The following is a 184,921-nucleotide window of genomic DNA, read 5'->3' as shown; positions in this document are numbered from 1 at the left end:
CGCCAGGACGAGACCAACCGGACACCTCAGCCACCGGCCGGGACCGTCGGACCAGACCGAGCGGACGCGGGAACCGCCAAGGCGGACCGGCAGGCACCCGAAACGCCAGGACGAGACCAACCGGACACCTCAGCCACCGGCCGCGGCCGTCGGACCAGACCGGGCGGGCACGGGAACCGCCAAGGCGGACCGGCAGGCGCTCGAAACGTCGGGGCGAGGCCGGCTGGATGCTTCGGCCGTCGGGGGCGGGGGCGTCAGACGCGGTAGCGGCGGAGGGCCGGTACCGCGGTGGTCAGGGTCAGCATCAGGGCGACGACCAGGAGGCCGCCGCCCGCGACCGCCGTGCGGGGGCCGAAGGCGGCGCCCGCCGTGCCGTGCAGGACGTCGGCGAGCCGCGGTCCGCCGGCGACGACGACCGTGAAGACGCCCTGCATCCGGCCGCGCATCTCGTCGGTGGCGGCGGAGAGCAGGATCGCGCCGCGGAAGACCATGGAGACCATGTCGGCGACCCCGGCCGCGGCCAGGAACAGCACTGCGAGCCACAGACTGCTGCTCAGCCCGAACCCGGTGATCGCGGCGCCCCAGGCGACGACCGCGCCGATCACCATCCAGCCGTGCCGGCGGGCCCGCGAGAACGTCCCGGAGAACAGTCCGCCCAGCACCGCGCCGATGGGGATCGCCGCGAACAGCAGACCGAGGGCGAGCCCCTCGCCGTAGGAGGCGTACGTCCGGTCGGCGAGCTGCGGGAACAGGGCGCGGGGCATGCCGAAGACCATGGCGACGACATCGGCGAGGAAGGACAGCAGCAGGACCTTGTGCCGGGATATGTACCGGAAGCCCTCCGCGATCTCGCGCACCCCGGCCCGCTTGGCCGCGGTGGTCGCGAGCGGCGGCAGCGCGGGCAGCCGGACGACGGCCCACAGGGTGACGGTCAGGGCGAGGGCGTCGAGCAGATACAGCTCGGGCAGGCCGATCACCGGGATCAGGGCGCCTGCCAGGAGCGGGCCCGCGACCAGGCCGGTCTGCATGACCGTGGAGCCGAGGGCGTTGGCGGCGGCCAGTTCCCCGGCCGGGACCAGCCGGGCGATCGAGGCGTTGCGGGCGGGCGCGTTGAGGCCGAAGAACGCCTGCTGGGCGGCGAGCAGCACCATCAGGACGGCCACCGAGTCCAGACCCGAGACGGCCTGGAGCCAGAACAGCACCGAGGTGACGGCGATCCCGCTGTTGGTGATCAGCAGCAGTCTGCGCCGGTCCATGGTGTCGGCCACCGCGCCGCCCCACAGGGCGAACAGCACCATCGGCACCAGCCCGGCGAGGCTCGCGTAGCCGACCCAGGCGGAGGACCCGGTGATGTCGTAGATCTGCTTGGGCACGGCGACGGCCGTCAGCTGGCTGCCGACGGCCGTGACGATGGTCGAGGACCACAGTCTGCGGTAGGCGGGGCGGCGCAGCGGGCGGGTGTCCATCGCCCAGCGGCGCCAGCCGCGCCGGGGCGCCTCCTCGGTATCCGGCCCGTCGTCGGTACCGGCCCCGGGTACCGTGCCGCTGCTCTCGCTGGTGTCCACGCGCGTCCTGGTTGCTCGTTACATCTTTCAGGTCGGGGCCACTATTTCAGCAGCACCTGTGGTGACGCGGCCCTTTTGGACATGCAGTCTCAGAGTATGGGATGTGCAACCATGCGGAGTCAGGCGCCCGTGACGAGCAGCACGCCGAGGGTGATCATCGTGGCGGCGACCAGGCCGTCGAGCACCCGCCAGGCGGCGGGCCGGATCAGGAAGCGGCCGAGCAGCCGGGCGCCGAAGCCCAGGGCGGCGAACCAGCACAGGCTGGCGAAGGCTGCGCCCAGGCCGAAGGTCCAGCGCAGCGGGCCGCGGTCGGCGGCGATCGAGCCCAGCAGGAAGACCGTGTCGAGGTAGACGTGCGGGTTGAGCCAGGTCAGCGCCAGACAGGTGAGCACGGCCCGGCGGCGCGAGCCGGCCGTCTCGCCGTCGGTGCGCAGCGCGTCCGTGCCGGGCCGGACCACCCGGCGGGCCGCCAGCAGCCCGTATCCGAGCAGGAACGCCCCGCCGACCCAGCCGACCACGGTCAGGGCGTCCGGCCAGGCCACCACCAGGGCGCCCACCCCGCCCACCCCGAGGGCGATGAGGAGGGCGTCGGACAGGGCGCAGATCCCGACGACGGCCAGGACGGCGTCGCGGCGGATCCCCTGACGCAGGACGAAGGCGTTCTGGGCGCCGATCGCGACGATGAGCGAGAGACCGGTGCCGAAGCCTGCGGCCGCGGCGGCGAGTGCGGTGGACATGACCTCCACGCTAAGGAGACGATCACTGCACGTACAGCTAAAGATTTTTACGTACCATTAGCGCTCGTGATGACGCCATGATGACCGACCTCCCGCTGGAGCAGGTGCGCACGCTGCTCGCCGTGGTGGACGAGGGCACCTTCGACGCGGCGGCGGCCGTCCTGCATGTGACGCCCTCGGCGGTCAGTCAGCGGGTGAAGGCGCTGGAGCAGCGCACGGGCCGGGTCCTGCTGCTGCGCACCAAGCCGGTGCGGCCGACGGAGTCCGGTGAGATCGTCGTACGGTTCGCCCGGCAGCTGGCCCGGCTGGAACGCGACACGCGGTCCGAACTGGGCATGAGCGGGGCCGGGGAGCCGACCCGCGTGACGGTCGCGGTGAACGCGGACTCGCTGGCGACCTGGTTCCTGCCCGCCCTGACCCGGGTGCCGCGGGACCCGCCGCTCTGCTTCGAACTGCACCGCGAGGACCAGACCCGTACGGCGGAACTGCTGCGGGAAGGGCTCGTGATGGCCGCGGTCACCTCGTCGCCGGAGGCCGTGACCGGGTGTTCGGTGCGGGCGCTCGGCACGATGCGCTATCTCGCCGCCGCCAGCCCGGACTTCGTGGCCCGCCACCTCGAGGACGGCCCCCTCGGCGAGACCCTGACGCGGGCCCCCGTGATGGCCTTCGACCGCAGCGACGACCTCCAGGACACGTTCGTCCGCGGGCTGCGGCGCGGCGCCCCGGGTGCGGGCCCGGCACGACACGCCGTGCCGACCTCGGAGGGTTTCGTGGCCGCGGTGGCCGCGGGGTTCGGCTGGGGCATGGTCCCCGAGGCCCAGGCCGGCACCCTGTTGCGGACCGGCCGTCTGATCCCGCTGGCCCCCGACCGCCCGCTGGACGTCCCGCTGTACTGGCAGCAGTGGAAACTCGACTCACCGGCCCTGGCCACGGTCGCCGAGGCGGTGGCGGAGGAGGCGGCACGGACGCTCCGGCGGTGACCACGCTCTCAGGAGGTGAGTCCGGCCAGGGTGTTCGCCGCGCTGTCCAGGAGCATCGCGAGGGCCGTCGGGTAGGCGCTGGTGACCATGCGGGCGGAGAGCAGAGGGGCCGCTTCGGCGATGCGGGGATGGGTGGCGGCGGGGAGGCGGGCGTAGGTCGAGGCCCACTTGGCGTCGTCGGCGCGCTGTGAGGCGCGGGGCAGGGCGAGGGAGGCCGCGTCCAGGGCGGCGAAGGCCAGCGTCTGGTCGATGAAGGCGTGGTAGACGCGGACCGTCTCCGGGAGCGGGAAGCCAGCGGTGCGCAGGACGTCGAGGACGGCCTCGTCGGCGGCCAGTTCGTTGGCCCGGCCGGTGACCCGGCTCGCGGTGAGCTGGGCCGCCTGCGGATGGGCGACGTACGCGGCGTGGATGCGCAGCCCGATCGCGTGCAGGTCCGCCCGCCACTCCCCCGTCGGCTCCCAGCCGCGCAACGCCTCACCGATCAGCGCGTCACCGATGGCCAGGGTCAGCTCGTCCATGCCGCGGAAGTAGCGGTAGAGCGTGCTCGGGTCGCAGTCCAGGGCGAGGCCGAGGCGGCGCGCGGTCAGCCCGCTGCTGCCGTGCTCGCGCAACAGCCGCAGCGCGGCCTCGACGATCAGCCGCTCGGACAGCACGGTGCCGCTCCTGGTGGGCCGGCGCCGTCGGCGCCTCTCCTCCGGTACGACCGTCTTCGGCATCCTCGCCGCCCTCCTCGCCGCCTCCTTATGCCAACGCCATTGACCTTACGGCAGGGGAAGGCGTTGTATCGCGGACAGGGCCCCTTCTTTCGCACACCTTTCGCACACTTTGCGCCTCGTCCTTTGCACCTCATCCTTTGCGCCTCTTCGACCGAGGGAGTTCTCGTCATGCGTGTCCTGCTCGTGGGTGCCGGCGGCGTCGGCACCGCCATCACCCGGATCGCCGCCCGGCGCCCGTTCTTCGAGGCGATGGTGGTCGCCGACTACGACCCCGCCCGTGCCGAGGCAGCCGTCGCCGCGCTCGACGGCGACGACCGGTTCACCGCCGAGCGGGTCGACGCGGGCGACGAGGCGGCGGTCACGGAGCTGCTCGCCCGGCACCGCTGCGACGTGCTCCTCAACGCCACCGACCCGCGCTTCGTGATGCCCCTGTTCGGCGCGGCGCGCGCCGCCGGGGCCACCTATGTCGACATGGCGATGTCGCTGTCCCGCCCGCACCCGGAGCGGCCCTACGAGGAGTGCGGGGTCAAGCTCGGCGACGCGCAGTTCGCGCAGGCCGAGGAGTGGGCGGCGGCGGGCGGGCTCGCCCTGGTCGGCATGGGCGTGGAGCCGGGACTGTCGGACGTGTTCGCGCGGTACGCCGCCGACGAGCTCTTCGACGAGATCGAGGAGATCGGCATCCGGGACGGCGCGAACCTCACCGTCGACGGCGCCGACTTCGCGCCCTCCTTCAACATCTGGACCACCATCGAGGAGTGCCTCAACCCTCCGGTGGTCTACGAGGCCGGCCGCGGCTGGTTCACCACGGAACCCTTCAGCGAGCCCGAGGTGTTCGACTTCCCCGAGGGCATCGGCCCGGTGGAGTGCGTCAACGTGGAGCATGAGGAGGTGCTCCTGGTCCCGCGCTGGGTGGACGCCCGCCGGGTCACCTTCAAGTACGGTCTGGGCCGCGAGTTCGTCGACACCCTGAAGACGCTGCACAAGCTGGAGCTGGACCGCACCGCGCCGGTGACCGTGCCGAGCGCGGCGGGCCCGGTGCCGGTCTCGCCCCGGGACGTGGTCGCCGCCTGTCTGCCCGACCCGGCGACGCTGGGCGAGCGCATGCACGGCAAGACCTGCGCCGGCACCTGGGTACGGGGCGTGAAGGACGGCGCGCCGCGCGAGGTGTACCTGTACCACGTGGTCGACAACCAGTGGTCCATGGCCGAGTACGGCAGCCAGGCCGTGGTCTGGCAGACGGCCGTCAACCCCGTCGTCGCCCTGGAGCTGCTCGCCGGCGGCGCCTGGTCCGGCGCGGGTGTCCTCGGCCCCGAGGCGTTCCCCGCCCGCCCCTTCCTCGATCTGCTGACGGCGTACGGCTCCCCGTGGGGCATGCGGGAGCAGTGAGGATTTTCCCGGTCGCATTTCCCGGTCGCTTTTCCCGGTCGCTTTTCCCGGTCGCGTCCGTTTCACTTCCGCCCCGGCGGTGACCCGCTCCGGAACACCGACGACTGCGATCGGAGCGACTTCGATGGACGACTGGCGACAGCACGCGGCGTGCCGCCACGAGGACCCCGACCTCTTCTTCCCGATCGGCACGTCCGGTCCGGCCCTGCTCCAGACACAGCAGGCGAAGGCGGTCTGCCTCCGCTGCCCGGTGCGGGAGCAGTGCCTGGACCGGGCCCTGGACACGGACCAGGCCATGGGCGTGTGGGGCGGCACGACCGAGGCGGAGCGGCGCGCGCTCAGGCGGCGGACCGGCGCGCGCCGGGGTTCCTGACGCGCGCCGCCCCGGGCGTCACGGGGTGGCGGGCTTGCCCGCCCGGTACAGCCACTTCTGGAACAGGGGGCCGAGGTCCTGGCCGGACTCCCGCTCCGCGAGCCGCTCCAGCTGGGCGGTGGTGCCATGGCCGTAACGGTGCTGCTGCGCCCAGGCGCGCAGCACACGGAAGAAGGCCCGGTCGCCGATCGCGACCCGCAGGGCCTGGAGGGTCATGGCGCCGCGGGCGTAGACGGGGCTGCCGAAGATGTTGGCGGCGCTGCCGGGGTTGCCCGGCGGGTACGCCCAGAGGTTGTCGGTGGCGGGGGTGGCGTACAGGGCGTCGAAGTTCTTCTGGGCACTGTCGCCGCCGTGCTGCTCGGAGTACAGCCACTCGGCGTAGGTGGCGAAGCCCTCGTTGAGCCAGATGTCCTTCCAGGACGTCAGGGAGACCGAGTCGCCGAACCACTGGTGGGCGCTCTCATGAACGAGGGTCTCCAGGCTGGGCGCGCTGTCGTACACCGGCCGGGTCTGGGTCTCCAGGGCGTAGCCGACGTTGGGCGCGTGGTCGACGATGGAGCCCGCGGCGCGGTAGGGGTAGGGCCCGAAGAGCCCGCTCTCCCACTCCAGCACGGACGGCAGCTGCTTCAGCACGGGCGCGGCGGCGTTGGCCTCGCGTGGGTCGACGGCGTCGTACACCTTGATGCCGTTACGGGTCGTGTACTGCTTGACCTGGAACTTGCCCACGGTGGCGGTGGCGAGGTAGGCGGCCATGGGTTCCTTCTGGCGCCAGTGGAAGGTGGTCCTGCCGTTGCGTGTGCGCTGTCCGAGCAGGACGCCGTTGGCGACGGCGGTGCGGCCCTTCGGAACGGTGATCGTGATGTCGTACGCGGACTTGTCGAGAGGATGGTTGTTGGCGGGGAACCAGGTCATGGCGCCCTGCGGCTCCCCGGCGACGAACGCGCCGTCGTCGGTGGGGATCCAGCCGTCGAGGGAGCCGTCGGGGTCGGTGACCGGCGCGGGCTTGCCCTGGTAGGTGACGGTGACGCGGAAGGTCTGGCCCTTGCGGAGCGGGCGGGCCGGGGTGACGACGAGTTCCTGGCCGTCGCGCCGGTGGGCGGCCGTGCGGTGATCGACCGTCAGGCCGGTGATCCTCAGGCCCTTGAGGTCGAGGTCGAAGCGGCTGAGGCGCTGGGTGGCGCGGGCGGTCAGGACGGCCTTGCCGGTGAGGTGGCCGCTGCCCGGGTCGTAACCGAGCGTCAGACCGTAGTGGGAGACGTGGTATCCGCCGTTCCCGGCGAGCGGGAAGTACGGGTCGCCGACGCCGGGCGCGCCCGCCGAACCGGCCGCGGTGGCCGGTCCGGCCGCCGTCAGCAGGGCCGCCACGGCGAGGGGGACGGTGGCGACGACGGCTTCCCGCCGTAGCGGGGCGGGGCGTCTGCGGGAGAGGGTCACGTGCGCTCCTTGGGGGGTGGCGAGTGATCAAACGACCATCAGACTAGGCAACGCGCCGCCCGGAATCGCCCTCCTCCAGGTCAAGCCGCGCGGCGCCGGGGGACGGCCGCGGGCAGGCCCTACGCTCGGCGGCATGACTGTCCGAGTGCGCCGCGTGTACGAACCGCCCGAGCCCGAGGACGGCGTCCGTGTCCTCGTCGACCGGCTGTGGCCGCGTGGCCTGGCCAAGGAGGCGGCCAGGATCGACGAGTGGCCCAAGGCGATGACCCCCTCGACGGAGCTGCGCCGCTGGTACCACGCGGGCGAGGAGTCGTACGAGGAGTTCTCCCGCCGCTACGAGGCGGAGCTCGCCGCTCCCGAGGCGGCCGAACTCCTGGACCACGTACGTGCGTTGGTCCAGGAGGGGCCGGTGACCCTGCTGACGGCCGCGAAGTCCCCGGAGGGGAGTCACGCGGCCGTCCTGCTGAGGCTGCTGGGCTGACGGCGGCTCAACCGGTCTCTGCTGCTCAGCCGGTCTGCCGGGCCGCCGCCCGGCCCGCCGCGCGGCCCGAGAACAGGCAGCCGCCGAGGAAGGTGCCTTCCAGGGCGTTGTAGCCGTGGACCCCGCCGCCGCCGAAGCCGGCGACCTCGCCCGCCGCGTACAGGCCCTCGATCGGCTCGCCGTCGGTGCCGAGGGCGCGGGAGTCGAGGTCGGTCTGGATGCCGCCGAGCGTCTTGCGGGTGAGGACGTGCAGCTTGACGGCGATCAGCGGGCCGGCCTCGGGGTCGAGGAGGCGGTGCGGGGTCGCGACCCGGCCGAGGCGGTCGCCGATGTAGCGGCGGGCGTTGCGGATGCCCTGGACCTGGGCGTCCTTGCTGTACGGGTTGTCGATCTGCAGGTCGCGGGCGCGGATCTGGCGGCGCAGTCCGTCCGCGTCGAGCAGGGGCTTGTCGGTGAGCGCGTTCATCTTCTCGACGAGCCGGTCGAGGGTGTCGGCGACGACGAAGTCCGCGCCGTGGTCGAGGAACGCCTGCACGGGGGCCGGGGCGCCCTTGCCGAGCAGCCGGTCGCGCAGCACGGCCCGGCGGTCCTTGGCCGTGATGTCGGGGTTCTGCTCGGAGCCGGAGAGCGCGAACTCCTTCTCGACGATCTTCTGGCTGAGGACGAACCAGGAGTGGTCGTACCCGGCGATGTCCTCGGTGGTGCGCAGGTGCTTGAGGGTGTTGAGGGTGTCGTAGCCCGGCAGGCAGGGATCGGGCAGCCGGCGGCCGAGCGCGTCGAACCACAACGAGGACGGGCCGGGCAGGATGCGGATGCCGTGGCCGGGCCAGATGGGGTCCCAGTTCTGGATGCCCTCGGTGTAGTGCCACATGCGGTCGCGGTTGACCAGCCGGGCGCCGGCCTCGGCGCTGATGTCGAGCATGCGGCCGTCGACGTAGGCGGGCACGCCGGTGACCATCTCGGTGGGCGGGGTGCCCAGGCGCTCGGGCCAGTAGCGGCGCACGATCTCGTGGTTGGCGCCGATGCCGCCGCTGGTGACGACGACGGCCTGGGCGGTCAGCTCGAACTCGCCGATCTCCTCGCGGTTGGAGGCGACACCGCGGGCGGAGTCGTCGGGCGCCAGGACCGTGCCGCGTACACCGCGGGCGGCGCCGTCCGTCACGACCAGTTCGTCCACGCGGTGGCGGTGGTGGAAGGTCAGCAGCCCGTCCTTCGCGGCCTGCTTGGCGTAGCGGACGAACGGCTCGACGACACCGGTGCCGGTGCCCCAGGCGACATGGAAGCGGGGCACGGAGTTGCCGTGGCCGTCGGCGCGCAGATCGCCGCGCTCGGCCCAGCCGACGGTCGGCACGAACGAGATCCCGTGGCCGGTCAGCCAGGTCCGCTTCTCCCCCGCCGCCCACTCGACGTAGGCGCGGGCCCAGCGCACCGCCCAGGAGTCCTCGTCCTCGGTGCGGTCGAACTGCGCGCTGCCCTGCCAGTCGTTCCAGGCGAGGTCGAGGGAGTCCTTGATGCCGAGGCGGCGCTGCTCCGGGGAGTCGACGAGGAACAGCCCGCCGAAGGACCAGAACGCCTGGCCGCCGAGGTTGGCGGCGTTCTCCTGGTCGACCAGGGCGACCCGCCTGCCCCTGCTGGTGAGTTCGTGCGCCGCGACGAGGCCCGCGAGGCCCGCTCCGACGACGATGACGTCCGCGTCCATGGCGACCGTTGCCTTTCTCTGACTGGGGAGCTGCGATGGCGTGCTGTTCGGGGGTGCTATTCGAGGGTGCTGCCGTCGGTCAGCAGCGCGGTGAGCAGTTGCTTGAGCCAGGCGCGGGCGGCGTCCACGTCCTTGTCCAGCAGCAGTTGGGTGGTGACCCCGTCGTACGCGGCCACGACCGCGTGGGCGGCGGAGTCGGCGTCGCCGAGGACGGCGGGCAGCGGGAGGGGGCCGCGGGCCCGGGCCAGCCGGTCGGCGATCGCGCGGCGCAGCCTGGCCCGGTGTTCCAGGAGGGTCTGCGCGACGGCCGGATCCCGTGCCGCGTGCACCAGGAAGTCCGTCTTCACCAGCAGCCAGTCGAGGTCGAGCAGCAGCACCTCGGTGACCCGGTCCACGGAGGCCGGTACGTCGAGATCGGGGCCGTCGCCGGCGAGGGCGTCGGCGACCTGCTGGGCGATCAGGTCGGCGCGTTCCCGGTAGAGCGCGAAGAACAGCTCGTCCAGGGTGGCGAAGTTGGAGTAGAAGGCGCCCCGGCTGTAGCCGGCGGCCTCGCAGACCTCCTCGATGGAGACCCGGCCGAATCCCTTGGCGGCGAACACGGCGAAGGCGGCGTCGAGCAGATTGGCCCGGGTGCGCACCCGGCGCCGGGTGACCCGGCCGGTCGCCCGTTCGTTCTGCTCCGTCGCCACTGTCGGACCTCCGTTCGATACGTGAATGTATCGGATGCATGGATGTATCGAAAGCACCTGCGCCTGATCGAGTACGGCAACCTCTGGGGCCTCGGTGACCACTGCGCCATCACCAGCGGTGGACGGCGCCCGGCCTGCTGATCGGTGTGCCTGCCGTGCTGGGGCCGTATCCGCGGCCCCGGACTACCGCTCCGCCCTGTCCGGCGCCTCGCCGACGACCACGACCCTGTCGATCGCGTGCCTGGCACCGTGAGCGGGGCGATGCCCGGTACCCGCCGTGCGGGGGTACCGGGCATCTTGGGAGCGAGGGAGCGAGGGAGCGATCAGCCTGCGGCGGTGTGACCCGCCGGGGAGGGCACCGCGCTCTGGCCCGCGCCCTGGCCGCCCGTGTCCTGGCCGCCCGCGCCCTGGGGCGGTGCCGTGCGGTGCGGCTGACGCAGCAGGAGCACTCCCACGGCGGCGGCGAGCAGGGTCAGCACGGCGGAGACGATCAGACAGAGGTGCAGGCCGTCCAGGAAGGCCTCGGACAGCGCGCCGAGGACGCGGGGCGTGTCCGCGCCCAGGTCGAGCCCGGCCACGGCGCCGATGCCGCCCTGTTCGGCGACGCCCGTGACCTGCTGGACCGTCCGGTCGCCCAGGCCCGCCCCGGTGAGGTGACCGGGGAGGGCGTCCACCGCCTTGCCGGAGAGCAGGGCGCCGAGCACGGCGGGGCCGAGGGCGGCGCCGACCTGGCGGAAGGCGTTGTTGCCGGCGGCGGCCATACCGGCCTGCCGGAAGGGCACCGAACCGACGGCGGTGGCCGTCATCGGCGTGATGACGAAGGCCATGCCGAGGCCGAGCAGCGCCAGCCGCCAGGCCAGCGAGCCGAACGAGGTGTGCGCGTCGATGTCCGTCAGGGTCAGCAGGGCGGCCGTGGAGACCAGCAGCCCGCCGGGGATGAGCAGCCGCGCGGAGACCCGGTGGACGAGCCGGCCGACGGGGGCGCCGAGCACGAGCGGGACCGAGGACACCATCAGCAGGCGCCAGGCGGCGTCGAGCGTGGACAGCCGCTGGACCATGCCGAAGTAGAGGCTGAGCGCGAAGAAGAACCCGATCAGGCCCAGGAAGCTGATCATGGCGATCAGGGTGGTGGCGGTGAAGGCCGGGCTGCGGAACAGGGTGAGGTCCAGCATGGGGCTCTCGGCGGCGCGTTCCACCAGGACGAACGCGACGGCGGAGACCGCGGCGGTGGACAGGGCGACCATCACCGTGACGTCGCTGAAGGACCCGGCGCCGCCCTCGATGATGCCGTAGACCAGGGCGGTGATCGTCAGGGCGGCGGTGAGCTGGCCGGGCCAGTCCAGGCGCCGGGAGCCCGGGGCGCGGGAGTCGGTCAGCAGCCCGGCCGCGCAGGCCAGGGCGGCGAGGGAGACCGGGATCGGCAGGACGTAGATCCAGCGCCAGTCGACGTGGTCGAGGACGGTGCCTGCGATGACCGGGCCGAGGGCCAGCGCGGCCGTCAGGGAGGTGGCCCACAGGCCGATGAACCTGCCGCGCTCCCTCGGGTCGGGGACGGCGTGGCTGATCAGGGCCAGGGTGGTGGGCAGCAGGGCGGCGGAGCCCAGTCCGGCGAGTGCCTGGCCGGCCCAGAGCGTCTGGACGTTCTGCGCGCACAGGGCGACCAGGGCGCCGAGGGCGCTGAGGACGAGTCCCGCCTGGTAGACCTTCTTGCGGCCGTGGACATCGCCGAAGACGCCGGCGGTGAGGATGAGGGCCGCCATCGGCAGCACGAACGCGTCGGAGACCCAGGACAGTTGGGCGGTCGAGGCGTGCAACGCCCGCTGGATCGCGGGCAGGCTCGCCGAGACGGTGGTCACGGGCAGATAGGCGACGAACACACCGACGCAGGCCATGACGAGTGTGGCGGTCCGTCGTTCCCGCGGCGCGTGCGCCGTGGTCGTGGCATTCACGGAGGACTCTTCCTGACGGCGCCCGGACACCGGGCGCTGGAGTGGGGCTGACGGCCGCCACTGTCCGTGACACCCTCCCGGGAAGCGAGCCACGGGCCCCGGGACGCGGACAATCGACATCCGGGGGCCGTTTTCCCCGGATCCTCGACATCGCGGCCGTAGCCCGCCCCGCGCCGGGCTACGGCTGCGCGGGCACCTCCGGGGGCAGGTTGAACGGCGTCACCACCTGGATCGCCGAGGGCAGCGGGGGTCCGTCGTCGGGGAGTGCCCCGTGGGCCCGCATCACGGTCTGGCAGGCCCGTCGTACGTCCTGGCGCAGATCGTGGTGGAGGACCGCGGACAGCCGGCGCTCGCGCAGCAGCCGGGTGTTGTCGTGGTCGAGGTCGTGGGCGACGAACACCGCGCAGGTGCGGCCCAGTTCGTCGAAGGCGGCCAGCGTCGCGAGGTTGCCGCCGCCCATGGAGTACACGGCGACGATGTCCTCGTCCCGGCGCAGCGCCCGGAGGACCAGGTCGTGCTGGGTGGCGTCGAGGCCGTCGCTGTCGGTGACCTCCACGAGGGCGCGCCGGGGGTCGGCGAGGCGCATCGCGCTGCGGAAGCCCATCTCGCGCTCCTCCTCGCCCCGGAAGGAGCCCCGGCTGATGGTGGTCAGGACATGGCCCGGCCGGTCGCCGAGCCACTGGCCGAGGAGGTAGGCGGCGGTGCTCCCGGCGGCCCGGTTGTCGATCCCGACGTACGCCACCCGGGCGCTCGCCGGCAGGTCGGTGACCAGGGTGACGACGGGGATGCCGGCGGCGGCGAGCCGGCCGACGGCGGCGGCGGTCTCCGGCAGGTCCGGCGCCTTGAGGATCACCCCCTGCGAGCCCCGCCGGGCGATCCGGTCGAGGAGGGCGGTCAGTTCGCCGACGGGAGCGGTCTGCCGGAAATGGAAGCGTGAGCGCACCACGGCGGGGTGCAGCGAGGGCAGTTCGGCCTCCAGGGCCTCGCGTACGGCGGTGGAGAACCGCTCCGGCGCCTGCATCACGATGTCGATCATGAAGGTACGGCCGCCGATGCGGACCTGGGTCTGCTGGCGGTCGAGGTCCTCGACGGCCCGCCGGACCTCCCGGACGGTGCTCTCGCGGACACCGCCGCGGCGGTTGAGGACCCGGTCGACCGTGGCCGTGCTCAGGCCGGACTGCCGGGCGATCTCCTTGATCGTATAGGGGTGTCGCATGCCTGGTTTCCCACGATTGCCGATGTGTTTTTGATGGATTGCCGAGCCTTGAATGATGGCTTCGATCTCAGAAGACTGGCAGAAAAGCGAGGGCTGCGAAAGGACCCGCGATGATCCCCACCCCTGTGCGCTCCCGGACCTGGCTGACCGAGGAGGACTGCGATCTCGACGCGTTCCGCTCGCTGGTCGAACAGCGCACCGACCCCGCCGACCACCCCTCGGCCCTGCGGGTCGAGCACGGCGTCCCGCTGTACGACAGCGGCCGGCTGCGCGAGCTGGCGGCCACCGCCGAGGGGCGTCGCGCCGTACAGAGCGAGCTGGTGCGGACCCTGCTGGACGGCCCCGGTGTCGTGGTCCTCAAGGGCGCGTACACCGATCCGGCGGTGGTGGACCGGGCGTCGGAGGCGTTCCGGGCGCTGATCGAGGAGGAGCGGGCCTCGGGCACGGCCCGGGGTGACCACTTCGCCAAGCCGGGCGCGAACGACCGGGTGTGGAACGCGCTCGACAAGATGGCCGTGCGGGCGCCGGAGGTGTTCGCGGACTACTACGCCAACGACATGCTGGAGCTGATCGCCGAGGCCTGGCTCGGTCCCGCCTACCAGGTGACCTCGCAGGTGAACGTGGTCAACCCGGGCGGCGCCGCGCAGAGCCCGCACCGCGACTACCACCTCGGCTTCCTGTCTCAGGCGCAGGCGGCGGCGTACCCGGCGCATGTGCACCGGCTCTCGCCCGTGCTCACCCTCCAGGGCGCGGTCGCCCACTGCGACATGCCCGTGGAGTCCGGTCCGACCCTGTACCTGCCGCACTCGCAGAAGTTCGAGCCCGGTTATCTCGCCTGGCGGCGGCCCGAGTTCATCGCGTACTTCGACGCCCACCATGTCCAGCTCCCGCTGGAGAAGGGGGACGCGGCCTTCTTCAACCCGGCGCTGTTCCACGCGGCCGGGCACAACGTCTCCCCGGACATCCGGCGGATGGCCAATCTGCTCCAGATCTCCTCCGCGTTCGGCCGGGCGATGGAGACGGTCGACCGGGAGGCGATGGCGAACGCGCTGTTCCCGGTCCTGCGGGAGCGGAAGGCGGAGGGGGCAGGCGAGGACTGGCTGCGCCGCGTGGTCGCCGCCACCGCCGAGGGCTACCCCTTCCCCACCAACCTCGACCTCGACCCGCCGGTCGACGGTCTGGCCCCGCCCTCGCAGGCGGACACCCTCTGGCGGGCGGTCACCGAGGACTGGGAGCCGGAGCGGCTGCGGCGGGAACTGACGGCGGGCGCGGAGCGGCGCAGGAGCTGAACCGGCGTGCGCCGGGCCGTCCCACGAACGCCCCGGTGCACCGGGTCACGGTCCTCGACAAAGTAACGGGGCATTACTTTGTGACGCCCCTGCACGTTGGTGAGGGCGTGAAGAACGTCGACATGCTCCTCACCGGCGGCTTCGTCGCGGTCACCGCGGTGGCCGTCCTGACCGTCCACGGCCTTCAGCCGGACCCGTCCGAGGGCCTCTTGTGCGGAACCCGGCAGGTCACCGGTCCGGCCTCGGTACTGTCGCATCCCGCTCCCCACGCGACGGGCCGGCCGAAGGAGGACGACTGAACGAGGACGCGGACGACCACCGGCACTCCGCCCCCACGCGCCGCGAGCGGCTGCGCCGCCAGATGTCGCGGGAGGTCCGGGCCGCGGCGCGCGCGGTCATCACCGACCAGGGGGTGGAGGCGCTGACGCTCGCCGAGATCGCCCGCCGGGTCGGGGTGACCCCGGCGGCTCTCTACCGGCACTTCGACGACCTCGGCGACATCGTCCGGCACACCGCCCGGGACATCGTCGACGAGCTGACCGCGCTGCTGCGCGACTCCGTCGAGGCGGAGCCCGAAGCCGATCTCGCGGCCCGGCTGGTGGCCCCCTGCCGGGTGTTCCGGCGATGGGGGCTCGCGCACCGGCAGGAGTTCGGGCTGCTGTTCGGCACCCCCACGGTGGCCGCCGGTTCCGCCCAGGCCGATCTGACCGGCGACTGGATCCGGGAGCTGGCCGCGGTCTGGGGGCCCGAGCACATCCGGCTGTGGGCGACCCGGCCCTACCCGATCATCGCCGATGCCGACCTCGACCCGAGGCTGCGCCGGCAGATCGCCGCGTACCGCTCGGCCACCGGGGTGGAGATACCGCTCGGCGCGCTGGTGGTCATGCTGTCGTGCTGGCGCTCGCTCTACGGGCAGGTGGCCCTGGAGGTGTTCGCGCACTTCAACCCGTTGATCCTCGACCAGGAGCCGATGTTCGAACTGCTGATGCTCGACCTGGCGACGGGGCTGGGTCTGGGTGCGGACTACCGTCCTCCGCCGGGACTGCGGGTGACGGCGGCCCCGGGGCGCCTCACGGCGTCGGCAGCCCCGCCGGGCGGGAGGGGCGGCCCAGGCGTACCGGCACCCCCGGCGAGTACAGGACGCTGACCGGCTCCCCGTCCGGTGCGGGCAAGCCCGCCGCGGTGATCAGGTTCTCCTCGCAGGTGATCAGCTCGGCGCGGTGCAGCGGCCAGCGCGGATGGTGGTTCGGCAGATAGGCGGCCCCGCCGAAGAAGGCGTTGTGCATGCCCCAGCGGGCGGTGAGGAAGTGCTCAAGCCCGGTCGCTTCCCCGACGGGCACGCCGGGGCGCACCACGACACGGCTGTACGCGCCGCGCGGACCGGGCCAGCGGCGGCGGCTCGTGTACGTCACGACGCCGTCGGCCGCGCGCACCCGCATCCGGGACCAGAGATACGGCAGCCGGAAGCCCGCCCGCCCCATCGCCACCGGGATCAGCCGCGCCGCGTCCATCGACCGGAAGACCACCCCGCGCCGTCCGTGCGCGTCGACCGAGTAGAGCCGGACGTTGGTCTCCGGGAAGGACCCGAGGTAGGGCACCCCGGGCAGCCGGAACCAGCCGACCCGGTGCATCCGGAAGGCGACGAGTCCGACGTACGACATCCCGTCGTACGTGTCGGGCACGGTTCCCCTCGGCAGCAGTCCCGCCACCGTCCCCGGGGCGACCGCCCAGTGCAGGAAGCACAGGTCGAGCCACTGCTGGGTGAGGAGCGGGAAGGTTATGCGGCCGGGGGCGTCGGGCGTGACCGGGGCGGGCTTCTGCACGGCGCCAGCATGCCAGCTCACCCCTCGCGGTCGGGGTCCCTCGGCGGCCGGCCGGACGGGGCATCGCCCGCCGCGAGGTGTTCCAGGACCTCCACCAGCTCCTGGCAGGCGCGCTCCACGGAGCGCCGGGTGTTGCGCTGTTCCATGATCACGGCGGAGAGCAGCAGGGCGGTGAGGGCCATCGTGCCGTTGAAGGCCTGGAGTTTGATCATCACCTCGACCCGGCTGAGGCGGGCGAACGGCCCGGTCCGGTCCGTGGCGGCGATCGTCGCCATGACGGAGGTGAACAGCGCGCAGAGCATGCTGCCGGCCAGCAGGAAGCGCAGGGCCGCCCAGATCAGCAGCGGATAGACCAGGAAGAGCACGCTGACCGTGCTCCGGGTGGCCAGCGGGACGAGGGCGAGGCAGATCACCGCGAGGCCCGCGGCCTCCTTCCAGCGGGAGAGGAGCAGGGGGCCGCGCGCCGCCCGCAGGAGCAGCAGCACGGGTGTGACGATCAGGACTCCCATCGCGTCCCCCACCCACCAGCCCAGCCAGACCGGCCAGAAGGGCTCCGCGGCGAGTTCGCCGGTGAGGATCAGCAGGCCCACGCCGACGCTCGCGCTCAGCAGCATCGCCGTGAGCGCCGCCAGGAAGACCAGGGCGAGCCCGTCGCGTAATCGGGCGAGGTCGCTGCGGAAGCCGACCCTGCGCAGCAGGAGGTAGGCGCAGACGGGGGCGGCGGTGTTGCCCACGACGGTGACCAGGGCGACGGGACGCAGGGTGGTGATCGACAGGAGGACGAGGAGGACACCGAGCGCGATGCCCGGCCAGGCGCGCAGACCGAGGATCAGCAGGGAGGCGACGGCGACGCCGGTGGGCGGCCAGATGGGGGTGAACACGGCGCCCTCGACGACGAGCCGGCGGACGAGCCCCAGCCGTCCGGCCCCGTAGTAGCAGACGGCGACGGCGAGCGTCTGGACGGCGAAGACCGCCGTCCGGCGCAGCTCGAGGTCCCGGATACCCACCACAGCAGCCATCAGACACCGTCCCGCCACGGTCGGCGAGGCGAGAACCGCGCCGTCCGGGCCCCAGGGTCACCTCCGGGGCGTCCGGGGTGTCCCGGGTGTGTCGGTGAGCAGGCCGTCGTGGCCGACCACCAGGACCGCCGCGTCGTCCTCGTGCCCGGAGCGTTCGGCGCCCCGGAGCACGGCGGCGGCGAGCGAACCGGCCTCCATGCCGGCCACGGCGGCGATGCCGGCGAGCCGGACGACCTGGTCGAGGCCCTCGTCGACGCTGAGCCGGGGGCCCTCCACGACCCCGTCCGTGAGCAGGACGAACAGTCCGCCCTTGGTGAGGCGGTAGCGGGTGACCGGGTAGTCGACGCCGGCGACGACACCGAGGGGCGGGCCGCCCTCGTCCTGGGCTATGCCGGATTTGCCGTCGGCGGTGGCCCAGACGCAGGGTATGTGCCCGGCCCGGGCGCTCTCCAGGACCCCGCCGGCCGGATCGAGCCGCATGAAGGTGCAGGTGGCGAAGAGCTCACTGCCGAGGGAGAGCAGCAGGTCGTTGGTGCGGGCGAGGAGCTCGCCCGGCTCACCCGTGACGGAGGCGAGCGCGCGCAGGCCGACCCGGACCTGCCCCATGAACGCGGTCGCCTCGATGTTGTGCCCCTGGACGTCGCCGATGGACAGGCCGATCCGCCCGTCGGGCAGGGTGAAGGCGTCGTACCAGTCGCCGCCGACGTTGAGCCCCGAGCAGGCGGGCGCGTACTGGACCGCGAGCCGGTACCCGGGGGCCACGGGCAGGTCCCGGGGCAGCATGCCGCGCTGGAGGGCGAGCGCCAGTTCGACGCGGGAGCGCTGGAGCTCCGCACGCTCCCGCGCCTGGGCGGTCAGCGACCCGAGCCTGGCCAGCAGCTCGTCGCCTTCGTCCGGGGGGCGCTTGCGGGGCATGGATCACTCCGGGGTGAAATCTGACATTTCACGCCTACAGGATCATATCCGGCCGCAACCCGCCTCCCGCCACCCGAGGGCCGGCGGTGACGAGAGGTCAGATGCGCGCCGGCCCCCGTTCCGTCAGGGCTCCAGGGCCGCCGTCACCACCGCCCTGGCCTCCTCCTGGACGCGGGTGAGGTGCTCGGTGCCCAGGAAGGACTCGGCGTAGATCTTGTAGACGTCCTCGGTGCCGGACGGTCGGGCCGCGAACCAGGCGTTGGCCGTGGTCACCTTGATGCCGCCGAGGGCCGCGCCGTTGCCGGGGGCCTCGGTGAGGACGCCGGTGACGGCCTCACCGGCCAGCGTGTCGGCGGTGACCTGCGCGGGCGAGAGCTTCGCGAGCAGCGCCTTCTCCTCACGGGTGGCGGGCGCGTCGATCCGGGCGTAGGCCGGCTCGCCGAAGCGCTCCGTCATCCCGGTGTAGTGCTCCGAGGGCGTCTTCCCGGTGACCGCGGTGATCTCGGAGGCGAGCAGCGCCAGGATGATGCCGTCCTTGTCGGTGGTCCACACGGAGCCGTCGCGGCGCAGGAAGGACGCGCCCGCCGACTCCTCCCCGCCGAAGCCGAGCGAGCCGTCGACCAGCCCGTCCACGAACCACTTGAAGCCCACGGGCACCTCGACGAGCCGGCGCCCGAGGTCGGCGGCGACCCGGTCGATCATCGACGAGGACACCAGCGTCTTGCCCACCCCCGCGTCGGCGGGCCACTGCTCGCGGTGCGCGAAGAGGTAGGCGATGGCGGCGGCGAGATAGTGGTTGGGGTTCATCAGACCCGCGTCCGGGGTGACGATGCCGTGCCGGTCGGCGTCCGCGTCGTTGCCGGTCGCGATCCGGAACCGGTCCCGCTGTCCGATGAGCGAGGCCATCGCGTACGGCGAGGAGCAGTCCATGCGGATCTTGCCGTCCCAGTCCAGCGTCATGAACCGCCAGGTGGGGTCGGTGAGCGGATTGACCACGGTCAGGTCGAGCCGGTGCTGCTCGGCGATCCGGCCCCAGTAGGCGACCGAGGCCCCGCCGAGCGGGTCGGCGCCGATCCGGATCCCGGCCGCGCGGACCGCGTCCAGGTCCAGGACCGCCGGAAGGTCGGCGACGTACGTGCCGAGGAAGTCGTGGCGCCCGGTGGTGGGCGCGGCGAGCGCCCGCGTGTACGGGATGCGGCGGACGTCCTTCAGACCGGCGGCGATGATGTCGTTGGCCCGGTCCTGGATCCAGGAGGTGGCGTCGGAGCCCGCGGGGCCGCCGCTCGGCGGGTTGTACTTGAAGCCGCCGTCGGCGGGCGGGTTGTGCGAGGGGGTGACGACCACGCCGTCGGCGAGACCGGAGGCGCGGCCGCGGTTGTGGGCGAGGATGGCGTGCGAGACGGCCGGGGTGGGTGTGTAGCCGTCGGCGCTGTCGATGAGCACGGTGACGTCGTTGGCCGCGAACACCTCCAGGGCGGTGACGCGCGCGGGCTCGGACAGGGCGTGGGTGTCGGCGCCGAGGAAGAGCGGGCCGTCGGTGCCCCGGGCCGTGCGGTACTCGCAGATCGCCTGGCTGGTCGCGGCGATGTGGTCCTCGTTGAAGGCGGTGTTCAGGGACGAGCCGCGGTGGCCCGAAGTGCCGAACGCGACGCGCTGCGCGGGGTCGGCCGGGTCGGGGTGCAGCGCGTAGTACGCGGTGACCAGCCGGGCGACGTCGACGAGATCCTCGGGGCCGGCCGGCCGACCCGCTCGCTCGTGCTGCATGTGCCCGCTCCTCCATGTCGGTTGACCATTTGGCTTGCGGTTCCATCTTCCCCCGCCGCGGTGATCACCCGCGACGTCCGTCCACGGGGAGTCGCGGCGGCTCCGCCTTGACCTCGACCGGGCTTGAGGTTCTAGCGTCGGCCCCATGCCATCCACCCAGGCCTTCACCCCCGCCGAACGCGCCTACCTGGCCACCCAGCCCCTGGCCCGCCTCGCGACCACCGGACCGGACGGCGGCCCCCAGGTGCGCCCGGTCGGCTTCGTCGTGAACGAGGACGACACGATCGACATCGGCGGCCCCGCGCTCTCCCGCAGCCAGAAGTACCGCAACGCCCAGGCCCGTCCCGAGGTCTCCCTGGTGATCGACGACATGGCCCCGGCCGACGACCCGGTCGCGCCCGGCTGGGGCCGGGGCGTGGAGATCCGCGGGCGTGCCGAGGTGCTCACGCTGGACGCCCCGCCGATGGCTCCCGACTTCTTCAGCGCCGAGGTGATCCGGATCCACCCGCGCCGGGTCATCGGCTGGCACCTCGAACCGGACGACGGCCGTTCCCGCGCGCGGAACGTGGACCGCCCCTCGCGTTGAGTATCCGTACTCAGGCGCCCGGCCCCCGCCACCCGCGAGACTGTGAACGGATCATCACCCGTCGAGAGGCCGGCCCGTGTTCAGTCGCACCGTCATCGCCCTGACCCCGTTCTTCGGGCGGCTCACCGTCACGAGCGAGATCAAGATGCGGCTGCCCGAGGGGAGCATCTTCGTCGCCAACCACGACTCCCTGGCCGACCCGGCGGTCGTGATGGCCGCGCTGCGCAGCTTCGACCTGAAGCCGGTGGTGCTGGCGACGGCGGGCCTGTGGCGGATCCCGCTGCTCGGCAAGGCGCTCAGCCGTGAGGGGCACATCCCGGTCCACCGCGGGACGGCGCACGCCGCCCTCGCGCTCGACGCGGCCGCCGAGGCCCTGGCCGGCGGCCGTCATGTGCTCCTCTACGGCGAGGGCGGCCTGCCCCGCCGCAGGGACGCGGCCCCCACTCCCCCGGAGCCCTTCCGCACCGGCCTCGCCCGGCTGGCCCGTACGACCGGCGCGATGGTGGTCCCGATCGGCCACGCCGGAGCCCGCCGTATCGCCTCCGGCTCGCCCACGAAGCAGCTCGCCGGCACCCTGACGGCCCCGATCCGCCGCCCCCGCTGCCATGTGCACCTCGGTGCCCCGATCCGCCTCCCCTCCGAGACCGACCGGGGCACGCGAGCGGCCCACCAGGCGGTGACGGCGGCCTGGCGCACAGCGGTCAGAGCAGCGGGCGAGCCGGCTTTGACGACCACACACTGACGTCCGGCGGGTTCGGCGGGGCAACGCGCCGCCTTCCAGGGGCGCGGGGCTGTGTCGATCTGCGGCTCCGCCGCGCGGGCGCGACCAGCCCCCACACACCCGCACCCCGAAAACTACGCATCCCCGGACGGCGGAGCCGTACTCGCCCTCACCACCAACCGCGTCGGCACCAACGTCGTCCCCCGCGCCCCGTCATCCGCATCCCGCATCTTCCGCAGCACGGCCCGCACACACAACCGCCCCACCTCCGCGAAATCCTGGTGCACGGTGGTGAGCGGCGGCATGAAGGACCCCGCCTCGGGAATGTCGTCGAACCCGATGACACTCACATCCTCCGGCACCCGCCGCCCCCGCTCCTGGAGCGCCCGCAGCAGCCCCAGCGCCATCTGGTCGTTGGCGACGAACACCGCCGTGCAGTCCTCGCGCGCGGCCAGCTCGATCCCGGCCAGGTACCCCGACTCCGCCGACCAGTCCCCCCGGATCAGCGGCGGCGCCGTACACCCCGCCTCGGTCAGCGCGGCCCGCCACGCGTCGGTGCGCCGCTGCGCGGCGAAGGAGTCCTCGGGTCCGCCCAGGTGCCACACCGTCTCGTGGCCGAGGCCGAGCAGATGCTGGACGGCGGTCCGGCTGCCGCCCGCCTGGTCGGTGTCGACGACGGTGTAGTGCTCGCCCGCGTCGGAGTCGACGACCAGTACCTGGACGTACGGCGGCAGCATGATCGTCGCCGCGTCCAGCAGATGCACCTCCATGATGACGATCACCGCGTCCACGGCCAGCTCCTCGAGCCGGCTGAACGCGCCGCGCACCTCGTCCTGCGTGGGCAGCGCCACCGGCAGCAGCGTCACGGCGTACCCCTCGGCGGCGGCCGAGTTGGCGATCGCCTCCAGGGTGCGCACATTGCCCGTCGAGGACAGCGAGAAGGTGATCACGCCGATGGTGCGGAACTCCCCGCGCTTGAGCGCGCGGGCGGCGCTGTTGGGCCGGTAGCCCAGCTCCTTCATCGCGGCGAGCACCTGCCGCCGTGTCTCCTCGTTCACACCGGCGTAACCGTTGGAGACCCGGGAGACGGTCTGCGACGAGACGCCCGCCAGGCGCGCCACGTCGGCCATGGAGGCGGTGACCCGGCCCTGTCTCGGCGTTCTCGCCGGGGTTCTTTCAGCCATCTCCATGGCGTCCCCGCCTCTCTGTCTGCACAGGTGTCACGGTCTCCCCCAAAGGACCCTTGACCATCGTAATCAGGGCAGTGTAGACATGCCGCCATCCAATGTTTACGTAAACATAACAGTCCGCCAAGGCTCTTGCGTGGCCGATGTTTGCGTAAACATCATGGTTCCGGTGGGGCGGCCGGGAATCTCCGCACCACCACTGGTTCCACCACCGCACAAGCGAGGAACGACATGACGACGCTGCAACCGCCGGCGGCCGCCGAGCCACGGCAGGCACCGCCTCCGGCGAGACGGGACCGACGCTCCTGGGCGGGGTGGGGTTTCATAGGTCCCTTCGTGGCCGTGTTCGCCTTGGTCTTCCTGGCTCCGATCGGCTACTCGATCTACCTGAGCCTCTTCCGTGACCAGCTCATCGGCGGCAACCACTTCGTCGGCCTGGACAACTACACGCAGGCCCTCCAGGACGACGCCTTCTGGGCGGCGGTCGGCAGGGTGGCACTCTTCCTCGCGGTCCAGGTGCCGATCATGCTGGGCATCGCCCTGCTGGTGGCGCTGGCCCTGGACAGCGGCCGCCTCTACGGCAAGAGCTTCTTCCGGATCACGATCTTCCTGCCGTACGCCGTGCCCGCCGTGGTCGCCACCCTGATGTGGGGCTTCATGTACGGCACCAAGTACGGCCTGGTGGGCGACATCAACTCCGCCTTCGGCACCTCGCTGCCGGACCTGCTCTCCCCGGGCTGGGTGCTCGCCTCCATCGGCAACATCGTCACCTGGGAGTTCGTCGGGTACAACATGCTGATCTTCTACTCGGCGCTGCGGGTCATCCCGACCTCGCTGTACGAGGCCGCGGAGATCGACGGTGCCGGTCAGTGGCGGATCATCAGCTCGATCAAGCTGCCCGCGATCCGGGGCGCGATCGTCATCGCGACGATCTTCTCGATCATCGGCAGCTTCCAGCTCTTCAACGAGCCGAGCATCCTGCGCCCCCTGGCGCTGAACTCCATCACCACCGACTACACGCCGAACTTCTACACGTACTCGCTGTCCTTCAACGGCCAGCAGCACAACTACTCCGCGACGGTGGCCATCATCATGGGCGTCATCACGATGATCGTCGCCTACGCCGTCCAGCTGCGCGGCATGCGCAAGGGAGCGTGACCCGATGAGCACCTCTGTCACCGCCTCCCCCGCGAAGAACACCGCCCCCAGGCTGCGGACCCCCCGCAAGAAGCACACCCCGGGCAAGCCGAGGCGCAATGTGCTGCTGACGGTGCTGATGGGCCTGATGGTCCTCTACACCGTGGTGCCGCTGATCTGGCTGGTCATCAACTCCACGAAGACCCAGACGGGTCTGGCCGAGTCCAACGGGCTGTGGTTCGCCCACGACTTCGCCCTGTGGGACAACGTCCGGGACACCTTCACCTACCACGACGGCATCTTCGGCCGCTGGCTGCTCAACACCCTGCTGTACGTGGTGCTCGGCGCGGGCGGCGCGACGCTGCTGGCGGTGCTGGGCGGGTACGCGCTGGCGAAGTTCGACTTCATCGGCAAGCGCGCGGTCTTCGCCGTGGTCATCGGCGCGGTGGCCGTGCCGGGTACGGCGCTGGCGGTGCCGACCTTCCTGATGTTCAGCAAGATGGGGCTGACCGACACCCCCTGGGCCGTGATCATCCCGTCCCTGGTGTCGCCGTTCGGTCTCTATCTGATGTGGGTGTTCGCCGCCGAGGCGATCCCGACCGAGCTGCTGGAAGCGGCCCGGATGGACGGGGCGAGCGAGGTGCGGACCTTCTTCCAGGTCGCCCTGCCGCTGCTGGCCCCCGGGATCGTGACCGTGCTGCTGTTCACCACCGTCGCCACCTGGAACAACTACTTCCTCCCGCTGATCATGCTCAAGGACCCGAACTGGTACCCGCTGACGCTGGGTCTGAGCGCCTGGAGCTCCCAGGCGCAGACCATCGGCGGTGACGTGATCTTCAACCTGGTGATCACGGGGTCCCTGCTCACGATCCTCCCCCTGATCGGCGCCTTCCTCTTCCTCCAGAAGTACTGGCAGTCCGGCCTCGCCGCCGGAAGCGTCAAGGAGTGACGCGGGCCGCGCCCTCCCCCGAGCCCCACATGTGAGCACGACCGGCACCACCCCCACCCTCACCTGTCCCACCCACGAAGAAGTGGAAACACCCTCATGCGCAGATCAACGAGCCGCATCCTGCGCGGCCTCGCCCTCCTCTCCACCCTCGCCCTCGGCGCCACCGCCTGCGGCAGCTCGGACGACAGCTCCGACACCAAGGCCGTCTCCGCCGGTGACATCCAGTCGGCCCTGAAGAAGGGTGGCTCGATCACCGTCTGGGCCTGGGAGCCCACCCTGAAGTCGGTCGCCGCCGACTTCGAGAAGAAGTACCCCAAGGTCAAGATCAACCTGGTCAGCGAGCGGTCCGGCGACAAGCACTACACCGCGCTGTCGAACGCCATCTCCGCCGGCAAGGGCGTCCCGGACGTCGCGCAGGTCGAGTACTTCGCGCTCGGCCAGTACTCCCTCACCAAGGGCCTGAGCGACCTGGCCCCGTACGGCGCCGGCAAGCTCGCCGCCAAGTTCACGCCCGGCCCGTGGAACGCCGTCAGCGACGGCGACAAGGTCTACGGTCTGCCGATGGACTCCGGTCCGATGGCGCTGTTCTACAACAAGACGGTCTTCGACAAGTACAAGATCGCCGTCCCGACCACCTGGGACGAGTACCTGGACGCGGCCCGCAAGCTGCACAAGGCCGACCCGAAGGCGTACATCGCCAACGACCTCGGTGACGCGGGCTTCACCACCTCCATGCTGTGGCAGGCCGGTTCGCGCCCGTACAAGGTCGACGGCACCAAGGTCGCCATCAACTTCGACGACGCCGGCGCCAAGAAGTTCGAGACCGTCTGGCAGAAGCTGATCAGCGAGAAGCTGCTCGCCCCGATCTCCGGCTGGACCGACGACTGGTACAAGGGCCTCGGCGACGGCACCATCGCCACCCTGGCCACCGGTGCCTGGATGCCCGCCAACTTCGAGACCGGCGTCCCGAACGCCAAGGGCGACTGGCGCGCCGCCGCCATGCCGGCCTGGACCAAGGGCGACAAGGCGAGCGCCGAGAACGGCGGCTCCTCCCTCGCGCTGCCCGCGCTGGGCAAGAACAAGGAACTCGCCTACGCCTTCGTCGAGTACGCGAACGCCGGTGACGGTGTGACCACCCGGGTGAGCGAGGGCGCCTTCCCGGCGACCGTCGCCGAGCTGCAGTCCACCGAGTTCAAGAACAAGGAGTTCCCGTACTTCGGTGGCCAGAAGGCCAACGAGATCTTCGCCGAGTCCGCCGCGAACGTCGCCGACGACTGGTCGTACCTGCCCTTCCAGCCGTACGCCAACTCGATCTTCAACGACACGGTCGGCAAGGCCTACGTCTCCTCCACCACGCTGGCCGACGGCCTGAAGGCCTGGCAGGACGCCTCCGTCAAGTACGGCGAGGAGCAGGGCTTCACCATCGAGAAGTAGTTCTCGGGCAGCAGTACGTCAACGCCGGGCGGCGCGGCTCCCGGGCCGCGCCGCCCCCGTGCACCACCCTTCGGAAGGACCGCCATGATCTCCACCCTCCAGTCCCGCATGCTGCGCGGGGCGGACGGTGACCCCGCCCCGCGACTGGCCTACGGCGCCGACTACAACCCCGAGCAGTGGCCCCGGGACGTGTGGGAGGAGGACGTCCGGCTGATGCGGGAGGCCGGCGTGACCGTCGTCTCCGTGGGGATCTTCTCCTGGGCGAAGATCCAGCCGGGCCCGGACACCTGGGACTTCGGCTGGCTCGACGAGGTCATGGACCTGCTGCACGCGGGCGGCATCGGCGTCGACCTGGCGACCGCGACCGCCTCCCCTCCCCCGTGGCTGACCACCGCCCACCCGGAGATCCTCCCGGTGACCGCGAACGGTGAGACGCTGTGGCCGGGCGCCCGCCAGCACTGGCGGCCCACCTCGCCGGTCTTCCGCGAGCACGCCCTGCGCCTGGTCCGCACGATCGCCGACCGCTACCAGGACCACCCGGCGCTGGTCGCCTGGCACGTCTCCAACGAGCTGGGCTGCCACAACGTCTACGACCACTCCGACGACGCGGCCCGCGCCTTCCGCGTCTGGCTGCGCGCCCGCTACGGCACGCTCGACGCCCTCAACCACGCCTGGGGCACCGCGTTCTGGTCGCAGCGCTACACCGACTGGGAGCAGATCCTGCCGCCCCGGCTGGCCGCCTCGCACCCGAACCCGACCCAGCAGCTGGACTTCAAGCGGTTCTCCTCGGACGCCCTGAAGGACCACCTCGTCGCCGAGCGCGAGATCCTGAAGGAGATCACGCCTGACATCCCCGTCACCACCAACTTCATGGTGATGGGCAACACCAAGGGCATGAACTACCCGGACTGGGCCGACGAGATCGACTTCGTCTCCAACGACCACTACGTCCACCCCGGCCCGCAGGACCGCGACGAGCTGTCCTTCTCCGCCAACCTGACCAGCGGCATCGCCGCCGGGCGGCCCTGGTTCCTGATGGAGCACTCCACCAGCGCGGTCAACTGGCAGCCGGTGAACGTGGCGAAGCGGCCGGGCGAGCTGGCCCGTGACGCGCTGCTGCACGTGGCGCACGGCGCGGACGCGGTGTGCTACTTCCAGTGGCGGCAGTCCGCGGCCGGCGCCGAGAAGTACCACTCGGCGATGGTCCCGCACGCCGGCGCCGACAGCGATGTCTTCCGCGCGGTGGCCGGTCTCGGCGCCACGCTCGAGGCGCTGGCCCCCGTGGCCGGCGCGGAGCGGGAGACCGCGGCCGTCGGCATCCTCTACGACTGGGACTCGTGGTGGGCGAGCGAGCAGGACTCGCACCCCACCTCGCTGCTCGACTACCGGCAGGAGGCGCTCGACTGGTACTCGGCGCTCCTCGCCCTGGGTGTGCGCGCCGACCTGGTCACCACCCGCGCCGACCTCTCCCGCCACCAGGTGCTCATCGCGCCCGTGCTGCACGTCGTGCCCGCCGGACTCGCCAAGGAGCTGACGCGGTACGCCGAACAGGGCGGCCATCTGATCACCACCTACTTCTCCGGTGTCGTCGACGAGAACGACCACGTCTGGCTCGGCGGCTACCCGGGCGCCCTGCGCGAGCTGCTCGGCATCCGCATCGAGGAGTTCGGCCCGCTGCTCGCCGGGGAGGACGTCGAGCTGGACGGCGCCGGCCCGGGCACCCTGTGGACCGACCGGATCACGGTCACCGACGAGGCCGACACCGAGGTCCTCGCGAGCTACCGCACCGGTGTGCACGCCGGCCGGCCCGCGATCACCCGGCGCACCACGGGCACCGGTTCCGCCGCCTACGTCTCCACCCGGCTCGGCGTCGAGGGGCTGCGCTCGCTGCTGCCGCGGCTGCTGGAGCCGGCCGGGGTGAGCAGCGAACTCCCCGAGGAGGCACGGGGCCGGGTCGAGCTGACCGTCCGCCGCGGGGCGTCGGAACGCTTCCTCTTCCTGGTGAACCGCACCGACGAGACGGTGCCGGTGACCGGCCTCGCGGGCGACGTGCTGGTCGGCGACGACCGCACGGACGGCGCCCTGGTCCTCGGGCCGCGCGCGGTCGCCGTACTGCGCCAGGCCCTGTAGGTCCTCCAGCACAACAGGCAGCACCCCACGACTCCCCGGCACGGCCTGACCCGTGCCGGGGGCCATCCCCTCCTGCCCGCGCGGCGGGAGGGGCCCACCACAGCGACCGCACCGCAGTTGGGAGCATTGATGGCACGCCGTACCAGACGGTCCCTCGGGGCCGCCGCGCTGACCGCCCTGGCCACCGGGGCCGCCCTGCTGAGCGTCCCTGCTCAGGCACGGGCCGACGCCGCCGTCACCGTGACGCCGGATCCGTCGTACCAGCAGGACAAGTTCGAGGGCTGGGGCACCAGCCTGGTCTGGTTCGCCAACGCGACCGGCGACTACCCGCCCGCGGTCCGCGAGAAGCTCGCGAAGCTGCTCTTCGGCGACGACGGGCTCGCGCTGAACATCGCCCGCTACAACATCGGCGGCGGCAACGCGCCGGACGTCAAGGACTATCTGCGCGCGGGCGGCGCGGTCGAGGGCTGGTGGAAGGCGCCCGCCGGCACCACCCGGACCGACACCGACTGGTGGAGCGCGGACGACAAGGCGGACTGGAACAAGGACGCCGACGCCACCCAGCGCTGGTGGGTGAACCGCATCAAGAACGACATCGACCACTGGGAGACGTTCAGCAACTCCCCGCCGTGGTTCATGACCGTCAGCGGGTACGTCTCCGGCGGGTTCAACGCCAACACCGACCAGCTCAAGGCCGACTCGGTCGACGACTTCGCCGCGTATCTCGCCGGGGCGACCAAGCTCCTGGAGAAGTCCGAGGGCATCGAGGTCGACACGGTCGACCCGTTCAACGAGCCCAACACCGGCTACTGGAGCACCCGTCTGGGCTCGGACGGCGAGCCCGTCGGCGGCCGGCAGGAGGGCGCCCACATCGGGCCCGAGCTCCAGCAGAAGGTACTCGCCGCGCTCCCGGCCGCGCTGAAGAAGGCCAAGGTCAAGGCCGACATCTCGGCGATGGACGAGACCAACCCGAGCATCTTCGCGACGAACTGGAACTCCTACTCGCAGGCGTCCAAGGACGCCGTCGGGCAGATGAACGTCCACACCTACGGCACCGGGCAGCGCACCACCGTGCGCGATCTCGCCAAGGCCGCCGACAAGCCGCTGTGGATGAGCGAGGTCGAGGGCGACTGGGGCGACGGACAGAGCTTCACCGACATGCGGCCGGGCCTCGGTCTCGCCCAGCAGATCGTCAACGACCTGCGCGAACTGGAGCCCAAGGCCTGGGTGTTCTGGCAGCCGGTCGAGGACTACGACAACATGAAGCCGGGCGGCGAGTCCGCCAAGGGCGGCAACTGGGGTTCCATCCAGCTCCCGTTCAGCTGCACCAGCGCGGACACGCTCCAGTCGTGCCCGATCTACACGAACACCAAGTTCGACACGGCCCGTAACTTCACGCACTTCATCAAGCCCGGCGACAAGCTGATCAAGGTGGACGACACCTCCAGCGCCGCGGCCGTGACGAAGGACGGCAAGGGCGCCTCGCTGGTCCACGTCAACAGCACCGCCGCGGCCCGCACGGTCACCATCGACCTGTCCAAGTTCCGCACGATCAAGAGCAACGCGACCGTCACCCCGACCGTGACCAGCGCCGACGGCAAGCTCGTCCGGCAGGCCCCGGTGCAGGTCGTCGACGGCAAGGCCACCTACACCGTGCCCGCCCAGTCCGTGACCTCCTTCTCCGTCAAGGGTGTCTCGGGTGTCGCGAAGAACGCGGGGCTCTTCAGCAAGGGCCACTCCTACACGCTGACCGGTGTGCAGAGCGGCAAGGCCGTCACCGTCGGGGCCAACGGCACCAACCTGGTGATCGGTGCGGCCAACGGCACGGTCGCGCAGGAGTGGCAGCTCGACGCGCGCCACGGCAAGAAGGGCAACCGTCAGCGGTACGTGTTCGCCAACCCGGCGGAGGGCAAGCGGCTCGCTGTGCGCGACAATGTGCCGGTCGTCGAGCCCGACACGGGTGAGCGTGACCCGGCGACTGAGTGGATCCTGTCCACCACGGGTGACGGCACGTGGACGCTGGTCAATGTGGCCACCTCCCGTGTCCTCGAGGTCGGCGGCCAGGCCACCAACGAGGGTGCCGCCGTGACCACCTGGCAGCCCAACTCCGGGTCGAATCAGCGGTGGAGGATCACCGACGTGACGTCCTGATCTGCCGTCGTCCGTCTGCGGCCGTCGTCGTGGCCGTTCGCGCAGTTCCCCTCGCCCCTTCAGGGTGCCGCCCGTACCGCGAGTTTCGTGGTGCGGGCGGTCTGGGTTGTCGGTATGCGTTCCAGGACTCCGCCGGCGAAGACGTCGTACAGCGGCAGGGTCTCCAGGTGGACGTAGCCGATGTGGCAGTCGCAGACGGCGAGGGGGCAGGCGCGGGGGCGCAGGGCGGCGCGGTAGGTGCCGTCGTAGAGGTTGCCGAGTGCGGCGGGGACGAAGTGGCAGCGGCGGACCGTGCCCTCGCCGTCGACCGAGATCACCGACTCGCCGGTGCGGCAGGGCAGTCCGGCGCTGGTGTGCGGATGGCGGCTGTACGGGAAGAGCGGGTCGAGGGCGGTCCAGTCCCCGGCCTCGGGGTCGGTGTAGGTGTGGCCCTCGGCCGCGTTGATCCACAGGTAGACGTGCTCGGGCAGGTCGGCGCGCAGGCGGCGGGCCGCTTCGAGGTGGTCGGGCAGACCGACGACGCCGACGCTGAAGCGGATGCCCCGGTCGGCGAGGTCGCGGCACTTGGTGAGGAAGCGGTCGTACGGGGTCTGGCCGGGGTGGTACGTGCACCACAGGGCCAGCGTCTCCGGGTCGGCGTCGGCGAGCCAGTCGGTACGGCAGCTGAGGTTGGTCTGGATGGCGACGCGGCGGATGTGTGGGAGGTGGGACAGCTCGGTCAGGGTGCGCCGGTACCAGGAGCGGACCAGGCCCTCCCCCCAGGGTGTGAAGAGCAGGGAGAGCCGGTCGTCCTTCTGGTCCGTGGCCCAGGCCGCGAAGCGTTCCAGCGCGGCGCGGTCGGCGCGCAGTTGGGCGGTGGAGTCGCGGCGCTTGGCGAACGGGCAGTAGGGGCAGTCGTAGTCGCAGGAGGCGAGCGGGCCCCGGTAGAGGAGGGTCAGGTCCATGGCGGCCGGTCACTTCCTCTCGTAGGCGGCCATGGCGGCCCGCACCGCCGGGGAGAACAGCTCGGGGCCGATGGCGTCGGAGTGCGCGAGGCCCTCGGCGGTGAGCCGCACGGTCCGGGAGTCCTCCGTCAGCCAGCCCCGGTCGGCGAATCCGGCGAGCTGCGGGCCGAAGTCCTCGGTGGGGGTGCCGCCGAAGCGCGCGCGGTAGTCCGCGACCCCGAGTCCCTCGGCCTGGAGCAGGGACTGCAGCAGGTGCCGGCGGCGGGACTCGTCGGGCGTCATGGCGTGGCCGACCTCGGCGTGCGTGAAGTCGGTGGTGGTGACGTAGTCGTCGATGATGCCGCGGATCTCGTGCATGCCGACCGCGTAGTCGAAGGAGTAGTGCAGTCCGGCGGTGTAGGAGCGGGCTCCGCAGCCCAGGCCGATCATGCCGTCGGTCTGGCAGGCGTAGTCGTCGGCGCCCTGGGGCGGGGCGTCGGCGCGGCGGAACATCCGCATGGACTGCTGGGTGTAGCCGTGCGCGAGGAGGTGGTCGCGGCCCGCCCGGTACAGGCTCAGTCGCTGCTCGTCCCAGGCCGGGTCGGGGCCGGTCGCGGCGCGCCGGTCGAGGCCGGTGAGGGGGCGGACGTAGAGCGGGTAGAGGTAGAGCTCCTCGGGGCGCCAGGCGAGGGCGGCGTCCAGCGAGTGCCGCCAGCTCTGCTCGGTCTGGCCGTCGATGCCGTAGATGAGGTCGATGTTGAGGACCGGGATGCGCGCGTCGCGGATGCGGGCGAGGGCGCTCTCGACGTCGGTGCGGCGCTGCGGGCGTACGGCGGCCCGGGCCTCGGTCTCGACGAAGCTCTGGACGCCCAGGCTGAGCCGGGTGGCGCCGCGCTCGGCGAGGACGGCGAGCCGGTCGGCGGTGGCGGTGGCGGGCGAGGCCTCGACGGACAGCGGGACCGCGCGCAGGTCGGCGCCCATCCGGTGCTCGGCGATGTCGCAGAGCCGCTCCAGTTCGGCGGCGGTGAGGAAGGTGGGGGTGCCGCCGCCGAACGCGGCCGTGGCGAAGCGGACGGCGTCCGTGTCGCCGAGGGCCTCGCGCACGGCCGTGGCCTGGCGGTCCAGGGCGTCGAGATAGGCGCCGGTGAGGCCGTCGGGGGCGCCGATGCGGGTGAAGAGGTTGCAGAAGCCGCAGCGGACCTCGCAGAACGGTATGTGCAGGTAGAGCGAGAGGGCGTCCTTGGGCTCGGCCGCCCACAGGCTCCGCAGCGCCGGCCGGTCGGTGAGCTTCCGGTAGGCCGTCTTGTGGGGGTAGGCGTAGACGTAGTGCTGGTAGGGGGTTGCCGCGGTCGCGGTGGTCATCGGGCGGCCTCCGCCGGGTCCAGGAAGAAGTGGGCGTACGGCACGGTCCACACCGACGGGTGGCCGAGGCGGTGGCCGGTGTAGCCGTCGTCGCCGTAGGCGGTGCCGTGGTCGGAGCAGACGATCGCGAAGCAGGGGCGCCGGCTGCTGGCGGCGGTGAGGAGCCGGCCGATGTGGCGGTCGACGTACTCCAGGGCGGCGGCGTGGGTCTCCCGGGTGTCGCCGGCCTCGCGGGTGGCACCGGGCTGATGGAACCAGTTCGGCTGGTGCAGGGCGGAGACGTTGACGAAGAGGAACAGCCTCTGTTCGGGCGGGAGTTCAGCGATGACGCGTTCCGCGCAGGCGACCTGGTTCTCGAAGGAGTGCGGTGAGGTGACGCCGAACTCCGGTGCCCAGTGCGACTCGTGGAAGAGTCCGGGCAGCACCGAGCCGAGCGGCCCCTGCTTGTTGAAGAAGCCCACTCCCCCGACGCACACCGTGTGGTAGCCGGCCTGCGCCAGGCCGGAGACCAGGTCCGGGGTGTCGTACACGAAGGTGCCGTCGGCGGTGGTCTCGCTGCCCGCGAAGCTCGCCGCGAACAGCCGCGGGTGCGGGCCGGGCGCCGCCGGGGTCGGCAGGAAGCCCGCGAAGATCGCCTGGTGGGAGGCGTAGGTGAAGCTGCCCGGGGCGTGCCGCTCCTCCCAGCGTCCGCCGGGCAGATGCCGGGCGAGGTGGGGGATGCGGCCCGCCTCCGCCAGCTCCGCGGCCACGTCGTACCGCAGGGTGTCGAGGGTGACCAGGAGGATGTCGTGGCTGCCGACGACGTCCTTCATCGCGGGCGGGTGGGGTTCAGGCATGGGGTGTTCCTCTGTCGTGCCGGTCGTGCAGTACGGCGGCCACCTGGGCGCCGTAGGTGTCCAGTCCCTCGGCGCCGCTGCCGGGCAGGCCGGTCAGCCGGGGCAGCAGGTCGCCGAAGGCGTTGACCTCGCCGACGGCGGCCCTGTGCCAGCCGACGGCCGGGAGCAGGTCGACGCCGACGCAGAGGGTGCGCGGGAAGCAGGCGGCGGCCCGCTCGCACACCCCGAGGACGTCGGCCCAGCGGGTACCGGCCGCCTCGAAGGACCGGCGGACGGCGTCGAGGTCGCCCCGGCTGCCGCCGAGGTGGAGATTGGTCAGGGGTGAGCGGCTGGTGCGGACCACCGCGTGGGTGGCCCGGCCGGCCACGACGACGACCCGCAGATCGGCGGCGCGGCCCTCCTGGGAGGCCTTCGGCAGCCAGCGTTCGAGGTGCAGGCCGTCCGGGGCGAGGGCGTCGACGACGGCCGCGATGTCCCGCTCGCTCTCGTAGCGGCGCACCTTGAGGGAGTTGTGCAGCCGGCCGTCCTCGGCCAGCTCCACCGACGTGGTGGCCCTGATCCGGCCGCCGCCGCCCGCCTCCACCGCGAGGACGCCCGACGCGGACGATCCGTGCGCGGGTTTCACGAACAGCCGGTGCATCCGGTGCGCGCGCATCAGGGCCCGTACGTCGTCCCAGCCGCGCACCTCGGCCGCGTCCGGACCCGAGGTCGGCGAGGCGGGCACGGGGACCCCGGCGGCGTCGAGGACGGCGTGGCAGCGGCGTTTGTCGAACAGGACGGCGAGGTCGTCCGGGTCGTCGAGGCGGCGGCCGCCGCGCAGAGCGCGCACCGCGGCGGTGAGGCGGGCGTACCAGCGGGCCGATCCCTCGACCCGGGTGGGGTCGCCGGGGCCCCGGAGGATCCGGTCGACCTCGGTGTTCTCCCCGGGGGAGTCGACGCGGACGGTCTCGTCGGCGGCGAAGTCGGCTCCGCCGTCGCGCAGGACGTCCGTCCACGGGACGATCCGCGGGGCGGGCAGGCCGGCCGCGAGGACCGCGTCGCCGAAGAGGGCGACGCGGCGGTTCTCGGGGTTGCCGACCACCGCGAAACGCGGCGCCGGCGGGGCGGATGTGCTCACTCGGGGGTGCTCACTCGCCCACGGCGACATAGCGCCAGACCGTGCCGTCGTCCTCGGTGTCCTCGTCGGCGTCGTCGCGGTCGAGGTCCAGTTCGACGCCCGCGAGGGTCTGTCGCAGGCGGTCCTGGAGCGGCTCGGTGAGGTAGTGGTGGTGCAGGTCGAGCTTCTTGAGGTGGGTGAGCGGCTGGCCGCCGAGCAGCGCGGCGGCGCCCTCGTCGGTCAGGATGCCCATGGAGAGGTCCAGCACCTCCAGGCGGGCGACGACCGGCGCGGAGGCGACGGCCGCGGCGACGGCGTCCTGCATCTCGCTGTTGCGCAGGGCCAGATGACGCAGGTGCGGCAGCCGGGCGCCGGACAGGAGGGGCTCCAGGTCGGCGACCTCGCTGTCGCCGCCGTAGTCGGGGGTGCCGAGCCACAGGTCGAGGTGCTCCAGGGCGGGCAGGTCGCTGCCGCCGACCCCGCGCACCACCTCGGCGCCCAGGCCGCCCGCCTCGATGACGAGCCTGCGCAGCGCGCCGTGGCGCACCGCGGGGAACTTCAGCCCGGAGCCGCCGCGCACGCCCAGCTCCTCCAGCGCGGGGTAGGCCTCGAGCAGCGGGGTGACGTCGGTCTGGTTGATCCAGGAGATCTCGCACTCCTCGGACTCCATGTCGCCCACGAACAGGGCGCGCAGCGCGGGGAAGCGGTCGCGGGCGCCGACCAGGGCGTCGACGACGACGGTGGGCTCGGTGTCGTACGCCTCCTGCCAGGGGCCGACGATCAGGGCGCGTACACGGGTGGTGTCGACGGTGGCGCAGAAGCGGTCGAAGGCCGCCGTCCACGGCTCGTCGGAGTCGTAGACGTCGCTGGTGATCCGCCAGGCGAAGCCGTCGGCGTCGGGCAGGTCGCCGGTCGGGGCGTCGGGACCCGGGAAGGAGTAGGCGGGCAGCCCGTACAGCGAGACGAGATGGGTGGCGTAGGACATACGGCTGCTCCTGTGCGGAAAACGTGTGCGATCCCTGATGCCCGCAGTTGTACCAACAGGCACTGACAACGGCCGTCGGCGGGGGCGGGGTTGCGGGGCGGGTCCGGGGCGTTGTCAGTGGTGGCCCGTACGGTCGTTCTCATGAGGCCGGTGCGAGGGCACCCGGCGGTGAGGGGAGAGCCATGTACCGGCAGGGAGACGTGCTGATCGTGCCCGTGGACACGGCGGCGGTGCCGCCGCATGTCGCCCAGGCGCCGCGGGAGGCACGGGACGGGCGGGGGCGGCTGGTGCTGGCGCTGGGCGAGGTCACCGGGCACGCCCACGCCGTGGTGGGGCCGGGTGATCTGGTGCGCGAGCCGGGGCCGTTCGGGCCGCTGCTGCTGCATCTGCCGCAGGGCGGCCGGGTGGTGCACGAGGAGCACGCGGTGATCCCCCTGCCGAAGGGCTGGTACCGGGTGATCCGGCAGCGGGAGTACGTGCCGGGGTCCGTGCGGATCGTCGCGGACTGAACCCGGCCGGGGCGGGACGAGCAGGACGCAACAAGGGTGAACAGGGAGTGGGGGAAAGACCGATGACGACGACGGGTGTGCAGGTGGGGGCCGTGGCCTCGGACGAGAATCTCGCCGCGTGGCGGTCGTGCGCCACGGCGACCGGTCCCGCCGACCGGGCGGCGGCCGAGGCCGGTGTGCGCCGGGCCTACCGGCAGGCCGGGCTGGCCGAGCCGGAGCGGGTGGTGTGGGCGGGTTCGCCGCGCGAGGCGGTGACGCTGATCCGGGCGATGGCGGACACGGGGCCGAGCGTGCGTGAGACCGTGCGCAGCGCCCCCTGGGCGCAGGAGCGGCAGGTGCTGCACTCGGAGTTGGGCACGGCGGGCTGGCCGGCGCACTGGGCGGCCACGGGTGGCCGGCTGTGGGACTCCACCCAGGCGCTGGTGGAGCGGATCCGGACCGGGCTCCTGGAGGAACTGGCCGGCGGGGACACCGGCGAGGAGGCCGCGCGGATACGGCTGATCCTGCTGGACGCGGTGCTGGGGCAGCACGACGCGCCGTGGCTCGCCGCGTTCGCCACCGACGGCGGCCCGCTCGACGGGCTGGCCACGGTGTCCCGCACCGCGGGCTGGTGGTGGCCGTTCGCGAAGGTGGCGGTGGTGTCGGAGCGGCCGGTGGCGCTGCACCGCGACGAGGCGGGCCGGCTCGACCACGGCGACGGCCCGGCGCTCGCCTACCCCGACGGCTTCGCCCTGTACGCCTGGCGGGGCATGCCGGTGCCGGCCGCCTTCCTGGCGGAGCTGCCGTCGCTCACCCCGGAGCGGATCCGGGCCGAGGAGAACGCCGAACTGCGCCGGGTGATGCTGGAGTACTACGGCTACGACCGTTATCTGGCGGACTCCGGTGCCCGCCCCGTCCACCGGGACGGGACGGGCATCCTGTGGCGGATCGACCTCGCGGACGACGAGCCCGTGGTGATGGTGGAGGTCGTCAACTCCACGCCGGAGCCGGACGGCACCCGGCGCACGTACTGGCTGCGGGTACCGCCGTCGACGCGGACGGCGCGGGAGGGGGTCGCCTGGACGTTCGGGCTGGCGGCGGACGTGTACCGGCCGCTGGTGGAGACCTGAGGTCTCAGACCTCGCCAGTGCGGGCCAGCACGTCCGTGACCTGTTCGCGCAGCTGTGCCCGCGCCGGGGCGGGCAGGGCGGCGAGGTCGGTCCGCTCCAGGGCGTGCAGCACCTGGTCGGCGTCCGCGGTGAAGGGGGTGCTCTCGCTGAGCACCTCGTAGCCGTCGCGTACGGCCACCCGCAGCAGCGCGGGCGCCTCGGCGTCGCCGTCGGCGTGCACCGCGGCGGCCACGACGAGCGGGGGCGGGCCGCCCGCGTCGCCCTCCACCTTGCGGTAACCGCTGACCAGGGGGGTGCGCCAGCGCAGGCCGAGCAGCAGCGGACGCTTGGCCACCAGCTCGGTGAGATCGGTGTCGTACACGCTGTCGGGTTCCAGGACCGTGGCGCGGGCGTCCAGCACCAGGGCCGCGGGGAGCAGACAGCGCAGGGTGGAGCCGACGATGTTGCCGCCGACGGTGGCGGTCCGGCGCACCGCGCCGGTGCCGATGCCGGAGGCCGCCCGGTGCAGCACCTCGGGCACGGTGGCGTCGACGCGGTGCAGCAGGACGGCCCCGCCGAGTTCCTCGGCGCCGACGACGTTCGCCTCCGGTACGTGGCGCAGCGACACCGCCTGTTCCGGGAAGCCGTCCCGTTGCCAGGCGGCCCACACCAGTGTGGCCCCGCCGATCGGTACCGCCCCCTCGGCCAGACAGCGCTGGGCGTCGGATATGGAGGAGGGAAGACGCAACTGCACGACAACCGACCTGCCTTCCCGGGTAGTTCGAGGGGAGACACGTGTCACTCCCCCGTGTGATCAATGGCAGAACGGATTCTGCCCAGGCGCACGGGGGCGCATACAGGGCTCATGGCGGCACTCTGTGCCAGGACAAAATGCGTTGCGGCCGGTCCTCCCGCTGCCGACCCTTGCCCCATGTCCTCTGTCCTGCGTCCCGCCGCTCTCACCGACGCGCCCGCCGTGACCGAACTGCTCAACGCCGTCGACCTGATCGAGATCGGCCGGCCCGAGACGGATCTGCACACCGTCGAGGCCGATCTGAAGCATCCCGGGACCGATCTGGAGCGCGACTCCTGGCTCGCCTTCGCGGACGACCGGCTGGTGGCCTACGGGCTGCTGTGGGACGAGTCGGGGGGCGAGCGCGTCGACATCGACCACTACGTCCTGCCCGACCGCCAGGACGCCGGACGGCTCGTCCTGGAGGCGATGGAGGCGCGGGCGCTGGAGCGGGCCCGGGAGAACGGCGCCGGGCGCGCCGTGGTGCATCTGCACCTCAACGTCGCGCCCACGCTGGACACCTCGCTGCTGACGGAACGCGGCTGGTCCGTCGTACGCCGGTATCACGTGCTGCGCCGGGCGCTGGACCCGGACGGGGACCGGGCGCCCGCCCTGCCCTCCGGGGTGCGGCTGCGCCCGTGCGCCACCGAGGCGGACCGGCGGCGGGTGCACGAGCTGTACCAGGCCACGTTCGCCGAGCACTTCGACTTCCAGCCGCGCGGCTACGAACCGTGGCTGCACGACGTGGACGCCGAGGGGCTCGACTGGTCGCTGGTGTGGATCGTCGGCACGGAGGACCTCGGGGACACCGGGTTCCTGCTGGCCCGTGACGACCGTGAGGCGATGGGCTGGATCCGCAGCCTCGGGGTGCTGCGCGAGGCCCGGGGGCGCGGGCTGGCCGGGCTGCTGCTGCGGCACGCCTTCGCGGCCTTCGCCGCCCGGGGCCGGGAGACCGTGGGGCTCGGCGTGGACACCTCCAACGCCACGGGTGCCCCGCAGCTGTACGCCCGCAACGGGATGGGCGTGCACTACGCAGTGGACACCTGGGAGGCCGTACTGCGCTGAAGGGCCGGACCGGCCCTAGGGGGTCGCGGCGGGCAGTCGGGTGGGGACGGCGGGCAGCATCATGCCGTCGCCGATCGGCGCGGTGTGGGGTACGAGGGCGCCTTCCCGGGCGATCCTGAGCAGATCCGGGAGGCTGTAGGGCTCGGCGCCCTCGAGGTCGACCTTGTAGCCCAGGTCGCCGAGGCTCGCGGCGGTCATCCGGCTCAGCGGGTTGCCCGCGCCGGAGATGAACGGCGACATGAGTTCGTTGACGAAGACGGCCTCACGCCAGTGGCTGTCCTGGGTGCCGGGGCCGCCGAAATTCGCGACCGGTACCGGGACGGGTTCGATTTCGCCGAGGAGTGAGGCGAACTCGGACATGGCGCCCAGGCCCACAAAGGTGGGGTTCTCGGTGCCGGCGCCCTTGAGGAGACCGAAGTGCGTCCAGAGGACGCCGATGCCGAGGACGTGTCCCATTTCATGGGTGATCACGTCGACGAGTGTGCCCTCCGCTTCCATCTGGGCGAGATCGGCGGCGTCGAAGCGCATCACGCCCTTCGCCGGCAGATCCGCCCCGAACTGTGCCGAGCCGTCGCGGAAATCGGTGGGTCCGGCCATGCCCAGGATGCGGCCGGGGCCGTCGATGGTCACGCCTTCGGCCTCGATCAGCAGGTCGTCGATGATGTCCTCGCCCACGACAGCGGTGTCCAGGTCACCGACGATGACCCGGGCCCACCGGTCGGCCGCCGCCGCGAAGGCGTCCTGCTGATGGCTGGTCAGTCCGCCGAGGAAGCGGACCTCGATGGTGAACGGTGACGTCGTGGCGGCGACTTCCCTTGCCCTCTCGAAACTGGCGACCGCTCGATACGTCTGGAAATTGTTGGTGGCGACCTTGCCCATTTCGGTTCTCCCGTCCCTCGACCCCCACAAGAATCATCCCCCTCTCGCCACACTAGGCCGAAAGGGTGACCTGTGCCCGTTCGGGAGAATTCAATGGGCAGACAGAAGTGTCGAATTCAATTGAATGCGACCCTGCCCTGAGGTGCAGATGAGCGGCACATTTCCTAGACTGGTATGCGGGCTTTTCCAGGGGGGTTTTCACCGCAGCTTCAGGAGAGATCATGGCCGTGAAGCATGCCGTCCCCCGCGCCGCCCCGCTCTACGCGCTCGCGGCGATCCGCGTGTTCAACGGAGCCACCGGGCTGTTGGCGCCCGAGCTGCTCATCCGGCGTCTGGACCCCGGCCGCGCGCCGCAGAGCCCGGCGGCCGTCTACGCCTTCCGGCTCTTCGGCATCCGTACCGTCCTGCTCGGCCTGGATCTGCTGACCCATTACGGCGAGCGGCTCCGGGAAGACGTGCACGAGGGGATCCTGATCCACGCCAGCGACACCGCGACGGCGGCGATGCTCGGTCTCAGCGGCCGGCTCCCACCGCGCACCGCGATCCTGACCACGCTCATCTCGGCCACCAACACCGCCCTGGCCGTCACGGCCGGCCTCCCGCCGCGCGACTGCGCCAAGGGCAGGCGGACATGACCCCCGCACTGCCCGGGCCCGATGCGGCTCCCCCGGCCGAGACGGGTTTCGACTACGTCGTCGTCGGCGCCGGTGCCGGAGGCGGGCCGCTCGCGGCCAACCTCGCCGCGGCGGGCCGGCGCACCCTGCTGCTCGACGCGGGCGGCGCCACGGAGAACGACGCCTACCTGGTCCCCGCCTTCCACGCCGACGCCTCCGAGGACCCGGTCCAGTGCTGGAACTACTTCGTACGGCACTACGAGGACGAGCGGCAGCAGCGGCGCGACGGCAAGTTCGTCGCGGACCGGGACGGTGTCCTCTACCCGCGCGCGGGCACCGTCGGCGGCTGCACCGCGCACCACGCGCTGATCACGGTCTATCCGTACAACCGCGACTGGGACGCGATCGCCGAGGAGACCGGCGACCCGAGCTGGCACTCCACGGCCATGCGCGGGTACTTCGAGCGGCTGGAGCGCTGCGCGTACCGTCCCCGGCCCAAGGAACCGCCCGCGATCCCGCTGCTGGCGGCGCTGCTGAAGGCGCTGCCGTTCCTCGCGGGCCGGTACCGCAACAGCGCGCGGCACGGTTTCGACGGCTGGCTGCCGACCGCCCTGGCCGATCCCGGACTGATCGTCCAGGACAAGCAGTTGCTGAAGGTGATCCTCTCCGCCGCGGAGAGCGCGCTGGCCGACTTCCTCGACCGGCCGCTGTCCCCGCTGGAGGGGCTCGGCTCCTTCGTCGACCCCAACGACTGGCAGGCGCAGACGCGTGCGCTGCAAGGGCTGTGGCAGATCCCGCTCTCCACGGCGGACGGGCGGCGCAGCGCCGTACGGGAGCGGGTCCGGGCGGTGGAGCGCGAGCATCCGGGCCGTCTGGTGGTCCGTACCCACGCGCTGGCGGCCCGGGTGGTGCTGGACGGCGGCGGGGCGGCGACGGGGGTCGACTACCTGGACGGGGCGCACGTCTACCGGGCGGACCCGGCGAGCGGGCCGGCCGCCGGGCCGCCGGTCCTGCGCAGGGTCCTCGCCTCCCGCGAGGTGATCGTGGCGGCCGGGGCGTTCAACTCGCCGCAGCTGCTCATGCTGTCGGGCATCGGACCGCGTGAGGAACTGAGCCGGCACGGCATCCCGGTGCGGGTCGATCTGCAGGGGGTGGGCGCGCATCTGCAGGACCGGTACGAGGTGGGCGTGGTCAGCCGGATGGACCGGGAGTTCCCCGTCGTCGCGGACTGCGACTTCCACGCGCCGCGGCCCGGGACAACGCCGGACCGCTGTTACCGGGCCTGGCAACGGGGCGAGGGGCTGTACACGACCAATGGCGCCGTCGTCGGCATCACCCGCAAGTCCCTCCCGGAGCTGGACGCTCCCGATCTGTTCGTCTTCGGCGGGCCCTTCGACTTCCGTGGCTACCGGCCCGGCTACTCCCTCGACCTCACCCGCCACCGGGACCGTTTCACCTGGGCCGTCCTCAAGAGCCGTACCCACAACACCGGGGGCCGGGTGCGACTGCGCTCGGCCGATCCCCGGGACACCCCGCTGGTGAACTTCCACTACTTCGCCGAGGGCACCGACAAGGACGACCTGGATCTCGAGGCGATGGCCGACGCCATGGAGTTCGTGCGCGGCATGAACCGCAGGGCCGGTCCGGTGATCCGCGAGGAACTGTGGCCCGGCAAGGAGGTCCGCGGCCACGAGGACATACGCCGCTTTGTCCGGGACGAGGCGTGGGGCCACCACGCGTCCTGCACCTGCCGGATGGGGCGGGCGGACGATCCCTCGGCCGTCGTCGACAGCGACTTCCGGGTGCGCGGGGTGGACCGGCTGCGGGTGGTCGACGCCTCGGTGTTCCCCCGCATCCCCGGATTCTTCGTCGCCCTGCCCGTCTACATGATCAGCGAGAAGGCGAGCGATGTGATCCTCGCCGACCGGGGGACGGAGTGATCCTCCCCGCTTAAGGAGCACCGCGATGACCAAGCACCGACCCCCCGCACCACGGTCCACCACCGGATACCGCGCCTCGCTGCCCTGGCGGATCATCACCGCCGGCGCGGAGTACGTCGACCGGCGCATCGGCTGGGACAAACTGCCCGTGCCGGCCGGTCTGCTGACCCTCCTCGGACTGCGCGTCAGGCTCCGGCAGAAGAATCTCCACGACACCGGCGCGATCCCCTCCGTGAACCAGCCCGATCCCGCGCCCCCTTCCGAGCTGCACCGGGTGAACCGGACCGCGGACGGCAGCCACAACGACCTCGACGAGCCCACGATGGGCATGGCGGGCACCCGCTTCGGCCGGAACATCCCGCTGGACCGCATCGCCCCGGCCGCCCCCGAGGACGTCCTCGCCGAGCCGAGTCCGCGCGAGGTCAGCCGCGCCCTGCTCACCCGGGAGGCGCTGACGCCGGCCGAGTCGGTGAACTCGCTGGTCGCCGCCTGGCTGCAGTTCATGGTCCGCGACTGGTTCAGCCACGGGACGAGCCCCGAGGACCGGCCCTGGGAAGTGCCCCTCATGGACGACGACCCCTGGCCGGAACAGCCCATGCGGATCATGCGGACCCCCGACGACCCGACCCGTGACCCGTCGGCGCCCGCCGGGACGCCCGACACCCGGGTGAACGTCTCCTCGCACTGGTGGGACGCCTCGCAGATCTACGGCACGAACGAGGCGGAACAGCGGCTGATGCGCACCGGCGAGCTGGGCAGGCTGCACCTGTGGGACGACGAGCAGTCCCCGATCCCCTCGGACCCCTCCCGCGATCCGTCGCGCGTGCCCGGCTTCTGGCTGGGTCTGGCGATGATGCACGACCTGTTCACCCGGGAGCACAACGCGATCTGCGACCACCTCCACGGGGCGTACCCCTCGTGGGGCGACGAGGAGCTGTTCCAGCGGGCCAGGCTGGTCAACGCCGCGCTGCTGGCCAAGATCCACACCGTGGAGTGGACGCCGGCCGTGATCAGCCACCCCACGACCGTGACGGCCCTGCGGGCCAACTGGTGGGGCATCGCGGGCGAGCGCGTCCACCGGCTGTTCGGCCGGATCAGCGACAGCGAGGTGATCAGCGGCATCCCGGGCGGAGAGACGGACCACTACGGCGTCCCGTACTCCCTCACGGAGGAGTTCGTCGCGGTGTACCGCATGCATCCGCTGATCCGGGACGAGTGGCATCTGCGCTCCGCCGCCGACGACGGGTCGCTGCGCCACTGCACCCTGCGGGACATCTCGGGGCCCGGGGCCCTGAAGGTCCTGGAGACCACCGGGATGGCGGATCTGCTCTACAGCTTCGGCACCCTGCACCCCGGGCTGGTCACCCTGCACAACTTCCCCAGGTTCCTCCAGGAGTTCGAACGCCCGGACGGCCATCTCCAGGATCTCGCGGCCACCGACATCCTGCGCTCCCGCGAGCTGGGCGTCCCCCGCTACAACGCGTTCCGGCGGCTGCTGCGTCTGAAGCCGGCCGGCTCGTTCGCGGAGCTGACGCACGACGAGGAGTGGGCACGGCAGATCGAGCGGGTCTACGACGGCGACATCGAGAAGGTCGACCTCATGGTCGGGCTGTACGCGGAGAAGCTGCCGGCCGGTTTCGCCTTCAGCGACACGGCGTTCCGCATCTTCATCCTGATGGCCTCGCGCCGCCTGAACAGCGACCGCTTCTTCACCGAGTACTACACGCCCGAGGTGTACTCGCGGGCCGGCATGGCCTGGATCGACGACAACAGCATGGGCACGGTCCTGCTGCGCCACCACCCCGAGCTGCGCACGGCTCTGGCGGGGCTGAAGAACGCCTTCGAGCCGTGGCGAACCGCTGGAAGGACGGTGGACTGACATGGATACGGCGGACAGGACCCGCGAGGAGCGCCGGCGCCAGACCGAGGCGGCCGCCGCGCGGTACGACGAGACCACGCGGGAACGACGGGACGTCGAGCGGCAGCAGGACGCCGGTGTCACCTTCCCCGACTCCGAACAGGCGCTGGCGGCCCGCGCGGCCCGGCTGCTCGACCGGAACGCGGTGTCCCCCGCGCTGGCGGTGGAGGCCGTCCGCGCCGAACCGCTGGCCGCGGGCGCGGCGTACGAACGCATCCTCGGGGTCTCCACGGAGCTGCAGGCCTGGAGCTTCCTGCCGCGCGGCGCCCGGGCGGCGCGGACGGTGGCCCGGATCTCGGTGCGGGAGAACGGGCGCGAGCTTCCGCTCGGCACCGGCTTCCTGGTGTCGCCGCGGCTGCTGATGACCAACCATCACGTCCTGCCCGACGCGGACACCGCCCGGCAGTGCTTCGTGGAGTTCGACGCCCAGGTCAGCATCGAGAACGCACCGCAGGCACCGATCCGGCTGGCCCTCGACCCCGACGGGTTCTTCGCGGCGGACGAACGCCTCGACTACGCCCTGGTGCTGCTCGTCCCGGGCCCGGACGGACGGCCGCCCGGGGAGACGTTCGGCTGGAACCGGCTGAGCGCCCAGCCGGGAAAGCTGGTGATCGGCGAACCCGTCAATGTCGTGGGCCACCCGATGGGGCGGCTGAAGGAGATCGCCGTACGCGACAACACGCTCCAGGTGCGTCTGGACGACTTCCTCCACTACAAGACGGACACCGAGCCGGGAAACTCGGGTTCCCCGGTCTTCAACGACCAGTGGGAGGTCGTCGCGCTGCACCACAGCGGGGTGCCCCGAAAGGACGAGCAGGGCCGGGTGCTCCGCACGGACGGTCAGGTGTGGCGGCCGGGGGACGGCGACGACGCCATCGACTGGGTGGCCAACGAAGGCGTCCGCATCGGTTCCGTCCTGCGGCATCTCGCCGCGCTGCCGCGTACCGCGCGGCCGTCGCCGCTGGAGGAGATGGGCCCCGAGTCGGGTCTGGTCCAGGCGCAGGCCGCGGCCCCCGCCGCTCCCACGGTGACCCCCTCGGTCACGCCGCCGCCTCCCGTCGCCGAGCGGACTCCGGTGCTCACGGGCCTGCGCGCCCGGGCGGGGGCCTTCGGCGGCAACCGGCATCTGGTCTTCCTGCACGGCCGTTCCCAGGAGAAGAAGGACCCCGAAAAGGTCCGCCGGGAATGGGCGGCAGGTCTCAACCAGGGGCTTGTACGGGCCGGACTCTCGCCCGTCGACCCGGAGGACATCTGGTTCCCCTACTACGGCGACACCCTCGTACAGTCCCTCACCACGCACGAGGCGGTGCCCCACACCATCGAGGCGCCGAGCGCCACGGCGGCCGAGGTGGTCGCCCCCTCCTCGCCGTCCGCCCGCGCGGTGTACGAGGAGTTGCTCGGCGAGGCGGCCGCCAAGTGGGACATGCCGCAGGAGCACCAGCTGGCCACCGAGCGCATCGGCCTCGGGGACGTCGTCGGCGCCCTGCACCGGCGGCTGAGCTGGCTGGCCGCCAGGAGCGACCTCGACGCCTGGGCCATCGCCCTCGTCTTCCGTGACGTGGCCGCGTATCTCGACGCCGACCGGCCCGTCCGGGACGAGGTCCTGAACTGCGTGCTGCAGACGGTGCCGGACTCGGGAGACGTGGTCCTCGTCAGCCACAGCCTCGGCACGGTCGTGGCCCTCGATCTGATCACCCGGCTGTCCCCGGGCGTGAACGTCGTGCATCTGACCACCGCGGGCAGCCCCCTCGGGCTGGACAGCGTGTACAGCCGGCTGCTGGTCGGCGGGCCCAAGCGTCCGGACAAGGTGGCGGACTGGCTCAACGCCTGGTGTCCGACGGACGCGGTGGCCATCGGCTGCCCCCTGGGCGACGACTGGGCCGACGGCCTCGTCGACCTCGCCGTCCTCAACGCCCGCGACCGGGCCCACAGCATCGTGGAATACCTCTCCCACACCGAGGTGGCCCGGTCGATCGGCAGCCGTCTCACGGCCTGAACCGGCCGCCCTCCGCCCGCCCTCCGGCCGACGCCCCGTCAGCCGGAGGGCGCGAGCCAGGGCTGAGGGTCGGTGTAGTAGCCGTCGTAGATCACCTCGAAGTGCAGATGCGGGCCGGTGGACAGGCCGGTGGAGCCGACCCGTCCGACCGGGGTGCCGGTCTGCACGGCCTGGCCCGCGGTGACGTCGATCCGGGAGAGATGGCTGTACGTCGTCTGGAGCCGCTTGCCCTCGATGGTGCCGTGGTCGACGACGACCCGGTTGCCGTAGGCCTTGGTCATGGCCGCGAAGACGACCGTGCCCGCGCGGGCCGCGGAGACCTGGGCGCCCTGGGGTGCGCCGAAGTCCACGCCGGTGTGGAGCTTGGTGACACCGGTGAGGGGGTGTTTGCGGGAGCCGTAGGGGGAGGTGATGGTGAGGGTGGTGACGGGCGGGGCGAGGAGGGCGCCGGCCTGGGCGCCCGCCGCGCCGCCGCCGCTCGGGTCCTCGCGGTCGAACTCGGCGTACTTCGCGAACAGGGCCTTGACCTCGCCGAGGTAGGTCGTCGCGTCGGAGGGCACGCGTCCCGCCTTCTTCACGGCGTCCGTGCCGACGGCGTAGGCGGCGAGGGTGAGGTCTACCAGGTCCCCGTTGACGGTTCCGTCGGTTCTCAGGTCGGTGACCTTTCGGGCGAGGGAGCAGTCCTGGCGGCCGAGCGCCATGATCGCGTCGGCCGGATCGCCGGGCGAGGACGTGCCGTTGCCGTCGTCGTCCTTGCCCCAGGTGCGCCACTGGGCGTCGGTGAAGCCCGCGATGCCCTGCCCGGTGGAGGCACCGGCGGAGGCGCCGGCCGTGGCGTTGTCCCAGCCGGTGAGCTGGTCGATCTGGGCGGCGAGCACGGACGGCGTGACGACGGTGCAGGCCTCCGCGGCCTTGCGCAGCCAGGGGCCGTAGGTGTCGTTGACGCCGGCCACCGCGTCCTGCTGGGTACCGCCGCCCGGGGTCCAGTCGTCGGGGAGTCCGCCGGTCAGGGCCAGGACTCCGGCGACGGCGGAGAGGGTGAGCAGTCCGGGAAGGACCAGGAAGACGACGGGGCCGGGACCGCGTCGGCGGGGCTTGGGGGGCGGGACCTGCTCCGGGGTTGCGGGCTCGGTCTCCCGCACCGGGGTGTCGACGGCGTGCTCTTCGCTCACGCGGGGAGCTCCGCGGGGAGTGTGCAGTTGTTCACGGGCGGACGGTAGCCCGTGGCCGGTCCGGTGTCACCGGACGCGAGGGCAGAACCGCTGCCCGCGGGGGCAGCCCTGCCCGGCGGGGGGTGTCGGGGGGCACTGGTAGAAAGAGCGGCGCACTGGCCGGGGCCCCGGGGCCGGCCGTCGTCGCCGCTCGGAAGGAACCCGCGTTGTCCCTCCCCCACATCAAGGAACTGCACGGTCTGCCGGTCCAGCTGTTCCCGCAGCCCCAGGCCGCGGGAGCGCCCTTGCCGGCGGCCGGTTCGGTCGCCTGGAAGCTCTCCAGCGGGCTCAGCGTGGACGAGGAGGACTTCGACGAGCACCTGGAACGCTTCCTCGACACGGTGGACCCGGCCGAGGTACGCGCCCTGGTCCTCGGCGGAGGTGCCTTCGGCGGCGAGCCGGACGGCTGCGACCCGGCCGAGACGGCCGGGCTGCTGGCCGGGGCGGCCGACCGGCTGACCGGTCTCCAGGCCCTCTATCTCGCCGACCTGAACTTCGAGGAGTCGGAGCTGTCCTGGCTGGTCCAGGGTGACGTCAGCCCGTTCCTCGACGCCTACCCCCGGCTGCGGGAGCTGGCGGTGCGTGGCTCGAACGGAGGCTACGGGGACGAGCCGGGAGTGCGGTTCGGTCCGCTGCGCCATGAGCATCTGCGGGTCCTGCGGTTCGAGAACGGCGGGCTGCCCGCCGAGCTGCTGCACGGGCTCGCCGCCTCGGAGCTGCCCGCCCTGGAGCACCTGGACGTGTGGCTGGGCGAGGAGTGGTACGGCCGTTCCGCCACCGTGGCCGACCTGGCGCCGATCCTGGACGGCTCGGGGCTGCCCGCGCTGCGCCGGCTGGGCCTGCAGAACGCCGACATCCAGGACGAGGTGGCCGCCGCCGTCGCCTCGGCTCCGGTGGTGGCCCGGCTGACCGCCCTGCACCTGGGCCGCGGCACCCTCACGGACGCCGGGGCCGAGGCGCTGCTGACCGGTCAGCCGCTGACGCACCTGGAGGAACTGGACCTGCACCACCACTATCTGTCGGACGCGATGGCGGAGCGGGTGCGGCAGGCGCTCGAGCCGCACGGGGTGCGGGTCGACGTGTCCGGCAGGCCGGAGCTGGAGGAGGACGAGGACCGGTACGTGGCCGCCGGTGAGTGACCCCACCGGCGGCCGTCCGTTCAGTCGACGACGACCAGCAGGTCGCCGCCCTCCACCTGCTGGATCCGGTTGATGGCGAGCCGGGTGACCCGGCCGCCCTTGGACGCGGTGATCGTCGCCTCCATCTTCATCGCCTCGATGGTGGCCACCGTGGCACCGGGCGCGACCTCGTCGCCCTCGGCGACGGCGAGCGTCACCACGCCCGCGAACGGGGCGGCGACATGGCGGGGGTTGGCGCGGTCGGCCTTCTCGGTCACCGGGATGTCGGAGGCCGCGGCCCGGTCGCGGACCTGGATGGGCCGCAGCTGGCCGTTGAGGCTGGACATCACCGTGCGCAGTCCGCGCTCGTCGGCCTCGCCCACGGCCTGCAGCTCGATCAGCAGCCGTACGCCGGGCTCCAGGTCGACGGAGTACTCCTTGCCCGGGCGCAGCCCGTAGAAGAAGTCCTTGCTGTCCAGGACGCTGGTGTCGCCGAAGGTCTGGCGGTGCGCCTCGAACTCGCGGGTGGGGGCGGGGAACAGCAGCCGGTTGAGGGTGGCGCGGCGGGACTTCTCCAGGCCGTCGCGGTCCTCGGCGGTGAGGTCGTTGACCGGCTTGGCGTCGGCGCGGCCCTCCAGGGCCTTGCTGCGGAACGGCTCGGGCCAGCCGCCGGGCGGGGTGCCCAGCTCGCCGCGGAGGAAGCCGATGACGGAGTCGGGGATGTCGTAGCGGTTGGGGGCCGCCTCGAAGTCCTGCGGGGAGACCCCGGCGCCGACCAGGTGCAGGGCGAGGTCGCCGACCACCTTGGAGGAGGGGGTCACCTTGACCAGGTGGCCGAGGATGCGGTCGGCGGCGGCGTACATCGCCTCGATGTCCTCGAAGCGGTCGCCGAGGCCGAGCGCGACGGCCTGGGTGCGCAGGTTGGAGAGCTGGCCGCCGGGGATCTCGTGGTGGTAGACGCGCCCGGTCGGGGAGGCGAGGCCCGCCTCGAAGGGGGCGTAGATGCGGCGGACGCTCTCCCAGTACGGCTCCAGGTCGCCGACGGCCTGGAGGTCCAGGCCGGTGGGGCGCTCGGAGTGGTCGGTGGCGGCGACGAGCGCCGACAGCGAGGGCTGGGAGGTCGTCCCGGCCATCGAGGCCACCGCGCCGTCCACCGCGTCCGCGCCCGCCTGGATCGCGGCGAGGTAGGTGGCGAGCTGACCGCCGGCGGTGTCGTGGGTGTGCAGGTGGACCGGCAGGTCGAACTCGCGGCGCAGGGCGGAGACCAGCTTGGCCGCGGCGGGCGCGCGCAGCAGGCCCGCCATGTCCTTGACGGCCAGGACGTGGGCGCCGGCCTCGACGATCTGCTCGGCGAGCCGCAGGTAGTAGTCGAGGGTGTACAGGCGCTCGTTCGGGTCGGACAGGTCCGAGGTGTAGCAGAGGGCCACCTCGGCGATCGCCGTGCCCGTCTCGCGTACGGCGTCGATGGCGGGGCGCATCTGGCCGACGTCGTTGAGGGCGTCGAAGATGCGGAAGATGTCGATGCCGGTGGCGGCGGCCTCCTGCACGAAGGCGTCGGTCACCTCGGTCGGGTAGGGGGTGTAGCCGACGGTGTTGCGGCCGCGCAGCAGCATCTGGAGGCAGATGTTGGGGACGGCCTCGCGCAGGGCGGCCAGCCGCTCCCAGGGGTCCTCGGCGAGGAAGCGCAGGGCCACGTCGTAGGTGGCGCCGCCCCAGCACTCCAGGGAGAGCAGGTCGGGCAGGGTGCGGGCGACCAGCGGGGCGGAGGCGAGGAGGTCCTTGGTGCGGACCCGGGTGGCCAGCAGGGACTGGTGGGCGTCGCGGAAGGTGGTGTCGGTGACGCCGATGGTCGGGGACTCGCGCAGCCAGCGGGCGAAGCCCTCGGCGCCGAGGTGGACCAGCCGCTGCCGGGAACCGGCCGGCGGCTCGCCGGCGGGCAGCGGGGGCAGCTTGGTGGTGGGCTCGATCAGCTCGGGGCGCTCGCCGTGCGGCTTGTTGACGGTGACGTCGGCGAGGTAGGTGAGCAGCTTGGTGCCGCGGTCGGCGGAGGAGCGGGCGGTCAGCAGGTGCGGGCGCTGCTCGATGAACGAGGTGGTGACCCGCCCGGCCTGGAAGTCGGTGTCGTCCAGGACGGCTTGGAGGAACGGGATGTTGGTGGCCACGCCGCGGATGCGGAACTCGGCGACGGCACGCCGGGCGCGCCGGATGGCCGCCTCGAGGTCCCGGCCCCGGCAGGTGAGCTTGACCAGCATGGAGTCGAAGTGGGCGCTGATCTCCGTACCGGCGTGGGTGGTTCCGCCGTCGAGCCGGATGCCGGAGCCGCCCGGGGAGCGGTAGGCGCTGATCCGTCCGGTGTCGGGGCGGAAGCCGTTGGCGGGGTCCTCGGTGGTGATACGGCACTGCAGGGCCGCGCCGCGCAGGGTGACCGTCTCCTGGGAGAGGCCGAGGTCGGCGAGGGTCTCGCCGGAGGCGATGCGCAGCTGGGCCTGGACGAGGTCGACGTCGGTGACCTCCTCGGTGACCGTGTGCTCGACCTGGATGCGGGGGTTCATCTCGATGAAGACGTGGTTGCCGTCGCGGTCGAGGAGGAACTCGACGGTGCCCGCGTTGCGGTAGCCGATCCGGCGGGCGAAGCGGACGGCGTCGGCGCAGATGCGCTCGCGCAGCTCCGGGTCCAGGTTGGGCGCGGGAGCCAGCTCGATGACCTTCTGGTGCCGGCGCTGGACGGAGCAGTCGCGCTCGAAGAGGTGCATGACGTTGCCCTCGCCGTCGGCGAGGATCTGCACCTCGATGTGGCGGGGGTCGACGACGGCCTTCTCCAGGAAGACGGTCGGGTCGCCGAAGGCGGACGCGGCCTCGCGGGAGGCGGCCTCGATGGACTCGCGCAGCACGGCCGGGTCCTCGACGCGGCGCATACCGCGGCCGCCGCCGCCCGCGACGGCCTTCACGAACACGGGGAAGCCGATCTCCTCGGCGGCCCGGACGAGTTCGTCGACGTCGTTGGAGGGGGCGGAGGAGCCGAGGACGGGGACGCCCGCCTCCCGGGCCGCCGCGACGGCGCTCGCCTTGTTGCCGGTCAGTTCGAGCGTGCGGGCGTCCGGGCCCACGAACGTGATGCCGGCCTCCTCGCACGCACGCGCCAGCTCGGGGTTCTCGGAGAGGAACCCGTAGCCCGGGTAGACGGCGTCGGCGCCCGCCCGGCGGGCGGCGGCGACGATCTCCTCCACGGAGAGGTAGGCGCGCACCGGATGACCGGGTTCGCCGATCTCGTAGGCTTCGTCGGCCTTCAGCCGGTGCAGTGAGTTGCGGTCCTCGTGCGGGAAGACGGCGACCGTGCGCGCGCCCAGCTCATAGCCGGCGCGGAACGCACGGATCGCGATCTCACCACGGTTGGCGACCAGCACCTTGCGGAACATCCTGGACCCCTTCAGCCTGACGGTGACGGGACCCATGGTGGCGGTGAGTGACTTTTTTGACCATGTGAGCCGGGCCACTCACCGGCATGTCTCGCTCGATGAGACGTGTTCCGCAGGGCGGATCAGGTCGCGGTGGCGGCCGCCGCCGCCCGGCCCGCCTGGCGTCCGGAGAAGAGACAGCCGCCGAGGAAGGTGCCCTCCAGGGAGCGGTAGCCGTGCACCCCGCCGCCGCCGAAACCGGCGACCTCGCCGGCCGCGTAGAGACCGGGCACGGGGTTGCCGGAGGCGTCCAGGACCCGGCCGGAGAGGTCGGTCTGGAGACCGCCGAGGGTCTTGCGGGTCAGGACGTTGAGGCGGACGGCGATCAGCGGTCCGGCGCTGGAGTCGAGGATCCGGTGGATGGACGCCGTACGGCTGAGGCTGTCACCGGTGTAGTTCAGCGCGTTGCGGATGCCCATGACCTGGACGTCCTTGGTGTACGCGTTGTCGATCTCCCGGTCGCGGGCCTCGATCTGCCGCTTGAGGTCGGCGAGGTCGATCAGTGAGGTGCCGGTCAGCTTGTTCATGCCGGCGACGAGGTCGGTGAGGGTGGTGGCGACGACGAAGTCCTCGCCCTTGTTCTTGAACTTCTCGATCGGCTCCGGGGTCTGCCAGATGCGGGTGAGCAGCTGCCAGATGTTCTTGTTGGTGAGGTCGGGGTTCTGTTCGGAACCGGAGAGCGCGAACTCCTTGGCGATGATCTTCTGGGTGGTGACGAACCAGGAGTAGTCGTAGCCGGAGTCGGTGATGGTCTTGAGGGTGTGCAGGGTGTCGTAGCCGGGGATGTCGGGCGTGTTGAACCGCTTGCCCGTCGCGTCGAACCACATCGAGGAGGGGCCGGGGAGGATCCGGATGCCGTGGCCGGGCCAGATGGGTTCGTAGTTCCTGAGGCCCTCGGTGTAGTGCCACATGCGGTCCGGGTTGACGATCCGGCCGCCCGCCTTCTCGGTGATGGCGAGCATCCGGCCGTCGACGTGCGCGGGGACGCCGGTGACCATGTACTTCGGCGGGGTGCCCATCCGGGCGGGCCAGTTCTGGCGGACCAGGTCGTGGTTGGCGCCGATGCCGCCGGAGGTGACGACGACGACCGGGGCGCGCAGTTCGAAGGAGCCGACGACCGTGCGGGAGCTGGCCTTGCCCCGGGCCGCGCTGCTGGGCTCCAGGACCGCCCCGCGCACCCCGGTGACGACTCCGCCGGTGGTGACGATCTCGTCGACGCGGTGGCGGAACTTGAAGGTGACCTTGTTCGCGTCGACCGCGGCCCGCACCTTCTTCTCGAAGGGCTCGACCACGGCCGGGCCGGTGCCCCAGGTGACGTGGAAGCGGGGTACGGAGTTGCCGTGTCCGGTGGCGAGGCCGCCGCCGCGCTCGGCCCAGCCGACGATCGGGAACCACTGCACGCCGAGCCCGGACAGCCAGGACCGCTTCTCGCCGGAGGCGAACTCGACGTACGCCTTGGCCCAGCGGGAGGCCCAGTAGTCCTGGCCCTTGGGGTCGTCGACGCCCCGGTCGAAGCCGGCCGTGCCCTGCCAGTCCTGCCAGGCCAGGTCGTAGGTGTCCTTGACGCCCATCAGGCGCTGTTCGTCGGAGTTGACGAAGAACAGTCCGCCGAAGGACCAGAAGGCCTGGCCGCCGATGCTCGCCTCGGGTTCCTGGTCGAGCAGGAGCACCTTGCGTCCGGCGGCGGCGAGTTCGGCGGTGGCGACCAGTCCGGCGAGGCCGTGGCCCACGACGATGGCGTCCGCGTCCTGCGACTCGACGGCGAAGGCCGGGAAGGCCTGGGCGGCGAGGGTCGCGCCCGCGACGACCCCGCCGGCCACGGTGAGCGCGTGGCGGCGGGTGATTCCGGCGGCTTCGGGGGTGTCCATGAGCGGCCCTCCTGGTGGCGTCACTGGGGGTGGTGCTTGGGGGATGCTTGGGAAAGGCTTGGTCGGTACATGGGTGGCGTGCGAAAGGGTGCGCCGGGGGCGGCCGCACTGTTACCGTCGGTAGCCCAACAGGAAACCAGGTCGTCACAGCGGTGCGGTAGTGCGTGGGCGCCAACGCGACAACCGCTTGCTTGTGGCCCGGAGACAGCGGCCGGGCGGGGAGGGGACCATGGCGGTCGTGCGCGGATCGGAACCGGTCACGGCGGTGCTGCGGGGCATGGCCGACGATCCGGACGTGTACGGCGAACTGGCGCGCGCGGCCCGCAGCCGCTCCCCCGAGCTGTCCCGGCTCACGGAGGAGGCGACCCGGTCGCATGTGACGGCGGTACTGCGGGCGGCGGCCCCCTGGTTCACGGCACCCGAGCAGGCCGGGCCGGTCGACGAACAGGACTTCACCGCCGCCCTGTTGCTGGGTGCCGACCGGGCCGTGCAGGGCGTGCCGATGACGGTGGTGCTGCGGGGGGTGCAGGCGGCGCTCGCCCGGGTGGCCGAGATCGTCGTGGACCGCTGCCGTTCGGCCGGTGTGCCGGACCGGGTCCTGCTGTCCGTGGTGCTGCGGCTGCAGGAGTACGGCGCCGCGGTGGAACGTCAGGTGATCCACGGCTACCGGGCCGCCGAGCACGACGCGCCGCGCGCGCTGGGGGCCGTGCGCACCCGGCTGCTGCACCAGGCCCTGCTCGGTGAAGTCGCCCCGCGCGCGGAGGAGTTGGCGCGGGCCGGGATCCGGGCGGACGCCGAGGGCCGCTACCACTGCCTGGTCGCGGCGCCCGCGCGCGCCGACGCCGTGCGTTCGGCACAGGGGGCGACCGTGCCGCTCGACGGCCGCACGGTCGGTCTCGGACCCCGTCCGCCCGAGGCCGGGGAGCTCGCGCCGGAGGCGCTCGTGGTGGTCGCGCCCGCCGTCACCCTGCCCGAACTACCGGGCGTGTACCGGCTGTTGGTGCGCGCCGTGGACCTCGGCCGGCAGCAGTCGCTGCATGGCCTGTACGACGTCACGGACTTCGCCGGTCGGATCGCGCTGACCGAACAGCCCTATCTGGGGGCGCTGTTGAGCCGCAGGCTGCTCGGGGAGCTGGATCCGGCGGACGCCTTCCATCGTCAACTCGCGCTCACCGCACTGGCGTTCCTGGACAACGGACGCCGGCTCGACCAGACCGCGGCGGCCCTGTTCACCCATCCCAACACCGTCCGCTACCGCCTCGGCCGGTTGCGTCAGATCACCTCCGCCTCCCTCACCGACGGCGACGGCGGCCCGCTCGCCGCCCTGCACTGGTGGTGGGCGCTCACCGCGTGGCTGGAGACGCCAACACAGCACTGAGCAGGGGGGCTTGGGACCCATGACAGTTTGTTCGACCTGTCGGACATTGTTCGAGAAGTCTTGACGTGACCGTGTACACCGTTTGACACTCTCGCAACATCACGTCACACGGCTGAAACGGCGGTCTCCTATGACGCAGAGAAAACGCTTCCGCTTCCGTGCGAGACGCGGGGCGGGCCAACTGGCCGCCGTGACCGCCGTATCGCTCCTCATGGGTCTCACCGCGACAACCGCACCGGCTCAGGCCGCGGACGACCTCACCGACGGACTCGCCCTCTGGTACAAGCTCGACGGCGCCTCCGGCACGACCGTGCCCGACGCCTCCGGCCACGGCCTGGACGGCACCCTCAACGGCACCGCCGACTGGTCAGGGCAGGGGCTCGGCTTCAACGGCTCGGACACCTACGTCAAGGTGCCGAACGACGTGATGAAGGGCCTGACGTCGATCAGCGTCGCCTTCGACGTGAAGCTCGACGCCGCGCAGAGCACGCCGTACTTCCTCTACGGATTCGGCAACACCAGCGGCAGCAACGGCAACGGCTATCTCTTCGCCACCGGCAACTCGCTGCGCACCTCGATCGCCACCGGCAACTGGTCGACGGAACAGACCACCAAGCCCTCCGACTCCCGCAACCTCACCCGCTCGGTGTGGAAGAACGTCACCTACACCCAGACGGGCACCACGGGTGTCCTGTACGAGGACGGCGTCGAGGTCGCCCGCAACACCTCGGTGACCATCACCCCGGGCGCGATCGGCTCCGGCACGACCACCGCCAACTACGTCGGCAAGTCCGTCTACTCGGGCGACAAGCTGTTCAAGGGCAGCATGCGCGACTTCCGGGTGTACGACCGCGCCCTGGCCGCGTCCGAGGTCGAGCAGCTCGCGCTCCCCGTCGCCACCCAGGGCGTCGAGGACGACAAGGCGGCCCTCGACCTGGGCGACACCAGCGCGGTCACCGCCGACCTCACGCTGCCGAAGACCGGCACGGCCGGCGGCTCCACCATCACCTGGGCCAGCGACGACACCGACCTCGTCACGGACACCGGCAAGGTGACCCGTCCCGCCGCGGGCCGGCCCGACGGCCACGCCACGCTCACCGCGACCCTGAAGAAGGGCACGGTCACCGCCACCAGGACCTTCGACGTGACCGTGCTCTCGGCCTTCGACGACGGGACCGCGACCGAACAGGCCGCCGCGGCGCTGACCGTCCACAACCTCGACGACGTACGCGGCAACCTCACCCTGCCGGCCTCCGGCACCTACGGCACGGCCGTCACCTGGTCCTCCGCCGACCCGGACGTCGTCTCGGCCGACGGCACGGTCCACCGCCCCGCCCACGGCGCGGGCGCCACCACGGTCGAGCTCACCGCGACGGTCACCAAGGGCGACGCGAAGGCGACCCGGGTGTTCACCGCGAAGGTCCCCGAACTCCCCGCGAAGGAAGCCCTCAAGGGCTACATGTTCAGCTACTTCACGGGCGAGGGCACGGCCAACGGCGAGCAGCTCTACGCCGCGCTCAGCAAGGGGAACGACCCGCTGCACTGGCGTGAGCTGAACGACGGCGAGCCCGTGCTGACCTCGACGCTCGGCGAGCAGGGCCTGCGCGACCCGTTCATCATCCGCTCCCCCGAGGGCGACAAGTTCTACCAGATCGCCACCGACCTCAGGATCTACGGCAACGGCGACTGGGACGCCGCCCAGCGCACCGGCAGCAAGTCCATCATGGTCTGGGAGTCCACCGACCTGGTGCACTGGACGAACCAGCGCCTGGTGCAGGTCTCCCCCGACAGCGCCGGCAACACCTGGGCTCCCGAGGCGTACTACGACAGCGACCTCGGCGAGTACGTCGTCTTCTGGGCGTCGAAGCTGTACGACAACGAGGCGCACTCCGGCGACACCTACAACCGGATGATGTACGCCACCACCCGCGACTTCTACACCTTCAGCGAGCCCAAGGTCTGGATCGACCGCGGTTACTCCGTCATCGACTCCACGGTCATCCAGCACGACGGCACCTACTTCCGGCTGTCGAAGGACGAGCGCAACAACACCTCCTCCACGCCCAACAGCAAGTTCATCTTCGAGGAAAAGAGCGACTCGCTGCTGAACCTGTCCTGGGACGCGGTCGCCGAGGGCATCGGCAAGGGCGCGATGAACGCGGCCGAGGGCCCGCTGGTGTTCAAGTCGAACACCGAGGACAAGTGGTACGCCTTCCTCGACGAGTTCGGCGGGCGCGGCTACATCCCCTTCGAGACCACCGACCTCGCCTCCGGCAGCTGGACGCCGGTCGCCGACTACGACCTGCCCTCACGGCCCCGCCACGGCACGGTCCTGCCCGTCACCCAGGCCGAGTACGACCGGCTGCTCACCGCCTACCAGCCGGACCAGCTCGTCACCGGTGTCGAGGACGTCACGGTGAAGACGCGGACCGGCGAGGCGCCGGTGCTGCCCGCGACGGTGATCGCCACCTACTCCGACGGGGTCGAGCGGCCGGTGGCCGTGAGCTGGGACGACGTCCCGGCGTCGGCGTACGCGCAGCCCGGTGAGTTCACCGTGACGGGCAGCCTGCCCGACGGCGCCGCGCTCCCCGTACGGGCCGAGGTGACGGTCTCCGCGGAGGGCGCCGACGTGCCCGCCGACCTGCTGCTGCGCTACGGCTTCGACGAGACGTCCGGCAACATCGCCGTCGACTCCAGCGGCCACGGCTACCACGGCACCTACGTCCGCACGCCCGCCTTCGGCACCGGCGTGAGCGGCGGCTCGTTCAGCATGTCCGGCGCGAGCGACTCGCCGTATGTGAAGATCCCCAACGGTGTGCTGAAGAACGCCGACAGCGTGACCGTCTCGACGTACGCCAAGTGGAAGGGCGGCAGCAACTGGCAGTGGCTGTTCGGACTGGGCCCGGACAGCAACAAGTACCTCTTCGCGAGCCCCTCCAACGGCTCCTCGAAGCTGTACTCGGCCATCACCAAGGCCAGTTGGTCGGCGGAGTCGAAGCTGACGGCGGGCTCGCAGCTCACCGCCGGCGAGTGGCGGCACGTGACCGTCACCCTGGACGGCTCGACCGGCACGATGGTCCTCTACGTGGACGGCATCGAGGCGGCCCGGGCGACCGGCGTCGGCATCAAGCCCTCCGAGCTGTACGACGCCGACAAGGACTACAGCGGCTACATCGGACGCTCCCTGTACGCGGCCGACCCGTACTTCGGCGGTGAGGTCGACGACTTCCGGATCTACGACCGCGCCCTGTCGGCGGCCGAGGTGATGGAGCTCAGCGGCAACACCACGGGCATCGCGCGCGCCACCCACCCGGCGCTCAAGGTCGACGCGCTCATCGACAACGGCGACAGCCGCATCACCCTGCCCCTGAAGGAGGGCACCGACCTCACCGCGCTGGCACCGGAGTTCAGCCTCGCCCACGGCGCGGCGATCAGCCCCGCCTCGGGCAGCGTGCAGGACTTCACCAAGCCGGTGACGTACGAGGTGACGGGCTCCGACGGCAAGAAGCGCACCTGGACGGTCTCGGCGCTCGAGATGAAGAGCCCGGTGCTGCCGGGGCTCAACGCCGACCCGAACATCGTCCGCTTCGGCGACACCTTCTATCTGTACCCGACGACCGACGGCTTCGACGGCTGGAGCGGTACGCAGTTCAAGGCGTACTCCTCGACCGACCTGGTGCACTGGACGGACCACGGCGTCATCCTCGACCTGGGGCCGGACGTGAGCTGGGCGGACAGCAGGGCCTGGGCGCCGACGATCGCCGAGAAGAACGGGAAGTACTACTTCTACTTCTGCGCCGACGCGAACATCGGCGTGGCGGTCTCCGACTCGCCCACGGGTCCCTTCAAGGACGCGCTCGGCGCACCGCTGCTGAAGGCGGGCCAGCTGAGCGGCCAGATGATCGACCCGGCCGTGTTCACCGACGACGACGGTCAGTCGTACCTCTACTGGGGCAACGGCCACGCGTACGTGGCGCCGCTGAACGCCGACATGACCTCGATCGACACCGCGCAGATCAAGGACATCACCCCGAGCGGCTACAACGAGGGCTCGTTCGTGGTGAAGCGCAAGGGCACCTACTACTTCATGTGGTCGGAGAACGACACCCGCGACGAGAACTACCGCGTCGCCTACGCCACCGGCTCCTCCCCCACCGGCCCCTGGACCAAGCGGGGCGTGATCCTGGAGAAGGACGCCTCGCAGGGCATCCTGGGCACCGGCCACCACTCGGTCGTCCAGGTCCCGGGCACGGACGACTGGTACATCGCCTACCACCGCTTCGCGATCCCCGGCGGTGACGGCACCCACCGTGAGACCACCATCGACAGGATGGAGTTCGACGCGGACGGCCTCATCGAGAAGGTCGTGCCCACGCTCACGAGCATCGACCCGGTCGCCGTCGTGCACGCCGGCCCCGACACCACCGGCACGGAGGGCGACGCGATCGCCCTGAACGGCACGCACTCCGGCGCGGGCGGCCCGAAGTGGACGGTCGAACAGGGCGCGCCCTGCACGATCGCCGACGCGGGGGCGGCCCGGACCACGGTGACCTGCACCGACAACGGCACGTTCACCCTCACCCTGACCGGTGGGCGCAGCACCGACACGGCCGTGGTGACGGTCGGGAACGCGGCTCCGGTCCTCACCTCCGCCACCGGTCCGAGGGCTCCGGCCCCGGTCGGCCGCCGGACTTCCGTCGCGGTCTCCTTCACCGACGCGGGCACCGCCGACACCCACACCTGCACCGTCGACTGGAAGGACGGCACCAAGCCGGCGGCGGGCAAGATCATCTCGTCCGGCTGCATCGCGGAGCACACCTACACCTCGGCGGGCCTCCGCCGGCCGGTGATCACGGTCACCGACGACGACGGCGCGTCGGTCGGCCGTACGCTCCCCGAGATCGTCGTGTACGACCGCTCGGCCGGTCCGGTGGTGGGCGCGGGCGCCGTCGGCACCCGGGGCTTCTTCACCGTCGCCGCCCGCTACCTCCCGCAGGCCGCCACCCCGCTGGGTCAGGTCACCTACGTCTCCGGCCCGGCCCGGGTGAAGTTCCGCTCCACCGGCCTCGACTGGCTCGTCGTCACCGGCTCGAAGGCGGTCCTCGAGGGCTCCGGCACGGTGGCCGGCAAGAAGGGCTATGCCTTCCGGGTCACGGCCACGGACGGTCCCGACTCCTTCGCCATCAAGATCTGGAAGAAGTCCGACGGCACGGTGGTCGTCGACACGGGGGCGGGGGTGAAGCCCGGCTCCCTGACGATCGGAACGCACCGCCGCTAGCACCGGGTTAAGGTCATGGGCCCTCTGCGCACGCAGGGGGCCCATGCGCTGTATCCAGGGGGAGACGACAGCATGCCCACACCCGAGCAGATCTGGGACGAGGCCGATCTGCCCACCCGCCGCCTCGCAGGGCTGGCACTCAACCCGTCCACGCCGGAGGACGTCCTGCTCCGGCTGCTCGCGGACGCCCCGCTCGCGGCACGGATGGTGCTCTGCCGGGACCGGGACCTCCCCGAGGCGGTCGTGGACGCGGTCATCGGCCATCCGGACGCGTACACCCGTAGCTTCCTCGCCCGCAACCCCCACGTCGACCCCGCCCAGCGGGCCCGGCTGGTCGACGACAAGGACTGGTTCGTCCGGGCACACCTGTCCGGCGGGCCCCGGACGACCGGACTCATCCGGCCCAGGCCCTTGCCGGACGAAACGGTGGTCCGCATACTCACCACCTACAGCGACGAAGAGCTGGGCAACTCCGTCTACATGCAGTTCTCCGACGAGTTGCGGCGCGCCCTGCCCACCCACCCCGAGCCCAAGGTCCGTGCCTGGGGCGGCCCCCTGGACGAGAAGTACGAGGATCCGGTGTGGGTGGAGAACAACCTGCCGGACCACCCGTGCCATGCCCGGACCTTCACCCTGGTGAATCTGCCCCTCACCAGGACGGTGGTCGACGGTGTCCTCACTCCACCGGCGAGGCCGCAGGAGCGGCGGATGATCGCGGGCAACCCGTCCCTGCCCGCCGATGTCGTGGCCCTGCTGTCCGCCGATCCCGATCCCGAGGTGCGCGAGCGGATCGCCCACCGCGAGGACCTGGGCCCGGACGAGCGCCGGGCCCTCGCCGTGGACCCCGAGCCGAAGGTGCGGCTCGCCGTGTCCGTCCATCCGGCGTGGAGCGAGGAGGAGCGGGCCGGGATCGACTACGAGGTGCCCCTGGACCGCGATTTCGGGTTCTACCCCGAGGCCCTGTGGCCCCGCGATCCCGAGGCCGTACGGCAGGACGCGCTCTCCGGTCATCCGATGCTGCGCCGTAGGGCGGCGAAGGAACACGGTCTGCCGCCGGACCTCCTGGCCCGGCTGGCCGAGGACGACGACCTCGGCGTGCGCGTCCTGCTGGCCCAGAACCATCCCGACGCTCCGGCGGAGCTGTTGCTGCGCAGCTTCCTGGAGTACACGGGCCCGGAACGCGAGCACCTCCTCACCCGGCCGGCCTTTCCGACCGACGGGCTGGCCGGGTACGCCGACCACGCCGATCCGGCGGTCCGTGCCCTGGCCGCGCGGGATCCCGGGACGGCGCCGGAGGTCGTGGAGCGGCTGACCCGGGACCCGGATGCCGGGGTGCGGGCCGTGTTCGCCCGGCATCCTCGGCTTCCGGCGGCCCGGCTGGCCGAACTGCTCGACGACGAGGAGCTGGTGCAGCACGCCGCCGCCAACCCGGCGCTGGGCGTGGACGCCATCCGCGAGCTGGTGGCGGCGCTGCCGGTCAGGTGACGGCCAGCAGGGTCTCGAGGGCCAGAGCCGTCCCCGGATGCCGGGCCAGCAGCTCCGCCCCGGCCGGTTCCGCCGTCTCCCAGGTGCCCTCGCAGCCCAGCAGTGCGGCCAGCGCGTCGCAGGTCGCGGGGTGGGCGGCGAGGAGTGCCGCGCCGCCGCCGGTGGGCGCGGACGGCAGGGCGAGCGGCGGTGCCTCCGGGAGCCGCCACGGCGGGACCCAGCTGTCCAGTTCCGCGAGGCGCGCCGGGAACACGCGGCCCGCCTCGCGCACGATCAGCGGGGCCAGGTCGGTGCCGCCCGCGCGCAGGGTGGTGATGAGCGTCGGCAGCCAGGGCAGCAGGACCCGGTCGGGCAGGCGCGCGAAGGCGTTGGACACCGCCTCGACGACGAAGTCCGCCAGGGCCGGGACCGGTTCGAGGGCGTGCACGAACCCGCTGAGGTAGCGGGGGTAGGCCGGGACGATCAGCGGGTTGGCGAGCAGGTCGTCGCAGCGCTCCCGCAGGGCCGCCCGGGGCAGGGTGCCGAGGTGGGTCTGGGCCGCCCAGAGGAGGGCGGTCCGCGCGGGCTCGGCGGGGTGGGACTGGGCCAGGGCCAGTTCGAGCTGGGTGCGGTCGCAGCCCAGGGAGAGGGCGAGGTTCTCCATGCTGAACAGGAAGCCCAGCATCGCGGCGACCTGACGGACGGTCGCGTCCTCGTCGGCGAACGCGGTCGGCAGCAGCGTGCAGTAGTGCGCGTAGCCGGTCTTGACGAACGACTCGATCCAGGACGGCAGGACCGGTTCGGCGGTGCGGTAGTACGCCAGCAGCCGGCGGACGCGGCCGAGCACCTCCGGGGCGCCGTCGACGCTGCGCTCGGCCGCGAGGACCTCCAGCGCGCGCGTGCCCAGCTCGTCGGCGAGCCGTCGGCTGCGCAGGTACACGATCGCGTCCTCGACCGTCGCGAGGACGGTCGCCGCCGTGGCCTGCGGGGCGTACGCGGTGCGGCGCAGCCGCTGCTCCAGGACCTGCTCGATGCTGACGCCCTCGTAGCCGAGTTCGATGAGCGAGCGCTGATGGGTGCCGAGGGCGAGGTCCCAGGACTCCTGGATGGGGCGTTCGCCGAGGCTGCGGTCGCCCATGATGGGGCGGGCGGCGCCCTGCGGCAGCAGCCGGCGCAGCATCCACAGCACGTCGGAGCAGTGGGCGAGTTCGGGCTGGGCGGCGATGTCCAGCAGGGCCCGCTGGACTCCGCGCTGCTGGAGCCTCAGGTTCAGCGGGGCGAGCCGGTCGTGGACGTCCCGGGCCAGTGGCGGCAGCGCGTCGTAGCCGACCTGGCCGACGCGGTCGCCGCCCATCATGATCTCGACGAGCCGGCCCACGTCCCGCCGGCCCGGCACCCGGTCCTTCTCGATGCACGTGACGGCCGCGTCCTGGAAGTCGTACGGCGTCGGCTTGGCGCGGTCGCGCATGCCGGCCAGGAGGATCGACGTCTCGAAGACAGCGATGGCGTCGGCGGTGGAGGCGAGGTAGCCGTTGCGGCGGGCGGCGCGCACGATCTCCACCGACCAGCCGAGCAGTTCGGCCTCGTCGAGGGCGTCGAGGACGGGCGGCCTCCGCAGGAACCCGGTGAGCCGGTCGGCGGGCACGGGCGGGGCGGCGGCCGGTGGGGCGGCGGGCGCGGGGAGGCTCTTCTTCGGCTTGGTGCCCGCCTGGCCCGCCAGCCGGTAGGGCTTCACCCGGGTGCGCTTGACGTTCTTGGCCCATTCCGTGGCGGCGATGGACACCGAGCCGGCGGCCAGCCCGAACTGGGCCTCGATCGCGGCGTGGCTGGACGGGATCAGCCCGTGCCGCCAGGTGGTGCCGCTGGGCGGACCGATGGTGAAGGCGTCGCTGCCGTGCACGCCGAACTCCTCGACGCGGCTCGCGGCGTGGAAGGCCCCGCAGACGTAGAGGCAGTCGGCGGGGTCGGTGCCGGTGGCGGCGAGGTGTTCCCGCATCCGCGTCCACATGTACCGCTCGCGGTCCTCGTCGACGCGGGCCTTGTGCGCCTCCCCCGGGGCGAGACGGCGGAAGAGGCTGCCGATGAGCAGCATCACCTGGCGGTAGGTGTCGTGGTCGCTGTCGCCGAGGGGCAGTTCGACGTACTGGTGCCACCACTCGGACCAGTGGCGGACCCGGCCGTGACGCAGGAGGTGTTCCTCCAGTTCGGCGAAGCGCGGGCGCAGATCGCCGATCTCCACGCCGACGGCGTCACCGTGCAGGGCGCTCTCCTCGCCGGCCGCCGGCTCTCCCGGGGTCGCTTCCGGGGCTGCTTCCGGTGACTCCGTCTCCTGCTCCCACTGGAACACATGGTCCGAGGACCGGTCGACCAGGACCAGTTCGACGCCGGGGGTGTCCAGGGCGTAGGCGATGGCCTGGTACTCGGCGGAGGCCTCGGTGATCGGGGCGACGACCGACAGCGGGGACCAGTCGGCGGGGAAGCCCTCGACCTCGGACGCGAACGCCTGGACGGCCACCGGGAGGCGGCAGTTGCGCAGCTCGGTGAGGAGGGGGGCCATGTCCTCGCACAGCTCCAGGTAGACCACCTTCGGCTGTTTCTCGCGCAGCCGGCGGGCCATGGCGATCGCCGAGGCCGGTGAGTGGTGGCAGACCGGGAAGATCTCCAGCGGTTCGCGCACCGCGCGCTCGACGTCGTCCACGATGCCCCGCAGGATGCCCTCCAGGGCGCCGGGGCCGTCGGCGAAGGCGGTGGCGGCTTCGTGGAGTTGGCCGCGCAGGCCCTCGAAGGTGCTGCCGGTGGCCGTCTCCGCGCCGCTCATGACAGGGTCGCGATCGCGTCGCGGCCGCCTTCGAGGAACTCCGGCCAGGAGCCGCCCTCTTCCTTGCTGCGCGGCTCGACGACACCGTGCAGGTACTTGTTGAGGATGGCGAGGTCCTCCGGCTCGCGCCGGGCGAGGGAGCCGACGAGCGAGGAGGCGAGGGTACGGGCGGTCAGGGCGCGGTCGCCGAAGAAGTTGCTGTGCAGGATGGCGTCCTCCAGGACGCCGATCTGCTCGGCGGTGGAGAGCGCGGACTCCAGCTTCTCGTCGTCGCTGCCGGCGGCGGCCGCGGAGGCGCGCAGATCGGCGAAGCTCTGGAGGAGCACGTCCAGCAGGGTGGGCGGGACGTCGAGTTCGATCCGGTGGCGGCGCAGCAGTTCCTCGGTGCGGAAGCGGACGATCTCCGCCTCGCTCTTCTTGTTCGTCACGACCGGGATGCGGACGAAGTTGAAGCGGCGCTTGAGCGCGGAGGACAGGTCGTTCACCCCCCGGTCGCGGCTGTTGGCGGTGGCGATGATCGAGAAGCCGGGCTTGGCGAAGACGATGTTCTCCCCGCCGGCGCCGTCCAGTTCGGGGACGGAGATGTACTTCTCGGAGAGGATCGAGATCAGCGCGTCCTGGACGTCGCTGGTGGAACGGGTGAGTTCCTCGAAACGGCCGATGGTGCCGGTCTCCATCGCGGTCATGATCGGCGAGGGGATCATCGACTCGCGCGACTGGCCCTTGGCGATCACCATGGACACGTTCCACGAGTACTTGATGTGATCCTCGGTGGTACCCGCCGTGCCCTGCACGACCTGGGTGGAGTTGCGGCAGATGGCCGCCGACAGCAGTTCGGCGAGCCAGCTCTTTCCGGTGCCGGGGTCGCCGATGAGCAGCAGCCCGCGGTCGGAGGCGAGGGTCACGATGGAACGCTCGACGAAGCTGCGGTCGCCGAACCACTTCTGGTCGATCTCCCGGTCGAGGCCGTCGGCGCGCTCGGAGCCCAGGACGAACACCCGGATCATCTTCGGCGACAGCCGCCAGGAGAACGGCTTGGGGTTGTCGTCGATCGACTCCAGCCAGTCCAGTTCCTCGGCGAACTTGATCTCGGCGGGGGCGCGCAACAGGTCGGTCATCACGGTGCCTTTCAAAAAGAGTGAGGGGTTCTAGGCGAGGAACGTCTTGAGTTCGTCGACGAGCTTGCGGATGTGGCCGGAGATCACCGGTGTGCCCTGGTCCTTGAAGCGCTCCCGGAACCAGGGGTTGACGCTGCCGCGCCCTGAGCTGGTCACCGAGCCGACGGGGATGAACCTGACCCCGGAGCGGTGCAGGGCGGCCATGCTGTCGAACAGCGGCTGGTGGTGCCATTCGTAGAAGTCGGAGATCCACACCACGACGGTGTTGCGCGGCTCGGCGATCTTCGGCTGGGCCAGCGCCATCGCGACCGTGCCGTCGGTGCCGCCGCCGAGCTGGGTGCGCAGCAGGGTCTCGAAGGGGTCGTGCACCCAGGGGGTGAGGTCGACGGCGCGGGTGTCGTACGCGACGAGGTGGACGTCCACCCTCGGCAGTCCGGCGAAGATCGACGCCAGGATGGTGCAGTTGACCATCGAGTCGACCATCGAGCCCGACTGGTCGACGACCACGATGAGCCGCTGGGGTGTCGTCTTGCGGGCGGTGTGCCGGTAGTAGAGGCGGTCGACGTAGAGCCGCTCCTCCTCGGGGCTGTAGTTGGTGAGGTTCTTCCAGATGGTCCGGTCGAGGTCGAGGTTACGGAAGACGCGCTTCGGCGGGATCGAGCGGTCGATCGCGCCGACGGTGGCCTTCTCGACCTGGGTGCGCAGGACCTCCGCGACCTCGTCGACGAAGCGGCGGATCAGCGACTTGGCGTTGGCGAGGGCCACGCCCGAGAGGTTGTCCTTGTCGCGCAGCAACTGCTCGATGAGGGACATGCTCGGGGTGAGACGGGCGGCGAGCGCGGGGTCGGCGAGCACCTCGCGCAGCTTCATACGGCGGACGAGGTCGCCCTCCAGGGCGCCCAGTTCGGGTCCGATCGCCGGGATGAGGTTGCCGAGGTCGGGGGCGGCGCGGTGGCCGCCGGTCCCGGTGGGGCTCACACCCCGGCCCGCGCCTCCGCCCGCGCCCCGTCCGCCGCGCAGGTCGCCGGGTGAGCAGCCCAGGGCACGCTCCAGCCAGCCGGCGTCGGACTGCCACCGGGCGAGCTGCCCGGCGCTGACGGCTCCGCTGCCGGTGGCGAACACGTTGAGCAGCACCTTGGACACGAGGGCCGCGCGGCGCACCTCCGCGGCGCCGTCCCGCGGGTCGTCGCCGTCGGTGTCGGTGTCGGTGTCGTCGGCCACCATCAGCCCGTCGAACGCGTCCGCCAGATGGGGATGGCGCTGCACGATCGAGTCGACGGAGGCATGCGGGTCCAGCAGGGCGGGCGGGAGGCCGATGTCCTCGACGACGGCGAGGCTCGCCGACTCCAGGGCGGCCTGCTCCTCGGGATCGAAGAGACGGGCGAGGAGCCGCCAGTACAGCACCTGCCGACGGTTGTCGTGGGGGTCGGGCTCGGGCACCGCGGCGGCCGTCGTCCCGTTGGCCGGCGTCTCGGTGGTCGGGTCGGTGGTCGGCTCGGTGGTCGGCTCGGTCATTTGCGCAGCAGCCTTCCCGCTCGCTCCCGCAGGACGGTCACGGCGTCGGTGGCGGCCTTCTCCGCCTTGACGCCCGTCCTGTCGGTGGTGCCGCCGGCCCAGGCGCCCGCCTGGAGGGCGACGGTCTTGCGGCGCACGGTGGTCTCGACGGCCAGCGGTTGGAGCCGGAAGACGCCGCCGTCCCAGCGGAGCAGACCGATGCAGGCGCCGGAGGCGGCGACGGCCTCGGGGGTCAGCGGGCCCGCGACCGGGATGCGGTCGGTGTCGACGACGAGGTCGTCGCCCGCGTGGGTGAGGACGAGGGTGTCGCCGTCCCACCGGGTGGCGTAGCCCTCCAGGAACACCGGTTCGGCGAGGCGCGCGGGGTGCCGGTCGAGCGGCGCGGTGGCCGCCGCGGTGGCCGTGGGCAGGGCGACGCGGGCGGTGGCGAAGGGGTCCGCCGGTTCGCCCGCGCGGACCCGGGTGCCGTCCCAGAGGAGGTCGCCCTCCTCGGTGAGGGGCATGGCGTCCAGGTGCACGGCCCGGCCTTCGCCGAGGGCCGCGAGCAGCGAGAGATGCGGGCGCAGCAGCTGCCAGACGCCGGCCGCGACCACGCTGTCCGGCTTGGGCACCGAGACGCTCGCGCGGACCAGCCGGGACGGGGTGCCGTCCTCGGGTTCGAACACGGCGTGGACCTGGGCCTGCGCGGCGGTCGCGTGTTCGTGCAGGTCGGTGCCGAGCGGCAGCAGCCGGCCGGTGGCGGTGCCGGCGGCGGGCCGGTCGACGGCGCCGGGCCGGGTGAGCAGCAGGGCGCGCGCCCAGAGGTCGCCCCAGCGGCGCGCGGGGATCCGCTCCAGGGTGGATCCCGGGCAGGAGGCGGCGAGTTCGGCGGCGAACCCGTCGAGCAGGGCGGCGAGCCGGCGCAGTTCGGGCCGGGGCAGCATCGCCGAGACGATCGGGGCGGCGCCGCCGACGAGTTCGTGGTCGATGCCCTGCCAGCCGGCGCGGGCGAGGTCCGCGAGCCAGGTCCGGGCGGCGGCGAGCAGGTTGGCCTGCTGCGGGTCGCCGGCCGCGGCGGGGGTGTCGTCGGCGCGGGTGCGGCCGGTGGAGGTGTCGGCGCGGGCGGTGAGCGCGTCGTGGGCGGCGCCGAGGAGGGCCGAGCGGGCGGCGGCCAGGGCGAGGAGGTGGTCCTCGTCCGCGGTTCCCGCGGCGGCCTTCTCGACGGCCTCGGCGACCCGGGCGGCCAGCGGGCTGCCGGCGACGGCACGGGCGAGTTCCGCCAGTCCGGCGGCCTGGTCGGACCGGGGCCGCAGCAGCCCGGCGACGAGGCACCGGTCGAGGGCGTCGGCCGCGGCCAGAGCCTCCTCCAGTCCGTCCACCGGGGCACCGAGCACACCGGTGGACTCCACCGCGCCCGGGCGCTCCCCCGCGCCGCCCGGATCCGCGGTCCCCTCGGAGACGGACGCCCCCGTGCTCTCCGCCCGCGTGGGGGCGAACCAGTGCATCTCCGGCAACGGGTCCGTGACCGGCGTCTGTTCGAGATACGCGAGGTGGCGCAGGAACCGGCTGAAGACGGGGGCGGCGGCCGCCTTGCCGTCCGCCTGCGGCGGGTGGGTGCCGGTCATCGCGGTGGTGAGGGCGGCCGCGTCGGGCTCGCCGCCCGTCGGCTCGACGCGCAGATAGCGGGCCACGCGCGGGCCGCCGTACTGGAGGACCGCCTCGGTGACCAGGGCGCGGATGTGGTTGCAGAACGAGCCGCGCGCGCCGCCGCAGGGCCGGTTGTTGTTGGTGCTGCACGCGAAGGCGTAGGTCCCGGCCGCGATCGACGAGACGTAGACGCGCTCGATGTCCGAGCCGCTGGAGACGACCCCTTGCAGGCGTCCCTCGGCCAGTTCGACGAAGGGGACCTTGGCGAGCTTGCGCGGACGGGCGGGCGGCACCACCCGGGCCGTGCTCGCCCTTTCCCAGTTCTCCCGGTCCGACAACTCATCATCTCCTTTGCGGCACACGGCTGCACACGCCGGGGCGGCGCAGCACAGGGGATTCGCCGCACCCGAGCGGCGCGACACCAATCAACTTATCGGCGACCACTGACAACACGTCCGACCTGCGGAAACAGAGCCGGGTGAGGTCTGGGGGCGGCCTCGCCGCGAGGGCGTGGCCGACGGTGTCCGGATCCCGGTCGGGATCGCACCGCAAACGCCCCGCTCTCCTAGAATCCGATCGATCACGGTCGGTGGTGCGGGCAGCCCGGCAGGGGCGGGAGGGACGGGATTGAGCGGGGAGGGAGCGGTGTTCGGGCCGCTGCTGCGGGAGTTGAGGCTGGCCGCGTCGCAGACCATCGAGGGGCTGGCGGAGGCGTCGGGGGTCAGTGTGCGGGGCATCGGCGACCTGGAGCGGGGGCGGCGGGCGGCCCCGCAGCGGCGTACGGTCGCGGCGCTCGCGGACGGTCTGGGGCTGGACGAGGCGCTGCGCGAGCGGCTGCTCGCGGCCGCCCGGACGGGACGCGCGCCGGGATACAGCCCGGTGGGCGTCCAGGCGTTCCCCCGCGGGGTCGACGACTTCGTGGGCCGCGAGGCGCAGTTGGCGCGGCTCGCGGAGCTGGCCGGGCGGCAGGACGAGGCGCAGCCCGTGGTGGTGGCGGTGTCCGGGCCGCCGGGCGCGGGCAAGACGACGCTCGCGCTGTACGCCGCCCGGGCGCTCGCCGACCGGTTCCCCGACGGGCAGTTGGTGGTCGACCTGTGCGGCACCGACGACGAGCCGCCCGGCCCCGCGGAACTGGTGCTGCGCGTGCTCAAGGCGCTCCGGGTGGCCGACCGGGAGCTCGCCCGGGCCGGTCCGCAGGGCCATCCGGCGCTGTACCGGCGGGTGCTGGCGGAGCGGCGCTGTCTGCTGGTGCTGGACGACGCGCGCGACGAGGCCCAGGTACGGCCGCTGCTGCCGGCCTCGGGCGCGGCCATGGTGGTCGTGACCAGCCGGCGCATGCTGACCGGGCTGGACAGTGTGCACCGGCTGCCGCTCGGGGAGCTGAGCCCGGCGGAGGCCGCCGCGTTCCTCACCGCCCTGGTCGGCGCCGAGCGGGCGGCGGCCGATCCGGACGCCGTCGCCGATGTGGCCGGCCGCTGCGGGCATCTGCCGCTGGCGCTGCGGGTGGCGGGCAACTGGCTGGCCACCCGCACCGGCTGGACCGTGCGTCGGCTCGCCGACCGGCTGGCCGCCGAGGACCGGCGTCTGGACGCGCTGTCCGCCGGGGACGTGCGCGTCGCCGCCGCCTTCGACCTGTCGTACCGTCAGCTCACGCCCGCGGCGGCCCGGTTGTTCCGGCGGCTCGCGCTGCTTCCGGGCCCGGACACCGGGGCCGCGGGGGCCGCCCGGCTGACGGGGCAGGCCCTGTTCGACGCCGAGGACACCCTGGAGGAACTGGTCGAGACCGGGCTGCTCGGGGCGTACGGCGAGCGGTACCGGCTGCACGACCTGCTGCGGCTGTACGCGCGTACCCGGCTGGCGGCCGAGGAGGGCGCCGCGGACGCCGCACGCGCGCGTGCGGCACTCGACGACTGGCTGCTGGGGACCACGGTCGTGGCCGGGCGCTGGTTCGAGCCGGACCACGGTGCGCCGCCCGCCGACTTCGACGGGACGGTCGACCTGTCGAGCGCGGCACGGGCCCGCGCCTGGTTGCAGGCCGAGGGCGCGAACTGGCTGGCGGCCCTGCGCGCGGCGGCGGCCGGCGGGGCGCACCGGACCGTGGTGGAGGTGGCGGAGGCGCTGCACTGGTTCTCCGACCAGTGGATCTTCTGGGGGCACTGGCCCGAGGTCTTCGGCGCGGCCGCCCGCAGCGCGCGCGAGCTGGGCGATCCGGTGCTGGAGGCGACGCATCTCAACTACCACGCGTGGGCGCTGCTCACCTGCGAGGGGCTCCCGCACGACAGCCTGGAGCGCTCCGCGGAGGCGCTGGAGGCGGCGCGGCGAGCCGGTGACGTACGGCAGGAGGCGTGGGCGCACATCTATCAGGGGCTGGCGTTCCGCCGGCTGGAGGACCATGTCCCGGCCGCCGGGCACATGCACCGCGCGGTCGCCCTGTTCGAGTCCGCGGGCGATCTGCACGGCAGCCTCCAGGCCCGGCACGGACGCGCGCTCGTCCTGATGGACTCGGGGCGGCCCGAGGAGGCCCTGGTGGTGTACGAGGAGACGCTGGCGTTCCTGGAGCGGGTCCAGGACCGGCTGGCGCCGCACATCGCCGAGTTCGGCCGGGGCGGCATGCACTCGGGCGTGGGGTCCAGTCTCGCCCTGCTGGAGCGCTGGACGGAGGCGGTCGAGCATCACCGTGCCGCCATGGCGATCTGGCGGAGCAGCGGCAACACGGCCATGGAGAGCCGTCAGCTCGTCCACCTGGGCCATGCGCTGGCGTCCGCGGGGCGGTGGGACGAGGCCCGGGAGGCCTTCGCCCGCTGTGTCTCCCTCGGCCCGGACGCCGACCCGCAGCGGGTGACGGCGGCCCGCGACGCACTCGCCCGCCTCGACACGCCCTAGGGCGGCACCGGCGGGCGAGCTCCCCGCGCCGTGGCTCCATCCTCGCCGCCGCCGCTCCCCCGCGTCTTGTCCCGCAGCGCACCGGACTGTTCCGTGCGCGCACAGCCGCGACGGGACGTTTCTGCCTGCTTCCTGCCTGGAGGCGGTCCCGGCCGGCTGCTTGGCTGGAGGCGGCGGGAGAGCGGGCCGCCGCCGGTGCGCGCTCTCCTGTGCCCCGTACGGCAGAGAGGGAGAACCGGGTGAGCCTGGTGTGGACGACGGACGCGGTTCCCGAGGGGGAACGGCTGACGTACTGGCGCGACGCGCTGGGCAGGGCGCTGGTGCCGATGACCGTCACCCCCCGGGGCGACGGGCCGTTCTCGGGCCGGATCTCCAGCGGTCGCCTCGGCTGTCTGTGGATCTCCACCGTGGAGGCGGACGCCCAGCGCGCCAGCCGTACGCCCGCGCAGATCGCCCGTGCCGACGCGGACTGCGTGGCCGTCGGGGTGCAGACGGCGGGCACGGCCACGCTCCTCCAGGACGGCCGGCACGCGCGCGTGGGCGAGGGCGACCTCGTCGTGTACGACACGTCACGCCCGTACGCCCTGGACTATCCGGGGCGGTTCTCGACGCGGGTGCTGCACATGCCCCGGCGCGCGCTCGGTCTGCCGGAGGAGGATCTGCGGCAGGTCACCGGCACCGCGCTCGCGGGCACGGAAGGGGCCGGTGCGCTGCTGGTGTCCTTCCTGACCGGGCTCGCGGCGTCCCTTCCGACCTGTTCCCCGGCGGTCGCGACCCGGCTGGCGGCCAGTGTGGTGGACCTGTTCGGCACGCTGGTGGACGAGCGGACGGCCACCGACGCGCCCGCCCCCGCCGACCCGCACCACCCGCTGGTCGCCCGGGTCCGGGACCACATCGACCGGCATCTCGCGGATCCCGGGCTGTCCCCGGCGGGCATCGCGGCGGCGCACCACATCTCCGTGCGCTATCTGCACCGGCTGTTCGAGGAGGAGGGCGTCACCGTGGCCCGGCTGATCCGGCGGCTGCGGCTGGAGCGGTGCGCCCGCGATCTGACGCGGCGGGACGCGGGGGCGCCCACGGTGTCTGCGGTGGCCCAGCGCTGGGGCTTCGCCAACCCGGCGCATTTCAGCCGGGTGTTCCGGGAGGCCTACGGACGGTCCCCGCGCGACTGGGTGCGCCACGGCGCGGCCGGCTGAGGCCGCGGGGCCGGGGCCCCGGGCGGGCCGCCCGGGGCGGGGTGCCGGGCGGTCACTTCGCCGGACGGCCCGCCCGCCAGGCGCAGAGCACCGCCACTCCGGCGAGGGTGACCGCGGCGGCGCCGATCGCGCGGCCGCCGCCCGCCCGGGTGCGCCAGGCGAGCACGGCGCCGGTCGACTGCGCGGACAGCACCGAGCCGGCGCTGAGCCAGGAGCCCACGGAGGCGACGGACACGGCGGAGCCTACGGAACCCACGGACAGGAATCCGCCGACGGAGCCGACGGACAGCGAGCTGCCCACGGAGCCGATGGAGAGGAACGAGTCGACCGAGCCGATCGACAGCGCCGAGTTCCTCGACCAGAGCGAACGCCAGGAGCCGTCCGCGCCCGCCCGCTCCGCCACCGCTCTCGTCGCTGCCGTCACCGCTCGCGTCATGATCCGATCATAGGGCGGGGGACGTCAGGAGGGCGGCCAGTCGCGGTAGGCGATGCGGGCGCGGTCGTGGATCTCGCCGAGGGTGCCCCATTCGTCGCGGCCCAGCCGGGACAGGGGCCGCAGCCGCCGGATGTCGGGGTGGCCGTCCACGACGACGTCCTCGCGTACGGCGGCGTGCACGACCCGGCCGAGGACCAGGGTGGAGTTGCCGATGCCGAGGGTGGAGTGCAGCCGGCACTCCAGCGCCACGGGAGAGGCGGCGACGCGGGGCGGCTTCACCCGCAGCGAGGGCTCCCGTTCGATGCCCACGGCGTCGAACTCGTCCTCGTCGGCGGGGAAGTCGGTGCCGGTGGCGTTGATCTGCTCGAAGAGCGGCTCGGGCGCGAAGTTGACGACGAACTCGCCGGTGGCCTCGACGTTGCGCAGGGAGTCCTTGCGGCCGACGGAGGTGAACTGGACGATCGGCGGGTCGGTGCAGGCGACGGTGAAGAAGGAGTGCGGGGCGAGGTTGGCGGTCGTGCCGTCGGCGGCGAGGGTGGACACCCAGGCGATCGGACGGGGGACGACGACGGCCGTGAGCAGCCGGTAGAAGGCTCCCGCGCCCACGGACTCGGGATCGAAGTCAACGCGCATACCGGCCACCCTACGGCGCCGCCGTCGCCCCGGCTCGTCCCCAGGTCGCCCCGTTCTTCCGAGGTCATCCCACGTCCCACAGGAACCGGTGGGTGTGGATGGCGAAGTAGGGGAAGGACTGGACCCCGCTCACGCCCTCGGTGGGCCGCACGGTGTCGTTGACGAAGTCGAGCAGGTCCTTCGCGGTGGGGCTGACCACCTCGGCGAACAGGTCGAAGCCGCCCGAGGTGAGCACCGAGTACACCACCTCGGGGTGGGCGGCCAGCGCGTCGGCGACCGGGCGCGGATCGCCGTCGACGGTGATGCCGAGGAGCGCCATGGCCTGGCCGCCCATGGCCATCGGGTCGGTGACGCCGACGACCTGCACGGCACGGGAGTCCAGCAGGCGTTGCAGCCGCTGGCGGGCGGCGGAGGCGGACAGGCCGACCCGGGGGCCGAGGTCGGCGTAGGCGATGCGTCCGTCGGTCTGGAGTTCGCGCAGGATGGCCCGGTCGATGTCGTCCATGTCCCCGGGCCTAGACGGCCGACTCGGCCAGCTCGGCCAGCGCCGCGGCGAACAGGTCGGTGTGGGTGTCGACGTCCTGCTCGGTGGTGTCGGGGCACATCAGGGCCATGCTGTGGAACGGGGTGAGCAGGATGCCCCGGTTGGCGAGGTACAGGTGGAGGAAGTCCTCCAGCTCGGTGTCGCCGGCCGCCGCGGCCTCGGTGCCGGTGCGGGGCGCGGGGTCGGTGAAGCGGTATTCGGTCCGGGCGCCGAGGCGGCTGACCGACCAGGGCAGTCCATGCGCCTCGATGCCCGCGCGGACGCCCGCCTCGAAGCGTTCGGACAGCTTGTGCATCCGGGCGAACGCGTCGTCGGTCAGGACGTGTTCGAGGGTGGCCCGGGTCGCGGCGACGGAGAGCGCGTTGCCCGCGAGGGTGCCGCCGACCCCGCCCATGTCGACGAGGTCCAGGTCGGCGCGGCCCAGCAGCCGGTCGGCGAGGTCGGCGGAGAGGCCGTAGGCGCCCGCCGGGATGCCGCCCGCGATGGCCTTGCCGATGGTCAGCACATCGGGCTCCAGGCCCCAGGCGGCGGTGCAGCCGCCCGGTCCGGCGGAGAAGGTGTGCGTCTCGTCGTTGATCAGCAGCGTGCCGTGCCGGCGCGTCAGTTCGCGCACGCCCTCCAGGTAGCCGGGCTCGGGCAGGACGATGCCGATGTTGGTGAGCGCGGGTTCCATCAGTACGGCGGCCACGTCGCCGTGGGCGAGTTCGCGCTCCAGGTGGTCCAGGTCGTTGAACTCGGCGGCCCGGCTGGTGCGGGTGACGTCGCAGGGGGCGCCGACGTTGCCGGGTCGGGGCGCGCCGTGGCCGTCGGGGCCGGTCACGATCAGGGACTCGTCGACGCTGCCGTGGTAGCAGTAGCTGTTGAACAGGATCTTCGGCCGGCCGGTGACGGCCCGGGCGAGGCGGATCGCCCAGCGGTTGGCGTCGGTGGCGGTGAGCGCGAAGCTCCAGCGGGTCGGACCGAAGCGGCGGGTCAGCTCGGCGCCGACCCATTCGGCGTCCTCGGTGGGCAGCATCGCGGTCGCCCCGCCGAGGGTGGCGAAGCGGTGCTGCACGGCGTCGGCGACGGCGGCCGGGGAGTGGCCCGCCATCGCGCCGGTGTCGCCGAGACAGAAGTCGATGTACTCGTGCCCGTCGATGTCCCGGACCCGGGCTCCCCGCGCGGACTCCAGATACCGGGGGAAGGCGCCGGCCGTCTTGTTCATCCAGGTCATCGGCACCCGGCCGAAGAGATGGTCGGCCCGGGCGTAGGCGTCCCGGGAACGGGGGTTGCGCCGCTCGGCGTCCGCGCTCTCGCGCGCCAGGAGATGACGGATTCGGGCACGGTCCATGGCACATCCCTGGTCGAATCGGGCGACTGGATGTGATGAATCTACGGTCGTCGGCGCGGCGACGGCAAGCGGTGACGCTCGATTCGATCGTGGCGACGCTCGAATCGAGCGTCGGTCGCCGGATTCCGGGGCTGGTCTTCGCGGCGATCGTGAGCGATCATGAACGGTGGTGAACCGGTCATTGCGGATCGGCGTGAAGAGGCGAGAGACGAAGGTCACGAATACGTATCGGACATTTAACACTTCAATCTTCACACCAGTCACACATGTTGGTTAGGTTTGCGCCCAGACCGCACGATCGACTCCGGCGAACGAACGCCGGGTCAGGCGGCCCAACAGCCCGGCAGGGCATTGAGCTTGGGGCACCCCCTCCGTGGGGTCGCCCGGATCCGCGGGCCGGTACGGCCCGGCGGAGCACGGAAGGAGTACGTCTTCCATGGCGACGGACGTCGGCGAGCCGAGCCGGGCGGAGATCCAGCAGGCGGTCAACGCGCTGTACGACCGGGCCGAGAGCGACACCGGGAAGTACAACGTGACGCGTGCCCAGGCCGGCGGCCGGTCAGGGGTCTCCCTCGCGCGCGGCGGACGCGGATCCGACCCGTCGACCGACGCCATGACCCGGAAGTGGTTCGACGGGGCGCGCAACAGCATCGGTCCCACCGTGGCCGCCGCGCTCCCGGCCGACCGGATGCCGGCCCGCCCCATCGGGGGCCCCTCCGGTCCCCGGGTGCCGAAGGAGCTGGAGGAGGCGTTCGAGAAGCGGGCGCCGCTTGCCCTGGAGCCGGGCCGACGGCTCGAACTGGAGGCACCCGCGCGCCAGACGCCGGAACTCCCGGCACGCGGCGTCGCCGCGCTGCCGCCCGCGCCCCAGCCGATGCCCGCGGCGCCCGCGCCGATGGCCCCCGCCGCCCTGGAGCCCGCACCGCCGCAGCCGTCCCAGCCGTCGCCCGCCGAGACGATGGCGATGCCGATGGTGCAGCAGCAGATGGCCCCTCAGGCCGTGGCTCCCCAGGCGATGGCGCCGCAGCAGATGGCCGGGCAGCAGCCGATGGCGCCTCAGTCGGGCATGGCGGGCCCGGGCATGGCGGGCCCAGGCATGGCGGGCCCAGGCATGTCGGGCCCAGGCATGTCGGGCCCGGCGATGACCGCCCAGACGATGGCGGCACCCGTCATGGCGCCGGAGCCCATGGCTCAGCAGCCCATGGCTCAGCAGCCGATGACCGCGCAGGCCATGACCCCGCAGCCGATGGCTCAGCAGTCCATGGCACCCCAGGCCGCGCCTCCCGAGGCCATGGCCGCCCAGCCCATGGCGACCCAGCAGATGAGACCCCCGGCCACCCCCGTGGCGCGGCCCGGGGACACCGCGGCGCAACAGGCGTACCGCGCCGAGGCCACGGCCGCCTGGGCGGGCCAGAACACGTCCTCGCAGGCCGTCCTGAGCTCCGACACGGGCCCGCAGCCGGTGGTGGGCGGCACGGACCAGATGCCCGAGGCGAAGATCATGACTCCGGGCGCCGCGAAGGCGGCGGCCCGGGGCTCCCGGCCCGCACCCGCCTTCCAGCAGTCCGGATACGGCGCGTCGAAGCCCGCGTTCAGCTTCCCGATGCCCGAGGTCGACCCCACGACCGGCACGTTCATCCTCCCGGACTTCGACGCTCCCGCCCCTGCCGCCGCACCGGCACCGGCACCCACTGTTCCCGCGCCGCAGGCAGGCCCGGGCACCGGTTCGTTCGCCTTCCCGATGCCCGACGCGGGCAACGCCACTCCGGCCCCGGGCACCCCGATGCCCCAACAGGGCCCCGGAACCGGCTCGTTCGCCTTCCCCATGCCGGACGCCGCCCCGACGCCCGCCCCGGCGCAGAACGGCCCCGCGAGCGGTTCCTTCAGCTTCCCCATGCCCGGCGCCGACATGGGCACACCCGCCCCGGGCACCCCGGTCTTCCCGCCCTCCGAATTCGGTGTCGCGCAGGCGCCGTTCAGCTTCCCGTACCCCGAGGCGGTGCCCTCGGCCGGTGCGCCGGCGGCCCCGGCCGGCCCCATGACCGGCTCGTTCGCCTTCCCCATGCCCGACGCGGGCATGGGCACGCCCCCGGGCGGCACCCCGATGCCGCAAGCCGGTCTCGGGACCCCGCCGAACGGCACATTCATGCCCGAGGCGGCCCCGGCCGCCCCCGCGCCGGCCTTCGGCTTCCCCGCTCCCGAACTCGTGGGTGCCACGGCCATGACCGGTTTCCCGGCTCCCGCAGCCACCATGGCGGGACCGATGCCGGGAATGACCGGAGCCATGCCGGGGATGACCGGAGCCATGCCGGGGATGACCGGAGCCATGCCGGGGATGCCGGGCATGGCCGACCCCGCGTCCGGCATGGCCGCCGCGATGCCCGGCATGGCGGCCCCGGCCCCGGCCATGGCAGCCGCGCCCATGGCCCCTCCGATGCCCACTCCCGCGCCCGCTCCCATGGCACCGCCGATGGGCCCGCCCGCCGCCCCCGCCCAGGCCGCGGCCCCCATGCCGCAAGCCGCCCCCATGCCCGCGCCGGCGCCCGTGCCCGCCCCCGCCGGCCCCACCTTCGCCGGCACCGGCACGGCCTACCTCGGGAAGGCCGACAAGGCGCTCGCCTTCGCGCGGGCGCAGGTCGGGCGGCCCTGTCTGCCCGGCGCGACGGGGCCGGAGTCGTACGACTGCTCCAGCCTCACCCAGGCCGCCTGGCGGGCCGCCGGAGTGACGCTGCCGCGGGCCGCGATCGACCAGGCGAAGGCCTTCACCCGGGTCGGTCTCGACGAACTCCGCTCCGGTGACCTCGTGTTCTTCCACGACGATCTCAGCCATGTCGGTCTGTGCACGGACGGCGGCATGATGATCCACGCCCCGGGCCCCGGCGCGACCATCCGCGAGGAGCCCGTCATGGCCGTCGGCGAGGGCACGGTCCGGGGCGCCGTACGGCCCGCATGACGTGACGTAACGCTCCCCCGACGCCCCCGAGTCCCCCGACTCCCTCGGCTTCCCCGCGACTCCCCACCGGCCGGGCACGCTTGGCCGGAAGAAGGCCCTCGCCCGGCCGGTCGCCGCCGTCACACTGGCAGGGCCGTGTGAGGGGAGGGGGTCCGGTGGGGGACGTACCGGAGAGCGTGCGGAAGGTGGACCGGGGGCCCGGTCCGCCCGGTTGTCCGGTGAGCCGTGCGGCCGACGGGAGCTGGGTCGTGCACGGGTATCCGGCCGCCCGTGAGCTGCTGCGCAGCGCGGACACCGTCCAGGCGGGGCTCGGGATCGAGACGGTGGAGAAGCTGCCCCGTCGCATCCGCCGGCCCGTGCTGTATCAGGACGGGCCGGAGCACCGGGAGCAGCGGCTGCGGACCGCGCGGTTCTTCAGGCCCCGGCGGGTGGACGAGCACTACCGCGCGCTCATGATCCGGGTCGCCGAGGAACAGGTGGCGGCGCTGCGGGCAGCCGGTACCGCGCAGGTGTCCGACCTGAGCTTCACCATGGCGATCGAGGTGGTGCGGGAGATCATCGGGCTCACGCACAGCCGCCCGGGGCTGAAGCGGCGGCTGGAGCGGTTCTTCCCGGAGGAGTTCGGGCGGCCGGGGCTGACCAGTGTGCGCGGCCTGTACTGGACCGTGCGCGGGAACGCGAACTGGCTGGCGATCCATCTCGCCGACGTCCGCCCCGCGATCCGCGCGCACCGGCGCCGGGAACGGGACGACCTGATCTCTCATCTGCTGGCCGAGGGCTGCTCGCAGGCCGAGATCCTCGGGGAGTGTCTGACGTACGCGGCGGCCGGCATGGTCACCACCCGGGAGTTCATCTCCGTGGCCGCCTGGCATCTGTTCGGCGACCCCGGGCTGCTGGAGCGCTACCGGGCGGCGGCCGAGGCGGAGCGGCTGGCGCTGTTGCAGGAGATCCTGCGGCTGGAGCCCGTCGTCGGGCGGCTGGCCCGCCGGACCACCGCGCCCCTGGCGGTCGGCGGGACGCGGGTGGCGGCCGGTGAGCTGATCACGGTGTACGTGGACGAGGCCAACGCCGATCCGGCGGTGGCGGGCGGCGGCCCGGGGCTGCTGCGCCCCGGGCGGGCGATGGCGCTGGGCGCGGGCGCGGCCGGGCTCGCCTTCGGGGACGGGGCCCACCGGTGTCCGGGCGCCTCCGTCGCCGTACTGGAGGCGGACGTCCTGCTCAGTCGGCTGTTCGCGCTGGACGGGCTGCGGATGACCGGCGTACCGCGGGTGTCGTTCAAGGACGAGATCGGCGGCTACGAGATCAGGGACCTGGTGGTGACCGTCCCGGCGTGACCTGCGGTCGGCCGCGTCAGCGCAGCGCGGAGCCGGTGCGGGCCTGTGCCCTGCGGGCGTTGTTGTAGGCGCGCAGGAGGAGCTTGGAGACCGCGCAGGGCGACCTGTCGACATGGCACTGGCGGCAGGTGCGGGTGTGCTCCTCGTAGGCGGCTCGGGCCTGGTGCAGGGCGTCCTCAGGAGAGGGCATGGGGGGGTCCTCCGAACGGGATGACGAGTGGTCGGGGGCGGACCTACTGACGAGTAGGTCCTACGTCGAAGGAAAGTGGACCATGTTACTGACGGTAGCGGAAAATGGGATTCCGGCCGTTTCGGTAAGGGCCCGTTCCCGGCCCCGTACGAAGTGCGAAAATGCCCGGGATCCGCTCACCACGAGGCGAAGGGGCCGACTTGGCAGGCGAGGACGACGGGCGGCGCGCGGCGGCGGTGTTCGACACGCTGGGGTCCGGATACGAGAAGGCGTTCGCACGCTCGGAGGCGCACCGCAGATCCCTGGAGTGGCTGCTCGGGCGGCTCGCGCCGGGCAGCACGGTCCTGGACGTCGGCAGCGGCACGGGCCGGCCGACCGCCGCGACCCTCGTGGCGGCGGGCCACGAGGTCCTGGGCGTCGACGTCTCCCCGGTCATGGTCGCGCTCGCCGGGCAGCAGGTGCCCGGAGCGGACTTCCGGTGCGCCGACGTACGGGACCTCCCGCTGGAGGAGGGCTCGTTCCACGCGGTCTGCGTCTACTTCTCGCTGCTCCAGATGGACCGCGCGGAACAGTCCGGCCTGATCGGGCGTCTGGCGCGGGCGCTGCGGCCGGGCGGCAGTCTGGTGCTGGCCACCGTGCCGCTGGACGTGGAGGGCGTGGACGCGGTGTTCATGGGCCGGCCGGTCCGGGTCACCAGCTTCGCCGGGGAGGATCTCGTCGAGGCGGTCCGGGCGGCGGGACTGACCGTGCTGGCCGAGGAGGACACGCTGTTCACCCCCGACCATCCGGACGCCGTGCCCGAACCCCACCTCTTCCTGTACTGCGGCAGGGACTGATCAGCGTTCCGCGCGGGCCGCGAGGGAGAGCACCAGGGCCGCCGAGCCCGTGCCGAGGAGCGCGCCCGCGATGACGTCCCCCGGGTAGTGCACGCCGGTGTGGACCCGGGAGTAGCCGACCGCGCAGGCGAGCACGCCCAGCGGGACGGCGGCGGCCGGGAGCGCCGGGCCGACGGCGGCGGCGAACGCGACGGCCGAGGCGGTGTGCCCGGACGGAAAGGACGCCGACGCCGGCATGGGCACATGGCGGCCCGGGAACGGCGAGTCCTCGGCCCGGTGCGGCCGCCGGCGCCGCACCAGCCGCTTGCCGACCAGGTTCGCGGTCGCGGAGGCCACCCCGATGGCGGCGACGCCGAGGACGGCGGCGCGGCGCGAGCGGCCGCCGCACAGCGCCAGTCCGGCGGCGACGGCGAAGGACAGCTTGGAGTGGTCGGCGGCCGCGGACAGCCGGCGCAGCGCGGTGTCCAGGGTGGGGGTCCGGGTGATGGTGACCGTCTCGTAGAGCGCCTGGTCGAGGGTGGCGAGGTCATGGACCAGGTCCGGGGTGGTGAGCTTCGGCAGGCGGTCAGACATCGTAGGCATCCTTGATCGTCTTGGGGTCGTGATGGCCGAGGGCGAGACGCACGATGCGCCGCCAGTCGACCGTCGGCGGCGCGTAGGCGGCGCCGGGGCGGTGCCGGGGCACCCGCACCCGGAGCGCGCTGGGCCGTACGGTGCACACCACCGGGGTGGGCAGTTCGAGCGCCTCACCGTCGACGGCCACCGAGATACGGTCCCGGTCGGCCTCGACGACCACGCGGTGGGGGGTGAGCGTGGTGATGCCGCTGGCCCGTTCGCCGAGCAGGGCGAGTTCGGCGGCCTGCGCGGCGCCCTCCACCCGTACGCCGATCACGCCGAGCAGGCCGGCGTCCAGCCGGGGGCGGCGGCCGCCGCCGAACGGATCGGCGCGGTTGTAGGCGTTGTTGCTGACCAGGAGGGCCTGCGGGGCGTGCAGCAGGGTGTCGTCGGCGTGGACGTCGAGGGTCGGTCCGGCGCCGCCCTGGAGCAGGTCGGGCAGGTACTCCAGGGCGGTGGCGGCCTTGGCGTCGCGGTACTCGGGGTTCTGCACGATCTCGGCGTACGCCCCGAAGGAGACGGTGTTGACGAAGGCCCGCCCGTCGACGTCCCCGAGGTCCACGCGGAGTTCGACACCGTGGGTGAGCGCGTCGAGGCTCAGCGCGGGGTCGGTGCGGTCCAGGCCGAGGTCCATCGCGAAGTGGTTGCGGGTGCCGGCCGCGATGACCATGAAGGGCACGTCGTGCTCGGCGGCGACGGCCGCGACGAGCGCCTGGGTGCCGTCGCCGCCCGCGACGCCGAGCAGGTCCGCGCCCTCGGCGACGGCCTTGCGGGCCTCCGCGACCGGGTCGGTCCAGCCCTCTCCGGTGCCGAGCAGCACCACCTTGGCGCCCAGCGCCTCGGCGCGCGCCACGAGGCCGAACTTCTCGACCTTCCCGCCGCCCGACCGCACGTTCATGATCAGGACGGGCCTGCGGGGCGGCGGGACACGGCGGCCGTGGGTGCCCTTCGGGCGGCGCAGACTGCGCAGCGACTGACGGGCCGAGGCCAGGGCGGCACCCCACAGGGCGACGGCGCCGACCGCGACCACCCACAGCCCCGACGTGGCGTACAGGACCAGCACGCCCACGGGCGCGAGGACGGCGAGCACCCCGCCCAGGAACCGGGCGCCGCCCCGGCGGGCGAGCATCCACCACACGCCGGCCCCGGCCAGGGCGAGTCCGGCGAGGCCGGTGAGCAGGACGACCCAGCCCCCGGACCCGGCGCCGCCCGCCACGACCGCCGCGCAGCCGAGGACGAGGACCAGGGCGAGCCGGGCCCATCTGCGTGCGCGGGCGACGGCGTCCTTGGCCGTGATCCCCGCGGTCCACTTCGAAAGCGTCTCGTTCACCGTGCGCCCGCCATGCTCCGGGGTCCCCTCGAGGTATCTGGACAGCAGTCGGTCAATTGTCCATGGCACAGCAACCCGGAGTGACCGCCGGGTCGTTGGAAGGCTCCATACGGCAGAAGCAGGACGCCCGGACGGGTACGTCGGCCAGCGCGGCCGCGAGCTTCAGCTGCTGGGCGACGATCCGGGCCTCGGCGTCCTTGCCCCGGCGGACCAGGCACTCGTGGAAGCCGTGCAGGGACCAGACGTTGCCCGGGTGCTGGGAGGGCCGCGGCAGGGTGTCGTCGAGCCCGAGGTCGGCGCGGTAGACGGCCTCCGCCTCCGCGACCCGGCCCTGTTCCAGGAGCAGGGCGCCGTAGGCGTGCCGGGTCGGCTGCATCCAGCCCCACGGCTCGTCGTACGGCAGCCCGTCGTCGAGGGCGATCGACCGTTCGAGGGCGGCGAAGGCGAGGTCGTGACGGCCCTTGCGGTACTCCAGCTCTCCGTCGAGCATCGCGTCGGCGATCGCGAGGATGTCCGCGCAGGTGTTGTTGAACAGCATGCGGGTCTCCTGGACCCGCCCGGCGGCCGCCCGGAACAGCGCGCGTTCCGTCTCGGCCTCCGCCACCCGTCCGGTGGCGGAGAGGGCGACCCCGCGGGCGTAGTGCAGCAGCGCCGTGGTGAAGCTGTACAGCTCGGCGTCGGCGGGCAGCGGCAGGGCGAGGATGTCGTCCCAGCGGCCGAAGCGGATCAGGACGTGGAACCGCATGCCGAGGAAGGCCTCCAGCCAGTCGGCCATGGGCGGGCTCTCCACCCGCAGCAGGTCCTCCGGGATGGTGGCCTCCAGCCGGTCCACGGTCTCCAGGGCCGTCCCGCACTGGCCGAGGAACATCGCTCCGTAGATCTTGAAGTGGAGGTTGTGGCACCGGTACAGCGTGTAGAAGTTCATCGGGCCGGACCGGGCCAGGGTTTTCGCGTCGGCGGCGATCGCGGCGGTGTTGTCGGTGACGACGCGCCGGTAGTCGCCGCAGAGCACGTCGAGGTGCGAGGGCATGTGCTGGAGGTGTCCGGCGTCGGGCACCAGCCCGCGCAGCCGGTCGGCGACCCGGAGAGCGGCCTCGGGGGTGGGCGACATCTCCATGAGGTGGGTGTAGAAGTGCAGCACGCCGGGGTGCGCGGCCGCCGCCGGATCGGCGAGCGCCCGGTCGAGCACCTCCTGGGCCTGCCGGGTGCGGGCGCCCTCGGCGGGGCGGCCGGTGCGCACGTCCCACAGCTGCCAGGGGGTCAGGTTCATCAGGGCGTCGGCGTAGAGGGCGGCGACGTCGAGATCTCCGGGGGCCAGTTCGTGGACGGCGCGCATGGCGTCGGCGTACGGCTCGTTCCACACCGTGCAGTCCGGGGCGGGCCGGGTCTGCGGATAGCGGGCGCGCAGGGCTCCGATCAGCGCCCGCTCCACGGGGGTCGCCCCGGCGGCCTTCTCGTGGGCCGTTTCCACGGCGGCGTGGGTGCGGGCCACGGTCCGTTCCAGATCCCGGTCGTCGAAGAACTCCCAGGGCTTGTTGTAGTTGGGGCCGAGGGCGTAGGCGATGCCCCAGTACGCCATCGCGCAGTCGGGGTCGGCCCGGGTCGCCGCCTCGAAGCAGTCCACGGCCTCCTCGTGGTGGAAGCCGTACGACCACACCAGTCCGCGGTCGAACCACAGCTGGGCCTCCGGCGAGGAGGTCGTCACGGGCCGGCCGTGGCTGCCGAGGTCGTAGTAGTACTCCACGGATTCCATGGTGCTCCCATCGTCGCGCGGCGGCTCGAGCGACGTATACCGCGCGGACCGGGGCCGGGGTGGTCGGTCGGGGGCGGGAGCACCCGTACGGGAGAGGGGCCCGTCGGCGCTGCGACGGGCCCCTCTGCCGTGATCCGGTGTCTCGGGCGTGTTCCGGTGTCTCAGGCGGTGCGGCGGACGTTCCGGTAGAGCACCACGAACCCGGCGATCACCAGGAGGCCGCCGGCGGCCGCGGGCCACAGGCTGCCGCCGGTCTCGGCGAGGCTGCCCGAGACGGCCTGGGGCTCGGTGACGTTGCCGGCCGGGGGCTGGGCGCCGCTGTCGACGGGCGCCTCGGTGGCGCTGTCGGCCGGGGCCGGCGTACCGGTGTCGTCGGCGCCCGTGTCCGCCGGAGGCTGGGCCTGGGCCGGGGCGGTCGCGGCGGTGCCGACCTCGCCGACAGGCTTGCCGGCGGGGGCGGAGGTGGCCGCCTTGGGCGCGTCGACGTCGGGCTTGGTGTCGTCACGGGTGTCCGTGCCGCCCACGGCGCCGCCGTTGCCGGTGTTCCCCTTCTGGGGCTCCGTGCCGGCGGGCTCGGTCGCCGGGGACTCGGGGGCCTGGGAGGCGGGGGCCTGGGACTGGGCAGGGGGCTGCTGCCCGGCGTCGCCCGAGGAGCCGTCCGAGCCGCCGTCGGAGCCGCCGTTCGCCCCGCCGTCGGAACCATTGCCGGAACCGCCGTCGGAACCGTTGTCCCCGCCGTCGCCGGAACCGCCGCCCGAGCCGTTGCCCGCTCCGCCGTCCGAGCCGTTGTCGCCGGAACCGTTGCCGCCCGACCCGTCGTCGCCGGTCCCGACGCCGCAGTTCCGGCTCTCGTTGATGCAGTCGACCATCTGCTTCATCAGGCCCTCGTCGAAGACGTTGATGAAGTCGCCGTGGTCCGTCACCGGCTTGTGGAGCTGCTCGGGGAAGGAGTCCACGGCGAACAGCGGCACCGTACGGCCGCCGTCGGCGAGGCTCGGCGCGTCCACGTCGTACACGATGCGCTGCACCAGCTGCGGGATGGCCTCGAAACCGGTCGGGCAGGTGCCGTTCGGAGCCGCGAAGGCCACGTGGGTGCGGTGGTTGGCGCTGTCGATGTTGCTGCCGTCCCAGCAGCTCTGGAAGCGGAAGGTGCGCACCACGTCGCTGCCGGACGGGCACAGCGGGTACTTGTCCTTCAGCTGGCGCTCCTCGAAGCCGGTGCAGCTCCAGGAGGCGTTGGCGTTGCCCGGGCCGTTGACGAAGGCCTTGGCGTCGCCGGTGATGATGCGCAGCAGCCGGGGCATCTCGGTGACCTTGGAGACCGGGTTGCCGACGAAGGTCAGCGTCACGTCCTTCGGGGTGACGATCTCGCCCGCGTTGCCCTCGATACCGCCGCCGGGGCTCTTGGCGTCCTGCTCCTCGGTGCCGTTCTGGAGCCGCAGGACCGGCCAGTAGTACGTGGACTTGTCGCCCTGGTCCACACAGCTCGTCTCGGCGTTCGCCAGGTCGTCGTCGGAGGCGAAGGCGGTGTTGGACTGGTTGCCGATGTAGTCGTGGAAGTGGTGGGCGCCGTTGCTGACGCCGGGGGCGACGATGACGTTGTCCGAGTTGAACAGGCCGTTCTCGTTCACTCCGCAGCTGGTGACGAAGGTGCCGCGGGAGGGGCCGGAGCGGGGGTCGAGGTGGAGGGAGGCCGGGACGGTCCTGATGTCGACGTAGTCCCCGGCGACGGGACCGTTGCCCGCCTGGCCGCCGTTGCCCTGCTGGCCGTTCTGACCGGACTCCTGAGCCGAGCCCTGTCCCTGGCCTGCGTTCTGCCCCTGCCCCTGCCCCTGCTGCTGTCCCTGCTGCTTCTGCTCCTCGGTGATACGCAGGGAGCAGGCGGCGAGCGCGTCCAGGCCGTCCGGGCGGTCGCCGTCGCGGTCGATGGCCTCCGCGATCCGGCCGATCGTCGCGCCGCGCTTCTCCTTCAGCGGGTTCATCACCGCGTTGTCGGCGAAGCCCTGGTCCTGCCGTACCGCCTGTGCCTGGTCCTGGAGTTGCTGGTAGGCGGCGGCTATCTGCTGGTCCAGGGCGGCGAGTTCGCGGTCGACCTCGGACCGGGCGCCGTCGGGGACGGAGGTGAGGCTGTTGCCGACGTCGGGACAGTCGATGGTGACCGAGCCCCCGCCGGTGAGTTCCACCGTGTCGCCGTTGGAGGTGGCCGAGGCGTAGACGTTCACCGCCATCAGCCCGCCGCCGCCGAGGATCAGGGCGACGGCGGCGAGGGTCGCCCGCCGCCCGCCCGTCGGGCGTCTGCGTCTGTTCTGTACCAAGGAGTGCTCCTACGGGAATTCGTCGTCGGCGGCCTGGGCATGGAAATCCCCCGCCCCATACGCAGCCGGACGCACCAGTGTTCAACCGACGCACGAATTCATAGCAAGATCTCAGGCGGAGCGACTCGGCGGGCCCTCCGGAACGGGCGCCGACAGCAGCGCCGGCGCCTTGAACAACCGCCTGAGGTGGGCGCGTTCGTGGTACAGACCGAGCACGACGGCGGCGGCGACGGCTATCAGGTGCTCGCGGCCGGCCAGGTTGGGCTTGGCGATCGACTCGACGACCATCGAGCCGCCGGTGAGGAAGAACACCACGGGGGCGCGGCGCACCACCGAGAGATAGGTGAACAGGCCGACTACGGCGGCGGAGGGGCCGGTGTCGAGCACCTGGCCCGCCTCGGGCGGCAGTCCGATGCCCCACCATCCGGGCCCCAGCGCGATCATCACCCGCACGGTGAGGGTGCCGGCCAGGGTGGCCGCGTAGGCGACGGCGAGGGTCCTGAGCCGGCCGAGGGCGAGTTCGGCCAGGGCGAAGGCGAGGAAGAGCTGGGTGATGCCGGCCCACACCGGCAGGTCGAGGGCGGGGACGTAGAGGGAGATGGGGGTGCGCAGCAGGGCCAGCCAGAGCGGGAGGTCGCCCTGGACGCCGCCGAGGATCCGCACGGCGGTGGCACCGGTCGGGTTCTGGGCGATGGCATGGAAGAAGATCACTCCGCCGCAGGCCACGAACGCGAGCAGCAGGGCTCCGGGGCCGCGCCGGCGGAGCTGCCGGAGGGGGTCGACGACGATGCCGTACAACTCGTCGCGCAGCGTGCGGGCGACGAACACGGCCGCGCGCAGCGGGAGGCTGCGGCGCGGTTTCCGCTCGCCGCCCCCGGCACGGCCGGTGCGGCGTCCGTCCACCTCTGGACGCAGGATCACCAAGGGGTCCCCCAAGAAACTCGTCGCACGGACGTCCGTGTCCGGGCCGGTCGGAACAGCTCCCCCGGCGGCGCGCGGCAGGATCGGCGCACGTCACCGACGGGGGACGCCACCGGCGGGTCGGCCGGTGTCGCCCCTGTGAAGACGCAATGAGGGCCTGCCAGGATTACTCGCCCGCGGGTCGCGACTGTGCGCACGCGAACCATGACGGAACGTCACCCGTCGCCTCCCGAAGGCCAGGCGCATGAAGGCCACGCGTATGTCGGTACGGGACCGCCGACCTCGCGCGTTACAGTGCACCGCCGACATCGAGAGGGGACCGGGACGTGCGTCACGGGGTGGGGGACGGACGGCGGGGGCTGACCCTGGCGGTCCTGCTGACGGCGCTGGTCGGCGGCTGTTCGACGGGGGACGGGGAATCCGATCCGGCCGAGGTCGAGGTCGCGCGGCGCGGGGCGCGTGTGGGTCCGGCGGGGTCGGCCTGCGAGCTGCCGGTCACCTTCGACGTCGCCGAGTCCTGGAAGCCGAAGGCGGTCGACGCCGAGGCGGGGCTGGCGGGCGTGAGCGAGGACCTGGCGGATCTGGCCGAGGCGTTCCTGCGCCAGGGGCCGGTCACCATGGCCTGCGAGATAGACGCCAAGCCCGCCGGGAACATCGGCTTCCTCCGGGTGTGGACCGGCGAGCCGGGGAACGCCGGCGCCCGGGCCGTGCTGGAGGACTTCGTCGCCGCCGAGCAGGGGGCGGCGCGGGAGAAGTACCGCACCTTCGAGACGGGCGGCCTCACCGCCACCGAGGTGGAGTACACCGTGCCCGGCAGCGGCGCACTCCGGACGTCCCACGCCTTCGCCGTCGTCACCCCCGACGGCCCGGTCGTCCTGCACCTCGGCGGCCTGGACGAGGAGGAACACCAGGAGATGCTCCCGGCGTACGAACTGGCGAAGACGACCCTGCGCAGCACGGCCTGACCGGCCCGCGCGGGCCCGCCTCGCCCGTCACCGCAGGGCCCGACCCCGCTCACCCCGCACGACCCCGCTCACCCCGCACGGCCCGGCGCCACCCGCCCGGTCGGCGAGGGCACCCGCGCCCGGATGCACGGCACCGCAGGTGTGGCGCATTCTTGCTGTGTCGCCCACGCGGCGGCGCACGGACGAGGTAGGGCCGATGACTGGGAGCGCCGGGGACGAGCGGAGGCCGTCCGGGCCGCCGCCCGCGCTGCTGACCGCGGCCGCGGTCGACGCGCTGCGGGCGGCGGACGGGCGTGCCGCCGGCGTGTACCTGCGCTCTCGCGCCCCCGGCATGATGCGGCTCGGGGTGATCGCGGGGCTGCCCGGCCGCCTGTTCCGGCCCTGGTGGCGGGTGCATGTGGACCGGCCGTTCCCGGTGGTGGACGTGCAGCGGACGGGCGTACCCGTGGTGCTGGCGAACGCCACGGAGGCGATGCGGCGCTATCCGCAGCTCGCGGCGGGGCTGCCGTTCCCCTTCGGCTCGCTGTATCTGCCGGTCGCGGCGCAGGGCCGGTCCTTCGGGGTGCTGATCGTGCTGCGGGCGGCGGCCGCCGACGCGGCGGAGGTGCTGGCCGAGCAGGAGCGGCTGGCGGGCGTGGCGGACGGGCTCGCGGCGGAACTCGCGCGGCTGGAGGCCGGGGGCGCGCCGGTCACCTGGGACGAGCCACCGGTGTGCGTACGGCCGCCGGCCGTGGGACCGGCGCCGGGGCGGGTCGGCCGGTTCTCGTGGGACCCGGCGTCCGACACCGTCCACGCCGACGACCGGGCGCGGGCGCTGTTCGGGCTGCCGCCTGGGGACGTCCCCGGCACGCTGGAGGAACTGGCCCGGGCCGTCGACCCGGGCGACGCCCACCGCCTTCCCGACCTGCTGAGGGAGACGGCGCGGGGCAGCCCGCCGCCGTTGCCGCTGCAGGTGCGCACCACGGAGGGCGGACTGCGGCTGCTGGAGCTGTGGGCGGCGGCCGAGGGGCCGTCCGGGTCCGTCACGGGCGTCCTGCTCGACCCGGGTGCCGGTGCCCTCGCCGACGGCGCGGCGGATCTGCTGCCCGAGGGCGTGTTCTGCGTCGACCGGCTGGGGCTGGTCGTGTACGCCAACGCGCGGGCCGGGCACTTCCTGGGCGTGGGCCGGGAGGAGCTGGTCGGCCGGCCGCTGTGGGAGGCCGTGCCCTGGCTGAACCAGCCGGCCGGCGAGGAGCATCTGCGGGGCGCCCTGCTGTCGCCGGAGCCGGTGCACTTCCATGTGCAGCGGCCCGCCGACGGCCCGCGGGTGTTCGAGGGCGACTGGCTCAGCATGTCCGTCTACCCCGGCCCCGACCTGCTGACCTGCACCGCCGTCCCCGCGAACCGTGTCCCGCCCGAAGCGGACCCCGAACCGGTGCGGACCGAGACCCCGGCGCCGGACCCGGCCGCGCAGACCGCTCCGCTGTACCGGCCGATCGTGCTGGCGATCGCGCTCACCGAGGCGGTGACCGCCCGCCAGGTGTCCGAGGTGGTCATGCAGGAGCTGCTCCCGGCGTTCGGCGGCCGCCGGCTCGCGATCTACCTGCTCCAGGAGCGGCATCTGTACCTGGCGTGGGAGAGCGGCTTCCCCGACGGGTTCCTCTCGGCGTTCGAGGGGGTGGGGCTGGACGCCCGGCTGCCGGGCGTGGAGACGCTGACCACGGGCCGTCCGCTGTTCTTCGACTCGATGCCGCAGCTGGCGGCCGCCTACCCGGGCATCGACCTGGACGCGCGGGAGGGCGCCCGCGCCTTCCTCCCGCTGATCGCCTCGGGCCGCCCGGTCGGCTCCTGCATCCTCGGTTTCGACGGCCCGCGCAGCTTCAGCCAGGAGGAGCGCACCGTGCTGACCGCGCTCGCCGGGCTGATCGCCCACGCGATGGAGAAGGCCCAGCGCTACGACACGGAGGCCGCCCTCGCGCGCGGGCTCCAGCAGGCCCTGCTCCCCCGGCGGCTGTCGCAGCACGCGCGCGTGGAGACCGCGGGGCGCTATCTGCCGGGCACCGAGGGCATGGACGTGGGCGGTGACTGGTACGACGTGGTGGAGGCGGGCGACGGGCTCGCGCTGGTCATCGGGGACGTCCAGGGGCACGGGGTGCAGGCCGCGGCCACCATGGGGCAGCTGCGCAGCGCGGTACGGGCGTTCGCGCTCAGCGACCATCCGCCGCAGGAGGTCATGTCCGGCACGAACCATCTCCTCATCGACCTCGATCCCGGGCAGTTCGCCAGTTGCTGCTATGTCCGGCTCGATCCGGCGACCGGCCGGGCGCGGGCGGCACGGGCCGGCCATCTGCCGCCGCTGCTGCGCGGGCCGGACGGCCGGACGACGGCGGTGGACCTGCCGGGCGGGGTGGTGCTGGGGGTCGACCCGCGCGCCCGGTACCCGGTGACGGAGCTGAGGCTGGAGCCGGGCGCGATCCTGGCGCTGTACACGGACGGGCTGGTGGAGCGCCCCGGGCACGACATCGACGAGGGCATCGCGGCCCTGCGCGCGGCGCTCGCCGGGGCGGGCGACGGGGCCGGGGGTTCCCTCGGGGAGGTCGCCGACCGGCTGACCGCCTCGGCCCGGCAGGCGGCGGACCGGGCGGACGACATCGCACTCCTGCTCGCGACCCTCCCGCCCCACCCGACTTCCGACCACCCGCCCCGGCCCACCCGTGACCGAAGCGCCGGCCCCGGGAACACCCGTCACCGAACCACCCGCCCCCGAACCACCCGTCGCCAAACGACCGCCCCCGAACCACCCGTCACCGAAGCACCGGCCCCCGGAGCACCCGTCTCCAAACCACCCGCCCCGGAACCACCCGTCGCCAAACGACCCGCCCCCGAACCACCCGTCACCGAAGCACCCAACTCCGGAACACCCCCCGCCGAACCACCCGCGCCGGAGCCACCCGTCACCGAACCACCCGCCCCCGGCCCACCCACCTCCGAACCCGCCGGAAGATCACGCAGGGGGAGCGTGAGCGACCCGTCTCGTGACCCTGTGTGACGCCTCTCGCCTCATGGGGCCGGGCAGTGTAGGAATGGCACATGGCACGTGTCCTGGGGCGCCCGAGTGCCCGGCCGGCCCGCCGTCCCCGGGGCCCGGGAGTTCGGCGTGCGCCGGAGTCCGCGATGGGCGGGCGCAGTCTCGCGGCGCAGGTGTTCGTCCTGCAGGTGGCGATCGTGCTGCTGCTGGTCGTGGCGGCCGTCGTCGCGCTGCTGCTCCAGGTGCGCCACGACACCACCCAGGAGGCCCGCAACCGCTCCCTCGCCGTCGCGCAGACCTTCGCCAACTCCCCGGGCATCGTCGAGGCGTTGCGCAGCCCGGACCCGACGGCGGTGCTCCAGCCGTCGGCCGAGGCCGCCCGCAAGGCCGCCGACATGGACTTCGTCGTCGTGATGAACACCGACGGCATCCGCTACACCCATCCCAAACCGGACCGCATCGGCAAGAAGTTCGTGGGGAACATCCAGCCCGCGCTGGAGGGCGGCACCATCGTCGAGGAGGTCAACGGCACCATCGGCCGGCTGGTGCAGGCCGTCGTCCCGGTGAAGGCTCCCGACGGGACGGTCGTGGGTCTGGTGTCGTCGGGCATCACCACCCAGCACGTCGGCGGCAACGCCGACCGTCAGCTGCCGCTCGTCCTCGGCAGCGCCGCCGTCGCGCTCGCCCTGGCGACCGCGAGCACCGCGCTGGTCAGCCGCCGGCTGCTGCGGCAGACCCATGGGCTCGGACCGCGCGAGATGACCCGGATGTACGAGCACCACGACGCGGTGCTGCACGCCGTGCGCGAAGGGGTGATCATCGTCGGCGGGGACGGCGAGCTGCTGCTCGCCAACGACGAGGCGCACCGGCTGCTCGACCTGCCGCCGGACGCCGAGCGCCGTCAGGTCCTGGACCTGGGCCTGGACCCCGGTACCGCCGAGCTGCTGGCGTCGGGGCGGATGGTCACGGACGAGGTGCATCTGGTCGGCGACCGGCTGCTGGCGATCAACCAGCGGCCCACCGATCTGGCGGGCGGCCCGGAGGGCAGCGTGGCCACGCTGCGTGACTCCACGGAGCTGCGGGCCCTGTCCGGGCGGGCGGAGGCGGCCCGGGAGCGCCTGGACCTGCTGTACGCGGCCGGGGTGGGCATCGGCACGAGCCTGGACGTCACCAGGACGGCGGAGGAGCTGACCGAGCTGGCGGTGCCCCGGTTCGCGGACTTCGTCACCGTCGACCTGTTCGACGCGGTGCTGGCCGGTGAGGAGCCGGAGGCGCGGGGCGCGCTGCGGCGCACGGCGATGAGCGGGGTCCGCAAGGGCTCGCCGCTGTACGCGGTGGGCGAGCGGATCCGGTTCGTCGACTCGGCGCCGCAGGCCCGCGCGCTGGAGACGGAACGGGCCGTGCTGGAGGCGCGTCTCGCGGAGTCGCCGGGCTGGCGGGCGCAGGACCTGGAACGGACCGGGCAGATCGTGGAGTTCGGCATCCACTCGCTGATCACCGTGCCGGTGCGGGCGGGCGCGCTGGTGCTGGGCGTGGTGAGCTTCCTGCGGTCGGAGCGGCCCGAGCCGTTCGACCCGGAGGAGGTGGCGCTGGCGGAGGAGCTGGTGGCGCGGGCGGCGGTCTCCATCGACAACGCGCGCCGCTTCACCCGTGAGCACGGCATGGCGGTCACCCTCCAGCGCAGTCTGCTGCCCCGCACCCTGCCCGAGCAGAACGCGCTGGACATCGCCTACCGCTATCTGCCGGCGCAGGCCGGGGTGGGCGGCGACTGGTTCGACGTCCTGCCGCTGTCCGGGGCGCGGGTGGCGCTGGTGGTCGGTGACGTGGTGGGGCACGGGCTGCACGCGGCGGCCACGATGGGGCGGCTGCGTACGGCCGTGCACAACTTCTCCGCGCTGGACCTGCCGCCGGAGGAGCTGCTCGGGCTGCTGGACGAACTGGTGACCCGGATCGACCAGGACGAGGCGTCGGACGGCCCCCATGGCCCGGTGTCCGGGGCGACCTGTCTGTACGCGATCTACGACCCGGTGTCCCGGCGGTGCATCGTGGCGCGGGCCGGGCATCCGCCGCCGGCGCTGGTCCACCCCGACGGCCGGGTGGAGTACCCCGAGGTGCCGGCCGGGCTGCCGCTGGGCCTGGGCGGGCTGCCGTTCGAGACGGCCGAGCTGGAGCTGGCCGAGGGCAGCCGGCTGGTGCTGTACACGGACGGGCTGGTGGAGGACCGGCAGCGGGACATCGACACCGGTCTGGAGCTGCTGCGCACGGCGCTGGAGCGCACCGCCGACGGTACGCCGGAGGAGGCCTGCCGCGGTGTCCTGGACGCGCTGCTCCCGGCCCGTCCGAACGACGACATCGCGCTGATCGTGGCGCGCACCCGGGCGCTCGGCGCCGACCGGGTCGCCGAGTGGGACGTACGGGTGGATCCGGCGGCGGTGGGCGAGGTGCGGTCGGCGGTCGTGCGGCAGCTGGCCCGGTGGGACCTGGAGGAGCTGTCGTTCACGACGGAGCTGATCCTGAGCGAGCTGGTCACCAACGCGATCCGCTACGGCATCGCGCCGGTACGGGTCCGGCTGATGCGCGACCGCACGCTGATCTGCGAGGTGTCCGACGCCAGCAGCACCTCGCCGCATCTGCGGTACGCGGCGATGACGGACGAGGGCGGCCGCGGACTGTTCCTGGTGGCGCAGCTCACCGACCGCTGGGGCACCCGGTACACCCCCACGGGCAAGGTCATCTGGGCGGAACAGCCGCTGCCGTGAACGGGGTTGCGCGTGCGCGACGCCCCGCCCCTGGCTCATAAATGACGTTTATGAGTCCATAGACCGGACCCGCGTACCGACTTAGGTATGCCTCAGTTTAGGCTTCCTCCGAGTTGATCTGTCGCCGCTCGAAGGGAACCTGATCATGCCCCGCCCCCTGCGGGTAGCCATCGTCGGAGCCGGCCCCGCCGGGATCTACGCCGCCGACGCGCTGCTCAAGTCCGATGTGGCCGCCGACCCCGGTGTCTCCATCGACCTCTTCGAGCGGATGCCGGCCCCGTTCGGACTGATCCGTTACGGCGTGGCCCCGGACCACCCCCGGATCAAGGGCATCATCACCGCCCTGCACCAGGTCCTCGACAAGCCGCAGATCCGTCTGTTCGGCAACGTCGACTACCCGACCGACATCTCCCTCGACGACCTGCGCGCCTTCTACGACGCGGTGATCTTCTCGACCGGCGCGACGGCCGACCGCGAGATGTCCATACCGGGCATCGAGCTCGACGGGTCCTACGGCGCCGCCGACTTCGTCTCCTGGTACGACGGCCACCCCGACGTGCCGCGCACCTGGCCGCTGGAGGCGGAGAAGGTCGCCGTGCTGGGCGTCGGCAACGTCGCCCTCGACGTCGCCCGCGTCCTCGCGAAGACGGCCGAGGAGCTGCTGCCGACCGAGATCCCGCCGAACGTCCACGACGGCCTGAAGGCCAACAAGGCGCTGGAGATCCACGTCTTCGGCCGCCGCGGCCCGGCGCAGGCGAAGTTCTCCCCGATGGAGCTGCGGGAGCTGGACCACTCCCCGAACATCGAGGTCATCGTCGACCCCGAGGACATCGACTACGACGAGGGCTCGATCGCCACCCGGCGCGGCAACAAGCAGGCCGACATGGTCGCCAAGACGCTGGAGAACTGGGCGATCCGCGACACCGGCGACCGCCCGCACAAGCTGTTCCTGCACTTCTTCGAGTCGCCCTCGGAGATCCTCGGCGAGGACGGCAAGGTCGTCGGCCTGCGCACCGAGCGCACCGCTCTCGACGGCACCGGGAACGTCAAGGGCACCGGCGAGTTCAAGGAGTGGGACGTCACCGCGGTCTACCGCGCGGTCGGCTACCTCTCCGAGAAGCTGCCCAAGCTGCCCTGGGACATCGACTCGGGCACGGTCCCGGACGAGGGCGGCCGGGTCATCGAGGAGAGCGGCGCGCACCTTCGGTCGGTGTACGTCACCGGCTGGATCCGGCGCGGCCCGGTCGGCCTGATCGGCCACACCAAGGGCGACGCCAACGAGACGGTGTCGAACCTGCTGGCCGACCACGCGGGCGGCCGGCTGCACGCGCCGTCCGCGCCGGAGCCGGAGGCGGTGGACGCGTTCCTCGCCGAGCGCGAGATCCGCTTCACCACCTGGGAGGGCTGGTACAAGCTGGACGCCGCCGAGAAGGCGCTGGGCGAGCCGCAGGGACGTGAGCGCGTGAAGCTCGTCGAGCGCGAGGACATGCTGCGGGAGAGCGGCGCGTAGGCACGGCCGCAACGGGAACCCCGGGATTCCGGTGGGCCGCATGATCGCCGCCTGCTAACTTCCCGGGGTGTTCTCCCTCCACGAGCCTCCCCTGTTCACCCGTCTGCGTGATGCGCGGCGGGTGCTCGTCGCCGGTGCGGGCGGCGGTTTCGACGTGTACGCGGGCCTTCCGCTGGCGCTCGCGCTGCGGTCGGCCGGCAAGGACGTCCATCTGGCCAATCTGTCCTTCACCGAGCTGTACGGCCTGCCCGACGAGGTCTGGCTGGAGCCGGACGTGGCGGCGGTGCGCCCGGACACCACGGCCCGCGGCGACTACTTCCCCGAACACGCCCTGGCCCGCTGGCTCGAAGGACAGGGGCTGCCGTCCACCGTGTACGCCTTCCCCCGCACCGGCGTCGCCCCGCTGCGGGACGCGTACCGGACGCTCGTGGACCACCTGGGCGGGGTCGACGCGGTCGTCCTCGTGGACGGCGGCACGGACATCCTGATGCGCGGCGACGAGCACGGACTGGGCACGCCCGAGGAGGACATGGCCAGCCTGGCCGCCGTGCACGCCCTGGACGGGGTCGAGCACCGGCTGGTGGCCTGTCTGGGCTTCGGCGTGGACGCCTATCACGGCGTCAACCACGCGCTCGTCCTGGAGAACCTGGCCGCGCTCGACCGCGACGGCGCCTACCTCGGCGCGTTCTCGCTGCCCCGGGACAGCCGTGAGGGGGCCTTGTACCTGGACGCGGTGGCGCACGCCCAGGCGTCGACGCCGGGGCATCCGAGCATCGTCAACGGCTCCGTCGCCGCCGCCGTACGCGGCGAGTTCGGCGATGTGCGCTTCACCGAGCGCACCCGGGGCAGCGAACTCTTCGTCAATCCGCTGATGTCCGTGTACTTCTGCGTGGACGCCGTCGGCCTCGCCCGCCGCAACCTGTACCTCGACCGCCTCGCGGACACGGTCCTGATGCGGCAGATCAGCACCCGCATAGAGGAGTTCCGCGAGGAACTCCCCGTCCTGCGGCAGCCCCGGGCCTTCCCGCACTGAGGCGGCGGCCCGCGCGCCCGGGTCAGCCGTCGTCGCGCGGGTGGGCCTCGATCACATTGCCCTTCTGGTCGGCCTCCAGATAGGCGCCGCCGTAGTCGTCCACGAGGTAGACGTTCATCGTCGCCGGGTCGTTGAAGATCGTGGACGCCGGGTTGATCACCAGGTAGCGCATGGTGGGGTTGTCGATGTTGAGGCTCTTCCCGGCCTTCTTGAGCAGCCCCGGCACCGCGTCCCAGTTGAAGCTGTCCAGGTCGACCGGGGTCTCGCCGCTGATCACGGTGCCGCCGGGACCGTTCTTGACGGCCACGTCGCCGCCCCGGTACTCGTAGCGGTCGTAGAGCTTGGCGTTGCCGGCGACCGGGGCCTCGGCGATGGCGTACTCCGGGTAGATCGTCAGGTCGGTGACCTTCGAGCCGCCCATGGCGGCCTTCAGCTTCTTCACGACGGTGCGGACCCCGTCCGCCGTGAGCAGGTCGAGCTTCTCCCCGGACTGGCCGCCGGACGAGGAACCGGACGAGGAACCCGTGGTCGAGGAGCCCGAGCGGGCGCTCGCCGACGCACCGGCGGAGGCGGACGACCCGGAGGACCCGGAGGACCCGGACCCGGAGGACCCGTCGTCGCCGTCCAGCAGCAACGGGCCGACGTTCCACACCAGGACACCGGCGATGACGGTGCCGGTGACGGCGGAGGCGACGGCGTTCGCACGGCTGCGGCGCGGTCGGCGGGGAACGCCGGAGGCCGGGACCGTCGCCGCACCGGGCGCGGGCGCCGGGGCGGGGAAGGGGGCAGGGGTGGGGGCTCCGCCGGGCGGGGCGATCGGGTAGGAGGTCGGCGCGCCGGTGTACGCGGGGGCCTGGCCGCCGTAGGGCGAGGGCCCGTAACCGGTGGGCGCCGGGCCGAACCCGGCGGGCGGCGCCTGGGCGGGAGCGCCGAAGGCACCGGGTGCGGCGTCCGCCGGGCTCTCCCCCGTCACCGCGGCGAGCAGCCGGTCGACCTCCTCGGCCTCCGGGCGGGCCTGCGGGTCGCGCACGAGGAGCGCGGTGAGGAGACCGGTGAGCGGGCCCGCCTGCCGGGGTGGCGGCACGTCCTCGGCGAGTACGGCGGCCAGGGTGGCGAGGGTGCTGGCGCGGCGCAGCGGGTGATGCCCCTCCACGGCGACGTAGAGCAGCATGCCCAGCGACCAGAGGTCGGCGGACGGGCCGCCGTCCTTGCCGCTGACGCGCTCCGGCGCCATGAAGTCGGGCGAGCCTATGACGGAGCCGGTCGCGGTGAGGCTGGTGGCCTCGCGCAGGGCGGCGATGCCGAAGTCGGTGAGGACGGGCCGTCCGTCGGGGCGCAGCAGTACGTTGGCCGGTTTCACATCGCGGTGCTCGATGCCGACGGCGTGCGCGGCGCGCAGCGCGGACAGCACCTCGCGCCCCAGACGCGCGGCCTCCACCGGGGTCAACGCGCCCTGCTGGAGCCGGTCCTGGAGCGAGCCGCCCGTGACCAGCTCCATCACGATCCAGGGATACGTGTTCTCGCCGCCGTCGACGATGTGGTGGATGGTGACGACATTGGGGTGGTGGACGCGGGCCAGGGCGCGGGCTTCGCGCAGGACGCGCTCGCGCAGGGTGCGGGCGCCTTCGGGGTCGTATTCGGCCAGCGCCGGATCCGGCGGCCGTACCTCTTTCACGGCCACGTCGCGGTGCAGTGCCAGGTCGCGGGCGCGCCACACCCACCCCATGCCTCCGCCTCCGAGCCGGTGCAGCAGCTCGAATCGGCCATCGATGACGCGTCTGTCGGGTTCCCCGGTGTTCATGAGGGGAGCTTAGGGGTAGACGCGGACAGTGGTGTGTCCGCCAAGGGGGGCACAGCGCGAATGGTCCGCCGCGGCACGGGCATGCTGTGAACGAGGTCACTTCTTCCGGCGGGCCGCCGTGCCGGAACCACTCCGGACTCGTCGCCCTCCCCCCACGATCGCCACGAAGGACATGTGCTTTGGCTCTTACGTACCCTGACGCCCCCTCGGCCCGCCGTCCCGGCCGCTGCTGGACGATCCGCGTGGTCGGGCACCGGGACCGCACCGCCTCGGTCACCTGCTCGTCGGCGTGCGCGATGCCGCCGCGGTCCCGGGACCTCGCGGCGCTGCGCCGCTTCGCGGAGGCCCACGCGGCCGCGCACGCCAGAGCGGCCGCGGTGCATCACGACGCCGCCTGCTGGTGCCGGCGCGAGCGGTGCGCGCTGCACGAGGGCACCCGGGTCAACTGCGCGGGCTCGGTCGTCCTCGTGCTGCGGCACGACCCGGCGGTCGCCCAGGTGTGGACGCTCACCGAAGTGTGTTCCGCCTGCGCCCCGTTGATGCCGCACGCACGGGTGATCAGCCGCGCCGTCCCGCCGCCGCCCCCGCCCAGGGACGGTGAGCGGGGGGGTCACGCCCGCCCGCCCTCACCCGCGCCCGCGTCCCCGACGGTGGCCCCGCCCCGTCTGGTCCCCGGCGGCTTCAGCGCCCCCGCGGGCCCCGGCCCCGGCCCCGGCCCCGAACGGGTGGGAACCCGCCGCAGCACCACCACCCGGCGCCGCGGCCGAGCGGAGGACCCCACCGGCTGAACCACCTCGGCGACCACCCCCTCCGCGCCCCGCACACCCCGGGGCGCGGGACCGGACACCGACCGCCCTCACGCGGCCGCCGACCGATCCGATCCGCCGGCCACCTAGGGGGACTACCGGCCGACCGTCCCCCCACTCAGGAGCCATAGCGGAACCGTCGACCAACCATCCCCGCGCTCCGGACCCGTAGCGGGGCTGTCGGTCGGCCGTCCCCGGCGCTCCGGACCCGTCACGGGACCGTCGACCAACCGTCCCCCGCGCTCAGAACCCGTAGCAGGACCATCGGCCGACCGTCTCCGCGCTCCGGAGCCGTACGCGGGACCGTCGACCAGCCGTCCCCCGCACTCCGAACCCGTAGCAGGACCATCGGCCGACCGTCTCCGCGCTCCGGACCCGTACGCGGGACCGTCGACCAACCGTCCCCCGCACTCCGGAGCCGTACGCGGGACCGTCGACCAACCGTCCCCCGCGCTCCGGACCCGTAGCGGGACCGTCGGTCGGCCGGATCTCGCGCTCAGGAGCCGTAGCGGGACTGCGGGGGAATGCGCAGGGGCAGGGAGCCCAGGGTGCGGGGCGGGAGGGCGGGGGGCGGCGGCTCGTCGGGGAGGCGGGGGTGGTCGGGGGTGGTGGGCGTCGTCATCAGCTCGGCGATACGGGTCCCGCTGCGCCGTCCTTCGAGATGGAGGCGGCCGACGTTGACCCGGTCGTCCGCGAGCAGCGTGAGCACGGCGGACGGGCCGGCCGCGTAGGTCGCGACGTATCCTCCGGCGCCCCGGACGAGCAGTTCGCGGAACTCCCCGCGCGCCGCGAGGTCGGCCATCCGGCGGCCGACGCCCAGCGCCGCCGCCGTGAGCGCCGCCAGCGCCTCCGCCTCGATGTCGGGCATGTCCCGGGCGAGGACGAGCCCGTCGGCGCTGGCCGCCAGCGCTCCTCGCAGCTGCGGCACGCACGTGCGCAGCCGGTGCAGTTCGTGCAGAACCTCGGCCTCGACGGCCATGACCGTGTCCTCTCGGCGCGTGGGCGGCAGGAGCGGTTCAAGTGCGGGGCGGGGAAGGGCCGTTGAAGCGGCCCTGAGCGTGCGGGTGAGACCGAGGTTACGGAAAGTACCGGCCACGGGGGACCGCTTTGGCATTTTCCGCTGGAACATGCTGCCCGTGATCACGCGCGCCGATGCGCGATCACGGACCCCCGTTCACGCGGCGACGAGATCCGCCCACCGGGTGACCCCACCGGGGTGGACCCGCTTGCCGTGCGCCGCGGCCAGGGCGTGCACGATCTGCTCGCCGCGGCCGTGCTCGTCGGGGTCGATGTCCGCGCGGGTCTGGCCGGGCACCAGGGCGGGACCCGCGTCGGTGACCTCCACCCGCAGCGTGCCGGGCCCCTCGCCCCGGATCCAGGAGAGCCGCAGCTCCGCCGGGGGCAGGGCGTGCACGATCGCGTTGGTGAGCAGCTCCGACACCACGAGGAGCGAGTCGTCGACGATGTCCTCGGACACCTTCCAGTCGGCGAGGACCTCCCCCACGCGCCGGCGTACGGCTGCGACGGCCCCGGGGACGGGCGGCAGCGGGCACACGTGGTGCTCCACTGTCTCCCGGGGCAGTATGCCGAGCTGTACCGCCATCTTCTCTCCTCCGGTGAATGCTGTCGGCCGATACCGGGCACCGGCACTCGTGCCGGACCTCAGTGCACGTTAGGGACCAAAGGGGAGGAGGGTCAACGAATCGCGGTCGGCATTGCCGAACGCCTCGGCCCGGGAGGTGATCGACGGTCCGCGCTCAGCGGGGGCGAACCCCTCACCACGGTAATAGGCTCGGCTCATGACCGGCCCGGTCCAGTCGATCGAACGGGCGGCGGCGATCCTGCGTCTCCTCGCCGGCGGACCACGTCGTCTCGGGCTCGGCGAGGTGGCGGCCTCGCTGGGGCTGGCGAAGGGCACCGCCCACGGCATCCTGCGCACCCTCCAGCACGTCGACTTCGTGGAGCAGGACCCCGCCACCGGGAAGTACCAGCTCGGGGCGGCCCTGCTGCACCTCGGCACCAGCTACCTCGACGTCAACGAACTCCGCTCGCGGTCCATCAACTGGGCCGACGCCCTCGCCGCCCGCAGCGGGGAGTCGGTCCGTCTGGGCACCCCCCTGGAGGGCCGGGTCCTGGTCGTCCACCATGTGTTCCGGCCGGACGACACCTTCCAGACCCTGGACGTGGGCTCGCTGCTGCCGCTGCACGCCTCCTCCCTCGGCAAGGTCCTGCTCGCCTACGGCACCGCGCCGCTGGACTCGGCCCTGGAATCGGGGCTGGAGGCCTACACCCGGCACACCCTGGTCGAGCGGGGCCGGCTGAGCCGGGCGCTGACCGAGATCCGGGAGCGGGGCTGGGCCGACGAGGTCCAGGAGATGAGCATGGGAGAGGCCGGGGTCGCCGCGCCGATCCGCGGGCACGGCGGCCTGGTGGTGGGCGCGATCGGGCTGTCCGGCCAACTCGAGCGGGTCTGCGACAGCCGGGGTCACCCCCGGTCGAACCTGATCAACCTGCTGCGCGAGGCCGCCCGGGCGATCTCCAGGGATCTGGGCGCGAGCCGCTGGTGACCGCGGCCCGCGTCGAAGAGTCGGAAAGGACACCTGATCATGGTCGAGCGCTATGTGATGTCCATCGACCAGGGCACCAACTCCACCCGATGCATCCTCTTCGACCATCACGGACGGCTCTCCTCGGTCGCCCAGCGTGAGCACCAGCAGCACTTCCCCCGGCCCGGCTGGGTCGAGCACGACGCCGTCGAGATCTGGCGCAACCTCCAGCGGATCGTCCCCGAGACGCTGTCCGCCGCGGGGGTCGGGGCCGAGGACATCGCCGCGATCGGCCTCGCCAACCAACGCGAGACCACGGTGGTCTGGGACCGCGCCACGGGCGCCCCGCTGGGCCGGGCGATCGTCTGGCAGGACACCCGCACCGAGCACCTCGTCACCGACCTCAGGAACGATCCCGGGGACGAGTTCTTCCTGGAGCGGTGCGGTCTCCCCCCGTCGACCTATTTCTCCGCGCTCCGGCTGAGCTGGCTGTTCGACCAGGTCGACGGGCTCCGGCGGCGCGCCGAGCACGGCGAGGTGCTGTGCGGAACGATCGAGAGCTGGCTGATCTGGAACATGACCGGCGGCCCGGACGGCGGGCTGCACATCACCGACGCCACCAACGCCAGCCGCACCATGCTGATGAACATCCGCACCCTGGCCTGGGACGAGGAGCTGCTGGAGTTCTTCGGGGTGCCGCGCGCCATGCTGCCCGAGATCCGGTCCTCCGCCGAGCACTACGGCACCGCCCGTGCGCTGCTGCCCGGTGTGCGGATCACGGCCGCCCTCGGCGACCAGCAGGCCGCCCTCTTCGGCCAGACCTGCTTCTCCCCGGGCGAGGCGAAGTGCACGTACGGGACGGGCAGCTTTCTGCTGCTCAACACGGGCGGCGATCTCGTGCGGTCCCGGCACGGGCTGCTCTCCACGGTCGCCTACAAGATCGGGGAGCAGCCGCCGGTGTACGCGCTGGAGGGCTCCATCGCGGTCACCGGCTCGCTGGTGCAGTGGTTCCGCGACCGGCTGGGGCTGATCAGCAGCGCGCCGGAGATCGAGACGCTCGCCCGCACGGTCGAGGACAACGGCGGCTGCTACATCGTCCCCGCCTTCTCCGGACTGTTCGCGCCGCACTGGCGCAGCGACGCGCGGGGAGTCATGGTCGGTCTGACCTCGTACATCACCAAGGGTCATCTGGCCCGGGCGGTGCTGGAGGCCACCGGCTGGCAGACCAGGGAGGTCGTGGACGCCATGAACGCCGACTCATCGGTGCCCCTGAAACAGCTCAAGGTGGACGGTGGCATGACGGCCGACAATCTGCTGATGCAGTTCATCGCCGACGTCCTCGACGTGCCCGTGGTACGCCCCATGGTCGCCGAGACGGTCTCCCTCGGCGCGGCCTACGCCGCGGGGCTCGCCGCCGGCTACTGGCCCGATCTGGAGGTGCTGCGGCGCAACTGGCACCGGGCGGCCCAGTGGATCCCGGACATGGACCCGGCGCGGCGCGAGGCGGAGTACGAGAACTGGAAGCGGGCCGTCGAACGGTCACTCGGATGGGTGAAACCGCCGAGGCCGCCGTGACCGGAGCGTCCCTCGTCCCCACCCCCGCGGCCGCCGCGGACGGGCCCCTGCCCCGGGACTTGTCGTCGGGCTGACTGGGCCCGGTCCGCACTCCTATCGTGGAACGGCACACCGAGCCCGGCGCGAACGAGACAGGCAGGACATGAGGAAACCGCAGATCGACTACACGGCGGTGTTCCGGGCCCTGCCCGGCATGGTGGCCCTGCTCACCCCCGATCTCGTCTACGCCGACGCCAACGACGACTTCGTACGCCTGGCCGGGCGCACCCGTGAGCAGCTGGTGGGCCGCTACATCTTCGACGTCTTCCCCGAGAACCCCAACGATCCGGCGGCGGCCGGCCGGCAGGAGACCGAGACGTCGATGCTGCGCACGGTGGCCACCGGCGAGCGGGACACGATGGCGCTGCTGCGCTACGACATCGAGGACCCCGACCGGCCAGGCCAGTGGCAGGAGCACTTCTGGAGCCCGGTCAACGCGCCCGTCCTCGGCCCCGACGGGCAGGTGGAGCTGATCGTGCACCGGGTGGAGGAGGTCACCGAGCTGATCCGGGCCTTCGGCGGGCCGGGCGACGACAGCCGGGCCCGGGTGCTGGAGGCCGAGCTGTACACCCGTGCGCGGGAGCTCCAGGAGGTCAACGAGCGGCTGCGCCGGGCGCACGCCCATGAGCGCGAGGTCGCCCTGGCCCTCCAGGCGGCGATGCTGCCCGCGCCGGGGCCGACCGGGGAGCACGCGGCGGCGGTGCGCTACCGGCCCGCCATCGGCGCGCTGAACGTGTGCGGCGACTGGTACGACCTCGCCGATCTGCCGGACGGGAATCTCGCGGTCGCGGTCGGTGACGTCGTCGGGCACGGTCTGGCGGCGGCCTGTGTGATGGGGCAGCTGCGCAGCGCGCTGAGCGCGGCCTGCCGGGTGGCCGACGGTCCGGGCCAGGCCCTGGAGGCCCTCGGCCTGTACGCCCGCTCGGTCGAGGGCGCCGAGTCCACCACGGTCGTCACGACGTTCGTCGACTGGGCCGAGCGGACCGTCACCTACAGCAGCGCGGGGCACCCTCCTCCGGCGCTGCTGCACCCCGACGGCACGGTCCGCTTCCTCGACGAGGCCACCGACCCGCCGCTCGCGGCGCGTCCCGAGCATCTGGCGCGCCCGCAGGCCCGTACGTCCTTCACGGAGGGCGCCACGCTCGTGCTGTACACCGACGGGCTGATCGAACGCCGTACGGAGGACATCGACACCGGCCTCGACCGGCTGGCCGAGTCGCTGGTCCGGCACCGCAAGGACGATCCCGAGGAGCTGGCCGACGCCCTCCTCTCCGATCTCCTGCCCGCGACCGGCAACACCGACGACACCGCCCTGATCGTCATCCGCCTCTGACCGAGGGGCCCCGCGCCGCGCCCTGCGCCATGGGGCCATCGGGGGCAGAGTGGAAGGAGGAGCACATGTGACCTCAGGAGGCGGGAGCAATGACGTATCCCCTGCCCACGCCGGTCCGGGTGACCGCACGGCTCGACGCGCCCCTGTCGCGCTGGCTGTGGCTGGTCAAATGGATCCTGGTGATCCCGCACATCATCGTGCTGTTCTTCCTGTGGATCGCCTTCTCCGTGGTCTGGGTGATCGCCTTCTTCGCGATCCTCTTCACCGAGCGCTACCCGCGCGCCCTGTTCGACTTCAACCTGGGTGTGCTGCGCTGGAGCTGGCGGGTCGCCTACTACGCGTACAACGCGCTGGCCACCGACCGCTACCCGCCGTTCAGCCTGGGCGAGGAGCCCGACTACCCGGCCCGGCTGGACATCGTCTACCCGGAGCGGCTCTCCCGGGGCCTGGTCCTGGTGAAGTGGTGGCTGCTGGCCATCCCGCACTACATCGTCGTGGGCTTCTTCGTCGGCAGCTGGGGGTACGGCTGGTGGAACGGCGGTCTGGTGACGGTCCTGGCGATCATCGCCGCCGTGATCCTGCTCTTCACCGAGAAGTACCCGCGGGACCTGTTCGACCTGGTCACCGGCCTCAACCGCTGGGTCCTGCGGGTCGTCGCGTACGTCGCCCTGATGACGGACGCCTATCCCCCGTTCCGCCTGGACATGGGCGGCTCGGACCCGGATCCGGGTCTGCCCTGACGGCTCCGGGGCTTCGCCCCCGCGTCCGCCGGCCCTGCCCCAGCGGTTCTGACGGCTGATCGCGTTCCTTGCGATGCTGTGATCCATTTGTGAACCCCCGATTCATGAAGGATCACTCGTGTCGTTCGATTCCTCCTCGGTCCCGCGTCCGAGACGGCGGGGCAGACTCGCCGTCGGAGTGCTGGCCACCGCGCTGTTCGCCCAGTTACTGGCAGGCACGTCCGCCGCCGCACCGGCGCGGGAGCCCCTGGCCTGGCAGCCCTGCGACTCCCCGTACGGCGTGGGCACCTTCGAGTGCGCCACCCTCACCGTCCCCGTCGACCGGGAGCGTCCCCGGGGCGCGACCGTCGATCTGGCCCTGGCCCGTCATCGCGCCACCGACCCCGATCACCGGATCGGCTCCCTGCTGGTCAACCCCGGCGGCCCGGGCGGCTCCGGCCGGGAGTTCGCCTTCGCCGCGCCCCTGTCCTTCTCGCCCGCGCTGCTGGAGCGCTTCGACATCGTGGGCTTCGACCCGCGCGGCATCGGCCTCAGCGACCCGGTGACCTGCGACGAGGAGCTGATCGCCGCCCAGGACGCGCTGCTGTACCCGGACAGCGGCCCGTCCTTCGCCGCCCTGCGCCGGACGAACGGCGCGCTCGGCGAGGACTGCCGCGCCCGCACCGGGCCTCTCGTCGGCCACATGGACACCACGAGCGTCGCCCGCGACATGGACGCGATCCGCGCGGCCCTCGGCGAGGAGCGGATCAGCTACTACGGCGTCTCCTACGGCACCGCGCTCGGCGAGCGGTACGCCGAACTCTTCCCGGACCGGGTCCGCGCGATGACCCTCGACTCCGTCATCGACCACAGCCTGGACGCCTGGACCCTCCAGAAGACCCGGGCGATCGCGATGGAGGAGACGTTCGGGCAGTTCGCCGACTGGTGCGCCGGTACCGCGTCCTGTGCGCTCCACGGCCGTGACGTCCGCGCCCTGTTCGACTCGCTGTACCGGCGCGCCGCGGCCGGTGAGCTGAGCTGGGGAGGCGATGAACTCTTCACCGACGAGCACCTCCAGCGCCTGTCCCTCAACTTCCTGTACAGCACCGCCGACTGGTTCCGGTTCGCCGGGTTCCTGGCCGATCTGGACACCCCGGACCCCGCTGAGAGGCGCTCGTCCCCGCAGGTCCAGGGCGAACCGGCGCCGTACGCGTACTACCCCGTGCTCTGCCAGGACTTCGACCTCGCCGTGCCCTCGTACGCCACGCTCGACGGCTACCGGCGGCGGCTCGCCCGGATCGCGCCGGTCACCCGGTTCAGCACGCTCGCGTGGACGGATCTGACCGGCTGCCAGGGCTGGCCGGCGGAGGTCTCCGACCCGCAGCACACGCTGCGCGTCGACGGCACCCCGCCGATCCTGGTCACCAACAGCCGCTACGACGTCGCCACCCCGCACGCCTGGGGCGCCGGCGTCGCCCGGCAGATCGGCCGCGAGGCGGTGTTCCTCACCTACGACGGCGCCGGACACGGCGACTACTGGGCGAGCCCCTGCGCGCGCGAGGCCATCGACACCTATCTGACCACCCTGGTGACCCCCGCCGACGGCAGCCACTGCCCCGCCGTCCGGCCCACCGCCTCCTCGTCCGCGCTGCGCACTCCGGACCTCAGCGCAGGGCTCCCTTCGTGGCGTCGGCGATGAAGCCGCGGGCGAAGAAGGTGAACACCATCACCAGCGGGATGACCGACAGCAGCACCCCGGACATCACCATGCTGTAGTCGGTGGAGTGACCGGCGTACAGCTGGGCGAGCGCCACCTGGAGGGTGAGCTTGTCCGGGTTGACCAGCATCACCAACGGCAGGATGTAGTCGTTCCAGGCCCCGATGAAGGTGTAGATGCCGAGGAACGCCAGCGCCGGACGGACGCACGGCAGCACCACGTGCCAGTACTGGCGGAAGAACCCGGCGCCCTCGATCCGGGCGGCGTCGAGGAGTTCGTCGGGGACGCTGGTGGAGGTGTACTGCCGCATCCAGAAGATGCCGAAGGCGTTGGCCGCGGCGGGCACGACCAGCGCCTTCAGGGTGCCCAGCCAGCCCAGCTGCACCATGATCTCGTACTGCGGGATGATCGCCAGCTGGGTCGGCAGGATGTACATCGACAGCAGCACGCCGAAGAGGAACTTCTTCGCGGGGAAGTCGTACTTGGCGAAGGCGAAGGCGGCCAGCGAGTCGAAGAACAGCACCAGCACGGTCGTGGAGACCGCGACGATCATGGTGTTGCCCAGCGAGCCGAAGAAGTCCATCTTGGCGAACAGATGCCGCAGGTTGGTGAGCAGGTTGTCGCCGAACCACAGCTTCGGCGGGTAGCTGTAGATGTCCTGCGAGGTGTTCGTCGCCATGACGACGATCCAGTAGAACGGGAACACCGAGATGACGACGCCGGTCATGAGGATCGCGTGGACGCCGAGGCCGCGCAGGCGCTTGCGGTTCAAGCCGTTCATGACCGTCGCTCCTTACGCTGCACCAGCCACCAGTTGACGGCGACGATGAGCAGGATCAGCAGGAAGAAGGCCCAGACGATCGCGGCGCCGTAGCCGAAGTCGTTGTTGTCGAAGGCCTGGTGGTAGAAGTACAGGAGGGTGGTCAGACCCGCCTGGCCCGGTCCGCCGGAGTTGGGGTTGGTGGACGCGTCGCTGCCGAACAGCACCTGCGGTTCGGTGAAGCTCTGCAGACCGGTGACCGTGGAGATCACCACGGTGAACAGGATGATGGGCCGCAGCAGCGGGATCGTGATCGAGAAGAAGATCCGCACCGGGCCCGCCCCGTCCATCCGGGCCGCCTCGTAGAGCTCGGACGGGATGGCCTGGAGGCCGGCCAGATAGATGATCGCGTTGTAGCCGGTCCACTGCCAGGTCATCAGCGTCGCGATGACCAGCTTGATCGTCCACTCGTTGCTCATCCAGGGCACGGCCGACAGGTGCATGGCCCTGAGGATGGCGTTGATCAGGCCGAAGTTGTTGCTGAAGACCGCGCCGAAGAAGATCGCGATGGCCACCAGCGAGGTGATGCTGGGGATGAACAGACACACCCGGTAGAACGCGGTGAACCGCTTGGTGGAGTTCACCAGGACCGCGAGGACCAGGGCCATGAAGAGCATCGGCACGGTCGACAGCACCCAGATGACCAGGGTGTTGCGGATGGACATCCAGAACACCGGGTCGTCCCAGAGGAAGCGGAACTGCTGGAACCCGACGAACTGCATCTCCCCGATGCCGTCCCACTTCTGGAACGCCAGATACACGGTGTAGAGCACCGGGAAGAGCATGAAGACCGAGAAGATCAGGTAGTACGGCGAGATCGCGAGGTACTGGGGCCAGTGCCTGAGGACCCGTCGGCGCGGCCCGGGCCGGGCCCCGGCCGAGACCGGCCGGATCCGGGGGGCGCGCCGCCCCGGACCGCGCGAGGGGTCCGGAGCGGGCTGCCCGAGGGGGCCGGTGTCGGGTCCGGAGGTCGGTCCGGTGGGTGCCGGACCGGCTACCGGGCTTGACGACATGTCACTTCACTCCCTGCCGCTGGGCGATCTGCTTGGCCTGGCTGACCGCGTCCTTCCAGGCCTGGTCCGGGTCCTTGCCCTTGGCCTCGATGCTGGTCAGCTCGCTGTAGTAGGGCGCGGAGACCGCCGCGTCGGCCGGGGCCTCGTAGGCGGCGGGGATCTTCTGGGCGGCCGGGCCGAAGATCTCGATGGTCTTCTGGCCGCCGAAGAAGGCGTCCCCGCCGGTGAGCGCGGGCAGCTTGTAGGCGGCCGGGGCGGTCGGGAAGAGGGCCGCGTCGGTGAAGCCGCGGGCCTGGTTCTCGGGGCTGAGGATCCAACTGATGATCTTGAAGGCCTCCTCGGGGTTGCCGCTGGTCGCGGGGATCGCGAGGAAGGACCCGCCGAGGTTGGAGGGGCCGCCGGGCAGGCTCGCCACCCGCCACTGGCCCTTGGTGCCGGGGGCGGCGTTGCTGATGTCGAGGGCGTGCCAGGCGGCACCGATCTCGGTGCCGAGGGTGCCATTGCCGATGGCCGCGTTCCAGGTGTTGTCGTTGATCTTGGCGTCGATGCCGAGGGTGTAGGGCTTCACGGCGGTGGTCCAGGCGGTGCGGATGTGGTCCTGGTCGCCGATGAACGTGTTGTCCTCGTCGATGAAGCGCCGGGTGCCCTGGCCGACGATCATCGAGAACACCGAGCCGATGTTGTTGATGAGGTAGGTCTTGGGCTCGGCCTTGTGCAGTTCGACGCCGGCCTTGAAGTAGTCGTCCCACGTGGCCAGCTGGGCGGACACCTGGGCGGGGTCGGTGGGCAGGCCCGCCTTGGCGAAGAGGTCCTCGCGGTAGAACGTGGCGCAGGGGCCGATGTCGATGGGGAAGCCGATGAGCTTGCCGTCCTGGGTGGTGGCCTGCTTCAGCTTCCACGCCAGGTAGTCCGGGGTCAGCTTCTTCGCGCCGACCGTGTTCAGGTCGACGAAGCGGTCGGCGTTGGGCAGGAAGGAGGCGATGTCCTCGCCCTTGATGCCGGTGATGTCGGGGGCGGTCTGCGCGGCACGCAGGCCGGTGAGCAGCTTGGTCTTGAAGTCGCCGCCGACCACCGAGGTCTTCAGGGTGATGTCGGAGAAGTGGGTCTTGGCGTCCGCCACGACCTTGTCGCTCAGTCCGCCGGCCCAGTACCAGAAGGTCAGGTTCTTGCTGTCCTTGCTGCCGCTCGACGCCGAGCCGCCGCCGCACGCGGCGGTGGCGCCGGCCGCGGCGGCCGTCAGTACGGCGGCCTGAAGGAATCGTCTGCGGGAAAGGTCCACGATCTTCTCCTAGATCTCGGCGGGTTCGGCGTGTCCGGCATGTCCGGCAGGACCTGTGGGTCGGGGGCCGCGGTGGGGCGCGACGGGGAGGCCGGGTGGCTGAAGAGCATCGGCGTGGGTGGAACCCTTCAGCCACCCGGGGTGTACGACCTGGTCCTCTCAGACGGTGCCGACGCGTCCGGGACGGCGGAATGCGCCGTTCATCCGCTTCGGCCGACCGGAGTGGGGTCCGGGCCTGGCTCCGAATTACGCAAGAGAGTGCACCCGGTGCGCGGGTTTGACAAGGGTCAAGCGAATATCGAGACATTCCTGCGCGACTTTGCTTGAGTTTGGCGAGTTCACGAGTATGGTCTGCCGCATGCTCCCTGACCGAAGACATCAGCTGATCCTTCGTTCCCTGCGTGCGGACGGGCCTACCTCGGTGTCCGTCCTGGCCGAGAGGGTCGGGGCGAGCCAGGCCACGATCCGCCGTGACCTCGCACAACTGGAGGACGAGGGCCTGCTCAAACGGGTCTACGGCGGCGCCGCGCCCGTGGTGGGCGAGGACGATCCGTTCGCCGACGTCGCCGGTGTCCGGGTCGGGGCCAAGGACGCCCTGGCGGCCTGGTGCGCACACCTCGTCAAGGACGGCGAGACCGTGCTGCTCGACATCGGCACCACGGCCCACCGGGTGGCCCGGCAGCTGCACGGCAGGGCCCTCACCGTCATCACCAGCAATCTGGCCGTGTACGAGGAGCTCCAGGACGACAAGGACGTCCAGCTGATCCTGCTCGGCGGGGTGGTGCGGCGCGACTACCGCTCCCTGGTCGGCTTCCTCACCGAGGACAACCTGCGGCAGGTCCACGCCGACCGGCTGTTCCTCGGGACCAGCGGGGTCCGCCCCGACGGCCAGGTGCTGGACACCACCGCCGTCGAGGTGCCGGTCAAACGGGCGATGATCGCCGCCAGCGCCCAGGTGGTCCTGGTGGCGGACGCCGGCAAGTTCCCCGGCACCGGGATGGCCCGGGTGTGCGGGCCCGAGGATCTCGACGTCGTGGTGACCAACGCGCCGGGCGACGAGAAGACCTGCGCACGGCTGCGCGAGGCCGGGGTCGAGGTGGTCGAGGTATGAGCAAAGCGACTCACGGATGAACACGGATGAACAAGGTGGTCGGCGTATGAGACTCACGATCCTGGGCGGCGGGGGCTTCCGCGTCCCGCTGGTCTACCGGGCGCTGCTGGGCGACCGCGGCGCGGGGCGCGTCACCGACGTGACCCTGTACGACCTGGACGCCTCCCGGCTGGCGATCATCCGCAAGGTCCTCGCCGACCAGGCGGCCGGACACCCCGACCCGCCCACCGTGACCGTCACCACCGACCTCGACGAGGCGGTGACCGGGGCCGACTTCGTCTTCTCCGCCATCCGCGTCGGCGGGCTGGCCGGCCGGGCCGCGGACGAGCGGATCGCCCTGGAGGAGGGCGTCCTCGGCCAGGAGACCGTCGGCGCCGGCGGCATCTCCTTCGGGCTGCGCACGGTCCCCGTGGCCGTCGCCATCGCCCGCCGGGTCGCCGCGCTGGCGCCCGACGCCTGGGTCATCAACTTCACCAACCCCGCCGGGCTGGTCACCGAGGCGATGACCGCGCACCTCGGCGACCGGGTGATCGGGATCTGCGACTCCCCGGTGGGCCTCGGCCGCCGGGTCGCCGGGGCACTCGGCGTGGAACCGGCGCGCGTCCGGCTCGACTACGTCGGGCTCAACCATCTGGGCTGGCTGCGCGGACTGTACGCCGAGGGCCGCGATCTGCTGCCGTCGCTGCTCGCCGACGAGAGCGCGCTGACCTCGTTCGAGGAGGGCAAGCTCTTCGGCGCCGACCTGCTGCGCACCCTGGGCGCGCTGCCCAACGAGTATCTGCACTACTACTACTTCAGCCGTGAGTCGGTGCGCTCGGCACGGGCCGCCGAGCAGACCCGGGGCGCCTTCCTCCACTCCCAGCAGCAGCGCTTCTACGACGCCCTGGCCCCCTCCCCGGGGCATACCGCGCCGCGCGCCGCCTGGAACGCCTGGGACGCGACCCGGCTGGAGCGCGAGACGACCTACATGGCCGAGAACCGCGAGGCCGTCGGCATGGGCGAGCGCGACTCCTGCGACCTGGAGTCCGGCGGCTACGAACAGGTCGCCCTGGCCCTGATGCGCGCCATCGCGCTGGACGAGCGGGCGACCCTCATCCTGAACGTGCGCAACCGCGGGCGGATCCCCGTCCTCGACGACGACGCCGTCATCGAGGTCCCCTGCCATGTCGACGCCAACGGCGCCCATCCCATCGCCGGGGCCGCGCTGCCCGATCACGGCACGGGGCTGGTGTGCTCGGTCAAGGCCGTCGAACGGGCGGTGATCCACGCGGCGACGGCCGGCGAGCGCGACCACGCGGTGCGGGCCCTGACCATCCACCCGCTGATCGACTCCTACGCCGTCGCCCGGCGCCTGCTGGACGCCTATCAGCGGCACTTCCCGGAACTGGCCTACCTCGGCGGCTGAGGAAACACGGGAGGGCACGAGAGAGCACGAGGGAACACGGCGGCCAGGGCTCGCCCCGACGCGGATGACGGGCGAGTCCTGGCCGCCGAGATCGATTCTCGGGGCCGTGGCACGGTGTGCCCACGGGTGTGCGGACGGCGACCCTGGTGAACGGCGGCCACCCCGTGCGCCCGGCGCACACCCCGTACGCATGTGCGGGGGTGAGGCGTGACGGCGCACCCGGTGGGGAAGGCGCACCCCGAGGCAGGCCGGACCCGGGCCCCGCGTGATCAAGCACACCTCGCGGCGCGGGATACTGGCCTTGGCTCATCGCCCTCGTCGACCGCTCACGAACGGATCATGCACATCTCCGCGATCGCCCCGCCCACCACTCCCTCCACGGTCTGGCTCGGCCGTGGCCGCCACACCGGTCCCACCGCACCGGAGGTCCTGCGCACCCACCTCCGGGCGCTCAAGGACACCGAGAGGCTCGAGGACTTCCGGGAGCTGCCCGACAGCGAGACCGCCGAGGGCGAATCGGCCTTCGAGGCGCGCTGGCAGGTACCCGACAACATCACCGTGCGGGCCCGGCTGAAACTGTCGGAGTGGTCGGGCCGGGGGCAGGAGTGGACGCTGGTCGCGGAGGCCGAGCGGCCCTGGGACCTGCGCTGGCCGTCGCCCGCCGAGCTGTTCTGGCCATGGGACACGGACACCGCGTGGGGTCAGGAGACCGTGGCCGGGCAGCGGTTCCTCGACGTCAACCCGCTGCCCGCCGACGAAAAGGATCTGCGCCGCGTCCTGCGGGCCGCCCTGCGCGACACCTGGACGGTCGACGTCGTCGTCCACGAGGCGATGACCCCGGACGACCGGGGCCGCCGTTCGCTGGTCTCCCTGCTGCCCCCGGGCCTGCACCACCGGGTGGTGGAGCACCGGGCGGCGCCGCACCAGCTGCGCACCGTGAACTGGGCGCTGAAGGACTTCGGGGCCGAGGTGCCGCGCGGCGGTGCGCTGGTGCTCCCCGGCAGCCCCGCGCCGGACGGCTACGACGCCGGGTCCCTCTCGGTGCGCAGCGTCTTCCTGGACGGCTCGCACCCCACGGAGGTGCTGGACGCCGTACGCCGCTACGTCGCGCTGCCCGCGCCCCTGCCGGAGGGCGGCGACGCCGCACTCACCCTGCTCCGCGAGAAGTGGCAGCTGCTCACCCTGGAGGAGGAACTCGCCCGGGAACGCGAGCTGGTGGCCATGTACAAGGAGGCCCTGGAGGCGATGACCGAGTCCCGGGACCTGTACCGGGAGGCGGCCGAGCAGGCCCACGAGGCGCTGGCCGCCTACCGTGAGGCGGCGGCCGAGGTGGGCGTCGAGCCCCCGCGTCCGGCCCCGGTGAAGAAGGGCGGCTCGCCGTTCCAGCAGTGGGGCCGGACCCTGGAGCGGCTCAAGGAGACCACCATGGGCCTGCGCCCGGCGTCCGCCGACACCGAGGGCCCCGAGGGCCCAGAGGGCCCCAAGGAAGCCTCCGACCGCTAGCCGTGTGAGGTAATCCCGCCGCACGAGGGGAATTCGGGAACCGAAAACGGGGAAACCGAAACAAGGGCAGCACACCCCGCGACGGACCCGGAGGGAGGGCCCGTGGACACGACCACCACGCTCCTGATCGTCGCCGCGGTACTCGCCGCGACCCTGCTCGCGGGCGCCGCCGCGGTGCTGGTGCGGCTGATCCGCACCCGCCGGGACCTCAGACGCGCCGGGCTGCCCACCGGGCCGCGCTGGATCTTCTGGGGCGCGGTCCTGTACTTCGTGCTACCGACCGACCTGCTGCCCGATCCGGTCTACCTCGATGACATCGGTGTCCTGCTGCTCGCCCTGCGCTCCCTGCGCCGTTCTCCCGACCCGGCAGGCACCCCAACTGACCGTATTTGAAGACGTTTTCACCCCCCGTTCGATGCATCTCCCCTGCTCCGCGCCCTGTTGGGATCCCGACTCGCCGATGATCACGGAGAGTAAGGAAACCAACCACCCGTTCGATTCGTATAAGTGACTGAAGGTCGCACCTAACGCAGCGGGCCCAAGTGACGTCGCACAGCGGCACCGCTTGATCGAGGCAGTACCGACGAGGGAGAGAACATGCAACCGTTCGCGCTCAACTACGCACGCCCTGCGGCGGAGTTGGAGTTCGCAACTCCGTACGCCTATGACCCCGGACTGCAGTTGAACGTACTCCTCGACGGCCGAGTCGCCGCTCGTGACCACGCCCTGCTCAGAGAACTGGGGACCACCACCTCCACCGCGGGTTCCAAGACCCACTTCGACGACTGAGCACGGGCCGCGCAAGATGACCGTGCTCATCCTGACCTGCGAAGAGGACGTCACGGCGGACATGGTGGTCGTACACCTGAACGCCGCGGGCGTCCCGGTCGTCCGGCTCGACCCGGCCGATCTGACCAGCACCGTCGCCCTGTCGGGCGAGTTCGTCCACGGTGCGTTCCGGGGCCATCTGTCCTCGGCCGGCCGGCTGGTGAGCCTGGACGGACTGCGGTCCGTGTGGGTGCGCCGGCCGGGCGCCGCGGCGGCGCGGGCGGCCCAGCCGTCCGCGTGGCTCACGGAAGAGGCCTCGCAGGCCCTCTACGGCATGCTCCGGGGCACCGGGGTGCGCTGGATGAACCATCCGGACGCGTCCCTGCGCGCCCGGCACAAGCCGTGGCAGCTGCGGCTGGCGCAGCGCAGCGGGCTGCCCGTGCCCGCGACCCTCATCACGACCTTCCCGCAGGCCGCGCGGGATTTCGCGGAGCGCTACCCGGACCTGGTGGTCAAGCCGGTGTCCGGGGCGCATCCGCAGGACCCGCCGCGTGCGGTGCCCACCACCCGGGTACCGCCCGGCGCCGACTTCGCGGCCGTGGCCTACGGCCCGACCCTGCTGCAACGCCGGATAGCCAAACGGGCGGACATCCGGCTGACCGCGGTGGGCGAGCGGATCCTCGCCGCCCGCAAGGACACGGCCCCGGGCGCCGACCCGGACGTGGTGGACGTGCGGTACGCGCCCTCCACCACCCCGTGGCGCCCCGCCGACGTACCGCCCCGGCTCGCGGACGCCGTACGGACGTATCTGCGCGAGGCGGAACTGGCTTACGGTGCCTTCGACTTCGCGGAGGACGCCGACGGCACCTGGTGGTTCCTGGAGTGCAACCAGTCGGGGCAGTTCGGCTTCGTGGAGGTGGACACCGGTCAGCCGATCGCACGCACCATCGCGGAGTGGCTGGCCGGCCCGGCCCCGCGGCCGGGACCCCGGTCCGCCGACCGCTGCGGCTCGGCGGCCTCCTGAGGAAGCACCGCGCGGCCGGGACCCCACCGGGTCCCGGCCGCGCCGTCACCGCTCAGACGGCGAGCGACAACCCCTTGCCGGTCGCGGCCCGGGACTCCAGCAGGGCGTCCGCCGCGGCCACCGCCTCCCGGACGTCGGACGTGCCCATCAGCACACAGAGCGTGTAGGTCACGTCACGCAGTTCACGGGCCGTGTCCGGCCGCTCCTGCTCCGCCTGAGCGATCCTCAGCGTCGCGTACCGGGTCAGCAACGTCCTGGCTACCTTGGGGTCCGGAACGATCACGAGCGCCCCTCTCTACGGTTGTTGCGCTGCGTGTGCCCGGACCTGGGCGATTCATGCACACGAGGCACACACGTCACCCTCCGGGGGCACGATCGCGCCACGCGGTTCGTGCCGTACGTAACGCCGGGGTGCACGCTGAGTCACGCGCGTCACGCGCCGCCGCACGGAAATCGACGCGGAGGACACCCGTACGGCCCTTTGGGGGTGAACCTGGAGATGTCGCGCCCCCGATGCGAAGGAGTCCCGGACGTGTCGTTCACCACCGACAAGGTCGCGCGCGCCGTACGGCAGGCGGTCGCCGACGGGCTGCTGGCGGAGGACCGGCCCGTGGCCGGCCTCCTCGACGTCGGAGGCGTGCGCGAGAGCGTGACCGCGCTCAAGGAGGCCTTCGCGGGGGTGCCGCAGGTGCTGCACGCCTTCGCCGCCAAGGCGTGCCCGCTGGTGCCGGTGCTGCGGCTGCTCGCCGACGCCGGTCTGGGCTGCGAGGTGGCGAGCCCCGGCGAGCTGCGGCTGGCGCTGGACGCGGGGTTCGCCCCGGCGAGGATCGTGCTGGACTCCCCCGCCAAGACCCGCGGCGAGATCCGCGAGGCGCTGGACCTCGGCGTCGCGCTGAACGCCGACAACCTCGGCGAGCTGGACCGGATCGACGCACTGCGCCCCGAGGGCTGCTCCTCCGTGCTCGGGCTGCGGGTCAATCCGCAGGTCGGCGTCGGTGCGATCGAGGCGATGAGCACCGCGAGCGCCCACTCCAAGTTCGGGGTGGCCCTGCGCGACCCCGGGGCCCGTGAACGGGTCGTCGAGGCGTTCGTACGACGTCCGTGGCTGACCCGGCTGCACGCGCACGTCGGCTCCCAGGGCTGCCCGCTGCCGCTGATCGCGCAGGGGCTGGCGGAGCTGCACGGGCTCGCCGAGGAGATCGACACGCGCGCCAGCCGCCGTCAGGTCACCAGCCTGGACCTGGGCGGCGGGCTGCCGGTGAACTTCGCCGACGACTCCGTCGCACCGACCCACGCGGCGTACGTGGCCGCGCTCACCGCGGAGGAGCCCGCCCTGCTGGACGGCCGCTACCGGGTGGTGACCGAGTTCGGCCGCTCCCTGCTCGCCAAGAACGGGGTCACGGCCGCGCGCGTCGAGTACGTCAAGGAGGCGGGCGGCCGCCGGATCGCGCTCACCCACGCGGGCGCCCAGGTGGCGACCCGGACGGTGTTCATGCCGCGGTCCTGGCCGCTGCGGGTCAGCGCGTACGGCCCCGACGGCACGCCGAAGCGGGGTCCGCTCGTGCCGTACGACATCGCCGGGCCGCTCTGCTTCGCCGGGGACGTCGTCGCGCACGCGCACCCGCTGCCCGAACTCGCCGAGGGCGATCTGGTCGTGCTGCACGACACCGGGGCGTACTACTTCTCGGCGCCCTGGGCGTACAACAGCCTGCCCCGCCCCGCCGTGTACGGCTGCCTCCTGGAGGACGGGGGCGGCGTCGCGTTCGCCACCGTCCGCGCCGCCCAGTCGCCCCGGGAGATCGCCCTGGAGAACGGCGCGGACCGGGCCGACGCCCTGCTGACGGGCTTCGCCGCACCCTCGCGGCGTTGAACCGGGGGGTGTCCCCGGGCCGGTCCGATGTGCGAAGCTCGCCCGTGTTCGGCGTGGCTTCGCACGGCAGGGAGTTTCAGCGGTATGCGCATCGGTCTGCTCGGTACCGGCCCATGGGCCCAGATGGTGTACGGTCCCGTCCTCGCCTCCCACGAGGACCTCGACTTCACCGGGGTGTGGGGCCGCCGCCCCGAAGCCGCCAAGGAACTGGCGGACCGTCACGGCACCCGCGCCTACGACGACGTCGACGCGCTCCTCGACGACGTGGACGCGGTCGCCGTGGCGCTCCCGCCGGACATCCAGGCGGAGCTGGCGGTCCGGGCCGCGCGGGCGGGCCGGCACCTCCTGCTGGACAAGCCGGTCGCCACCACCGCGGCCGGGGCGCGGGCCGTGGTCGCGGCGGCCGAGGAGGCCCGGGTCGCGTCGGTGGTCTTCTTCACCAGCCGGTACCTGAGCGAGACCGCGGACTGGATAACGGCGCAGACGGCGGCCGGGGGCTGGTTCACCGGGCACGCCCGCTGGCTGGGGTCAGTGTTCGCCGGGGACGGCGACAGCCCGTTCGCGACGCCCTGGCGGCGGGCGAAGGGCGCCCTGTGGGACGTGGGCCCGCACGCCCTGTCGGTGCTGCTGCCGGTCCTCGGCGACGTCCGCCGGGTGAGCGCCGCCGCCCCCGGGCCGCAGGACACCGTCCACCTGGTCCTGGAGCACACCGGCGGCGCCTCCAGCACCGTGACGCTCAGTCTGACCGCCCCGCCCGCGGCGTCGGGGGCGGCCGTCGAGCTGTACGGCGACAGCGGGGTCGTACGCCTGCCCGAATCCGCCGACAGCGCCGCCGACGCGCTGTCCCGGGCCGCCGGGGAACTCCTCGCCGCGGCCCGGGACGGGCGCGCGCACCCGTGCGACGCCGCCTTCGGGCTGCGGGTCACCGAGATCCTCGCCGACGCCGAGGCCCTGCTGGGCCCGGGCGCCGGCGAGCCGCGCTGATCAGCTCGGGGTGAAGTTGGCCCGCTCCCTCACCACGGGGTAGCCCGCCGTGGTGAAGTGGGCCGCCATCGGGAAGTTGCCCTGGTCGGTGGCCGCGGCGATGAACTCCGCGCCCTGCTCGACGAGGTAGTGGGTGCACTCGGCGAGCAGGTCGTAGGCGTAACCGTGGCCGCGGTGCTCGGGCAGGACGCCGATGAAGCCGATGCAGGGCCCGGAGGGGTTGTGGGCCGGGATGTGGATCCCGGCCAGGTCGCCCTCGGGGGTGCGGGCGACCTGCCACCACTCACGCGGGGACGGGCACCAGCGGAAGAAGTCCAGGTCCTCCTGGGCGGCCTGGTCCGGCCCGCCCTCCGCGACGGCCTTGCGGGCGTGGGCGTCGAGGGTGACGGAGTGGATGCGGCGCAGGGCGTCGAAGAACACCGCGTCGTCGGGTTCGGGGGCGAAGGCGAGCCGGCCGGGGCGCTCGGGCAGCCCGCAGGGCGGGGTCCAGCGGTAGACGAAGCGCTCCACGAGCAGGCTCTGGCCGGCCGCGCGGGCGGCGGCGTGGCGGGCCTCGGCGGCGGCCCGCAGGGCCGGGTCCTCGCGCCAGCCGCCGGGCAGGACCAGTTCCAGGCCGACCTGCCAGGGGGCGGTGCGCAGGAGTGCGGCGCCCGCCTCCTCCTCGCCGTCGGCGAAGTCGAACCACTCGACGGTGACCGGTTCGTCGTCGTCGGGCCCGCCCCACCAGGCGGCGCGGGCGACGACCCGCCCGTCGCGCAGGGCGACCCGCTTCCAGTGCGGACGGTAGGTGGCGTTGGGGAACGCCTCGGCGTTGCCCAACGGGTCGGGCAGGGTGTCGAAGAGATGGATGTCGCGCTCGTCGAGCGCGCGGATGACCAGATCGGTCAAGGGAATTCCTCCGGGATGCGAATGACGTGAGGCGCTCCCGGGCGTCGGACGAGGGTCAGACGCGGCACGCCGGGGTCACGGAACGGGAGCGCGGGATGCGTGAGAGCTTCATCGGCGCTCGCCTCCTTCCGTGGTCTCCGGGCGTGCGGGAACACCGTAGGAGATCGTCTGACGCGGCGTCCACCTGTTTTTCCGGCGTGCGAGCGGCGGTGCCGGGGTGGAGCGTGGTGGTGTGGCACGAGTGGACGGGGAGCGGCGGGGCTGGCTGCGGGGCGCGCCGCCGCCGGGCTGGGTGCGGGCGCTGCCGATCGCGCTGATCGCGGGGGTGTGCGTGGCCACGCTGGTCAGCCCCGACCCGCTGGACATCGGCTTCCTGCTGGGCGCGATCCCGCCGCTCGCGGTCCTGTCGTACGGTCCGGTGGCGACCGCTGTGCTGGGCGCGGTCGTGGTCGTGATGCTGAACGTGCCGGCGTTCCGGCTGAACGATCCGGGCCAGACGGATCTGCTGACGATCTGTTTCGTCGCCCTGCTGAGCGTGTTCGTGGCGTTCGTGCGCAGCCGCCGGGACGTCCAGCTGGACGTCGAACGCACGATCGCCGAGGCGGCCCAGCAGGCGGTGGTGCCGCCGGTGCCGGAGCGGGTGGGCGGGGTGTCCTGCGCGGGCCTGTACCGGGCGGCGGAGCGCGGCACGCTGGTGGGCGGCGACTTCTTCGACGTACGGGACAGCGCGCACGGGGTGCGGGCGGTGCTGGGGGATGTGCAGGGGCACGGGCTGGCGGCGATCGCGACGGTGGCGTCGCTGATGGGGGCGTTCCGGGAGGCGGTGCTCGACCAGCCGTCCCTGGAGGCGGTGGCGGCCCGGCTGGACCGCCGGCTGGCGGTGGACTCGGCCCGGGTGCCGCACGCGGAGCTGTTCGCGACGGCGGTGCTGCTGGAGTTCGCCCCGGGCGCGGACGCCGTACGGGTGGTGGTGTGCGGACATCCGCCGCCGGTGCTGCTGCGCGACGGCACGGCGACGGAGGTGGCGGTCGTCCCGGGGGCGCCGCTGGGCCTGGATCTGCCGGACGCGCCCCGGCCGGACGGGCTGCTCCTGCCGCTGTGCGGGGGTGACCGGCTCTTCCTCGCCTCGGACGGGGTGTGGGAGGCGAGGGACGCCGCCGATGTCTTCTATCCGCTCACGGAGCGGCTGCCCGCCCTCACCGCGGGGGCCGATCCGGCGACCACGGCCGTCCGGGTCTGGGCCGATGTCGTACGGCACTCCCCCGAGGTCCGCGACGACGTCACGATGCTCGTCCTCGCCCCGTGGCGTCCGGACCGGTGAGGGTCTCCGCGTCGCCCTCGGCGTCGATGTGCGGCAGGATCCGGTCCAGCCAGCGGGGGGTCCACCAGGCCTTCTCGCCGAGCAGGGTCATCACGGCCGGCACCATGAGCAGCCGGACGACACTGGCGTCGATCAGCACGCTGACGGCGAGGCCGAGGCCGAGCATCTTGACGACGATGTTGTCGCTGATGATGAACGCCGCGAACACGCTCACCATGATCAGGGCGGCACAGGTGATGACCCGGGCGGTGATCTCCAGGGCGTGGGCGACGGAGTCCTTGGCGTCGCCGGTGCGCAGCCAGGCCTCGTGGACGCGGGAGAGCAGGAAGATCTCGTAGTCCATGCTGAGGCCGAAGATGATCGCGAACATCATCATCGGCACATAGCTCTCGATGGGCACGTCACCGTGGACGCCCAGCGCGGGCCCGCCCCAGCCCCACTGGAAGACGGCGACGACCACGCCGTACGAGGCGGTGATGGACAGGACGTTGAGGACGGCGGCCTTGACGGCGACGAGGAGGCCGCGGAAGACGGCGAGGATGATCAGGAAGGCGAGGCCGACGACCACGCAGATGATCAGCGGCAGCCGGCTGGCGACGATGTCGCGGAAGTCGACCTGGGCGGCGGTGGTGCCGGTGACATAGCCGTGGGCGTCGTAGCCGGAGACCGCGTCGGGCAGGGTGGTGTCCTTGAGCCGGTTGACCAGGTCGGTGGTGACGGCGTCCTGCGGGGCCTGGGTGGAGTAGACGGTGCCGATCAGGACGTCGCCGTCCTGGGTGGCCGTCAGCGGGGTGACGGTCGCCGCGTCCGGCACCGCGTTCAGGGTCTTCTGGGCCTGCGACTGGAGGTCGGCGCGTTTGTCGGAGGGGACGGACGTCTGGTCGATGACGATGGTGAGGGGCCCGTTGGAGCCGGGGCCGAAGGCGTCGGTCATCAGGTCGTAGGCGCGCCGGTCGGTGAAGGAGGTCGGATCGGCCCCGTCGCCGATGTGGCCGAGCTGGATGGAGAAGACGGGGATGGCGAGGACGGCGATGACGGCGAGGCCGGAGCCGAGGTACCACCAGGGTCTGCGTTCGACGCGCTTGGCGTAGCGGTGCCAGGTGCCGTGCGGGGTGGCGCCCGGCGCGGCGTCGGTCTCGGCGACGGGCTTGCGGACGTGCCAGCGGTCGATGCCGCGGCCGATGAGTCCGAGCATGGCGGGCACGAAGGTCAGGGCACCCGCGACGGCGGAGACCACGGTGATGGCCGCGGCGAGGCCGAGTTTGCCGATGAAGGACACCCCGGACGCGTACAGGCCCATCAGCGCGATGATCACGGTGGTGCCGGAGACCAGGACGGCACGGCCGCTGGTGGCGGTGGCGTGCCCTGCGGCCTCGGCGGGATCGGCGCCGTCCATCAGGTTCTGCCGGTGCCGGGTGATCAGGAACAGGGCGTAGTCGATGCCGACGCCGAGGCCGATCATGGTGGCGAGGGTCGGGGAGACGGTCGCGAAGGTGAACGCGGCGGCGAACAGGCCGAGGATGGCGAGTCCGCCGACGACACCGATCAGCGCGGTGACGAGGGGCAGTCCGGCCGCGATGACGCTGCCGAAGCCGATCAGCAGGACGACGACGGCGACCGCGAAGCCGATCGCCTCGCTGAGGTAGTCGTTGGCCTTGGGCCGGGCCAGTTCGCCGAGCGAGCCGCCGTACTCGACGTCGGCGCCGGCCGACCGCAGCGGCTGCACGGCCTTGTCGACGCCGTTCAGGTAGTCGTCGCCGAGGGTGTTCGGCTGTTTGTCGAAGCGGACCGTGATGTAGCCGGTCTTGCCGTCGCTCGACACCGGGCCGACCTTGGTCGGGGTCTGCGTGAGGGGGTTCTGCGCCGACAGGACGTGGGGCAGTTTCTCCAGGTCGCCGACCGTGGTGGACATCTGCGAGCTCAGCGCGCTCAGGGGCTGGTCGTCGTGCATCACGATCTGGGCGCTGTAGCCGCCGGCCTGCGGGTCGTGCTCCTGGAGGACGTCGAGGCCCTTCTGGGACTGGGTGTCCGAGAGCTGGAAGTTGTCCTCGTAGGTACCGCCGACGGCGCGGTCGATCAGCTGGAGGGCGACCAGGGCCACCAGCCAGGCGATGATGACGATCACGAAGTGGCGGGCGCACCAGGCGCCGAGTCTGCGCAGTACCCCGCGTCGCGGTGTCCCGGCGGTGGTGGGTGCCATGGGCTCATTACACGCCCGACCGATCTTCTCGGCATCTCGGACGTCATGGGCATGAGGTGATCGGGATTGCAGGGTGCGCCGGGAGGATGAATGGTGTTAGTACATTCCTTCGGACGCGAGGAGCAGACACCATGCCGACCTCACAGCCGGGCGGCGCCCGGCCCACCGCGGACCGCGTCACCCCGGACGAGCTGCTCCACACGCGCACGGGCAGCGAGGTGTCGCCGGAGGACATGGTCCTGGCCACGGGCCGGGACCTCACCCCGCGCACCCTCGCATGGGCCCGGCGCAAGCTCGCCGAGGAGGGCCCGGCCGCGATCGAGAAGCTGCTGCCGTAGATCCTTCTCCGCTCTTTCCCCGCGGCACCCCTCGCTGCCACACTGCGGAGGGTGCCCGACTTCGACATGCTCGTCCTCGGTTCAGGTCCCGGCGGCCAGAAGGCCGCCATCGCCGCGGCCAAACTGGGCCGCCGCGTCGCCGTCGTCGACCGCCCCGACATGGTCGGCGGGGTCTCCCTCCACACCGGCACCATCCCCTCCAAGACCCTGCGCGAGGCGGTGCTGTACCTCACCGGTCTCACCCAGCGCGATCTGTACGGGCAGAGCTACCGGCTGAAGGAGGACATCACCGTCGCCGATCTCACCGCGCGCACCCAGCATGTGGTGGGCCGTGAGACCGATGTCATCCGCAGCCAGTTGTCCCGCAACCACGTCTCCCTGTTCTCCGGCACCGGCCGTTTCGTCGACGACCACACCGTCGCCCTGCGCGAGGCGGGCGGGCGGGAGCGGACGATCAGCGCCGAGCACATCGTCATCGCCACCGGGACCCGGCCGGCGCGGCCGGAGAGCGTGGAGTTCGACGGGCGGACCATCCTCGACTCCGACAACGTCCTGACGGTCGAGCGGGTGCCGCGGTCCATGGTGATCGTGGGCGCGGGGGTGATCGGCATGGAGTACGCCTCCATGTTCGCCGCGCTCGGCAGCAAGGTCACCGTGGTGGAGAAGCGGGCCGGGATGCTCGACATGTGCGACGTCGAGGTCATCGAGTCGCTCAAGTACCATCTGCGCGATCTCGCGGTCACCTTCCGGTTCGGGGAGACCGTGTCCGCCGTGGAGCGGCATGCGCGGGGCACGCTGACCGTGCTGGCCAGCGGCAAGAAGATACCGGCGGACGCGGTGATGTACTCGGCGGGCCGGCAGGGCCTGACCGACGAACTCGACCTGGACAAGGCCGGGTTGGCAGCCGATCCGCGGGGGCGGATCGAGGTCGACGAGCACTACCGTACGCGCGTGCCGCACATCTACGCCGTCGGGGACGTGATCGGCTTCCCGGCGCTGGCGGCGACCTCGATGGAGCAGGGCCGGGCGGCCGCGTACCACGCCTGCGGGGAGCCGGTGGCGCGGATGCACGACCTCCAGCCGATCGGGATCTACACCATCCCGGAGATCAGCTTCGTGGGGCGGACGGAGGACCAGCTCACCGAGGACAGCGTGCCGTTCGAGGTGGGGATCGCCCGGTACCGGGAGCTGGCCCGCGGGCAGATCATCGGCGACGCGCACGGCATGCTGAAGCTGCTGGTGTCGCCCGAGGACCGCAGGCTCCTCGGTGTGCACTGCTTCGGGACCGGCGCCACCGAACTGATCCACATCGGGCAGTCGGTGATGGGCTGCGGCGGCACCGTCGACTATCTCGTCGACGCGGTGTTCAACTACCCGACGCTGGCGGAGTCGTACAAGGTCGCCGCCCTGGACGCCACCAACCGGCTGCGCCAACTGGACCGGATCGGGGAGTGAAGCGGCAAGGGGGGCGCGCGAGGGGGCGCACATTACCCCCCGGTCAATCTTGAAAGCTCAAGAGGTGGGGCTATAGTCACACGCACACTCGGTGTGACCGTCCCGCGACGCTTAGCGGAGCGGTAACCGCCGTGGCTTTCCCCGTCGACGTTTTCCGAGGCCGACCCTTCGGTGCCCGGCGGCGCTCCACCCACACCCCCCATGTGCACGACGGAAAGCAGCACGAGCATGAGCAACAGCACCGGACGAGGGCTGCAGGCGAACGTCCTCGGCACCTTCGACACGGTGGTGATGGCGGTCGCGGGCAGTGCCCCGGCGTACTCCATCGCCGCCACGACGGCGGTCCTGGTCGGCGCGGTGGGCCTGGCCAGCCCGGCGGCGCTGCTGTACTGCGCGATACCGATGCTGGGCATCGCGCTCGCGTTCAGCCGGCTCAGCCGCATCGATGTGAACGCCGGAGCCAGCTACTCCTGGGTGGGCCGGACCCTCCACCCGTTCCTGGGCTTCCTCAGCGGCTGGGCGCTGGTCGTCTCGGCGACGATCTTCATGGTGGCGGGCTCGCTGCCGGCCGGCTCGATGACGCTCGCCCTGTTCGACGAGGGCCTCGCCGACAACACCGCGCTGTCGACGGTGGTCGGCGCGGCCTGGTTCATCGTGATGCTCGCGGTGGTGCTGGGCGGGGCCCGGCTCACCGTGCGCGCCCAGCTGATCATGTCGGGGGTGGAACTGGCGATCCTCGCCCTGTTCGCGGTGCTCGCCTGCTTCCACACCCAGGACAACGCGCTGCCGTTCGACTGGTCCTGGCTCGGGTTCAGTCACTTCGACGGGGTCTCCGGCTTCGCCTCGGGCGCGCTGGTCGCGGCGTTCTACTACTGGGGCTGGGACGTCACCAGCAACCTCAGCGAGGAGACCCGCAACAGCCGCCGTACGACCGGACTCGCGGGCCTGATCGGCGTCGCCATCGTGTTCCTGCTCTTCGAGGTGTTCACCATCGCGGTGAACGTCATCCTCAGCGCCCAGCAGATCGACGACAACGGCGCCAACGTGCTGGCCGCGCTCGGCGAGGAACTGATCCCCGGCTGGGGCGGCAAGCTGCTGATCGTCGCGGTCATGCTGTCCACGATCGCCACCCTGGAGACCACGCTCATCCAGGTCACCCGCTCGCTGTTCGCGATGGGCCGTGACCGTACGATGCCCTCCGCGCTGGGCCGGGTGCACCGCACCTGGAACACACCGTGGATCGCGATCGCGGTGGTCGGCGGGGTGGCGCTGGCGCTGTTCGTGGCCTCCAACGCGCTGGGCTCGGTGGGCGACATCCTCGCCGACGCCATCTCGGCGATCGGTCTGCAGATCGCGATCTACTACGGCCTCGCCGGGCTCGCGGCCGTCGTGGCCTACCGCAAGACCCTGCTGCGCTCCCCGTCGGACTTCCTGCTCGGCGGGCTGTGGCCGCTGTTCGGCGCGGTGTTCATGTTCTGGATCTTCGGGGAGTCGCTGGGCGAACTGGATCCCGCGGCGATCGCCATCGGCATCGGCGGGCTCGCCGTGGGCCTGGTGCCGATGCTCTGGTACTGGCGCAAGGGCAGCGACTACTACCGCCCGGCCAAGCTGGACGCCTCGCGGACCGTCGAGGCGGACTACGCACCCGACGGCCACGCGGCCGCGCACTCCACGTCCTACGAGGGTCTCCCCACCGACTTCTGAGGGGAACCCGAGCGATGGCGCGTGACCGCTTCACTCCCGAGTTCGACCCCGACTGCGGGGACGTGTCCCTCTCCTCCGCACGCCACGACATCGTCATCGGCCGCTGGCAGGGCCTGCGGGAGCTGCTGCGCACGACCGGCCCGGACTGGCTCGCCCGGGGCCACCGGGTGCGGTTGCTGGCGCAGGTCTGTGCGGGCAGTTCGACCGTCGAGACCTGGCTGGCCGCCGAACCGCAGAGCGCGGACGCGCTCGTGCTGCGGGCGGCCACCGAGACCGCCCGGGCGTTCAACCTGGCCATCTCCGCGGGCCGGGGCGTGGCGATCGACCAGCAGCGGATCGACGCGGCGGTGCTGGCGTGTCTGTCGGCGGCCGAGGTGTACCCGTCGGACCCCACCCCCTGGGTCTCGCTGATCTCGGTGGCCCGGCTCTACCCGGCCGGGGTGCGCCGGCAGGAACTCGCCCGCTGGTGGGACGAGTTGCACCGGCGCGACCCGTACAGCATGGAGGGCCACCTCCAGGTGCTGCACTACTACTCCGCCCGCTGGCACGGCTCGCACGGCCTGATGTACGACTTCGCGCGCGACGCGGCGGGGGTGGCCCCGCCGGGATGCCCGCTGCCGGTCCTGGTGCAGTACGCCCGGGTCGAGGAGTTCCGGTACGCCGTCGACACCACCCAGGGGCGGCCCGCCCGGGTGGGGCTCGCCCAGCACTGGAACAACGACGGGGCGGTGAGCGACGTACGGCGCACCTGGGAGCGGTGGATCACCGGGCGGCCGGACTCGGTCGTGGCGCCCGGTGAGCTGCGGGACTTCCACTACCTGGCGCACGCGGCGTGCTGGGCGGACGCGGCGGAGGTGGCGACGCCGTTGCTCCGGGTGCTCGGGCGGCGGGCGACCCGGACGCCGTGGTCCTATACCGGGGATCCTGAACAGCAGTTGGTGCGGTGGCGGAAGGAGTGGGTGGTGCGGGCCTGAGGGGGCGTGGTCGGGTGCGGGTTGTCCAGAAGAGGGGGGTTGATCGTCACGGGGTTGCGTGGGGGCCGTCCGGCCTGGTTCGGCGGTGCTCCACCATCTCTCGGCTCAACGCCTCCGTCTCCTCCTCCGGGAGGCGTTCGAAGCCTTCCTCCGTGATGACCGAGACGATCGGGAAGATGCCGCGGTTGATGTCGGGGCCGCCGGTGGCGGAGTCGTCGTCGGCCGCGTCGTAGAGGGCCTGGAGTGCGGTCAGAGCCGCTTCCCGGCGGGTCATGTCGGCCCGGAACAGCTTCTTCAGGGCACCCCGGGCGTACGGGGAACCGGAGCCCTCGGCGTGGAAGGGGGCCTTCTCGTAGAGGCCGCCGGCCACGTCGAAGCTGAAGATGCGGCCCCGGGCGCCCTCGGGCGCGGAGACGTCGTAGCCCGCGAGGAGGGGGACGACGGCGAGGCCCTGCATGGCCTGGCCGAGGTTCTGCCGGATCATCGTGGCGAGCCGGCGGGCCTTGGCGCCGAGGGTCATCGGGATGCCCTCGACCTTCTCGAAGTGGGTCAGCTCCACCTGGTACAGCTTCACCATGTCCAGGGCGAGGCCGACGGTGCCGGCGAAGGCGACGGCGGTGTGGTCGTCCGCCGGGTGCACCTTCTCCAGGTCGCGCTGGGCGATGAGGTTGCCCATCGTGGCACGGCGGTCGCCCGCGATCAGGACGCCGTCGCGGTAGGAGAGGGCGAGGACCGTGGTGCCGTGCGGGAAGGCGTCGGGGGCGGCGCGGACGCCGTCGGGGAACGGCGGGCGGGTGGGCAGCAGTCCGGGTCGGTGTGCCGCCAGGAACTCGGTGAAGGACGAGCCGCCCGGTGTGAAGAACTCCCCGGCCAGCCGGCCCTCGTGCCCACGGTCCGTCGCCATGCCACTCCCCCTCGCCCGCCCCGGTCGCCGACACCCCACTACCTACCTGTGTCCGGCGGCCGGGAAACACATGTACGGCTCAACGGCCCTTCGGTGACCGGTGCGGCGGCTGGGCGGGCGCCGTGCGGACCGGCGGGGGCGGCAGCGGGCGCACCACGGGACCGTCGCCGTTCACAGTGAGGGGCGTGCCGTGGTGGCGGATCGTCAGGGGACCGCCGGAGAGCAGGCTGTACGTCGCCTTGTCGGGGCCGATCTCCACGCGCAGCCGGCTGCCGTGGAGCTGGACGCTGAACGCGAGCCGGCTGAACCGCTCCGGCAGGCGGGGCGCGAAGCGCAGGCCGGTGCCGTCGCGGCGCAGTCCGCCGAAGCCGGCCACCAGGGCCGTCCAGGTGCCGGCGAGGGAGGCCATGTGCAGCCCGTCACGGGTGTTCTGCTCCAGGTCGGCCAGGTCCATCAGCGCGGCCTCGGCCGTGTAGGCGTACGCGAGGCGCAGATGGCCGGCCTGCGCGGCGATGACGGCCTGGCAGCAGGCCGACAGCGAGGAGTCGCGGACGGTGAGCGGCTCGTAGTAGGCGAAGTTGCGGGCGAGCTGCTCGTCGTCGAAGTGGCCGTCGCAGGTGTACATCGCGAGGACCAGGTCGGCCTGTTTGACGACCTGCTTGCGGTAGAGGTCGAAGTACGGGAAGTGCAGCAGGAGCGGGTACTGGTCGGGGCGGGTGCCGGCGAAGTCCCAGTGCTGGTAGCGGGTGAAGCCGGCGTGCTGTTCGTGCACGCCGAGTTCGTGGTTGAAGGGGATGTGCACCGCCTCGGCCGCGTCCCGCCAGGCGGCGCTCTCCTCCTCGTCCACGCCGAGCCGGGCCGCCGCCTCCGGGTGGCGTTCGACGGCGTCGGCGGCCGCGAGGAGGTTCGCGCGGGCCATCAGGTTGGTGTACGTGTTGTCGTCGGCGACCGCGCTGTACTCGTCGGGGCCGGTGACACCGTCTATGTGGAAGGTGCCGTGGGTGTCGTGGTGGCCCAGCGAGCGCCACAGCCGGGCCGTCTCCACCAGTAGTTCGACGCCCGTCCCCGCTTCGAAGCCGAGGTCGCCGGTGGCCGCCACGTACCGCACGACCGCGTCGGCGATGTCGGCGTTGACATGGAAGGCGGCGGTGCCGGCCGGCCAGTACGCGGAGCCCTCGGAGCCCTCGATGGTCCGCCAGGGGAACGCGGCGCCGCTCAGGCCCAGTTGGGCGGCGCGTTCCCGGGCGGCGGGCAGGGTGTTGTGCCGCCAGCGCAGGGCCTCGGCGACGGCGTCGGGCGCGGTGTAGGTGAGCAGGGGAAGCACGAAGGTCTCGGTGTCCCAGAAGGCGTGTCCGTCGTAGCCGGAGCCGGTCAGGCCCTTGGCGGGGATGGCGCGCTGCTCGGCGCGGGCGCCCGCCTGGAAGACGTGGAAGAGGGCGAAGCGGACGGCCTGCTGGATCTCCTCGTCGCCGTCGACCTCCACGTCGGCGCGGGCCCAGAAGTCGTCGAGGCAGGCCCGCTGTTCGTCGAGGAGGCCCTGCCAGCCGCTGTGCCCGGCGGCGGCGAGGGCGGCCTCGACCTGGTCGCTCATCGCGGGCCGGGAGCGGGCGCCGGACCAGCCGTGCGCGACGAGCTTCTCCACCCGCAGCGTCTCGCCGGGCTCCAGCACGGAGGTGACGGTCAGCCGGGCCACGTCCACGTTGCTCTCGCTGCTCGTCGTGGTCCGCCCGGGTCCGGTGACGGTGTGGTCGGCGGCGACGGCCACCCGCAGCCCGCTGCGCCTCGTCCGGTGCACCAGGCGCAGCCGGTTGCCGACGGCGACGTCCTCCTCGGGTTCCAGCGGCGACTTCAGGGCGCGGGCGGCGCGCGGGTCGCCGTCGGGGTCGGGCAGGCTCTCGTTGGCGACCAGCTCGGACTGGATCACCACCCGGGAACGGCCGCCGACGGCCTCCACCTCGTAGGCGACGGCGGCGACGGCCCGCTGGGCGAGGGAGACCAGCCGGGTCGAGCGCACCCGGACCGTGGTGCCGGCCGGGGAAGTCCACTCGCAGCTGCGCTCCAGGACGCCGCGCCGCAGGTCGAGCACCCGCTCGTGGGCGACGAGGCGGCCGTAGCGCAGGTCGAAGGGCTCGTCGTCGACGAGAAGCCGCAGGACCTTGCCGTTGGTGACGTTGATGACGGTCTGCCCGGACTCCGGGTAGCCGTAGCCCGCCTCGGCGTAGGGCAGGGGGTGCAGTTCGTGGACGCCGTTGAGGTAGGAGCCGGGCAGGCCGTGCGGTTCGCCCTCGTCGAGGTTGCCGCGCCAGCCGACGTGTCCGTTGGACAGGGCGAAGACCGACTCGCTCTGGGCGAGGACGTCGAGGCCGAGCGCCGTCTCGCGCACGCACCACGGTTCCACGGTGTACGAACGGTGGGTGATCACGCCTGCCCTCCCCGCTCCCGAAGGTCCGTGAGGTCCTTGACCACGACGTCGGCGCCGTGCGTGTACAGCGCGTCGGTCTGTCCGACGCGGTCAACGCCCACGACGTACCCGAAGTTCCCGGCCCGCCCGGCGTCCATCCCGGCCAGCGCGTCCTCGAAGACGGCGGCCCGGGCGGGCGGGACGCCGAGGTCGCGGGCGGCGGCGAGGAAGGTGTCGGGGCGGGGCTTGCCCGGCAGTCCGCGTTCGGCCGCCACGACCCCGTCGATCCGTACGTCGAAGAGGTGCTCGGCGCCGATCGAGCGCAGCACGTCCCGGGTGTTGGCGCTGGAGGAGACGATCGCCGTGCGCAGTCCCCGCGCGCGGGCCGCCCCGATGTACTGGAGGGTGCCGTCGTAGGGCTGGACGCCGTCGGTGCGGATCCTCTCCAGGAGGATCTCGTTCTTGCGGTTGCCGAGGCCGTGGACGGTGCGGGCGTCGGGCGGGTCGTCGGGCCGGCCCTCGGGCAGGTGGATGTCCCGGGAGGCGAGGAAGGTGCGTACGCCGTCGGCGCGGGGGCGGCCGTCCACGTACTCGTCGTATTCGTCGGCGTCGAACGGGCGGAATCCGTCGCCCTCGCGCGCGTGCAGGAAGGCGTCGAAGGTCTCCTTCCAGGCGGCCGCGTGCACCACGGCCGTCCGGGTGACGACCCCGTCGAGGTCGAAGAGGCAGGCCTGGATGGTTTCGGGGAGGCCGAGCGTCGTCGTCATACAGGGTCCGGTTCCCCGGGATGCGCGCCGGTATGACGTCGGTCGTGCCTCAGTCGTGCCTCAGTCGTGGGGGAAGGAGTGGTGCTCGTGCGCGATCAGCCAGCGGCCGTGCTCCTTGCGCAGGCCGAAGGTGAGGCGCAGCCGCAGGGTGGGGCTCTCGGCGAGTTCCCGGGGTGTTCCGCAGCGCAGCAGGGCGTGGGCGTAGGCGACGTCGTGTCCCGCGGTGACGTCGAGGGTGTCGATGTCGAAGCGGGCGCCCTGGGCCTGCCAGGCGAAGAACGGGGGCCAGCAGGCCCGGTAGGCGGCCAGGCCGCGGATGCCCTCGTGCGGTGCCGGCACGTCGTACATGACGAGGTCCTCGGCGTGGCCCGCGAGGACCGTGTCGAGGTCCCCGCGGTGGACGGCGTCGGCCCAGCGGGTGATCAGGGTGCGGATCTGCGTCTCGTCGTCGGACACGGCAGCCCTCCTTTCCCTACCTGTCGCTCTCTATGGGTCTCCTTCAAGGAGACTGCGACACTCTGCTGTGTGCTCACCTTCGACGATCTGCTGTGCCGGGCCCGTTCCCTCGCCGGGGCCGGCCGGCCGCGCGCGCTTCTCGGGATCGCCGGCAGCCCCGGTGCCGGCAAGACGACCCTCGCCGAGCGTCTGGTGCGGGAGCTGAACGCCGACGGCGCGCCCTGGGCGGCGCACGTGCCGATGGACGGGTTCCATCTCGCCGACGCCGAGCTGGAGCGGCTCGGCCGCCGGGACCGCAAGGGCGCGCCGGACACCTTCGACGCGGCCGGGTACGCGGCGCTGCTGCGGCGGCTGCGGGAGGACACGGACGACGTGGTGTACGCGCCCGGCTTCGAGCGGGTGCTGGAGCAGCCGATCGCGGGGGCTGTGCCGGTGGCGCCGACGACCCGGCTGGTCGTCACGGAGGGGAACTACCTGCTGCTCGGCACGGGCTCATGGACGCGGGTGCGGGCGGAGTTGGACGAGGTGTGGTTCTGCGAGACGGACGAGGAGGAGCGCGTCCGCCGGCTGGTCGCCCGGCACGTGGAGTTCGGCAAGGGGCACCAGGAGGCGGTGGCCTGGGTGTCGCGCAGCGACGAGCGCAACGCCGAACTGGTGGCGGCCTCGCGGGAGCGGGCGGACCTGGTGGTGCGCGTACCCGTCTGACGCCGACCGCGTTGTCAGTGCCTGCCGTTACGGTCGGTGGCATGACTGACGGAATCGTATGGCTGGTGGACGACAGCGGCTGGACGTCGGGTGTCGTCTTCGCCCGGGGCATCTCACCCGAGGAGCTGGCCGTGCGTATGGGAGGTGCCCCGGGCGGCGCGACGGAGCCGATCACCCACGCGGACGTGTCGGAGCTCGAGATGGAGATCTACCGGCCGGGCGCCGACGGGGACGGCGTAATCCGCGTGGGCCGGTCCGGGGAGTGGTCCTTCGCCCTGGAGTACGGCGACTCCACCGGCTCCGACCTGCTCGAGGAGATATCCACGGACGGCGTCGAGGCCGTGCACTACGTGCCGCCCATGGAACACCCGCCCGCCACCTTCCGCTACGCGCACGACGGTGTGTTCCTGACCGGGTACGGCCTGACGGAGGAGATCTGGCGCTGGGGGCAGGAGCCGGATCTGCTCCTGCCCGACCTGGTCGCCGCGGGCCTCCTGAGCGCCGACGGGAAGACGTACCTCCCGCCGGAGGACGAGCACTACAAGACGCGCTACCGCCGCAGCCTGGGTGTCGTGGAGCGGCGATTCGGGCTGTCCCTCTGCCCCGCGTTCCTCCGGGACGCCCGGCTGCCCGCGTACGCGGTGCGCGGCGAGCCGGACATGGACCTCAGTCGCTGACGGTGCTCAGCGTCAGCTGCGGCTCGGCGTGCGCGTCGTCCGGTCCGAGTACGGCGGTGAAGGCGTCCGTGGTCACGGTCAGCCCGTCCGGCGTCCACGCCACGGACACCCCGGACGGCTCCTCGGTGCCGTAGCGGACCGCGAAGACGTGCAGGTCGTCGGGGGCGTCGGCGATCGGACCGGCCTCCAGGGCGCTGGAGCGCACCAGATGGGCCCAGCCCTTGTCGGGGTTGCCGTAGCCGCGCGGGTCCTCCGCGAGGGCGAACGCGGCCTGCTGCTGGGTCAGTCCGGCGCGGGCGTCGAAGTGGTCGGGGCCCGTGGCCTCGGGGTGGGTCAGGCGCAGCGTCCCGGCCGAGGAGACGGGCGCGTGCGCCGTACGGCGGACCCGGTCGCCGTCGTCCTCGGCGTACGGCAGGCCGGCCAGCAGGTAGGGGCTGCCGTCGAGGCGTTCCACGGCGACCGTCGTCCACAGGGTGCTGCCGTCGGTGACGTACAGGGAGCGGACATGGCGCAGGACGTGGTCGCGGCCGACGACCGGCTTGGTGACCAGCTTGGCGGTCAGCGCGCCGGCGCGGACGTCGCGGACCCGGACCTCGCCCATGGGGCGGCACAGCAGGAAGCCGTCGATGACGGGTCCGAAGCCGTGCTGGCGGTCGACCGCGGCGGGCAGCAGATAGGTGCCGGCCGCCTCGATCACGGCCGGGGTCATCCGGTCGTCGAAGGCGACGGAGACGGAGCCGGACCGCAGCTGGTGCCGTGCGGACCCGGTGGAGGGCTCCCGGTGCCAGGGGGTGGTGTCCTGGATCTGCCAGACCAGCATCCACGCGAAGTGGCCGTCGACCCCGCCGTCCGGCTTGACGGCGTACCGGGCCCAGCGGCTGTCGCCCCGGTAGCGGCCCAGGTCGGAGCCGATGCGGGCGCCGAAGTAGCGCAGGCCGAGCACGGACTCGAAGGCGGAGTGCTGCTCGCTGTAGCGGGGGCCGCCGTTGTCGAAGCCGCCGTTGGTCAGCCGGGCGTCGAGGTAGCGGGCGAGGGCGTCGCCGTCCTCGGCGAAGACGTCCTCGCCGCTGATCCGGTGGGCCTGGGCGAGGAAGGAGAGGGAGATCGGGCCGTAGTTGTTGTCGTAGGCGCCGCCGTGCTCGGGGGGCAGCAGGGCGCCCCGGTCGGCGACCCGGTGGGCGCGGATCCTCGTCTCGTACAGCTCGAGCGCGCGGGAGCGGACCCGCTCCCCCTCGGCGCCGGGCAGGTGGCGGGCGAGCATGAGTCCGCCGACCACACAGCCGATGGCCTGGTTGCCGGCCTCCTGCGGGTTGAAGAAGGTGGCCTCCGTCAGCCAGCGCCAGTAGCCCTGCGCCACGTCGAGCAGCTGGGCGCGCAGGCCGGCCTCGACCAGGTCTTCCGGTGCGTCGAGGAGGTTCACGGCCTGGAGCAGCGCCCACGCCGTGCTCGGCCAGTCCCCGATGGGGTGCGCACCCGCTTCGAGGACGTACCGGGCGTAGGGCAGGCCGGAGTCGCGGACCCTGAGGTTGGGGTAGCCGGGGTTGTCGCCCCGGTAGACCCGCTCGCGCAGATGGAAGGCGAGGCTGCGGCGCACCGCCTGCGGCAGCTCGGGGTGCCGGGTGCGCTGCCAGGCCAGGGCCAGCAGCGAGGTGATGCCGAGGGAGGTGTCGCCGATGTCGTCGACGCAGTCGGGGTGTTCGAGGTTGCCCTCCGGCGTGAGGCGCCGCAGGGCCTGCTCGACGACGTCGGCGAGGACGGCGTCGTAGGCCTCGGGGCTGTCCGGCAGGTCGTGCAGCGGGCCCCGCTGGTGCGGGAGGTGCACGGGAGGGGACGAGTGGTGCACGGGGAATCAATCCTTTATGCCTGGGGTGGCCATGGCGTGGTGCGTCGGGGTCACACGACGGGTGCGGGCCGGCGGGCGCGCAGGGCGACGGTCAGGGTGTGCGGGCCGTGGCCGCCGAGGTAGAGGCGGTTCCCGGTCGTCGCGTCGGTGCCGCCCACGACGGTGTGGTCCTGACCCGGGTCGTACCGCAGGACGTCGCTCCGTTCGGGCCCGGCGAGCGGTGCGCCGGCTTCGACCGCGGCCTCGATACGGATCTCGTCGTCACCGGCCCGGTAGGTCACCGGCCCGCTGGTCAGGCACCAGCGCCCGTCGCCGAGCGGTATGGCGCCCTCCGGCGCACCACCGGGCCGGAAGGTCAGTTCGAGGGCCCAGGGCACCGCTGGTCCGCCGATGTCGATCCGCAGGTCGGCGCCGTCCTCCCGCAGGTCCACCTCGACGCGGGTGGTGTGCGCGACCTCGTCCCGGGGCCGGTCGGGGAAGGCCATCGCGGCCGAGAAGCGTCCCTCGTCCGTGATGCGGTAGGCGCCGTCGGGCTGTCGCCGCTCCGGCGGCAGCGGCTGGTAGTAGGCGGCCGTGAGGGTCTCGGTGAGCAGGTACCGGTGGCTGGCGGACGCCTGCATGTCGGCGGCGCGGAACGGGCCCAGGTCGAAGAAGCCCCGGGAGAGGCGGACCGCGTCGAGGACGGCGTCGCCGGCGAACAGGCGCAGGAAGGTGGGGTTGCAGGCGAGGCCGGAGCGGATGCGCCGGTGCGCGGGCACGTCGGAGCCGCCGTGGACGACCGTGTGCGCGGTGGCCGAGGCGTGGGCGGCGAGGCGCGCGGTGCTGAGGTACCGGGCCCGTGGGAGCGTCTCCGCGGCCGGTGGCGGCAGGACGCGGCACAGGTCCGGGGTGAGCAGGGTCTCGGCGAGCAGTCCGGGGTCGTCGATGCCACCGGCCGCCGCGAGCCGCGCCGCCCGGCTGAGGTCGCCGCGGCCGGTGCGGATCGCGAGCAGCCGGTAGTGCGGCAGGTAGGGCGCCAGCGGGAACGGGTGGTGCTGGTCCTGGCGTCGCGAGTGGACGGTCTCCACCGTGCCGTCCGGCCTGATGAGGTCCAGGGTGGCGGTGAGGTTGCGCTCGACGGCGTCCCGCAGGTCGGTGCGGCCGAGGACGTCGGCCAGCAGCAGGAGCGACGGGTTGGAGACGTGGGCCGCGTAATTGGCACTGCGTTCGGAGTACAGGCCCTCTTCGTCGATGTCGACGCCCTCGGCGAGCCACTGCCCGACGCGGGCCACGAGCCGGTCGTCCGGGAAGGACCGGTGCAGCCGGGCCAGTGCCGCGCACAGCTCCCAGCGGTGGTTCGGGGTGTGCACCCCGCCGGTCAGGAGAGCCGGGGAGGCGGCGCCGGCGATCTCGGCGAGCGCGGCAGTGACGTCCCGCAGTTCCGGCCCCGCGCCGGCGGCGAGGACATACGCGTCGCACACGTCGTTGACGGTGAACGCCGAGTCCGGCGGCGACTGCACGTTGTCGCCGCCGGCGAAGAGGCCCGTGCCGGTCTGTGCCGCCCGCAGGGCGCGCAGCTGGGCCGTCGCGGCGGCGACGGCCCGCCCGCTGCCGTGCAGGGCCGAGTCCGGGGAGCGGTACGCCGCGACCAGGGTCTTCACCCGCCGGGCCAGCACGCGGTGGGTGACACCGTCGGGTTCCCCGGCCGGGCCGGCCGCGAGGGGGGCGGCCGACCGGTCGGCGGCGCGGGCGACCGCGCGGACGAACTCGTGGTCGAGCGGGGTGGGCAAGATCAGTCCTTCAGTCCGGCATTGATGTCGGCGCCCATGACATAGCGCTGGAAGACCAGGAAGATGGCGATCAGCGGGATCATGGAGATGACCGAGGCGCCGAGCAGGACCGACCAGTTGATGTTCTGTGCACCGACGATGCTCTGGATGCCGATCTGCACGGTGAACTTGTTGGGGTCGTTGAGCATCAGGAGAGGCCAGATGTAGTCGTTCCACCGCCACTGGAAGGACAGGATGGCCAGGGTCAGCATGATGGGCCGGGAGAGCGGCACCATGATCCGCAGGAAGATCGACAGTTCGCGGGCGCCGTCGATGCGCGCGGCTTCCACCAGTTCGTCGGGGACCGTCAGGAAGAACTGGCGGAACATGAAGCAGCCGGTCGCGGTGAGCACGGCCGGGAGGATGATGCCGGCGAACGAGTTGTAGAGGCCGAGGTTGCGGACCACCAGGAACTCGGGGGCGAGCATGACCTCGGACGGCAGCATCGTGGTGGCCAGGATGCAGAGGAAGAAGGCCTTGAGCCACCTGTTGTCGTACTTGGCCAGCGCGTAGCCGGTGCAGCAGCTGACTCCCACGGTGAGGATCGTCGTGACCACGCACACGAGGGCCGTGTTGATGAAGTACTGCGAGAAGTTGGCGCTGTCCCAGGCCGCCTCGAAACCCGACAGGGTGGGGTTGTGGGGAATCAGTGTCAGCGGGTAGGAGAACAGGTCGCTGGCCGGCTTGAAGGCGCTGAGGACGAACCACAGCACCGGAAAACCGTACAGGCACGCCATGATCCACAGCAGGGTCGTCGCCGACACCGCCTGCCGGAGCCCACCGGTGGCCGCGCCGCGGGGGCGCTTCTTGGAGAGGGATCGTCCGGGGCCCTTGTCGACCGGGCGCGGGATGTCTGTGGTTGTCATCGGTTCTCCACCCGCCGGTTGACGATCAGCTGGATGATCGCGACGGCCATCAGGATGAGCATGAGCACGAACGACGCGGCGCTCGCGTAGCCGATCTGGCCCCGTTTGAAGCCCGTCTCGTAGATGTACTGGACGAGCAGGTTGTTCGAGGTGCCGGGTCCGCCGTTGTTGAGGGCGACGAACACCGGGTATTCCTTCATCGCGTTGATCGTGTTGAGCAGGATGACGATGAACGAGGTGGGCGCGATGCTCGGCAGCGTGATGCTGAAGAACTGGCGCCATGGGCCGGCGCCGTCGAGCGAGGCCGCCTCGTAGTACGACACCGGGACGTTCTTGATCGCCGCGATGAACAGCAGCATCGTGAAACCCGTCCAGGCCCAGGACGCCGCCATCACCACCACGAGCAGCGAGAGATCCGCGTTCGACTGCCACGGGACGGCGCTTCCGCCGAACTTCTCGATGACGTAGTTGACCAGTCCGAAGTTCTCGCCGAACAGCCACCGCCACAGGACACCCACGACGATGGGCGACAGCAGCCAGGGGATGAAGAAGATGACGCGGGCGACCGACCCGCCCTTGGCGTGCTTGCTCACCACCAGGTTGGCGGCGAGCAGCGAGACCACGAAGTTCAGCGGCACGAAGAGCACCGCGTACAGCAGCGTCCGGCTCAGCGCGTCGTAGAAGGTGGAGTCCCCGAACAGGTTGTGGTAGTTGTCCAGTCCGACGAACTGGAACGCCCCCACACCCGTGTAGTTCGTGAACGAGTAGATGAGCCCGATCACCGCCGGCCAGACGAAGAACAGCGAGAAGAGCACGACATTGGCCGCGATGAGGACGAGCGGCGCAAGCGTGTACTTACTGCGTCTCCTGGGCGGGCTCGTGGACACGTCCGAGGCGCGTTTTGTCATCTTCCTGTCTCCGTGCTGGTGGATGGGATCGCGGTGGGCTCAGGTCACGAGCCCGGCATCATGCCGCGGCCAGGGCCGGGCGGCGGGGTCAGGGCCCGCCGCCCGGCCCTGAGGCCTACGATGCGCCGCCGACCTGCTGGTTGTAGCCGGCCACGATGTTCTCCAGAGCCTTCTCCGCAGACTGCTGGCCGTTGATCGCCTTGCCGAGCTCCGTCTTGGTCGGGTCCTCGGTCAGGCTCTTGCCCTTCAGCACCCAGTTCGTCTGCGCGCCGTTGAAGTAGCCGGAGATCGGGGCGTAGAGCGGGATCTCCTCGTTGTACAGCTTGAACGCCGCCTGCGCCGCCTCGGAGGTGAAGGGGTACTCCGGGTTCAGACCGCTCTCGACCGGCAGGAAGCCGGACGTCTCGCACAGGGTCTTGTAGTGGGCCGGCTCGTACAGCCAGGACATGAACTTCTTCGCGGCGGTGGCGCCCTCGGCGTTGTTGTTGAAGCCCACCATCATGCCGCCGCTGTTGACGTCACTGGCCTGGACGGGCTGGGCGGGGGTCGGGACGCTCGCCCACTCGAACTTCTTGATGCTGTCCGCGAAGGAGGCGACCTGCCACACACCGGACCAGTAGGCGACGACGTCACCGCTCTGGAACATGGCCGACGGGTCGGCGCCGCTGGTCCACACCGACTTCGGCATGGTCTTGTCGTCGTTCCATCCGACGAAGGTGTTCACGGCCTTCTTGGTCGCCGCGTCCACCGAGAACTTGCCGGCGGAGTCCGCGTGGACGTACTGGCCGCCCATCTCGTACACCATGGCGCGCAGCCGGGACGGCGACTGGTCGAAGGTCAGGGAGTACTTGGCCTTGGTCTTCTCGCGGACCTTGTTAGCCGCCGCGATGAACTCGTCCCAGGTCCAGGTCTTGCTGGGCGAGGTCGGGAACTCGACGCCGGCCTTCTCGAACAGCGACTTGTTGATGTACAGGCCGGACGCGGTGACGTCCGAGGGGATGGACAGCACCTTCCCGGACGAGTCCTTCGCCAGGAAGTTGGCGTTGATGTTGTTGGTCTTGTTGTTGGCGATGGAGCTGAGGTCGATCAGCTTGCTCGACCAGATCGGGTCCAGCGCCGGCACCGCCGCCACGTCGGGCAGGGAGTTCGCCTGGGCGGCGTTGTGCAGCTTCGTCGGGTACCCGTCGTACGGGATGTTGACGAGCTTGACGTTGACGCCCTCTTCCTTCTTGTACTGCGCCACGAGCTTCTTCCAGCCCGCGTCCTGCCCCGGAACCGTGGAGATCCAGAACGTCAGCGACTTGGCGTTGCCGCCCGACTCGCCGCCGCCTCCGCAGGCGGTGAGCATCAGGGCACCTGCCGTGGCCACGGCAGCGAGGGGAACCAGGCGGCCTATGCCGCCGCGGCCGAGTCGGCGGGAGCGCCGCACACCCACAGTGGTCATCTTCGATCCCTTTTTCGTCGTAGGGGACGGAGCACGGCGCCGATCGATGCGGCACGGGTGCATTTTGCAGGAAATTTCGCTTTCCGGGATCGCGGCCTCGCCCGGCCGCGTCGCCTTGGAGGGAGGGATCCCCGGCCCTGAAGGCCGTCGTCGCACAAGCACGCCCTCGTGCGGCTGCCGTACTTCACGTACGGGCGGGATGGTCAACCCGAGTCGGCGTCCCGGCCGACTTAGAAAGCGCTTGTCCGGACATTGGCAGATCGAGTCGGAGGCCGTCAATCCTTCCCCCCCGCGGCCTCGGTCACGGTTTGGACTCCTCGGCTGACCGCGAGCCGGGCGGCGCCCACGACCGTGCCGAAATCGCCGACCGTGCTGCTGACCACTTCGGTCGGCCAGCTCAGCCGGGCCAGCTCCGCCCGTACGCCGGGCAGCACCTGCGGGTCCGCGCCGGTGCTGCCGCCCAGCACGATCAGCCCGGGGTCGAGGACGGCGGTCACGGCGGCCGCGAGCCGCCCCACGTCGGCGGCATGGCGGTCGACGAGGGCACGGGCCGTGGCCCGGCCCTCCCCCGCGAGGGCGAAGAGCCGGTCCGTGGTGCGCGGGCAGGGCCCGTCCCGGTCCGCCCAGGCCTCCTTGGCGCGGCGCAGCAGCGAGCGGGCCCCGATGTACTCCTCCAGGGCCTCCCGGCGCGGCTCACGGCCGTCGTCCCAGGGATAGGGCAGCCGGGCGAGCTCACCGGCGGCGCCGTTCGAGCCGCGCAGCACCTGGCCGCCGACGACGATGCCGAGACCGATACCGACGCCGATCCGCAGATAGCCGAAGGTGTGCCGGCCGCGGGCGGCGCCCTCGTGCAGCTCGGCGAGCGCGGCGCAGTTGACGTTGTTCTCCAGGTGCACGGGGACGCCCGGCGGCAGCGCCACGGCCATCGCGTCGAAGACCGGGCCCGCCTTGGCGGTGGCCGGGCGCATCCCGCTGCCCTGGAGGTCCCGTGCGGTGACGTCACCGACGGCGACCACGATCGAGCGCAGCGGGGCGCCCGCGGGCAGTGCGGAGAGCGCCTCCCGTACGGCGTGCGCGGCGTCCTTGCGGGGGGCGGTGGCCTCGGCGAGCAGGGTGCCGTCCAGGGCGCAGCCCCTGACCCGGGTGTGCGCCGGGCCGAGGTCGACGGCCAGGACGGCGCCGGCGACGGGGCCGAGGCGGTAAACGGCGGCGGAGCGGCCGGTGCCGCTGGAGGCGGTGCCGGAGTGCGCGGCGAGCCGGGCGCCCTCCAGTTCCGCCACGGCGGAGGAGACCGTCGGCTTGGAGAGCCCCGCCAGGCTGGCGAGCTGCGGCCGGGTGGCCCTGCTCGCCTGGGCCAGCACGGCGAAGACCGCGCTGGCGCTCTCGGTCAGGCGGGGGGCTTCCGCCACGTCGTGTTCCACAGTTTCCCCCACACGGGTACCGGGCCGCGCACCCGGCCGATCGGTTCGGCGGACTGCGGCGAAAGGATGCGACGACGGCGCGCGTTCCCGCCCCGTGACGGCCCGGGAGGGTCCGCCGAGGTCGAGTGCGCGACTTCTCTTGACGCACTGTACTTCGTTAGTTAACTTCCTAACGAACTTCACGGTACTCGCCTGCCGTGCTCACCAGAAGCCCGTCCCGGGGCTTCCCTAGTTCACCAGAAACAGCAATTCCGCAGGTCACGGTTCGCCCACCGTCGCAGCTCGATGCAACGACGAAAGAGGATCCGTGCAGGACTCTCCCCCTTCGTGCCCCCTCGCGGTCGGTGTCGACGTGGGCGGTACCAAGACGCATCTCCGCGCGATGGCGGGTGATGACGTCGTGGCCGACCGGGTCGTCCCCAGCAGCGGCTGGCGGCCGCACGACATCGCGGCCGCCGCCCGCTGGCTGGCCCGGCTCGTCCACGAGTCGCTGCCTCCGGGCGCGCGCCCCGCCGCGCTCGCCGTGGGGGCGCATGCCTGCGAGACCCCCCGGCAGTGCGCGCAGATCCGCGCCGCCGTTCAGGAACTTCTCGGCGTCCCCGCGCACATCGTGGGCGACGCCGAGCTTCTCGTGCCCGCCGCGGGACTGGACAAGGGGGCCGGCCTGGTGGCCGGCACCGGTTCGGTCGCGGTGGGCCTGCTGCCCGACGGCACCCCCGTCCAGGTGGGCGGCTGGGGCGCGGTCCTCGGCGACGAGGGCGGCGCCGCCGGACTGGTCCGCGAGGCGGCCCGGGCCGTATGGGCCGCCCATGACCGCGGTGAGGAGCCGGACGCGCTCGCGACCGGACTCGTCGCCGCGTTCGGCGTGCCCGAGGTGCCCGCGCTCGGCGCCGCGCTGGAGGGCGCCCAGAGCGCCTCCGCCGACTGGGGCCGGCACTCCCCCGTGGTCTTCGCGGCCGCCGACGCCGGCTCCGCGCTCGCCCGCGGCGTGATCGCCGAGGGGGGCGGGGCGCTCGCCGCGCTCGTCGCCCGGCTCGCCGCGCGCGGGGTCCCGGTCGACGACGTGGTGGTGGCGGGCGGCACGATCCTGCACCAGCCCGCGCTCTTCGAGGCGTTCACCGCCGCGCTGCGGGCCGCCGTGCCGGGCGCGCGCGCCCGGCCGCTGACCGGGCCGCCGGTCCTGGGCGCGGTGGCGCTGGCGCGGGCGCTCCTGTGAGAAACCGTGCTCCTGTGAGAAACCGCTCTCACGTTCACCCGCAGGACATGTACCGGTCGCCGGGCCCTCGCGGAAGCGACACAGCCCGGCCGTAGATCTTCGCTCGTACGCGTCATCCGGCTCAGGAGTCGTCACCAGGCCCACGAGCCGCACGTGATCACATCTCTTCCCTCTGGCCCCCTGGCCGAAGAACTCAAGAGAGGCACACCCATGCCGTCACCCGCCGGGCTCAACGCACCCTCGGCCGTGAACAGAAGGCGCTTTCTGAAGGTCTCCTTCGGCGGCTCCGCGGCCCTGGTCGCCGCGCCGACGCTGGTCTCCTGGCTCGGCGCCGCCGACGCCAAGGCCGCCACGAGCCCGCTCCCGTTCGTCGACGACTACAAGACGAACGTCCTGACGAACCTCACGCCCGAGACCAACGCCGTGGTGCGGGTCCTCGGCGGCTTCGCCCAGGTGTGGAAGACCGGCTCGGCCTGGAACACCGGCACCCCGCTGCGGCCCGAGATCCTGCGCGCCAACATGGGCTACTGCGCCGCGCTCACCGGCGCGCGCACCGAGGCGCAGGGCAAGGAGGCGTTCGTCTACGACCGCCAGCACCAGAGCTACGCGATGATCGCGGGCCTGGGCACCCTGGCCGACCTGTACAAGGCCGGCGCCAAGGCCGTCACCTCGATCACCAGCGCCCCGGACACCACGCCCGCGACCACGGTCAGCGACGCGGTGCCCGCCGGCGCGCCCGCCGGTTCCGCGCTGGGCGCCGGTTCGTACACCTCCGACCTCGGCCAGGTCGCCAAGCTCGTCGACACCGTGCGCGGCCCGTACGCCTCCGGCAACCCGGGCAAGTACGCCTTCCAGTACCCGCGGCCGTGGCGCATGAACGAGAACAGCGAGGTCGTCGACACCGGGAAGACCGACGCGCTCGGCTACCCGGTCTACGACTCGAAGGTGATCGTCGTCCCCCAGCTGCTGCGCCAGCGCGGCACCTCGCCGACCGACGACGGCGGCTTCCCGAGCGGCCACACCAACGCCTTCCACCTGGCGGCCCTGGCGTTCGCGTACGCCGTGCCCGAGCGGTTCCAGGAGCTGGTGACCCGCGCCCTGGAGCTCAGCCACACCCGGATCATGTCCGGCATGCACTCCACGGTCGACGTCATGGGCGGCCGCATCATGGCCACCGCGCTCGCCGCGGCGACCCTCGCCGACCCGGCCAACGCCGACCTGAAGGCCGCCGCCCGCGCCCAGGCGCTCGCCTACTTCACCGCGCAGACCGGGACGACGGCCGACACGCTGTTCGCCTACGCGCACGCGGACGCCGCCGACCCGTACGCCGACCGGGACGCCAACCGGCGGGCCGCCGAGCCGCGGCTGACGTACATCCTGGAGCGCCAGGGCCGCAAGGAGCCGCTGACCGTGCCCAAGGGCGCCGAGGTGCTGCTGGAGACCCGCCAGCCGTACCTGACCGCCGAGCAGCGCCGCGAGGTGCTGCGCACCACCGCGCTGCCCTCGGGGTACGTGCTGCTGGACGGCTTCGAGCAGTGGGGCCGGCTGAACCTGTTCGCCGCCGCCGACGGCTACGGCTCCCTCGACTCCGCCGTGACGGTCACCCTGGACGCGGCGAAGGGCGGCTTCCACGCGGCCGACGCCTGGCGCAACGCCATCGAGGGCGACGGCTCGCTGACCAAGCGGGGCTCCGGCACGCTCACCCTGACCGGCCACAACCGCTACCACGGCGGCACGGTCGTGGAGGAGGGCACCCTCGTCGCCGGCCACGCCAACGCGCTGGGCCAGGGCGACGTCCGGCTCACCGGCGGCACGCTCCGCGCCGGGCAGCCCGTGCGGGTGCGCGGCACCTGGACGCAGGCGAAGGGCGCGACGCTGGAGCTGGAGCTGGAGCTGCGCCACGGCCACGGCGCCGCGCTCACCGTGTCGGGCCGGGTGACCCTCGGCCAGGGCTCGGTGCTGTCGCTGCGCCTGGACGACAAGCAGCCCGCCCGCTCCGGGGACGTCGTCCCGGTGATCGACACCTGCGCGCTGCGCGGCCAGTTCGACAAGGTGGAGCTGAACTCCGCCACGCTGCGCGCCGTACCTGTGTACACGGCGGACGGTCTGTCGGTACGACTCCTGAAGCGGTAACGCCCCTGACGGCGGGAGCTGGTGCAGAGTGGCCCTGTGGCCACCGCGGACCGCTCCCGCCGAAGCCCCGCGGGTGACACCGCGGGGCACACGATGAAGCACATCCAGCGGACGGACACGGTCCCGCGACCGGTCACCGGTACGGCGGCGGTACGCCCGCGCCCCTCCTCCCCGGTACGCGGCAGACCCTGGCTCGTGCCGCTGCTCGTGGGCCTCCTCCTCGCCCAGATGGCCGCGGCGATGGTGACGACGGCCGTGCAGCAGACGCCGACCATCGACGAGCCGGTCTATGTGGCCACCGCCGCCGACTATCTGCACGAGCACCGGATCCGGTACAACGCGGAGCACCCGCCCCTGGGCAAGCTGGTCGTGGCGGCCGGTGTGGCGCTCGCCGACCCGCACGTGGACCCGCACTTCTCCGGCGACCAGACCGACGCGGGCCGGCACCTGCTCTACGCGTCGGGCAACGACCCCTGGCGGCTGATGTTGTGGGCGCGCCTGCCCGTGATCGTCCTGACGCTGCTGTTCGGGCTCGTGGTGTTCGCCTTCGCCCGTGATCTCGCCGGGCCCGTCCCCGCCCTGGCCGCGCTCGCCCTGTACGCCTTCTCCCCCGATGTGATCGCGCACGGCTCGCTGGCGACGCTGGACGTCCCGGCGGCCGGTTTCCTGCTGACCTCGGCCTGGCTGCTGTGGCGGGCCCGCCGCACCGGACGGGCCCGGCGGTACCTGCCGCTCGCCGGGGCCGCGCTCGGTGCCGCCCTCGCCACGAAGATGAGCGCGCTGCCCGCCGTACCGGTGTACATGGCCCTGGCGGTCTGGTCGGTGGGGCCGCGGCGGGTACGCCGGGCCGTGGCCGCGGCGGCCGTGGTGGCGGTGACCGCGGTGACCGTCGTCTGGCTGACCTATCTCGTGGTGGACCCCCGGCTGCGCTGGGATCCCCGGCAGACCCATGTCCCCGTGGTGCACGGGCTGCGCGGGCTGCTGGTGCGGCTGCTGCCCCTGCCGGAGGCGTACCGGGACGGCATGCGGATGCAGTTCGGGCTGGAGAACCAGACCTGGGCGGGGTTCCTGTTCGGGCACGCGTACTCCGGGTCGCGCTGGTACTACCTGCCGGTCGCGCTGGTGGTGAAGACCCCGCTCGGCATGCTCGCGCTGTGGGCGGCGGGCGCGGCCGCCCTGGTGGCGGTACGGCGGCTGCGGCCCGCGGCGCCGTACGTCCTGGTCCCCGCGGCGGTCCTGCTCGCCTCGGCGATGACCGGGTCGCGCAACTTCGGCACCCGGTACGCGGTGTTCCTGCCGATGTTCCTGGCGGTGGCCGGCGGCTGCGTCCTGGCGGTGCGGTGGCGGTGGCGGCGGGTGGCGACCTGGACGCTGGTGGCGTTCGTCGCCGTCAGCTCGCTGCGGACGTTCCCCTACTACCTGCCGTACTCCAACGAGGCGTTCGGCGGGCCCGCGAAGACGCATCTGCGGCTGCACGACTCCAACGTGGACTGGGGCCAGGACCTCGGCCGGCTCGCGGACCGGCTGCACGGACGGTACGCGGGCGAACGGGTCTGGCTCGTCTACAAGGGCAGCGGTGTGCCCTCGTTCTACGGCATCCACGCGTCCGACCCCCGGCACGCCCCGCTGCGCAAGGTGCACGGGGTGATGGCCGTGTCGGACTCGGCGGCGGCCCGGGCCAAGGGTCCGCTCGCCCGGCTGATCCGGTCCAGCCACGAGGTGGACGAGGTCGGTCACTCGATCACGATTTACCAGCGGTGACGGCCCGCGGGGTGTGCGACGGGCGGGGCCTCGGGCACGCTGTCCCGCACGCTCCGTGAGCTATGTTGAGCTGCGTGGGAGACAAAGGAGGCGCACCGGTGCCATCGCCGCAACAGGCACGCGCACAGGCATCAGCGATCACCTCGGGCAAGACGGATCCCGAAGCGGAGGTGTCCCCGACCTCCCGGCTCCGGGCCCTCTTCGACGGGCCTCATCTGTCACCCGGACAACGGCGCATCGCCCAGTATCTGATCGAGCACATCACCGAGGCGGCGTTCCTGTCGATCACCGACCTCGCCGACCGGGTGGGGGTCAGCCAGCCCTCGGTGACCCGGTTCGCCGCGGCGGTCGGCTTCAGCGGCTACCCGGCGCTGCGCGAGCGGCTCCAGTCGATCGCGCTAGGCACCCTGGCCGGCGGGCCCGCCCCGGACGAGGCGAACCGCAGCAACGAGCTCCAGGCCGCGGTCGACGCGGAGATCGAGAACCTGGAGAACCTGCGGCGGGACCTGTCCGACCCGGACCGGGTGATCGAGATCGGACGGGCGCTGTCGCAGTCGACGCCGCTGACCATCCTGGGCCTGCGGATCTCGGCCTCGCTCGCCGAGTACTTCGCCTACGCCGCGCGCCGGGTCCATCCCGACGTCCGGCTGGTGACCCGGGGCGGCAGCGTCGCCTACGACGCGCTGCTGCAGTCCCGGGAGGCGGGCGGGACGTGGGTGCTGGCGTTCTCGATGCCCCGGCACGCGCAGGAGACGCTGACGGCGGTACGGGTCGCGCGCAGCGCCGGGCTGAAGGTCGCGCTGATCACCGATCTGGCCCTCGGCCCGGTCGCCGACGAGGCCGACGTCACCTTCGCCAGCGGCACCGGCTCCCGGCTGGTGTTCGACTCCTACGCCGCCCCCGGGGTGATGGCCGCCGCGCTGCTCCAGGCCATGACCGACGCGGGCCCGGAGCGCACCCAGGCGCGGCTGGAGGAGTACGAGCAGATCGCCGAGCAGCATCAGTTCTTCCTGCGCGAGTGAAGCGGCCGCCCCCAGTCGTCTCCGGCCACCCCCCTCCTCCGTAAAAGGGCACAGGGATCATTGCGGGCACATCGCACATGAATGTTTTCATACTCCTTGCAAACCCGTCGGTATATATAAATACTGCTCACGGCCGCACCCGCCCGCTCAGGGCTCCTGTACGGGCACCCGAAGCCGTCGTCCCTACCCACGTCGGCGCCCAGGGTGCTCGGGGCGCCGCTCGCGCGAGCGCCCGTGGCGGCCCCGGTCATCCCCTGGACCGGGGCCGCCCCACACCCGTCGGACCACCCGTCCCGACGCCGCACACCCGGAAGCGATGACATGACACTGACGACGACGCAGCGCATCAGCCCGGACTGGCCGTGCCAGGTCAAGACCCCCGGCAGCTACGACTGGGAGCGCTCGGCCGCGAAGTGGCTGCGGGAACTGGTGCCCGCCCGGTACGCGAGCTACCCGCTCATGCTGCGTCAGCCGGTGCTGCTCGGCCGTCATGCCCAGATCCAGGTCCAGCAGGAGATCCGGGTCGCCCGCACCGCCCTGCAGACCGCGCGCGCCGACCTGCCCCGGCTGGGCATGCCCGAGTCGGTCATCGAGCACACCATCAAGCTGTACGCCGCCGAACTCCTGCAGCTCCAGCACATCGCCCGCAGCGTCCGCTGTGTGACCCAGGCCCTGATCGAGTCCCACGCGGGCCGCTGAGCGTCGCGCTCGCCGCAGCGTCCCCCGGCATCGGCGCAAGGCCCTGATCGCCGCCGCACACCTGTGCCATGCTCGATGCGTGACGAGCGAATCCGCGCTGCCCCCGGGGTCCGGCGAGGCGCCCGACATGGCCGCCCTGACCCGGGTCGTGGCACGTCAGCGCGCGGAGATGGACCGCCTCCAGGAGCTGGCCGCCACCGCGGCCGTACGGGAGCGGGCCAAGGGCGCGGTCATGGCGCGGCTCGGCTGCTCCCCCGACGCGGCCCAGGAGGAACTCCAGCGACGGGCGAAGGCCGCCCGGCGGACCCTGCTGGAGGAGTGCTGGCTCACCCTCGGCTCGCTGGCCCCGCCCGCCGCCGAACCCCGCCCCGCCGCAGCCGGCACCACCGCCGAGGAGGAACCGCCCCCCGCCCCCGACGAGCCCGGCTCCCCGGCCCTGGCCCGGCTCGCCCGCGCCCTCGTGCGGGTCGGCACCCCGCAGGACCTGGCCCGCTGTCTGCTCGACCGGCTCGCCGCCGACCTCGCCGCCGACGCCGTCATGCTCTACGCCCGGCTGCCCTCCGGCGGCCTGGAACTGGTCGGGCACGCGGGGATCGACGACACGCTCGCCCTTCAGTGGGGCCGGGTGCCGCCGCTGGCCGGGATCGCCGCGCTGGACGCCCTGAACGCCGACGAGGCCCGCTGGCTGGAGGACCCGGCGGCGGACCACGAGCGGTATCTGCTGATCGGGGACCCGGCCCGGCAGTGGGGCTCACGCGCCTGGCTGCCGGTGGGCCCCGGGAAGCCGGCCGAGGTCGCGCTCGGCGTGCTGCGCCACCGCACGGGTCCGTTCCCGGCCGCCGAACGCGCGCACCTGCTGTCCGTCGCCCGGCTGTGCGCGGGACCGCTGCACACGTTCGGGGTGCGGCGGGAGCCCGCCGTCGGCGCCGCCGCGGACGCCGTGCAGACGGTGTTCGACCGGCTGCCGGTCGCCGCGGTGCTGCTCGCCCCGGTGCGCGGACCCTCGGGCGCCGTCGAGGACTTCCGGATCGAGGCCGTCGCCGCCGGGACCTCCGACGCCGTCGGCCGCGCCGGCCGCGACCTGCTGGGCCTGCGCTTCCTGGAGTGCTGGCCCACGGCCGTGGACGAGCCGCTGTGGCAGGGGTGCCTGAAGGCGCTGGCGGGCGAGGAGCCGTACGAGAGCGAGCCGTTCGCCCGGCAGCAGAGCGTCGCCGGGGTCAGCGAGCTGGCCACCTACGCGGCGCGGGTGGCACGGCTGGGCGACGGACTGGTCGTCAGCTGGGTGCGGCACGACCCCTCGGACCGCCAGGAGCAGCGGCTGGCGGACGTGCAGCGGCTGGGCCGGCTCGGCTGGGCCACCTGGAACCTGGCCACCGGCGAGGGCAACTGGTCCGCCCAGGTCTACGCCCTCCTCGACCGCGACCCGGCGCACGGGCCCGTCCCGCTCACCCGGTTGCCCGGCTTCGCCCTGCCCGAGGACGTGCCCGCGCCGGCCCGTGCCGTCGGCGAGCTGGTCCGCGAGGGGCGGCCGTGCGACGTGCCGTTCCGGGTCGCCGCCCGGGACGGCGTCCGCCATCTGCGGCTGGTCGCCGAGGCGGTGACGGACGCCGACGGCACCCCCGTGGAGGCGCACGGTTTCCTCCAGGACGTCAGCGCCCAGCGCAGCGCCGAACTCGCCCTGCTCGCCAGCGAACGCGCGATGCTCACCCAGCAGGGCGTGCTGACGGCCGAGCGCACGGTCGCGGCCCGGCTCCAGGACGCGCTGCTGCCGCTGCCGCGGCAGCCCGTGCGGCTGGCCGGGCTGCGCGTCGACATCGCCTACCTGCCCGCCCAGTCGGGGCTCAACGTGGGCGGCGACTGGTTCAGCGCCATCGAACTGCCGGACGGCGACGCCCTGTTCGTGGTGGGTGACGTCACCGGACACGGCCTTGACGCCGTCGCCTCGATGGCGCTGCTGCGATTCACCGCCAAGGGCATGATCATCACCGGCTCCTCGCTGACCGGCGCGCTCGCCCGCCTCAACGCGCTGCTGCTGCACTCCCGGGACCCGCACGGCACGGCCACCCTGGTGCTGGCCCGCTACCACCCGGACGGGCGACGGCTGGCGTGGGCCCAGGCCGGGCATCCCCCGCCGCTGCTGCTGCGCTCCGGCGAGGCCCGCTACCTGGAACGGCCGCACGGCATGCTGCTCGGCGCCCGCGACACCCCGCGCTACGCGGAGGCCGAGTGCCGGCTCGCCCCGGGCGACCGGCTGGTGCTGTACACCGACGGCCTGGTGGAACGACCCGGGGAGAGCATCGACCGGGGCCTGGAACGACTCGCCCGCGCCGCGTCGGCCCCCCACCCGGGCGGCCCCGTACCCCTGGAGCGCCTGCTCGGCTCCCTGCCGGAGCCGGAGGGCCGGGACGACGTGTGCGTGGTGGACATCCAGGTGCCGCTGGACACGGAGGACTGACCCGCCGCAGCCGTCCGGTCGTCCGGCCGCGATGCTGACGCGGTTCGGGTCAACCCGTCGGCCTCAGCCGCCGGTTCGTGACTCCAGTGCCTGGCGGGTGTCGTCGCCGTACACGCCGTCCTCGTCGCCGCGGATGCCGTACCAGAGCTGGAAGCGGGCCACGGCCTCGGTGAGGGTGGCGTTGTACCGGCCGTCGGTGGCCCCGTCCCGGTACACGTCGGGGATCTTCAGCAGCCGCTGCTGGAGGTCGGTCACCTCGGGGCCGCTGTCGCCCTCCCGCAGCGTGCCGGCCCCGTCGGGGTCGGCCGACGGCGAGGAGGTGTCCGGCTGGGTCGCGCTCGGCTGCGGCTGGACGGTCTCCGCCGCCGCCTCGCCGCCACGGCCCGGCACCAGGAGGGCACCGGCGAAGCCGACGAGCGCCGCGGCGCACACACCGATCGTGATGGCGGCCCGGCGCAGGCCGTTGCCCGACCCCTCGTTGTCACGCCTCCGCGCGCCGCGCGACGCCGTCGCCGCCGGGTACGCGCCGCCCGCGCGCCGGCCGGGGGCACCGGGCAGGGTCCCGTGACCGCCCGCCCTGCCGGGTCCGGCGCCGGTGCGCCCGGGAGGGGGCCCGTGGGGGCGGCCGGCCGGACGGCCGGGGCGGGATCCGTACGACGGCCGCTCGCCAGGCTTCGCCGACGCCCCGCCGGCCGTGTGCTCACCCCATCCCGGCTGGGGCACCGTGTCCTGCGCGGCGGCGGACTCGTGGACCGTGCCATGGTCCTGGACGTGTTCACCCCACCCCGGCCGGGGCACGGTGTCCCCGGCGGCGGACTCGTGGACGTCGGCGTGGACGTGCTCACCCCACCCCGCCGGAGCCGCGGCGGGCTCGGCCGGGTGCTGTTCGGCCGCCCAGTCCTGGCCCACGACCGGTTCCGTCGCCGGTCCCGCGGGGCCGTGGCCGTCGGCGTCGGGCGCGGGGACGGTCTCGGTCCAGTGCTCCACCGGAGGGAGTTGCTCCGTCGCCGGCTCGTCGGTCCCGCCCGGCAGCCCCTGCATCGGGATCGACTCGTAGGAGACGGGTTCCTTGGTCAGTTCGGTCATCTCGCGGAACAGGTCCGCCAGGGCGTCGGTGTTGCGGGGCCTGAGAACCCGGATGGGCTCCACGACCTTGCGCTCCTGCGGTTGTCCCGGTTCGGCCGGTGTCGGCACCCTGGTCTCCCTCCGTTCCGTGTCCCCGGGGAGAGATACGGGCGGACGGGCGGACGGGTTCAGCCGGTCAGGAAGCGGTGCAGGGAACGCGTGGTCGCGGCGACGAACGCGTCCCGTCCGGCGTCGTCGAGGACGTCCAGGGAGAGATAGGGGTTGAGGTCCTCCAGTTCGACGAGGAGCAGCTCGCCGCCGGGGGCGCGGCAGGCGTCGACGCGCTGGATGCCGTACGCCAGGGTGTTCCAGTCGATGAAACGGCCGGCGAACTCCAGGTCGGCGGGGGTGGGTTCGTACGGCCGGAGCTCCCAGCGGCGGCCGGGGTCCGGGGCGTACAGGGCGTACTGGAAGTCGTGGTCGACGAAGTAGAAGGAGACCTCGTAGGCGAAGTCGACGCACGGCTGGACGAGGACTGCGCCGTCGGCCAGGGCGGGCAGGTCGTCCGCGGTGACGATCCTGAGGCCCAGCGAGTCCGCGCCCAGCTTGGGCTTGACGACGTACCGCTCGGCCTCGGGGAGGCGGTGCAGGTCCTCGGCGCGGTCGGCCGTGGGGATCACCGGGTACCCCTGGGCGCCGAGGTCCAGGAGGTACTGCTTGCCGGCCATGTCGGCGCGCCCGGTGAGCGGGTTGTAGACGCGGACGCCGTCCCGAAGGGCGCGCTCGCGGAAGGCGTCGTAGGCGTCCTGGTAGCCGAGGACGGGCCCGCTGTTGCGGACGACCACCGCGTCGAAGCCGTCCATCAGGGCCGCCGCGTCCAGGGGGTGGCACAGGGCGAGGTCGAAGTCGGCGCGCAGCCGGGAGGTGAGCAGGACGTCCTCGTCGCCGTAGCGCCGGCCGCGGGCCGGGTAGGCCAGGTCGGTGACGTAGAGGAGACGGGGGCGGGCGGGCGGCACGGACGGCTCCTCGGGCTGGGCGGCGGTGCGGAAAGGTTACGCCGGGGTGGTGGGTGCTCCTGCGGGGAGGGTGACGCGGGGGTCGTACGATGACAGGACCGTCGTTTCTCTCCCGAAGGGCTCGTCCACTCCGTGACCACCGCAACTCTTCTCGACGGCAAGGCCGCCGCGGCCGACATCAAGAACGAACTCGCCCTGCGCGTCGAGGCGCTGAAGGAGCGCGGCATCACCCCCGGGCTGGGCACGATCCTCGTCGGCGACGACGCGGGCAGCCGCTCCTACGTGGGCGGCAAGCACCGGGACTGCGCGCAGGTCGGCATCGCCTCGATCCGGGTGGAGCTGCCCGCCGACGCCTCCCAGGCCGATGTCGAGGCCGCGGTGCTGCGGCTGAACGCCGACCCGGTGTGCACCGGTTTCATCGTGCAGCTCCCGCTGCCCGCGCACATCGACACCCATGCCGTGCTGGAGCTGATCGACCCGGTCAAGGACGCCGACGGACTCCACCCGACCAACCTGGGCCGGCTGGTGCTGGGCATTCCCGGGCCGCTGCCGTGCACCCCGCGCGGCATCATCGATCTGCTGCGCCGCAACCACGTGGAGATCACCGGGCAGCAGTTCTGCGTCATCGGCTGCGGGGTGACGGTCGGCCGCCCGCTGGGCCTGATGCTGACCCGCGCCACCGAGCACGCCACCGTGACCCTGTGCCACGAGGCGACGCAGGACACCGCGGCGCACGCCCGGGAGGCGGATGTGGTGGTGGCCGCCGCCGGCGTGGCCCATCTGGTGCGGCCGGACTGGATCAAGCCGGGCGCGACCGTGCTGTCCGTGGGCCTGACCCGTACGGTCGAGGGCGTCCTCGGTGACGTCCACCCCGATGTCGGCGATGTCGCCGGCTCCTTCGCCCCGCCGATCGGCGGCGTCGGCCCGATGACCCGGGCGATGCTGCTGACGAATGTCGTCGAGGCGGCCGAGCGGCTCTGAGCCCCGCCCTTCCCGGCACTCCGTGCCAGGTACTCGGTTCCCTGTTCGGCGAGGCCGGAGGGAACTGAGTGCCATCGGAGGGTCCCGGATGTTACGTTCCCGTCCATGAGCGCGACGGAGAAGGCGGAGGCCAAGCCGCCCATGCGGGACGCCCTGGTGGCGGCGGCGTTCCGGCTGTTCCTGGAGCGGGGCTACGAGCAGACCACCGTCGACGACATCGTGGCCCTCGCGGGCGTCGGCCGGCGCTCGTTCTTCCGCTACTTCCCCTCCAAGGAGGACGTGGTCTTCCCCGACCACGAGCGGTGCCTGGCCGACATGACCGCCTTCCTCGCCGCGAGCGAGCCGGACGCGGAGCCGGTGCGGCGCGTGTGCGACGGCGCCCGGCTGGTCCTGCGGATGTACGCGGAGAACCCCTCCTTCTCGGTGCAGCGCTACCGGCTCACCAAGAAGGTGCCGGGGCTGCGCGCGTACGAGCTGTCGGTGGTGTGGCGCTACGAACGCGCCCTCGCCGCGTATCTGCGGGGCCGCTTCGCCGACGGGGCCGACGGCAGCCTGCGGGCCGATGTGATCGCCTCGGCCGTGGTCGCCGCGCACAACAACGCCCTGCGGTCCTGGCTGCGTTCGGACGGCGAGGGCGACGCGACCGCCACCGTGGACCATGCGCTGGGCTATGTGCAGTCCGCGTTCGGCGCGGCACCCGCGCCCGGGCCGGCGCCGGCGCCGGCCGTCGAGGAGCATCCCGAGGACGTGGTCGTCGTGGTCTCCCGGCGCGGGGCTCCGCTGTGGCGGGTGGTCCAGGAGATCGAGACGACACTCGCCCGGGACTGAACATTCGGGGTACGCAGTACCTTTACCTCTGGCACTGAGTGCCATACGCTGAGCGCGTGCACGGTGGCACGGTGACCGGGCACGTCCGTGCACGGGTGAGCCGCGCACGGGGGATTCCGGCCCAGGGCAGGGAGTTGACCAGCGTGTACCACTACTCAGGAAGCGCCGTTCAGCGGGCAGCCGGCTCCTCCGCGGGGCTGCTCGACCGCGCGAAGGCCGACGGCGAGGCGATCCTCTTCCAGCGCTGCGCCTGGTGCGGCACCGCCATGTACCACCGGCTGCTCTGTCCGGTGTGCCAGGGCAGCGAACTGCGCACGGAGCGCAGCGACGGCGCCGGGACGGTCCGCCACGCCACCGTCGTCCACCGCAACACGCCCTCCGCGCGCAATGTGTCGCTGGTCGAGATGGCCGAGGGGTTCGTCGTGCGCGGCCGGGTCATGGGCCCCCTCATCGGCATCCACAGCGGCGACCGCGTCCGGCTCTCCACGGTGAAGGACCCGGTACGCGGCGAGCCGGTGTTCCAGCTGCTCGACGAGCCGTACCGGGGCTGGCACCACTGACGCCCCGACCGTCGAGCACGGGCCGGGACACCGGTCTACCTCCGGGCAAGGGCGTTCTCGACCAGGGTGACCGTCGCGCGGGGGTCGTCGACCTGGAGCACGAGGCGTGCGTACGTCTCGTCGGCGAGTTCGACCACGACGGCCTTCGACGCGTCCCTCACGTCCCAGAAGACCTTTTCACCGTCCTGGTGGAAGGTGCCGGCGGTGATCACACCGGGCACATGGGAGCCCGGCGCGCGGATTCCCTTGGGGTCGGCGGTGATACCGGGGTCGGCGGTCGCGCCACGGACGTGGGCCAGCGGGACGGTCAGGCCGCCCTTGAAGGACCAGAGCCTGTCGAGATCCTCGATCACGACGACGAGGTCGTCGCCGTCGATACGGATCAGTGCCATGCCGGTTTCCCTTTCAGGGGAGTGGGTCGAGGTGCCGGGCCAGCGCCCTGGCGGCGTTGTCGGGGTTGCCGCGCAGGAGGATGCCCAGCGCGGCGGCGGTGAGGGCGGTGGCCAGGTCGGCGGGAACGCCGAGGGCGTCGGCGATCGCCCGGTCGACGGCGGCCAACGCGGCCGTCACCTCGGAGGCCACCTCCTCGTCGGCAGGTGAGCGTTCGATCGCCGCGAGCAGCAGCAGACCGAGGTCGGCCGACGTGACGAGCCGCAGCGCCTCCGCGGCATCCGATGCGCCGGCGAGGGCGTCGAGCAACGGGCGGACGTCGTCGGCGAGGTGGCGGCGCAGGGCGGCCAGGTAGAGGCCGCGCTTGCTGCCGAACACCTTGTACAGGCTGTTGCGGTGCACGCCGAGGTGGGTGACGAGGTCGTCGACGGACACACCGTCATACGCCCGCCCACCGAACAGGCCCACGGCGGCACGCACCGCTTCGTCCTCGTCGAATGCTCTCGGCCTTCCCATGACCACCACGGTAGCCATTTAAGGAACGACCAGTCAAGAACGATCGTTCCTTAATTGACGAGCAGTCGCGAGGACTCAATTCCGGTCATTCGCGGGCCGGTTCGACCGTCACAGGCAACCCACAGGTCCCCGATCGCCTCCTTCGAGGCGTGAGGTGCTCCCGGTACGGACGGGGCACCCACGCGCGAAGTGTGAGGAGGGACCCTTGTTGCATGCCCGGCGCATAGGTGTCACCGCCGTGGCCGTGCTCGCGGCCCTGGCGGGAACACCCGGGCTGGCCCAGGCCCAGCAGCCGTCCGGTCCATCGGCGTCGGCCGCTTCCGACGGCGGACTGCCACGGGGATGGCGCGTCACCGGCGAGGGCGCGGCCCGTCAGCTGGTGTGGCGCTCGGAGCGGACCGTGCCCATGGGGGACGCCCGGGTGGAGTTCCACGCGGGCGGCCGGCTGCTCGGCGTGCCGAAGGCGGCCGAGGACGGCCGTACCTTCCGGCTCCCCCTCGACCGGGCCGCGTCGCTGACGGATCTCCAGGTCCTCGCTGCCGGACGCCGGCTGGACGAGGCCGCCGCGGACTCCGGCGCACCGGCGAAGAACGCCCTGACCGCCCCGCGGCCACCGGCCGCGCTCCCGGCCAACTCCGTGGACCCCGGCAGGCCCGGCGCGTACCGCACGGTCACCGGTGAGTACGACCTCGCCCCGGTGAAGCTGCCCGGCTTCGCCCAGCCGGTCGAGATGCAGGCCGTGGTGGTCGCGCCGAAGGGCGCCACCGGCAAGCGGCCGCTCGCCCTGTTCCTGCACGGCCGCCACGCCACCTGCTACAAGCCGGGCGCCGGTGACGACGGTGTGACCGGCGACTGGCCCTGCCCCACCGGGCTGAAGGCGATCCCGAGCTACCAGGGCTATCTCCAGGACCAGAAGCTGCTGGCCTCGCAGGGCTATGTGACGGTGTCGATCTCGGCGAACGGCATCAACGCCCAGGACTGGGCGGCCGAGGACGGCGGCGCCCAGGCCCGTTCCTCGCTGGTGCGGCAGCACCTCGCGAAGTGGGCCGGCTGGGCCGCCCACCCCGGCGACGCACCGGCGGCCGTACGGAACACGAAGGCCGACCTGGACCGCGTACTGCTCGTCGGCCACTCGCGCGGCGGCGAGGGCGTCGACCGGGCCGCGATGGACAGCCTCTACCCGGCGCCCGCCGCACAGGACGGCTACCGGGGCCCGGTCCGCTGGAAGATCCGCGGGACCGTGCTCATCGGCCCGACCGTCTTCGGCCAGAACCCGGTCCCCGACGTCCCCTCCACGACGATCCTGCCCGGCTGCGACGGCGACGTCTCCGACCTCCAGGGCGAGGTGTACGCCGACGGCACGCGCGGCGTCAGCAAGGGCGCCGCCCTGCACAGCGCCGTGTACGTGGTCGGCGCGAACCACAACTTCTTCAACACGGAGTGGACCCCGGGCAAGGCCCAGGCGCCCGCGAACGACGACTTCTGGGACGACCCGGAGAGCACGGACCGCGACCCGGTGTGCTCCACGGGCACCCGCACCCGGCTGACCGCCGACCAGCAGCACCGGGCCGGCGCGACCTACATCGCCGCGGCCGCCCGGCTGTTCGTGGCCGGCGACGACCGGGTGCGCCCGCTGCTCGACGGCACCGGCCGGCGCGCCCCCTCGGCCGACCCGGCCCGCGTCCTGACCCACGCCGTCGGCGCCCGCCGTACCGGCGCGTTCCTGCCGGACACCGGGGTGAAGGTGTCCGGCGGCAGGCTGTGCGCGGCGGTCGACCCGGCCCCGGCCAAGGCCTGCCTGGGCCCGGACGCCCACGGCTCCTCCCCGCACTTCGCCACCTGGGCCCTGGAGAAGGAGGCCGGCCGCAGCGCGGTCGCGCTGAAGTGGTCGGCGCCCGGCAGGGCGGTGAAGGTCACCCCCGCCAGGCCGCTCTCCCTGTCCGGCGCGAAGAACCTGACGCTGCGCGTCTTCGTACCGCCGAACACCACCGGCACCAAGCTGGACGTGTCGCTCACCGACTCCGCCGGTCACCGCGCCGGGCTCGGCCAGGTCAAGGTCGACGGGCTGCCCGGCACCGAGCGGACCGCCTCCTACTGGGCGCGCGAGGTGCGGGTGCCGCTGACCGCGGCCACCCGCGCCGGGTTCGACCTCAAGCACGTCAAGTCGCTGGAACTGACCCCGCGTTCACGCTCCGGGAAGGCCTGGCTGATGGACGCCTGGGGCTGGGCCCCCGGCACCCCGGCGGTCACGGCGGCCCGGCTGCCGCGCGTCGACATCGGCCGGCTCTCGGTCGACGAGGGCAACTCGGGCACCCGCACCTACCACGTCCCGGTCGCGGTCTCCGGGCACGGCACCGGCAAGGTCCGCTTCACCGTCCTGGACCCGGACACGGGCCGCACCACGGACAAGCTGGTCACGGTCCGGCCCGGGTCGACGCCCGTCGATGTGCCGGTCGTGGTGAAGGGCGACACCCTCTACGGCTACGACAAGCAGTACGACCTCGTCGCCAAGGCGGTCCGCGGTGCCGTCGTCGGCTCGTACCTGGGCGGCGTCATCGCACGCAACGACGACCCGGCGCCGACGGCGTCGCTCGCGCCGGTCGCCGACCGGGTGACCGAGGGCGAGTCGCTGAGCTGGCGGATCTCCCTGTCCGAGGCGGCCGCCGTGGACATCTGGACGCCGGTGCGGGTGGTGCCGGTGACCGAGGGCACCGAGCTGTCCACCAAGGACGTGGATCCGCAGTGGCTGGCGGACCACGCCGACGGCCCGGCCGACCCGGAGCGCCCGCTGTCCCAGGCGGACGTGTGGGCGTGGATGAACATCCCGGCCGGGGCGACCACCGTCGACTTCACCGTGCCCACGGTGAAGGACCAGGTGGCCGAGCCCGCCGAGTCGATGCGGCTGACGCTGACCGACGAGAACGGCGCCCCGCTTCCCGGCCAGCAGGCGCTGACGGGCACGGTCGTGGACGCGCCCTAGCACGAAGAGCGGAACGGCATACGGAGAGGGGGGCGTGGACCGTGCGGTCCACGCCCCCCTCTCCGTGCTCACAGCGTGATGCGGATCCCCACCGTGCCGTCCAGCCCGCGCCGCAGCCGGCTGCCCAGGAGCGTCAGCCGCCCGAGGATGCCGTACTTGCGGGCGAGCAGGGTGCGGTAGTGGGCGGTGGTCCGCGCGTCGCAGATCTCGGCGCTGGCCGGGACCGGTGCGCCGGTGGGATTGCCGCGTACGTCGCAGGGGCCGACGAGGACGTCACCGCGGGCCCGGATCCGCTTCACCTTCCAGGCGTCGGCGGCCGACCAGGCCCCGAGGGTGTCCCCGTCCCGCACCACCCACACCGGGGTGGCGACCCCGGTGCCGTTCTTCCGGTAGCTCGTGATCAGCAGGTACTTGCCCGCTCCGAGCCGGTCGAGCGCGTTGTCGTCCATGCCGCGCAGTCTATGCAGGCCGGGCACGACAGCGCCCCGGAAGGGGCGCGGGGAACTGCGCGGCCGGCCCCCACGGCGCCGCACCCGACACACTCACCACCGCGGCAGCCGCAGCTCGTACTCAGGATGGATCCGCCGCATATAACCCGTGTCGTCCCGGCTCCGCACCCCCGATGCGACCCACCGCCGATGCAACCGCTCCAGCGCGTCATGGTCGAGTTCCACCCCGAGCCCGGGTCCGGTGGGCACCCGCACCTCCCCGTCCTTCAGCTCCAGAACCCCCGGCAGTACGACATCATCCGCGCGGTTCCACGGGTAGTGCGTGTCGCAGGAGTGGTCGAGCCGAGGAATCGCCGCGGCGACATGGGTCATCGCGGCGAGGCTGATGCCCAGGTGCGAGTTGGAGTGCATGGACAGCGCGATCCCGAACGCCTCGCAGACGGCGGCCAGTTCACGGGTGCGGCGCAGTCCGCCCCAGTAGTGGTGATCGGTGAGCAGCACCTGGACCGCGTTGTGCTCGATCGCGGGCCGCAGATGCTCCCAGGCGATCACGCACATGTTGGTGGCGAGGGGCAGCGGGGAGTCCTGGGCGACCTGCGCCATCCCGGGGATCCCGGCCGTCGGGTCCTCCAGGTACTCCAGGACGCCGTCCAGTTCCCGCGCCACGTACCGTGAGGTCTCCACCGTCCAGGCGGTGTTGGGGTCCAGGCGCAGGGGCTGCCCGGGGAAGGCCTCCGCGAGGGCCCGGATCGCGGCGATCTCCTCGTCGGGCGGGAAGACGCCTCCCTTGAGCTTGAACGAGCGGAAGCCGTGGCGCTGTTGCATCAGCCGGGCCTGCTCGACGATCCCGGCCGGGTCCAGGGCCTCGGGCCAGTCGTCGCCGATGGCGGGGCGGCCGTCCAGGGCGGGGTGCTCGGCCCACTTGTAGAAGAGGTACGCCGCGAAGGGCACGGTGTCGCGGACCCGCCCGCCGAGCAGATCGCTGACCGGGCGGCCGAGCAGCTTGCCCTGCGCGTCCAGGCAGGCGACCTCGACGGCGGAGGTGGTCCAGCCGCGTTCGTGGGAGCTGGGCACGGTCGGCAGCAGGGCGGCGTCGATCGCGGCGCAGACGGCGGTGGCGTCGAAGACGTCCATGCCGACGACCGTGCGGGCGGCGGTCTCCAGACGCTCCGTGCGGGCCGCGCCGCCCGGTGACTCGCCGAGGCCCACCGTGCCGTCCTCCAGGACGAGTTGGAGGATCACCCGCAGGGCGAGGGGTTCGTGGACGCCGTTGGAGTTGAGCAGCGGCGGGTCGGAGAAGGCGATGGGGGTGGCGATCAGTTCGCGGATCCGGGTGCTCATGCGGCCACCGCCGCCCGTCCTCGGTCGATGACATTCGCCGGGCGGGCGACGCGCTCGGGGGCGGGGTCCAGCAGGGGTGCCCGTACGCCGCCCACGTCCAGGCCGCGGATCGTCACCCCGGCCCCGACCAGCGACACGGCGTAGCCCGGGACCTCGTCGCGGAGGGCGACGAGGGGGCCGTAGAACTCGTCGAGGAGCCGGCCGACGAGCGCCCGGTCGCGCTCGGCGAACTGGAAGTCCTTCGAGGTGACGGACCGGACCGCGCGGACGATGCGGTGCATCCACTCCAGGTCGCCGATGCCGTCCTTCGGACCGACGATGCGGGTCCGGACCTCCAGCGTGGTCGGGTCGTCACCGCCGGCCCCGCCGGCTCCGGAGCCGCAGGCCGCCGCTCCGAACAGCAGGCCGACGGCGGCGCGCGCCGCGTCCGGGCGGCGGCTTCGTCGGCGAAGCCCCATGGGCACCTCCGTTCACATCCGTGAACTTTCTTCACGGATGTGAATATGAGGCGCCCAAGCTACGAATCGTTTCGAGGGCATGTCAAGACATGACCGGGAGATGGCGGGCCCGTGACACGGACGCCGCCGCAAGGGCCCCGGGTCAGCGCAGGGCGGCCGCCATCCGGCGCACCCCCTCGGTGAGGATCTCGGGCGAGGTGGCGAGATTCAGCCGTACGTGCCCGGCTCCCCCGGTGCCGAAGTCGGGCCCGGGGCTCAGCGCCACCCGGCCGCGCTCCAGGAAGACCGCCGCCGGGTCGTCCCCGAGGCCCAGGGCGCGGCAGTCCAGCCAGGCCAGAAAGGTGCCCTCCCCCGGCCGGTGGCGGACCCCGGGGAGGTGCTCGGCCAGCAGCTCCGCGAGCAGCAGCCGGTGTGCGTCGAGGGCCGTCAGCAGGGCGTCCAGCCAGGCGGTCCCCTCGCTCAGCGCGGCGGTGTGGGCGAGCACGCCGACATGGCTCGGGCCGTGGGAGACCTCCTCCGGCAGCAGGGCCAGATCGGCCGCGGCCCCGGGGCCCGCCACGGCCAGGGCCGCCTTGAGACCGGCCAGGTTCCAGGCCTTCGAGGCCGACATCAGCGACAGCCCTGACCCCGCGCCGGGCACGCTCAGATACGGCACGAAGTCCACTCCGGCGGCGGTGAGCGGGGCGTGGATCTCGTCGGCGACCACGCGCACGCCGTACCGCTCGGCGAGGGCGGCGACCGCGGTCAGCTCCTCGGCGGTGTGCACGGTGCCGGTCGGGTTGTGCGGGCTGCACAGCAGATGCGCGGCCCGGCCGCCGTCCGCGACCGCCCGCCGGTACGCCTCCTCCAGGACGGCGAGGTCGAGCCGGCCGTCCGCGCCGAGCGGCGCCTCGGCGATCCGGCGGTCCATATGGGCGAGGAACTGGAAGAACGGCGGATACACCGGTGGGTTCACCACGACCGGGTCACCGGGCCCGGTCACCAGCTTGACCATCTCGACGACGCCCATCATCACGTCCGGCACGATCGCGCACCGCTCGACCGCGAGCCCGTGCCAGCCCCAGCGCTCGGCGGCGAACCGGGCCAGCGCCCGCGCGTAGGCCGTGCCCGCCGGATAGCCGGTGTCGCCGAGCGCCAGGGCGTCCGTGACCGCCCGGACGACGGGCTCGGCGAGCGTCACGTCCATCTCCGCGACCCACAGCGGAAGGACGTCGGCCGGATAGGTGCGCCATTTCATGCTCGTACGGCGGCGCAGCAGGTCGAGGGTGACGGACCGAAAAGGGCTTGGCTCACCGGACGTTTCGTGCGGGATCCTGTTCATGGGGCACAAGATAGGGGGCTGTGCAGTGACCTGGGATCGACTGGACGGGACATCCCTGGAAGTGGCGTGCGACGAGTCCGGCTCGGACGGGGAGAATCTCACCGGCGGCAACACGGATGTGTTCGCGCACGCCAGTGTGCGCCTCACGGAGGAATGCGCCGCCGCGCAGGTCCGGGAGATCCGCGGCCGTGTCCGCTCCCCCGCCGAGGAGTACAAGGCGAACCACCTTCTGCGGGAGAAGCACCGGGCGGTCCTGGAATGGCTGCTGTCGGAGTCCGGGCCGCTCCTCGGGAACGCCCATGTGCATCTGGTGGAGAAGACGTTCTTCGTGGTGGACCGCACCGCGGACCTGCTGCTCGGCGATCCCGGGGCGGCCGGCGCGCTCTTCCGCGAGGGGCCCCGCACCTTCTCGGGCGAGGAATGGCGGGAATTCCTCACGGCGGCCAACCGATTGCTGCGCGTACGGTCCACGGAAGGGCCGGAGGAGCCCGTGGAGGGCTTTTTCCGCACGGTCGGCGGATTGCTGCGGGCGTATTCCGGAACACCCGCGGCGGACATTCTGGCGCGGCTGGCGACCGAGCGGTCCCGGGCGGCCGCCTATCGGGACGGAATCGACTCCGCTGGGCCCCCGCTCGTCCCCCTGCTCAATCCCCTGCTCCCTTCCGTCGTGCGGACGGCGGCGCACTGGAGCCGCGGCGGGCGGCCGGTCCGGCTCGCCCACGACCGGCAGAACATGCTCACACCGGAGCGGATCGTCTGGATCGAGCGCACGGCGCGGCGGCAGGGCATCGCCCTCGCCGGGCTGCGGCTCGTGGTCTCCCGGGACGACGCCCGGGTACAGCTCGCCGACTTCCTCGCCGGGATCGCCCGCAGCATCGCCTCCGACGAACTGAACGGCCGCGGCGACCCCGCGCTCTCCGCACTCCTGCGCCCCTACACCGGGGCCTCTGCGGTGTGGGGCGACGCGCGGAGCTGGGCCCGGCTCGGCCCCGGGGCGACGGAATCCGGGCATCCCGCGAGGGAATCCGCGGGTCCCACCCCTGGCATCAACTCTCTTGCATAGATTGCTTGTTGATCGCGTACCTCCCCCCTTCCGCCCCTCTCCTGCCGTCGGAGCCGAACCCATGACGTCCCTGACCCCCGCGCCAGAGAACTCCCGTATCGACATCACCCAGCCGCACACCGCCCGCATCTGGAACTACTGGCTGGGCGGCAAGGACAACTACGAGGTCGACCGGGCCGCCGGCGACCGGATCCGGGAGTTACACCCGGACATCGGCGAGTACGCCCGTGCCGACCGGCTCTTCCTGGGCCGTGCCGTGACCCATCTGGTGACCGGGGCCGGGATCCGCCAGTTCCTCGACATCGGCACCGGGCTGCCCACCGCCGACAACACCCACGAGGTGGCCCAGCGGCTGGCGCCGGACGCCCGGGTCGTCTACGTCGACAACGACCCGCTGGTCCTCGCGCACGCCCGGGCCCTGCTCACCAGCACACCCGAGGGCCGCACCGACTACCTCGACGAGGACCTGCGCCACACCGACGCGATCCTGGAACACGCGGGGAAGACGCTGGACCTCACGGAGCCGGTGGCGCTGATGCTGCTCGGCGTGGTCATCTTCGTCGGCGACGAGGAGGACCCGTACGCCCTGGTGCGGGGGCTGCTCGACCGGCTGCCGGCGGGCAGCCATCTGGTGCTGTCGCACACCGTCACCACCCCCGCGATGCCGGACGTGGACGAGGCCGTGCGGTTCTGGAACGAGCACGGCACCCCGAAGCTGACCCAGCGCACCCCCGAGCGGGTGGCGCGCTTCTTCGACGGTCTGGAGCTGCTGGAGCCGGGCGTGGTGTCGTGCTCGCGCTGGCGCCCCGAGCCGCAGGGGGCGCCAGGGGAGCCGGCGGAGGTCGCGATGTTCGGCGGAGTGGGGCGCAAACACTGACATCCGGCGCGACGGCGCGGTGCCCGGCGGCCCGAAAGGGCGGGTGCGGCGGCGGCTCCGCCAGGTGATCGCTTCCGGGCTGAACACGACCGGGCCCTCGCACGTATGGGGGTGAGGGCACTCAACGACCGGAGCGCCCCGCGGTGTTGGAGCCGCACAACCGGGGTTTTCGGGAGCTGGGCATGAGGCACGCACGACGACGGATCGTCCGGCGAGTGACACGGCTGGCGGCCGTCGGCGGACTCCTCCTGGGCGGGACCATGGTCACCCAGGCGGCCATGGCCAGCGAGACGCCCGCCGACTCGGCGACGCCGCGCGCCGCACCGGAGTCCGTGGTCACCAACCCCGGTGCGGCACTGGTCAAGAAGCTCGGCACCGCGCGCACCGCGGGGACCTGGCTCAACGACGAGGGGCGCCCGGTGGTGGCGGTCACGGACGACAAGTCGGCCGCCACCGTGCGCAAGGCGGGCGCCGAGCCGAAGCGCGTCGACCACAGCATGAACGAGCTGAAGTCGGCCGCGGCGACGCTGCGTTCGGCCCCCACGGTGCCCGGCACGGCGTGGGTGACGGACTACAAGACCAACGAGGTCATCGTGCAGGCCGACAGCACGGTGTCGGCCGCCGACTGGGCGAGCCTGACGAAGACCGCGACGGGCATCGGCAGTTACGTCCGGATGGAGCGCACGACGGGCAAGTTCACCACCCGGCTCAACGGCGCCCAGCCGATCCTGTCGACGGGCGGGCGCTGTTCGGCCGGGTTCAACGTGACCAACGGGACGAACGACTTCATCCTCACCGCCGGGCACTGCGGGCCGACCGGGTCGACCTGGTTCGCCGACAACACGGCGAAGCAGCAGGTGGGCCAGACCGTCCAGCAGAGCTTCCCGGTCAACGACTTCTCGCTGGTGCAGTACGCGAGCGGCAAGGCCGGCGACGGCGCCGACGTCGTGGCGATCGGCAACGGCAACGGGGTGCGCATCACGGGCACGGGCGACGCGGCCGTCGGCCAGCGGGTGTTCCGCAGCGGCAGCACCACGGGGCTGAAGGACGGCGAGGTCACCGGGCTCGACGCGACGGTGAACTACCCGGAGGGCACGGTCAGCGGGCTGATCGAGACGAACGTCTGCGCCGAACCCGGCGACAGCGGCGGCCCGATGTTCTCGGAGGGTGTCGCGCTCGGCATCACCTCGGGCGGCAGCGGTGACTGCACGACGGGCGGGACGACGTTCTTCCAGCCGGTGACCCGGGCGCTGGCACAGCTGGGCGTGACGCTCATCGTGGCCGCTCCCTCGGGCAACGGGCAGGGCGGCGGCACCTCGCCGTCCGGTGCCCCGCAGCCGTCCCTCTCCCCCACCCAGGCGGCGATCGCGCCGGGTTCGACCTCGCCGGGCTCGACGACCCCGGTGACGGGCATCGGCGGCGCGACGTCGCTCGCCGCCCGGCTCACCGACCCCAACACCATCGGCCCCGGTCTGCTGGTCATCGGCGGCAGCCTGATCGCCCTGGTCGCCACCCGCTACATCCGCGCCGAACAGGACCGCAAGGCCTACCGCGACTACTACTCGGCGACCTGGGGCTGAGCGGGGCGGTCCCGAAAGGGCGGAACGGGCAAACGAAAAGGGCACCCGGTCAGGGTGCCCGCTTCGGCCTACGAGGGTCAGACCGCGTTCAGCGGCTGCGGGGCCGCGGCGGCCCACTCCAGGACGAGGCGCTGGTACTCCGCGCGCTGCTCGACACTCAGTGTCCCGCCCGACCGCAGCCACAGGGCCCGGATCTCCTCGTTGACCTCGTCAGCCGAACGCTCGGAAACGGTTTCAACAGTGGTGGACATGGCGTGAAGCATACGGCTCCCGGAGTGAAGGCCGCGTGAGTAAGTAAGGATAATTCGGGCATTTGGTAGCGTGTTACTGATCACGTCCCCCTGTACACCGCCATCTGTCAACCCCCATCGGGCAGTTCATCCTTCCCGGCCCCCAACACCAGCACCTGGATGGCCAGAACGGCGGCACCGCGCGCCCAGTCGTGGAAGTCGGACACCTTGGTCTCCAGGTCCACGGGGGCGGCCAGCGGATGCCGGTGGGAGCGGACGGTCTCCGCGACCGTGACGCCGGCCACCTCCATCAGACCGACTCCTTCGCCGGCCAGGAGGATCTTCTGCGGCATGGCGAAGTTGGCGATCTGGGCCACCAGGGTGCCCAGGGCGCGGGCCGCCTCCGCGACCACCCGGGCGGGCAGGGGCTCGCCGTCGGCGGCGCGGGCGAGGATCTCCTCGTACGTCCACGCGCGACCGGTGGCGGCCTGGACCTGGTAGCGGATGCTGGGGATGGTCAGCAGCGAGACCGCGCTGCCGCGTTCGCCGTCGGGGGTGAGCGGCCCGTGCGGGTCCACGATCCAGTGGCGGCCGAACCCGCGGTCCTCCTCGGCGCACGGGACCCGCCGGCCGCCGAGGACCAGTCCGTAGCCGAGGCCGGCGCCGATGGTGAGGACGGCGAAGCGGTCGAGTCCGCGGCCGGCGCCGAACCAGGTCTCGGCCTCGACCAGCGCCGCGACGTCGTTCTCGACGACCACCGGCAGACCGGTGCGCTCCTCGGCGAGCGCGGCGAGCGGGACGTCCCGCCAGCCGAGGAAGACCGACTCGCCGACCACGGCACGGTCCCGGACGAACCCGCCGACCCCGATGCCGATACCGGCGATCCCGGGGTGCGCGCCGGTCAGCTCCTCGGTCATCTCACCGAGGAGGGCGACCACCTCGGCGGGCTCATGACGGGTGAGCGGGCGGTCGTGGCGGGCGACGATGTCACTGCGCAGGGTGGTGACGACGCCGTACACCATGTCCTCGGTGATCTTGAAGCCGAGGAAGGAGCGCGAGCCCGCGACCACGTCGAGCGGCTGCGAGGGGCGCCCCTGCCGCACCTCCGCCGGGCTTCCCGCCTCGGCCACCTCGACGAGCAGGCCCGACTCGGTCAGCGGCTTGGTCAGCCGGGTGAGGCTGCCGGCGGAGAGGTTCAGCCGGTGCGCGAGGTCGGTGCGGGACAGCGGCCCGTGGACGAGCACCTCGATCGCGACCGAGCGCTCCTGGGGGCTCAGCGGCAGCCAGCTGGCGGTACGTGCGGTCATGCGGGTCAGTCTCCCCCAGGGCCGGCGGCGCGATCTTTCTTTCGCTGCAAAAATATCAGGCCATCTCAGGTAAGGGGAAGCGGACCGACAGACTCACCATCGACCCTCTTGACGCCCAGATTCTTTTGCGTTGAAAGTAAGTACCTCAGCCAACGAAGGGCACCCCTCCCATGACGTTCTCGCTCGGCATCGTCGGCGCCGGACAGTTCTCCGGTCAGTTCGCGACGCTGTTCCAGGCCCACCCCGGCGTCGGTGACGTGTACGTCACCGATCTGCTGCCCGAGCGGGCCGAGCAGCTCGCCTCCGCACAGGGGCTGGCCGGCACCTTCCCCTCGTACGAGGCGATGCTGGAGTCCCCGGCGGTGGACGCCGTCGCGATCTTCACCCAGCGCTGGACCCACGGCCCGCTGGTGGTCCAGGGCCTGAACGCCGGCAAGCACGTCTACTCCGCCGTGCCCATGGCGATCAGCACGGAGGAGATCGCGGCGATCATCGACGCGGTCCGGGCGACCGGACTGACGTACATGATGGGCGAGACCAGCCAGTACAACCCGGCGACCGTGCACGCCCGCAACCGGATCGCCGAGGGCGCCTTCGGGCGGCTCTTCTACGCCGAGGGCGACTACGTCCACGACATGGACCTGGGGTTCTACGAGGCCTACCGGTACAGCGGCGGCGAGAACTGGAAGGCCACCGCCAGCTATCCGCCGCTGCTGTACCCGACGCACTCGGTGGGCGGGGTGCTCGGCGCCTGGCGGACGCACGCGGTGAGCGTGTCGGCGATCGGGGTGGTGGACGGGCGCGGCGACGGCGTCTTCGACAAGGACGTCAGTCAGTTCGGGAACGACGTCTCCAACGCGACCGCGCTGTTCGAGGTGGCGGGCGGCGGCTCGTTCCGTACGAACGAGTTCCGGCGGGTGGGCTACCCCTCGCACATCCGGGAGTCCCGGTTCCGCTTCTTCGGCACGGAGGCGAGCATGGAGCAGCTCGCCACGGTGGCGCTCTGGCAGGACAAGAAGGGGGTCACGGACATCAGTGAGCTGCTGGAACCCAAGCCCACCCTGTCCCCCGACGATCCCTCGCTCCAGCACATCGCGCCGGAGCTGCGGGCCGCCTTCACCTCCGGTTCGGCCCCCGTGCACGACCGCTCCCGGCTGCCGCGCGCGTTCGACGAGCTGCACAACGGGCACGAGGGCAGCCATCACTTCCTGGTGGACGACTTCGTGACCGCCGTCACCACCCGCACCCTGCCCTCGGTGAACGCCTGGGTCGCGGCCCGCTACACCCTGCCGGGCATCGTCGCGCACGAGTCGGCACGGCAGGGCGGGGTACGGCTGGCGATCCCGGACTTCGGAGACGCGCCGGAGGGCTGAGCCGGGCGAGCCGCGTGGGGTCCGGGTGCCGTCAGGTGCCCGGCTTGCGGCCGTACACGAAGACGTCGTCGCCGTTCCTCAGGAGCGACCAGTACTTCTTGGCGGTGGTCGTGGTCATGTTGACGCAGCCGTGGGAGCCCGGCGGGTTCCACATGCTGAGGTTGACCGAGTGGAAGGCCTGACCGCCGTCGAAGAACTGGCTGTAGGGCATCGGCACGTTGTAGATGTTCGACACATGGTCGATGTCACGCCAGTAGATCTTCTTCAGCCCGGTGCGGGTCTCGTACCCGTTGCGGCCCGTGCGGACCGGGACGGGACCGTAGACGAGCCTGCTGCCGTCCTGGATCCAGCTGAGCTGGAGCGTGAGGTTGACGCAGGCGATCCGGCCCCTGTTGGTGGGGCACCGGCCGGCCGCGTTGGGGTGGTTGCCCACCGCCTTCTGCTTGTTCATGAGATCCATCACGCCCCAGGTGACGGACCCCGCGTAGCCGACGGCCGGGGTGATGCCGTGCTTGTTCTGGAAGGCCTGGATGGCCCGGCAGTCGGCGGTCGACTGCCGGCCGTCGACGGGCCGGCCGAGGAACTTCTCGACCTGCTTCTGGTACGGCCCGGCCTGCGTGGTGCAGGTGGCGGCCTGGGCCGGCGCGGCGCCCAGCACGAGCGTCAGCGGGGCGAGCAGCCCCGTGACCCCGAGCGCGACGGCTCCTCTTCTGCGTATGTCCCCCATGGGTGCCCTCTTTCCGGCGCGGTTGCGATCTCGACAACCTAGACCGGTGGGCGGGGTGCGTGGTTGTGGTCCGGGGCAAGCTGTGACGAATCAGTGAAGTACCCCCGTCCGACGAAATGGAGTTCGTTCGCGTATGTCCGGTTTCATCCAGCAACTTCCCGCGCTCATAGGTGTGGTGATCGGTGCCCTCGGTTCCTATCTGGCGGTCGTGCGCAGCGACCGGGCCCGGTTCGGTCGGGAGCAGGCGGCGCGGTGGGAGGAGCGGCGGCTGTCGGTGTACGCCGACTACGCGCAGGCGTTGAAGAGATCGGTGGTGCTGACGTACCGCGTCGCCGCCCACCTCGGCAACGACCCGCACCCGCATCCGATGGCGCTGGCGGAGGCGGAGCCGCTGCTGGCGGAGGCCACCGACGGACGGGACCCGGCCGGGGAGGCGCTGATCATGCTGGGCAGCCGGCAGGTGGTGGACCGGGCCCGGGTGTGGGTGCGGGTGGTGATGGACATGGAGGCGTTCCTGCGGGCGGGGACCGTGGACCCCGGGGCCTGGCAGGGGCTGCTGGAGCGGCAGCGCGCCGGCCGTGAGGGCTACTACTCGGCCGTGCGCGAGGACCTGGCGCTGCCGCCGGGGCATCCGGCGCGCTGGCCCTCGATGCCGGTCTCGGACGGGTGAGGGGTCAGCGGTAGCCCGTCACGTCCGCAGGCTTCCCGGCGTCCTGGACCTCGACCAGATAGCGCCAGGCGTCGGGGCGGCTGCCGTCGAGGTCGGTGTAGCCGTAGAACGGGGCGAGGCCGCCGCTGGAGAGGGACCGGCCGTTGAAGCGGGCCACGTCCGGGTCGGCGGCGAGGGCGGCGACGGCCCGGCCGACATAGCGGGGTGTCTCGGAGATCGCGAAGTGGGGTTCGGTGGCGAGGGCGTCGCGCCAGGTGTCCTCGGTGACGCCGAACGCGTCGAGCATGATCTCCGAGCGCATCCAGCCGGGGGTGAGGGCGACGGCGGTGGCGCCGCGCGGGCCGAGTTCATGGCCGAGGGAGAACGCCATGCGCAGCACGGAGGTCTTGGCGAGGTCGTAGAAGAAGCTGTTGCGGTAGGTGTCGCGGTTGTACTCGGCGGTGCCGTCGGTCATCTCCACGACCAGGCCGCCGGGGTGCCGCAGCAGCAACGGGAGGGCGTGGTGGCTGGTGATCGCGTGGGTCTCGACGGCGAGGCGGAGCAGTCTGAGGCCCTTGTCCAGGTCGTGCTCCCAGACGGGGGTGTCCCACGCGAAGAGGTGCTCGGCGCCCCAGATGTCGTTGACGAGGACGTCCAGTCGGCCCTGTTCGGTGTCGACGCGCTCGACGAGTGCCCTGACCCGGTCGGGTTCGAGATGGTCCGTGGGGACGGCGATGCCCTGTCCGCCGGCCTCGGTGACCAGGTCGGCGGTGTCCTCCAGGGTCTCGGGGCGGTCGTACTCGGAGCGGCGGTCGCGGGTGGTGCGGCCCGTCACGTAGACGGTGGCCCCGGCCGCGCCCAGTTCGACGGCGATGCCCCGTCCGGCGCCCCTCGTCGCCCCCGCCACCAGTGCGACCCTGCCCTCCAGCGGACCTGCCATGTCCGGCCTCCTCGTGTGTCCCTCGGGTGTTCTCCGGTGTGGATTCGAGGATCGCGTGGAAGCCGGACGTCTTCTGTCGCCTTTTCCGGCGGGTTCGCCGGAGGTCACCCGGTGGGGCTCAGCCGGTCCGCCAGTTCGCCTTCGTCGGCGACGAACCAGAGCTGGCGGCCCCGGTTCGCCTCGTACACGAAGTCACGGAGCGCGGAGCTGTCGGCGAGGTGCCGGGAGATGTCGCCGACGACGGCCAGCCGCAGCCGGTAGTTCGCGAACTTCTGCACGACCGCGCCCGCGACCCCCGAGCGCAGCCGGAAGAACTCCTCCCCGCAGCGCTCGGCGGGGACCGCGACCAGTTCCGCGTCGTGTCCCATCGCGTCGCCGACGAGATCGAGCGCGGCGCGCTCCCCGTCGAGCGCCGGCCCCTCGGGGGCGCAGCGCAGGACGCGGGTGGTGTGCAGGGTCGTGAGCGTGGTCGCGGTGGTGGTCATGCGGATGATCGTAGGAGTGTCGTACGACCCTGTGCGCGCCGTTTTCCGCCGGCGGCGTCAGTGCCCGCGCGCGATCCACTCCTCCAGGTGGGGTGCCTCCGCGCCGATGGTCGTGGCGTCGCCGTGGCCGGTGAGCACCTTGGTCTCGGGCGGGAGGGAGAGCAGCTTCTCGCGGATCGAGGTGATGATCGTCGGGAAGTGGGAGTAGGAGCGGCCGGTGGCTCCGGGGCCGCCCTGGAACAGGGTGTCGCCGGTGAACAGGACACCGAGCCCGGGGTCGTACAGGCAGACCGCGCCGGGCGCGTGCCCGGGGGTGTGCAGGACCGTGAGATCGGCGCCGGCGGCCTCGATGACCTGGCCGTCGGCCAGATGGGCGTCGGGCTCGCGGTCCGGGTGGGTGAGCTTCCACAGCGGCAGGTCGTCCGGGTGCAGCCAGATGGTCGCGCCGGTCAGCTCGGCGAGGGCGGGTGCCGCGCCGATGTGGTCGTTGTGGGCGTGGGTGCACACGATGGCGGTGAGCCGGCGGTCGCCGACGGCCGCGGCGATGGCGGCGGCGTCATGGGCGGCGTCGATGACGATCGCCTCGTGGTCGTCGCCGACGATCCAGACGTTGTTGTCGACGTCCCAGGTGCCGCCGTCGAGGCTGAACTGCCCCGAGGTGACGAGTCGTTCGATCCGGGCGGCCATCACAGCACCACCACCGAGCGCAGCACGTCGCCGTGGTGCATCCGCTCGAACGCCTGCTCCACCTCGTCGAGGGCGATGGTCTCGGTGACGAACGCGCCGAGGTCGAGACGACCCTGCTGGTGCAGGTCGATCAGCATCGGGAAGTCGCGGGAGGGCAGGCAGTCGCCGTACCAGGAGGACTTCAGGGAACCGCCGCGGCCGAAGACGTCCAGGAGCGGGAGTTCGAGCTTCATCTCCGGGGTCGGGACGCCGACCAGGACGACCGTGCCGGCCAGGTCGCGGCCGTAGAACGCCTGCTGGTACGTCTCGGGGCGGCCGACGGCCTCGATGACGACGTCCGCGCCGAAGCCGCCGGTCAGCTCGCGGATCGCCTCGACCGCGTCGGTCTCCTTGGAGTTGACCGTGTGGGTGGCGCCCATCTTCTTCGCCGTCTCCAGCTTGCGGTCGTCGATGTCGACGGCGATGATCCGCGCCGCACCGGCGAGGTTCGCGCCCGCGATCGCCGCGTCGCCGACGCCGCCGCAGCCGATCACGGCGACCGTGTCGCCGCGGCCCACGTTGCCGGTGTTGATGGCGGCGCCGATGCCCGCCATCACCCCGCAGCCGAGCAGCCCGGCCACGGCGGGCGACACCGACGGGTCGACCTTGGTGCACTGGCCGGCCGCGACGAGCGTCTTCTCGGCGAAGGCGCCGATGCCGAGGGCCGGGGACAGCTCGGTGCCGTCGAGGAGGGTCATCTTCTGCTTCGCGTTGTGCGTGTCGAAGCAGTACCACGGGCGCCCGCGCAGACAGGCCCGGCACTGCCCGCACACCGCACGCCAGTTGAGGATCACGAAGTCGCCCGGCGCGACGTCCGTGACGCCCTCGCCGACGGACTCCACCACGCCCGCCGCCTCGTGGCCGAGGAGGAAGGGGAACTCGTCGTTGATCCCGCCCTGCTTGTAGTGCAGATCGGTGTGGCACACGCCACAGGCCTGGATCTGTACGACGGCCTCGCCGGGGCCGGGGTCCGGGATCACGATCGTCTCCACCCGCACCGGCTCGTTCTTGCCCGGTGCGATCACTCCGCGTACTTCCTGCGGCATGGTGCTGCCCCTTTCTTCGGCGGTCATCCGTCCCAGGTCCGACCCTACGCGTGACTGATCGGTAAGGGCACGGCCGACTGCCCCGGAAGCCCTCCTGCCGGCCACGCTCGGCGACCGCCGCCGTAGCCTGAGGGCTCCGTCCCCGCGCCGAGGAGCCCCGTGAGCAACGCAGAGACAGCCGGCATACGACCCCCGTGGCGGCTGCTGCTCGACTACGTCCGACCGCACCGCTGGACCCTGCTGGCGGGGGCGGTGCTGTCGCTGGTCACCGGGGCGACCGGGCTGCTGCTGCCGCTCGTGGCACGGGGGTTGATCGAGGACCTGTCCCACGACCGGCCGATCACCGGGGCGTTGCTCGTCCTGACGTGCCTGGTCGTCGCCAACGCGGCGGTGGGAGCGCTGGGTTCGTATGTACTGCGGCGCACCGCCGAGTCCGTGGTGCTGGGCGCGCGGCGGGCACTGTCGTCGTATCTGCTGCGGCTGCGGATCCCGGCCGTGGACCGCAGCGAGCCCGGCGACCTGATGGCCCGGATCACCTCCGACACGACCCTGCTGCGCGAGGTCACCACCGACTCGCTGGTGGGCCTCGGCACCGGAGGGCTCACCCTGGTCGCTACGGTCGTGATGATGGCGCTGGTCGATCCGGTGCTGCTGGGCGTGACCCTGGCCGTGATCCTGTGTGCCGGAGCGGTCCTCGGGCTGATCGTGCCCCGGATCAACCGGGCCAGCCGGCAGGCGCAGGACGCGGTCGGGGTGATGGGGGCCTCGCTGGAGCGGGTGCTGGGCGCGCTGCGCACCGTGAAGGCGTCCGGCGCCGAGCCCCGGGAGGAGGAGACGCTGCACGCGGCGGCCGAGGAGTCCTGGCGGCAGAGCGTACGGGCGGCCAAGTGGTCGGCGGCGGCCGGGAACACGGCCGGGCTCGCGATGCAGAGCGCGTTCATCACGGTGCTGGCGGTGGGCGGGGCGCGGGTCGCCACGGGCGCGATCGGCGTCGGCACCCTGGTGGCGTTCCTGCTGTACGTCTTCTATCTGATGGCGCCGATCCAGCAGGTCGTGGGCGCGATCACCCAGTACCAGACGGGCGCGGCCGCCCTCGGCCGGATCCAGGAGGCGCTGGCGCTGCCCGCCGAGCCGGCGGCCCGGCCCGCCCCGCTGCCCTCCCCCGCCGCCGAACCGGCCTCGCTCTCCTTCACCGACGTCCGCTTCCGGTACGCCGACGATCTGCCGTACGTGCACCACGGGGTGACGTTCGACGTCCCGGCACGGGGCATGACGGCGTTCGTCGGGCCGTCGGGCGCGGGGAAGACCACGGTGTTCTCGCTGATCGAGCGGTTCTACGACCCCGAGTCCGGCACGATCCGCCTCGACGGGCGCGCCCTCGGGGACTGGGAACTGCCGCTGCTGCGGTCGTCCATCGGGTACGTCGAGCAGGACGCGCCGGTGCTGTCGGGCTCGCTGCGCGCCAATCTGCTGCTGGGCAACCCGGAGGCGGACGAGGACACCGTACGGCGGGTGCTGAAGACGACCCGGCTGGACGGGCTGGTCGACCGGCTGCCGCAGGGCCTGGAGACGCTGGTCGGGCACCGGGGGACGAAGCTGTCCGGCGGGGAGCGGCAGCGGGTGGCCATCGCCCGGGCCCTGCTGCGCCGGCCCCGGCTGCTGCTGCTCGACGAGGCGACCTCGCAGCTGGACGCGGTGAACGAGGCGGCGCTGCGGGACACGGTGGCCGATGTCGCCCGCACGACGACGGTGCTGGTCGTGGCGCACCGGCTGTCGACGGTGACGTCGGCCGACCGGATCGTCGTCATGGACGCGGGCCGGGTACGGGCGGTGGGGACGCACCGTGAGCTGGTGACGGGCGATCCGCTGTACGCCGAGCTCGCGGCGACCCAGTTCCTGGCGACGGCCGAGTGAGGGAAGGGTGCCGGGGGCCGACGCCGAAGGGGCCGCCGCCCGGCGGAAAGGCCCGGGCGGCGGCCCCACGGGGACCGCGCGGCTACTGGACCGCGGGGAGCAGCCCGGTGACGGGCGCGACGAGGTCGGTGACCTGGTGCAGTTCGCTCAGCTTCTCGAGCTGGTGCACGTTGTTCAGTTCGGCGAGCTGACGGGAGACCGGCGGCAGCTCGTCCCGGTGCTCCGCCGGCATCCCGTCGGCGACCAGCGAGTCGATCATGGTCATCGGGTGGATCCGGCCGTCGGACGGGGCGTCGGCCGCGTTCGCCAGGGGCGCGGCGAGGCCCGCGACCCCGGCGGCGAGGGCGGCGACTGCGGCGATGCGTCGAGTGGAGATCATGCCCTCTGCAACGCGGCGGGCGCCGTCGCGGACACGGGTGGCGGACCGGGCTCACTCAAGAGGCGGAGCCGTGCCGCTGCGCTTGCCGAGGCCCACGGGGCGGAGGACGCTCGAAGGTGAGGGACCGGCGGCCCGGCTCCCCACGGTCCGCGGCCCTCCAAGGAGGTCACCATGGGCACCGCGGCAAGTTCCGGCTTCTCCACCGACACCCTGCGCAGGGGGGTCGAGGGATCGACCGCTTCTGAACTGTTGTCCCTCTACGCGGACGACGCGCAGCTGCGCATCGTCGACCGCAACACCCAGCCCAGCAGCCCCCGGGTACTGCACGGCAGGGCGGAGATCGGCGAGCTGCTGCAGGACGTGTACAGCCGCGACATCAAGGCGCACAAGGTGGACGAGTGCATCATGCAGGGCGACCGTGCCGCCTTCACCGAGTCCTGCGAGTACGCGGACGGTGTGCGGGTCCTGTCCGAGTCGATGGTCACTCTGCGGGACGGCAAGATCGTCGAGCAGACGATGATCCAGGCATGGGACGAGTAGGGAGGAAGTTCGCCGGGGTCCGGGTCACCTCACGGCTGACCTGGACCTTCTCGGCCCGGCTGGGGCGCTCGCGCGGCCACCGTTCCGCGCTGCCCGGGCCGGCGTCGGCGGCGGGCCGGAAGCTCTCCGTCGCGGTGCTGCGGACGGTCCTGGGAGCGGCACGCCGACCGCGCCCGCTCCCTCCCGCGCCCGCGCACCGGCACCGGCCCCCGCTGCCGGTACGCCGCCGCCGGACGCGGTGACGTCCGGCGGGGGCGGTGTCGTCCGCGTCAGTTCAGCGACCAGCTCTGGTTGGTGGCGCCGCTGCACGACCAGAGCACGAGCACGGAGCGGTTGGCGGTGGCCGCGCCGTTGACGTCGAGGCAGAGGCCCGCGTTGACGTTGGTGATCGTGCCGTCGCTGTTGACGTTCCACTTCTGGTTGTTCTGGCCGTTGCAGTCCCAGATGACGGCCTTGGTGCCGTTGGTGGTGCCCAGGTTGTAGGCGTCGAGGCACTTGTTGCCGTACACCACGAGTTCCTTGCGGGAGGTGTACGTCCAGGACTGGTTCTGGCCGCCGTTGCAGTCCCAGATCTCCGCCTGGGTGCCGTTGGTGATGGTGTTGTTGTAGACGTCCAGGCAGCGGCTGGAGGCCTTGCCGACGACCTGGGTGCCGTTCACGCCCGCCAGGGGTCTGACGGTGATGTCGGCGAGGGTCGGGGCGTTGCTGAAGGTCAGCGTGTTGGCCGAGCCCTTGGACAGGCCGACCAGGAGGCTGATCGTGCCCTGGCTCGAACCGGTCGGCGGGAAGGAGACCGTGGTGGCGCCCTGCCCGTTGACCTTGAGGGTCGCGGTCTTCGCCGTCGAGGCGGTGTTGGTGTAGGCGACGTCCACGATCTTGGTGCCGGTGGCGCCCGCGACCACGCCGGAGAAGCCGGACGTACCGGTGTAGGTGGTGCCGGAGGCCTCGGTGCCGCCGGTGACGGTGAGCATCACCGAGCCGCCCGCCGGGACGCTCTGGGTGTAGCTCGTGCTGTACGAGCCGATGTCGGACCGGGACCACAGGTCGCGCACGGTCGCGGAGGCGCTGGTCAGACCCAGGTCGGCCCACCGGACGGTGATGTTCGCGGCGGCGGAGGTCCGGTTGAGCAGGACGACGGCCCGCTTGCCGGTGCCGGAGAGCACCTTGCCGTACACCTGGAGCCCGGTGGTGTCCTCGGCGACCTTGACGCCCTGGAGTCCGCGCGCGTCCTGGTCGACGGCGATGACCTCGGGGTTCTTGAGGATGTTCGCGGTCTCGGTGGTCATGGTGGTGAGGTCGTTGCCGGCCAGCAGCGGGGCGCCGGAGACGGCCCAGAGGTTCATGTGGGTGCGGTTCTGGGCGGCGGTGAAGCCGCTCATGCCGACCATCAGCATGTCCGGGTCGTTGTAGTAGCCGGTGTGCTGGGCGAGCGGGTGCAGGCCCTGGTCGAAGTTGGACAGCAGGTTCGTCATCGACGGCGAGTTGCCGTAGTAGATGATGTCGGTGCTGGTCCGGTACAGGGGGGCGAGGCCCGGGGCCCAGTTCCAGGGGTTGCCGTAGCCCCAGTTGCAGATCGAGAGGGTGAGCGCGCGGCCCGTGGTGGCGCTCGCCTGGGCGACGGCGTCGCTGATCGCGGTGTACGTCGTCTGCGGGTCGAGGCCCTCGGCGTCACCGCCGCACCAGTCGACCTTCACGAAGTCGAAGCCCCACTTCGAGAACTGGAGCATGTCCTGCGCGTAGTGGCCCTCGCTGCCGCTGCCCGGCGCGGCGGGGCGGCCGGTCGGGTAGTAGTAGCCGCAGCCGTCCTTGCCGGCGTCCGTGTAGATGCCGGCCTTGAGGCCCTTGCTGTGGATGTAGTCGGCGATGGCGCTCATCCCGCCGGGCCACTCCGACTCGTCGACGGTGATGTTGCCGTCGCTGTCGCGGGTGCCCTGCCACCAGCCCTCGTCGATGTTGACGTACTGGTATCCGGCCGCGGGCAGGCCCGCCGAGACGAACGCGTCGACCTGGCCCTTGATGACGCTGTAGTCGATCTTCGCGGCGAAGCTGTTCCAGGACGCCCAGCCCATCGGGGCCGTGGGCACCGCGATCTGACGGGTCGTCGCCGCCTGCGCGGGGGCGGGGCCCGCGAACAGGAGGGCGGCGGTCGCGGTCAGCGCCAGGGCGAGGAGGCGCACGGCTGCGGTTCTGCAGCGCCTGAGAAGGCTTGAGCGCGGAGGGGGATACATGCGGCGACTCCGGGGGGTATTCGATATCTCGAACGAGGATCGGCGAACCGAACGGCTGCGCGCCCGAAAGTAGGGCCGCCGGAAGGGCAAGTCAACGGCTGCGACAGAAGTCATGTGACCGGTCTCAGGGTGAGTGATGTGACCGGTCTCAGAAATGAAGTGACGGACTCCTTCGGGTCGTTGGCCCCACCGCGCTCCGGCCGCCGTCATACTGTCCGACGTGCGAGTGGCGATCATGACGGCGGGCTCCCGGGGCGATGTCGCCCCCTTCACCGGCCTCGGGCACGCTCTGGTGCGCGCGGGCCACGAGGTCACCCTGGTCACCCATGAGCGGTTCGCGCCGCTGGTGACCGGCTCCGGGGTGGATTTCCATCCGCTCCCGGTGGACCCACGGGCCGAACTGGAGTCGGAGCGCGGCCGGGGGCTGCACCACAGCGCCAGCGGGCCGGGCAAGCTGCTGCGGGCGATCCGGCTGGCGCGGGCGGTGGTCGGCGAGATGACCGACGATCTCGTGACCGCCGCGCACAGCGCCGACGCCCTGCTGGCGGCGGCCCCGCTCGCGCCCCTGGCACGGACCATCGCCGAGGGGCTCTCCCTGCCGATCCTCGGCCTCCACCTCCAGCCCATCGCGCCCACCCGGGAGTTCGCCCCGCCCATGCTCGGCGGCGGCTCCTGGGGCGCCCTCGGCAACCGGCTCGCCGGGCGCGGCGTCGAACGGGCCGTCGACCAGGTCTTCGCCCCGGTCCTGCCCGCGGTCCGCGCCCGCCTGGGCCTGCCGGCCAAGGGCCCGCGTTCACGCGGGCGCCGGAGTGCGCCGGTGCTGCACGGCTTCAGCCCCCTCCTGGTGCCCCGGCCCCACGACTGGCGGCCGGGGCTCGACATCACCGGCTACTGGTGGCCGTACGACCGCGAACGGCATCTCCCCGCCGCCCTGCGGGAGTTCCTGGACGCGGGGCCGCCGCCGGTCTTCATCGGCCTGGGCAGCGCTACGGTGCCCGACCCCCGGCGGCTGAGCGCCGAGATCGTACGGGCGCTGCGACTCGCCGGGCTGCGCGGGGTGATCCAGCGCGGCTGGGCCGGTCTCGCGGCCGACGGCGACGACCTCCTGACCGTCGACGACGTCCCGCACGCGCTGCTCTTCCCCGAGACGGCCGCCGTGGTCCACCACTGCGGCGCGGGCACCACGGCGGCCGGCGTCCGCGCGGGCGTGCCCGCCGTACCGGTCCCGATCCAGTTCGACGAGGGCTTCTGGGCCGACCGCCTCGTGACGGCGGGGGTGGCCCCCCAGGCGGTCCCCCTGCGCCGTCTCACCGCCGAAACCCTGGCGACGGCCCTGGCCCGCGCCACCCGCGAGCCCCGGTACACCGAACGGGCCAGAGAGCTGGGCGCACGGGTACGCGCGGAGAACGGAGCGGAGCGAGCGGTGGAGGCGGTGAGCCGGCTGCGGTGAGGGAGAGCCGAGCCTGGCGACACGCAGGGTGAAGGCTCAGGGGTCCCGGCGGACCCCGCCGGACAGGCCCTGGCCTTCCTCCGGGGTCCAGCCCGGTGGACGCAGGATCCCCAGGAGTTGGCGGACCAGTTCGTCGACCACCTCGTCCAGGGTGGCGTCGACCCAGCCGGCCGTCCAGTCGTGGAGGAGGCCGTTGACGCTGCCGATGAAGGCCGTGGCCGGGAGACGGTAGTCGCGCGGGGCCGCCTCGCCCCGTTCCGCGGCGGCCGTGGCCTCGGCGCAGATCAGCTCGACCCAGCGGGCCCGGCGGGCCAGACGCTGCTCCTCCAGCCGGGGGCTGACGCCGACGATCTCGACGAAGGTGATCCTGATCCGGCTGGGGTCCGAGGTGACGTTGGCGGCGTAGGCGCGGAAGATCGCCGTGACCCGCTCGGCCTGGGGCAGGCCCTCCGCCGCGGCGAAGGCGGCCACGACGGCCTCCTCCGCCCAGTCGTTGACCTGGAGATGGAGCGCCGCGAGGACATCCTCCAGGGTGCGGAACTCCTCGTAGAACTGACGCGTCGACAGTCCCGCGGCCTCGCTGAGCGCCGCGACCGTCGTCCCGCGGAAGCCGGGGATGCCCCCGAACAGCTTCAGCGCCGCGTCCAGGAATCTCCCGCGCCGCTCCGCCTGCCGCTCGGCCGCGGTCTTGCCGCCGTACCGGCCGGTCGGCGCCCTGAACCTGCCCGTCACTGCACCCTCCCGAGTCGCTCCGTGCTCCCCCGTGGCCAATTTTGTCGTGCACGGAGTCTTGTGGCGAAGGGCACCCCTTCCTTACTTTCCAGTAAGTACAGTCTGAACGCAGCCGTGTTCAGATTCGGGCTTCTTCGAGCCGCTCAGCCCTGCCCCACCCGTTTCCCCACTCCGGAGGAGTGAGCACTCATGGCCGCCTTCAGACCCGGGCACCTCTGTGCCGTAGCCGCCGCCCTCGTCCTGTCCGTCACCGCCCCCGCGACCACGGCCCAGGCCGCGTCCGGCGCCGCACTGCGCGAGGTGCTGTTCGTCGGCAACAACTGGGAGGGCACCGCGGACGTCATCAAGTCCGCCGGTGACTTCGCGAAGGTCGGCCGGATCAATGTGATCCCCGACAAGGACGCGCGGATGGCGGAGATCAACGCCGATCCGATCAAGTGGATCTACTTCATGGCCATCCGCAACGGCGTCGGCGAGGGCCACGACCAGTTCGTGGACGACATGTACTCCACGCCGGACGGGAAGTCCGTGGTCGTCTCGCGCCCCAGCTTCGCCGACGTCGTCTCCATCAACCTCTCCACCGGTGCCATCAACTGGCGCTTCCCGGTGTCCGGTTACCGCTCCGACCACATGGCCGTCTCCCCCGACGGCACCCGGGTCGCGGTCTCCGCGTCGACCGCCAACACCGTGCACGTCCTGGACATCAACACCGGCAAGCAGGTGGGGTCGTTCGCCACCGGCGACAAGCCGCACGAGAACATCTTCACCAAGGACGGCAAGTACATCTACAACATGGCGATCGGTGACGTGAACACCGATCTCGACGCCCCGTGGCTGGACTGGACGAAGGGCGACCGGCACATCACGGTCGTCGACGCGACCACGTACAAGCAGGTCAAGATCATCGACATGCGGCAGAAGCTGGACGCGATCGGCCTCACCGACTACTCGGACGCGGTGCGCCCGGCGGTGTTCTCGCCGGACGAGTCCAAGCTCTACTTCCAGGTGTCGTTCTTCAACGGCTTCTTCGAGTACGACCTCGCCAGCGACAGCATCACCCGCACCAAGACGCTGCCGAAGAACCCGGCGACGAGCGACGACCGCACCACCTTCGTCAACGACTCCCGCCACCACGGTCTGTCGATGAGCCCCGACGGCAGCAAGCTGTGCGTCGCGGGCACCATGGACGACTACGCGACGGTCGTCAACCGCAGCACCCTCCAGGAGGGCCCGCTGGTCACCGCGTCCAAGCCGTACTGGGCCACGGTCAGCGGCGACGGCAAGGACTGCGTGATCTCCGAGAGCGGCGCCGACCAGGTCACCGCGATCGACTTCGCCACCGGCCAGAAGGTCCTGTCGATCCCGGTGGGCGACCACCCGCAGCGGGTGCGGCTCGGCCATGTCGCCGCCGACTGGACGGGCACCGGCAGCTGACCGGTCGCGGCACGAGAGGGGGCGGGCGCCCGGCGCCCGCCCCCTCTTTTTTCGCCCGGTCGCGCCTATCCGATCTTCGAGGCCACCCACGCCGCCAGTTCGCTGCGGGCCGCGGCCAGCAGGGTCGCGGACGGCGAGGTCGCGCCGTTGGTCACCAGCGCGTAGTGCAGGACGCCGGAGTCGGTGGTGCTGAGCAGCAGTCGGCGGCTGCCCGTCCCACCCGGTTCCACGGCGGCGCCGATCTTCGTCGAGGAGGAGTACGCCAACGGTCCGTACACCGTGCCCAGGTCGGAGACGACCGTGGTGGACGCGGTCGGGAAGGACGCGGGCAGATGCAGCTCGGTCGGTGCCGTGCCGCCGTTCGAGCGCCACACGAAGACGCTGTACTGGCCGGAGCCGACCAGCGAGGCCACGTTCGGCAGACTGCTGGGGACCGGGTTCCAGGTGAGCGTGGTGGAGCCGTCGCGGGAGCGGTCCTCGTAGGTGAAGGCGACGGTGGTGCCCGACGTGGCGCTCGGGTACACCCGGTCGAGGAGGCGGGCGTCCTGACGGAGCGTCGCCACACCGCTGTCGTCGAGGCGTACGGCCGACAGGTCCTCGTCGTTCCAGGCGTCACCGGAGGTCATCACCTTGTCGGCGTTGTCGTTCATCAGCTCGTGGTGCCGCCCGTTGTAGATGTCCCACTGCCACTGGGACCCGGACAGGACCGGTCCCGACGTGGCCGGGGTGGTCCACCAGCCGGCGCCCTTCACCCGTGAGTCGAGGGCCTGGTACATCGCCTTGAGCACGGTCGGCGCCTTGCCCGCGGTGCTGCCGTTGAGCGGGTGCCCGAACTCGCTGACGATCGCCGTCGTGCCGAGCGCGGTGGCGCGGTCGCGGACCGTGCCGAAGTCGCTCACGTACTGGCCGTCCGCGGCGTTGCCCCACATCA

Annotated in this window: 149 protein-coding genes and 3 pseudogenes (1 of these 152 running past the window's edge); 76 read left to right on the top strand and 76 right to left on the bottom strand. The window is 72.5% G+C overall.

The features are described from left to right. Nucleotides 1–254 precede the first annotated feature (254 nt). A complete protein-coding gene (locus tag ABZ490_RS06425) occupies nucleotides 255–1,565 on the bottom strand; it encodes an MFS transporter (protein ID WP_358985027.1) in 1,311 nt (436 codons plus the stop codon). A gap of 119 nt (nucleotides 1,566–1,684) precedes the next feature. Further along, a complete protein-coding gene (locus ABZ490_RS06420; RefSeq protein WP_358985024.1) occupies nucleotides 1,685–2,302 on the bottom strand; it encodes a LysE/ArgO family amino acid transporter in 618 nt (205 codons plus the stop codon). Between the two features lie 77 nt (nucleotides 2,303–2,379). Here ABZ490_RS06420 and ABZ490_RS06415 point away from each other — a divergent pair, with 77 nt between their 5' ends. Further along, nucleotides 2,380–3,282 (top strand): LysR family transcriptional regulator ArgP, encoded by a 903-nt coding sequence (locus tag ABZ490_RS06415; RefSeq protein ID WP_358985021.1) that lies wholly within the window; start codon nucleotides 2,380–2,382, stop codon nucleotides 3,280–3,282. Between the two features lie 8 nt (nucleotides 3,283–3,290). Here ABZ490_RS06415 and ABZ490_RS06410 read toward each other — a convergent pair whose 3' ends face one another. Next, nucleotides 3,291–3,998 carry a TetR/AcrR family transcriptional regulator gene (locus ABZ490_RS06410; protein WP_358985018.1) on the bottom strand — a complete coding sequence of 236 codons (708 nt, stop codon included), beginning with the start codon at nucleotides 3,996–3,998 and terminating at the stop codon, nucleotides 3,291–3,293. A gap of 168 nt (nucleotides 3,999–4,166) precedes the next feature. On the opposite strand from ABZ490_RS06410, the gene ABZ490_RS06405 reads away from it, so the two are divergent. Together ABZ490_RS06405 and ABZ490_RS06400 are read left to right on the top strand one after the other, a co-directional pair. After that, entirely contained in the window at nucleotides 4,167–5,384 is a 1,218-nt protein-coding gene (locus ABZ490_RS06405; RefSeq protein WP_358985016.1) for a saccharopine dehydrogenase C-terminal domain-containing protein, read from the top strand. Between the two features lie 124 nt (nucleotides 5,385–5,508). Further along, entirely contained in the window at nucleotides 5,509–5,757 is a 249-nt protein-coding gene (locus ABZ490_RS06400) for a WhiB family transcriptional regulator (RefSeq protein ID WP_358985013.1), read from the top strand. Nucleotides 5,758–5,775: 18 nt separating this feature from the next. Here the strand turns inward: ABZ490_RS06400 and ABZ490_RS06395 are convergent, their stop codons facing one another. Further along, nucleotides 5,776–7,191 (bottom strand): M1 family metallopeptidase, encoded by a 1,416-nt coding sequence (locus ABZ490_RS06395; protein WP_358985010.1) that lies wholly within the window; start codon nucleotides 7,189–7,191, stop codon nucleotides 5,776–5,778. 133 nt (nucleotides 7,192–7,324) lie between these two features. Between ABZ490_RS06395 and ABZ490_RS06390 the strand changes: the two genes are divergently transcribed. Further along, complete coding sequence (locus ABZ490_RS06390) at nucleotides 7,325–7,672, top strand: DUF488 family protein (RefSeq protein ID WP_358985007.1); 348 nt, start codon at nucleotides 7,325–7,327, stop codon at nucleotides 7,670–7,672. Nucleotides 7,673–7,697: 25 nt separating this feature from the next. On the opposite strand, the gene ABZ490_RS06385 is transcribed toward ABZ490_RS06390, so the two are convergent. From ABZ490_RS06385 to ABZ490_RS06370, 4 genes are all read right to left on the bottom strand, one after another. Beyond that, a complete protein-coding gene (locus ABZ490_RS06385) occupies nucleotides 7,698–9,371 on the bottom strand; it encodes an FAD-binding dehydrogenase (protein WP_358985005.1) in 1,674 nt (557 codons plus the stop codon). A 56-nt stretch (nucleotides 9,372–9,427) separates the two neighbouring features. Further along, nucleotides 9,428–10,060, bottom strand: coding sequence for a TetR/AcrR family transcriptional regulator (locus ABZ490_RS06380; RefSeq protein WP_358985002.1), 633 nt, complete (start codon nucleotides 10,058–10,060; stop codon nucleotides 9,428–9,430). Nucleotides 10,061–10,383: 323 nt separating this feature from the next. Continuing rightward, nucleotides 10,384–11,952 carry an MFS transporter gene (locus ABZ490_RS06375; RefSeq protein ID WP_358985119.1) on the bottom strand — a complete coding sequence of 523 codons (1,569 nt, stop codon included), beginning with the start codon at nucleotides 11,950–11,952 and terminating at the stop codon, nucleotides 10,384–10,386. A 235-nt stretch (nucleotides 11,953–12,187) separates the two neighbouring features. Continuing rightward, nucleotides 12,188–13,225 carry a LacI family DNA-binding transcriptional regulator gene (locus ABZ490_RS06370; RefSeq protein WP_358985000.1) on the bottom strand — a complete coding sequence of 346 codons (1,038 nt, stop codon included), beginning with the start codon at nucleotides 13,223–13,225 and terminating at the stop codon, nucleotides 12,188–12,190. A 110-nt stretch (nucleotides 13,226–13,335) separates the two neighbouring features. Here ABZ490_RS06370 and ABZ490_RS06365 point away from each other — a divergent pair, with 110 nt between their 5' ends. The 3 genes from ABZ490_RS06365 to ABZ490_RS06355 all read left to right on the top strand — a co-directional run bounded on the left by ABZ490_RS06365 (nucleotide 13,336) and on the right by ABZ490_RS06355 (nucleotide 15,661). Next, complete coding sequence (locus tag ABZ490_RS06365) at nucleotides 13,336–14,514, top strand: phytanoyl-CoA dioxygenase family protein (RefSeq protein WP_358984997.1); 1,179 nt, start codon at nucleotides 13,336–13,338, stop codon at nucleotides 14,512–14,514. 107 nt (nucleotides 14,515–14,621) lie between these two features. Continuing rightward, a complete protein-coding gene (locus ABZ490_RS06360; RefSeq protein WP_358984994.1) occupies nucleotides 14,622–14,813 on the top strand; it encodes a hypothetical protein in 192 nt (63 codons plus the stop codon). 62 nt (nucleotides 14,814–14,875) lie between these two features. Then, the gene (locus tag ABZ490_RS06355) at nucleotides 14,876–15,661 is read left to right on the top strand and encodes a TetR/AcrR family transcriptional regulator (RefSeq protein WP_358984991.1); all 786 of its coding nucleotides are present in this window, start codon (nucleotides 14,876–14,878) and stop codon (nucleotides 15,659–15,661) included. On the opposite strand, the gene ABZ490_RS06350 is transcribed toward ABZ490_RS06355, so the two are convergent. The 4 genes from ABZ490_RS06350 to pgm all read right to left on the bottom strand — a co-directional run bounded on the left by ABZ490_RS06350 (nucleotide 15,585) and on the right by pgm (nucleotide 20,035). Continuing rightward, nucleotides 15,585–16,337, bottom strand: coding sequence for a DUF2071 domain-containing protein (locus ABZ490_RS06350; protein ID WP_358984988.1), 753 nt, complete (start codon nucleotides 16,335–16,337; stop codon nucleotides 15,585–15,587). The two genes, ABZ490_RS06355 and ABZ490_RS06350, sit on opposite strands and share 77 nt — an antisense overlap. A 17-nt stretch (nucleotides 16,338–16,354) precedes the next feature. After that, the gene (locus ABZ490_RS06345; protein ID WP_358984985.1) at nucleotides 16,355–17,356 is read right to left on the bottom strand and encodes an MASE1 domain-containing protein; all 1,002 of its coding nucleotides are present in this window, start codon (nucleotides 17,354–17,356) and stop codon (nucleotides 16,355–16,357) included. 57 nt (nucleotides 17,357–17,413) lie between these two features. Continuing rightward, nucleotides 17,414–18,271, bottom strand: coding sequence for a PP2C family protein-serine/threonine phosphatase (locus ABZ490_RS06340; protein ID WP_358984982.1), 858 nt, complete (start codon nucleotides 18,269–18,271; stop codon nucleotides 17,414–17,416). 123 nt (nucleotides 18,272–18,394) lie between these two features. Then, the gene (gene pgm, locus ABZ490_RS06335; protein ID WP_358984979.1) at nucleotides 18,395–20,035 is read right to left on the bottom strand and encodes a phosphoglucomutase (alpha-D-glucose-1,6-bisphosphate-dependent); all 1,641 of its coding nucleotides are present in this window, start codon (nucleotides 20,033–20,035) and stop codon (nucleotides 18,395–18,397) included. A 145-nt stretch (nucleotides 20,036–20,180) separates the two neighbouring features. Here pgm and ABZ490_RS06330 point away from each other — a divergent pair, with 145 nt between their 5' ends. Together ABZ490_RS06330 and ABZ490_RS06325 are read left to right on the top strand one after the other, a co-directional pair. After that, nucleotides 20,181–20,621, top strand: a complete 441-nt coding sequence (locus tag ABZ490_RS06330; RefSeq protein WP_358984976.1) for a PPOX class F420-dependent oxidoreductase — start codon at nucleotides 20,181–20,183, stop codon at nucleotides 20,619–20,621. A 76-nt stretch (nucleotides 20,622–20,697) separates the two neighbouring features. After that, nucleotides 20,698–21,363, top strand: a complete 666-nt coding sequence (locus tag ABZ490_RS06325; RefSeq protein ID WP_358984973.1) for a lysophospholipid acyltransferase family protein — start codon at nucleotides 20,698–20,700, stop codon at nucleotides 21,361–21,363. A gap of 113 nt (nucleotides 21,364–21,476) precedes the next feature. On the opposite strand, the gene ABZ490_RS06320 is transcribed toward ABZ490_RS06325, so the two are convergent. Further along, a complete protein-coding gene (locus ABZ490_RS06320) occupies nucleotides 21,477–22,472 on the bottom strand; it encodes a LacI family DNA-binding transcriptional regulator (RefSeq protein WP_358985116.1) in 996 nt (331 codons plus the stop codon). Nucleotides 22,473–22,760: 288 nt separating this feature from the next. On the opposite strand from ABZ490_RS06320, the gene ABZ490_RS06315 reads away from it, so the two are divergent. The 5 genes from ABZ490_RS06315 to ABZ490_RS06295 all read left to right on the top strand — a co-directional run bounded on the left by ABZ490_RS06315 (nucleotide 22,761) and on the right by ABZ490_RS06295 (nucleotide 30,330). After that, the gene (locus tag ABZ490_RS06315) at nucleotides 22,761–23,687 is read left to right on the top strand and encodes a sugar ABC transporter permease (RefSeq protein ID WP_358984971.1); all 927 of its coding nucleotides are present in this window, start codon (nucleotides 22,761–22,763) and stop codon (nucleotides 23,685–23,687) included. 4 nt (nucleotides 23,688–23,691) lie between these two features. Then, nucleotides 23,692–24,615, top strand: a complete 924-nt coding sequence (locus ABZ490_RS06310) for a carbohydrate ABC transporter permease (protein WP_358984968.1) — start codon at nucleotides 23,692–23,694, stop codon at nucleotides 24,613–24,615. 96 nt (nucleotides 24,616–24,711) lie between these two features. Beyond that, nucleotides 24,712–26,049, top strand: a complete 1,338-nt coding sequence (locus tag ABZ490_RS06305) for an extracellular solute-binding protein (RefSeq protein WP_358984965.1) — start codon at nucleotides 24,712–24,714, stop codon at nucleotides 26,047–26,049. A gap of 84 nt (nucleotides 26,050–26,133) precedes the next feature. Next, the gene (locus ABZ490_RS06300) at nucleotides 26,134–28,179 is read left to right on the top strand and encodes a beta-galactosidase (RefSeq protein WP_358984962.1); all 2,046 of its coding nucleotides are present in this window, start codon (nucleotides 26,134–26,136) and stop codon (nucleotides 28,177–28,179) included. A gap of 129 nt (nucleotides 28,180–28,308) precedes the next feature. Continuing rightward, a complete protein-coding gene (locus ABZ490_RS06295) occupies nucleotides 28,309–30,330 on the top strand; it encodes a glycoside hydrolase (RefSeq protein ID WP_358984959.1) in 2,022 nt (673 codons plus the stop codon). Nucleotides 30,331–30,389: 59 nt separating this feature from the next. On the opposite strand, the gene ABZ490_RS06290 is transcribed toward ABZ490_RS06295, so the two are convergent. The 5 genes from ABZ490_RS06290 to ABZ490_RS06270 are packed head-to-tail and all read right to left on the bottom strand — an operon-like array spanning nucleotide 30,390 to nucleotide 35,532. After that, on the bottom strand, nucleotides 30,390–31,274 hold the full coding sequence (locus ABZ490_RS06290) for an STM4011 family radical SAM protein (RefSeq protein ID WP_358984955.1): 885 nt from the start codon (nucleotides 31,272–31,274) through the stop codon (nucleotides 30,390–30,392). Between the two features lie 9 nt (nucleotides 31,275–31,283). Beyond that, nucleotides 31,284–32,615, bottom strand: coding sequence for an STM4012 family radical SAM protein (locus ABZ490_RS06285; RefSeq protein WP_358984953.1), 1,332 nt, complete (start codon nucleotides 32,613–32,615; stop codon nucleotides 31,284–31,286). Continuing rightward, complete coding sequence (locus tag ABZ490_RS06280; protein ID WP_358985113.1) at nucleotides 32,612–33,427, bottom strand: STM4013/SEN3800 family hydrolase; 816 nt, start codon at nucleotides 33,425–33,427, stop codon at nucleotides 32,612–32,614. The genes ABZ490_RS06285 and ABZ490_RS06280 overlap by 4 nt, the downstream gene beginning before the upstream one ends. A gap of 16 nt (nucleotides 33,428–33,443) precedes the next feature. After that, nucleotides 33,444–34,568 (bottom strand): STM4014 family protein, encoded by a 1,125-nt coding sequence (locus ABZ490_RS06275; RefSeq protein ID WP_358984950.1) that lies wholly within the window; start codon nucleotides 34,566–34,568, stop codon nucleotides 33,444–33,446. Between the two features lie 10 nt (nucleotides 34,569–34,578). Then, on the bottom strand, nucleotides 34,579–35,532 hold the full coding sequence (locus tag ABZ490_RS06270; protein ID WP_358984947.1) for an STM4015 family protein: 954 nt from the start codon (nucleotides 35,530–35,532) through the stop codon (nucleotides 34,579–34,581). 182 nt (nucleotides 35,533–35,714) lie between these two features. Here ABZ490_RS06270 and ABZ490_RS06265 point away from each other — a divergent pair, with 182 nt between their 5' ends. Both ABZ490_RS06265 and ABZ490_RS06260 read left to right on the top strand, forming a co-directional pair. Then, nucleotides 35,715–36,041, top strand: coding sequence for a hypothetical protein (locus ABZ490_RS06265; RefSeq protein WP_358984945.1), 327 nt, complete (start codon nucleotides 35,715–35,717; stop codon nucleotides 36,039–36,041). A gap of 62 nt (nucleotides 36,042–36,103) precedes the next feature. Continuing rightward, a complete protein-coding gene (locus tag ABZ490_RS06260) occupies nucleotides 36,104–37,150 on the top strand; it encodes a DUF6745 domain-containing protein (protein ID WP_358984942.1) in 1,047 nt (348 codons plus the stop codon). 4 nt (nucleotides 37,151–37,154) lie between these two features. Here the strand turns inward: ABZ490_RS06260 and ABZ490_RS06255 are convergent, their stop codons facing one another. After that, nucleotides 37,155–37,883, bottom strand: coding sequence for an FAD binding domain-containing protein (locus ABZ490_RS06255; protein WP_358984939.1), 729 nt, complete (start codon nucleotides 37,881–37,883; stop codon nucleotides 37,155–37,157). A gap of 177 nt (nucleotides 37,884–38,060) precedes the next feature. Between ABZ490_RS06255 and ABZ490_RS06250 the strand changes: the two genes are divergently transcribed. After that, nucleotides 38,061–38,987, top strand: a complete 927-nt coding sequence (locus ABZ490_RS06250; RefSeq protein WP_358984937.1) for a GNAT family N-acetyltransferase — start codon at nucleotides 38,061–38,063, stop codon at nucleotides 38,985–38,987. 15 nt (nucleotides 38,988–39,002) lie between these two features. Here the strand turns inward: ABZ490_RS06250 and ABZ490_RS06245 are convergent, their stop codons facing one another. After that, nucleotides 39,003–39,866: a peptidase gene (locus tag ABZ490_RS06245; RefSeq protein WP_358984934.1), complete on the bottom strand. Its 864-nt coding sequence runs from the start codon at nucleotides 39,864–39,866 to the stop codon at nucleotides 39,003–39,005. A gap of 221 nt (nucleotides 39,867–40,087) precedes the next feature. On the opposite strand from ABZ490_RS06245, the gene ABZ490_RS06240 reads away from it, so the two are divergent. From ABZ490_RS06240 to ABZ490_RS06225, 4 genes are read left to right on the top strand one after another with little or no spacing between them, the layout of a single operon-like run. Then, a complete protein-coding gene (locus ABZ490_RS06240) occupies nucleotides 40,088–40,501 on the top strand; it encodes a hypothetical protein (protein ID WP_358984931.1) in 414 nt (137 codons plus the stop codon). After that, a complete protein-coding gene (locus ABZ490_RS06235) occupies nucleotides 40,498–42,420 on the top strand; it encodes a GMC oxidoreductase (protein WP_358984929.1) in 1,923 nt (640 codons plus the stop codon). Before ABZ490_RS06240 ends, ABZ490_RS06235 begins: the two co-directional genes overlap by 4 nt. Nucleotides 42,421–42,445: 25 nt before the next feature. Continuing rightward, a complete protein-coding gene (locus ABZ490_RS06230) occupies nucleotides 42,446–44,299 on the top strand; it encodes a peroxidase family protein (protein ID WP_358984926.1) in 1,854 nt (617 codons plus the stop codon). A gap of 1 nt (nucleotide 44,300) precedes the next feature. After that, a complete protein-coding gene (locus ABZ490_RS06225; protein ID WP_358984923.1) occupies nucleotides 44,301–46,334 on the top strand; it encodes a serine protease in 2,034 nt (677 codons plus the stop codon). 38 nt (nucleotides 46,335–46,372) lie between these two features. Here the strand turns inward: ABZ490_RS06225 and ABZ490_RS06220 are convergent, their stop codons facing one another. Next, nucleotides 46,373–47,506, bottom strand: coding sequence for a M23 family metallopeptidase (locus tag ABZ490_RS06220; protein WP_358984920.1), 1,134 nt, complete (start codon nucleotides 47,504–47,506; stop codon nucleotides 46,373–46,375). A gap of 206 nt (nucleotides 47,507–47,712) precedes the next feature. On the opposite strand from ABZ490_RS06220, the gene ABZ490_RS06215 reads away from it, so the two are divergent. Then, nucleotides 47,713–48,684: an STM4015 family protein gene (locus ABZ490_RS06215; protein WP_358984917.1), complete on the top strand. Its 972-nt coding sequence runs from the start codon at nucleotides 47,713–47,715 to the stop codon at nucleotides 48,682–48,684. A 20-nt stretch (nucleotides 48,685–48,704) separates the two neighbouring features. On the opposite strand, the gene ABZ490_RS06210 is transcribed toward ABZ490_RS06215, so the two are convergent. Both ABZ490_RS06210 and ABZ490_RS06205 read right to left on the bottom strand, forming a co-directional pair. Then, nucleotides 48,705–52,079, bottom strand: coding sequence for a pyruvate carboxylase (locus ABZ490_RS06210; RefSeq protein ID WP_358984914.1), 3,375 nt, complete (start codon nucleotides 52,077–52,079; stop codon nucleotides 48,705–48,707). Nucleotides 52,080–52,201: 122 nt separating this feature from the next. After that, nucleotides 52,202–53,986: an FAD-binding dehydrogenase gene (locus ABZ490_RS06205; protein ID WP_358984911.1), complete on the bottom strand. Its 1,785-nt coding sequence runs from the start codon at nucleotides 53,984–53,986 to the stop codon at nucleotides 52,202–52,204. Nucleotides 53,987–54,215: 229 nt separating this feature from the next. Between ABZ490_RS06205 and ABZ490_RS06200 the strand changes: the two genes are divergently transcribed. The 3 genes from ABZ490_RS06200 to ABZ490_RS06190 all read left to right on the top strand — a co-directional run bounded on the left by ABZ490_RS06200 (nucleotide 54,216) and on the right by ABZ490_RS06190 (nucleotide 62,127). Further along, complete coding sequence (locus tag ABZ490_RS06200) at nucleotides 54,216–55,364, top strand: helix-turn-helix domain-containing protein (protein ID WP_358984908.1); 1,149 nt, start codon at nucleotides 54,216–54,218, stop codon at nucleotides 55,362–55,364. A gap of 130 nt (nucleotides 55,365–55,494) precedes the next feature. Next, complete coding sequence (locus tag ABZ490_RS06195) at nucleotides 55,495–60,642, top strand: family 43 glycosylhydrolase (RefSeq protein WP_358984906.1); 5,148 nt, start codon at nucleotides 55,495–55,497, stop codon at nucleotides 60,640–60,642. A 72-nt stretch (nucleotides 60,643–60,714) separates the two neighbouring features. Then, nucleotides 60,715–62,127 carry a hypothetical protein gene (locus tag ABZ490_RS06190; protein ID WP_358984903.1) on the top strand — a complete coding sequence of 471 codons (1,413 nt, stop codon included), beginning with the start codon at nucleotides 60,715–60,717 and terminating at the stop codon, nucleotides 62,125–62,127. Here the strand turns inward: ABZ490_RS06190 and ABZ490_RS06185 are convergent. From ABZ490_RS06185 to ABZ490_RS06165, 5 genes and pseudogenes are all read right to left on the bottom strand, one after another. Next, complete coding sequence (locus ABZ490_RS06185; RefSeq protein WP_358984900.1) at nucleotides 62,120–64,924, bottom strand: hypothetical protein; 2,805 nt, start codon at nucleotides 64,922–64,924, stop codon at nucleotides 62,120–62,122. The genes ABZ490_RS06190 and ABZ490_RS06185 overlap by 8 nt on opposite strands. After that, nucleotides 64,921–66,042, bottom strand: coding sequence for an AAA family ATPase (locus ABZ490_RS06180; protein WP_358984897.1), 1,122 nt, complete (start codon nucleotides 66,040–66,042; stop codon nucleotides 64,921–64,923). Before ABZ490_RS06180 ends, ABZ490_RS06185 begins: the two co-directional genes overlap by 4 nt. Before the next feature lie 30 nt (nucleotides 66,043–66,072). Then, entirely contained in the window at nucleotides 66,073–67,557 is a 1,485-nt protein-coding gene (locus tag ABZ490_RS06175) for a VWA domain-containing protein (RefSeq protein ID WP_358984894.1), read from the bottom strand. Further along, nucleotides 67,554–68,945, bottom strand: a complete 1,392-nt coding sequence (locus ABZ490_RS06170; protein ID WP_358985110.1) for a hypothetical protein — start codon at nucleotides 68,943–68,945, stop codon at nucleotides 67,554–67,556. Before ABZ490_RS06170 ends, ABZ490_RS06175 begins: the two co-directional genes overlap by 4 nt. Before the next feature lie 63 nt (nucleotides 68,946–69,008). Continuing rightward, nucleotides 69,009–69,479: pseudogene (locus ABZ490_RS06165) on the bottom strand (hypothetical protein); the annotation flags it as partial. A 331-nt stretch (nucleotides 69,480–69,810) separates the two neighbouring features. Here ABZ490_RS06165 and ABZ490_RS06160 point away from each other — a divergent pair. Both ABZ490_RS06160 and ABZ490_RS06155 read left to right on the top strand, forming a co-directional pair. Next, nucleotides 69,811–72,066, top strand: a complete 2,256-nt coding sequence (locus ABZ490_RS06160; RefSeq protein ID WP_358984891.1) for a tetratricopeptide repeat protein — start codon at nucleotides 69,811–69,813, stop codon at nucleotides 72,064–72,066. Between the two features lie 239 nt (nucleotides 72,067–72,305). Then, nucleotides 72,306–73,262 carry a helix-turn-helix domain-containing protein gene (locus ABZ490_RS06155; protein ID WP_358984888.1) on the top strand — a complete coding sequence of 319 codons (957 nt, stop codon included), beginning with the start codon at nucleotides 72,306–72,308 and terminating at the stop codon, nucleotides 73,260–73,262. Between the two features lie 52 nt (nucleotides 73,263–73,314). Here ABZ490_RS06155 and ABZ490_RS06150 read toward each other — a convergent pair whose 3' ends face one another. The 4 genes from ABZ490_RS06150 to ABZ490_RS06135 form a co-directional block, all read right to left on the bottom strand. After that, nucleotides 73,315–73,698 carry a hypothetical protein gene (locus tag ABZ490_RS06150; protein WP_358984886.1) on the bottom strand — a complete coding sequence of 128 codons (384 nt, stop codon included), beginning with the start codon at nucleotides 73,696–73,698 and terminating at the stop codon, nucleotides 73,315–73,317. A 24-nt stretch (nucleotides 73,699–73,722) separates the two neighbouring features. Next, nucleotides 73,723–74,331: a flavin reductase family protein gene (locus ABZ490_RS06145; RefSeq protein WP_358984883.1), complete on the bottom strand. Its 609-nt coding sequence runs from the start codon at nucleotides 74,329–74,331 to the stop codon at nucleotides 73,723–73,725. 64 nt (nucleotides 74,332–74,395) lie between these two features. After that, nucleotides 74,396–74,836 carry an Lrp/AsnC family transcriptional regulator gene (locus tag ABZ490_RS06140; protein ID WP_358984880.1) on the bottom strand — a complete coding sequence of 147 codons (441 nt, stop codon included), beginning with the start codon at nucleotides 74,834–74,836 and terminating at the stop codon, nucleotides 74,396–74,398. A 10-nt stretch (nucleotides 74,837–74,846) separates the two neighbouring features. After that, nucleotides 74,847–76,205, bottom strand: a complete 1,359-nt coding sequence (locus tag ABZ490_RS06135) for a transaminase (protein ID WP_358984877.1) — start codon at nucleotides 76,203–76,205, stop codon at nucleotides 74,847–74,849. A 436-nt stretch (nucleotides 76,206–76,641) separates the two neighbouring features. Here ABZ490_RS06135 and ABZ490_RS06130 point away from each other — a divergent pair, with 436 nt between their 5' ends. Both ABZ490_RS06130 and ABZ490_RS06125 read left to right on the top strand, forming a co-directional pair. Continuing rightward, nucleotides 76,642–79,158: an NlpC/P60 family protein gene (locus tag ABZ490_RS06130; RefSeq protein WP_358984874.1), complete on the top strand. Its 2,517-nt coding sequence runs from the start codon at nucleotides 76,642–76,644 to the stop codon at nucleotides 79,156–79,158. A gap of 218 nt (nucleotides 79,159–79,376) precedes the next feature. Further along, nucleotides 79,377–80,492, top strand: a complete 1,116-nt coding sequence (locus ABZ490_RS06125) for a cytochrome P450 (protein ID WP_358984871.1) — start codon at nucleotides 79,377–79,379, stop codon at nucleotides 80,490–80,492. A 16-nt stretch (nucleotides 80,493–80,508) separates the two neighbouring features. On the opposite strand, the gene ABZ490_RS06120 is transcribed toward ABZ490_RS06125, so the two are convergent. Then, entirely contained in the window at nucleotides 80,509–80,682 is a 174-nt protein-coding gene (locus tag ABZ490_RS06120; protein ID WP_358984868.1) for a hypothetical protein, read from the bottom strand. Nucleotides 80,683–80,843: 161 nt separating this feature from the next. On the opposite strand from ABZ490_RS06120, the gene ABZ490_RS06115 reads away from it, so the two are divergent. Then, nucleotides 80,844–81,518: a class I SAM-dependent methyltransferase gene (locus tag ABZ490_RS06115; RefSeq protein WP_358984865.1), complete on the top strand. Its 675-nt coding sequence runs from the start codon at nucleotides 80,844–80,846 to the stop codon at nucleotides 81,516–81,518. Here ABZ490_RS06115 and ABZ490_RS06110 read toward each other — a convergent pair whose 3' ends face one another. The 5 genes from ABZ490_RS06110 to ABZ490_RS06090 form a co-directional block, all read right to left on the bottom strand. Next, entirely contained in the window at nucleotides 81,519–82,091 is a 573-nt protein-coding gene (locus ABZ490_RS06110) for a phosphatase PAP2 family protein (RefSeq protein WP_358984862.1), read from the bottom strand. Beyond that, nucleotides 82,084–83,463 carry a diacylglycerol kinase family protein gene (locus tag ABZ490_RS06105; RefSeq protein WP_358984859.1) on the bottom strand — a complete coding sequence of 460 codons (1,380 nt, stop codon included), beginning with the start codon at nucleotides 83,461–83,463 and terminating at the stop codon, nucleotides 82,084–82,086. The genes ABZ490_RS06110 and ABZ490_RS06105 overlap by 8 nt, the downstream gene beginning before the upstream one ends. A 52-nt stretch (nucleotides 83,464–83,515) precedes the next feature. Continuing rightward, complete coding sequence (locus ABZ490_RS06100; protein ID WP_358984856.1) at nucleotides 83,516–85,216, bottom strand: hypothetical protein; 1,701 nt, start codon at nucleotides 85,214–85,216, stop codon at nucleotides 83,516–83,518. 161 nt (nucleotides 85,217–85,377) lie between these two features. Continuing rightward, nucleotides 85,378–87,444, bottom strand: a complete 2,067-nt coding sequence (locus ABZ490_RS06095) for a DUF1996 domain-containing protein (RefSeq protein ID WP_358985107.1) — start codon at nucleotides 87,442–87,444, stop codon at nucleotides 85,378–85,380. 198 nt (nucleotides 87,445–87,642) lie between these two features. Next, complete coding sequence (locus tag ABZ490_RS06090) at nucleotides 87,643–88,359, bottom strand: hypothetical protein (protein ID WP_358985104.1); 717 nt, start codon at nucleotides 88,357–88,359, stop codon at nucleotides 87,643–87,645. Nucleotides 88,360–88,778: 419 nt separating this feature from the next. On the opposite strand from ABZ490_RS06090, the gene ABZ490_RS06085 reads away from it, so the two are divergent. From ABZ490_RS06085 to ABZ490_RS06065, 5 genes are all read left to right on the top strand, one after another. Next, the gene (locus ABZ490_RS06085) at nucleotides 88,779–89,417 is read left to right on the top strand and encodes a lipoprotein (protein WP_358984853.1); all 639 of its coding nucleotides are present in this window, start codon (nucleotides 88,779–88,781) and stop codon (nucleotides 89,415–89,417) included. Between the two features lie 196 nt (nucleotides 89,418–89,613). Beyond that, nucleotides 89,614–92,445 carry a SpoIIE family protein phosphatase gene (locus tag ABZ490_RS06080; protein WP_358984850.1) on the top strand — a complete coding sequence of 944 codons (2,832 nt, stop codon included), beginning with the start codon at nucleotides 89,614–89,616 and terminating at the stop codon, nucleotides 92,443–92,445. Nucleotides 92,446–92,570: 125 nt separating this feature from the next. Beyond that, complete coding sequence (locus tag ABZ490_RS06075; protein WP_358984846.1) at nucleotides 92,571–95,183, top strand: SpoIIE family protein phosphatase; 2,613 nt, start codon at nucleotides 92,571–92,573, stop codon at nucleotides 95,181–95,183. A gap of 145 nt (nucleotides 95,184–95,328) precedes the next feature. Continuing rightward, nucleotides 95,329–96,693, top strand: coding sequence for an FAD-dependent oxidoreductase (locus ABZ490_RS06070; protein WP_358984843.1), 1,365 nt, complete (start codon nucleotides 95,329–95,331; stop codon nucleotides 96,691–96,693). A 67-nt stretch (nucleotides 96,694–96,760) separates the two neighbouring features. Continuing rightward, nucleotides 96,761–97,726, top strand: a complete 966-nt coding sequence (locus tag ABZ490_RS06065; RefSeq protein WP_358984840.1) for a DUF1152 domain-containing protein — start codon at nucleotides 96,761–96,763, stop codon at nucleotides 97,724–97,726. Between the two features lie 22 nt (nucleotides 97,727–97,748). Here ABZ490_RS06065 and ABZ490_RS06060 read toward each other — a convergent pair whose 3' ends face one another. Next, nucleotides 97,749–99,527 carry a serine/threonine-protein kinase gene (locus ABZ490_RS06060; RefSeq protein WP_358984838.1) on the bottom strand — a complete coding sequence of 593 codons (1,779 nt, stop codon included), beginning with the start codon at nucleotides 99,525–99,527 and terminating at the stop codon, nucleotides 97,749–97,751. Between the two features lie 179 nt (nucleotides 99,528–99,706). On the opposite strand from ABZ490_RS06060, the gene ABZ490_RS06055 reads away from it, so the two are divergent. Then, nucleotides 99,707–100,315: a hypothetical protein gene (locus ABZ490_RS06055; RefSeq protein ID WP_358984835.1), complete on the top strand. Its 609-nt coding sequence runs from the start codon at nucleotides 99,707–99,709 to the stop codon at nucleotides 100,313–100,315. Nucleotides 100,316–100,829: 514 nt separating this feature from the next. Here ABZ490_RS06055 and ABZ490_RS06050 read toward each other — a convergent pair. Both ABZ490_RS06050 and ABZ490_RS06045 read right to left on the bottom strand, forming a co-directional pair. Beyond that, nucleotides 100,830–101,312, bottom strand: coding sequence for a roadblock/LC7 domain-containing protein (locus ABZ490_RS06050; RefSeq protein WP_358984832.1), 483 nt, complete (start codon nucleotides 101,310–101,312; stop codon nucleotides 100,830–100,832). 195 nt (nucleotides 101,313–101,507) lie between these two features. Continuing rightward, complete coding sequence (locus ABZ490_RS06045; RefSeq protein WP_358984829.1) at nucleotides 101,508–101,936, bottom strand: ATP-binding protein; 429 nt, start codon at nucleotides 101,934–101,936, stop codon at nucleotides 101,508–101,510. A gap of 196 nt (nucleotides 101,937–102,132) precedes the next feature. Between ABZ490_RS06045 and ABZ490_RS06040 the strand changes: the two genes are divergently transcribed. From ABZ490_RS06040 to ABZ490_RS06020, 5 genes are all read left to right on the top strand, one after another. After that, nucleotides 102,133–102,900: an IclR family transcriptional regulator gene (locus tag ABZ490_RS06040; RefSeq protein ID WP_358984826.1), complete on the top strand. Its 768-nt coding sequence runs from the start codon at nucleotides 102,133–102,135 to the stop codon at nucleotides 102,898–102,900. 39 nt (nucleotides 102,901–102,939) lie between these two features. Then, nucleotides 102,940–104,454, top strand: coding sequence for a glycerol kinase GlpK (glpK, locus tag ABZ490_RS06035; protein ID WP_358984823.1), 1,515 nt, complete (start codon nucleotides 102,940–102,942; stop codon nucleotides 104,452–104,454). A gap of 142 nt (nucleotides 104,455–104,596) precedes the next feature. Further along, entirely contained in the window at nucleotides 104,597–105,826 is a 1,230-nt protein-coding gene (locus tag ABZ490_RS06030) for a SpoIIE family protein phosphatase (RefSeq protein WP_358984820.1), read from the top strand. Nucleotides 105,827–105,915: 89 nt separating this feature from the next. After that, nucleotides 105,916–106,566, top strand: a complete 651-nt coding sequence (locus ABZ490_RS06025) for a DUF4389 domain-containing protein (protein WP_358984817.1) — start codon at nucleotides 105,916–105,918, stop codon at nucleotides 106,564–106,566. A 118-nt stretch (nucleotides 106,567–106,684) separates the two neighbouring features. After that, on the top strand, nucleotides 106,685–108,244 hold the full coding sequence (locus ABZ490_RS06020) for an alpha/beta hydrolase (protein WP_358984814.1): 1,560 nt from the start codon (nucleotides 106,685–106,687) through the stop codon (nucleotides 108,242–108,244). Here ABZ490_RS06020 and ABZ490_RS06015 read toward each other — a convergent pair. Genes ABZ490_RS06015 through ABZ490_RS06005 form a run of 3 tightly spaced genes read right to left on the bottom strand, consistent with a single transcriptional unit; the run spans nucleotide 108,210 to nucleotide 111,374 of the window. Further along, complete coding sequence (locus tag ABZ490_RS06015; protein WP_358984811.1) at nucleotides 108,210–109,043, bottom strand: carbohydrate ABC transporter permease; 834 nt, start codon at nucleotides 109,041–109,043, stop codon at nucleotides 108,210–108,212. The two genes, ABZ490_RS06020 and ABZ490_RS06015, sit on opposite strands and share 35 nt — an antisense overlap. Then, complete coding sequence (locus ABZ490_RS06010; protein WP_358984808.1) at nucleotides 109,040–110,095, bottom strand: ABC transporter permease subunit; 1,056 nt, start codon at nucleotides 110,093–110,095, stop codon at nucleotides 109,040–109,042. Before ABZ490_RS06010 ends, ABZ490_RS06015 begins: the two co-directional genes overlap by 4 nt. 1 nt (nucleotide 110,096) lies before the next feature. Continuing rightward, complete coding sequence (locus ABZ490_RS06005) at nucleotides 110,097–111,374, bottom strand: extracellular solute-binding protein (RefSeq protein ID WP_358984805.1); 1,278 nt, start codon at nucleotides 111,372–111,374, stop codon at nucleotides 110,097–110,099. Nucleotides 111,375–111,732: 358 nt separating this feature from the next. On the opposite strand from ABZ490_RS06005, the gene ABZ490_RS06000 reads away from it, so the two are divergent. The 6 genes from ABZ490_RS06000 (at nucleotide 111,733) to tgmB (ending at nucleotide 117,185) form a co-directional block, all read left to right on the top strand. Next, complete coding sequence (locus ABZ490_RS06000; protein WP_358984801.1) at nucleotides 111,733–112,485, top strand: DeoR/GlpR family DNA-binding transcription regulator; 753 nt, start codon at nucleotides 111,733–111,735, stop codon at nucleotides 112,483–112,485. A 46-nt stretch (nucleotides 112,486–112,531) separates the two neighbouring features. After that, complete coding sequence (locus ABZ490_RS05995; protein ID WP_358984798.1) at nucleotides 112,532–113,890, top strand: 6-phospho-beta-glucosidase; 1,359 nt, start codon at nucleotides 112,532–112,534, stop codon at nucleotides 113,888–113,890. A gap of 339 nt (nucleotides 113,891–114,229) precedes the next feature. Further along, nucleotides 114,230–115,393: a hypothetical protein gene (locus ABZ490_RS05990; RefSeq protein WP_358984794.1), complete on the top strand. Its 1,164-nt coding sequence runs from the start codon at nucleotides 114,230–114,232 to the stop codon at nucleotides 115,391–115,393. A gap of 102 nt (nucleotides 115,394–115,495) precedes the next feature. Next, nucleotides 115,496–115,786, top strand: a complete 291-nt coding sequence (locus ABZ490_RS05985; protein ID WP_358984791.1) for a YkvA family protein — start codon at nucleotides 115,496–115,498, stop codon at nucleotides 115,784–115,786. A gap of 204 nt (nucleotides 115,787–115,990) precedes the next feature. Further along, on the top strand, nucleotides 115,991–116,182 hold the full coding sequence (tgmA, locus tag ABZ490_RS05980) for a putative ATP-grasp-modified RiPP (RefSeq protein WP_055632657.1): 192 nt from the start codon (nucleotides 115,991–115,993) through the stop codon (nucleotides 116,180–116,182). Nucleotides 116,183–116,198: 16 nt separating this feature from the next. Continuing rightward, nucleotides 116,199–117,185: an ATP-grasp ribosomal peptide maturase gene (gene tgmB, locus ABZ490_RS05975; RefSeq protein WP_358984788.1), complete on the top strand. Its 987-nt coding sequence runs from the start codon at nucleotides 116,199–116,201 to the stop codon at nucleotides 117,183–117,185. Between the two features lie 52 nt (nucleotides 117,186–117,237). Here the strand turns inward: tgmB and ABZ490_RS05970 are convergent, their stop codons facing one another. After that, nucleotides 117,238–117,468 (bottom strand): DUF5133 domain-containing protein, encoded by a 231-nt coding sequence (locus ABZ490_RS05970; protein WP_358984785.1) that lies wholly within the window; start codon nucleotides 117,466–117,468, stop codon nucleotides 117,238–117,240. Between the two features lie 249 nt (nucleotides 117,469–117,717). Here ABZ490_RS05970 and ABZ490_RS05965 point away from each other — a divergent pair, with 249 nt between their 5' ends. Together ABZ490_RS05965 and ABZ490_RS05960 are read left to right on the top strand one after the other, a co-directional pair. Next, nucleotides 117,718–119,055, top strand: a complete 1,338-nt coding sequence (locus ABZ490_RS05965; RefSeq protein WP_358984782.1) for a diaminopimelate decarboxylase — start codon at nucleotides 117,718–117,720, stop codon at nucleotides 119,053–119,055. Nucleotides 119,056–119,139: 84 nt separating this feature from the next. Beyond that, complete coding sequence (locus ABZ490_RS05960) at nucleotides 119,140–120,039, top strand: Gfo/Idh/MocA family oxidoreductase (protein WP_358984779.1); 900 nt, start codon at nucleotides 119,140–119,142, stop codon at nucleotides 120,037–120,039. Here the strand turns inward: ABZ490_RS05960 and ABZ490_RS05955 are convergent, their stop codons facing one another. Beyond that, nucleotides 120,040–120,927, bottom strand: a complete 888-nt coding sequence (locus ABZ490_RS05955) for a GNAT family N-acetyltransferase (protein WP_358984777.1) — start codon at nucleotides 120,925–120,927, stop codon at nucleotides 120,040–120,042. It abuts the gene before it with no gap. A gap of 232 nt (nucleotides 120,928–121,159) precedes the next feature. Between ABZ490_RS05955 and ABZ490_RS05950 the strand changes: the two genes are divergently transcribed. Further along, entirely contained in the window at nucleotides 121,160–122,248 is a 1,089-nt protein-coding gene (locus ABZ490_RS05950) for a PP2C family protein-serine/threonine phosphatase (protein WP_358984774.1), read from the top strand. On the opposite strand, the gene ABZ490_RS05945 is transcribed toward ABZ490_RS05950, so the two are convergent. Continuing rightward, nucleotides 122,208–124,448, bottom strand: a complete 2,241-nt coding sequence (locus tag ABZ490_RS05945; RefSeq protein WP_358984771.1) for an MMPL family transporter — start codon at nucleotides 124,446–124,448, stop codon at nucleotides 122,208–122,210. The two genes, ABZ490_RS05950 and ABZ490_RS05945, sit on opposite strands and share 41 nt — an antisense overlap. Before the next feature lie 131 nt (nucleotides 124,449–124,579). On the opposite strand from ABZ490_RS05945, the gene ABZ490_RS05940 reads away from it, so the two are divergent. From ABZ490_RS05940 to ABZ490_RS05925, 4 genes are all read left to right on the top strand, one after another. Beyond that, nucleotides 124,580–124,786, top strand: coding sequence for a hypothetical protein (locus tag ABZ490_RS05940; RefSeq protein WP_358984768.1), 207 nt, complete (start codon nucleotides 124,580–124,582; stop codon nucleotides 124,784–124,786). 51 nt (nucleotides 124,787–124,837) lie between these two features. Next, nucleotides 124,838–126,241, top strand: coding sequence for a Si-specific NAD(P)(+) transhydrogenase (gene sthA / locus ABZ490_RS05935; protein WP_358984765.1), 1,404 nt, complete (start codon nucleotides 124,838–124,840; stop codon nucleotides 126,239–126,241). A gap of 228 nt (nucleotides 126,242–126,469) precedes the next feature. Further along, on the top strand, nucleotides 126,470–127,945 hold the full coding sequence (locus ABZ490_RS05930) for an APC family permease (protein WP_358984762.1): 1,476 nt from the start codon (nucleotides 126,470–126,472) through the stop codon (nucleotides 127,943–127,945). A gap of 14 nt (nucleotides 127,946–127,959) precedes the next feature. Next, nucleotides 127,960–128,919 carry a hypothetical protein gene (locus tag ABZ490_RS05925; protein ID WP_358984759.1) on the top strand — a complete coding sequence of 320 codons (960 nt, stop codon included), beginning with the start codon at nucleotides 127,960–127,962 and terminating at the stop codon, nucleotides 128,917–128,919. 46 nt (nucleotides 128,920–128,965) lie between these two features. On the opposite strand, the gene prcB is transcribed toward ABZ490_RS05925, so the two are convergent. From prcB to ABZ490_RS05905, 4 genes are all read right to left on the bottom strand, one after another. Further along, entirely contained in the window at nucleotides 128,966–129,823 is an 858-nt protein-coding gene (prcB, locus tag ABZ490_RS05920; RefSeq protein ID WP_358984756.1) for a proteasome subunit beta, read from the bottom strand. A gap of 79 nt (nucleotides 129,824–129,902) precedes the next feature. Beyond that, nucleotides 129,903–132,245, bottom strand: a complete 2,343-nt coding sequence (locus tag ABZ490_RS05915) for a glycosyl hydrolase family 65 protein (RefSeq protein ID WP_358984753.1) — start codon at nucleotides 132,243–132,245, stop codon at nucleotides 129,903–129,905. Continuing rightward, on the bottom strand, nucleotides 132,242–132,991 hold the full coding sequence (locus ABZ490_RS05910) for a beta-phosphoglucomutase family hydrolase (RefSeq protein WP_358984750.1): 750 nt from the start codon (nucleotides 132,989–132,991) through the stop codon (nucleotides 132,242–132,244). The genes ABZ490_RS05915 and ABZ490_RS05910 overlap by 4 nt, the downstream gene beginning before the upstream one ends. A gap of 60 nt (nucleotides 132,992–133,051) precedes the next feature. Continuing rightward, on the bottom strand, nucleotides 133,052–133,447 hold the full coding sequence (locus tag ABZ490_RS05905; protein WP_358984747.1) for an SgcJ/EcaC family oxidoreductase: 396 nt from the start codon (nucleotides 133,445–133,447) through the stop codon (nucleotides 133,052–133,054). Nucleotides 133,448–133,516: 69 nt separating this feature from the next. Here ABZ490_RS05905 and ABZ490_RS05900 point away from each other — a divergent pair, with 69 nt between their 5' ends. Then, on the top strand, nucleotides 133,517–134,152 hold the full coding sequence (locus ABZ490_RS05900; protein WP_358984744.1) for a nucleoside/nucleotide kinase family protein: 636 nt from the start codon (nucleotides 133,517–133,519) through the stop codon (nucleotides 134,150–134,152). A gap of 41 nt (nucleotides 134,153–134,193) precedes the next feature. Continuing rightward, nucleotides 134,194–134,829 carry a DUF6461 domain-containing protein gene (locus tag ABZ490_RS05895; protein ID WP_358984741.1) on the top strand — a complete coding sequence of 212 codons (636 nt, stop codon included), beginning with the start codon at nucleotides 134,194–134,196 and terminating at the stop codon, nucleotides 134,827–134,829. On the opposite strand, the gene ABZ490_RS05890 is transcribed toward ABZ490_RS05895, so the two are convergent. The 6 genes from ABZ490_RS05890 to ABZ490_RS05865 form a co-directional block, all read right to left on the bottom strand. Beyond that, complete coding sequence (locus ABZ490_RS05890; protein ID WP_358985102.1) at nucleotides 134,819–136,651, bottom strand: hypothetical protein; 1,833 nt, start codon at nucleotides 136,649–136,651, stop codon at nucleotides 134,819–134,821. The genes ABZ490_RS05895 and ABZ490_RS05890 overlap by 11 nt on opposite strands. Nucleotides 136,652–136,722: 71 nt before the next feature. Continuing rightward, on the bottom strand, nucleotides 136,723–138,441 hold the full coding sequence (locus tag ABZ490_RS05885) for a hypothetical protein (protein WP_358984738.1): 1,719 nt from the start codon (nucleotides 138,439–138,441) through the stop codon (nucleotides 136,723–136,725). Nucleotides 138,442–138,443: 2 nt separating this feature from the next. Continuing rightward, nucleotides 138,444–139,346 carry a carbohydrate ABC transporter permease gene (locus ABZ490_RS05880; RefSeq protein ID WP_358984735.1) on the bottom strand — a complete coding sequence of 301 codons (903 nt, stop codon included), beginning with the start codon at nucleotides 139,344–139,346 and terminating at the stop codon, nucleotides 138,444–138,446. Then, complete coding sequence (locus tag ABZ490_RS05875) at nucleotides 139,343–140,254, bottom strand: sugar ABC transporter permease (protein ID WP_358984732.1); 912 nt, start codon at nucleotides 140,252–140,254, stop codon at nucleotides 139,343–139,345. Before ABZ490_RS05875 ends, ABZ490_RS05880 begins: the two co-directional genes overlap by 4 nt. Nucleotides 140,255–140,369: 115 nt before the next feature. Continuing rightward, the gene (locus ABZ490_RS05870) at nucleotides 140,370–141,698 is read right to left on the bottom strand and encodes an extracellular solute-binding protein (RefSeq protein WP_358984729.1); all 1,329 of its coding nucleotides are present in this window, start codon (nucleotides 141,696–141,698) and stop codon (nucleotides 140,370–140,372) included. A gap of 275 nt (nucleotides 141,699–141,973) precedes the next feature. After that, a complete protein-coding gene (locus ABZ490_RS05865) occupies nucleotides 141,974–143,107 on the bottom strand; it encodes an ROK family protein (protein WP_358984726.1) in 1,134 nt (377 codons plus the stop codon). 319 nt (nucleotides 143,108–143,426) lie between these two features. Here ABZ490_RS05865 and ABZ490_RS05860 point away from each other — a divergent pair, with 319 nt between their 5' ends. The 6 genes from ABZ490_RS05860 (at nucleotide 143,427) to ABZ490_RS05835 (ending at nucleotide 152,405) form a co-directional block, all read left to right on the top strand. After that, on the top strand, nucleotides 143,427–144,335 hold the full coding sequence (locus ABZ490_RS05860) for a BadF/BadG/BcrA/BcrD ATPase family protein (protein WP_358984724.1): 909 nt from the start codon (nucleotides 143,427–143,429) through the stop codon (nucleotides 144,333–144,335). A 210-nt stretch (nucleotides 144,336–144,545) separates the two neighbouring features. Then, entirely contained in the window at nucleotides 144,546–146,468 is a 1,923-nt protein-coding gene (locus ABZ490_RS05855) for a phosphatase PAP2 family protein (RefSeq protein ID WP_358984722.1), read from the top strand. Nucleotides 146,469–146,696: 228 nt separating this feature from the next. After that, nucleotides 146,697–148,229, top strand: coding sequence for a phospholipid carrier-dependent glycosyltransferase (locus ABZ490_RS05850; RefSeq protein WP_358985100.1), 1,533 nt, complete (start codon nucleotides 146,697–146,699; stop codon nucleotides 148,227–148,229). Between the two features lie 98 nt (nucleotides 148,230–148,327). Further along, entirely contained in the window at nucleotides 148,328–149,251 is a 924-nt protein-coding gene (locus ABZ490_RS05845; RefSeq protein ID WP_358984719.1) for a MurR/RpiR family transcriptional regulator, read from the top strand. A gap of 321 nt (nucleotides 149,252–149,572) precedes the next feature. Beyond that, on the top strand, nucleotides 149,573–149,950 hold the full coding sequence (locus ABZ490_RS05840) for a hypothetical protein (protein WP_358984716.1): 378 nt from the start codon (nucleotides 149,573–149,575) through the stop codon (nucleotides 149,948–149,950). 127 nt (nucleotides 149,951–150,077) lie between these two features. Next, the gene (locus ABZ490_RS05835; RefSeq protein WP_358985097.1) at nucleotides 150,078–152,405 is read left to right on the top strand and encodes a SpoIIE family protein phosphatase; all 2,328 of its coding nucleotides are present in this window, start codon (nucleotides 150,078–150,080) and stop codon (nucleotides 152,403–152,405) included. A gap of 63 nt (nucleotides 152,406–152,468) precedes the next feature. On the opposite strand, the pseudogene ABZ490_RS05830 reads toward ABZ490_RS05835, so the two are convergent. Beyond that, a pseudogene (locus ABZ490_RS05830) lies at nucleotides 152,469–152,873 on the bottom strand (peptidoglycan-binding protein); the annotation flags it as partial. A 785-nt stretch (nucleotides 152,874–153,658) separates the two neighbouring features. Next, nucleotides 153,659–154,486, bottom strand: coding sequence for a hypothetical protein (locus tag ABZ490_RS05825; protein ID WP_358984713.1), 828 nt, complete (start codon nucleotides 154,484–154,486; stop codon nucleotides 153,659–153,661). Nucleotides 154,487–154,618: 132 nt separating this feature from the next. Here ABZ490_RS05825 and ABZ490_RS05820 point away from each other — a divergent pair, with 132 nt between their 5' ends. The 3 genes from ABZ490_RS05820 (at nucleotide 154,619) to ABZ490_RS05810 (ending at nucleotide 156,855) form a co-directional block, all read left to right on the top strand. Beyond that, nucleotides 154,619–155,467, top strand: a complete 849-nt coding sequence (locus ABZ490_RS05820) for a bifunctional methylenetetrahydrofolate dehydrogenase/methenyltetrahydrofolate cyclohydrolase (protein ID WP_358984710.1) — start codon at nucleotides 154,619–154,621, stop codon at nucleotides 155,465–155,467. Between the two features lie 105 nt (nucleotides 155,468–155,572). Continuing rightward, nucleotides 155,573–156,295 carry a TetR family transcriptional regulator gene (locus tag ABZ490_RS05815; protein ID WP_358984707.1) on the top strand — a complete coding sequence of 241 codons (723 nt, stop codon included), beginning with the start codon at nucleotides 155,573–155,575 and terminating at the stop codon, nucleotides 156,293–156,295. Nucleotides 156,296–156,438: 143 nt separating this feature from the next. Next, nucleotides 156,439–156,855: a zinc ribbon domain-containing protein gene (locus ABZ490_RS05810; RefSeq protein WP_358984704.1), complete on the top strand. Its 417-nt coding sequence runs from the start codon at nucleotides 156,439–156,441 to the stop codon at nucleotides 156,853–156,855. Nucleotides 156,856–156,890: 35 nt separating this feature from the next. Here ABZ490_RS05810 and ABZ490_RS05805 read toward each other — a convergent pair whose 3' ends face one another. Next, nucleotides 156,891–157,247 (bottom strand): hypothetical protein, encoded by a 357-nt coding sequence (locus tag ABZ490_RS05805; protein ID WP_358984701.1) that lies wholly within the window; start codon nucleotides 157,245–157,247, stop codon nucleotides 156,891–156,893. 13 nt (nucleotides 157,248–157,260) lie between these two features. Further along, nucleotides 157,261–157,761 carry a helix-turn-helix domain-containing protein gene (locus tag ABZ490_RS05800; RefSeq protein ID WP_358984698.1) on the bottom strand — a complete coding sequence of 167 codons (501 nt, stop codon included), beginning with the start codon at nucleotides 157,759–157,761 and terminating at the stop codon, nucleotides 157,261–157,263. A gap of 205 nt (nucleotides 157,762–157,966) precedes the next feature. Between ABZ490_RS05800 and ABZ490_RS05795 the strand changes: the two genes are divergently transcribed. After that, the gene (locus tag ABZ490_RS05795) at nucleotides 157,967–160,741 is read left to right on the top strand and encodes a hypothetical protein (RefSeq protein WP_358984694.1); all 2,775 of its coding nucleotides are present in this window, start codon (nucleotides 157,967–157,969) and stop codon (nucleotides 160,739–160,741) included. Nucleotides 160,742–160,809: 68 nt separating this feature from the next. Here the strand turns inward: ABZ490_RS05795 and ABZ490_RS05790 are convergent, their stop codons facing one another. The 4 genes and pseudogenes from ABZ490_RS05790 to ABZ490_RS05775 form a co-directional block, all read right to left on the bottom strand. Continuing rightward, on the bottom strand, nucleotides 160,810–161,190 hold the full coding sequence (locus ABZ490_RS05790; protein ID WP_358984692.1) for a PPOX class F420-dependent oxidoreductase: 381 nt from the start codon (nucleotides 161,188–161,190) through the stop codon (nucleotides 160,810–160,812). A 93-nt stretch (nucleotides 161,191–161,283) separates the two neighbouring features. Next, a complete protein-coding gene (locus ABZ490_RS05785) occupies nucleotides 161,284–162,531 on the bottom strand; it encodes a glucarate dehydratase family protein (protein WP_358984690.1) in 1,248 nt (415 codons plus the stop codon). Continuing rightward, nucleotides 162,528–162,851 (bottom strand): annotated as a pseudogene (locus tag ABZ490_RS05780) (5-dehydro-4-deoxyglucarate dehydratase); the annotation flags it as partial. The pseudogene ABZ490_RS05780 and the gene ABZ490_RS05785, both read right to left, overlap by 4 nt. A gap of 280 nt (nucleotides 162,852–163,131) precedes the next feature. Further along, the gene (locus tag ABZ490_RS05775) at nucleotides 163,132–164,310 is read right to left on the bottom strand and encodes an aminotransferase class I/II-fold pyridoxal phosphate-dependent enzyme (RefSeq protein WP_358984688.1); all 1,179 of its coding nucleotides are present in this window, start codon (nucleotides 164,308–164,310) and stop codon (nucleotides 163,132–163,134) included. 25 nt (nucleotides 164,311–164,335) lie between these two features. Here ABZ490_RS05775 and ABZ490_RS05770 point away from each other — a divergent pair, with 25 nt between their 5' ends. The 3 genes from ABZ490_RS05770 to ABZ490_RS05760 all read left to right on the top strand — a co-directional run bounded on the left by ABZ490_RS05770 (nucleotide 164,336) and on the right by ABZ490_RS05760 (nucleotide 167,830). Beyond that, nucleotides 164,336–165,373: a hypothetical protein gene (locus tag ABZ490_RS05770; RefSeq protein WP_358984685.1), complete on the top strand. Its 1,038-nt coding sequence runs from the start codon at nucleotides 164,336–164,338 to the stop codon at nucleotides 165,371–165,373. Nucleotides 165,374–165,434: 61 nt separating this feature from the next. Next, complete coding sequence (locus tag ABZ490_RS05765; RefSeq protein ID WP_358984682.1) at nucleotides 165,435–166,250, top strand: SAM-dependent methyltransferase; 816 nt, start codon at nucleotides 165,435–165,437, stop codon at nucleotides 166,248–166,250. A gap of 182 nt (nucleotides 166,251–166,432) precedes the next feature. Continuing rightward, nucleotides 166,433–167,830: a S1 family peptidase gene (locus ABZ490_RS05760; RefSeq protein ID WP_358984679.1), complete on the top strand. Its 1,398-nt coding sequence runs from the start codon at nucleotides 166,433–166,435 to the stop codon at nucleotides 167,828–167,830. 77 nt (nucleotides 167,831–167,907) lie between these two features. Here ABZ490_RS05760 and ABZ490_RS05755 read toward each other — a convergent pair whose 3' ends face one another. Next, on the bottom strand, nucleotides 167,908–168,093 hold the full coding sequence (locus ABZ490_RS05755) for a hypothetical protein (protein ID WP_358984676.1): 186 nt from the start codon (nucleotides 168,091–168,093) through the stop codon (nucleotides 167,908–167,910). 95 nt (nucleotides 168,094–168,188) lie between these two features. Beyond that, nucleotides 168,189–169,367: an ROK family transcriptional regulator gene (locus ABZ490_RS05750; protein ID WP_358984673.1), complete on the bottom strand. Its 1,179-nt coding sequence runs from the start codon at nucleotides 169,365–169,367 to the stop codon at nucleotides 168,189–168,191. A gap of 170 nt (nucleotides 169,368–169,537) precedes the next feature. On the opposite strand from ABZ490_RS05750, the gene ABZ490_RS05745 reads away from it, so the two are divergent. Next, nucleotides 169,538–170,740 (top strand): Gfo/Idh/MocA family oxidoreductase, encoded by a 1,203-nt coding sequence (locus ABZ490_RS05745; RefSeq protein ID WP_358984670.1) that lies wholly within the window; start codon nucleotides 169,538–169,540, stop codon nucleotides 170,738–170,740. Nucleotides 170,741–170,771: 31 nt separating this feature from the next. Here ABZ490_RS05745 and ABZ490_RS05740 read toward each other — a convergent pair whose 3' ends face one another. Then, entirely contained in the window at nucleotides 170,772–171,467 is a 696-nt protein-coding gene (locus ABZ490_RS05740) for a L,D-transpeptidase (protein ID WP_358984667.1), read from the bottom strand. Between the two features lie 133 nt (nucleotides 171,468–171,600). Between ABZ490_RS05740 and ABZ490_RS05735 the strand changes: the two genes are divergently transcribed. Next, nucleotides 171,601–172,137, top strand: coding sequence for a hypothetical protein (locus ABZ490_RS05735; protein WP_358984664.1), 537 nt, complete (start codon nucleotides 171,601–171,603; stop codon nucleotides 172,135–172,137). Nucleotides 172,138–172,141: 4 nt separating this feature from the next. Here the strand turns inward: ABZ490_RS05735 and ABZ490_RS05730 are convergent, their stop codons facing one another. The 4 genes from ABZ490_RS05730 to ABZ490_RS05715 form a co-directional block, all read right to left on the bottom strand. After that, nucleotides 172,142–173,056 carry an SDR family oxidoreductase gene (locus ABZ490_RS05730; RefSeq protein WP_358984661.1) on the bottom strand — a complete coding sequence of 305 codons (915 nt, stop codon included), beginning with the start codon at nucleotides 173,054–173,056 and terminating at the stop codon, nucleotides 172,142–172,144. Between the two features lie 104 nt (nucleotides 173,057–173,160). After that, nucleotides 173,161–173,541, bottom strand: coding sequence for a DUF4180 domain-containing protein (locus ABZ490_RS05725; RefSeq protein WP_358984658.1), 381 nt, complete (start codon nucleotides 173,539–173,541; stop codon nucleotides 173,161–173,163). Nucleotides 173,542–173,598: 57 nt separating this feature from the next. After that, nucleotides 173,599–174,228, bottom strand: a complete 630-nt coding sequence (locus ABZ490_RS05720; protein WP_358984654.1) for an MBL fold metallo-hydrolase — start codon at nucleotides 174,226–174,228, stop codon at nucleotides 173,599–173,601. Next, nucleotides 174,228–175,313 carry an S-(hydroxymethyl)mycothiol dehydrogenase gene (locus ABZ490_RS05715; RefSeq protein WP_358984651.1) on the bottom strand — a complete coding sequence of 362 codons (1,086 nt, stop codon included), beginning with the start codon at nucleotides 175,311–175,313 and terminating at the stop codon, nucleotides 174,228–174,230. Before ABZ490_RS05715 ends, ABZ490_RS05720 begins: the two co-directional genes overlap by 1 nt. 159 nt (nucleotides 175,314–175,472) lie before the next feature. Between ABZ490_RS05715 and ABZ490_RS05710 the strand changes: the two genes are divergently transcribed. Continuing rightward, complete coding sequence (locus tag ABZ490_RS05710; RefSeq protein ID WP_358984648.1) at nucleotides 175,473–177,227, top strand: ABC transporter ATP-binding protein; 1,755 nt, start codon at nucleotides 175,473–175,475, stop codon at nucleotides 177,225–177,227. An 82-nt stretch (nucleotides 177,228–177,309) separates the two neighbouring features. Here ABZ490_RS05710 and ABZ490_RS05705 read toward each other — a convergent pair whose 3' ends face one another. Beyond that, nucleotides 177,310–177,606, bottom strand: a complete 297-nt coding sequence (locus ABZ490_RS05705; protein WP_358984644.1) for a hypothetical protein — start codon at nucleotides 177,604–177,606, stop codon at nucleotides 177,310–177,312. A 171-nt stretch (nucleotides 177,607–177,777) separates the two neighbouring features. On the opposite strand from ABZ490_RS05705, the gene ABZ490_RS05700 reads away from it, so the two are divergent. Continuing rightward, on the top strand, nucleotides 177,778–178,146 hold the full coding sequence (locus ABZ490_RS05700) for a nuclear transport factor 2 family protein (RefSeq protein WP_358984641.1): 369 nt from the start codon (nucleotides 177,778–177,780) through the stop codon (nucleotides 178,144–178,146). After that, on the top strand, nucleotides 178,134–178,388 hold the full coding sequence (locus tag ABZ490_RS05695; protein WP_358984638.1) for a hypothetical protein: 255 nt from the start codon (nucleotides 178,134–178,136) through the stop codon (nucleotides 178,386–178,388). Before ABZ490_RS05700 ends, ABZ490_RS05695 begins: the two co-directional genes overlap by 13 nt. Nucleotides 178,389–178,415: 27 nt before the next feature. On the opposite strand, the gene ABZ490_RS05690 is transcribed toward ABZ490_RS05695, so the two are convergent. Continuing rightward, entirely contained in the window at nucleotides 178,416–180,374 is a 1,959-nt protein-coding gene (locus tag ABZ490_RS05690) for a ricin-type beta-trefoil lectin domain protein (protein WP_358984636.1), read from the bottom strand. Nucleotides 180,375–180,609: 235 nt separating this feature from the next. On the opposite strand from ABZ490_RS05690, the gene ABZ490_RS05685 reads away from it, so the two are divergent. Then, the gene (locus ABZ490_RS05685) at nucleotides 180,610–181,824 is read left to right on the top strand and encodes a glycosyltransferase (protein ID WP_358985095.1); all 1,215 of its coding nucleotides are present in this window, start codon (nucleotides 180,610–180,612) and stop codon (nucleotides 181,822–181,824) included. Nucleotides 181,825–181,860: 36 nt separating this feature from the next. Here ABZ490_RS05685 and ABZ490_RS05680 read toward each other — a convergent pair whose 3' ends face one another. Then, entirely contained in the window at nucleotides 181,861–182,556 is a 696-nt protein-coding gene (locus ABZ490_RS05680; protein ID WP_358984633.1) for a TetR/AcrR family transcriptional regulator, read from the bottom strand. A gap of 189 nt (nucleotides 182,557–182,745) precedes the next feature. Here ABZ490_RS05680 and ABZ490_RS05675 point away from each other — a divergent pair, with 189 nt between their 5' ends. After that, a complete protein-coding gene (locus ABZ490_RS05675; RefSeq protein ID WP_358984630.1) occupies nucleotides 182,746–183,990 on the top strand; it encodes a YncE family protein in 1,245 nt (414 codons plus the stop codon). A 65-nt stretch (nucleotides 183,991–184,055) separates the two neighbouring features. Here the strand turns inward: ABZ490_RS05675 and ABZ490_RS05670 are convergent, their stop codons facing one another. Beyond that, nucleotides 184,056–184,921, bottom strand: the 3' portion of a protein-coding gene (locus ABZ490_RS05670; protein WP_358984627.1) for a cellulase family glycosylhydrolase. The gene runs 994 nt beyond the window's last position; only the last 866 of its 1,860 coding nucleotides appear in the window; the start codon falls outside the window, past its right edge; its stop codon occupies nucleotides 184,056–184,058.

Origin of the sequence: Streptomyces sp. NPDC005811, from assembly GCF_040630405.1 — a bacterium.
In the GTDB taxonomy this organism is placed as follows: Bacteria; Actinomycetota; Actinomycetes; order Streptomycetales; family Streptomycetaceae; genus Streptomyces.
Note: the sequence above shows the minus strand (reverse complement) of the source record. Positions and strands in the feature narration are given on the sequence as shown.

What these genes read in the sequence shown, in the direction of transcription:
- ABZ490_RS06420 (WP_358985024.1), bottom strand. Translation starts at nt 2,302, where the DNA reads ATGTCCACCGCACTCGCCGCCGCGGCCGCAGGCTTCGGCACCGGTCTC.
- ABZ490_RS06415 (WP_358985021.1), top strand. Translation starts at nt 2,380, where the DNA reads ATGATGACCGACCTCCCGCTGGAGCAGGTGCGCACGCTGCTCGCCGTG.
- ABZ490_RS06410 (WP_358985018.1), bottom strand. Translation starts at nt 3,998, where the DNA reads ATGCCGAAGACGGTCGTACCGGAGGAGAGGCGCCGACGGCGCCGGCCC.
- ABZ490_RS06405 (WP_358985016.1), top strand. Translation starts at nt 4,167, where the DNA reads ATGCGTGTCCTGCTCGTGGGTGCCGGCGGCGTCGGCACCGCCATCACC.
- ABZ490_RS06400 (WP_358985013.1), top strand. Translation starts at nt 5,509, where the DNA reads ATGGACGACTGGCGACAGCACGCGGCGTGCCGCCACGAGGACCCCGAC.
- ABZ490_RS06390 (WP_358985007.1), top strand. Translation starts at nt 7,325, where the DNA reads ATGACTGTCCGAGTGCGCCGCGTGTACGAACCGCCCGAGCCCGAGGAC.
- ABZ490_RS06385 (WP_358985005.1), bottom strand. Translation starts at nt 9,371, where the DNA reads ATGGACGCGGACGTCATCGTCGTCGGAGCGGGCCTCGCGGGCCTCGTC.
- ABZ490_RS06375 (WP_358985119.1), bottom strand. Translation starts at nt 11,952, where the DNA reads ATGGCCTGCGTCGGTGTGTTCGTCGCCTATCTGCCCGTGACCACCGTC.
- ABZ490_RS06370 (WP_358985000.1), bottom strand. Translation starts at nt 13,225, where the DNA reads ATGCGACACCCCTATACGATCAAGGAGATCGCCCGGCAGTCCGGCCTG.
- ABZ490_RS06365 (WP_358984997.1), top strand. Translation starts at nt 13,336, where the DNA reads ATGATCCCCACCCCTGTGCGCTCCCGGACCTGGCTGACCGAGGAGGAC.
- ABZ490_RS06355 (WP_358984991.1), top strand. Translation starts at nt 14,876, where the DNA reads ATGTCGCGGGAGGTCCGGGCCGCGGCGCGCGCGGTCATCACCGACCAG.
- ABZ490_RS06345 (WP_358984985.1), bottom strand. Translation starts at nt 17,356, where the DNA reads ATGGCTGCTGTGGTGGGTATCCGGGACCTCGAGCTGCGCCGGACGGCG.
- ABZ490_RS06340 (WP_358984982.1), bottom strand. Translation starts at nt 18,271, where the DNA reads ATGCCCCGCAAGCGCCCCCCGGACGAAGGCGACGAGCTGCTGGCCAGG.
- pgm (WP_358984979.1), bottom strand. Translation starts at nt 20,035, where the DNA reads ATGCAGCACGAGCGAGCGGGTCGGCCGGCCGGCCCCGAGGATCTCGTC.
- ABZ490_RS06330 (WP_358984976.1), top strand. Translation starts at nt 20,181, where the DNA reads ATGCCATCCACCCAGGCCTTCACCCCCGCCGAACGCGCCTACCTGGCC.
- ABZ490_RS06320 (WP_358985116.1), bottom strand. Translation starts at nt 22,472, where the DNA reads ATGGCCGACGTGGCGCGCCTGGCGGGCGTCTCGTCGCAGACCGTCTCC.
- ABZ490_RS06315 (WP_358984971.1), top strand. Translation starts at nt 22,761, where the DNA reads ATGACGACGCTGCAACCGCCGGCGGCCGCCGAGCCACGGCAGGCACCG.
- ABZ490_RS06310 (WP_358984968.1), top strand. Translation starts at nt 23,692, where the DNA reads ATGAGCACCTCTGTCACCGCCTCCCCCGCGAAGAACACCGCCCCCAGG.
- ABZ490_RS06305 (WP_358984965.1), top strand. Translation starts at nt 24,712, where the DNA reads ATGCGCAGATCAACGAGCCGCATCCTGCGCGGCCTCGCCCTCCTCTCC.
- ABZ490_RS06300 (WP_358984962.1), top strand. Translation starts at nt 26,134, where the DNA reads ATGATCTCCACCCTCCAGTCCCGCATGCTGCGCGGGGCGGACGGTGAC.
- ABZ490_RS06295 (WP_358984959.1), top strand. Translation starts at nt 28,309, where the DNA reads ATGGCACGCCGTACCAGACGGTCCCTCGGGGCCGCCGCGCTGACCGCC.
- ABZ490_RS06290 (WP_358984955.1), bottom strand. Translation starts at nt 31,274, where the DNA reads ATGGACCTGACCCTCCTCTACCGGGGCCCGCTCGCCTCCTGCGACTAC.
- ABZ490_RS06285 (WP_358984953.1), bottom strand. Translation starts at nt 32,615, where the DNA reads ATGACCACCGCGACCGCGGCAACCCCCTACCAGCACTACGTCTACGCC.
- ABZ490_RS06280 (WP_358985113.1), bottom strand. Translation starts at nt 33,427, where the DNA reads ATGAAGGACGTCGTCGGCAGCCACGACATCCTCCTGGTCACCCTCGAC.
- ABZ490_RS06270 (WP_358984947.1), bottom strand. Translation starts at nt 35,532, where the DNA reads ATGTCCTACGCCACCCATCTCGTCTCGCTGTACGGGCTGCCCGCCTAC.
- ABZ490_RS06265 (WP_358984945.1), top strand. Translation starts at nt 35,715, where the DNA reads ATGTACCGGCAGGGAGACGTGCTGATCGTGCCCGTGGACACGGCGGCG.
- ABZ490_RS06260 (WP_358984942.1), top strand. Translation starts at nt 36,104, where the DNA reads ATGACGACGACGGGTGTGCAGGTGGGGGCCGTGGCCTCGGACGAGAAT.
- ABZ490_RS06250 (WP_358984937.1), top strand. Translation starts at nt 38,061, where the DNA reads ATGTCCTCTGTCCTGCGTCCCGCCGCTCTCACCGACGCGCCCGCCGTG.
- ABZ490_RS06245 (WP_358984934.1), bottom strand. Translation starts at nt 39,866, where the DNA reads ATGGGCAAGGTCGCCACCAACAATTTCCAGACGTATCGAGCGGTCGCC.
- ABZ490_RS06240 (WP_358984931.1), top strand. Translation starts at nt 40,088, where the DNA reads ATGGCCGTGAAGCATGCCGTCCCCCGCGCCGCCCCGCTCTACGCGCTC.
- ABZ490_RS06235 (WP_358984929.1), top strand. Translation starts at nt 40,498, where the DNA reads ATGACCCCCGCACTGCCCGGGCCCGATGCGGCTCCCCCGGCCGAGACG.
- ABZ490_RS06230 (WP_358984926.1), top strand. Translation starts at nt 42,446, where the DNA reads ATGACCAAGCACCGACCCCCCGCACCACGGTCCACCACCGGATACCGC.
- ABZ490_RS06225 (WP_358984923.1), top strand. Translation starts at nt 44,301, where the DNA reads ATGGATACGGCGGACAGGACCCGCGAGGAGCGCCGGCGCCAGACCGAG.
- ABZ490_RS06210 (WP_358984914.1), bottom strand. Translation starts at nt 52,079, where the DNA reads ATGTTCCGCAAGGTGCTGGTCGCCAACCGTGGTGAGATCGCGATCCGT.
- ABZ490_RS06205 (WP_358984911.1), bottom strand. Translation starts at nt 53,986, where the DNA reads ATGGACACCCCCGAAGCCGCCGGAATCACCCGCCGCCACGCGCTCACC.
- ABZ490_RS06200 (WP_358984908.1), top strand. Translation starts at nt 54,216, where the DNA reads ATGGCGGTCGTGCGCGGATCGGAACCGGTCACGGCGGTGCTGCGGGGC.
- ABZ490_RS06195 (WP_358984906.1), top strand. Translation starts at nt 55,495, where the DNA reads ATGACGCAGAGAAAACGCTTCCGCTTCCGTGCGAGACGCGGGGCGGGC.
- ABZ490_RS06190 (WP_358984903.1), top strand. Translation starts at nt 60,715, where the DNA reads ATGCCCACACCCGAGCAGATCTGGGACGAGGCCGATCTGCCCACCCGC.
- ABZ490_RS06185 (WP_358984900.1), bottom strand. Translation starts at nt 64,924, where the DNA reads ATGAGCGGCGCGGAGACGGCCACCGGCAGCACCTTCGAGGGCCTGCGC.
- ABZ490_RS06180 (WP_358984897.1), bottom strand. Translation starts at nt 66,042, where the DNA reads ATGACCGACCTGTTGCGCGCCCCCGCCGAGATCAAGTTCGCCGAGGAA.
- ABZ490_RS06175 (WP_358984894.1), bottom strand. Translation starts at nt 67,557, where the DNA reads ATGACCGAGCCGACCACCGAGCCGACCACCGACCCGACCACCGAGACG.
- ABZ490_RS06150 (WP_358984886.1), bottom strand. Translation starts at nt 73,698, where the DNA reads ATGACGCGAGCGGTGACGGCAGCGACGAGAGCGGTGGCGGAGCGGGCG.
- ABZ490_RS06145 (WP_358984883.1), bottom strand. Translation starts at nt 74,331, where the DNA reads ATGCGCGTTGACTTCGATCCCGAGTCCGTGGGCGCGGGAGCCTTCTAC.
- ABZ490_RS06140 (WP_358984880.1), bottom strand. Translation starts at nt 74,836, where the DNA reads ATGGACGACATCGACCGGGCCATCCTGCGCGAACTCCAGACCGACGGA.
- ABZ490_RS06135 (WP_358984877.1), bottom strand. Translation starts at nt 76,205, where the DNA reads ATGGACCGTGCCCGAATCCGTCATCTCCTGGCGCGCGAGAGCGCGGAC.
- ABZ490_RS06130 (WP_358984874.1), top strand. Translation starts at nt 76,642, where the DNA reads ATGGCGACGGACGTCGGCGAGCCGAGCCGGGCGGAGATCCAGCAGGCG.
- ABZ490_RS06120 (WP_358984868.1), bottom strand. Translation starts at nt 80,682, where the DNA reads ATGCCCTCTCCTGAGGACGCCCTGCACCAGGCCCGAGCCGCCTACGAG.
- ABZ490_RS06115 (WP_358984865.1), top strand. Translation starts at nt 80,844, where the DNA reads ATGCCCGGGATCCGCTCACCACGAGGCGAAGGGGCCGACTTGGCAGGC.
- ABZ490_RS06110 (WP_358984862.1), bottom strand. Translation starts at nt 82,091, where the DNA reads ATGTCTGACCGCCTGCCGAAGCTCACCACCCCGGACCTGGTCCATGAC.
- ABZ490_RS06100 (WP_358984856.1), bottom strand. Translation starts at nt 85,216, where the DNA reads ATGGAATCCGTGGAGTACTACTACGACCTCGGCAGCCACGGCCGGCCC.
- ABZ490_RS06095 (WP_358985107.1), bottom strand. Translation starts at nt 87,444, where the DNA reads ATGGCGGTGAACGTCTACGCCTCGGCCACCTCCAACGGCGACACGGTG.
- ABZ490_RS06080 (WP_358984850.1), top strand. Translation starts at nt 89,614, where the DNA reads ATGACTGGGAGCGCCGGGGACGAGCGGAGGCCGTCCGGGCCGCCGCCC.
- ABZ490_RS06075 (WP_358984846.1), top strand. Translation starts at nt 92,571, where the DNA reads ATGGGCGGGCGCAGTCTCGCGGCGCAGGTGTTCGTCCTGCAGGTGGCG.
- ABZ490_RS06070 (WP_358984843.1), top strand. Translation starts at nt 95,329, where the DNA reads ATGCCCCGCCCCCTGCGGGTAGCCATCGTCGGAGCCGGCCCCGCCGGG.
- ABZ490_RS06060 (WP_358984838.1), bottom strand. Translation starts at nt 99,527, where the DNA reads ATGAACACCGGGGAACCCGACAGACGCGTCATCGATGGCCGATTCGAG.
- ABZ490_RS06050 (WP_358984832.1), bottom strand. Translation starts at nt 101,312, where the DNA reads ATGGCCGTCGAGGCCGAGGTTCTGCACGAACTGCACCGGCTGCGCACG.
- ABZ490_RS06045 (WP_358984829.1), bottom strand. Translation starts at nt 101,936, where the DNA reads ATGGCGGTACAGCTCGGCATACTGCCCCGGGAGACAGTGGAGCACCAC.
- ABZ490_RS06040 (WP_358984826.1), top strand. Translation starts at nt 102,133, where the DNA reads ATGACCGGCCCGGTCCAGTCGATCGAACGGGCGGCGGCGATCCTGCGT.
- glpK (WP_358984823.1), top strand. Translation starts at nt 102,940, where the DNA reads ATGGTCGAGCGCTATGTGATGTCCATCGACCAGGGCACCAACTCCACC.
- ABZ490_RS06030 (WP_358984820.1), top strand. Translation starts at nt 104,597, where the DNA reads ATGAGGAAACCGCAGATCGACTACACGGCGGTGTTCCGGGCCCTGCCC.
- ABZ490_RS06025 (WP_358984817.1), top strand. Translation starts at nt 105,916, where the DNA reads ATGACGTATCCCCTGCCCACGCCGGTCCGGGTGACCGCACGGCTCGAC.
- ABZ490_RS06015 (WP_358984811.1), bottom strand. Translation starts at nt 109,043, where the DNA reads ATGAACGGCTTGAACCGCAAGCGCCTGCGCGGCCTCGGCGTCCACGCG.
- ABZ490_RS06010 (WP_358984808.1), bottom strand. Translation starts at nt 110,095, where the DNA reads ATGTCGTCAAGCCCGGTAGCCGGTCCGGCACCCACCGGACCGACCTCC.
- ABZ490_RS06000 (WP_358984801.1), top strand. Translation starts at nt 111,733, where the DNA reads ATGCTCCCTGACCGAAGACATCAGCTGATCCTTCGTTCCCTGCGTGCG.
- ABZ490_RS05995 (WP_358984798.1), top strand. Translation starts at nt 112,532, where the DNA reads ATGAGACTCACGATCCTGGGCGGCGGGGGCTTCCGCGTCCCGCTGGTC.
- ABZ490_RS05990 (WP_358984794.1), top strand. Translation starts at nt 114,230, where the DNA reads ATGCACATCTCCGCGATCGCCCCGCCCACCACTCCCTCCACGGTCTGG.
- tgmA (WP_055632657.1), top strand. Translation starts at nt 115,991, where the DNA reads ATGCAACCGTTCGCGCTCAACTACGCACGCCCTGCGGCGGAGTTGGAG.
- tgmB (WP_358984788.1), top strand. Translation starts at nt 116,199, where the DNA reads ATGACCGTGCTCATCCTGACCTGCGAAGAGGACGTCACGGCGGACATG.
- ABZ490_RS05960 (WP_358984779.1), top strand. Translation starts at nt 119,140, where the DNA reads ATGCGCATCGGTCTGCTCGGTACCGGCCCATGGGCCCAGATGGTGTAC.
- ABZ490_RS05945 (WP_358984771.1), bottom strand. Translation starts at nt 124,448, where the DNA reads ATGGCACCCACCACCGCCGGGACACCGCGACGCGGGGTACTGCGCAGA.
- ABZ490_RS05940 (WP_358984768.1), top strand. Translation starts at nt 124,580, where the DNA reads ATGCCGACCTCACAGCCGGGCGGCGCCCGGCCCACCGCGGACCGCGTC.
- ABZ490_RS05930 (WP_358984762.1), top strand. Translation starts at nt 126,470, where the DNA reads ATGAGCAACAGCACCGGACGAGGGCTGCAGGCGAACGTCCTCGGCACC.
- ABZ490_RS05925 (WP_358984759.1), top strand. Translation starts at nt 127,960, where the DNA reads ATGGCGCGTGACCGCTTCACTCCCGAGTTCGACCCCGACTGCGGGGAC.
- prcB (WP_358984756.1), bottom strand. Translation starts at nt 129,823, where the DNA reads ATGGCGACGGACCGTGGGCACGAGGGCCGGCTGGCCGGGGAGTTCTTC.
- ABZ490_RS05910 (WP_358984750.1), bottom strand. Translation starts at nt 132,991, where the DNA reads ATGACGACGACGCTCGGCCTCCCCGAAACCATCCAGGCCTGCCTCTTC.
- ABZ490_RS05895 (WP_358984741.1), top strand. Translation starts at nt 134,194, where the DNA reads ATGACTGACGGAATCGTATGGCTGGTGGACGACAGCGGCTGGACGTCG.
- ABZ490_RS05880 (WP_358984735.1), bottom strand. Translation starts at nt 139,346, where the DNA reads ATGACAACCACAGACATCCCGCGCCCGGTCGACAAGGGCCCCGGACGA.
- ABZ490_RS05875 (WP_358984732.1), bottom strand. Translation starts at nt 140,254, where the DNA reads ATGACAAAACGCGCCTCGGACGTGTCCACGAGCCCGCCCAGGAGACGC.
- ABZ490_RS05870 (WP_358984729.1), bottom strand. Translation starts at nt 141,698, where the DNA reads ATGACCACTGTGGGTGTGCGGCGCTCCCGCCGACTCGGCCGCGGCGGC.
- ABZ490_RS05855 (WP_358984722.1), top strand. Translation starts at nt 144,546, where the DNA reads ATGCCGTCACCCGCCGGGCTCAACGCACCCTCGGCCGTGAACAGAAGG.
- ABZ490_RS05850 (WP_358985100.1), top strand. Translation starts at nt 146,697, where the DNA reads ATGGCCGCGGCGATGGTGACGACGGCCGTGCAGCAGACGCCGACCATC.
- ABZ490_RS05840 (WP_358984716.1), top strand. Translation starts at nt 149,573, where the DNA reads ATGACACTGACGACGACGCAGCGCATCAGCCCGGACTGGCCGTGCCAG.
- ABZ490_RS05835 (WP_358985097.1), top strand. Translation starts at nt 150,078, where the DNA reads ATGGCCGCCCTGACCCGGGTCGTGGCACGTCAGCGCGCGGAGATGGAC.
- ABZ490_RS05815 (WP_358984707.1), top strand. Translation starts at nt 155,573, where the DNA reads ATGAGCGCGACGGAGAAGGCGGAGGCCAAGCCGCCCATGCGGGACGCC.
- ABZ490_RS05805 (WP_358984701.1), bottom strand. Translation starts at nt 157,247, where the DNA reads ATGGCACTGATCCGTATCGACGGCGACGACCTCGTCGTCGTGATCGAG.
- ABZ490_RS05800 (WP_358984698.1), bottom strand. Translation starts at nt 157,761, where the DNA reads ATGGGAAGGCCGAGAGCATTCGACGAGGACGAAGCGGTGCGTGCCGCC.
- ABZ490_RS05790 (WP_358984692.1), bottom strand. Translation starts at nt 161,190, where the DNA reads ATGGACGACAACGCGCTCGACCGGCTCGGAGCGGGCAAGTACCTGCTG.
- ABZ490_RS05785 (WP_358984690.1), bottom strand. Translation starts at nt 162,531, where the DNA reads ATGAGCACCCGGATCCGCGAACTGATCGCCACCCCCATCGCCTTCTCC.
- ABZ490_RS05775 (WP_358984688.1), bottom strand. Translation starts at nt 164,310, where the DNA reads ATGAACAGGATCCCGCACGAAACGTCCGGTGAGCCAAGCCCTTTTCGG.
- ABZ490_RS05765 (WP_358984682.1), top strand. Translation starts at nt 165,435, where the DNA reads ATGACGTCCCTGACCCCCGCGCCAGAGAACTCCCGTATCGACATCACC.
- ABZ490_RS05760 (WP_358984679.1), top strand. Translation starts at nt 166,433, where the DNA reads ATGAGGCACGCACGACGACGGATCGTCCGGCGAGTGACACGGCTGGCG.
- ABZ490_RS05755 (WP_358984676.1), bottom strand. Translation starts at nt 168,093, where the DNA reads ATGCTTCACGCCATGTCCACCACTGTTGAAACCGTTTCCGAGCGTTCG.
- ABZ490_RS05750 (WP_358984673.1), bottom strand. Translation starts at nt 169,367, where the DNA reads ATGACCGCACGTACCGCCAGCTGGCTGCCGCTGAGCCCCCAGGAGCGC.
- ABZ490_RS05745 (WP_358984670.1), top strand. Translation starts at nt 169,538, where the DNA reads ATGACGTTCTCGCTCGGCATCGTCGGCGCCGGACAGTTCTCCGGTCAG.
- ABZ490_RS05740 (WP_358984667.1), bottom strand. Translation starts at nt 171,467, where the DNA reads ATGGGGGACATACGCAGAAGAGGAGCCGTCGCGCTCGGGGTCACGGGG.
- ABZ490_RS05735 (WP_358984664.1), top strand. Translation starts at nt 171,601, where the DNA reads ATGTCCGGTTTCATCCAGCAACTTCCCGCGCTCATAGGTGTGGTGATC.
- ABZ490_RS05730 (WP_358984661.1), bottom strand. Translation starts at nt 173,056, where the DNA reads ATGGCAGGTCCGCTGGAGGGCAGGGTCGCACTGGTGGCGGGGGCGACG.
- ABZ490_RS05725 (WP_358984658.1), bottom strand. Translation starts at nt 173,541, where the DNA reads ATGACCACCACCGCGACCACGCTCACGACCCTGCACACCACCCGCGTC.
- ABZ490_RS05720 (WP_358984654.1), bottom strand. Translation starts at nt 174,228, where the DNA reads ATGGCCGCCCGGATCGAACGACTCGTCACCTCGGGGCAGTTCAGCCTC.
- ABZ490_RS05715 (WP_358984651.1), bottom strand. Translation starts at nt 175,313, where the DNA reads ATGCCGCAGGAAGTACGCGGAGTGATCGCACCGGGCAAGAACGAGCCG.
- ABZ490_RS05705 (WP_358984644.1), bottom strand. Translation starts at nt 177,606, where the DNA reads ATGATCTCCACTCGACGCATCGCCGCAGTCGCCGCCCTCGCCGCCGGG.
- ABZ490_RS05700 (WP_358984641.1), top strand. Translation starts at nt 177,778, where the DNA reads ATGGGCACCGCGGCAAGTTCCGGCTTCTCCACCGACACCCTGCGCAGG.
- ABZ490_RS05695 (WP_358984638.1), top strand. Translation starts at nt 178,134, where the DNA reads ATGGGACGAGTAGGGAGGAAGTTCGCCGGGGTCCGGGTCACCTCACGG.
- ABZ490_RS05690 (WP_358984636.1), bottom strand. Translation starts at nt 180,374, where the DNA reads ATGTATCCCCCTCCGCGCTCAAGCCTTCTCAGGCGCTGCAGAACCGCA.
- ABZ490_RS05685 (WP_358985095.1), top strand. Translation starts at nt 180,610, where the DNA reads ATGACGGCGGGCTCCCGGGGCGATGTCGCCCCCTTCACCGGCCTCGGG.
- ABZ490_RS05675 (WP_358984630.1), top strand. Translation starts at nt 182,746, where the DNA reads ATGGCCGCCTTCAGACCCGGGCACCTCTGTGCCGTAGCCGCCGCCCTC.